Source organism: Paenibacillus sp. Y5S-9, from assembly GCF_036894235.1.
GTDB lineage: Bacteria > Bacillota > Bacilli > Paenibacillales > Paenibacillaceae > Paenibacillus.
The window spans coordinates 1,614,800-1,845,485 of the sequence record NZ_CP145887.1; the positions used below are offsets into that span (position 1 = coordinate 1,614,800).

Annotated in this window: 245 protein-coding genes, 4 tRNA genes, 1 pseudogene and 3 riboswitches (2 of these 253 cut by a window edge); of the genes and pseudogenes, 192 read left to right on the top strand and 58 right to left on the bottom strand. The window is 45.5% G+C overall.

Translation table 11 applies throughout. From position 1 onward, the window contains the following. A protein-coding gene (locus V6669_RS07045; RefSeq protein ID WP_338592174.1) for a winged helix-turn-helix domain-containing protein crosses the window boundary here: on the bottom strand, positions 1 to 603 show its 5' portion. The gene continues 96 nt to the left of window position 1, outside the view; the window shows 603 of its 699 coding nt (coding positions 1-603); its start codon is at positions 601 to 603; its stop codon lies beyond the left edge, outside the window. Between the two features lie 107 nt (positions 604 to 710). Here V6669_RS07045 and V6669_RS07050 point away from each other — a divergent pair, with 107 nt between their 5' ends. Both V6669_RS07050 and V6669_RS07055 read left to right on the top strand, forming a co-directional pair. Next, on the top strand, positions 711 to 1,370 hold the full coding sequence (locus V6669_RS07050; RefSeq protein ID WP_338592177.1) for a flavin reductase family protein: 660 nt from the start codon (positions 711 to 713) through the stop codon (positions 1,368 to 1,370). Between the two features lie 359 nt (positions 1,371 to 1,729). After that, positions 1,730 to 2,401 (top strand): MgtC/SapB family protein, encoded by a 672-nt coding sequence (locus V6669_RS07055; protein ID WP_017690026.1) that lies wholly within the window; start codon positions 1,730 to 1,732, stop codon positions 2,399 to 2,401. A 64-nt stretch (positions 2,402 to 2,465) separates the two neighbouring features. Here the strand turns inward: V6669_RS07055 and V6669_RS07060 are convergent, their stop codons facing one another. Continuing rightward, positions 2,466 to 3,362, bottom strand: a complete 897-nt coding sequence (locus V6669_RS07060) for a Cof-type HAD-IIB family hydrolase (protein WP_338592179.1) — start codon at positions 3,360 to 3,362, stop codon at positions 2,466 to 2,468. Positions 3,363 to 3,366: 4 nt separating this feature from the next. Beyond that, positions 3,367 to 4,143, bottom strand: a complete 777-nt coding sequence (locus V6669_RS07065; protein WP_338592181.1) for a DeoR/GlpR family DNA-binding transcription regulator — start codon at positions 4,141 to 4,143, stop codon at positions 3,367 to 3,369. Positions 4,144 to 4,451: 308 nt separating this feature from the next. Here V6669_RS07065 and V6669_RS07070 point away from each other — a divergent pair. The 4 genes from V6669_RS07070 (at position 4,452) to V6669_RS07085 (ending at position 5,400) form a co-directional block, all read left to right on the top strand. Beyond that, positions 4,452 to 4,523: transfer RNA gene (locus tag V6669_RS07070), tRNA-Glu, on the top strand. Between the two features lie 106 nt (positions 4,524 to 4,629). Then, positions 4,630 to 4,705: transfer RNA gene (locus tag V6669_RS07075), tRNA-Lys, on the top strand. A gap of 17 nt (positions 4,706 to 4,722) precedes the next feature. Continuing rightward, positions 4,723 to 4,805, top strand: a tRNA-Leu gene (locus V6669_RS07080). A gap of 169 nt (positions 4,806 to 4,974) precedes the next feature. Then, positions 4,975 to 5,400, top strand: coding sequence for a helix-turn-helix transcriptional regulator (locus tag V6669_RS07085; protein ID WP_036610863.1), 426 nt, complete (start codon positions 4,975 to 4,977; stop codon positions 5,398 to 5,400). Between the two features lie 111 nt (positions 5,401 to 5,511). Here V6669_RS07085 and V6669_RS07090 read toward each other — a convergent pair whose 3' ends face one another. The 6 genes from V6669_RS07090 to V6669_RS07115 are packed head-to-tail and all read right to left on the bottom strand — an operon-like array spanning position 5,512 to position 10,295. Then, the gene (locus V6669_RS07090) at positions 5,512 to 6,483 is read right to left on the bottom strand and encodes an urease accessory protein UreD (RefSeq protein WP_338592186.1); all 972 of its coding nucleotides are present in this window, start codon (positions 6,481 to 6,483) and stop codon (positions 5,512 to 5,514) included. Continuing rightward, entirely contained in the window at positions 6,389 to 7,108 is a 720-nt protein-coding gene (ureG, locus tag V6669_RS07095; protein ID WP_017690021.1) for an urease accessory protein UreG, read from the bottom strand. Before ureG ends, V6669_RS07090 begins: the two co-directional genes overlap by 95 nt. 33 nt (positions 7,109 to 7,141) lie before the next feature. After that, the gene (locus V6669_RS07100; protein WP_338592189.1) at positions 7,142 to 7,837 is read right to left on the bottom strand and encodes an urease accessory protein UreF; all 696 of its coding nucleotides are present in this window, start codon (positions 7,835 to 7,837) and stop codon (positions 7,142 to 7,144) included. A gap of 33 nt (positions 7,838 to 7,870) precedes the next feature. Beyond that, the gene (gene ureC, locus V6669_RS07105) at positions 7,871 to 9,589 is read right to left on the bottom strand and encodes an urease subunit alpha (protein WP_338592191.1); all 1,719 of its coding nucleotides are present in this window, start codon (positions 9,587 to 9,589) and stop codon (positions 7,871 to 7,873) included. Beyond that, on the bottom strand, positions 9,586 to 9,975 hold the full coding sequence (locus V6669_RS07110; RefSeq protein WP_076209471.1) for an urease subunit beta: 390 nt from the start codon (positions 9,973 to 9,975) through the stop codon (positions 9,586 to 9,588). Before V6669_RS07110 ends, ureC begins: the two co-directional genes overlap by 4 nt. Positions 9,976 to 9,992: 17 nt before the next feature. Beyond that, positions 9,993 to 10,295 (bottom strand): urease subunit gamma, encoded by a 303-nt coding sequence (locus V6669_RS07115; protein ID WP_076209470.1) that lies wholly within the window; start codon positions 10,293 to 10,295, stop codon positions 9,993 to 9,995. A gap of 261 nt (positions 10,296 to 10,556) precedes the next feature. Here V6669_RS07115 and urtA point away from each other — a divergent pair, with 261 nt between their 5' ends. The 5 genes from urtA (at position 10,557) to urtE (ending at position 15,451) form a co-directional block, all read left to right on the top strand. After that, positions 10,557 to 11,807, top strand: a complete 1,251-nt coding sequence (gene urtA / locus V6669_RS07120) for an urea ABC transporter substrate-binding protein (RefSeq protein WP_338592197.1) — start codon at positions 10,557 to 10,559, stop codon at positions 11,805 to 11,807. A 180-nt stretch (positions 11,808 to 11,987) separates the two neighbouring features. After that, a complete protein-coding gene (gene urtB / locus V6669_RS07125; protein ID WP_036610830.1) occupies positions 11,988 to 12,893 on the top strand; it encodes an urea ABC transporter permease subunit UrtB in 906 nt (301 codons plus the stop codon). A 21-nt stretch (positions 12,894 to 12,914) separates the two neighbouring features. Continuing rightward, positions 12,915 to 14,006, top strand: a complete 1,092-nt coding sequence (gene urtC, locus V6669_RS07130; protein ID WP_133386775.1) for an urea ABC transporter permease subunit UrtC — start codon at positions 12,915 to 12,917, stop codon at positions 14,004 to 14,006. Then, positions 13,969 to 14,778 carry an urea ABC transporter ATP-binding protein UrtD gene (gene urtD / locus V6669_RS07135; protein WP_338592202.1) on the top strand — a complete coding sequence of 270 codons (810 nt, stop codon included), beginning with the start codon at positions 13,969 to 13,971 and terminating at the stop codon, positions 14,776 to 14,778. The genes urtC and urtD overlap by 38 nt, the downstream gene beginning before the upstream one ends. Further along, positions 14,756 to 15,451: an urea ABC transporter ATP-binding subunit UrtE gene (gene urtE / locus V6669_RS07140; RefSeq protein ID WP_338592204.1), complete on the top strand. Its 696-nt coding sequence runs from the start codon at positions 14,756 to 14,758 to the stop codon at positions 15,449 to 15,451. The genes urtD and urtE overlap by 23 nt, the downstream gene beginning before the upstream one ends. Positions 15,452 to 15,480: 29 nt before the next feature. Here the strand turns inward: urtE and V6669_RS07145 are convergent, their stop codons facing one another. The 3 genes from V6669_RS07145 to V6669_RS07155 form a co-directional block, all read right to left on the bottom strand. Then, positions 15,481 to 16,116 carry a hypothetical protein gene (locus tag V6669_RS07145; protein ID WP_338592207.1) on the bottom strand — a complete coding sequence of 212 codons (636 nt, stop codon included), beginning with the start codon at positions 16,114 to 16,116 and terminating at the stop codon, positions 15,481 to 15,483. A 27-nt stretch (positions 16,117 to 16,143) separates the two neighbouring features. Then, positions 16,144 to 16,347 (bottom strand): hypothetical protein, encoded by a 204-nt coding sequence (locus tag V6669_RS07150; RefSeq protein WP_017690011.1) that lies wholly within the window; start codon positions 16,345 to 16,347, stop codon positions 16,144 to 16,146. Between the two features lie 266 nt (positions 16,348 to 16,613). Beyond that, complete coding sequence (locus tag V6669_RS07155; RefSeq protein WP_162158974.1) at positions 16,614 to 17,315, bottom strand: urease accessory UreF family protein; 702 nt, start codon at positions 17,313 to 17,315, stop codon at positions 16,614 to 16,616. A 425-nt stretch (positions 17,316 to 17,740) separates the two neighbouring features. Between V6669_RS07155 and V6669_RS07160 the strand changes: the two genes are divergently transcribed. Beyond that, positions 17,741 to 17,823: transfer RNA gene (locus V6669_RS07160), tRNA-Leu, on the top strand. A 146-nt stretch (positions 17,824 to 17,969) separates the two neighbouring features. Here V6669_RS07160 and V6669_RS07165 read toward each other — a convergent pair. Continuing rightward, positions 17,970 to 18,449: a glutathione peroxidase gene (locus V6669_RS07165; protein WP_338592214.1), complete on the bottom strand. Its 480-nt coding sequence runs from the start codon at positions 18,447 to 18,449 to the stop codon at positions 17,970 to 17,972. Between the two features lie 372 nt (positions 18,450 to 18,821). Further along, a riboswitch (cyclic di-AMP (ydaO/yuaA leader) is annotated at positions 18,822 to 18,997 on the top strand. Positions 18,998 to 19,112: 115 nt separating this feature from the next. Here V6669_RS07165 and V6669_RS07170 point away from each other — a divergent pair. Both V6669_RS07170 and V6669_RS07175 read left to right on the top strand, forming a co-directional pair. Then, positions 19,113 to 19,511 carry a hypothetical protein gene (locus V6669_RS07170; protein WP_235193755.1) on the top strand — a complete coding sequence of 133 codons (399 nt, stop codon included), beginning with the start codon at positions 19,113 to 19,115 and terminating at the stop codon, positions 19,509 to 19,511. Positions 19,512 to 19,691: 180 nt separating this feature from the next. Next, entirely contained in the window at positions 19,692 to 20,375 is a 684-nt protein-coding gene (locus tag V6669_RS07175; RefSeq protein WP_338592219.1) for an HAD family hydrolase, read from the top strand. 136 nt (positions 20,376 to 20,511) lie between these two features. On the opposite strand, the gene V6669_RS07180 is transcribed toward V6669_RS07175, so the two are convergent. Beyond that, positions 20,512 to 21,807 carry an Nramp family divalent metal transporter gene (locus V6669_RS07180; protein ID WP_338594869.1) on the bottom strand — a complete coding sequence of 432 codons (1,296 nt, stop codon included), beginning with the start codon at positions 21,805 to 21,807 and terminating at the stop codon, positions 20,512 to 20,514. Positions 21,808 to 22,205: 398 nt separating this feature from the next. Here V6669_RS07180 and V6669_RS07185 point away from each other — a divergent pair, with 398 nt between their 5' ends. The 16 genes from V6669_RS07185 to V6669_RS07260 all read left to right on the top strand — a co-directional run bounded on the left by V6669_RS07185 (position 22,206) and on the right by V6669_RS07260 (position 36,630). Then, a complete protein-coding gene (locus V6669_RS07185; protein ID WP_017690005.1) occupies positions 22,206 to 22,625 on the top strand; it encodes an organic hydroperoxide resistance protein in 420 nt (139 codons plus the stop codon). A 210-nt stretch (positions 22,626 to 22,835) separates the two neighbouring features. Beyond that, positions 22,836 to 23,081: a zinc ribbon domain-containing protein gene (locus V6669_RS07190; RefSeq protein WP_036610816.1), complete on the top strand. Its 246-nt coding sequence runs from the start codon at positions 22,836 to 22,838 to the stop codon at positions 23,079 to 23,081. Positions 23,082 to 23,180: 99 nt separating this feature from the next. After that, positions 23,181 to 23,459: a hypothetical protein gene (locus V6669_RS07195; protein WP_338592223.1), complete on the top strand. Its 279-nt coding sequence runs from the start codon at positions 23,181 to 23,183 to the stop codon at positions 23,457 to 23,459. A gap of 188 nt (positions 23,460 to 23,647) precedes the next feature. Further along, a complete protein-coding gene (locus tag V6669_RS07200) occupies positions 23,648 to 24,070 on the top strand; it encodes a thiol-disulfide oxidoreductase DCC family protein (RefSeq protein WP_074093994.1) in 423 nt (140 codons plus the stop codon). A 61-nt stretch (positions 24,071 to 24,131) separates the two neighbouring features. Then, a complete protein-coding gene (locus tag V6669_RS07205) occupies positions 24,132 to 24,995 on the top strand; it encodes a DUF6612 family protein (RefSeq protein WP_338592227.1) in 864 nt (287 codons plus the stop codon). Between the two features lie 144 nt (positions 24,996 to 25,139). Next, positions 25,140 to 25,523 (top strand): VOC family protein, encoded by a 384-nt coding sequence (locus V6669_RS07210; RefSeq protein ID WP_047842030.1) that lies wholly within the window; start codon positions 25,140 to 25,142, stop codon positions 25,521 to 25,523. Between the two features lie 162 nt (positions 25,524 to 25,685). Beyond that, positions 25,686 to 26,903, top strand: coding sequence for a ParA family protein (locus V6669_RS07215; protein WP_338592230.1), 1,218 nt, complete (start codon positions 25,686 to 25,688; stop codon positions 26,901 to 26,903). Next, positions 26,900 to 28,204: an ATPase, T2SS/T4P/T4SS family gene (locus V6669_RS07220; RefSeq protein WP_338594871.1), complete on the top strand. Its 1,305-nt coding sequence runs from the start codon at positions 26,900 to 26,902 to the stop codon at positions 28,202 to 28,204. Before V6669_RS07215 ends, V6669_RS07220 begins: the two co-directional genes overlap by 4 nt. Positions 28,205 to 28,244: 40 nt before the next feature. Next, positions 28,245 to 28,988: a type II secretion system F family protein gene (locus tag V6669_RS07225; protein WP_091016179.1), complete on the top strand. Its 744-nt coding sequence runs from the start codon at positions 28,245 to 28,247 to the stop codon at positions 28,986 to 28,988. A gap of 12 nt (positions 28,989 to 29,000) precedes the next feature. Next, positions 29,001 to 29,870, top strand: a complete 870-nt coding sequence (locus V6669_RS07230; RefSeq protein WP_338592232.1) for a type II secretion system F family protein — start codon at positions 29,001 to 29,003, stop codon at positions 29,868 to 29,870. Between the two features lie 11 nt (positions 29,871 to 29,881). After that, complete coding sequence (locus V6669_RS07235) at positions 29,882 to 30,070, top strand: Flp1 family type IVb pilin (protein ID WP_338592235.1); 189 nt, start codon at positions 29,882 to 29,884, stop codon at positions 30,068 to 30,070. Then, the gene (locus tag V6669_RS07240; protein WP_338592237.1) at positions 30,036 to 30,728 is read left to right on the top strand and encodes a TadE/TadG family type IV pilus assembly protein; all 693 of its coding nucleotides are present in this window, start codon (positions 30,036 to 30,038) and stop codon (positions 30,726 to 30,728) included. The genes V6669_RS07235 and V6669_RS07240 overlap by 35 nt, the downstream gene beginning before the upstream one ends. Continuing rightward, the gene (locus V6669_RS07245; protein ID WP_338592239.1) at positions 30,709 to 32,937 is read left to right on the top strand and encodes a hypothetical protein; all 2,229 of its coding nucleotides are present in this window, start codon (positions 30,709 to 30,711) and stop codon (positions 32,935 to 32,937) included. Before V6669_RS07240 ends, V6669_RS07245 begins: the two co-directional genes overlap by 20 nt. After that, entirely contained in the window at positions 32,934 to 33,998 is a 1,065-nt protein-coding gene (locus V6669_RS07250) for a pilus assembly protein (protein WP_338592242.1), read from the top strand. The genes V6669_RS07245 and V6669_RS07250 overlap by 4 nt, the downstream gene beginning before the upstream one ends. An 11-nt stretch (positions 33,999 to 34,009) precedes the next feature. After that, positions 34,010 to 34,525 (top strand): A24 family peptidase, encoded by a 516-nt coding sequence (locus V6669_RS07255; protein WP_338594873.1) that lies wholly within the window; start codon positions 34,010 to 34,012, stop codon positions 34,523 to 34,525. Between the two features lie 338 nt (positions 34,526 to 34,863). Further along, complete coding sequence (locus V6669_RS07260; protein ID WP_338592244.1) at positions 34,864 to 36,630, top strand: DUF6382 domain-containing protein; 1,767 nt, start codon at positions 34,864 to 34,866, stop codon at positions 36,628 to 36,630. 25 nt (positions 36,631 to 36,655) lie between these two features. Here V6669_RS07260 and V6669_RS07265 read toward each other — a convergent pair whose 3' ends face one another. Together V6669_RS07265 and V6669_RS07270 are read right to left on the bottom strand one after the other, a co-directional pair. Further along, a complete protein-coding gene (locus tag V6669_RS07265) occupies positions 36,656 to 37,567 on the bottom strand; it encodes a TIGR01777 family oxidoreductase (protein ID WP_338592247.1) in 912 nt (303 codons plus the stop codon). A gap of 158 nt (positions 37,568 to 37,725) precedes the next feature. Then, entirely contained in the window at positions 37,726 to 38,193 is a 468-nt protein-coding gene (locus tag V6669_RS07270; RefSeq protein WP_338592249.1) for a DUF2621 domain-containing protein, read from the bottom strand. Positions 38,194 to 38,363: 170 nt separating this feature from the next. On the opposite strand from V6669_RS07270, the gene V6669_RS07275 reads away from it, so the two are divergent. Further along, positions 38,364 to 39,470 (top strand): deoxyribonuclease IV, encoded by a 1,107-nt coding sequence (locus V6669_RS07275; RefSeq protein WP_091033584.1) that lies wholly within the window; start codon positions 38,364 to 38,366, stop codon positions 39,468 to 39,470. A 42-nt stretch (positions 39,471 to 39,512) separates the two neighbouring features. Beyond that, positions 39,513 to 40,406 carry a formyltetrahydrofolate deformylase gene (gene purU / locus V6669_RS07280; protein ID WP_338592254.1) on the top strand — a complete coding sequence of 298 codons (894 nt, stop codon included), beginning with the start codon at positions 39,513 to 39,515 and terminating at the stop codon, positions 40,404 to 40,406. A gap of 74 nt (positions 40,407 to 40,480) precedes the next feature. Here the strand turns inward: purU and V6669_RS07285 are convergent, their stop codons facing one another. Then, positions 40,481 to 40,960, bottom strand: a complete 480-nt coding sequence (locus tag V6669_RS07285) for a hypothetical protein (protein ID WP_338592256.1) — start codon at positions 40,958 to 40,960, stop codon at positions 40,481 to 40,483. A gap of 434 nt (positions 40,961 to 41,394) precedes the next feature. Here V6669_RS07285 and tkt point away from each other — a divergent pair, with 434 nt between their 5' ends. The 5 genes from tkt (at position 41,395) to V6669_RS07310 (ending at position 47,098) form a co-directional block, all read left to right on the top strand. After that, positions 41,395 to 43,437, top strand: coding sequence for a transketolase (tkt, locus tag V6669_RS07290; protein ID WP_264932011.1), 2,043 nt, complete (start codon positions 41,395 to 41,397; stop codon positions 43,435 to 43,437). 334 nt (positions 43,438 to 43,771) lie between these two features. Further along, a complete protein-coding gene (locus V6669_RS07295; RefSeq protein WP_017689983.1) occupies positions 43,772 to 44,089 on the top strand; it encodes a pyrimidine/purine nucleoside phosphorylase in 318 nt (105 codons plus the stop codon). Positions 44,090 to 44,325: 236 nt separating this feature from the next. Next, positions 44,326 to 45,681: a glucose-6-phosphate isomerase gene (locus V6669_RS07300; protein ID WP_017689982.1), complete on the top strand. Its 1,356-nt coding sequence runs from the start codon at positions 44,326 to 44,328 to the stop codon at positions 45,679 to 45,681. A 176-nt stretch (positions 45,682 to 45,857) separates the two neighbouring features. Continuing rightward, complete coding sequence (locus tag V6669_RS07305; protein ID WP_036669098.1) at positions 45,858 to 46,490, top strand: YigZ family protein; 633 nt, start codon at positions 45,858 to 45,860, stop codon at positions 46,488 to 46,490. A 5-nt stretch (positions 46,491 to 46,495) separates the two neighbouring features. Further along, positions 46,496 to 47,098 (top strand): TetR/AcrR family transcriptional regulator, encoded by a 603-nt coding sequence (locus tag V6669_RS07310; protein WP_076209447.1) that lies wholly within the window; start codon positions 46,496 to 46,498, stop codon positions 47,096 to 47,098. A 189-nt stretch (positions 47,099 to 47,287) separates the two neighbouring features. Here the strand turns inward: V6669_RS07310 and V6669_RS07315 are convergent, their stop codons facing one another. Further along, a complete protein-coding gene (locus tag V6669_RS07315) occupies positions 47,288 to 47,689 on the bottom strand; it encodes a secondary thiamine-phosphate synthase enzyme YjbQ (protein WP_076327247.1) in 402 nt (133 codons plus the stop codon). Positions 47,690 to 48,036: 347 nt separating this feature from the next. Here V6669_RS07315 and cysT point away from each other — a divergent pair, with 347 nt between their 5' ends. From cysT to clpP, 8 genes are all read left to right on the top strand, one after another. Then, positions 48,037 to 48,852: a sulfate ABC transporter permease subunit CysT gene (gene cysT / locus V6669_RS07320; protein ID WP_338592277.1), complete on the top strand. Its 816-nt coding sequence runs from the start codon at positions 48,037 to 48,039 to the stop codon at positions 48,850 to 48,852. Next, entirely contained in the window at positions 48,849 to 49,646 is a 798-nt protein-coding gene (locus V6669_RS07325; protein ID WP_047842044.1) for a sulfate ABC transporter permease subunit, read from the top strand. The genes cysT and V6669_RS07325 overlap by 4 nt, the downstream gene beginning before the upstream one ends. A 1-nt stretch (position 49,647) precedes the next feature. Next, entirely contained in the window at positions 49,648 to 50,712 is a 1,065-nt protein-coding gene (cysA, locus tag V6669_RS07330; RefSeq protein ID WP_036610770.1) for a sulfate ABC transporter ATP-binding protein, read from the top strand. A 25-nt stretch (positions 50,713 to 50,737) separates the two neighbouring features. Next, positions 50,738 to 51,802 carry a sulfate ABC transporter substrate-binding protein gene (locus V6669_RS07335; protein ID WP_338592286.1) on the top strand — a complete coding sequence of 355 codons (1,065 nt, stop codon included), beginning with the start codon at positions 50,738 to 50,740 and terminating at the stop codon, positions 51,800 to 51,802. Positions 51,803 to 51,959: 157 nt separating this feature from the next. Beyond that, on the top strand, positions 51,960 to 52,406 hold the full coding sequence (locus V6669_RS07340; RefSeq protein WP_091033569.1) for a hypothetical protein: 447 nt from the start codon (positions 51,960 to 51,962) through the stop codon (positions 52,404 to 52,406). A 284-nt stretch (positions 52,407 to 52,690) separates the two neighbouring features. Then, positions 52,691 to 53,497, top strand: coding sequence for an MBL fold metallo-hydrolase (locus V6669_RS07345; RefSeq protein WP_338592289.1), 807 nt, complete (start codon positions 52,691 to 52,693; stop codon positions 53,495 to 53,497). A gap of 118 nt (positions 53,498 to 53,615) precedes the next feature. After that, complete coding sequence (locus V6669_RS07350) at positions 53,616 to 54,488, top strand: RNA polymerase sigma factor (RefSeq protein ID WP_338592291.1); 873 nt, start codon at positions 53,616 to 53,618, stop codon at positions 54,486 to 54,488. 18 nt (positions 54,489 to 54,506) lie between these two features. Further along, positions 54,507 to 55,088 (top strand): ATP-dependent Clp endopeptidase proteolytic subunit ClpP, encoded by a 582-nt coding sequence (gene clpP, locus V6669_RS07355; RefSeq protein WP_017689971.1) that lies wholly within the window; start codon positions 54,507 to 54,509, stop codon positions 55,086 to 55,088. Positions 55,089 to 55,142: 54 nt separating this feature from the next. Here the strand turns inward: clpP and V6669_RS07360 are convergent, their stop codons facing one another. Beyond that, positions 55,143 to 56,564 carry a PLP-dependent aminotransferase family protein gene (locus V6669_RS07360; protein ID WP_338592294.1) on the bottom strand — a complete coding sequence of 474 codons (1,422 nt, stop codon included), beginning with the start codon at positions 56,562 to 56,564 and terminating at the stop codon, positions 55,143 to 55,145. A gap of 120 nt (positions 56,565 to 56,684) precedes the next feature. Here V6669_RS07360 and V6669_RS07365 point away from each other — a divergent pair, with 120 nt between their 5' ends. Together V6669_RS07365 and V6669_RS07370 are read left to right on the top strand one after the other, a co-directional pair. Next, complete coding sequence (locus tag V6669_RS07365) at positions 56,685 to 57,623, top strand: EamA family transporter (RefSeq protein ID WP_289391548.1); 939 nt, start codon at positions 56,685 to 56,687, stop codon at positions 57,621 to 57,623. 297 nt (positions 57,624 to 57,920) lie between these two features. After that, on the top strand, positions 57,921 to 58,244 hold the full coding sequence (locus V6669_RS07370; protein WP_074094012.1) for a hypothetical protein: 324 nt from the start codon (positions 57,921 to 57,923) through the stop codon (positions 58,242 to 58,244). A gap of 86 nt (positions 58,245 to 58,330) precedes the next feature. On the opposite strand, the gene V6669_RS07375 is transcribed toward V6669_RS07370, so the two are convergent. Further along, the gene (locus tag V6669_RS07375; protein WP_338592299.1) at positions 58,331 to 58,594 is read right to left on the bottom strand and encodes a hypothetical protein; all 264 of its coding nucleotides are present in this window, start codon (positions 58,592 to 58,594) and stop codon (positions 58,331 to 58,333) included. Between the two features lie 38 nt (positions 58,595 to 58,632). Further along, positions 58,633 to 59,202 (bottom strand): TetR/AcrR family transcriptional regulator, encoded by a 570-nt coding sequence (locus V6669_RS07380; protein ID WP_289391549.1) that lies wholly within the window; start codon positions 59,200 to 59,202, stop codon positions 58,633 to 58,635. A 156-nt stretch (positions 59,203 to 59,358) separates the two neighbouring features. On the opposite strand from V6669_RS07380, the gene V6669_RS07385 reads away from it, so the two are divergent. Further along, entirely contained in the window at positions 59,359 to 60,885 is a 1,527-nt protein-coding gene (locus V6669_RS07385; protein ID WP_338592303.1) for an FAD-dependent monooxygenase, read from the top strand. 330 nt (positions 60,886 to 61,215) lie between these two features. On the opposite strand, the gene V6669_RS07390 is transcribed toward V6669_RS07385, so the two are convergent. After that, positions 61,216 to 62,019: a Cof-type HAD-IIB family hydrolase gene (locus tag V6669_RS07390; RefSeq protein ID WP_062833159.1), complete on the bottom strand. Its 804-nt coding sequence runs from the start codon at positions 62,017 to 62,019 to the stop codon at positions 61,216 to 61,218. A gap of 276 nt (positions 62,020 to 62,295) precedes the next feature. Beyond that, positions 62,296 to 63,300: a lipoate--protein ligase gene (locus tag V6669_RS07395; protein WP_338592308.1), complete on the bottom strand. Its 1,005-nt coding sequence runs from the start codon at positions 63,298 to 63,300 to the stop codon at positions 62,296 to 62,298. A gap of 189 nt (positions 63,301 to 63,489) precedes the next feature. Here V6669_RS07395 and cobD point away from each other — a divergent pair, with 189 nt between their 5' ends. The 11 genes from cobD (at position 63,490) to V6669_RS07450 (ending at position 75,044) form a co-directional block, all read left to right on the top strand. Further along, complete coding sequence (gene cobD / locus V6669_RS07400) at positions 63,490 to 64,680, top strand: threonine-phosphate decarboxylase CobD (RefSeq protein WP_338592310.1); 1,191 nt, start codon at positions 63,490 to 63,492, stop codon at positions 64,678 to 64,680. Continuing rightward, a complete protein-coding gene (locus tag V6669_RS07405) occupies positions 64,677 to 65,507 on the top strand; it encodes an adenosylcobinamide amidohydrolase (RefSeq protein WP_338592312.1) in 831 nt (276 codons plus the stop codon). The genes cobD and V6669_RS07405 overlap by 4 nt, the downstream gene beginning before the upstream one ends. 44 nt (positions 65,508 to 65,551) lie before the next feature. After that, positions 65,552 to 66,532 carry an adenosylcobinamide-phosphate synthase CbiB gene (gene cbiB, locus V6669_RS07410; RefSeq protein ID WP_338594874.1) on the top strand — a complete coding sequence of 327 codons (981 nt, stop codon included), beginning with the start codon at positions 65,552 to 65,554 and terminating at the stop codon, positions 66,530 to 66,532. Then, positions 66,523 to 67,209, top strand: coding sequence for a histidine phosphatase family protein (locus V6669_RS07415; RefSeq protein WP_338592314.1), 687 nt, complete (start codon positions 66,523 to 66,525; stop codon positions 67,207 to 67,209). Before cbiB ends, V6669_RS07415 begins: the two co-directional genes overlap by 10 nt. Before the next feature lie 160 nt (positions 67,210 to 67,369). Next, positions 67,370 to 67,506, top strand: a riboswitch (cobalamin riboswitch). Positions 67,507 to 67,911: 405 nt separating this feature from the next. Next, positions 67,912 to 68,910 (top strand): ABC transporter substrate-binding protein, encoded by a 999-nt coding sequence (locus V6669_RS07420; RefSeq protein WP_074094019.1) that lies wholly within the window; start codon positions 67,912 to 67,914, stop codon positions 68,908 to 68,910. Next, positions 68,907 to 69,953, top strand: a complete 1,047-nt coding sequence (locus tag V6669_RS07425) for an iron chelate uptake ABC transporter family permease subunit (protein ID WP_338592317.1) — start codon at positions 68,907 to 68,909, stop codon at positions 69,951 to 69,953. Before V6669_RS07420 ends, V6669_RS07425 begins: the two co-directional genes overlap by 4 nt. Beyond that, positions 69,950 to 70,762, top strand: coding sequence for an ABC transporter ATP-binding protein (locus V6669_RS07430; protein ID WP_338592319.1), 813 nt, complete (start codon positions 69,950 to 69,952; stop codon positions 70,760 to 70,762). Before V6669_RS07425 ends, V6669_RS07430 begins: the two co-directional genes overlap by 4 nt. A gap of 45 nt (positions 70,763 to 70,807) precedes the next feature. Continuing rightward, positions 70,808 to 71,929 (top strand): nicotinate-nucleotide--dimethylbenzimidazole phosphoribosyltransferase, encoded by a 1,122-nt coding sequence (gene cobT / locus V6669_RS07435; protein WP_338592322.1) that lies wholly within the window; start codon positions 70,808 to 70,810, stop codon positions 71,927 to 71,929. Next, complete coding sequence (cobU, locus tag V6669_RS07440; RefSeq protein ID WP_338592325.1) at positions 71,926 to 72,486, top strand: bifunctional adenosylcobinamide kinase/adenosylcobinamide-phosphate guanylyltransferase; 561 nt, start codon at positions 71,926 to 71,928, stop codon at positions 72,484 to 72,486. Before cobT ends, cobU begins: the two co-directional genes overlap by 4 nt. Continuing rightward, positions 72,483 to 73,373 (top strand): adenosylcobinamide-GDP ribazoletransferase, encoded by an 891-nt coding sequence (gene cobS, locus V6669_RS07445; RefSeq protein ID WP_338592328.1) that lies wholly within the window; start codon positions 72,483 to 72,485, stop codon positions 73,371 to 73,373. Before cobU ends, cobS begins: the two co-directional genes overlap by 4 nt. Before the next feature lie 126 nt (positions 73,374 to 73,499). Beyond that, positions 73,500 to 75,044: a cobyric acid synthase gene (locus V6669_RS07450; protein WP_338594876.1), complete on the top strand. Its 1,545-nt coding sequence runs from the start codon at positions 73,500 to 73,502 to the stop codon at positions 75,042 to 75,044. 126 nt (positions 75,045 to 75,170) lie between these two features. On the opposite strand, the gene V6669_RS07455 is transcribed toward V6669_RS07450, so the two are convergent. After that, positions 75,171 to 76,871, bottom strand: a complete 1,701-nt coding sequence (locus V6669_RS07455) for a methyl-accepting chemotaxis protein (RefSeq protein ID WP_338592331.1) — start codon at positions 76,869 to 76,871, stop codon at positions 75,171 to 75,173. Between the two features lie 353 nt (positions 76,872 to 77,224). On the opposite strand from V6669_RS07455, the gene V6669_RS07460 reads away from it, so the two are divergent. The 3 genes from V6669_RS07460 (at position 77,225) to V6669_RS07470 (ending at position 80,244) form a co-directional block, all read left to right on the top strand. Then, the gene (locus tag V6669_RS07460; protein ID WP_091033512.1) at positions 77,225 to 78,622 is read left to right on the top strand and encodes an L-cystine transporter; all 1,398 of its coding nucleotides are present in this window, start codon (positions 77,225 to 77,227) and stop codon (positions 78,620 to 78,622) included. 374 nt (positions 78,623 to 78,996) lie between these two features. After that, positions 78,997 to 79,680 (top strand): queuosine precursor transporter, encoded by a 684-nt coding sequence (locus V6669_RS07465; protein ID WP_017689950.1) that lies wholly within the window; start codon positions 78,997 to 78,999, stop codon positions 79,678 to 79,680. A gap of 210 nt (positions 79,681 to 79,890) precedes the next feature. Next, positions 79,891 to 80,244: a hypothetical protein gene (locus V6669_RS07470; RefSeq protein WP_338592337.1), complete on the top strand. Its 354-nt coding sequence runs from the start codon at positions 79,891 to 79,893 to the stop codon at positions 80,242 to 80,244. A gap of 246 nt (positions 80,245 to 80,490) precedes the next feature. Here V6669_RS07470 and V6669_RS07475 read toward each other — a convergent pair whose 3' ends face one another. Next, positions 80,491 to 81,579, bottom strand: a complete 1,089-nt coding sequence (locus tag V6669_RS07475; protein WP_338592339.1) for a Xaa-Pro peptidase family protein — start codon at positions 81,577 to 81,579, stop codon at positions 80,491 to 80,493. Between the two features lie 262 nt (positions 81,580 to 81,841). Here V6669_RS07475 and V6669_RS07480 point away from each other — a divergent pair, with 262 nt between their 5' ends. After that, on the top strand, positions 81,842 to 83,053 hold the full coding sequence (locus tag V6669_RS07480) for a PQQ-dependent sugar dehydrogenase (RefSeq protein ID WP_338592341.1): 1,212 nt from the start codon (positions 81,842 to 81,844) through the stop codon (positions 83,051 to 83,053). Between the two features lie 571 nt (positions 83,054 to 83,624). Here the strand turns inward: V6669_RS07480 and V6669_RS07485 are convergent. Together V6669_RS07485 and V6669_RS07490 are read right to left on the bottom strand one after the other, a co-directional pair. Then, complete coding sequence (locus V6669_RS07485) at positions 83,625 to 84,356, bottom strand: MBL fold metallo-hydrolase (RefSeq protein WP_338592343.1); 732 nt, start codon at positions 84,354 to 84,356, stop codon at positions 83,625 to 83,627. A 56-nt stretch (positions 84,357 to 84,412) separates the two neighbouring features. After that, entirely contained in the window at positions 84,413 to 84,955 is a 543-nt protein-coding gene (locus tag V6669_RS07490) for a hypothetical protein (protein WP_338592345.1), read from the bottom strand. Between the two features lie 104 nt (positions 84,956 to 85,059). Here V6669_RS07490 and V6669_RS07495 point away from each other — a divergent pair, with 104 nt between their 5' ends. Next, entirely contained in the window at positions 85,060 to 85,923 is an 864-nt protein-coding gene (locus V6669_RS07495) for an SDR family oxidoreductase (RefSeq protein ID WP_338592347.1), read from the top strand. A gap of 47 nt (positions 85,924 to 85,970) precedes the next feature. Here the strand turns inward: V6669_RS07495 and thrS are convergent, their stop codons facing one another. From thrS to V6669_RS07510, 3 genes are all read right to left on the bottom strand, one after another. Further along, entirely contained in the window at positions 85,971 to 87,971 is a 2,001-nt protein-coding gene (thrS, locus tag V6669_RS07500) for a threonine--tRNA ligase (RefSeq protein ID WP_338592349.1), read from the bottom strand. A 472-nt stretch (positions 87,972 to 88,443) separates the two neighbouring features. Further along, positions 88,444 to 90,204, bottom strand: coding sequence for a HAMP domain-containing sensor histidine kinase (locus V6669_RS07505; protein ID WP_338592351.1), 1,761 nt, complete (start codon positions 90,202 to 90,204; stop codon positions 88,444 to 88,446). Then, positions 90,201 to 90,962, bottom strand: a complete 762-nt coding sequence (locus V6669_RS07510) for a response regulator transcription factor (RefSeq protein ID WP_338592353.1) — start codon at positions 90,960 to 90,962, stop codon at positions 90,201 to 90,203. Before V6669_RS07510 ends, V6669_RS07505 begins: the two co-directional genes overlap by 4 nt. 220 nt (positions 90,963 to 91,182) lie before the next feature. Between V6669_RS07510 and V6669_RS07515 the strand changes: the two genes are divergently transcribed. Both V6669_RS07515 and V6669_RS07520 read left to right on the top strand, forming a co-directional pair. Continuing rightward, complete coding sequence (locus tag V6669_RS07515; protein ID WP_338592355.1) at positions 91,183 to 92,283, top strand: peptidoglycan DD-metalloendopeptidase family protein; 1,101 nt, start codon at positions 91,183 to 91,185, stop codon at positions 92,281 to 92,283. Positions 92,284 to 92,379: 96 nt separating this feature from the next. Next, positions 92,380 to 92,883, top strand: a complete 504-nt coding sequence (locus tag V6669_RS07520; protein ID WP_192134353.1) for a GNAT family N-acetyltransferase — start codon at positions 92,380 to 92,382, stop codon at positions 92,881 to 92,883. Between the two features lie 115 nt (positions 92,884 to 92,998). Here the strand turns inward: V6669_RS07520 and V6669_RS07525 are convergent, their stop codons facing one another. Beyond that, the gene (locus V6669_RS07525) at positions 92,999 to 93,490 is read right to left on the bottom strand and encodes a DinB family protein (RefSeq protein WP_338592362.1); all 492 of its coding nucleotides are present in this window, start codon (positions 93,488 to 93,490) and stop codon (positions 92,999 to 93,001) included. A gap of 285 nt (positions 93,491 to 93,775) precedes the next feature. Here V6669_RS07525 and V6669_RS07530 point away from each other — a divergent pair, with 285 nt between their 5' ends. From V6669_RS07530 to V6669_RS07575, 10 genes are all read left to right on the top strand, one after another. Next, positions 93,776 to 94,195, top strand: coding sequence for a hypothetical protein (locus V6669_RS07530; protein WP_338592364.1), 420 nt, complete (start codon positions 93,776 to 93,778; stop codon positions 94,193 to 94,195). Next, positions 94,192 to 95,481, top strand: a complete 1,290-nt coding sequence (locus V6669_RS07535) for an ammonium transporter (protein ID WP_338592366.1) — start codon at positions 94,192 to 94,194, stop codon at positions 95,479 to 95,481. The genes V6669_RS07530 and V6669_RS07535 overlap by 4 nt, the downstream gene beginning before the upstream one ends. Before the next feature lie 341 nt (positions 95,482 to 95,822). Further along, positions 95,823 to 96,764, top strand: coding sequence for a YwqG family protein (locus tag V6669_RS07540; RefSeq protein WP_338592368.1), 942 nt, complete (start codon positions 95,823 to 95,825; stop codon positions 96,762 to 96,764). A 399-nt stretch (positions 96,765 to 97,163) separates the two neighbouring features. Next, the gene (locus tag V6669_RS07545; protein WP_017689934.1) at positions 97,164 to 97,622 is read left to right on the top strand and encodes a DinB family protein; all 459 of its coding nucleotides are present in this window, start codon (positions 97,164 to 97,166) and stop codon (positions 97,620 to 97,622) included. Positions 97,623 to 97,728: 106 nt separating this feature from the next. Next, positions 97,729 to 98,685, top strand: coding sequence for an aminoglycoside phosphotransferase family protein (locus V6669_RS07550; protein ID WP_338592371.1), 957 nt, complete (start codon positions 97,729 to 97,731; stop codon positions 98,683 to 98,685). Positions 98,686 to 98,711: 26 nt separating this feature from the next. After that, positions 98,712 to 99,416, top strand: coding sequence for a response regulator transcription factor (locus V6669_RS07555; RefSeq protein ID WP_026081203.1), 705 nt, complete (start codon positions 98,712 to 98,714; stop codon positions 99,414 to 99,416). Positions 99,417 to 99,471: 55 nt separating this feature from the next. Beyond that, positions 99,472 to 100,605 (top strand): HAMP domain-containing sensor histidine kinase, encoded by a 1,134-nt coding sequence (locus V6669_RS07560; RefSeq protein WP_338592375.1) that lies wholly within the window; start codon positions 99,472 to 99,474, stop codon positions 100,603 to 100,605. A 98-nt stretch (positions 100,606 to 100,703) separates the two neighbouring features. After that, complete coding sequence (locus V6669_RS07565; protein WP_338592377.1) at positions 100,704 to 101,444, top strand: hypothetical protein; 741 nt, start codon at positions 100,704 to 100,706, stop codon at positions 101,442 to 101,444. Beyond that, positions 101,438 to 103,306, top strand: a complete 1,869-nt coding sequence (locus V6669_RS07570; protein ID WP_338592379.1) for a PBP1A family penicillin-binding protein — start codon at positions 101,438 to 101,440, stop codon at positions 103,304 to 103,306. Before V6669_RS07565 ends, V6669_RS07570 begins: the two co-directional genes overlap by 7 nt. A 110-nt stretch (positions 103,307 to 103,416) precedes the next feature. Then, positions 103,417 to 103,962, top strand: coding sequence for a DUF2569 domain-containing protein (locus V6669_RS07575; protein ID WP_338592382.1), 546 nt, complete (start codon positions 103,417 to 103,419; stop codon positions 103,960 to 103,962). 130 nt (positions 103,963 to 104,092) lie between these two features. Here V6669_RS07575 and V6669_RS07580 read toward each other — a convergent pair whose 3' ends face one another. The 13 genes and pseudogenes from V6669_RS07580 to V6669_RS07640 all read right to left on the bottom strand — a co-directional run bounded on the left by V6669_RS07580 (position 104,093) and on the right by V6669_RS07640 (position 114,492). Beyond that, positions 104,093 to 104,551 (bottom strand): threonine/serine exporter family protein, encoded by a 459-nt coding sequence (locus tag V6669_RS07580; protein ID WP_074094046.1) that lies wholly within the window; start codon positions 104,549 to 104,551, stop codon positions 104,093 to 104,095. Between the two features lie 18 nt (positions 104,552 to 104,569). Further along, complete coding sequence (locus V6669_RS07585; protein WP_338594877.1) at positions 104,570 to 105,331, bottom strand: threonine/serine exporter family protein; 762 nt, start codon at positions 105,329 to 105,331, stop codon at positions 104,570 to 104,572. A gap of 235 nt (positions 105,332 to 105,566) precedes the next feature. Beyond that, positions 105,567 to 105,872 carry a hypothetical protein gene (locus V6669_RS07590; protein ID WP_338592387.1) on the bottom strand — a complete coding sequence of 102 codons (306 nt, stop codon included), beginning with the start codon at positions 105,870 to 105,872 and terminating at the stop codon, positions 105,567 to 105,569. 64 nt (positions 105,873 to 105,936) lie between these two features. Further along, entirely contained in the window at positions 105,937 to 106,980 is a 1,044-nt protein-coding gene (locus V6669_RS07595) for a S66 peptidase family protein (protein WP_338592390.1), read from the bottom strand. A gap of 94 nt (positions 106,981 to 107,074) precedes the next feature. Next, a complete protein-coding gene (locus V6669_RS07600) occupies positions 107,075 to 108,412 on the bottom strand; it encodes a DUF4179 domain-containing protein (protein WP_338592392.1) in 1,338 nt (445 codons plus the stop codon). Next, positions 108,409 to 108,924: a sigma-70 family RNA polymerase sigma factor gene (locus tag V6669_RS07605; protein WP_307538784.1), complete on the bottom strand. Its 516-nt coding sequence runs from the start codon at positions 108,922 to 108,924 to the stop codon at positions 108,409 to 108,411. Before V6669_RS07605 ends, V6669_RS07600 begins: the two co-directional genes overlap by 4 nt. A 400-nt stretch (positions 108,925 to 109,324) precedes the next feature. Next, positions 109,325 to 109,852, bottom strand: coding sequence for an ankyrin repeat domain-containing protein (locus V6669_RS07610; RefSeq protein ID WP_338592398.1), 528 nt, complete (start codon positions 109,850 to 109,852; stop codon positions 109,325 to 109,327). Positions 109,853 to 109,885: 33 nt separating this feature from the next. After that, the gene (locus V6669_RS07615; protein WP_338594878.1) at positions 109,886 to 110,290 is read right to left on the bottom strand and encodes an NUDIX domain-containing protein; all 405 of its coding nucleotides are present in this window, start codon (positions 110,288 to 110,290) and stop codon (positions 109,886 to 109,888) included. Positions 110,291 to 110,500: 210 nt separating this feature from the next. Then, positions 110,501 to 110,989: pseudogene (locus V6669_RS07620) on the bottom strand (GNAT family protein); the annotation flags it as partial. 149 nt (positions 110,990 to 111,138) lie between these two features. Further along, positions 111,139 to 111,549, bottom strand: coding sequence for a flagellar basal body rod protein FlgB (gene flgB / locus V6669_RS07625; RefSeq protein ID WP_036610664.1), 411 nt, complete (start codon positions 111,547 to 111,549; stop codon positions 111,139 to 111,141). A gap of 183 nt (positions 111,550 to 111,732) precedes the next feature. Next, complete coding sequence (gene speD, locus V6669_RS07630) at positions 111,733 to 112,548, bottom strand: adenosylmethionine decarboxylase (protein ID WP_036610662.1); 816 nt, start codon at positions 112,546 to 112,548, stop codon at positions 111,733 to 111,735. A 157-nt stretch (positions 112,549 to 112,705) separates the two neighbouring features. Continuing rightward, positions 112,706 to 113,284, bottom strand: coding sequence for a DUF1273 domain-containing protein (locus V6669_RS07635; RefSeq protein ID WP_036669296.1), 579 nt, complete (start codon positions 113,282 to 113,284; stop codon positions 112,706 to 112,708). A gap of 59 nt (positions 113,285 to 113,343) precedes the next feature. Then, a complete protein-coding gene (locus tag V6669_RS07640) occupies positions 113,344 to 114,492 on the bottom strand; it encodes an RluA family pseudouridine synthase (RefSeq protein ID WP_338592406.1) in 1,149 nt (382 codons plus the stop codon). Between the two features lie 189 nt (positions 114,493 to 114,681). Here V6669_RS07640 and V6669_RS07645 point away from each other — a divergent pair, with 189 nt between their 5' ends. Beyond that, on the top strand, positions 114,682 to 115,089 hold the full coding sequence (locus V6669_RS07645; protein WP_338592408.1) for a hypothetical protein: 408 nt from the start codon (positions 114,682 to 114,684) through the stop codon (positions 115,087 to 115,089). Positions 115,090 to 115,308: 219 nt separating this feature from the next. Here V6669_RS07645 and V6669_RS07650 read toward each other — a convergent pair whose 3' ends face one another. After that, entirely contained in the window at positions 115,309 to 116,019 is a 711-nt protein-coding gene (locus V6669_RS07650) for a GT-D fold domain-containing glycosyltransferase (RefSeq protein ID WP_338592410.1), read from the bottom strand. Between the two features lie 312 nt (positions 116,020 to 116,331). Here V6669_RS07650 and V6669_RS07655 point away from each other — a divergent pair, with 312 nt between their 5' ends. The 6 genes from V6669_RS07655 to V6669_RS07680 all read left to right on the top strand — a co-directional run bounded on the left by V6669_RS07655 (position 116,332) and on the right by V6669_RS07680 (position 122,517). Further along, positions 116,332 to 117,021: a glycosyltransferase gene (locus tag V6669_RS07655; RefSeq protein WP_338592412.1), complete on the top strand. Its 690-nt coding sequence runs from the start codon at positions 116,332 to 116,334 to the stop codon at positions 117,019 to 117,021. An 18-nt stretch (positions 117,022 to 117,039) separates the two neighbouring features. Further along, on the top strand, positions 117,040 to 118,029 hold the full coding sequence (locus tag V6669_RS07660) for an SDR family NAD(P)-dependent oxidoreductase (RefSeq protein WP_253506553.1): 990 nt from the start codon (positions 117,040 to 117,042) through the stop codon (positions 118,027 to 118,029). 75 nt (positions 118,030 to 118,104) lie between these two features. Beyond that, on the top strand, positions 118,105 to 119,625 hold the full coding sequence (locus tag V6669_RS07665; RefSeq protein WP_338592415.1) for a nucleotide sugar dehydrogenase: 1,521 nt from the start codon (positions 118,105 to 118,107) through the stop codon (positions 119,623 to 119,625). Continuing rightward, positions 119,612 to 120,358 carry a methyltransferase domain-containing protein gene (locus V6669_RS07670; RefSeq protein WP_338592417.1) on the top strand — a complete coding sequence of 249 codons (747 nt, stop codon included), beginning with the start codon at positions 119,612 to 119,614 and terminating at the stop codon, positions 120,356 to 120,358. The genes V6669_RS07665 and V6669_RS07670 overlap by 14 nt, the downstream gene beginning before the upstream one ends. 590 nt (positions 120,359 to 120,948) lie before the next feature. Beyond that, a complete protein-coding gene (locus tag V6669_RS07675) occupies positions 120,949 to 122,079 on the top strand; it encodes a glycosyltransferase family 2 protein (RefSeq protein WP_338592419.1) in 1,131 nt (376 codons plus the stop codon). Positions 122,080 to 122,226: 147 nt separating this feature from the next. After that, entirely contained in the window at positions 122,227 to 122,517 is a 291-nt protein-coding gene (locus V6669_RS07680) for a hypothetical protein (protein WP_338592421.1), read from the top strand. 357 nt (positions 122,518 to 122,874) lie between these two features. Here V6669_RS07680 and V6669_RS07685 read toward each other — a convergent pair whose 3' ends face one another. Next, complete coding sequence (locus V6669_RS07685; RefSeq protein ID WP_338592423.1) at positions 122,875 to 123,399, bottom strand: DUF5412 family protein; 525 nt, start codon at positions 123,397 to 123,399, stop codon at positions 122,875 to 122,877. A 17-nt stretch (positions 123,400 to 123,416) separates the two neighbouring features. Continuing rightward, positions 123,417 to 124,310: an AraC family transcriptional regulator gene (locus V6669_RS07690; protein WP_338592426.1), complete on the bottom strand. Its 894-nt coding sequence runs from the start codon at positions 124,308 to 124,310 to the stop codon at positions 123,417 to 123,419. A 114-nt stretch (positions 124,311 to 124,424) separates the two neighbouring features. Here V6669_RS07690 and V6669_RS07695 point away from each other — a divergent pair, with 114 nt between their 5' ends. The 6 genes from V6669_RS07695 to V6669_RS07720 all read left to right on the top strand — a co-directional run bounded on the left by V6669_RS07695 (position 124,425) and on the right by V6669_RS07720 (position 135,036). Further along, on the top strand, positions 124,425 to 126,245 hold the full coding sequence (locus tag V6669_RS07695; protein ID WP_338592428.1) for an ABC transporter ATP-binding protein: 1,821 nt from the start codon (positions 124,425 to 124,427) through the stop codon (positions 126,243 to 126,245). Continuing rightward, positions 126,238 to 128,301 carry an ATP-binding cassette domain-containing protein gene (locus tag V6669_RS07700; RefSeq protein WP_338592431.1) on the top strand — a complete coding sequence of 688 codons (2,064 nt, stop codon included), beginning with the start codon at positions 126,238 to 126,240 and terminating at the stop codon, positions 128,299 to 128,301. The genes V6669_RS07695 and V6669_RS07700 overlap by 8 nt, the downstream gene beginning before the upstream one ends. A 346-nt stretch (positions 128,302 to 128,647) precedes the next feature. Then, on the top strand, positions 128,648 to 130,528 hold the full coding sequence (recQ, locus tag V6669_RS07705; RefSeq protein ID WP_338592433.1) for a DNA helicase RecQ: 1,881 nt from the start codon (positions 128,648 to 128,650) through the stop codon (positions 130,526 to 130,528). 1,072 nt (positions 130,529 to 131,600) lie between these two features. Beyond that, complete coding sequence (locus V6669_RS07710; protein WP_338592435.1) at positions 131,601 to 133,643, top strand: B12-binding domain-containing radical SAM protein; 2,043 nt, start codon at positions 131,601 to 131,603, stop codon at positions 133,641 to 133,643. A gap of 153 nt (positions 133,644 to 133,796) precedes the next feature. Then, positions 133,797 to 134,441 (top strand): DUF3885 domain-containing protein, encoded by a 645-nt coding sequence (locus tag V6669_RS07715; RefSeq protein WP_338592438.1) that lies wholly within the window; start codon positions 133,797 to 133,799, stop codon positions 134,439 to 134,441. Positions 134,442 to 134,556: 115 nt separating this feature from the next. Continuing rightward, positions 134,557 to 135,036: a hypothetical protein gene (locus V6669_RS07720; protein ID WP_338592440.1), complete on the top strand. Its 480-nt coding sequence runs from the start codon at positions 134,557 to 134,559 to the stop codon at positions 135,034 to 135,036. A gap of 50 nt (positions 135,037 to 135,086) precedes the next feature. On the opposite strand, the gene V6669_RS07725 is transcribed toward V6669_RS07720, so the two are convergent. Beyond that, the gene (locus tag V6669_RS07725) at positions 135,087 to 135,692 is read right to left on the bottom strand and encodes a hypothetical protein (RefSeq protein WP_338592443.1); all 606 of its coding nucleotides are present in this window, start codon (positions 135,690 to 135,692) and stop codon (positions 135,087 to 135,089) included. Positions 135,693 to 135,814: 122 nt separating this feature from the next. Between V6669_RS07725 and V6669_RS07730 the strand changes: the two genes are divergently transcribed. The 4 genes from V6669_RS07730 to V6669_RS07745 all read left to right on the top strand — a co-directional run bounded on the left by V6669_RS07730 (position 135,815) and on the right by V6669_RS07745 (position 138,253). Beyond that, complete coding sequence (locus tag V6669_RS07730) at positions 135,815 to 136,378, top strand: histidine phosphatase family protein (protein WP_338592446.1); 564 nt, start codon at positions 135,815 to 135,817, stop codon at positions 136,376 to 136,378. Between the two features lie 84 nt (positions 136,379 to 136,462). Continuing rightward, positions 136,463 to 136,813 (top strand): hypothetical protein, encoded by a 351-nt coding sequence (locus V6669_RS07735; RefSeq protein ID WP_338592449.1) that lies wholly within the window; start codon positions 136,463 to 136,465, stop codon positions 136,811 to 136,813. Between the two features lie 34 nt (positions 136,814 to 136,847). Continuing rightward, positions 136,848 to 137,576 (top strand): hypothetical protein, encoded by a 729-nt coding sequence (locus tag V6669_RS07740; RefSeq protein ID WP_338592451.1) that lies wholly within the window; start codon positions 136,848 to 136,850, stop codon positions 137,574 to 137,576. Positions 137,577 to 137,668: 92 nt separating this feature from the next. Next, complete coding sequence (locus tag V6669_RS07745; RefSeq protein ID WP_338592453.1) at positions 137,669 to 138,253, top strand: AAA family ATPase; 585 nt, start codon at positions 137,669 to 137,671, stop codon at positions 138,251 to 138,253. 42 nt (positions 138,254 to 138,295) lie between these two features. Here the strand turns inward: V6669_RS07745 and V6669_RS07750 are convergent, their stop codons facing one another. Further along, complete coding sequence (locus tag V6669_RS07750; protein WP_338592455.1) at positions 138,296 to 138,670, bottom strand: hypothetical protein; 375 nt, start codon at positions 138,668 to 138,670, stop codon at positions 138,296 to 138,298. A 160-nt stretch (positions 138,671 to 138,830) separates the two neighbouring features. On the opposite strand from V6669_RS07750, the gene V6669_RS07755 reads away from it, so the two are divergent. From V6669_RS07755 to V6669_RS07770, 4 genes are all read left to right on the top strand, one after another. Beyond that, positions 138,831 to 139,124, top strand: a complete 294-nt coding sequence (locus V6669_RS07755; RefSeq protein WP_338592457.1) for a hypothetical protein — start codon at positions 138,831 to 138,833, stop codon at positions 139,122 to 139,124. Between the two features lie 137 nt (positions 139,125 to 139,261). After that, a complete protein-coding gene (locus V6669_RS07760; RefSeq protein ID WP_338592459.1) occupies positions 139,262 to 140,302 on the top strand; it encodes an iron-siderophore ABC transporter substrate-binding protein in 1,041 nt (346 codons plus the stop codon). A 1-nt stretch (position 140,303) separates the two neighbouring features. Then, complete coding sequence (locus V6669_RS07765; RefSeq protein ID WP_338592461.1) at positions 140,304 to 141,080, top strand: IucA/IucC family C-terminal-domain containing protein; 777 nt, start codon at positions 140,304 to 140,306, stop codon at positions 141,078 to 141,080. 45 nt (positions 141,081 to 141,125) lie between these two features. Next, a complete protein-coding gene (locus V6669_RS07770; RefSeq protein WP_338592464.1) occupies positions 141,126 to 142,847 on the top strand; it encodes a helix-turn-helix domain-containing protein in 1,722 nt (573 codons plus the stop codon). A 253-nt stretch (positions 142,848 to 143,100) separates the two neighbouring features. Here the strand turns inward: V6669_RS07770 and V6669_RS07775 are convergent, their stop codons facing one another. Beyond that, the gene (locus V6669_RS07775) at positions 143,101 to 143,421 is read right to left on the bottom strand and encodes a hypothetical protein (RefSeq protein WP_338592466.1); all 321 of its coding nucleotides are present in this window, start codon (positions 143,419 to 143,421) and stop codon (positions 143,101 to 143,103) included. Between the two features lie 103 nt (positions 143,422 to 143,524). On the opposite strand from V6669_RS07775, the gene V6669_RS07780 reads away from it, so the two are divergent. The 21 genes from V6669_RS07780 to V6669_RS07880 all read left to right on the top strand — a co-directional run bounded on the left by V6669_RS07780 (position 143,525) and on the right by V6669_RS07880 (position 162,787). Further along, positions 143,525 to 144,913 (top strand): lipase family protein, encoded by a 1,389-nt coding sequence (locus V6669_RS07780; protein ID WP_338592469.1) that lies wholly within the window; start codon positions 143,525 to 143,527, stop codon positions 144,911 to 144,913. A 1-nt stretch (position 144,914) separates the two neighbouring features. Then, the gene (locus tag V6669_RS07785; RefSeq protein ID WP_024633865.1) at positions 144,915 to 145,220 is read left to right on the top strand and encodes a WXG100 family type VII secretion target; all 306 of its coding nucleotides are present in this window, start codon (positions 144,915 to 144,917) and stop codon (positions 145,218 to 145,220) included. 698 nt (positions 145,221 to 145,918) lie between these two features. After that, positions 145,919 to 146,524, top strand: coding sequence for an oxidoreductase (locus tag V6669_RS07790; RefSeq protein WP_338592473.1), 606 nt, complete (start codon positions 145,919 to 145,921; stop codon positions 146,522 to 146,524). A gap of 221 nt (positions 146,525 to 146,745) precedes the next feature. Then, on the top strand, positions 146,746 to 147,162 hold the full coding sequence (locus tag V6669_RS07795) for a hypothetical protein (RefSeq protein ID WP_253506615.1): 417 nt from the start codon (positions 146,746 to 146,748) through the stop codon (positions 147,160 to 147,162). Positions 147,163 to 147,199: 37 nt separating this feature from the next. Beyond that, a complete protein-coding gene (locus V6669_RS07800) occupies positions 147,200 to 147,886 on the top strand; it encodes a hypothetical protein (RefSeq protein ID WP_338592480.1) in 687 nt (228 codons plus the stop codon). Positions 147,887 to 147,998: 112 nt separating this feature from the next. After that, positions 147,999 to 148,307, top strand: a complete 309-nt coding sequence (locus V6669_RS07805; RefSeq protein WP_338592482.1) for a hypothetical protein — start codon at positions 147,999 to 148,001, stop codon at positions 148,305 to 148,307. Between the two features lie 26 nt (positions 148,308 to 148,333). After that, positions 148,334 to 148,723 (top strand): hypothetical protein, encoded by a 390-nt coding sequence (locus V6669_RS07810; RefSeq protein WP_338592484.1) that lies wholly within the window; start codon positions 148,334 to 148,336, stop codon positions 148,721 to 148,723. A gap of 371 nt (positions 148,724 to 149,094) precedes the next feature. Next, positions 149,095 to 149,595 (top strand): hypothetical protein, encoded by a 501-nt coding sequence (locus V6669_RS07815; RefSeq protein ID WP_338592486.1) that lies wholly within the window; start codon positions 149,095 to 149,097, stop codon positions 149,593 to 149,595. A gap of 790 nt (positions 149,596 to 150,385) precedes the next feature. Next, the gene (locus V6669_RS07820) at positions 150,386 to 150,787 is read left to right on the top strand and encodes a DUF4279 domain-containing protein (RefSeq protein ID WP_338592488.1); all 402 of its coding nucleotides are present in this window, start codon (positions 150,386 to 150,388) and stop codon (positions 150,785 to 150,787) included. Positions 150,788 to 150,958: 171 nt separating this feature from the next. Next, positions 150,959 to 151,189 carry a hypothetical protein gene (locus V6669_RS07825; RefSeq protein WP_145146571.1) on the top strand — a complete coding sequence of 77 codons (231 nt, stop codon included), beginning with the start codon at positions 150,959 to 150,961 and terminating at the stop codon, positions 151,187 to 151,189. Positions 151,190 to 151,270: 81 nt separating this feature from the next. After that, a complete protein-coding gene (locus V6669_RS07830; protein WP_074094083.1) occupies positions 151,271 to 151,906 on the top strand; it encodes an AAA family ATPase in 636 nt (211 codons plus the stop codon). 104 nt (positions 151,907 to 152,010) lie between these two features. Further along, a complete protein-coding gene (locus tag V6669_RS07835) occupies positions 152,011 to 152,385 on the top strand; it encodes a hypothetical protein (protein ID WP_338592496.1) in 375 nt (124 codons plus the stop codon). Positions 152,386 to 152,498: 113 nt separating this feature from the next. Next, positions 152,499 to 154,304, top strand: coding sequence for a serine hydrolase domain-containing protein (locus V6669_RS07840; protein WP_338592499.1), 1,806 nt, complete (start codon positions 152,499 to 152,501; stop codon positions 154,302 to 154,304). 782 nt (positions 154,305 to 155,086) lie between these two features. Further along, positions 155,087 to 155,374 carry a hypothetical protein gene (locus V6669_RS07845; RefSeq protein ID WP_338592501.1) on the top strand — a complete coding sequence of 96 codons (288 nt, stop codon included), beginning with the start codon at positions 155,087 to 155,089 and terminating at the stop codon, positions 155,372 to 155,374. 313 nt (positions 155,375 to 155,687) lie between these two features. Next, positions 155,688 to 156,779: a hypothetical protein gene (locus V6669_RS07850; RefSeq protein ID WP_338592504.1), complete on the top strand. Its 1,092-nt coding sequence runs from the start codon at positions 155,688 to 155,690 to the stop codon at positions 156,777 to 156,779. A gap of 852 nt (positions 156,780 to 157,631) precedes the next feature. After that, positions 157,632 to 158,375: an abortive infection family protein gene (locus tag V6669_RS07855; protein ID WP_338592506.1), complete on the top strand. Its 744-nt coding sequence runs from the start codon at positions 157,632 to 157,634 to the stop codon at positions 158,373 to 158,375. Positions 158,376 to 158,567: 192 nt separating this feature from the next. Beyond that, positions 158,568 to 158,978 (top strand): hypothetical protein, encoded by a 411-nt coding sequence (locus V6669_RS07860; RefSeq protein ID WP_338592508.1) that lies wholly within the window; start codon positions 158,568 to 158,570, stop codon positions 158,976 to 158,978. A gap of 21 nt (positions 158,979 to 158,999) precedes the next feature. After that, entirely contained in the window at positions 159,000 to 159,263 is a 264-nt protein-coding gene (locus tag V6669_RS07865; RefSeq protein WP_338592511.1) for a hypothetical protein, read from the top strand. 134 nt (positions 159,264 to 159,397) lie between these two features. Continuing rightward, entirely contained in the window at positions 159,398 to 161,782 is a 2,385-nt protein-coding gene (locus V6669_RS07870; RefSeq protein WP_338592513.1) for an SEC-C domain-containing protein, read from the top strand. A 456-nt stretch (positions 161,783 to 162,238) separates the two neighbouring features. Beyond that, the gene (locus V6669_RS07875) at positions 162,239 to 162,424 is read left to right on the top strand and encodes an aspartyl-phosphate phosphatase Spo0E family protein (protein WP_338592515.1); all 186 of its coding nucleotides are present in this window, start codon (positions 162,239 to 162,241) and stop codon (positions 162,422 to 162,424) included. A 36-nt stretch (positions 162,425 to 162,460) separates the two neighbouring features. Continuing rightward, the gene (locus tag V6669_RS07880) at positions 162,461 to 162,787 is read left to right on the top strand and encodes a hypothetical protein (RefSeq protein ID WP_338592517.1); all 327 of its coding nucleotides are present in this window, start codon (positions 162,461 to 162,463) and stop codon (positions 162,785 to 162,787) included. Between the two features lie 103 nt (positions 162,788 to 162,890). Here the strand turns inward: V6669_RS07880 and V6669_RS07885 are convergent, their stop codons facing one another. The 3 genes from V6669_RS07885 to V6669_RS07895 form a co-directional block, all read right to left on the bottom strand. After that, positions 162,891 to 164,570: an ABC transporter substrate-binding protein gene (locus tag V6669_RS07885; RefSeq protein WP_338592521.1), complete on the bottom strand. Its 1,680-nt coding sequence runs from the start codon at positions 164,568 to 164,570 to the stop codon at positions 162,891 to 162,893. Between the two features lie 317 nt (positions 164,571 to 164,887). Continuing rightward, a complete protein-coding gene (locus tag V6669_RS07890) occupies positions 164,888 to 166,498 on the bottom strand; it encodes a response regulator (protein WP_338592523.1) in 1,611 nt (536 codons plus the stop codon). Positions 166,499 to 166,706: 208 nt separating this feature from the next. Beyond that, positions 166,707 to 168,521, bottom strand: a complete 1,815-nt coding sequence (locus tag V6669_RS07895) for a histidine kinase (protein ID WP_338592526.1) — start codon at positions 168,519 to 168,521, stop codon at positions 166,707 to 166,709. 275 nt (positions 168,522 to 168,796) lie between these two features. Between V6669_RS07895 and V6669_RS07900 the strand changes: the two genes are divergently transcribed. From V6669_RS07900 to V6669_RS07920, 5 genes are all read left to right on the top strand, one after another. Further along, on the top strand, positions 168,797 to 169,654 hold the full coding sequence (locus tag V6669_RS07900) for an ABC transporter permease subunit (protein WP_175623691.1): 858 nt from the start codon (positions 168,797 to 168,799) through the stop codon (positions 169,652 to 169,654). Between the two features lie 16 nt (positions 169,655 to 169,670). Next, the gene (locus V6669_RS07905) at positions 169,671 to 170,543 is read left to right on the top strand and encodes a carbohydrate ABC transporter permease (RefSeq protein ID WP_047842119.1); all 873 of its coding nucleotides are present in this window, start codon (positions 169,671 to 169,673) and stop codon (positions 170,541 to 170,543) included. 311 nt (positions 170,544 to 170,854) lie between these two features. After that, positions 170,855 to 171,322: a GNAT family N-acetyltransferase gene (locus tag V6669_RS07910; RefSeq protein WP_338592531.1), complete on the top strand. Its 468-nt coding sequence runs from the start codon at positions 170,855 to 170,857 to the stop codon at positions 171,320 to 171,322. 119 nt (positions 171,323 to 171,441) lie between these two features. Next, positions 171,442 to 173,058, top strand: a complete 1,617-nt coding sequence (locus V6669_RS07915; protein ID WP_338594882.1) for an FGGY-family carbohydrate kinase — start codon at positions 171,442 to 171,444, stop codon at positions 173,056 to 173,058. Between the two features lie 294 nt (positions 173,059 to 173,352). Next, positions 173,353 to 173,994, top strand: a complete 642-nt coding sequence (locus V6669_RS07920) for a FusB/FusC family EF-G-binding protein (RefSeq protein ID WP_338592533.1) — start codon at positions 173,353 to 173,355, stop codon at positions 173,992 to 173,994. Positions 173,995 to 174,121: 127 nt separating this feature from the next. Here the strand turns inward: V6669_RS07920 and V6669_RS07925 are convergent, their stop codons facing one another. After that, complete coding sequence (locus V6669_RS07925; protein WP_338594883.1) at positions 174,122 to 174,709, bottom strand: NAD(P)H oxidoreductase; 588 nt, start codon at positions 174,707 to 174,709, stop codon at positions 174,122 to 174,124. A 245-nt stretch (positions 174,710 to 174,954) separates the two neighbouring features. On the opposite strand from V6669_RS07925, the gene V6669_RS07930 reads away from it, so the two are divergent. The 12 genes from V6669_RS07930 to V6669_RS07985 all read left to right on the top strand — a co-directional run bounded on the left by V6669_RS07930 (position 174,955) and on the right by V6669_RS07985 (position 181,973). After that, positions 174,955 to 175,353, top strand: a complete 399-nt coding sequence (locus tag V6669_RS07930; RefSeq protein WP_047842123.1) for a helix-turn-helix domain-containing protein — start codon at positions 174,955 to 174,957, stop codon at positions 175,351 to 175,353. Beyond that, positions 175,350 to 175,547: a hypothetical protein gene (locus V6669_RS07935; protein ID WP_338592536.1), complete on the top strand. Its 198-nt coding sequence runs from the start codon at positions 175,350 to 175,352 to the stop codon at positions 175,545 to 175,547. Before V6669_RS07930 ends, V6669_RS07935 begins: the two co-directional genes overlap by 4 nt. Positions 175,548 to 175,607: 60 nt before the next feature. Further along, complete coding sequence (locus V6669_RS07940; RefSeq protein WP_338592539.1) at positions 175,608 to 175,997, top strand: hypothetical protein; 390 nt, start codon at positions 175,608 to 175,610, stop codon at positions 175,995 to 175,997. Positions 175,998 to 176,119: 122 nt separating this feature from the next. Beyond that, positions 176,120 to 176,854: a DUF4085 family protein gene (locus tag V6669_RS07945; protein WP_338592542.1), complete on the top strand. Its 735-nt coding sequence runs from the start codon at positions 176,120 to 176,122 to the stop codon at positions 176,852 to 176,854. Between the two features lie 142 nt (positions 176,855 to 176,996). Beyond that, the gene (locus V6669_RS07950; protein WP_338592544.1) at positions 176,997 to 177,290 is read left to right on the top strand and encodes a hypothetical protein; all 294 of its coding nucleotides are present in this window, start codon (positions 176,997 to 176,999) and stop codon (positions 177,288 to 177,290) included. A 22-nt stretch (positions 177,291 to 177,312) separates the two neighbouring features. Then, positions 177,313 to 177,528, top strand: coding sequence for a hypothetical protein (locus tag V6669_RS07955; RefSeq protein ID WP_017689822.1), 216 nt, complete (start codon positions 177,313 to 177,315; stop codon positions 177,526 to 177,528). A 43-nt stretch (positions 177,529 to 177,571) separates the two neighbouring features. Continuing rightward, a complete protein-coding gene (locus V6669_RS07960; protein ID WP_338592547.1) occupies positions 177,572 to 178,120 on the top strand; it encodes an HAD-IIIA family hydrolase in 549 nt (182 codons plus the stop codon). Between the two features lie 19 nt (positions 178,121 to 178,139). Further along, on the top strand, positions 178,140 to 179,003 hold the full coding sequence (locus V6669_RS07965) for a phosphotransferase (RefSeq protein WP_338592549.1): 864 nt from the start codon (positions 178,140 to 178,142) through the stop codon (positions 179,001 to 179,003). Between the two features lie 69 nt (positions 179,004 to 179,072). Then, the gene (locus V6669_RS07970) at positions 179,073 to 179,639 is read left to right on the top strand and encodes a MepB family protein (RefSeq protein ID WP_338592552.1); all 567 of its coding nucleotides are present in this window, start codon (positions 179,073 to 179,075) and stop codon (positions 179,637 to 179,639) included. Between the two features lie 117 nt (positions 179,640 to 179,756). Further along, complete coding sequence (locus tag V6669_RS07975) at positions 179,757 to 180,011, top strand: hypothetical protein (RefSeq protein WP_338592555.1); 255 nt, start codon at positions 179,757 to 179,759, stop codon at positions 180,009 to 180,011. A 91-nt stretch (positions 180,012 to 180,102) separates the two neighbouring features. Beyond that, positions 180,103 to 180,957, top strand: a complete 855-nt coding sequence (locus tag V6669_RS07980) for an MBL fold metallo-hydrolase (RefSeq protein WP_338592557.1) — start codon at positions 180,103 to 180,105, stop codon at positions 180,955 to 180,957. 158 nt (positions 180,958 to 181,115) lie between these two features. Continuing rightward, positions 181,116 to 181,973 (top strand): hypothetical protein, encoded by an 858-nt coding sequence (locus V6669_RS07985; RefSeq protein WP_127544787.1) that lies wholly within the window; start codon positions 181,116 to 181,118, stop codon positions 181,971 to 181,973. Between the two features lie 131 nt (positions 181,974 to 182,104). Here V6669_RS07985 and V6669_RS07990 read toward each other — a convergent pair whose 3' ends face one another. Then, on the bottom strand, positions 182,105 to 183,088 hold the full coding sequence (locus V6669_RS07990) for a cation diffusion facilitator family transporter (protein WP_338592564.1): 984 nt from the start codon (positions 183,086 to 183,088) through the stop codon (positions 182,105 to 182,107). Positions 183,089 to 183,379: 291 nt separating this feature from the next. Here V6669_RS07990 and V6669_RS07995 point away from each other — a divergent pair, with 291 nt between their 5' ends. From V6669_RS07995 to V6669_RS08035, 9 genes are all read left to right on the top strand, one after another. Further along, positions 183,380 to 184,057 (top strand): response regulator transcription factor, encoded by a 678-nt coding sequence (locus V6669_RS07995; RefSeq protein ID WP_289391667.1) that lies wholly within the window; start codon positions 183,380 to 183,382, stop codon positions 184,055 to 184,057. After that, a complete protein-coding gene (locus V6669_RS08000; protein WP_338592570.1) occupies positions 184,054 to 185,430 on the top strand; it encodes a HAMP domain-containing sensor histidine kinase in 1,377 nt (458 codons plus the stop codon). Before V6669_RS07995 ends, V6669_RS08000 begins: the two co-directional genes overlap by 4 nt. Before the next feature lie 67 nt (positions 185,431 to 185,497). Further along, positions 185,498 to 186,628, top strand: coding sequence for an ABC transporter permease (locus V6669_RS08005; RefSeq protein ID WP_338592572.1), 1,131 nt, complete (start codon positions 185,498 to 185,500; stop codon positions 186,626 to 186,628). Further along, positions 186,625 to 187,302 carry an ABC transporter ATP-binding protein gene (locus V6669_RS08010; protein ID WP_338592574.1) on the top strand — a complete coding sequence of 226 codons (678 nt, stop codon included), beginning with the start codon at positions 186,625 to 186,627 and terminating at the stop codon, positions 187,300 to 187,302. Before V6669_RS08005 ends, V6669_RS08010 begins: the two co-directional genes overlap by 4 nt. Positions 187,303 to 187,466: 164 nt before the next feature. Continuing rightward, positions 187,467 to 188,000, top strand: a complete 534-nt coding sequence (locus tag V6669_RS08015) for an NUDIX domain-containing protein (RefSeq protein ID WP_338592576.1) — start codon at positions 187,467 to 187,469, stop codon at positions 187,998 to 188,000. Positions 188,001 to 188,049: 49 nt separating this feature from the next. Beyond that, a complete protein-coding gene (locus tag V6669_RS08020; RefSeq protein ID WP_338592578.1) occupies positions 188,050 to 188,562 on the top strand; it encodes a DUF4275 family protein in 513 nt (170 codons plus the stop codon). Between the two features lie 60 nt (positions 188,563 to 188,622). Further along, positions 188,623 to 189,216 (top strand): DUF4304 domain-containing protein, encoded by a 594-nt coding sequence (locus tag V6669_RS08025; RefSeq protein ID WP_338592580.1) that lies wholly within the window; start codon positions 188,623 to 188,625, stop codon positions 189,214 to 189,216. 40 nt (positions 189,217 to 189,256) lie between these two features. Further along, entirely contained in the window at positions 189,257 to 190,264 is a 1,008-nt protein-coding gene (locus tag V6669_RS08030) for a phosphotransferase (protein ID WP_338592583.1), read from the top strand. A 19-nt stretch (positions 190,265 to 190,283) separates the two neighbouring features. Continuing rightward, positions 190,284 to 190,577, top strand: a complete 294-nt coding sequence (locus V6669_RS08035; RefSeq protein ID WP_338592586.1) for an RNA polymerase alpha subunit C-terminal domain-containing protein — start codon at positions 190,284 to 190,286, stop codon at positions 190,575 to 190,577. Positions 190,578 to 190,596: 19 nt separating this feature from the next. Here the strand turns inward: V6669_RS08035 and V6669_RS08040 are convergent, their stop codons facing one another. Next, entirely contained in the window at positions 190,597 to 191,541 is a 945-nt protein-coding gene (locus tag V6669_RS08040) for a hypothetical protein (RefSeq protein ID WP_338592590.1), read from the bottom strand. A 360-nt stretch (positions 191,542 to 191,901) separates the two neighbouring features. Between V6669_RS08040 and V6669_RS08045 the strand changes: the two genes are divergently transcribed. The 32 genes from V6669_RS08045 to V6669_RS08200 all read left to right on the top strand — a co-directional run bounded on the left by V6669_RS08045 (position 191,902) and on the right by V6669_RS08200 (position 214,515). Beyond that, the gene (locus V6669_RS08045; protein WP_338592592.1) at positions 191,902 to 192,408 is read left to right on the top strand and encodes a DUF2569 domain-containing protein; all 507 of its coding nucleotides are present in this window, start codon (positions 191,902 to 191,904) and stop codon (positions 192,406 to 192,408) included. 120 nt (positions 192,409 to 192,528) lie between these two features. Next, entirely contained in the window at positions 192,529 to 193,143 is a 615-nt protein-coding gene (locus V6669_RS08050) for a histidine phosphatase family protein (protein ID WP_338592595.1), read from the top strand. Between the two features lie 144 nt (positions 193,144 to 193,287). Further along, a complete protein-coding gene (locus V6669_RS08055; protein WP_338592598.1) occupies positions 193,288 to 193,944 on the top strand; it encodes a pyridoxal 5'-phosphate synthase in 657 nt (218 codons plus the stop codon). 80 nt (positions 193,945 to 194,024) lie between these two features. Next, complete coding sequence (locus tag V6669_RS08060) at positions 194,025 to 194,600, top strand: GNAT family protein (RefSeq protein ID WP_338592601.1); 576 nt, start codon at positions 194,025 to 194,027, stop codon at positions 194,598 to 194,600. Between the two features lie 261 nt (positions 194,601 to 194,861). Then, positions 194,862 to 195,818 (top strand): radical SAM protein, encoded by a 957-nt coding sequence (locus tag V6669_RS08065; RefSeq protein WP_338592603.1) that lies wholly within the window; start codon positions 194,862 to 194,864, stop codon positions 195,816 to 195,818. Positions 195,819 to 196,214: 396 nt separating this feature from the next. Next, positions 196,215 to 197,228, top strand: a complete 1,014-nt coding sequence (locus V6669_RS08070; protein WP_338592605.1) for a phosphodiester glycosidase family protein — start codon at positions 196,215 to 196,217, stop codon at positions 197,226 to 197,228. Further along, complete coding sequence (locus V6669_RS08075) at positions 197,225 to 198,238, top strand: bifunctional glycosyltransferase family 2/GtrA family protein (protein WP_338592607.1); 1,014 nt, start codon at positions 197,225 to 197,227, stop codon at positions 198,236 to 198,238. Before V6669_RS08070 ends, V6669_RS08075 begins: the two co-directional genes overlap by 4 nt. A 126-nt stretch (positions 198,239 to 198,364) precedes the next feature. Continuing rightward, positions 198,365 to 198,625: a DUF962 domain-containing protein gene (locus V6669_RS08080; RefSeq protein WP_338592610.1), complete on the top strand. Its 261-nt coding sequence runs from the start codon at positions 198,365 to 198,367 to the stop codon at positions 198,623 to 198,625. Between the two features lie 21 nt (positions 198,626 to 198,646). After that, positions 198,647 to 199,357: an AAA family ATPase gene (locus V6669_RS08085; protein WP_338592613.1), complete on the top strand. Its 711-nt coding sequence runs from the start codon at positions 198,647 to 198,649 to the stop codon at positions 199,355 to 199,357. A gap of 68 nt (positions 199,358 to 199,425) precedes the next feature. After that, positions 199,426 to 199,920 carry an isochorismatase family cysteine hydrolase gene (locus V6669_RS08090; RefSeq protein ID WP_338592616.1) on the top strand — a complete coding sequence of 165 codons (495 nt, stop codon included), beginning with the start codon at positions 199,426 to 199,428 and terminating at the stop codon, positions 199,918 to 199,920. Between the two features lie 482 nt (positions 199,921 to 200,402). Further along, positions 200,403 to 200,924, top strand: coding sequence for a GNAT family N-acetyltransferase (locus V6669_RS08095; protein ID WP_338592619.1), 522 nt, complete (start codon positions 200,403 to 200,405; stop codon positions 200,922 to 200,924). Positions 200,925 to 200,950: 26 nt separating this feature from the next. Then, entirely contained in the window at positions 200,951 to 201,418 is a 468-nt protein-coding gene (locus tag V6669_RS08100; protein ID WP_338592622.1) for a hypothetical protein, read from the top strand. 50 nt (positions 201,419 to 201,468) lie between these two features. Then, on the top strand, positions 201,469 to 201,879 hold the full coding sequence (locus V6669_RS08105) for a hypothetical protein (RefSeq protein WP_338592624.1): 411 nt from the start codon (positions 201,469 to 201,471) through the stop codon (positions 201,877 to 201,879). Positions 201,880 to 201,992: 113 nt separating this feature from the next. Beyond that, the gene (locus V6669_RS08110) at positions 201,993 to 202,391 is read left to right on the top strand and encodes a hypothetical protein (RefSeq protein ID WP_338592626.1); all 399 of its coding nucleotides are present in this window, start codon (positions 201,993 to 201,995) and stop codon (positions 202,389 to 202,391) included. Positions 202,392 to 202,492: 101 nt separating this feature from the next. Continuing rightward, positions 202,493 to 202,798: a hypothetical protein gene (locus V6669_RS08115; RefSeq protein WP_062833315.1), complete on the top strand. Its 306-nt coding sequence runs from the start codon at positions 202,493 to 202,495 to the stop codon at positions 202,796 to 202,798. Between the two features lie 36 nt (positions 202,799 to 202,834). Beyond that, entirely contained in the window at positions 202,835 to 203,503 is a 669-nt protein-coding gene (locus tag V6669_RS08120) for a hypothetical protein (RefSeq protein WP_338592633.1), read from the top strand. A gap of 148 nt (positions 203,504 to 203,651) precedes the next feature. After that, positions 203,652 to 204,134 (top strand): GNAT family N-acetyltransferase, encoded by a 483-nt coding sequence (locus V6669_RS08125; protein ID WP_338592635.1) that lies wholly within the window; start codon positions 203,652 to 203,654, stop codon positions 204,132 to 204,134. Positions 204,135 to 204,146: 12 nt separating this feature from the next. Then, positions 204,147 to 204,650, top strand: a complete 504-nt coding sequence (locus V6669_RS08130; protein ID WP_338592637.1) for a DUF4188 domain-containing protein — start codon at positions 204,147 to 204,149, stop codon at positions 204,648 to 204,650. A gap of 420 nt (positions 204,651 to 205,070) precedes the next feature. Next, entirely contained in the window at positions 205,071 to 205,523 is a 453-nt protein-coding gene (locus V6669_RS08135) for an NUDIX hydrolase (RefSeq protein ID WP_338592639.1), read from the top strand. Between the two features lie 20 nt (positions 205,524 to 205,543). Continuing rightward, entirely contained in the window at positions 205,544 to 205,873 is a 330-nt protein-coding gene (locus V6669_RS08140) for an HIT domain-containing protein (RefSeq protein ID WP_338592641.1), read from the top strand. A 148-nt stretch (positions 205,874 to 206,021) separates the two neighbouring features. Continuing rightward, positions 206,022 to 206,801 (top strand): hypothetical protein, encoded by a 780-nt coding sequence (locus tag V6669_RS08145; RefSeq protein ID WP_338592643.1) that lies wholly within the window; start codon positions 206,022 to 206,024, stop codon positions 206,799 to 206,801. A 133-nt stretch (positions 206,802 to 206,934) separates the two neighbouring features. Further along, complete coding sequence (locus tag V6669_RS08150) at positions 206,935 to 207,624, top strand: zinc dependent phospholipase C family protein (RefSeq protein ID WP_338592645.1); 690 nt, start codon at positions 206,935 to 206,937, stop codon at positions 207,622 to 207,624. An 89-nt stretch (positions 207,625 to 207,713) separates the two neighbouring features. Beyond that, positions 207,714 to 208,136 carry a hypothetical protein gene (locus V6669_RS08155; RefSeq protein ID WP_338592647.1) on the top strand — a complete coding sequence of 141 codons (423 nt, stop codon included), beginning with the start codon at positions 207,714 to 207,716 and terminating at the stop codon, positions 208,134 to 208,136. Between the two features lie 27 nt (positions 208,137 to 208,163). Continuing rightward, complete coding sequence (locus tag V6669_RS08160; RefSeq protein ID WP_338592649.1) at positions 208,164 to 208,724, top strand: GNAT family N-acetyltransferase; 561 nt, start codon at positions 208,164 to 208,166, stop codon at positions 208,722 to 208,724. Between the two features lie 132 nt (positions 208,725 to 208,856). Further along, entirely contained in the window at positions 208,857 to 209,354 is a 498-nt protein-coding gene (locus V6669_RS08165) for a PH domain-containing protein (protein ID WP_047842183.1), read from the top strand. Continuing rightward, positions 209,351 to 210,913 (top strand): PH domain-containing protein, encoded by a 1,563-nt coding sequence (locus V6669_RS08170; protein WP_338592653.1) that lies wholly within the window; start codon positions 209,351 to 209,353, stop codon positions 210,911 to 210,913. The genes V6669_RS08165 and V6669_RS08170 overlap by 4 nt, the downstream gene beginning before the upstream one ends. A gap of 82 nt (positions 210,914 to 210,995) precedes the next feature. Next, positions 210,996 to 211,772 (top strand): Cof-type HAD-IIB family hydrolase, encoded by a 777-nt coding sequence (locus V6669_RS08175; protein WP_338592656.1) that lies wholly within the window; start codon positions 210,996 to 210,998, stop codon positions 211,770 to 211,772. A 109-nt stretch (positions 211,773 to 211,881) separates the two neighbouring features. Then, complete coding sequence (locus V6669_RS08180) at positions 211,882 to 212,052, top strand: YHYH domain-containing protein (protein WP_094030640.1); 171 nt, start codon at positions 211,882 to 211,884, stop codon at positions 212,050 to 212,052. A 95-nt stretch (positions 212,053 to 212,147) separates the two neighbouring features. Further along, positions 212,148 to 212,609: a GNAT family N-acetyltransferase gene (locus V6669_RS08185; RefSeq protein WP_338592666.1), complete on the top strand. Its 462-nt coding sequence runs from the start codon at positions 212,148 to 212,150 to the stop codon at positions 212,607 to 212,609. Next, positions 212,596 to 213,258: an HAD family hydrolase gene (locus V6669_RS08190; RefSeq protein WP_338592668.1), complete on the top strand. Its 663-nt coding sequence runs from the start codon at positions 212,596 to 212,598 to the stop codon at positions 213,256 to 213,258. Before V6669_RS08185 ends, V6669_RS08190 begins: the two co-directional genes overlap by 14 nt. Positions 213,259 to 213,331: 73 nt before the next feature. Further along, positions 213,332 to 213,844, top strand: coding sequence for an NUDIX domain-containing protein (locus V6669_RS08195; RefSeq protein ID WP_338592671.1), 513 nt, complete (start codon positions 213,332 to 213,334; stop codon positions 213,842 to 213,844). Further along, positions 213,844 to 214,515 (top strand): DUF3298 domain-containing protein, encoded by a 672-nt coding sequence (locus V6669_RS08200; RefSeq protein WP_338592673.1) that lies wholly within the window; start codon positions 213,844 to 213,846, stop codon positions 214,513 to 214,515. The genes V6669_RS08195 and V6669_RS08200 overlap by 1 nt, the downstream gene beginning before the upstream one ends. A gap of 278 nt (positions 214,516 to 214,793) precedes the next feature. Here the strand turns inward: V6669_RS08200 and V6669_RS08205 are convergent, their stop codons facing one another. Beyond that, on the bottom strand, positions 214,794 to 215,954 hold the full coding sequence (locus V6669_RS08205) for a glycosyltransferase family 1 protein (RefSeq protein WP_338592675.1): 1,161 nt from the start codon (positions 215,952 to 215,954) through the stop codon (positions 214,794 to 214,796). Between the two features lie 210 nt (positions 215,955 to 216,164). On the opposite strand from V6669_RS08205, the gene V6669_RS08210 reads away from it, so the two are divergent. From V6669_RS08210 to V6669_RS08240, 7 genes are all read left to right on the top strand, one after another. Beyond that, positions 216,165 to 216,734, top strand: a complete 570-nt coding sequence (locus tag V6669_RS08210) for a hypothetical protein (protein ID WP_338592678.1) — start codon at positions 216,165 to 216,167, stop codon at positions 216,732 to 216,734. Positions 216,735 to 216,797: 63 nt separating this feature from the next. After that, positions 216,798 to 217,082: a hypothetical protein gene (locus V6669_RS08215; protein WP_315936843.1), complete on the top strand. Its 285-nt coding sequence runs from the start codon at positions 216,798 to 216,800 to the stop codon at positions 217,080 to 217,082. Between the two features lie 227 nt (positions 217,083 to 217,309). After that, on the top strand, positions 217,310 to 217,765 hold the full coding sequence (locus tag V6669_RS08220; protein WP_076209284.1) for a PTS sugar transporter subunit IIA: 456 nt from the start codon (positions 217,310 to 217,312) through the stop codon (positions 217,763 to 217,765). Beyond that, a complete protein-coding gene (locus V6669_RS08225; protein ID WP_017689749.1) occupies positions 217,765 to 218,082 on the top strand; it encodes a fructose PTS transporter subunit IIB in 318 nt (105 codons plus the stop codon). The genes V6669_RS08220 and V6669_RS08225 overlap by 1 nt, the downstream gene beginning before the upstream one ends. Before the next feature lie 29 nt (positions 218,083 to 218,111). Further along, positions 218,112 to 219,230: a PTS fructose transporter subunit IIC gene (locus V6669_RS08230; RefSeq protein ID WP_036610325.1), complete on the top strand. Its 1,119-nt coding sequence runs from the start codon at positions 218,112 to 218,114 to the stop codon at positions 219,228 to 219,230. A 249-nt stretch (positions 219,231 to 219,479) separates the two neighbouring features. Next, on the top strand, positions 219,480 to 222,158 hold the full coding sequence (mngB, locus tag V6669_RS08235; protein WP_338592688.1) for a mannosylglycerate hydrolase: 2,679 nt from the start codon (positions 219,480 to 219,482) through the stop codon (positions 222,156 to 222,158). Between the two features lie 52 nt (positions 222,159 to 222,210). Continuing rightward, positions 222,211 to 224,178, top strand: coding sequence for a BglG family transcription antiterminator (locus tag V6669_RS08240; protein WP_338592690.1), 1,968 nt, complete (start codon positions 222,211 to 222,213; stop codon positions 224,176 to 224,178). Positions 224,179 to 224,337: 159 nt separating this feature from the next. Here the strand turns inward: V6669_RS08240 and V6669_RS08245 are convergent, their stop codons facing one another. Beyond that, on the bottom strand, positions 224,338 to 225,111 hold the full coding sequence (locus tag V6669_RS08245) for a sporulation protein (RefSeq protein WP_338592693.1): 774 nt from the start codon (positions 225,109 to 225,111) through the stop codon (positions 224,338 to 224,340). Positions 225,112 to 225,296: 185 nt separating this feature from the next. On the opposite strand from V6669_RS08245, the gene V6669_RS08250 reads away from it, so the two are divergent. The 9 genes from V6669_RS08250 to V6669_RS08290 form a co-directional block, all read left to right on the top strand. Next, the gene (locus tag V6669_RS08250) at positions 225,297 to 225,737 is read left to right on the top strand and encodes a hypothetical protein (protein ID WP_338592695.1); all 441 of its coding nucleotides are present in this window, start codon (positions 225,297 to 225,299) and stop codon (positions 225,735 to 225,737) included. 21 nt (positions 225,738 to 225,758) lie between these two features. Then, positions 225,759 to 226,298: a hypothetical protein gene (locus V6669_RS08255; RefSeq protein ID WP_338592697.1), complete on the top strand. Its 540-nt coding sequence runs from the start codon at positions 225,759 to 225,761 to the stop codon at positions 226,296 to 226,298. An 8-nt stretch (positions 226,299 to 226,306) separates the two neighbouring features. Beyond that, positions 226,307 to 226,846, top strand: a complete 540-nt coding sequence (locus tag V6669_RS08260; protein ID WP_338594884.1) for a GNAT family N-acetyltransferase — start codon at positions 226,307 to 226,309, stop codon at positions 226,844 to 226,846. Positions 226,847 to 226,894: 48 nt separating this feature from the next. Continuing rightward, positions 226,895 to 227,419: a YfiT family bacillithiol transferase gene (locus V6669_RS08265; protein ID WP_338592699.1), complete on the top strand. Its 525-nt coding sequence runs from the start codon at positions 226,895 to 226,897 to the stop codon at positions 227,417 to 227,419. A gap of 34 nt (positions 227,420 to 227,453) precedes the next feature. Then, positions 227,454 to 227,969: a GNAT family N-acetyltransferase gene (locus V6669_RS08270; protein ID WP_338592702.1), complete on the top strand. Its 516-nt coding sequence runs from the start codon at positions 227,454 to 227,456 to the stop codon at positions 227,967 to 227,969. Positions 227,970 to 228,022: 53 nt separating this feature from the next. Next, a riboswitch (ZMP/ZTP riboswitch) is annotated at positions 228,023 to 228,104 on the top strand. A gap of 340 nt (positions 228,105 to 228,444) precedes the next feature. Further along, on the top strand, positions 228,445 to 228,918 hold the full coding sequence (locus V6669_RS08275) for a GNAT family N-acetyltransferase (RefSeq protein ID WP_338592705.1): 474 nt from the start codon (positions 228,445 to 228,447) through the stop codon (positions 228,916 to 228,918). Positions 228,919 to 229,093: 175 nt separating this feature from the next. Continuing rightward, positions 229,094 to 229,477 (top strand): VOC family protein, encoded by a 384-nt coding sequence (locus V6669_RS08280; RefSeq protein WP_315936834.1) that lies wholly within the window; start codon positions 229,094 to 229,096, stop codon positions 229,475 to 229,477. Between the two features lie 220 nt (positions 229,478 to 229,697). After that, positions 229,698 to 230,417 carry a class I SAM-dependent methyltransferase gene (locus tag V6669_RS08285; RefSeq protein WP_338592708.1) on the top strand — a complete coding sequence of 240 codons (720 nt, stop codon included), beginning with the start codon at positions 229,698 to 229,700 and terminating at the stop codon, positions 230,415 to 230,417. A gap of 49 nt (positions 230,418 to 230,466) precedes the next feature. Further along, positions 230,467 to 230,686, top strand: the beginning of a protein-coding gene (locus tag V6669_RS08290) for an SDR family NAD(P)-dependent oxidoreductase (RefSeq protein ID WP_338592710.1). It continues 545 nt past the right edge of the window; only the first 220 of its 765 coding nucleotides appear in the window; its start codon is at positions 230,467 to 230,469; its stop codon lies off the right edge, out of view.

The window sequence follows — 230,686 nt, forward strand, 5'->3', positions numbered from 1 at the left end:
TTCCGCTAACCGATGTCTGAGTTGTTCCCCAAGCATACCTGAGAGATGATGACGGCGTTCGCTCCAATCCAGACATTTGCGAGCGATGGCCCGGCGTGATCCCGGCTTCATCTGAAGTTCAATTCCGAACGTAGTGAACCACTGTATTCCTTTCTCTGTAACTTGATAATCCTTGCTGTGTGCCTCTTCGGGCTCTGAAAGATACCCCTTCTGTACTAACGCTTCACAGAGCGAGATTCCCAATTTCCCGGCCAGATGACCATAACAGGTCCGTGCATGGCTCAGTTGTTGAAGCTGATTGGATTGTTTGAGAGAACGGATCTGTACAGGCGGAGCAATACTGGCCATCGTTTCAATCAGATTAGCAATTTCTTTGTTTGCAAGACGGTAGTATCGATGGCGTCCTTGTTGTTCAACTTCAAGTAATCCTCCCTCTACAAGTTTAGCTAGATGGCTGCTTGCCGTCTGGGGAGTGACACTTGCCATATGAGCAAGCTCACCTGCGGGCAACGCACGGCCATCCAGTAAGGATGACAGAAAAATAGCGCGGCTTGGATCAGCGATTAACGACGCAATAACAGTAATATTCGGATATACATTCATACTTCGATCATATCTGAACTATTACTGTATTACAATCCAGTTGTATCGTCCCATATGGGTCAGATTGAGCTTATAAATCATTGAAATGGGAACAGGAGAGGTACAGGATGAAAAAGATAACGAAACAGGACTTTGCTACAGAGCAGTTATTCGAGAGTCCGGAAGTGATTCAACATGAAACGATTAATCCCAGTATTTTATATTATGGTACGCCTGTATTGCTGCTAAGTACATTAAATGAGGATGGATCAACTAACCTGTCACCATTATCTTCGTCTTGGGCGCTTGGGGACTGTCTGGTTCTTGGTCTAGGTATACAGGGCAAAGCCTATGAAAATCTGAGTCGACACCCGGAGTGTGTAATTAATTTGCCGGATGCGACTATGTGGAAACAGGTTGAGGCATTGGGTCGTTATACGGGAGTTAGCCCGGTTCCTGAGGAGAAAAGGCAGATGGGCTATGAATATTGTCATGATAAATTCACCGTAGCTGGACTGACATCTGAATCATCGGTTCAGGTGGCTCCAGATAAAATAGCTGAATGTCCGCTCCAGATTGAAGCGGCTGTACAACACATACGTATTCCCGAACATACACCGTTCATGGCGATTGTGGAAGTGAAAGCGGTGAAGGTGCACGCGCACACAAGGCTAATATCTGGACCGAACAAGATTAATCCAGAAGAATGGCATCCGCTGATATATAATTTCAGACATTATTACGGATTGGGAGAGAGACAAGGGGGCAATTTTCGGGCAGAGAATTGACCTGAGTAGAGGCTTTTTATTATAAAAGATGAATTAATCATTTACACGATAACGGAGAGGACAGAAAAAAACTGAAAAAGCGAAGCTAAAAGCTTTCTGAAAGAAAGCTACTTCGAAAGCACACACTCGCCTAAAAGCTTTCTGAAAGAAAGCTACATCGGAAGCATACGCTATCACCGGATTTCCCCTTTAGGAAAGGGAATAGAAAAAATCTGGGGATAACAGCGATTGGAAGGTTGTTCTGTCATCGTAGTGCCAGTGTAAATAATCTTTAGTTCAACTTATATGGTCAGTGAAAGATTGGGTAATAGTAAAGATAGACTCATGTAAGCATATACATAATGAAAGAGGTGATGTGCATGGAAGTGGAATATTTGATGCGTGTACTCATAGCTGGAATATGTGGTGTGCTAATCGGATATGAGCGCAAGAATCGAATGAAAGAGGCGGGTATCCGTACTCATTTTGTGGTCGCCGTTGGTGCTGCCCTGATGATGATTGTGTCCAAATACGGATTCCAGGATCAGGCTGGCTGGGACAATCTGTCCCTTGACCCTTCAAGGATCGCTGCACAAGTCGTTAGCGGTGTGGGGTTCATTGGAGCGGGCATGATCTTCACACAGCGTCACACGGTCAGGGGATTAACCACAGCAGCTGGCATATGGGCTACAGCGGGCATGGGACTTGCCGTGGGTTCAGGTCTGTATTGGACGGGTGCAGGCGTGACGCTGCTTATTGTCGTGGCACAGATGTTACTGCATAGACCTACACGCTGGCTGGTATCCGCCCGAACAGAGACTTTAACCATCCATCTGCAAAATGAGGGAGAGGCCCTGAAGACTGTTTTGGCACTGCTGGGGCAGGAGAAAATCTCGGTCATCGGATTTAAGACAGAACAGCAAACAAGCACAGACTCCGTGGAAGAGACTGTTCTTGAGTTCACGTTGCAACTGCCGGGTTCATACCGGGGCGAGCAACTGATTATTTTGTTACAGGACGTGCCTCACGTTCGATCTGCGGAATTAAAATGAAGAGAACCTGCATGGATCAATAGGCGACCATGCAGGTTCAGTGCTTAATTCAGTATGGGTTCAATTACTGACCTTCTCCGACAATCGTTTCCGGACGAGCCACCGGTTTACCCTCAAGCAGGCACTCGATGGCATGGGCAACACCGTGCTCCACATTGGTTAGCGTTATGGCTTTGGCTAATGCCTGGATTTCGGGTTCGCCATTACCCATGGCGATGCCGAGTCCTGCCATTTTTAACATGGAGACATCGTTGAAGTTATCGCCGATTGCTACTGTATCTTCCATGGAGATGTTCAGGTGAGCCGCCAGTTTGGTGAGGGCATTACCTTTGGATACGTCCGGGTGCTGCATTTCGAAGTTATGCTCAAAGGATACAACCATGGCGACATCGGATCGGGAAGCGAAGTATTCTCGTCCTGTCTTTACTTTATCCGGATTCATGGAGAAGGCCATAATATTATAGATGTAGGCTTCTGCCGGAATTTCGAGATGGCTGTTTACGCGGTGGTAGTCTTTTTTGTCATAGTGTTTCTTGATGGAGCGAATCATGCGTGCAATGTCCTCACCAGGGTTCGAACCAAGAACACGTTCCATCTCGGCGAGCAAGGTCTCATGACTGCTACGCGGGGCATAGATGCCTTGTTGCGTTGAAGCCTCATAATAGACATCATGATCTTCCAGCCACTGCATGACGGAAGCTGCTGTATCACGCTCAAGCGGAAGATGGAATAAACGTTCACCGTCTGCATCATGAATTGTCGCTCCGTTAGAGCCGATAATTGGGGTTTTGATTCCGCCTTCGCGGCTGATGGTCACAACATCGGAATAGACGCGTCCTGTAGCAATGGTAACCTTCATACCGGATTGCTGGGCCTTTTGGATGGCTGCGGCGTTCTCCGGGCTAATCTGGCTATCTATGTTCAACAAAGTTCCATCTAAATCTGTGGCAAATAATTTCATATATTTACAACTCCTTATCATCTGTTGGTTCAGGAATGAGAATCTCAACCTGTTGTTCGGCTAGAAAAACAAGCCATTCTTTGGTTGGCCATTGATCCGTAATCAATACATCCACCAATGACCAGTCGGCAAAACGATAACCATAACGTCTATCAAACTTGGATTGATCTGCAAGAACAACAACCTTCTTGGCAGCTTTCATCATTTGGTGTTTAATTTTCCCTTCCTCTTCGGAAGCGCTGAAGCCATCCATGGTGATACCGCCAATACCGATAAAGGCTTTATCTACATAATAGTGGGAGAGGGTCTCGATAACAGAGGTACCGTAGACATAACGTTGTTCCTTATCTACTTTGCCTCCGAGCAAACGAATCTGGACAGCAGTGTGATTGGAGAGAAGATCAGCGGAATGAATCGAATTAGTAATGACGGTACAGGATTTGCCGTTCAAGTTCTCGGCACAGGCCTGCACAGTCGTGGAAGAGTCCAGAATAATGATCTCGCCTTGCCTTACAATGGCCGCAGCGAGTTTGCCGATGGCCCTCTTTTCCTCAGATACATCGAGTAAACGGTCTTTGTAGGATCTGAATTCTTGCGGAGGAGGGGGGAGAATCGCGCCGCCACGTGTTCGGATAATGGCATCCTGTTCCTCAAGCTTGATCAGATCCCTGCGTGCAGTATCCCGTGATACATCAAACAAGGAGACAATATCATCGGCTGAGATGCGATTGTGTTTGCGTAGATGTTCAACAATGAGCTGCATTCGTTCTTCTTGAAACAAACATGTCACCTCCGAGTGTATGGATGACCGTACTTATACTGATACTTTAATTATAAGTATTCTTAATGTGATTTGCAATATTATAAGTGAACGTAAGTTTTTATAAGTGTTTTAATGAATGATTTACATTTTTCCTGCATAGTGATGACATTGGCATGAATAGGGGAGGTGGCGAATAACGGGGCTCTGAAGAACAGTATGCAATGGACAAAAAGGCTCGAAAAATAAATTTCAAAAAAAGTATTGCAAGTTCAAATTGTCCTGTGGTATAATCATTCTTGTCGCCAAGAAAGACAACTTGTTATTAAGGCCCGTTGGTCAAGGGGTTAAGACACCTCCCTTTCACGGAGGTAACAGGGGTTCGAATCCCCTACGGGTCATATCTTCACCACCTCATGAGATCTACATTTTCGATGAGTAATCCTCAAAGTCATTGCTCTTATAGACAAGAATGAAGCATGGCACATCCGGTGAAGTTTACAGCAAGAGCCATTAGCTCAGTTGGTAGAGCACCTGACTTTTAATCAGGGTGTCGAAGGTTCGAGCCCTTCATGGCTCACCATTTTTACAATTGAATATGCGGTCGTGGTGGAATGGCAGACACGCTATCTTGAGGGGGTAGTGGGTGTATACCCGTGGAGGTTCGAGTCCTCTCGACCGCATCACAGCAACAACATAAGATAGACTTCTATGATCATTCATGGGAGTCTATCTTTGTGTTATACGATATACATCATTCTGTGCCAGGCATATAAAGGCTGAGCATTCAGGAATAATGTGGTATAATTTAAGCAGATGAGTTGATTATTACGGTTGGAAGGCGGTTCTTGTATGCAGTCGATCTATGAGCGAATTGAACACCTGATTGCCGAACGAGGAATGACCAAGAAGGCTTTCTGCCAACAGCTGAAGATTAGCACAGGCAATCTGGGTGATTGGAAACGTGGCAAGTCTATTCCGAGTACGAATAAATTAATTGAGATTGCTTCGTTTTTTGATGTGAGCCTTGACTGGCTCATGATTGGACGTCCATCGAAGGAAGCGATGGTTCGGGAAAAACGGGAGGATTATTTTTTTGACGTTTTGCGGCAATTGAATTGCCAAGAAAGTGAATTATCGACTGTGGAACAGTCTTTTATCAGCGAATATATTGAGTTCACCCGTTACCGCAAATCGAAAGAAAGTAAGGATGCAGGTGACTATCGCTATAAACCTGAGAACAAATCAGAGAACGATTCTGAGGAAAACGAAGCGTAAGTGATATGAGCAGCATCCATAGACTGAATGTACAAAAACCTCTGGACTAATCCGAACACACTCGGAGACAGTTCAGAGGTTTTTTGTATTAACCATGCATGCTTCATGCCCTTATTTACGAAAGACAAGAGTTTCTTTACCCAGCAGATGGGGGCGGAGTGTGTTCCAGATCTGAAGACACTGCTCCTGAAGCTCCCAGGCTGCCATGCCAAGGAGTCGAACGCCGATGCCTCCAGTTGCCAGCAAACTTGCCCCTGCAAGCATTCGTCCATCTGGTGGCAGAGCGGATCTGACTTGCTCCAACTCCGCAGTACCAAGCCCCGGTGCGATCATCCACAACGCAGCGGTATGGGTATAGTGAAGGAGAGACGCGGAGTGTTTGGGATCATCGGTATCCGGTTCGAGTCCGAATCGATCCCAGACAGCCAGTTGTTCACCTTGCCATATCTCCGTCAAGCTACGGTAACGCTCGAATTGGAAAACTTCTCCCCGATGAATCCGTCCGGCAGACCAGATATCTGCATAGGCCAAGATTGCCCTTTCTTCCAGCTCAAAGGTTACAGCGAGCGAAGAAGAACTTCCTTTGAAGGGAATGACGCATTCAGGAAAGTATTCCAGCGTGGCCCCTTTTCCCAACCGAAAGTAATGATTAACGGATGAGGGAATGGAAGGTGTAGGATGAAGTCTGGTAGCAGATGTGCTGCTCAGCATGACATGGGTGCTTTCACCTAATTCCCACTCGGAATGATAATGATCCCCGTTAAGGACTCCGGGAGAGACGTCTGACGTGTACACACATAATTCGGTTCCGCCTCCGGGAGGTCGAAAGGATCGGCTAAACCGGAGCGGTGCGCTGTAATAACGATCAGTCATGACAGTCCGGTCGCCTTGAAAGGCAAAAGTGGCCCGAAGCTCGCTGCGGCGTGTGACGGGCGCACCTGCACTTTCATTCCCATTTATCTCTGTTCCCGTGGGGACAGAAGATAAATTAATGCGAGTGAGTGCCATGTTCATGGCTGTGTGAATGCAGATGTGCAGCGGAAGCATCGTCATCCATATATTGATGTTCAAGCCAGTGGACAATCTCGGATACACCTTCACCGCTCATTAGATTAGACATGACATAAGGGCGGCCTTCGCGTACCCGCTCGGTATCATTTTTCATAACTTCCAGGCTTGCTCCAACGTAAGGGGCAAGGTCGGTTTTGTTGATTAACAGCAGATCTGAACGTGTGATGCCGGGACCGCCTTTGCGAGGAAGTTTCTCCCCTTGGGCAACGTCGATAATGTAGATGAACACATCAGCGAGTTCCGGACTGAATGCAGCAGAGAGATTGTCGCCGCCACTCTCGATGAAGATCAGTTGCAGATCCGGGAAGCGTTCAATCAACTCGTCAACTGCTTCGAAATTCATGGAGGCATCCTCACGAATAGCCGTGTGCGGGCATCCGCCTGTCTCTACGCCGATAATGCGCTCTGGTGCCAGTGCATTCTGACGCAGCAAGATTTCGGCATCTTCCTTGGTATAAATGTCATTCGTGATGACAGCAAGGCTATAACGTGTACGCAGTGCCTTGGACAGCTTCTCCACAAGGGCTGTTTTACCTGAGCCTACCGGTCCACCAATTCCAATTCGCATTGGACGACTCCGATCAAATGCCTTACGTTCCCACTCTGGATGATGCGTATGATTAGCTCCTCCACACATAACAATTCCTCCTTGGTTAGATAAAAGTTGTAGTTAAGACATAAACAGCCGCGCGGGTAAGGTCTCATGCCGCATGGCGTAGATTTCCTGGGCGATTCCGAAGCTGTGCATATCTTCCGGGTCATTTTCCCGAATGAGCGCCCATTCCGCTTCGATATCATCAAGCAGTTTCTGAATCAACATCTGCGCTTCGGTTTGTCCGATGGGCAGCAGGCGAAGTGCGCTGTTCACATAAGCGTTCACCGAGGTATACAGATGCCCGGTAACGGCTTCATCCAATTCAATCTCCAACTGATAGTTGATATAACCGTGAATGGTCGTGATGTCGCAATACGCGCCATGTTCCCGGATGGCCTTATCAATCAGGGAAAAGTCCATCCATGGATAGAGTGAACGGGCCAGCTTGAGCAGTCGTTTTCCCATTTTGTGGCCGCTTTCCCTGAGTTCCCGAGGGGAGCGCTGGGCGTGGACACGTTTATCATACAGGGCAAGTAGAGCGGCATCTTGCTGTTTTATCGCCTGATAGACGCCTTTGATGGCAAGACCATCTAGTCGTACAAGACTGGAGTGAAGCTGGCTGCGAATAAACTGTTCAAGCTGCGCGGTATTCCGCACGGTGCCATCATGCGTGTAAGCTTCCAGACCGAAGGAATGGGAGAAACCACCGATGGGCAGGGCCGAATCCAGCAGCTGAACATAACGGAGTAGCTTCGTGCCACTGTTCATCATGAGTGCCCCCTTATCAGCTAATCCGTATTTCTATCAAAACATAAAGTACCGCTGTGCCATAGGCAACTCGTCTGCGGGTTCACAGGTGAGAAGCTCGCCGTCGGCGCGTACCTCATAGGTTTCGGGATCGACTTCAATGACAGGGGTGACGTCGTTATGAATCATGTCTTTTTTACTGACCGAGCGACAGCCCTTGACGGGTTCAACCCGCTTTTTCAGGCCCAATGACTCTTTGATCCCCGCATCTGCTGCGGCTTGGGAGACAAAGGTGATGGATCCGCTGGCAATGGCGCTCCCATAAGCTCCGAACATGGGTCTGCCAAATACCGGCTGAGGTGTCGGGATGGATGCATTGGGATCACCCATCTGGGCGAATGTAATCATGCCACCCTTGATGACAATCTCGGGTTTAACACCGAAGTAAGCCGGTTTCCATATGATTAGATCGGCCAGCTTTCCAACTTCCACCGAACCGACGAGATGACCGATTCCGTGTGCGATAGCTGGATTGATGGTGTATTTGGCGACATATCTCTTGATCCGATCGTTATCGGAGGGTGAATCCGGGTTGAGTTCAAGTTTACCGCGCTGTTTTTTCATTTTGTCGGCTGTCTGCCACGTACGGATAATGACTTCGCCCACTCGGCCCATGGCCTGTGAATCGGAACTGATGATGCTGAACACGCCAAGATCATGCAAAATGTCTTCGGCTGCGATGGTTTCGGGACGAATCCGCGAATCCGCAAAAGCGACATCTTCCGGGATGGAAGGGTCCAGGTGATGACACACCATCAACATATCGAGATGCTCTTCTACAGTGTTGCGTGTGTACGGTCGTGTTGGGTTGGTTGATGAGGGGATAACGTAGGACTCCCCAGCGGCACGGATGATATCCGGTGCGTGTCCGCCACCAGCGCCTTCCGTATGGTACGTGTGGATCGTCCGGCCGTTGATCGCAGCCAGGGTGTTTTCGAGAAATCCGGTTTCGTTCAGTGTATCGGTATGGATAGCCACTTGAACATCATGTTCCCCGGCGGCAGTAAGACAAGCGTCGATAGCGCTCGGGGTAGTGCCCCAATCTTCATGCAGCTTCAGGCCGATTACCCCAGCTTCAATCTGTTCAATTAAAGGTGCGGTACTGGAACTGTTGCCTTTGCCAAGGTAACCGATGTTCATGGGAAAAGCCTCTGCCGATTCTAACATCCGGTGGATGTGCCAGGCTCCTGGTGTGCAGGTGGTGGCTTTGGTTCCTGTTGCGGGTCCTGTTCCGCCGCCGATCATGGTCGTGACCCCGGAGGATAATGCAGTCTGAATCTGCTGTGGGCAGATGAAATGAATATGGGTATCAATGCCGCCAGCAGTTACAATCATGCCTTCACCGGCGATGATTTCGGTGGAAGCACCGATGACCAGTGCGGGATGAACGCCATCCATTGTATCCGGGTTACCGGATTTGCCGATGCCGCAGATGTGACCATCCCGAATGCCGATATCCGCTTTTACAATGCCCCAATGATCGATAATGATAGCGTTGGTGATAACAGTATCAGGAGTGCCGTCACTTCGCAGAGCAGTCGTAGACTGGCCCATCCCGTCGCGGATAACCTTGCCGCCCCCGAACTTGCTCTCATCTCCGTATACGGCATAATCATGTTCAATCTCTGCCCATAGTTCGGTATCTGCAAGTCTTACGGCATCGCCGGTTGTCGGTCCAAACATGGACGCGTACTGTTCACGGCTCATTCGTTTCATGAAGATTCACCCCCATCTTGTATGGGAGGAGAGAACGTCTTCAGGAATGCCTCCAGTTTCAGTGGATCAGGAGCTTGATCCGCAGAGCCTTCGGTTAATCCGTTGAACCCGTGAATCTGGCGTTTGCCGCCAAAGGTTGTGAGTTCAACAGGTTTCTCTTCACCAGGTTCGAAGCGGACTGCGGTGCCTGCCGGAATGTGCAGGCGATGTCCAAAAGCTGACGTGCGATCAAAGTCCAGTGCTGCATTAACTTCATAAAAGTGAACGTGAGAGCCGACCTGGACGGGGCGGTCGCCGCGGTTAAGGACAATGAGTCGTAGGGTTAAACGATCCGGATGACAGATGATGTCGTCATCTGGCTTCAAACGGTATTCACCAGGAATCATGGTTTCTCCTGCCTTTCTCAGCGTATAGGTTCGTGTACAGTAACCAGTTTCGTACCGTCAGGGAATGTGGCTTCTACCTGTACTTCAGGAATCATATCGGGAACACCATCCATACAGTCTTCACGTGTCAGGATGGTGCCTCCGTATCTCATTAATTCGGCAACACTCATTCCATCCCGTGCTCGTTCCATCAGTTCGGAGGTCAACAAGGCGATGGCTTCGGGAACATTCAACTTGAGTCCGCGTGCTCTTCGTTCACGGGCGAGGTTAGCGGCCACGGTAATCAGGAGTTTTTCCTTTTCCTGCTCAGTCCAGTGCAAGGCAATCCGACCTTTCGCTTATAATGTCTGATATGTTCATGGATCATGTTATATGTTAAATATACTCACACAGGGTGAATCCTTTGTCAATAAGCTTCAAGGCATATTAGCAGTATGCATGAAACGAGTAGGCATGAAATAAAATTATGTAAGCTATATTGACATGAAGAGTGTAACCCTCCATAATTTGGATCAACGAACATTTCGGATGCAAATGACCTTAATGTTCGTCAATAGACTAAAAAAAGGGAGTGTAGGCTATTGAAGAAGAGGTCGGTCAAGTTATGGAGTATTTTGCTCGGTGTGGTCATTGTGATGACAGGATGTGTGGAGGGCACTGCGCCGCCTGAAGCTTCGGGTTCAGGTGGTACAGTAGAGCCGGCTGCCTCCGGTGATACGATTAAAGTTGGCATTCTTCACTCTCTCAGCGGAACGATGGCGATCAGTGAGGTATCTGTTAAAGATGCCGAGATGCTTGCTATTGAAGAGATCAACGCCGCGGGCGGAGTTTTGGGTAAACAGATCGAGCCTGTAATTGAGGATGGTGCTTCGGATTGGCCTACTTTTGCGGAGAAAGCTGGGAAGTTACTGCAACAGGATAAGGTCGCTGCTGTATTTGGTGGATGGACCTCTGCAAGTCGCAAGGCTATGCTCCCAGTGTTCGAACAGAACAAAGGTCTGTTATTTTACCCGGTACAATATGAAGGATTGGAATCATCGCCAAATATTTTTTATACAGGAGCAACAACCAATCAGCAGATCGTTCCATCTGTAACCTGGTTACTGGAGAACAGGGGCAAGACGTTTTATCTGCTCGGTTCAGATTATGTATTTCCGAAAACGGCCAATCAGGTCATTAAGGCACAACTCGCAGCAGAGGGCGGCGAAGTGGTGGGTGAAGAATACACACCGCTGGGCCATACCGATTACAGTACCATCATAAGCAAAATCAAGGCTGCGAAGCCGGATATTGTATACAATACGCTGAACGGAGATAGCAATGTGGCTTTCTTCAAACAATTGAAGGATGCCGGAATCTCCTTGGATCAGATGACAACCCTCTCGGTAAGTGTGGCGGAAGAAGAAATCCGTGGTATTGGCGCAGACGTATTGAAGGGGCATCTGGCTTCGTGGAATTATTATCAGACAACCGATACACCTGAAAATGCTACATTTGTTGCCAAGTACAAAGAAAAATACGGTGCTGATCGAGTGACAGCTGATCCGATTGAAGCGGGATATGTGGCGGTTTATCTCTGGAAAGCGGCGGTGGAAAAAGCAGGATCAACCGACGTGGAGAAGGTGAAGGCAGCTGCCAAGGGTCTGGAGTTTGATGCCCCGGAAGGTAAGGTAACCGTGGATGGAGAGAATCAGCATATCTACAAAACCGTACGGATCGGTGAAGTGCAGGAAGATGGGCAGTTCAAGGAATTGTGGAATTCTGGTGCGCCTGTCAAGCCGGACCCTTATCTGAAAACGTATGAATGGGGAGCTTCCCTCAGCGCTAAATAACATAGAAACCTCGCAATAAAACAGGCAACTCGATTCAATGCAGCCGAAACATAAACGAGGGTGTGACAACACATCCTCTCACCGTATCGCGGTAAAGCGTTACTGTGATGTGAGAAGTGTTGCTGCCGCTAATTTAAGTTGTGAAATGTCGAGAGTCACGGTATGGAGGAGGGGATAGCGATGGATATGTTTATCCTGCAGATGTTCAACGGTCTGAGTATCAGTTCAATTCTGTTGTTGATTGCATTGGGGCTTGCAGTAACGTTTGGGCTGATGAATGTCATCAATATGGCTCACGGTGAACTGATCATGATCGGTGCATATGCAACGTATGTAACACAAAATCTGTTTATGTCCTATGCTCCAGCGGCGTGGTTTGGTGCCTACTTTGTTGTGGCTCTACCGATTGCGTTCATTGTAGCGGCTCTGATTGGCTGGTTGCTTGAAGTGGTGCTGATCAGGCATCTATATGGCAGGCCGCTGGACAGTCTGCTTGCGACATGGGGTGTAGGCATGATGCTGCAACAACTGGCCCGTACGATATTCGGAGCACCAAATGTAGGAGTATCCAGTCCGGCCTGGCTCAATGGGGGATTGGCGATCTCGGATGGTATTGTATTTCCGTATAAACGAATTTTCATTATCGCACTGGTTGCGGTTGTGCTGTTGTGTATGTATCTCTATATCTATCGAACGTCTTCCGGAAGACGAATGAGGGCTGTAATGCAGAATCGGAGCATGGCGGGGTGTCTTGGGATTTCGACCAGGCGGGTAGATGGCATGACCTTTGCGATTGGTTCGGGCATTGCCGGAATTGCTGGCTGTGCATTAACGCTCATTGGTCCGATTGGTCCTTCACTTGGTACGTATTATATTGTGGATGCGTTCATGGTCGTTGTCCTGGGTGGTGTGGGAAAATTGGTCGGAACCGTGTGTGGTGCATTGGGGATTGGTATGTTCAACACGCTATTCGAAACCTATACCTCGGCTTCCATTGGCAAGGTGCTCGTGTTTGTATGTATCGTTGCTTTTCTGCAATGGAAACCACGCGGTTTGGTCGCGATGCGTACACGAAGTCTCGATTAACGTGAAAAAGGGGGTTAGTTCATGTCCGCTTTACTCAAGACTGGTAGTCTCAAAATGAGGATTATCTGGGCGGTTGTACTCATCATGATGTGTCTTGCTCCACTGATCTCCACGGAGTTTCGTCTAAGTCTGTTAGCCAAGTTTTTGGCGCTGGCAATCCTGGCCATTGGTCTTGATCTGATCTGGGGTTATGGGGGTGTGTTGAGTCTTGGGCATGGTGTGTTCTTTGGGCTAGGTGGATACGCGATGGCGATGTATCTGAAGCTTCAGGCCAGTGGAGCAACGCTTCCTGACTTCATGGGATGGAGTGGTCTCAGTGGTCTGCCATGGTTCTGGGAACCATTTCGCTCTTTCCCGGTGGCGCTGTTATTGGGGATAGCCCTTCCGGCATTGCTTGCCTTTGCCCTGGGGTGGTTTACGTTCCGTAACCGGATCACCGGTGTTTATTTTACCATCCTGACTCAAGCCTTGGTTCTTATTACGGTAACACTCTTTGTTGGTAAACAGGAATGGACGGGTGGAACAAATGGCATTACCGGATATAATTCGATCTTTGGTTTCACACTTCATTCCGCAGGAACAACAATTGTTCTCTACTATATAACGCTTGCTGTTCTGGTGATCGCGTATGTGCTCTGTCGTCGAATGGTGAACAGCCGGTTCGGTCAGGTGCTGGAAGCTGCGCGCGATGGAGAGAATCGGGTGCGGTTCCTCGGATATGATCCGGCAGGATATAAAACGCTGGCTTTTGCTTTTTCCGGTGCGCTTGCAGGCATCGCGGGCATGTTGTTTGTTCTTCAGGTCGGTATTATCTCGCCATCGATGATGGGGATTGTGCCCTCCATTGAGATGGTCCTGTGGGTTGCGCTGGGTGGCCGCGGTACGCTTATTGGAGCGGTCATCGGAGCGGTGGTGCTGAATGCGGCCAAAACAGGCATAAGTGAGGCTTACCCTGAAGGGTGGCTGTTCGTTATTGGTGGGCTCTTTGTAACGGTAGTTTTGTTCATGCCAAACGGAATTGTAGGTGTGTATCGTCATATCGTTCGTTTGCTAAAGCGGAGAGGAGAGAGTGCGCATGTCCAAGTCACTCGGGAAAAACCTAAAGTCTACTAAGGAATCAGAGGTACTGATAGCTGAGGATATTACGGTAGCCTTTGGTGGGTTCGTTGCTGTCAAAGGCATGAATCTGAAGCTGCATGAACATGACCTGCATTTTCTGATTGGACCGAATGGTGCGGGGAAAACCACGATGCTGGATGTGATATGCGGCAAAACCAAACCGATGTCCGGCTCGGTAAAGATGGCGGATGGTACGGAATTAACAAGACTGAAGGAGCACCAGATTGTTCGCAAAGGGGTGGGACGCAAATTCCAGGCGCCATCGATCTTTGCGGGTCTGACGGTACAGGAGAATCTGACACTTGCGGCGGAGACTCGCCGTTCTCCTCTACAGGCCATCGGTATTCGTCGATATGGAAAAATGAGTGCTGCCATGGAGCATGTTACTCTCCAGATTGCTCTGCAAGACCGCATTAACGCCCGTGCAGGAGCATTATCCCACGGGGAGAAGCAGTGGCTGGAGATCGGTATGTTGCTCTTGCAGGAGCCTCGTGTGTTGTTGCTGGACGAACCAGCGGCGGGCATGACGGATGAAGAGACACACAAGACCGGACGACTTCTGCAAGAAATTGCGCGTGAGCGCTCTGTTGTGGTGGTGGAGCATGATATGGAGTTTGTGCGAGAGTTTGCAGCCAAGGTGACCGTGATGCATGAAGGCAAATTGTTGAAGGAAGGTACGATGGCGGAAGTGCAGGCGGATCCGAAAGTGGCAGAAGTGTATCTGGGCAAAAGGAGGGATGACCATGCTGTCGCTGCAACGAATTGAATCCGGCTACGGGGAAAGCAATGTGCTTCGTGGTGTGAACCTGGATGTACAGCCTGGACAGGTGGTGTGTCTGATGGGCCGCAACGGTGTAGGGAAAACAACGTTGATGAAAACATTAATGGGGCTGCTCAAAACACGCAAGGGCAGTATTCAGTGGCAAAACCAGGAGTTATCCACTTTGGACACAGCCAAGCGGGCAAGGGCAGGGATCGGTTATGTACCGCAGGGGCGGGAGATTTTCCCGCAGCTTACGGTGAAAGAAAACTTATTGCTTGGTCTGGAGACAAGTGCACCGGGAGTAAAAACGTTCCCGGAGGATGTACTGGCGATGTTTCCAGTACTTGCGACGATGTATGGACGGCAGGGCGGGGATCTGAGTGGTGGACAGCAGCAACAGTTGGCATTCGCCCGGGCATTGGCTTCGCGTCCGGGGTTGTTGCTCCTTGATGAGCCGACAGAAGGCATCCAGCCTTCTATCGTAGAGGACATTCGGCAGGTTATTTTGCAGCTCAAGGCAAAGGGGAACCTCTCGGTTCTGCTGGTAGAGCAGAGTATTGATTTTGTACGGAGTGCCGCAGACTACATCTATATCATGGACAAAGGGGCCATAACCCTGCATGGGACACCGCAAGAATTGGATATGTCGCAGTTTGAACATCATCTCTCCGTGTAGTTGTAGTTAGTGTGGCGAGTGGAGAGGTTTCAGGAACGCTTGTCCAGGATATTCGAGTATTTGGGATATAACCGCCGGATGCATTCCGGACAGATGTCATGGGTGAATTCGGCGTGGGTATGCTTCTCCAGATAACTCTCAACGGAGTTCCAGTGTTCCTCTTCGTCCTTGATTTGTTTGCAGACGGCGCAAATAGGCAGCAGTCCGCGCAATGTGCGCACTTCAGACAATGCCTTCTTCAATTGGTGTTCTGTCTTTCTCTGTTCGGTAATATCCATGTGTGCAATCAAAGCGAGATCGGTATCCTGAATTGAATTTGCATAAGATAGAGGGGTGAGTTCTACACGAAACCACCTCTTTTCGTTGTATACAGTATACACGCAGATGTCATATGTATGATTTCGATTAAAGGGTATTCCGCGTTCTTTCAAATTCTGTGCGACAAGTGCCATGTTAGCGTTCTTGCCTCGTTTTGCCCAGGCTTCTGTCAGATGCAGGTAATGTCTATGACTACTGTGTGTATCCGGGTTTGGTGAGCATTGACCGAGTCCCTGTTGCCAGGCACGGTTACAACTTTGGATAATCCAATTGTGATCAACGATGATGAGTTGGTGACGTATGGACTGGAACGATAGCCTCTCCAGATCGGATGTAACATGTCTCATGGATAGGACCCTCCTTTGGCAGAAATCTTATCTCAGTTCATCTGGAATATCCAAAATATCAGCGACCAGGTGCCTGAATCGGGTTGCTTTGCGTGTGCCGTGAATGAGATTGGATAAACGATAGGGTGGGATGCCGTGCTGTTCACAAAAGGTCTTCTGGTCCACTTGAAGTTCGGTTAGCCGTCGTTTGATGGCCCATCCGAACGGAGTAACTGGTTTTTTCTTGTTCAAAAGGGTTCACCCCTGATTAGAATGTAGTATTCAGCCGCCCTTTCTTCATGTAAAATATATAGAAATGCGAGCTGTATGTTTCATTATATACGTAAATTCGTCATCTAACAATTAAAAAAGACGGAAAAAAGTGTATTTTGTGATGATAAATGGCGTAAATACGTAAATAAAACAAATAAAATGACAAAAAACACGTCGGCAAGGAGGTTGCCGCGTGTTTTTTAGTTTGCTTGAATAAAGGGGAGCAGGTATGAGGAGGAAGAGGATTAGGCCCTGTAGGCATGAAGTCCAGCTCCAAGCATATGGAAACTGGGGAAAAATGATTTCATGGACATCGAGGTTGGCTGTGCCAGTCCATCCGCAGCCGAGGCGCTGACGGTCTTCCATTCATTCTCCAGATCTGTGGCCAGGCGGACCATCAGATCCTTGGTTGTATCGTTGTTCAGGGGAATGACTTTGGAGGCTTCGGTTATGCAGGCATTCATGGCTGAATGCAGGTAACCAAGGACCGCCTCCTCGACCGGGATGTCGAGGTGGTGGTTAATCCATGCGTGAACAGTGGAGAGGCAGCCAACCGAATCGTATTTGGCAAAGATCTGTTCGAGCTGGCTGAATTCAATCCAGGGGTGCAGAGCGCGTGCAAGTCTGATCAATCGTTTACCCATGGCGGCAGCTTGTTCTCTGAGATCTCCAGGGGTTCGCTGAACATGGACGAGCTTGTCGATTAGAGCTATCCGCCATGTATCCTTGTGATCTGCTGCGGTATAGATGCCTTTGATGGCCATACCTTCTAGACGAACGATGCTCGGATGCAACTGACAACGCATGAATGATTCGAGATCTTCAGCATTACGAATGGTACCCTCCCTGATATGGATATCCATGCCGAAGGAATGGGTGAACCCTCCAACCTGAATAGAGGAATCAAGCAGTTTGACATAATCGAGCAGCTTATTCCCACGGTTCACAATCATTCGCCTCCTGTGTTCGTTAAATGTCACTTAAAGTGACATTTATATTCCTTTTTGATTGCTTTATGTTCAAAAATCCGAATTATATGATAGTTATCATCCCATAAATGTCCGCTTTTTGTCAATAGTATCCGTGAAATTTAATGGATTAAATCTGGGATTCAATATTTGTGTTATTTTATATAACATATAAGGTTAAATATCTGCGAAGTGCAGGGAGGACTAGATATAAATGAATCAATAAGATCAGCTCAATCCGGAAAGGAGGGGATCAAATCTAATGTATGCAGTTCATGGGTAAAGATGACGAGAATATGCGTTTTTTGTGGAAAATGCCTAGCTGTAAAAGAAGTATTAAAAAATACTTTACTTTTAGTTCTGAACCCGGTATAATCAATTCTGTTGCCGATTATTTACGACATGCGGTCGTGGTGGAATGGCAGACACGCTATCTTGAGGGGGTAGTGGGCGTATGCCCGTGGAGGTTCGAGTCCTCTCGACCGCATCATATGAACGATTAAGAAGAAGCTTTCCATTAATGGAAAGCTTCTTTTTTTGTTTTTTTAACAGTCTGACATCAAAGTTGAGAAAAAAGGCCATCCATTACCGGGGCAATGGTGCTCTACCTTCCGGCTACGGGTGGCCAATGTATTATTTTTGCAGCAAGTTCTTGATATCTTCTTCAATCTTGTCCGGTGTTGTTTTGGGAGCATACCGTTTAATGACCTGTCCGTTCTGATCCACAAGGAATTTGGTGAAATTCCATTTGATTGCTTTGGAGCCGAGCAGGCCAGGAGCTTCTGTGCTAAGGTGCTGGAAGAGAGGGTGAGCGCTTGAGCCGTTCACATCAATTTTCTCAAACATAGGGAAGCTTACGCCATAATTCATCTGACAGAACTCGGCAATATCATCGGAAGAACCTTTTTCCTGTGCAAACTGGTTACTTGGAAAACCAAGGACTTCAAATGGCGCATCCTGGAACTTGTCTTGCAATTCTTGCAGACCTTTGAATTGAGGGGTAAGTCCGCATGAGCTTGCCGTATTCACAATCAGGAGCACTTTGTCACGGTAGTCGGACATTTCAACTTCTTGACCGCGAAGGGTATTCACTTTGTAATCGTAGATTGTCATCTAAATCGCCTCCATTTATTTACTCTTATATCTTCTATTATATTGGTTGCAATTAAATATTGCAAAACTAATGTGGTGTTAAAAGCATCAAAATAGGCAAGTTGTGCAGAATACGTGAATGAATTGCGAAGTGATTTTCGTCAGAGTGAGAATTAGATAGATTTAAAGAGATGGATAGAGTATGACCTTGTTGTAAGCGCTATTATATGTGAGTATTGCCGAAAATCTGTCGATTCGGTGATCTGTGCGGACTTTACACCATCATGGCACGGGTGTATGATTCATAACGTAATTTCAATTTAAACTAAATTGTACCTGAAAAACGAAACAAACGATAATATCGCTCGATCTTATCCTTAAGATATACGAACGATGTTTTAATCGCTGAGTTTCCATTCATTGATGAGTGGAAAACGGGGGAACCAACAGAATGCGCTGTCCAGGACAGTAGGCATTCATGGGGTGAATTTTCCGGTGACAGCCGGAAATAGGGCGACTCTCGCGCCCGAATCCGTCAGCTAACCTCGTAAGCGTTAAAGGGAGAGGCAACAAGCCGTACGCTGGTTCATGGTCTTTTCGCCATGGATTCTTTAAGAAGCGTTCGGGAGGCCTTGGTCCCCCACGCTTCTTTTTTGTTGTCTTTTCACGCCAAGGGAGGAACGAATGATGGATACTGAGATGATCTTAGTGACTGCTCCAAATGAAGCAGGACGTAAATTTATCAAATTACTAATGTACAAAAAAATGCCGTTTGCCGTTCTAACCAACAGTGCAGGGGAAGAGCGTAGACTCCGTAGAATCGGAGTCGAACATGTCATTCGCATGAATACGGCTGCAGCTCAAAAATGGTTTTTGCCGCAGGGCAGCGTAGGCAACGTGTTTATTTTTGAGAACAGCCTGAATCTGACCTGTCGTTATTTACAGATCTGCCGTTCATGGACATCGAAATCCCTGTGCGTCATTACGGAGCAGAGTCATCCTAAGGGCATCTATCGGGGCATGGGCGCAGACCGGATTGTATATTCGCTCAATGGGGAAGTTGGCTTTCTCCTCAATGGTTAATGCCATAGCTTGTGATTGCTCAGGTGTAAGGTGCCTGTTATAATTGAATGTATCGATAAACGGAAGTTTGAGGAGACTCATGCAAGATGGTGAGTCTTCTTTTTTATGGTTTTAAAGGTAGTTCAAGACTTTTTGAACACGAACTTTTAGATTGCCTGTGGCTTACAAGGAGGAATTGGCGTGCCGGATGTGGGTGGATTAAAGTGGTTGTTTTTTGATGTTGGAGATACACTGGTGGATGAATGGGAGCCGGTTGATGATATTATCGGACAGTTCGTCCGTGAAGCCTGTGCTTTGGGGTATCCGGTGACAATTGAGGCGGTACGCGAACTGTTCGCGAACTGTTACCAGAAATATGAGCAATGGCCTATGAGAGTGGCGATTCGCACCTTCGTTGAAGACGAGGGACACCAGAAACAGATTCAGGACAAGTTGAAGTTTCAAAAAGATCTTGAACGTCCTTTTCCTTCAGCGGATTCCGTTCTTCAGCAGTTGTCACGGCATTATCGCATTGGCATCATTGCCAATCAGAGTCCCGGAACGGAAGAAAGACTGGAGAGCTACGGCTTGCGGAAGTATGTTGACGTTCTCGCCTGTTCTGCTGAAGAAGGTGTGTCCAAGCCAGACCCTGAGTTATACGCTGTAGCCTTGAAACAGGCCGGCTGTGAACCGGAGGAAGCCGTCATGGTTGGGGATCGGATCGACAACGACATTATACCTGCTCGGAAGCTGGGCATGCTTACGATTCGAATTATGCAGGGTTACGGAAGATTCCAGCCAGACCGATCGGATGAGGAACGTGCGGATTGGACTGTTGACTCATTGGATGAACTCCTGCCGTTACTGGTGCCCAATCAGGATTAGATAATTGTTTATTAGAGTTTAGCGTTTTACTATAAAAGGAAACACGTTGCTGTACTGCAACAATAAAGGCTGATCAACTTGGTATTGAATACCGGAGTTGATCAGCCTTTTTAGTATTTGGTCGATAAAAACGAGATTAGAATAACCGAATCGTCTGAATGATCAGATATACATTCAGCACAACGATAATCGCGGCAATGACCCATGAGATGATTTTGAGCCACAATTTGTTGGCGAATGCACCCATGCTTTTTTTATCACTCGTGAACATCACCAGGGGAATTACAGCAAAGGGCAATTGAAGCGACAGCACGACCTGGCTCAAAATGAGCAGTTCTTCTGTGCCATGTTCTCCTGCAATGGCTGTGACAATTACCGCCGGGATGATGGCGATCAGACGTGTGACCAGTCTGCGCAGCCAAGCCGGAATTCGAATGTTCAGGAAACCTTCCATAACAATCTGCCCGGCAAGTGTACCTGTTAGGGTAGAGTTCTGACCTGATGCTAACAGCGCCACACCGAACAGGACACTTGCAACCGTGGTACCCAATAGAGGTGTCAGCAGATGGTAGGCATCTGCGATCTCGGCAACCTGCGTCATACCAGCACTGTGGAATACAGCAGCAGATACAATCAGGATGGCCGCATTGATGAACAGGGCAAGTGTCAGTGCGATTGTCGAGTCCATGGTCGAGTACCGAATAGCTTCTTTTTTACCCTGTGGTGTCTGTTCAATCTGACGGGTCTGCACAATGGAAGAATGCAGGTACAGATTATGCGGCATCACGGTTGCCCCTATAATACCAATGGCGATATAGAGCATAGCCGGGTTTTGTAGAATCTCAACATTTGGTACAAAACCATGGAGAACACCGCCCATATCCGGTTTTGCCAGGAAAAGGTCAATCCCGAAGCAGAGGGCAATGGTCGCCATCAGCACAATGACAAGTGTTTCCAAAGCGCGGAATCCTTTGTTTTGCAGTACAAGAATCAGGAGTACATCAACTGCGGTGATGATCACGCCGTATAACATGGGGATGTTAAATAACAGCTTTAACGCGATGGCAGAACCTATGACCTCAGCCAGATCGGTAGCTGCAATGGCGAGTTCACACAGAATCCATAACATCATGACAACAGGCATGCTGAATCGTTCACGACAGGCTTGGGCCAGATCCCGTCCAGTAACGATGCCGAGCTTTCCAGCTAATGATTGAAGTACAACGGCCATCAGGTTCGATAACAGGATAACGGATAACAAGGTATACCCGAACTGTGAGCCACCTGCGATATCTGTTGCCCAGTTCCCGGGGTCCATGTAACCTACGGCAACGAGGTATCCTGGGCCTACAAAGGCGAGGAATTTCTTCCACCATGCAGCATTCTGCGGGACTTTCATGGAACTATGTGCTTCTCCAAGCGAAGGGGCCATGCCCGCAGTAGACAATGATTCTCTTGAAGGAGCGTTGAACGGATTTTTTTTACTCATACGATAATCACCTGACTTTGAATTATTGATTTGGTAATATTGATGCGGGACAAACCACGCATGATATATCTAAATTTTTATGTTTATTGTTACATTGTACTCCTTCAATAATTTTTGTCTAGTGCAACTTTTATGTATTAACACAAAATTTAGGTTCTAATTTGAAGATGCCCCTTCGTATATTACCCAACCTTAGGAAAAATACAGCCATGGCGTTGAAATGCATGAAAATAATAAAGTTGTGAAAGCTTATAAAGAACTAAAATGCGTTTCAAAATGAGCCAGAAGTTTAAATTGAAAGGAAGGCAGTAAAAACTAAATGGATAAGGGAGAGATTCTTAATGGAAGCTTTATATACAGCAGTAGCGACAGTTAAAGGTGGACGTACAGGTTCAGTAACTTCTTCGGATGGCGTGCTCAAACATGATTTGAAAATGCCGAAAGAGCTTGGAGGTTCCGGTGGTGAAGGTACCAACCCTGAGCAGCTCTTCGCAGCTGGATATGGAGCATGTTATGAGAGTGCCCTTGCCAATGTTGCTCGTAAAGCAGGTGTGAAATTGGAGAATGTGGTCGTTACAAGTAACGTATCCATTGGTAAAGACCCTGCGGATGACGGTTTTCAATTATCTGTTCGCCTGGACGTGAGTATGCCTGGTGTGGATCACAGTCAAGCAGAAGATCTGGCCCGCAAGGCACATGATTTCTGTCCGTATTCCAAAGCGACACGTGGCAACATTGATGTTGTATTAAACGTAGTCTAAGATTTGACTCCCTGCAAGTAAAGGGAACTTATAGAGTAGGGTATCCCAGATACCTGATGTTCGACTACAAAGCCCTGCTGGCAATCGGCAGGGTTTTGTGTTGATTATAATATAAGGACATGATGCAGGAGATTAGATGCCAGATCGCGTACTATTTTACATAATTGCACTCTCACTTCATGCTACACATTCCATAAAGGGGGAACAAAGATGAGTATTGAAGAGATGATCGAGCGGCGATTTGTGTGTACAAAATGCAGAGGCACGGATTGTAACATTAAGGAAGTTTCCATGTCAGGAGCAGGCCTGAGCAAGATGTTTGATATACAGCATAACCATTACCTGTTCGTGGCTTGTGCTTCCTGCGGGTATGTTGAAGTATTTGATCCGGATGTCTTGAAAGGGAAAAAACAGGGGCAGGTAGGGACGATTCTGGATATTCTGTTTGGCGGGTAGACATGCGCGAGTTGACATTGAACTGAATTTTCTTTAATATAACTTAGTACTGAGTAGTGTCATTGCATGAACCAAATTTGAATTAAACAGGTGATATCCATGTCTTATAGACCGCGTATTGCAGATTTAGAATTAGCTTATGGTAACAAGGAAGACGGATTGTACGAATTTAAAATGAATTTGGTAGACGGTACAAAATGCCGTGTATTCTACTCCCGTTCCCCGGAATGGAAGATGACCAATATCAGTCGTTTGCAGAAAACGCCTTGTCCAGTATGTCGCAAAGATTTCATTTGCAAATGTATGGACCAGTGGGCAAGTGACCTGCATCAACAAATGATCGATGACAAATGGATGGAAAAGGCAGTTACGGAGTAATTGTCGGACAGATACGAGCGTAGGCACAGTGCCTGCGCTCTTTTTCTTTCTATTTCCCATTAATGCGAGTTCAAAAAGAGTGGTTTTCAGTCTTTTTGAACTACTTCTATAAATAAATTTAGAATTAGTGAACAAGATGGCTCAAAGTGGGTAAGTTACTCTAACCGCAACAATAGGAGGCAGCCAATATGACAGCAAATCAAACGGATGTGCATCAGGGACATCCCATCGTACTGGTGGATGGCGTCTGTCACTTCTGCCAGGGCTTAACCAAATGGATTATTAAGCGTGACCCGGAAGGGAAATATCATTTTGCATCGCTTCAATCGGATGTAGCCAAGGAACTGCTGAAGAAAGGCAATTTGTCGACAGACAGTATGGATACCTTTGTTCTGATTGAAAATGGAAAATACTATACACGTTCAACCGCCGCACTGCGACTGGCCAAAGGTCTAAAGTTTCCTTATCCGTTGTTATATGTGTTCATTATTGTACCGAAATTTATTCGTAATGCAGTTTATAACTGGGTTGCTCGCAACCGTTATCGCTGGTTTGGCAAGGATGAAGCGTGCATGTTGCCTACACCGGAGATCAAAGATCGATTTTTATGATTAATAACGGAAATTATTGGGTAATGAATACAGATCATATCTATTTTGGGAGGACAACAACTTGAAGAAGTGGACTACATTATTTATCTGGGCATTATTAGCAGTGAGCTTGGCAGCATGCAGTAACGATACAGATAATACGGCAACGCCGCCAGCGACTAACAACGAAACATCTAACGAGGGTAATACACCTGCAGAGCAGGAAACAAAGATCCCTACCCTGGACGAATTGATTACCAAAACCAATGCAGCAACCAAAGAAATGAAAAGCTTCACAACTGAAGCAAACATTGATCAGAATCTGAAACTGGATGCTGGTGAACAGTCCCAGGATCAACAGGTTAAAACATCGCTTAAGATGGATATTATCAAAGATCCAATGATGATCTATCAAGAGATGAAAATGGAAATGTCGGGACAGGAAGCTCAGAACGTGAAGCAGTATATCACATCGGATAAAATCTACTCTCAAGTTGGGGATCAATGGGTTGCGATTCCTGAAGCTCAAACCAAGGAACTGATTGAGCAGATGAAAGCAAGTATGAATCCCGAAGGTGAATTGGAGCAATTCAAAAAGATCGAAGAAGATACTGAAGTGACCGAAGAAGGCGACAATTATGTGATTAACGCTGACGTATCCGGTGATAACGTGAAGGAACTGGCCAAAGCCGTGATGGAGCAGAACGGATCGGATGCCCAGATGCAAGCCATGCTTGATCAGATGAATATCACCAGCATGAAGATGAAATACATGATCAACAAAGAAACCTACCTGCCTGCAAGTACGGACGTAACCATGGTCATGGAAATGGAACAGAACGGACAGAAAATGACGATGGACATGAAGATGAACAGTACGTTCTCCAACCAGGATCAAGTGGAAGAGATCAAGATTCCACAAGAAGCATTGGATAGCGCTAAATAAAACAGGCACCTCTGAACTAGATCTGTGTGAGCCGAGAGGTTTACCGGATTAATATCAGGGGTGTTTTTCTGTTTAGCGGAGATTATGGTCAGGGTTGAAGGTGTTATAGTATAGTCATATTGAAGTAGAGAGGGGATATAAAAGATGATCGAATATGCACACATCCACCATGTTAGTCTGGCTGTACGTGATCTGGAAATCGCGAAGAAATTCTATTCGGGGTTACTGGGGATGCAAGAGATTGAACGTCCGGCTTTCCGCTCCACAGGTACATGGTATGCCATCGGTAGCCAGCAACTTCATCTGTTACAGCACCCTGAGGGTCACACGTTACGTGAGGCTGGAATTGATACAACAGACGGCCACTTTGCGATCTGGGTGACCAGTTATTCAGGGACTATAGCCTGGTTGGAGCAGCAGGGAATTGAGTACGAAGCGAGACCTGATAGTGTGGCTGGATTCGCACAGATTTTTGTACTTGATCCGGACCGAAACATTATTGAGTTCGATTCACCGTACAACTCTTAAGGAGAAATGGGTTAGAATAAATCCCTTGCTCCCCCAGAAATTGTATGCTATATTATCCATACATTCATAGCACGTGACGGAAGCACCGTCCATATACTGCATATTCATGCGGTTATTGGACGGTGTTTTTTTTGTGCTTTTTGACAGGGAGGGAAGGAAAATTTGATTGTACTGAAGGTAGTTCTGGTTTCGAAGGATAGAGATTACATTAGCGCCTGGCTTGATTATGTACAGGGAAATTCGCCTGGTCTCCATGTGCGTTTCACGGCATTCTCCCAAGGGGATTCGTTCAAGGATCACATGAATGAGCAAGAAGGTCGAGAATTACCGGATCTGGTTATTGCGGAACCGGAGTTTCTGAATGACTGGCTGAATAACGGGGGAGAAGGATCAGGTGTACCTTGGCTAATGCTTAGTGAAGGGATGGAAGAGGTGGATGAGGCCAAGCGGCTGATGAAATACCAACCCTTGCCTGCTTTGCTGGATGCTGTGATGCATGCTTGCCGACAGCCACGCCGTAAGAAGGTTCACCATCCGGGGCAAGAGACTCTCTCCATCGGTGTAGTATCCGCTTCGGGTGGAAGTGGCAAAACGGCAGTAGCCCTGCATATGGCGAAGCAATTGGGACTTGCAGGATATGCTGTTCTCTATCTGAATCTGGAGACGCTGGACAGTACGCTCCCGTTTCTGGAAAAGGGACTAACTAGAAGTGGGCAGCGTAACCCGGATGCGGAGACGGGATTGTCACGTCTGTTATACGATCTGAAGGTGGGCAGAAAGGAATCCGGCAAGCAGTTACAGGTGCAATCTAAGGCTGTGGATAGATATGTAGTCCGGCATGAAGCGCTGAAATCCGATGTGTTCTGGCCATTATCGAATCGTAAAGAACTGTTGCAAATGACTCGTGAGGATACGTCGAATCTTATTTGTTATTTAACGGATTGCGGACAATATGACGTGTTGATTCTGGATGGGGATTCCGATTGGGATGGGCGCAGTGAAGGGGTACTGGATGCAGCAGATGCATTTGTCTGGTTGGTTGAGGATGATATATCTGCCATGCATCGATGGGGGCAATGGTTACAGCATGCTGAGCGTACGAAACCAGATCTATACGAAAGTATATCGGAGCGTTCACGCTTTGTGGTTAACAAATATCGGGACAATGTCGTCAATGCACTCCCACGTCCTGATCTGCATCTGGATGCAGTGTTGCCCTATATCCCTTCTTGGAAGCAACTCAGTCAGGAGGAAGTCATGCTTAGTTCTCCGATCTTCCAACGTGAAGTGAAGAGATTATGTGCCATGCTGGTACAAGATGGCGAAGAAGAATTAAAGCAGACGGGACGAATTCAGAAGCAGGATCGGTGGGCACTATGACGGATTCATCCAATAGAATACTGGATCGTGAAGAACAGTTTCAGATGATGCGCAGGGAAGTCAGGGCTGGCCTCGATTTAACCTCTTCCGCAGGAGATGATGAACTGTGGCAGGGGATAGAACGCAAAGTTCTTACTGACCCGAAGCTGGATGATCTGACCTCAGGAGAGCGTCATACGCTGGTACAGCGATTGTTTGACTCCTTTCGTGGATTGGATATTTTGCAGCCACTTGTGGATCATCCCGATATTACGGAAATTATGATCAATAGTCACAAGGAGATTTTTGTGGAGCAAGAAGGTGAAGTCAGCCAGATCACCCTTGAATTTGAGTCCAGGGAACGGCTCGAGGATATCATCCAGATGATTGTGTCCGGGGTAAACCGGATTGTGAATGAGTCTTCTCCAATCGTAGATGCCCGTTTAAAGGATGGTTCGCGGGTCAATATCGTGTTGCCTCCTATTGCCTTGAAAGGCCCCACGATGACGATTCGTAAATTCCCCAGTGAACCGATGAAGATGTCCGATCTGATTGACAAGGGAGCCCTGCATGAAGAAGCGGCAGAATTATTGCAGCAGTTGGTACGGAGCAAATACAACATTTTCATTGGAGGTGGGACCGGATCGGGAAAAACGACCTTTCTGAACGCATTATCACAGTTTATCCCTGCCGATGAGCGGATTATAACGATTGAGGATTCGGCTGAGTTGCAGATTGTTACGGTACCAAATCTGGTATCACTGGAGACGCGGAATGCCAATACCGAAGGCAAGGGGCAGATATCTATTCGGGATCTAATCAAATCTTCCTTACGGATGCGTCCAAACCGGATTGTGATTGGGGAAGTCAGGGGCGCAGAAGCGCTGGATATGTTACAGGCCATGAACACTGGCCATGATGGAAGCTTGTCAACTGGGCATGCGAATACCATCTCGGACATGATTAGCAGACTCGAAACGATGGTGCTTAGTGGTGCGGATCTTCCCATTGCCGTTGTGAGGCAGCAGATTAGTTCAGCAATCGATATTTTTGTACATCTGTCCCGGCTACGAGATCGCTCAAGGCGGGTGACAGAGATTAGTGAAGTGATTGGGATGCAGAACGGTGAGGTTTTGCTGAATCCACTGTTTCGTTTCCAGGAACAAGAAGAGCGTGAAGGCAAAATTATTGGCGGGTTAGTACAGGTTGGAAAGTTGAATCAGGTGGATAAAATTCAGATGGCTGGGCTTGGGGAATGGCTGGATGGATACATAGAACAATATAGTGTTGAAACAAATTTATCAGATAACAACGTGAATTAAAGTCATTGGAAGGTGATTACTGTTGGGTGAAGCCAGACAGATGTTGACGGATTACACCGTATATACGCTTTCCCGGAGACAACGAATGGTCTGTATGTTGATTAGTGGTCTGCTGTTTTTTGGCATCGGAATTCTGTTCTACCATCACTGGTTGGCTGGAGCGATCCTGGCTGCGGGTTGCATATGGGTACCAAAACATTGGACTAAAGTGCTGTTGGAACGAAAAAGAATGACACTCAGTTTACATTTTAAGCAAGCGCTATATGCATTATCTTCGGCACTAGCCGCTGGAAAATCGGTGGAAAATGGATTCAAGGAATCCGTGGAGGATCTGCGGATGTTGAACCCGGAAGCGGATACCGATCTGATTCGTGAGTTCACGATATTGCGGACACGGATGGAGTATGGACAACCAATTGAAGAGGCACTACAGGATTTTTCGGATCGGGCGCAGATTGAAGATATTACGAATTTTGCAGATGTGTTCATCACGTGCAAACGAACTGGCGGGGATCTGGTTGAGGTTGTGCGTCGTACCTCTGCGGTGATTGGGGAGAAGCTGGACATTCAGCAGGATATTATGGTCGCGGTTTCGCAGAAAAAGTTCGAATCAAAGGTGATGTTTGCCGCTCCATTTATTTTTCTGATATTCCTCAATCTGACCGCTAAAGACTTTATGGAGCCGTTATATAGCGGGATGGGCTACCTCATCTCAAGTGGTGCCTTGGCAGTACTCGCCTGCTGTTATCTGTGGATTAATCGCATTATGGATATCAAAGTATAAGGAGCTGAAACGATGCTGCTTCCCGTTATAGTCGCAGGGATGCTCGGAGCGGGATGGCTGGTGCTGGATCGAACCCGGGGACAGACCTACCGGCATCTGCGCAAGCTGGATATGGAAGGATTACGACTGAAAAAATTACATGGCCCCTTCCTGTTTATATTGGACAAGTTTGACATTGGACGCAGATTGCCAGTGCTCATGTTTCGAATGCAACATGCCATTCAGAAAATGTATGGCATACAGCACAGTGGAGAAAAAACGATGCTTTATTGCGCCGAAATGTTGACCTACACGTGGCTCATGCTGCTGGTGGGATGCCTGTTATCACTCGTTGGAGATATGGGCATCGGAGGTATGGTAGGTGGGCTCGCGCTTGGTGCAGCGTTACCTTTTGCGCTCTACAAAGACCTCAATACAAAGGTGCAGCGAAGAGACCAGGATATTCTTATGGAACTGCCTGAGCTGCTGAACCGAATTGTACTGCTGGTTGGCGCAGGGGAGACCGTGCAACGTGCCATCGTTCACTGTGTGACAAGCCAGGGGGAACGGGATCATCCGTTGTACAACGAACTCAGAAAGACGGTGGGAGATTGGAATAATGGGTACTCGTTTCAACAATCATTTGAACAGTTCAGTCGTCGCTGCGGTGTACAGGAAGTGACGATTTTTACGACAACAGTGCTGCTGAATTTCCGGCGTGGGGGAGGTGACTTTGTATTGGCGCTGCGGGATCTGTCACATGTGTTGTGGGAGAAACGCAAGGCTGTCAGTCGGGCGAAGGGAGAACAGGCTTCTTCCAAACTGGTGTTTCCGATGGTACTGATCTTTTTTACGATTGTGGTCATGATCGGGGCACCTGCTTTTATGATGATGAATATGTAGGAGGAATTGGGATGATGGGATTATTGAAAAACAAGGTAAACGCATTTTGGAAAGAAGAGGACGGGCTCGGCACGTTGGAGCTGATTCTGATTATCGGGGTTATTATCATTATTGCTTTGATTTTTAAAGACCAAATTAAGACGTTAGTAGAGAGACTTTTGAAGAATGTTAGCGATAAAAGTAATGAATTTTTCGAATAACAAGTTCAAAAAAGAAGAAGGGAGCTTCACGGTTGAAGCCTCCCTGATCTTTCCTGTTGTGCTGTTTATTCTTGTGTTGTTGCTCTTCTTTACCATGTACATGTATCAAAAGACATTTTTGAATCAACATGCCTATGCAGCTTCCGAACGTGCAGCCTATAGCTGGGACAACAGCCACAAGCAGGCGATGACGAGTGAAGTTGTCGCTGGAGAACATGACAATCTGTACTGGAGACTGACGGATGATCGTATGCTTGGAGCACTATTTGGCTGGGCGGGAGCGGATAATCAGGTTAGCGTTTCTATACCTGCTGGTGAAGGCGGCAATCTTTCGGAACAGAAATTAGCACAAGCGGTGCAGCATATGCCCTCAGCTATGAAAGGAACGATTGAGTATCAGAATTCTCTGATTCAGCGGAAAATAACAACCAAGCTGGAACAAGTAATTTCTTTGCCTCTTCCTTCTTTTTTGTTCGATTCAGGTAACCGTGTCCTCACTCAAGGATCGTCCGCAGTTGTTGAACCGGTTGAATTCATTCGAACGGTAGATCTGGTCCGTTATTACGCAGCCAAGTTTAAAGGCAAAGGCGGTGCGGCGACCAGTACAGCGGCAGAAGCCGGACAGGTTGTGCAGCATTTTGGCAAAAGCAAAAAGTGAGAAAAGGAGGAGGGCGGAGCTGTTTAGAAAAAAAGACGGTGAGTCGGGAGCCGTAACCCTTTTTTTAATATTAATATTGGCCGGTGTTTATATGTTTGTCGCTATATTTATTGATTACGCTCGTATAGCGGCATTCAAGGTGCAGACCGAACGCATGACTCATGCTGCGATGAGATCCGTCATGTCAGCCTATGACACATCACTCCGGGAGTATGGTTTATTCGGGTATGGCGACAGCAGTGGGGATGCAATTATGGCTAAAGTGCTGAATGATAGTGTGAAGCCTTCAGCTGTAAAAGATGGATTTCCCATTCTGGATATCCAGTGGGATAAAACTTCACTGAGCATGGAGCGTGAACTGGGCAGATACGATATATTTAATCGCCAGATTCAGGAGGACATGAAGTATCGGGCTCCGGTTGATTTTACCCTTGAAGTGATCAATCGGTTCAAACCGATGTCAGACGAGATGAAGGAAGCTGCGCACACGGTAGACTTGCTGAAAAAATTACAGAAGTTATATGACAAACGTGAAGAATTGCTGGATGAAGCCATTGCTAATCAGACGGAATCCGCGGAGAAGCTGAAGAATCTTCCAAAGTTGATCATGGACCCGCCTTCACAAGTTATCTATGAAGAAATGTTGGAAGAAACACCAGAGACAGCTGCCGAGGCAGCAGCACGTTATGCAGATTATCTTAACAAGAAACAGGCGGATGAGGGATTTCCGTTCAGAGAGCAACGATACATATTGGAACTGGCTCGTTATCGGGCCGGTGTTGGTAATGTGGTGACAGGCATCAGCATGATCATGCAGCCCGCGTTACAGGCCCATCAAACAAAGCTGGAGGAAGCACAGTCCAAAATCGAAGAAGCACGCAAGATCAATGAGGAAATGAAACGTGTGATCGCGGAGGGGGAGAACCGTTCGGAGAATGCGAGCTATGACAATGTGGGCAACTCGAATCTTCCTGGGACGAGTCCTGCATCTACTGGATCAGGCACTGAAGCTAAAAGTACACGTTCTCTTGCTTCGGAGCTTGTGAGGGCAGATAGCCTATTTGATCAATTGAAGGCACGGGTTGTTTCCCAGAATACGGACTTCTCTAACGTCAGAAGAGACAACATGGAATTGAATACACAGCTTCGCAGTGTCACAGGCATGAGCGGTGTTCCGATTAAACCGGCGGTCAGACAGGCAAGTCAGGTTACGGAGGGATATATGGACACCTATGTACGTAGCGGTCCTGCCAATCTCATCCTGCAAAGTAAGCAGCAGCTGGAGAGTGGTCGTGGGTCGGATGCCCAGCGCAAAGCGAATGACAAAGAATCCAAAGGGAAATTGAAGGATGTCAAACGAATCTTGTCGCAGATTCAGAATGGAAGTTCGGGTTCCATGGACGCTTTCAAACAGCTGGAGGAATATTACAACGCTAATATTGCTTTTAACGAGGCTAGTCGTGAGGAGGCCAAAAAGGCAGAGATTGCTGGAGATCCTTATGACTCTGGTGGCGATGCCATGAAGGGAATGGACAGTTTGTTTGGCGGGATGTCCGGTCTGCTGGATAATCTTGGCGACGAATTGTTTCAGAATGAATATGCTTTAGCCTATTTCAACTCCATGGATTTTGGTCAGTTATTTACCTGGACTGAAGGTGGTGGAGATGCTGGTGATGTCTTCAAACTGGAGAATCAGGAACTGGAGTATATCGTTTACGGGTTTCATAATCCTTCGGGTAACATCGCTGCGGCATATGCGGAGATATTTGGGATGCGGCTGGCTATTCGGACGGCAGAAGGGTTAATTGAGCACAGCAAGCTTGGGAACCCACTTCTGGTATTATCGGCGGCAATCTTATACGGGATTACAAACGCCATTGCCGATATGGTGAAACTAGCAAAAGAGGGCAGTGTGGAATTGTCCAAGTATATCAAGGTCAAATTGACGTATAGGGACCATCTTCGATTGTTCCTCTTGATGCACAGCAACAATGAACGCAAAATGTCCAGAATGCTGGCGCTAATTCGATTGAATACTGGGGTGAATCCAGATGAGAAACAGACGTATGCTTCGGGTAACATGCGTAGTAGCATCAAGCTGTGGTTTTTACCAGGGGTGGTTAGAAGCATAGGTGCAGTTATGGGTAGTGCAGACCAGGTTGAAGATGGGCGAATTTTCATTGAGCGGAAGGCGGATTATTCCTATTGAATGATCAGGATCGTTTTGGTGGAGGGATTATGGATAAGCAGCAACATTATGAAAAAGAAAGCATACAAAAGCAGATTCGTTTAACACGAATAATCAGATTGCAACGATTGAAGTCTCTGAATAAGCAGATATGTTCTCCGAAAAAGGAACAGGGCAGCATGGTTCTGGAAGCCTCACTGGTGTTACCTGTCTTTCTGTTCTTTATCATGTTTCTCATTTTCATTGTGCAAATGACTCTAATCTCCACAGCGCTACAGAGCACGGCAGGGGAAGCAGTAAAGCAATTATCAACGAAAATATATCCCGTTTCCCTGGCATTCACACCTTCTGATTCTGCCGGCGGAGAAGGTTCTGGAGGGGGTTGGAAGATACCAGAATTATCTCTGACGGAATGGGCAGAAGGTTATGCTTCTTCTCTACCTGAGCCATTAAGTGATTGGGTACGTTCAGCAGCGGCTAGTGGTGAACAGCCACTGCAGGAGGTCAAGACATCCGTCTTGGAAACTGTACTTGATCCCACGGTAAAACCGCTGCTTCAACCATTTATCGAGCCAACGCTGCTGAATATGGAACGTGTTCATGTGAATGGCATTTCGATACCTGATCTCAAAAACAAAACAAATCCATATTTCCGACTTGAACTGAGTTATGAATTGCCGGTAAAAGTTCCCTTTCTCAGTAAACCGCTACGGATTCAGGCTGCTGCGGCAGAACGGGTATGGATTGGAGATACCGGAGAAGGATCAGAGGGCAGCGCAGGAGATGGGGATACTGCGGGTTCAGCAACGGTACTGTCGAAGCCTGACCCGGCTTACATAGGCAACAATGCAACGATCAAGGTGAAGGTAGAACCAGGAGCGACAGCCAACTTAACGATATTTTACAAGTCAGGTGAAAGTTCTGCGAAGCACATTGGCTGGGCCACCGCAGATCAGAATGGAATTATTGAATGGAACTGGTTTGTTGGTACTCGGACAACCGAAGGAACATGGAGTTTTGTTGTTGAGACAGGGGACGGTGCCAAGACGGAGACTTCGTTTACCGTGGCATCCAGAAAATAAGGAAGGGGATGATGGAGGTGGAGTGGTTTTACATAGCCTGTGGCATTTACATTATTGCAGCTTTTATTACAGATATTCGTTCCATGAAAATTCCAAATCGATTGACTTTACCTGTGACTGTTGCAGGCGTACTGGACCATATCATATGGGGAGGTTGGGATGGTTTCTTGTTCTCAGCCGCTGGATTTGCAGCAGGTTTTGGCATTTTGTTTCTGATGTATGCGATTGGGGCGGTAGGAGCAGGAGATGTGAAATTGTTTGGTGGGATTGGCGCATGGACGGGGCTTGCTTTTGGCATTCATGTCATTATTTACTCCGTTTTGTATGCGGGAGCCATTGGTTTAGTGATACTTCTATTCCGCAAGGACTCAGCGAAACGAATTCGGGGCATGGCAGGCAGTCTTGCAGGTTTTTTCATGCTCGGTTCGCTCAAGCTGGTAAATAAAGAGAAGACATTGAAGTTTCCGTTTATGCTGGCGGTGTTACCTGGATTTATTACGGTCCTTGTCTCAGGACTTTTCCCTTGATATCAGGAGTCTGGAAAACGTTAGGATAACAGTGATCGAAGATAGCACTGCGATTGGAGTGGAAGAGTGTGGTGTATTGTAACTCAACTTATATCAACTAAACTTTTTACACGAGAACGGAGAGGACGGAAAAAAACCTGAAGAAGCGGAGCTAAAAGCTTTCTGAAAGAAAGCTGCATCGGAAGCATATGCTTCGCCTTTATCCCCGGATTTTCCCCTTTACAAAGGGAATCAAGAAATCTGGGGATAACAGCGATCGGAAGGTTGTTCCGTCATCGAAGTACCCAGTGTAACTTTCTTTAGTTGATCCTATATAGCAACGGAAAGAGAGGATTGGCATGTATGGATTAACGAGAGATTTTATTCGTAACGGCGGAGCGTTCATGGTTTTGGAGAAAGAGAACGGGTTGCGAATAGAAGAATTGAGCCGGGTACAGATGGGGATGTTGTCCTCCAATCAGATTCCGCGACTTCTTCCTGTTCATATTCGGGAAGTCGACCGAAATGTAACTTTGCAGTACGACATATCAGGGTACAAGATGTTATCCCAGATGTTAAAGTCAAGCAAAATCAAATTGCGTGTTCTGTATGGTTTGTTGTTCCAACTAGCCGATGCCTTCACGGAATGCCGGCAATATATGCTGGAGCCCCGTAAATTATTGATCCAGGAAGAGTACTTGTTCATCAACGGTTCATTGGAACAGGGTGAGCTTGGAATGGTATATGTACCAGTCATGGATACGGTTGAAGTTGATCCAACATCTCAGCAATTCCGTGAGCTGGTGATCAGGCTGATGGCACATGTACAGGAACTGCAGGGAGAAGGCATTCAGCGTGTTCTGCAGTTATGTGACAACGAACGCTGGGATATCAGACAGTTGCGAGAGCTTCTGCTGGAATTATATGCTGACGAGCAAGAGAATGGAGGAAGCGCAGCATTTCTCTCGTCCAGAACTTCGGAAACCTTCGATGATTCAAGAGGTAATCTTCATTTGTCGATTTCTGAGCGGGATAGCAGATTAGCCAATTCTCGATCATATCAACCCGGTGCTCCTGTTCAAAATGCTGCTGTGGAGCCGCAACTAAATTTCCGTCAGCCGCAGAAAACGAGTGAATCCGAGGTGGGAGACATTCCGTTGAGATCTCGAACCTTTCCAGGCAGGCGCTCATCTGAGCAATCTTCATTAGAGAGATCAAATAGCATGGATCAGGGACTGAGTAATCGGTATGATTCTCTAGAGCGTGTTGAAATGGAAGTAGAGGAGAAGCCCGGTTCTTCCAAAGTAACCTATATCATATTGGGCTGCATGGTTGCCATGGCATTGGTATGGAGATTTATTTACATGGAGCAACCGGGACAGACGCAGATGATCCTGTGCATGGTACTAAGCCTTGGCTTGCTTGGTGTAGCAGGATGGACGTGGAAGCGCAGGGGAAGTCCTCATAATGACTCAGAGAATAAGAGGTCTTTTTCATTTAATTTAGGTAAGAACAAAGGCGAGCAAACGGAAGAGGATGAGGAATTATTTCAGGAGAGTTGGCGCTGGAATACAGCTGAAAGGCTAGCAGAACGCATAAATCAAACAGTTGCATTCGCCTCAGAAGGTGGTAGCGAGCATTCTCGTTATCAAAGTCTGCATATGACACCTGAACACTCCGAACCACCGATCGTTCAGCGTCATGTGGAAACGGTAGCTTCAACTTCGGAGCTAATTCGACAGGATGCAGTTGCGGAGGCAACCGTGAATTTGCAGAATCTGAGTGGAGGTAATGTTATAGGGGCAGGCCCGGTGATGGCGTCTTATTATCTTGAACGAAGATCTGGCACCGGTGACCAACATGAACGGATGGATGTGCAAGGAGCATCTTTTGTCATCGGAAGATCAGCAGACATGGTTCAGTGGGTGGACACAGCGACCGGCGTGTCCCGTGCTCATGTGGAATTGAGCCGGAACAAATCGGGCTATGTGATTAAGGATCTGGGTTCCGTCAATGGCACCGTTCTTCAGGGCAATATTCTTGCTCCGTATAAGGAGTATCCATTGGCGGATGGAGACACATTTACACTTGCGGAATCAGTTTACACCTATCGGTCGGTTGGATAAGACATAGTTCAATCTCGTGGTACAATCAGTCGGATAAGCCACGGTGCTTCAGATCTTCCAGTGCCTGGGTTAAGGTTGGGAAGGTGAACTGGAATCCGTGGTCGAGAGCTTTTTGCGGAATGACTCTCTGCCCTTGAAGCACGACAACGGATAGTTCTCCGACCAAGGTTTTAATTAGGAAGCTGGGTACGGGGAACCAGTGAGGGCGATGATACACCTTGCCCACCGTGCGACCGAATTCATCATTGGTGACAGGGTTCGGTGAGGAAGCATTGACCGGACCTGATACTTGTTTATTTTGAATACTAAAATCAATGAGTCTTACGATATCCATAATGTGAATCCAGCTAGTCCATTGCTTGCCACTGCCGATCTTGCCACCAACACCCAGCATGTAAGGAAGTTTCATCAATGGAAAAGCCCCTCTTTTATGTCCAAGAACCAGACTTACCCGGATTTTAACGAGTCTTACATTTTTGATTGCATCTGCAGCAACTTCCCATTGTTCCGAGACCCGGGAAGGGAAATTCATTGATTTTTGCGGACTATTCTCGTCAAAGGTTTCGTTAGGGGAGGTTCCATAGATGGCCATGGCCGAAGCCTGAACGACCACTTCCGGCTTTTGTTCCAGGGATTCCACCAATCGGGCTACCCGCGCTACGGTCGTGACTCTGGATTCAACAATCTCCAGCTTTGCCTTGGTTGTCCAACGTTGATTCAGCGTTTCTCCGGCAAGGTTAACGAGAGCGTCCATACCTTCTAGCAAGTGAGGTTGTTCTTCGACTTGTTCCCACGATATATATGAAAGATTTTTACTTGGATTATGCAAGTCAGGCAGTTTTCGTGTAATAACTTTCACATGGTGCCCGGCTTGCAGCCAGTAATCTACAAGTGCTCCTCCCACAAATCCGGTACCTCCACAAATGGCAATTTTCATATCCAACATCCTCTCTGATTTTCACTGCGCTGATATATACCGTTGAATCGACAAACAGCCCCGTACGGTAAGCAATGCCTGTTGGGAACAACTTACCTGACGGAGCATATCTGTATCTAATTAACCAAATCTATATGCCACTTAACTCATCTTTTATTTTATTTAATCAAATGTTGATAAGGGGAATAATCGATTTTGTTTTTCTCCAAAAATTTTACTAAAAACTTATTATCCCGCTTCGGTGTGGCAATAATGTATCCTTTAATGCAATGATCTCTCGATACTTCCGTTGCGTTGTCTTCAACTGCAATTTTACCAATCTCTGCAGCAATGGAATGTTTGGCGATGTCACGAAATGGCCCAGGTACAGGCTCCACGAGTTGATCCAAAAAAGCTTTGGCTTCATCTGTCCATAAGTGACGGCTGGCTTCAACCCAATGATTCTGCCAATCCAGTTTGGACTTTCCGTCAGCTTTTGGTAGCACTTTTAAAAACTTGCGCATCATGAAAAATCCACCGATACACATGCTGCCAAGCAATACAAAAGTCCAGAATGCGATTGTATTCATAAACCAATTGCTGGGGGAACTGCTGGTCAGTATCATCGCGTAGGAGTCGAAAATCATTGCGGAGTCACCTCGGTTCATTGATTTTCACGGAAAGACGGATTCCGCCTACCCATGTTCCACATATTAGCTGTTAAAAATAGCCTCTATCCCGAATTATAGCGCATTTCTAGATTTATTTCGATAATCGCGTTAGAATAAGGGATAATTCAGATTAAGGGGGATCAATAATGCTGAAAATCGGCTCCCACGTGTCCTTTTCGGACAAGGGATTATTGAGTGCAACGAAGGAAGCGTCCTCGTACGGTTCCAGTTCGTTTATGATATATACGGGTGCACCACAGAATACACGTCGCAAGCCAATTGAATCCATGTATATTGAAGAAGGAAAACTTGCCATGCAAGAGGGTGGAATGGAAGATATCGTTGTCCATGCACCGTACATTATTAATCTTGGCTCATACAAAGACAACACGTATAGACTCGCTGTAGATTTCCTTCAGGAAGAGATCCGTCGTACACATGCCATTGGTGTGAAGAACATCGTATTACATCCCGGCGCATTTACAGACAAAGATGCCCACTATGGGATCGGACGGATCGCAGAAGGGTTGAATGAAGTGCTGGAGGGTGTGAAAGAGACAGATGTGAACATTGCTCTGGAAACCATGGCTGGCAAAGGTACGGAAATGGGTCGCAGTTTCGAAGAGATCGCTCAGATTATTGAGAAAGTAACGTATAACGAGCGCCTCACTGTGTGTATGGATACATGTCACATTCATGATGCCGGATATGATATCGTTAATGATTTTGACGGTGTACTGGAACAATTCGATCGCACGGTAGGACTTGACCGCATTGCCGTAATGCATATTAATGATAGTAAGAATGCTGTGGGTGCGCACAAGGACCGTCATACACCAATTGGCTCCGGCTGGATCGGGTTTGAGGCGATTAACCGCATCGTCAACCATGAGAAGCTTCAAGGACGTCCATTTATTCTGGAGACACCTTGGATTGGTAAAGAGGCCAAGACACAGCGTCCAATGTATGAGGTGGAGATTGCCCTGCTTCGTGGGGATGTTGCCGGTCGATTCGGCCAGGATTTCCTGACAGAAGTAGAACAGTTGCAACACTTTTTCAAAGGTAAAGAGATTGAGTCTCGTTCGTATATTCTGGATGTGTGGACGTTGCTCAAAAATGATGCCAAAGCCAAAAAGGCAGATCCGCGCGAACCGCTGGAGCGCCTCTATGACATGGTGACTGAAGCTGCTTTATTCCCGCATTTGAATGAAGAACAACTGAATCATCGCTTGATTGCATGGCTTGCGGGTTAACCCTGCAGGTCATGGCTTAATTGAAGGAGGAAGAATAACCCGATGGAGATCCACGCTAAACAAGTACGCCCTGATTCTAAAAACCGCGCCGATCGTGCGCGCATGCTTATTTCCTGTCCAGATGGTCCAGGAATTGTAGCTGCCGTCTCTCACTTCTTGCACCAGCATGGTGCAAACATTGTTCAGTCGGACCAGTACACCATGGACCCTGCTGGCGGCATGTTCTTTATGCGAATTGAGTTTGATCTTCCGCAATTGTTGGTCAATTTACCGAAACTGGAAGCTGATTTTGTAGAAGTAGCAAGCCGTTTTCAGATGGAATGGACGTTATCTGCGGTTAGCCGCAAGAAGAAACTGGCTATCTTTGTATCCAAAGAAGATCATTGTCTGGTTGAATTGTTGTGGCAATGGCAGGCAGGCGACCTGGATGCCGATATTGCGCTTGTGGTCAGCAACCATCTGGACATGAAGGACTATGTAGAATCATTTGGCATTCCATATCATCATATTCCGGTTACAGCAGATACGAAGAAAGAAGCAGAACAGCGTCAACTGGACGTCATTGGCAATGATGTGGATGTGATTATTCTGGCTCGTTACATGCAGATCATCTCTCCCATGTTCATTGAGCACTACCGTAATCGAATCATTAATATCCACCATTCGTTCCTGCCAGCCTTTGTGGGTGGTAAACCGTATGCGCAGGCGTACAACCGTGGTGTCAAAATTATCGGTGCGACAGCGCACTATGTTACGGAAGAACTGGATGGCGGCCCGATTATTGAACAGGATGTGCAGCGTGTAAGCCACGGGGACGATGTAACCGAGCTGAAGCGTATTGGACGTACCATTGAGCGTGTTGTGCTTGCACGTGCCGTGAAATGGCATGTCGAAGACCGTGTTCTCGTTCACGAAAATAAAACGGTCGTATTTTAAGCTTATGCTTTAATACTGCGCAAGGTTGATTCGGAACCACGTAATAGACTAACAACAAAGCGACCCCAATTCGTTTACGAAGCGGGAGTCGCTTTTTTTGCATTCATAATATACTTTCCGCACATGCCAAGCATAATACCAAACAGCAGATGTCCTACAATCCAGTAGAGGATGGCTGCCACATCGTACAGATCTGGGACACGTGGTGACAATTGAGAGAGTGGAATGTAGAGCAGGGATGAAGCGGCACCGAGCAAGATTCCTTTGAACATAGGGCGGCCTGAATGCCTTACCCACCACAGATAGTAGATACCGATGACAACGGACACGATGAGATGCAAAGCAAATTCAATGAATTCGGGTAAGGTTGGCGGAAGACCAGGTACAAAATCAATATTCAGCAGCAGGGTATATACTTGTTCACCTGTGTTGGCCTGAATCACTTTAAGGAAAAATCCCAGGATAACTCCCGAGAGAACCCCCGTTAAAATACCGGATATCCAGGGTAATGAGTGTTTTACCGATGTTGATGGGTGAGCCGCAGGATCTGGCATGATCGCAACCTCCTATGATTGACGTATGTACATCTGAAAAGTAAACCATAGCCCAATTTTCGAATCCATATTCAGGAACATTATATGTGAATTGAGGATGAATATCTAAAAAATGCATGGTTTTCAGGTTAAAGGTTATACTTCATGCGATGGATTTGTGAGGCTCCTTAAGTCTGCTTTTGGAATTTAGTACCTTTTAAAGTACGATTTTTGCTTGATTGGCCAAGGATTATTCATCACAAACAATCGATTTTTCATGAACTTCTCAAAGAAGGTTATGGAAAAGCTTCACGCCAAGTGATACAATACAAAAGTGAATAAGTCAAAATGAAACACTCAAGCGGATTCACTTATTGTGAAATTCGGTTTGCTTGTATGATGAGAGGGATTCGCTTGCGCACCCGACTTATCTAAAGACATGAGGAGGACAAACCATGACTGACAAGAACGAAGCGATTCAAAAGGACGAGAACAGCACGATCGACAACCTGTCGATTACTACCGTACGTACTTTGGCGATTGATGCAATTGAGAAGGCAAATTCCGGACATCCGGGTATGCCTATGGGCTCCGCTCCAATGGGGTACCAACTTTTTGCAAAAACGATGACTCATAACCCGGACCACCCAACTTGGGTTAACCGGGACCGTTTTGTCCTGTCTGCAGGACATGGCTCCATGTTGCTGTACAGCTTGCTGCACCTGAGCGGATATGATCTTCCAATGGAAGAACTGAAACAGTTCCGTCAATGGGGAAGCAAAACACCGGGTCACCCGGAATTCGGACATACTGCAGGTGTTGATGCAACTACCGGCCCACTGGGTCAAGGTATTGCAATGGCTGTAGGTATGGCGATGGCTGAAGCTCAACTGGGCGCAACATACAACAAAGACAAATTCAACGTAGTTGATCACTATACTTACGCAATCTGTGGTGATGGTGACTTGATGGAAGGCGTATCGCATGAATCAGCTTCCCTGGCTGGACGTTTGCACTTGGGCAAATTGATCATGTTGTTCGACTCCAATGACATCACGTTGGATGGTAAATTGGATCTGTCTTCTTCCGAAAGCATCGCGAAGCGTTTTGAAGCTTATGGCTGGCAAGTGCTGCGCGTTGAAGATGGTAACGATCTGCCTGCAATCGAAAAAGCAATTCAGGAAGGTCAAGCAGATACACTGCGTCCTACACTGATCGAAGTTAAAACGGTTATCGGTTATGGTAGCCCGAACAAACAAGGTAAAGGCGGCCACGGCGGTACTCACGGATCTCCACTGGGTGCAGACGAAGCCAAATTGACTAAAGAGTATTACAAATGGGTTTACGAAGAAAACTTCCACGTACCAGCTGAAGTTCGCGATCACTTTGCACAAGTGAAAGATCGTGGTATCTCTGCTAACAAAGCGTGGGACGAGAAATTTGCCGAGTACAAAAAAGCTTTCCCTGAGCTGGCAGCTCAATTCGAAACAGCGATTAACGGCGACCTTCCAGAAGGTTGGGACCGTGATCTTCCTAAATATGCAGCAACAGACAAAGCTCTTTCCACTCGTGTAGCATCCGGTAACGCTCTGAACGGTCTGGCGCACAACGTGCCACAACTGACAGGTGGATCTGCTGACTTGGAAAGCTCCACAATGACTCACTTGAACAACCTGGAGAACTTCACACCTGAAGATTACTCCGGCCGTAACATCTACTTCGGTATCCGTGAATTCGGTATGGCTGGAGCAATGAACGGTATGGCACTGCACAGCGGTGTGAAAGTATTCGGAGGTACGTTCTTCGTATTTACCGATTACCTGCGTCCGGCTGTTCGTCTGGCTGCCCTGATGGGATTGCCTGTAACGTATGTTCTGACTCACGACAGTATCGCTGTTGGTGAAGACGGTCCTACGCACGAACCGATCGAGCAATTGGCATCCCTGCGTATCATTCCTAACCTGACGGTTATTCGTCCGGCTGACGGTAATGAAACTTCGGCTGCTTGGGCTTACGCGCTTGAGAACAAGAGCAACCCGGTTGCACTCGTACTCACTCGTCAAAACCTGCCGATCCTCGAAGGTACCGTTGAAGGTTCACGTGAGAACGTGAAACGTGGTGCTTATGTTGTCTCTGATGCAAAAGATGGCAAAGCGGTAGCACAAATCATCGCTACAGGTTCTGAAGTGCAATTGGCTGTTAAAGCTCAAGCAGCACTTGCAGAACAAGGCATCCAAGTTCGCGTAATCAGCATGCCAAGCTGGGATCTGTTCGAGAAACAAGACAAAGCTTACAGAGAGTCCGTTCTTCTTCCGGATGTTAAAGCTCGTCTTGCGATTGAAATGGCTTATCCAATGGGCTGGGAGAAATATGTTGGAGATCAAGGTGACATTCTCGGAATCAGCACATTTGGTGCTTCCGCGCCTGGCGACCGTGTTATCCAAGAGTATGGCTTTACAGTGGACAACGTGGTTAGCCGCGTAAAAGCATTGCTGTAATAGAGGTTGTTCAAAAAGTCTGCTTTTGATTACGAAGGATGCCTCACGGCATCATCAGCATCGAATATGGGATTCAGCCGAAATGTCCGTTGCTCACGTAGTTTTCTCCTACGCTCCGCTACTCCATTTCTAGCTTCATCCCATCTTCTCGGTACTGAAAACCTGACTTTTTGAACACGCACTTTAGCTTCATAAACGCTGCTATGGTTGGGAGGGCATCATGCTGTCCTGATCCATGGCAGCAAGTTATTTCCGCAGAACATGGGCGGTGAATCTTTACCGCCCTGATCTGTTTTGCCTTTTGTTTTCATTAACTTCAGGGGAGCGGGTACGCATGTCACAATTCGATCAAGTCAGTGTAGTGAAAGAGGCCAACATTTATTATGATGGTCAAGTAACCAGCAGAACGGTTATTTTGGGGGATGGCAGCAAAGTGACTCTGGGCATCATGCTTCCAGGCAGTTATGAGTTCGGTACGGATTCTCGTGAAATTATGGAGATTCTGTCCGGAGATCTGAAAGTATTGCTTCCCGGAGAAGAAGAGTGGCAAGAGATTCAAGGTCAAGCTACGTTCCACGTGCCTGCCGAATCCAAATTTAAACTGGAGATACGCAGCGTTACTGACTACGTCTGCTCGTACCCGGCGGAATAACATAAGAAGGGTAAGCAGAACCGCAACCTGCGGATTCGGTTTACCCTTTTTACTTCTTGAATTCTAACGACAAAGTTCGAGCTGCAAGCTTGTCAGCCCCGTGGATTTGAAGTATCCTTAAGGCAAGTTGTTTAGAATGGAATACGGACATAATATAAGAGGTTGTTCAAAAAGTCCGCTTTTGATTACAAAGTTTGAACACGCAATATAATCGAAATCAGGAGGTTTTTGAGATCATGGCAAAAAAAGTGACATTTGACTATAGCACGGCATTGCAATTTGTAAATCAGCACGAAGTGGATTATTTCGCAGAACCGATTCGTCTGGCTCACGAGCAGCTTCACAACGGAACAGGAACAGGCTCCGATTATCTGGGCTGGATTGACCTGCCAACAGCTTATGACAAAGAAGAATTTGCCCGCATTCAAAAAGCGGCTGCCAAAATCCAAAGCGACTCCGAAGTACTGATCGTTATCGGTATCGGTGGATCATACCTGGGTGCACGTGCAGCGATTGAAATGCTGACTCACTCTTTCTATAACAATCTGCCAAAAGACAAACGCAAAACGCCTGAAATCTATTTTGCAGGAAACAATATCAGCTCCACATATGTAACTCATTTGCTGGACCTGGTTGAAGGCAAAGATTTCTCCGTCAACGTTATCTCCAAATCCGGTACAACAACTGAGCCGGCTATTGCATTCCGTATCTTCCGTGCAGCACTGGAAGAGAAATATGGTAAAGAAGAAGCTCGCAAACGCATCTATGCTACAACAGACAAAGCGCGCGGTGCACTGAAAGAACTGGCAAATGCAGAAGGATACGAATCTTTCATTATCCCTGATGATGTTGGTGGACGTTACTCCGTTCTGACAGCTGTAGGTTTGCTGCCAATCGCAGCAGCGGGTATCAGCATCGAAGAAATGATGCAAGGTGCGGCTGATGCATCCAAAGAATACAGCAACCCGAACGTAGCTGAGAATGAAGCATATCAATATGCTGCAGTTCGTAACGCATTGTATCGTAAAGGTAAAGGCACGGAGATTCTTGTAAACTATGAGCCTTCCCTGCACTTCGTGTCCGAGTGGTGGAAACAGTTATTCGGAGAGAGTGAAGGTAAAGACTACAAAGGAATCTATCCAGCATCTGTTGATTTCTCTACAGACTTGCACTCCATGGGTCAATTCATCCAGGAAGGTAGCCGGAATATCTTCGAAACTGTTATCCAGGTTACTGAAGTTGCTGAGCATATCTCAATCAAATCCGATCCGGACGATCTGGATGGTTTGAACTTCCTTGAAGGCAAAACTATGGACTTTGTTAACAAAAAAGCGTTCCAAGGAACACTGCTTGCACATACGGATGGTCAAGTACCAAATCTGATTGTGAACATTCCAGATATGACTCCATATTCTTTCGGATATCTGGTATACTTCTTTGAAAAAGCATGCGGTATCAGTGGCTACCTGCTGGGCGTCAATCCATTTGACCAACCAGGCGTGGAAGCTTACAAGAAAAATATGTTCGCATTGCTGGGCAAACCAGGCTTTGAAGAAGAGAAAGCAGCGCTCGAAGCGAGACTTTCTGAATAATTCCTCGGTCTGCTCATATAGTTGAATAAGGTAATGTAAATCTAACCGGGAATCACTGTTCGTGTAAGATGCAGGGTTCCCGGATGTAGATAACCAGGGCAGTTCGTCCGCGTTCGCGCGGTGAACTGCTTTCTTGTAAAATGGACTCAGGAAAAGATCAGAAAGTTGGATTTAGGATGATTGAACGTTATCGCACGGTTCGAGGACCGGGCAATCTGGAAATTGTAATCAAGAAGTCGCGATTTATCGGTCATATTATGCCGGTCACGACAGAGGAAGAAGCTGTTGCTTTTATCGATGAGATCAAGAAAAAACATTGGAATGCGACTCACAACTGCTCTGCGTACATGATTGGGGAGCGGGATGAGATCCAGAAGCAATCCGATGACGGGGAACCCAGCGGAACAGCAGGGAAACCCATTCTTGAAGTGATCAAAAATCAGAAATTAAAAAATGTGGCAATTGTAGTTACGCGATACTTTGGGGGAATTATGCTTGGAGCCGGTGGGTTAATTCGTGCTTATACGGATGGTGCTGTAGCAGCCATTGAAGCCGGAGAAGCCATTACCAACGTGCTGCATCGTGAAGTGTTTGTTGAACTGGATTATACGTGGCTGGGTAAAGTGGAAAATGAGTTAAGAAGCCGGGAAGTCCGTACAGGTGAAACTGGATTCACCGATAAGGTTACGTTGACTTGTCTTCCGCCGGATAGTGAAACCGAGGCATTTATAGCCTGGATCACGGATTTGACGCAAGGGCAATCCCGGATCACGGAGGGACAGCGGCTTTATTTTATTGAAGGGGAATAAAATATATGGCTAGAAGAGCAGTCGAACAGGAGTTGTCGAGGGAGCGGATACTGGAGGCGGCGAGGCACCTTTTTATTACCAAAGGATACCGCGCCATTTCGATGCGAAGCATCGGCCAGCATCTGGGCTATAGTCATGGGTCGCTGTATTATCACTTTAAGGAAAAGGCAGAGCTGTTCTATGCCATCGTGGTTGAAGATTTTAATCATCTGGGGCATTTGCTGCTGCAGGCTATGGTCAGGCCGGTTCGTGATGATGTGAGCAAGGTAGAGCACATTATGATGGAGTTTATTCGCTTTGGTCTGGAGAATCCATACCAATACGAAATCATGTTTATGATCAGGGACGAAGAACTGTTGTCTTATTGTCGTACCGAACAGGGACGTTGCTTCGAATTGTTTGCATCGATTATAAGGCAGTATATGAATGAAGAGAACTGTACGGAAGAGGATATTCAAAGGGTACCGCGTACGCTATTTTTGGCTATGCACGGATTCATTTCTTATTACATTCAGGACCGTTTAACGTTTGTGGAGATTGAATCGTCTGCGCTGTCTCATGTCAAAGTGCTGTGCCGCAATCTGGGTCAGCAGCCTGGCGACCAATAATGGCGCTGTTGTTGCACCCCTACACTTCAGGGCGGTGATTTGTCATAACTTTAATTCTTTATAACGTTGTCTCGCGAAAGTTAGTATGCGCAGCAGACCAAGTCAGGCGGCTCCGACCCGAAATGAGGGTGGACCGCCTGTTTGTGTTTGCAAAAATGAATGAGTTGGTGGTAGGCCTGTTGGACCCAACTAACCTTCCATAATTTTGAGGAAATATTCCCGCTCACGTGGTCCATCGAATTCACAAAAGTAAATGCCTTGCCAGCGGCCAAGCAGCAGCCTGCCTTCGTGAATAATCACTGTCTGTGATGGCCCTGTTGTAATCGATTTGAGGTGAGAGGCTGTATTACCTTCGGCATGTCGATACTCGGGATGCTCCCAAGGGTACACTTCATCAAGGCGCAACAAGACATCGTGTTTCACATCCGGGTCTGCATTTTCATTGATGGCTATACCGGCCGTCGTATGTGGACAGTAGATGAGCACCGTCCCATTCTGCACCCCGCTACTCTGGACAACCTGCTTCACGTCCCATGTGATATCCTTCATTTCATCTCGTGTGGAAGTAGATATATTCTTCGTATATAACATGTTAGATCACTCCTTATCATCTCTGTTCTTACCCTCGATTGTACCTTAACCACTACATACCAAACAAACCACATATGCAAGGTGAAAAAAGCAAATCGCATCATATCGGAGAGGACAGAAATAACCTGAAGTGATTTTATTAATTGATCTCGGATGTGCCCCAATTTTATTCAATAAAAGCATTGACGATTAGCACTGCAAACTGGTAAAGTATCAGAAAAGCAAAACCAAGTAGACTAATGGGAATAATATTAAAGCAATATCATCCAACTTAGGAAAAATGTCGTATTGAAGCCAGGAAGACTGCCGACCGGAGTTAAAGCCGGAGGCTGGGAGGGAACGCAGCAATGAATACCGTTCTTCGTCATAAGGGATGGACTTGGGGATTTCGCAGTACCGTGTTGTTATATTTTATCGTACTTATTGTACTTCCAATCATCGGTGTGTACGTCAATTCCTTCTCTGAAGGATGGAGCAACTTTGTTCAGAGCATTATGGACCCCATCGCGTGGAAAGCCGTACTGCTGACCATTCGGCTGGCCGTCATTGCCACGCTGATTAATGTGGTTTTGGGCACGATGATCGCCTGGGTTTTGACAAGGTATCGCTTTGTGGGCCGATCGTTTCTAAATAGTCTGGTTGATCTCCCGTTTGCACTGCCAACAGCGGTGGGTGGCTTGATGATTATGCTGCTTTTGGGTCCGGTCAGTGCCATCGGGAAACTGGCAGAATCCATGGGATTTGAGATTGTGTTTCATCAGCCCGCCATTATTATAGCGATGACCTTTGTCACGTTTCCGTTTGTTATCCGTGCAGTGCAGCCTTTGCTGGAAGAAATTGATCCTTCCGAGGAAGAGGCCTCTTACACAATGGGGGCATCCAAGGCTCGCACGTTCATGCAGGTTATTCTGCCGTCCATGGCACCTGGCATGATCAGTGGGGGGATGCTTGCTTTCTCCAGAGGACTGGCTGAATTCGGGGCTGTTGTGCTGGTGGCTGGTAACATTCCAGGAAGAACACTGACCGCTTCCGTATTTATCTACGGGGAGATTGAAAGTGATAATCCAACGGGAGCTGCTGCTGTATCCGTGTTGCTCCTGACGCTCTCCTTCCTGATCCTCTGGCTGATCAATCTGGTGCAGATGCGGGGGAGAAGACGATGAGACGACTGTTAATCGGACTGACGTTTGCGGTATTTATTGTACTGCTGATTATCCCGCTTGGACGAATTTTTATTGGCGCATTTGAAGACGGGGCAGGTGGATTCCTGAAAGGGTTAATGCGCCCTGAGGCGTTACATGCCTTGATGATGACCGGACTGGTTGTCCTGGTGGTCACCCTGTTAAATACATTGTTTGGCATCATGATGGCTCTGTATCTGGTTCGTGCTGGATGGATGAGTGAACGGATAAAAGGGCTGCTGAACAGCATTGTAGACCTGCCTTATGCCGTATCTCCTGTCATTGGCGGTTTGATGATTGTGTTGATGTTGGGACCTAACAGCATTATGGGTGCTTTTTTTGAAGGGATTGGATTCAATGTGGTCTATGCCTTCCCGGGTATGGTGATCGCAACGTTATTTGTTACCTTTCCACTGATGGTCAGAGAGGTTATGCCTGTCCTGCAGGAACTCGGTTCTCAGCAAGAGGAGGCCGCATCTACACTTGGCGCCTACGGCTGGAGAACGTTCTGGAGTGTGACATGGCCTTCGATCCGCTGGGCGGTAGTGTATGGTCTAGTCTTGACGGTTGCGCGCTCGCTTGGGGAATTCGGTGCAGTGCTGGTTGTATCCGGTAATATTATGAACAAAACGCAGACTGCAACAACCCTGGTGTATCAGGATGTTGAGAATTTTAATGTAGCTGCCGCAAATGGTGTGGCATTGGTGCTGGTCACCTTCTCCGTCGGGCTGCTGCTAATGATGGAATGGGCCAAGAAGCGAAAGGAAGTGCATTGATATGCATGTAGAAGTCCGTGATCTGAACAAACATTTCGGTGATTTTCATGCGGTAAAAGATGTCTCATTCGATATTGCCAAAGGCCATCTGATCGGTCTGCTTGGACCCAGCGGAGGCGGGAAAACGTCCATTCTGCGGATGCTGGCGGGTCTGGAGAATCCGGGTTCCGGAGAGATTCGCTTTCACGGAAAAGTCGTGAACCATCTGCCTCCACAGGAGCGGGGCATCGGATTTGTATTCCAGAACTATGCCTTGTTCAAACATATGACGGTATTTGAGAATATCGCCTTTGGACTCAAGGTTAAGAAGACGCCAAAAGCCCAGATCCGTGATAGGGTTATGGAACTGGTTGAATTGACTGGGTTAAAAGGTTTCGAACAGCGCTATCCGCATCAGCTGTCTGGTGGGCAGCGTCAGCGTGTGGCTTTTGCCAGAGCGCTCGCCCCGGAGCCGCAGTTGTTATTGCTGGATGAACCGTTCGCGGCTATTGATGCGAAGATCCGTCAGGAACTGCGTTCATGGTTACGGGAGCTAATCGAGCGAGTGGGAATCACTTCGATCTTTGTAACGCATGACCAGGATGAAGCAATTGAAGTCGCGGACGAAATTATGATTATCAGCCAGGGTCGTCTGGAACAGAAGGGCACACCTTGGGATATCTACAAAAACCCGCAGACACCGTTTGTCGCTACATTTATCGGGGAGTCTACAGTTGTGGAGGATGCTTCCCAGCTGAAAGGATTCGAACATGCCGTTGAGGGTGAACATACCAAAGCGCTTATTCGACCGGAGTATATTGAGATCGGCTTGAAAAATGAGTTCACCATGTTGTCTGCAACGGAAAAAGGTACAGTCAAACATCTTCATTTCCGCGGCAGTGAATGGATGGTAGAGGTGGACGTACAGGGTCACAAGTTAATCACCTATCGTTCCCTGGAGAAAACAACATTGGAGATTGGTCAACAGATTCGCGTCCTTGTACACCGTGCATACCTGTTCAACGACTCCAACAGTTGGGTGGTTGAGAACCGACTTAAGGAAGATCCGATGCCGGTGATGATCTAGATCAAGTGGAAGAAGGGGGCTGCCCATGCAGACGAGGAAGAAGAAATTCATACTTTTATATGTTGCCCTCATGCTTCTGCTCGTCTGCATGACCGCTGGATGCAGCAAGCAGGAGGAGTCAAGCGAACAGAAAGAGCCATCTGGTACCGATTCATCCAATACGCTGGTGATTGGTGCCTATAGTGTGGCAAAAGACGCTGTAGGCGAGTTGCTGCCCAAGTTCCAGGAGGAGTGGAAGGCAAAGACCGGACAGACGATTAACTTCCAGGAATCCTATGAAGCTTCGGGTACACAGGCCAGAGCCATCGTTGGTGGATTCGAGGCTGATGTGGCCTTGCTCGCGATGGAGAGTGATATCGAGAAGCTGGTCAAAGCCGATCTGGTTAGCTCCGATTGGAAACAGACCCCTAATGAGGGCATGATCACCCGTTCGATAGTTGTTCTGGGTACAAGAGCAGGCAACCCGCTCGGAATTCATGATTTTCAGGATTTGACCAAGCCGGGAGTGAAGGTACTCTACCCTAATCCAAAGACATCCGGGGGCGCACAATGGGACATTAATGCCATTTACGGTGCTGGATTAAAACTGTCGGAGGAACAAGAGGGGAAGAAAGATCCTGCCGCAGCCAAGGCTTTTCTCGAACAGGTACATCGCAACGTTGAATCATTGGACAAGAGTGGGCGTTCTTCGATGGCGGCATTCGAGTATGGTGTCGGTGATGTAATCGTCACGTATGAAAATGAATTGCTTGCCCGGATCGCTAAAGGTGTAGATTATGACATCGTCATTCCGAAAAATACGATCCTGATTGAGAACCCGGCAGTTGTGGTGAATAAATATGCCGATAAACATGGGAATCGTGAATTGGCGGAAGCTTTTGTCGCATATCTGCGTACACCAGAAGCACAGCGTATTTTTGCCAAGCATGGTTTTCGTTCAGTAGATCCGGATGTATTTGCACAGACCGAGTCCACATTCCCAACGCCTGAAGGATTATTTGATATCAACTATCTGGGTGGATGGGATGAGGTACGCAGTACGTTGTACTCCAAACGCGGCGTGTGGTATCAGGTGCTTGCGGGAATATGAGTATAGCTGATGTAATCGAATAGGTAACCGAGCATATGGATACTAAACCTTCATTTCAATGGAAGTAGAGATGGAGGTTTTTTACTGCCAAAAGGTTATAATAGAGGTATACTGAATCATGATTGTTACATAGTACTAGCAGGAAGGTGTGAGTTGGATGAATGCAGAGATCAAATTATCCCAAAGTACAGCAATTCGACTGGAGCAGGCCCGCGGTAAGGGGATGCCTGAGGAAGAAATATTAAAAGCCATTCAAGCCAAAGACGTTTCCGCTTTTGACGCCGTGTCTGAAGAGGAATACCGATATAACGAATTTTTCTCGTATGCGGACGAGCATGGTGAAAATCTGGAGGCAGCAGTGAAAGACGGCTACCGGATTACATTTAACACGCGTGGTGGACTCGGAATCTGGTTGGAGAAGGCCTTTAAGGTGCAGCCAGAGAAAGACTTCACGGTGGGTGAAGGTATAGTAACCGGATTACAGTTGAAACCGGAGCAGGCAGAGGTGCTGGCGAAGCGGCTTGCATCGAACTGGGTCATTACAGAATCGAAGGATGTACCTGCGGGTCAGGAACTGACTTTGAAGCTGCGGGCACTGGTTTAATTCTAGCGTTGGGTTAATGTGACTCGAATCAGTCGGTTATGGCCTGTGAAAAAGGTAAGGCCTGCTCTGCATATGGGTGACCCGCTTATAAGGTTGCATCACATGCTGATGAAGTGTACGCTCCCGAATGGAGCGAAGCATGGAATTAAAGTCTGACGGTGAATAGTCAGACCAGGGACTGTCCCGAATTGCAGTGGATAACTGCAGCGGGGTGGTCTTTTTTTTTGCAAAAACAGGGGTGGACGATTACAATTTACATATCATGAATTCAGGGGGAATGCGGATTGAATCAGCTAACATTTCTGGGCACTGGCGATGCGATGGGCGTTCCACGTGTGTATTGTGATTGCGAAGTATGTGCAGAGGCGAGGCTTACGGGAGAGAATAAACGGAAACGTTCTTCTGTTCTAATTGACGGTGGTGGGGAGGGTACGAGTGAACAGTTCATGATTGACTGCGGACCAGACTGGAGATCACAGATGGAGGATCAGGGATTACGTATGGTGCATACGCTGCTCATTACGCATGCCCATTTTGACCATATTGGAGGACTGCCGGAATGGGCAGATGCGTGCCGCTGGTTGGGTGTAAAAGGGCGTTTGTATGCACCGCGTGAAGTAATTGCCACCATTCAGGGACAGTTTCCTTGGTTGGGTCGTCATATGGACTTTCTGGAAACGGATGATGATATTGAACTTGGCGGCTGGAAGGTGCATTCCTGGAAAGTATGCCATGGACATAACGGATATTCGTACGCATATCGGCTGGATCGAGGTGGGTATAGCTGGGCGTACTGTTCAGATGCTATTGACCTGAAGCCATCCGAAAAAGAGCCGTTGCACGGACTGGATCTGCTGGTGATTGGAACAAGCTTTGTGCATGAACTTGCGGAATTCTCAACACGTTCCGTGTACGATATGCGCGAGGCGCAGGAGCTACTGCGGGAACTGAAGCCAGGTCATACTTATTTTACACATATGTCTCATGACGTTGATGTACGGCAGAATTATAATCTGGATCAAGGCATTACGATTGCCCTTACCGGGATGAAGGTGCCGCTTGGAACATTAAAACTGGAAACGAATGCGTAACCCAACTTAACTAGCGTAACAAAAATAAATTCAGAAGAGCGTATCCTTTACAAGGGGTTCTTCGTTTACATAGTGTAAGTCAAAATCAATCAGGAACCAGCAAAGGGGGGCCCCCAAGATGGCCTTTGTGAAGTCCGTGGATTGCAGAATCAACAGACCACATGATGATGGTAAACAAGATAAATTCGATATTGAATTCAATGGCAACGACAGAAAAAATCAATTGAACCAAAGCATTCATGCCGTATTACCCGATCTGATGGGTTCGTTGTATGCGTATTGTTTATCTCTGACGAAATCAGTTCCAGACACGGAGGATCTGGTTCAGGAGACCTGTCTCAAAGTGTTGTCGTCGAGTGTAGTTGGAACTTATGGGATGAATAAAGATATAAACTGGGAAGCTTATCTGATCCGTATTGCACGCAACAGCTGGATTGATATTTTACGTCAGCGGGAGAGATTAGCCTGTAAAATGGATAGCTTGAAGCCGCTCCTGCACGAGATGGAGGAGGAAAGGCGATTCGAGGAGATGGAGTCTGCCGTACAACTTCTTGTAAATACGCTACCACCGTGGCAGCGAGTGATATATGTATTACGTGAATTAATGGGTTATAAGGCGGCAGAGACTGCGGAAATGTTGGATACAACAGAAGGTGCTGTGAAAGCGGCGTTAAGTCGTGCCCGCTCTGCCATAGCCGAGGTGAGGCATAGGTTGGAACAATCAGACGGTGAATTGCAGTATGAGGAGGGCACAGTGGTGGACAATCGGGAGGAACTGCGCAGTTATCTGCTGGCATTTCGTAATGGAGATACAGCTCAACTCATTGATCTGTGCCTGAATCGGACCGATGATCCGATGGCTGTGGCGGGCACGATTTTGCAGCAGACTTTGCCGTCTCCATCCATGCAGCCAATGATGTACGGGTACTCCACTTCTGGCATGAACTCGATGTCGTATGGAGGAGGATACACGGTCAACATGGTTGCCTAAACCGAGGAGGCGACACATATGAATGTAGTGCCGTATGTAGTGGAACAAACCGCTCGAGGAGAGCGGAGTTATGATATTTATTCACGTTTGCTCAAAGACCGGATCATTATGGTGTCCGGAGAGATTGAGGATCAGATGGCAAATGCCATTGTGGCCCAGTTGTTGTTTTTAACTGCAGAGGACCCGGAGAAGGACATCCAGATGTACATCAACAGTCCTGGTGGGTCGGTGACTGCGGGATTCTCGATCTATGACACGATGCAATTCGTGAAGCCAGATATCTCCACGATCTGTACAGGTATGGCGGCAAGTTTTGGTACGATATTGTTGGTAGGTGGAACAAAAGGCAAGCGTATGGCTCTGCCTAACAGTGAGATCATGATCCATCAGCCACATGGCGGTACGCGGGGGCAGGCGTCGGATATGCTGATTCATGCTAACCGCATCATTCAGCATCGTCAGCGTCTTAACAAGCTGTTAGCCGACCATACAGGACAGTCAATTGAGCGGATTGAGAAGGACTCGGATCGAGATTATTTCCTGACCGCTGCTGAAGCAGTCGAATATGGATTGGTGGATAAGGTCATATCCAGCTCATAACAGTAGCCCGGAAGGTCATGTGACCTTTCAGGCTTTTTTGATTTATAACAAACTTTACATTTCTTTGGCCAGCGTAATAAGTCTGCTCATGCCTTCCCGAATCTGCTGCTCATGTGCATAAGAGAACGAAAGGCGCAGCTTGCGACTGGCTGAATCATCCGAAGAATCAAATACGGTTCCGGGTACAAAGGCAACGGATTGTTCCATGCATCGGTGAAGCAGTCTTCCGGTATCTACACCCTCAGGAAGCTCCACCCAAAAGTTGAGTCCGCCCTCCGGCCGGGTCCACGTCCAGTCCGTTTCCAGCAGAGATTGTTCCATCACTTCCATCCGTAGCTGGATGGCGGTCCGCAGCTTGGACAGATGCTGATGCATACGTTCTGACTGAAAATAACGGAGAAAAAGCTTCTGGTTCAGAAGGGGCGATCCGTTATCTGTCAGTGATTTTACAGCCTGTAGTCCTGGCATGAATCGCTGGCGGCATATGATGGCTGCAATCCGTAGCCCGGGTGCAACATACTTGCTGTAACTGCGAATGTACAGAGTGTGTCCGGTGGTGTCGTAGGTGAAAATGGGTGCAGGAGGTTTCTCCTTAAAATAGATATCATAGGTACTGTCGTCTTCGAGCAGAAAACAACCATACTGTTCTGCAAGTTCGGGTAACTGCTTGCGCTGTTCTACTGGAACATTCATACCGGTTGGGTTCTGAAAGGTCGGTGTCATATAAAAGAGACGTGGCTTCTCACTCTTCATCAGATGTTCGATCTGCTCCAGATCATAACCCTCGGGATGAATGTCGGTAAAGACGAGCCGGGCACCTTGTTTGCGGAAAATCTCCATTGCCGGTCCATACGTAGGCCGTTCCATCAAGACCCGATCCCCGGGCTTGACCAGCGTCCGCGAGATGACGTCGATCGCTTGCTGGGCACCCGATGTAATTAACACCTCGTCTGCGGAGAGGTAGAAGCGTTCCTTGGTTGTCAGATGGCTTGCCAGCGCATTACGCAATTCCAGATCTCCCTGAATCGTGGAGTACGTTCCGAGCAGACGTGGATATTGATCCAGCAGATCACGCATCAGTTCTCCCCAATACCGATTGGGAAGCAGGGCGGGATCAATCAGTGATTTGGAAAACTGGAATTCGGCTTCAAGCGACTGTACACGTGCGAGGGAGTCCCAATGCAGCCATGCAGACACGGCGGGATCATCCGCCTGATCCGTTACTGAGAATGGAGTTGCTGGACTGACATAATAGCCGGACTTATCCTTCACATAAACATTCCCACGTTCTTTTAACTCCTGATAGGCTTTGAAAACAGTCAGCCGATGTACGCCGAGTAGCTCGGACAGGCTTCGTACAGATGGCAGTTTTTCATGTTCGGCCCACTCTCCCGCTTCTATACGTACAACGAGATAATGGATTACTTGCTCATATAGTTTCAGGCTATTATCTGTCATCATCATGGTTCTGCCCACCCGGCTCACACTCCTTTTGAACTCTATTGTAACAGCTAATGGGAGAGAACTGTTCTGTTTTGTTCATTCTGTTCTATAGACCATGAGATATGATGGAGAACAGATAAAGGAGTGGTTATCATGGTGGGGATTGCATTTACGGTCATGTGTCTTATTTTCGGTACAACATTTCTGGCTATTAAAATTGGAGTGGAGGCAGGCATGCCGCCTTTTCTATCAGCCGGATTGCGATTTGTAATCGCGGGAGCGCTGATGTTTGCATGGATGTGGATGAAGGGCAAAGTGAGCTGGTCGCTCCTGTTCCGCAAGGAGATGTTGTTGACGGGAGCGGGTCTGACCTTCGGCACCTTTGCCACATTATATTGGGCTGAACAGCATGTGAGCTCGGGTGTGGGTGCCATTCTGTCAGCGACAGGGCCGCTGATGATTATGTTGATGCAGACGGCGTTGTTACGACAAAAAACATCTGGCCGTATGATTACAGGCTGTTTGATCGGGTTCACCGGTGTGGTTCTGGTTGTGCTGCCAGGTGTATCGCTTGGTGCAGGTTCTCTATTCATGTGGGGTTGTATCGCGGTACTGGTGGGAGAAGTCTGTTATTCAGCAGGTGCATTGTACTCCAAAAAGGTCATTCATCAGTTCAAGGAGGCTAGTCCTGTAGCGATTAATGCGGTGCAGATGATGTATGGGGGATTGCTCTTAACTCTGCTCTCGGCCGGAACGGAATCATGGAATATGTCTGCTCTGGACTGGGTGCCTGCCGTCTCGTCGGTGATCTATCTGACTGTCATAGGCTCCATGGTGGGGCATAGTCTGTTCTATTGGATTATGTCGCGCACCAATCCGTTATTCCCGGCAACCTGGTTATACATTTCTCCGCCCATTGCTGTAGGTCTTGGTGCTGTTGTCTATGGTGAGCATGTCAGCTGGGTTACATGGATCGGAGTGGTGCTGGTCGTTTCAGGACTGCTGGCGATGAATGAGAAGGTGAGCGGCTGGTTGAAGAAAGGAAAGCGTTCCTATTCAGTATCTCAAACCTCCAAACCTGTGGTGAAATAGGTGATGCGTAATTCTGCACAGGAATGAGAGCGATAATTCAATGAGTAGTACAGGAAACTAAACCATCCGTTTACGTCATCTTGGATGACGTAAACGGATGGTTATTTGTTCATAAGAATTAAATATAGGTTATAAGAAGAAGCCGGATATGATATAGTGTGGAGTGCGTTTAACAAAGCAGAGAGGAGAAAGTTCTACCAAGCGAGAGTTTAATCGAGCATGTAAGTGAAAAGAAATTCTTAGAGTTCAATGAGTTTATGCAAAACAACTAGACTGGCATTAGGGAGTTGCGTTATTATGGAAGATGAATTTCATGTGATTTCGATTGTTTTAGGTTTTGTTGCATTTTTAATTTATCTACTTTTTGCATTTAGTCATCGTTATCTAGCTTTTTATGGCTATTTTATCATCTGGGGTGGACTTTTATTTCTAAGTATTAAACTGGATATGGATTTTTACTGGGTGAATCAGGCGGTTCCTAGTATAGTGGGTAGTTTAATTGGGATGCTCTGGGGATTCTTTAGCAGTGCTGGAGAGGATGCAAGTCACTACCGGGCTGTGAAGAGGGAACAACGTGAGCGTGCCGTTAGAGCACTAGAGAAAATGGCTAACAAAAAATGAGTTTTGAGAAAGATGATAATACATAGTTACACTTAAAATAACAGCCCTACACAAGCGAGTTATCGTTGTACAGGGCTGTTGTTTTTTTATGTTTTGATCAGAACATAGTTTGTGCTGAATGCTTCGCTTGAACCGTAATCCGCCTTAATCACAAACTTCTCAATAACCGGATCTCCAGGTGAGCATGTCAGCTGGGTTACATGGATCGGAGTGGTGCTGGTCGTTTCAGGACTGCTGGCGATGAATGAGAAGGTGAGCGGCTGGTTGAAGAAAGGAAAGCGTGCGAGGGTGACAGTGCAGGCTTCCGAAACTGTTTTAAAATAGGTAAAGTTTGAAGGTATGCAGCTCAATCTCAAAATCAGCCCTTGATTTTAGGTTGAGCTGTTTGTTATTCCAACATGATGTTCTCGTTAACCAGTTGGTAGTAATATTCATCCATCTGTTCTGCCGTAACATTTTCATCGAAATGTTGTATCCACCACGTCACAAGTAAACGAATAACCCCCGAGTGGAACTCGGCTACCAGTTCAATGGGAAGTGAAAAATGTTTACCTCTTCTCTTCAATTCCAGAAAATCTCGTCTGAATATCTCTCCGATATAATGTATGAAAAAGTTGTTAAACCCCTCATCCTTCTGCTGGTTCTGCACGATAGTCTCCAGTACATTTCCGAACAGAATTTTAGATACGCTTTGCAAAGGCTGCTGTATCCGATCTTCTACATTCATGTGTAAATAATCCCGAAGGACCCAAGTTAGGGTGGAGGACAGTAGAGCAAATTTATCCTTAAAATGTTTGTAAAATGTTGTTCGGTGAACCATAGCTTTGTCACATATTTCATTAATTGTGATGTTGCTGAATAGCTGGCCTTTCTCACATAACAGATCGAGAAGCGCCATCGTTAACAATTTATGAGTTCGGGTAACTCTCAAATCCACCTTTTTATCAATCATTTTCATCTACATCATTTCCTTATTGTAGTTTAGCTATATAGTATCCTGATATTGATTCTTACTTGATGCGAGATTCCAAGTGTATATTGGTATTATAAGTAATTTTTTGATAGGGCTACAAGTGTAGATAAAATATGATGGATTAGAGAGGATGAAGTGGCGATGTCCGATATGAAAAAAGCTGTGGTAATTGGGGCAGGTATTGCAGGATTAATAACTGCAAGGATGTTATCTGATTATTATGACGAGGTGTGTATCATTGAGCGAGATGAATTGCCTTCTGAGCCGGCGAATCGGCAGGGTGTGCCTCAATCCTTTCATCCACATCGTGTGTTACCGCGCGGTGGACTCATTCTGGAACATTACTTTCCCGGATACAATGACGAATTGGTCGCGCTTGGCGCCATTCCTTCACATGAAGAGAAATTTGTGATTGCCAATCGCTACGGTACATTAGTTAATAAGGCAAATGCTAATTCCTCATTCAAAATTGCATCAAGCAGTAGAGCTCTGCTGGAATGGGTACTGCGTCAGCGCGTCCAGAGCATAGATCATATAAGCTTCTTAACGAGTACGGAAGTTACCGGGTTAATGGCATCAGAAGATCAGCGTTCGATTACAGGCGTGTATACCAAGGAAAGAGGCCGGAATAACCGGGAAGCAATGCTTGCAGCAGATATGGTTATTGATGCCGCGGGGCGTTCTTCCAAATTGATCAGATGGCTTGAACAGATAGGGTTGGCCGTGCCTGAGCCGGAAGTGCTGAAGGTGTCGCTTGGTTACAGCACCCGCTATTATAAGATACCATCCTCTATTCAAAATGACTGGGGAACGGTGATAACAGAGTCCGATCCTGTGAAAGGAATTCGTGCAGGCATGTTGTGGCGCATTGAGAATGAGATCGCTGGACTATTACTGTTCAACGCAGGAGGAGATGAATATCCTTCAACCCATCCGGATGAGTTCCAAGAGCAAATCAAGCATCTGTTTGCTTCGGATGAAATCGTAGCGTTGGCAGACCAGCTGGAGCCGTTTCAAGGACCGCGGGGATACCGTATTTCCGAGTCTGTCCGTCAACATTTTGAACTCATGGAGAATTGGCCCTCCGGATTACTGGTCCTTGGCGATGCATTTTGCAGCTTCGATCCGATCCATGGCCAAGGCATGACGGTCGCAGCAATTGAAGCCGAGACCATAGGAAAATGTTTGGATGAGCAGCGAATACATCCTGAGCCGCAGTTTGAGCGCCAAATCCTGCTTCGTATGCAGCAGGCAATTGAACCGGCCTGGTGGCTTAGTTCTGTGGCCGATCTGCGATGGAAAGGGGTCGAGCATGTTGGGCCTTCCCGAATGAAAGGGGTTGCGTTTGCTCAGAAGTATATAAACTTGTTTACTAAGCAGGCGATGAAAAAGGCGAGTCAGGAAAACAATAATCATCTCTTTTTTACTCAGTTCCTGATGAATGCTCTAATCCTTCCTCCAAGTGAATACTTTAAAGGTGAAATCCTGAACATGATCCTGAACGACAATGGTTCCGAAGAAGAAATGGAGTTAAGAGCGGAGCTTGGTGTCCAAGATCCGGAGCTATTCCAGCAAAGAATAGATGAGATCATTCCGCCATTTCAACTGGAATTTGATGGGCAAATTAAGAAACTGTTGGAGTCTTTCCAGCATGCCATGAGCAAGTAAGAGACAATGAATCGTGGTGCGTGAAAGTAGGCAAAACATGAAACGAATAATTTTAAATTTCATAGCTAGCATTTTAATCTCATTTATTGTATTTTTTATTGTTTTGTTTTTTGCTGATGTCCCAGATACAAATCGTGTCATCTTATCTATGGCGATTACGATTTCACTACAATTATCCTTAATCACGGCATTATTACTTTCAAAACATAAAAAATAACAGAGAAATATACCTACTATAATCGTTCACACAGAAAAATGAAAATGTCTTTAAAATCAAACAAACAGCCCTGTACAGCGAAATTCGCCGACCGGGCTGTTTGTTGACTTTATTTACTCTGCGTTCAGCACAAACTTCTCGATAACCTCTTTTACGCCGTCTTCGTTATTACTTGCCGTAATGTAGTCCGCCAGCTCTTTCAGCGCAGGAATAGCATTTCCCATCGCTACACCAAGACCAGCAACTTCGAGCATCTCATGATCGTTCCAGGAGTCGCCGATGGCAATACACTCGCTGAGCTGGTGACCGAAATGGTCAGCGAGGAAGGTCAGGGCATGGCCTTTAGTTCCTTCATTATGCATGATCTCCAGGAAGTAAGGTTTGGACTTGGTGATATGCACTTGTGGTCCGAGCAATTCACGCAGGTCAACGGCAACCTTATCCAAGTAGTCTGGCTCATCGATAATAAGCAGCTTCGGAGTTTTTTGTTCGATGACTTTGATGAAATCAGATTCGATGTAATATTGGGTGCCGTTTAATTTGGCATAATCCCGCAGCTTGTCGTTTTCCTCACGGGCATACAACTTGTCATCAATGTATGTTTGAAGGTGGAGATTGTTCTCCAGGCAGTAATCATACAATTTGCGAGAAGCTTCCTGTGGAACGTAACGCTCATAGAGGACTTTTTCGTCCAGCAGGTTTTTCACCAATGCGCCTTGATACGTAATGATTGGCACGTTAAGTCCGGTTTGACGAGCAAGCGCTTGTGCGGAAGCATAAGCACGTCCAGTCGCCAGCGTTACAGTTACACCATGGGCAACCGCTTGTTCCAGTGCAGTCTGTGTAGCAGGGGTTACTTCCTTGTTGTCGTTGATCAGTGTGTCATCAATGTCGATTGCAATCAATTTGTAGGTCATCTGTGTTTCTCTCCTTTTTTATCTGTATCTATATTAACGAACGAAAAATAAGTTTTACACGAGGCCACTCCGAATACAGATTCATCTTTCGATCGCTGTTATCCCCGGATTTTTGATTCCATTCCCCAAGGGGAAATCCGTTGATAGCTTATGCTTCCGATGTAGCTTTCTTTCAGAAAGCTTTAAGCGAACGCTTCGCTTCTCCCGATAAATTCTGTCTTCTCCGTTAACGTGTAATCTTAGACTTCGTTCTAAAACTATACTTACATCTAAATTTTATTCTTCCAGGAAAACAAGGCCAATAAAGTCTTCCAGCTCAAGGTTGCCGAAGTAATGTTTTACATCCAGGCCCTCAAGTGCAGTACGCACCTCGGATTCCTCATACCGCTTGCCGCGCAGCATATTTTCGATATCCGCCACATCACCTACACCGAAGAAGTCGCCAAAGATTTTGATATCTTCGATACGTCCATCCTTGATGTTCATGCGCAGATCGATGATGCCGACAGGGAATTTGCGAGTGTGCTTCACATTGCTTTCCGGAGACAAGCCATAGTTCCAGTCCCAGTTGTTATAACGCTCAGCGGAGATTTCTTTGATTTTGTCCCAGTCTTTGTCAGTGAGCGTGTACTGTGGAACGTCCTTAGGCTCCATCCCGAAAATGTGACGTAACAGCTCATCGCGGAACTGCTCAATCGTCAGGTTGGTGTCAATCAGGTCCCGTATGTTGGCGACCCGGCTGCGTACGGACTTGGTGCTCTTGGATTTGAATTTCTCGGGATTGACGTTCAGGGAAGCCTGAACATGCTCCAGATTCAGATCAAACATCAATGTGCCATGACTGAACATACGCCCACGTGTGGAAAACTGGGCGTTGCCCGAAATTTTCTTTTCGCCCACTTGCAGATCATTACGCCCGGTCAACTCGGCATTTACACCAAGCTCGTGCAAAGCTTCAACCACAGGTTGGGTGAACTTGCGGAAGTTGTGGAAGGATTGACCGTCATCAGCTGTAATAAAACTGAAATTCAGGTTGCCCAGATCGTGATATACCGCTCCGCCTCCCGAAAGACGACGAACCACCTGCACACCGTTATCCTGAACGTACTCGATATTAATTTCTTCAATCGTATTTTGATGTTTTCCGATGATGATTGACGGACGGTTGATGTAGAACAGCAGATAGCTGTCATCCTCCATCGGCAGATGTTTCAGAATGTACTCCTCAATGGCAAGGTTTACAGAAGGATCTGTAATGCCCTGGTTGTCAACAAACAGCATGGTCATTCCTCCATTAATGTATGTGAGGGATTGCTAGTCCCTTATGTAGTGAACCTTGTATATCAAAAGGAACCGAAATTCCTCTTCTATTGTAAACGAATTATGGTTGGGACACAAAGAAAACAGGATTGACCCACACCTCCCGTGCCATCCATAATAAAAAGGACATACAGAAAGGATGACGGAAGAATGACCGGTTATATCGAAGTGTTCGGACATGGCGGGGACGTGGAGACGGCTGCGTCACGATTTGGGAGGGAAGCTGCTGATTTTCTGGATTTCAGTGCCAACATTAATCCGCTCGGTCCGCCCAGAGGGGTGCTGGAGGCTATACAGCAAGGATGGCAGTCGGTGATTCGGTATCCCGATCCGGGGCATCGGGGATTCAAAGCACTGCTGAGCGAGCGCCTTGGTGTGATGCAGGAGCAGATTTCCGTGGGCAACGGTGCAGCCGAAAGCATGGCGCTCATTCTGCTGGGGCTTGCCCCGCGCAAGGTGGGTACGGTGGAACCGGGATTCTCGGAGTACCGGGCGTTGGCACGACAATTCGGTGCCGAAGTTGTGCATACGGAGGGCAGAGAAGAACTGGCGTGGCGAGCGGAACCCGGGGACATCGAGCAGCTCATGGAAAAGGTAGACCTGCTCTTCCTCGGCCAACCCAACAATCCAAACGGTTTACAATATCCGCTTGAGGTAATGCAAAGGCTTGCCCGCAAAGCGGAAGAAACGGGAACCGTACTCATCATTGACGAGGCCTTTATGGATTTTATTCCGGTAGCCCGGCGCCAATCCCTGGCAGCACATCTGAATGACTATCCAAATGTGATCATCATTCGCTCGATGACGAAGTTTTATGCCATTCCGGGCTTGCGTCTCGGATATGCTTTGGGCCGTGCCGAATACATTCAGGCGATGACGAAGAAACAGGTGACCTGGAGTGTCAACGGTCTGGCGCTCATGGCAGGTGAAGCCTGTCTGCGCAGTGGAGAACGGTACGAACAGGAGACCATGTCACAGATCACGCGGGAACGGGGGCGTCTCATCGAAGGGCTGAAGGCGTACGGATGCGTGGTGACACCGGGAGAGGCGAACTTTATTTTGGCACGTGTGCCGACCCCTTGGACAGCGGCATCAATGCAGGAGGCGTTGGGCCGAAGGGGCATTCTGATTCGCAGCTGTGCCATGTATCCGGGGCTTGACGCAGGGCATGTGCGTTTTGCGGTCAAGGATGCAGACGCCAATGCTATATTACTGGAAGTGCTGGGCAGCGTGCTGGAAACCCAGGGATGTCCGAATGTTGATAAGACCTCCATTCATGAATCAAGTCAGCAGGAGCAGACAAAAGATTCTGAACAGGAACAGGGAGGGAAGCGGCAATGACACTCCCGTTTTATAACTACTTTACGAATAGAGAAACAGACGAGAATGAATATGCTTCCTCTTCCTGGCCGGGACTGAACATATCTGCACATGAACGACATATCAAAGCTCAGAGCCCAAGGGCTGCCCAAGCGCTGTCGAGTGCGGTATATGGCGGTGGGATGTTTGAACTGGATCGCATTTTTAACATCTATGTGGACAGGCATTACCGCTGTGATGATCCGCCGCGTGACATCGAACAAGCACTGAACGAATGGCATGAGCCGCGGGATCAATGCGCCGGATTATTGACGGCCGTAAGGCTGGAGCATACCTCCATTCAGGAATATACAAGTGATGAATTTGGTCTTCTGTGCTGTACCACTGCGGGTGTATCGAATGCAGCCCGTGTGGGGTCGGAGAGAACGGTATTTGATACGGCAGGAAATATGAAGATGTCTTCCGGTAGGGAGCGCTCTGCTCCTTCAGCACGGAATCTAACGATGCCCCCCTATGTCCCGGGTACAATTAACATCATGCTCTGGTTGAATGGACGCATGACCACCGGGGCGATGGTGAATGCGGTACAGACGGCAGTGGAAGCCAAAGCGGCCGCGCTGGCAGATGCGGGTGTTCTGGATTCGGAGAACGGGTTGCCCGCCACCGGCACCACAACCGATGCCATCGTGTTTGCGGTACGTCAGCGAGTGGAGGAACCTCATCCGATGATCACTTATGCCGGGACAGCAACTACGGCAGGGGCGGCAATCGGCAGATTGGTATACGACACGGTGACGGAGAGCCTTCAGGCCGGACTGTTATGGAAAGAGAGGATCAGGCACAAATGACTTTTGAGCTGGAGCATCTATGGACCTGGCCATTCTGGACAGGCATGGCGGGAGCCTGGATTATTATACTGGCGTACCTGTTGGACCGATGTATCGGAGATCCGCGCTGGATTCCCCACCCGGTGATTGGCATGGGAAAAGGCATCTCGGCGTTGGAGCGTGTCATTCGCTCGCGTGTGAGCACAGATTCGGGGCTGAAGAGAGCCGGGCTGTTGTTCCCGATTGTGATTGCAGGGGGTTCTTTTGCCATCACCTGGGGACTCGTATATGTGCTTGGGCTGATTCATCCTGTCATTGCAGCGGCAGCTGAAGTGGTGCTCATTGCAACGACCATTGCTTCAAAAGGGCTGAAGGATGCAGGTATGGAAGTGTATCGTCATCTGAAGCAGCAGGATTGGCCGGCGGCCAGACGTTCACTGGGCATGATTGTTGGACGTGATACGGCGCATCTGGATGAACCGGAGGTTGTGCGGGGAACGGTAGAGACAGTTGCCGAAAATATCGTGGATGCCATTGTATCGCCGTTATTTTATGCACTCATTGGAGGCGCTCCACTAGCCATGGCTTATCGCGCCGTCAACACGCTGGATTCCATGGTCGGATATAAAAATGACAAGTATCTGCATCTTGGCTGGGCCTCGGCCCGTCTGGATGATGTGGCGAACTGGATACCTGCCCGGCTGACCGCAATTCTGTTAATCGTGGGTGCCTGGGTCATGAAGCTGGACGCCAAAGGAGCAGCACGCATGGTCACACGGGATGCAAGACTGCATCCAAGTCCGAATAGCGGTTTTCCCGAATCTGCGGTGGCTGGAGCACTGGGCATCCGGCTTGGCGGACATAACGTGTATCACGGAGTTGCTTCATTTCGGGCCTACATGGGCGAGGCCACAAGGCCGATGGAAGCCGAGGATATTGTGCAAACGTCACGCCTGATGTTCTGGTCGGCAGGGGCTTTTGTTGTACTGTGCATGTTCATAACGCTGGGAGTGTGGCTGGCAGGAGGGACGCTGTTATGGCCGTAAATAAAGGGAATGCAGGCAATGAAGTACATACAGATCAACCCGGCTCACTGAAACGAAACATTCTGTGGGTCCGTCATGGGACAACACTGTGGAATGTGGAAAAAAGATACTTGGGGCATACCGACATCGGTCTGCTGCCAAATGCCAAAGAAGAACTGGCTCCGCTTCATGAACAATTGAGCCGTGTTTCGTGGAATGAGGTATATTGCAGTGATCTGCTTCGCTGCCGGCAGACGCTGGAACAGATTCTTCCTGATGCCAGCGGACAGGTGAAGTTTGACTCACGCCTGCGGGAGAATGATTTTGGACAGTGGGAAGGGCTGACGTATGAGCAGCTCAAGGATAATTCTGTGTACCGAAACTGGATAGATGCCCCGCAGGAGGTCACTCCGCCTGAGGGGGAATCGTGGCAGGAGTTTACCGGACGGTTGGACTCCTTTCTCCAAGAGATGTTATTGGAGGGCCGTCCTTCGACGCACGTTAATGAGGGTCAAGTGCCAACCATAGTTGTGGTTACGCATGGTGGTGTCATCCGATATGCCTTGTCCCGTCTGATTGCCGGGCTTGGGTTCTGGGATACACATGTCGTACCGGGACAGGCGATTCAGGTTCAGCTTGAACAACAGGGGAATGAGTGGTTTGGCAGCAGAATGACTTTTCCGCCAATCGGGTTGTAAGGATGTACAATATACCCTATAATCACAACAGAAGTGTGACTTCAGCATGGTACAGATACGCTTCAGGTTGTGAAGCCTGAACGAGTATGCAACATGCAGAAATTACACGACAATGGTTTACCATATCAGCGACCAAGGGTCCCGCGTGTGAAGGCTGTTTTCATGGCAGATTAGTACGAGTCACGAAACACACAAGGGTGAAATGGGGAAGCCGGTGCAAATCCGGCACGGTCCCGCCACTGTAAAACAGGATGATTCCTGTAAGTCAGGTTACCTGCCCTGGACGTACAAACCGGTGTTCCTTCGAGGAAAGGACAGCGTTTCGGGCTATTCTATGCGCATGGACAACCCTTGGTTGGACATGTACAGATCGCCATATGCGAGACGTCATCCCTGATCCTTGTCCAAGGATTGGGGATTTTTTATTGTTCATGTAAGATGAACCGAACTTTTACACGTTAACGAAGAGTGCAGAACCGATCTGAAGAAACGGAGTGTTCGCCTTTATCCCCGGATTTTCCCTTTCGAAAAGGGAATCAAAAAAATCTGGGGATAACAGCGATCGGAAGATGGTACTGCAATCGGAGTGGACTTGTGTAAAATTGATGGGTTTAACTTGTACAGGAACACCAAGACATGGGGAATAAGAGTTCGAGCACGATGCAAGAAAATAGTACAATTAGAGAAGGGGAGAACAACAGAATGAATTTCAAGAATTGGAAAAGCGTAGCGTCCCTGCTAAGTGCAGCGGCACTCGCACTGGCTTTGGCCGGATGTGGAAATGCAACAACAAACGAGGGCACAGGTACTTCACAGCAACCGGCACAGGAGCAATCCCAAGGCCAGGCGCAGACGGACCTCAAAACACAATATCCACTTACCGTTACGGATGCAACGGGTGAATCGTTCACCTTTGAAAAGGCACCGGCCAAAATCGTATCCGTGTCTCCAGCTGAGACGGAATCCCTGTTTGCTCTTGGGTTGGACGATCAAATCGTTGGTGTATCCGACTATGACGATTATCCGGAAGCGGCAACAACCAAAGCTAAAATGGGCGGTATTACCAAGCCCAATGAAGAGTCCATCATTGCCGCTGAAGCCGACATCGTCTTCACAGGTATCTCCATGAGTGAGGATGCGGTGAAGAAACTTCGTGAACTGGGCATTACCATTTTCAAAACGGATCCTAAATCCATTGACGATGTGATGAATAATATCGAAACCTTCGGTAAAATTACCGATCATCAGGAAAAAGCACAAGAAATCATCACTCAGATGAAACAGGACGTTACGGATGTAACGGAAGCAGTGAAGGCAGTTAAACCGGAAGATAAGAAAAAAGTATACGTTGAATTCTCCCCAGGCTGGACTGTGGGTAAAGGCGAATTTATGGATGAACTCATCACTGTAGCCGGTGGCAGCAATATTGCTTCGGACAAAGAGGGTTGGTATGAAATCAATGAAGAGAACGTGATTGCCTCCAATCCGGATGTGATCCTGTATGCCAACGATGTAATTGATGAAAACTCCAAAACACTGGATCAGATCATCAAGGCGCGCAGTGGCTGGGATCAAATTACGGCTGTGAAAAATGACGCGGTTATTGGCCTGGATGCCAACCTGCTGAGCCGTCCGGGTCCACGGGTAACTCAAGGGTTGAAAGAAGTAGCCAAAGCGATCTACCCTGACTTATTCCAATGAGTAAAAAGCTGATCCTGTTCGGAACGACGGGCATGGTGCTGCTGGTGCTCACCGTGCTCATCTGCACGGGCATTGGTTCAGTAGCGTTGCCGATCCGGGATATTGCAGGTATCCTGATTCATAAAATTCCCTGGGTGGGCGATTGGATTACACCGGATTGGAATAAGGCAGCCGAACAGATTATCTGGAAAGTCAGATTCCCACGTGTACTGCTTGCCGTGCTCGTGGGCGCATCGTTGGCGATTGCCGGTACGGGATTCCAGGGGGTTCTTCGGAACCCACTGGCAGACCCGTTCACCCTGGGCGTGTCATCCGGTGCTTCGGTGGGTGCAGCCTTTCTGATTTTCTTCGGATTGCAGTATGCACTGATCGGAATCTGGACGTTGCCACTGGTGGCGTTTTTGACGGGTGTAATCACGTTATGGTTTGTTATGGCACTGGCTCGTGAAGGGCGTAAAATACCTACACACAGCCTCATTCTGGCTGGTGTGGTCATGCAAAGTTTCCTGGGCGCAGTTGTTTCCTTCCTGTCGACCATGTCGAAACAGACGATTAATGAAATTATATACTGGACGATGGGAAGTCTGGCTCTGCGTGGGTGGTCGTATACGGCCATCCTTTTCCCGTATTTTCTGTTAGGGCTGGTTTTTCTCTGGAGCCGCGCACGATCGTTGAATGTGCTTGCACTGGGAGAACGTCAAGCGGCACATATCGGGATCGGAGTGGACAGGCTTAAGCTTTCCGTGCTGGCAGTTGGCACACTGCTGACTGCTGGGGCTGTCTCGGTATCGGGTGTCATTGGATTTGTTGGATTGGTGATCCCGCATATGTTGCGGCTGGTGGTGGGACCGGATTACCGACTGCTGGTACCTTTGTCTGCCATTGGTGGAGCGATCTTCATGGTGTGGGCAGATACCATCGCAAGGTCGTTGCTGGCGCCAACTGAAATTCCGCTCGGTGTTGTCACCGCCTTTGTTGGTGCGCCGTTCTTTGCTTACCTGCTGCACCGGAACAAAAAGTTGCAGAAGGGGATGATGCCATGAATTCCAGTACCAGTTCCAACTCGACTTCACTTATCTCCATTAAGGGAGCAGGGAAGTCATATGGCAATCATCAGGCATTGCGTAATGTAGACTGGCATGTTGGCGAAGGTGACTGGTGGGGAGTTGTCGGACCAAACGGCAGCGGCAAGTCCACCCTGATCCAGCTTATTGCCGGAACGGAACAGTTAAGCGAAGGTCAGATCTGTATCGATGGTCGAGATATTGGCTTTTACAGCCGTAAGGACCTGTCGCGCATGATCGCTGTATTGCAGCAGGATGGCTTGCCAGCCATCTCCTATCCTGTACGAGACGTGGTGGAGATGGGGCGATATCCATACCAGAACTGGCTGGGGCGGGAAACGGGTGATGGGGCGCTTGTGGTGGACAGGGTGCTCGAAGACCTGGGATTGACAGAGCTGGCAGACAGACCGCTGGATGCACTCAGCGGCGGGCAACGGCAGCGGGTCGCACTAGCCAAAGTTATGGCTCAGGAGCCGAGGTTACTGCTGCTGGACGAGCCGACCACGTTTCTGGATATTAAATATCAATTGCAATTCATGGAATTGTTATCGGCATGGCGACAGAGAAATAACATTACAATTGTGGCTGTGCTGCATGATCTGAATCTGGCCGCGTTATTTTGCGATCACATTCTGGCGCTCCGTGAGGGCATGGCGGTTGGAAAGGGCACACCTCATACGTTGATCAATGATGAGAATATCCAGGATATATTTCGCGTCAAACCCGCGATTGTCTCCCATCCCGACCATGCCATACCTCAACTGCTGCTGCGGCGGGACATCGATTAAATGAAGCGGGGCAACCCATATTTTGATGAAGGAAGTGCTGGTTGTATGAATAATGAACAGGTGTTGGAGCATTTAATAAGTAAGATTACTGCTCCTGATCAGGAAGTCGCGGCAGAAACCTCTGGACATGTGGATTCGTTGACAAAGCCGCCGGGGAGTCTGGGCAAACTGGAAGAGCTGGTGATCCGCCTGGCAGGTATGACGGGCAATGCACGTCCGCGTTTTGATCACCGGGCGGTCATTGTCATGGCCGCAGATCACGGCGTAGTGGAAGAAGGCATCAGTGCTTTTCCTGCTGAAGTAACCCCGCAGATGGTCCTGAATTTCCTCGCTGGGGGCGCAGCCGTGAATGTGCTTGCACGTCACGCCGGAGCTGATGTGATCTGTGTGGATATCGGGGTGAATGCCGATCTTGAACATCCGGACCTGCTCTCCCGCAAAATTCGCAAAGGCACGGCCAACATGGCCCGAGGGGCAGCGATGACCCGGGGTGAGGCAGTTCGGGCTATCCTTGCAGGAGCCGAAGTTGTATCGGCAGAGGTGGCGAAGGGAACACAGCTGTTTGTCACCGGGGAGATGGGAATTGGCAACACAACTGCAAGTGCTGCGGTAATGAGCGCGTTAACCGGAGTTGCACCAGCTGCCGCTGTGGGGAGAGGTACAGGGATTGATGATGCAGGCTTGCAGCGCAAGGCTGCTGTAGTCAGCCAGGCGCTTAGTGTAAACGCACCGAACCCGGATGATGCACTGGATGTTCTGTGCAAGGTGGGTGGACTGGAGATTGCTGGACTCACGGGGGTTATCCTCGCAGCAGCTGCTCATCGGTGTCCGGTCGTTGTAGACGGGTTCATCTCTACCGCGGCAGCGCTGGTTGCAAGACAACTTGCACCTCTGAGTACGGCTTATATGATCGCTTCTCATACTTCACATGAAAATGGGCATGGAGCGCTGCTGCGTGAACTGGACCTGAAATCGATGCTGGATCTGGACATGCGTCTGGGTGAAGGCACAGGCGGCGTGCTCAGTCTTCATCTGATTGACGCAGCATGTCTCATTCTGAACGAGATGGCAACCTTTGCAAGCGCGGGTGTCTCGGACGGGGCAAGCCATGCTTCGGACTCTGCTGCGTCGGTTGATTCATCCCTGCAAGGAGAGAGTTCCCGATGAGCGTACTGGTGACAGGCGGCGCACGCAGTGGCAAAAGCTCCTTTGCCGAGCGTCTCTGCATGCAGCGTTCCTCGGAGGCCTGGTATGTGGCGACAGCTCAGGCCTACGATGATGAAATGCGTGAGCGTATCGCCATGCATCAGCATCAGCGTGAGGCATCGGGATATCTGTGGCATACAACGGAAGAGCCGATACATCTGCCTGCTTTGATAAACCGCATGGGTGAAGGGCATACAGGGACTTCTGCACCCACCGTTCTGGTGGATTGCCTGACGCTGTGGCTGACAAATGTTTTGTTAGCGCATGAGCATGACGAGAAGCAGGTGTTACAGGGACATTTGGACGCGCTGGTTGAAGCGATTCGAACCTATCCCGGTTTACTTGTTCTGGTTACGAATGAAGTAGGGGACGGGATCGTACCGGAATATGCCCTTGGCAGGAGATATCGGGATTTGGCCGGTGTACTGAATCAGCGCATTGCGGCGATATGCGGTGAAGTGTTTCTGGTGACCGTAGGCATTGCGATTGAACTAAAAAGCAAGGAGTACCGCTTATGAAGGATGGCACGCCTGCTCCTCAGCGCAAACATGCGGCGGCAGCCGCTTTTCAATTTTTGTCCCGTTTCCCTGTCAAAATGCAAATCGATTTTGTCCCGTCGCTGCTGCGGGAAAGTGTTGTCTTTTACCCGCTGGTCGGTGCAGCAATTGGTCTGTGTGTCTGGCTCATGGGAGCCTTAAGCGGTGCAGTGCTTCCCGCCTTCCCGGCAGCCGTCCTGACCTTGACGTTATGGGTATGGCTCACCGGAGGGCTCCACCTTGACGGATGGATGGATACGGCGGATGGTTTGCTCAGTTATCGTACCCGTGAGCGGATGCTGGAGATTATGAAAGACAGTCGTGTCGGGGCAATGGGCGTGATCGCCTGCGTGTTGCTTCTGATGATGAAGGCTGCGCTGATCGCTGATTTTATTGCCCGGGGCCACTGGATGTACGGTGCGCTGCTGATCCTGCCCATGATCTGGAGCCGTTGGTTCATGGTGTATGCAATGTCGGCCTGGCCGAATGCACGCGGAGATGATGGACTTGCGGTATTGTTCAAAGGTCTCGGTGAGCGGAAGGAAGTCCAGCGTTCACGCAGCTCAGCCGTGGGGCTGACCCTGATCGCAGGGGCAGTTACGTTTGCCGCGGTGTGGCTTTTCAAGCCGGATATGGGGATTGCAGATGCGATGGTGAGTGGGCTGGGAACACTGCCATGGTGGCTATACCCGGTGACGGCGGTTATTGTACTGCCTGTGGCGTGTTATTATATCGGCCGATTCGTGGCTGCCCGGATCAGTGAACGGCTCGGTGGTTTAACCGGGGATACGTATGGTGCCATGAATGAGCTGCTGGAGGCGGCTTTGTTGACCGTGCTGAGCGTGCTTCAAGGACTGTTCTGGCTGTAACTTTTGAAGTATGAAGCAGTATGGAAAGTGTTACGCATGAGGTTGGTAGCAAGGTGATCTGGATATAACACGGAGACAGGGGGAGAGAGCGTGGAAGATAGGCCATCACAACCAGCGGCGGTACTGATGCTGCAAGGAACGGCTTCCGATGTAGGCAAAAGTGTCATCACAACGGCGCTGTGCCGTATATTTAAGCAGGACGGCTTCAAGCCAGCCCCGTTCAAGTCACAGAATATGGCACTGAATTCCTACGTAACAGAAGATGGTAAGGAGATTGGTCGGGCTCAGGGGGCACAAGCTGAAGCCTGCGGTATTGAGGCGACAACCGACATGAACCCGATCCTGATCAAACCGGTGCGGGACATGCATTCGCAGATCGTGGTACATGGTGTACCTTTTGCCCAGATGAGTGCATCAGATTATCGCCAGAAGTTTCTGCCTGAAGCAAAGCAGACGGTGATGGATGCGTTGAATCGGCTACGGGATACCTATGATATTGTGCTGATGGAAGGAGCGGGCAGTCCGGCCGAAATCAATCTGAAGGACCGGGATATCGTCAACATGAATCTGGCAGGCTGGGCCGATGCGCCGGTGATTCTGATCTCCGATATTGATCGGGGCGGAGTGTTTGCTTCCATTGTAGGTACGCTGGAGCTGCTGGAACCCCATGAGGTGGCGCGAGTCAAAGGGTTCATTATCAACAAGTTTCGCGGCGATCTGTCCCTGTTGCAGCCGGGACTCGACTGGCTCGAAGAACGGACAGGCATTCCAGTATTAGGTGTGTTGCCTTACATAAGAGATATTCAGATTGAAGCAGAGGATTCAGTGGTGCTGGACTCCATGCGTCATGGGAAATCCGGCAAAACCGAGCTGGATCTGGCGGTGATCCGATATCCGCGAATCTCCAACTTTACAGACTTTGACGCACTTTCCCGTGAACCGGATGTGAATGTGCGTTACGTGACCTCGCCAGAGGAATTGGGCAGTCCGGATGCCATTCTTCTACCGGGTACGAAGGATACCATAGGGGATCTGGCGTTCCTGCGTGAGTCTGGACTGGAGCAAGCGATTGCCAGTCAGACCGAACGTGATAACGTTCAGCTCGTAGGGATATGTGGTGGATACCAGATGCTTGGAAGACATCTGAAGGACCCGTTTGCAGTGGAGGCGAATCAGATCCAGGAAGCGAAGGGACTTGGCTGGCTTCCGCTATCGACAACATTTCTTCAGGAAAAACAGACAGTCAGGGCTTCCGGACGGGTGCAACCTCAGAATCCGATTCGTCTGTTTGGTGAACCAGATGTGGAAACATCTCCATTACCTATTCATGGATATGAGATCCATATGGGTGTTACAGAGTGCCACGAGCCTGAACGTGTAACCGCACTATTTGAAATATCCCATCCAGGTGGCCAACCTTTCCAAGAAGGCTGGGGCTCAGTAGATGGCAGCGTGTGGGGAACCTACCTGCATGGTTTGTTTGAAAGTGATCAATTCCGACGTTCGTGGCTGAATGCCTTGCGTGCAGGAAAAGGACTGCCGCTGCTTCAGGAGACATATAGTGCGCATGAACGTAAGGAGATGGAGTTCGATCGTGTAGCCGAATCGTTGCGTTTGGCATTGGATATGAAGCGCGTGTACGAGATTATGGGTGTTCAGGCACCCAAGTGAAACAACAATACCCCCATGCCCGACAACCCGTTCTCTAGAAACGGAATGTTAGCGGCATGGGGGTATTGTATATCCTATGATTAAATGAGGTTTAAATCAGGTGATGATAGGTTAATGGTTAACCTGTTAGTTTATTTTGAAATTCTTCATAGCGGATTGCAGCTCTACAGCTTGTTCATGCAGATGACGAACCGTATTCGAATGTGAATCCATCTCGCTGAGCTGAAGATCTGCTGTTGAAGCAATCTGTAGCATACTTTCACGGGATTTGGTCGTAATCTGTGCCGTTTCTTCAACGGACGCACTCACTTCTTCAGCACCAGCGGATACTTGTTGTGTAGAAGCAGAGACGGTCTGAATGGTCAGATTCACGTTCTGGATCAATTCATTCAGCTGCTGGAAGGCTGAGCCTGCTTGTTGAACAACAGTTGTACCTGAACCAATCTCCTGGGTTACACGGTTCATGGCGTCAACCGAGCGTTCAGCGTCTTCACGAATGGTACCCAGATAATCCGAAATTTCTTCGGTGGCTGTCTTGGATTGCTCGGCAAGTTTGCGAACTTCTCCAGCAACAACAGCGAATCCGCGGCCATGTTCTCCGGCACGTGCTGCTTCAATGGAGGCGTTGAGTGACAGCATGTTAATCTGTTTGGTGATTTCAAAAATGGAAGCAACAATGGTGCCGATAGCTACCGAACGTTCATTCATAGTTTCGACATAACGCAACGATTCGCTTGCTGTCTGGCCTACACGCTCCATCTGCTCAATGGCATTCTGAGCCAGTCGGTTACCGTTAACTGCCTCGTTGGCTGCTTCACCAATCTGGTCAGATACTTCAGCGGAAGAAGAAGCAATATGCATGATACCTTGCGTAATTTCTTCCATAGCTCTCGCGTTCTCGGATGCGCTTGACGCAATGCTGATACTACCTTTTTCTGCATCTTCTGCGGAGCGGCTGGAGTTTCGAACCATACCAGACATCGATTCAACTCGCTGAAGCAGGTCATTGGAACCTGACACAACTTCATTGGATGTAGACAAGGCACGGCTAATCATTTCTTTCAGGTTATGCGTCATCGTCTGGAAGCTTGCGGCAAGCTGGGCAATTTCATCTTTGCCTTTGATCTCTAGCTCAGCGGTCAGATCGCCTTGGGAAATTTGTTTACTATGTTGGACAAGCTTGATGATCGGTTTGGTCACTCTTTTGATCATACTAGTGGAGATAAGCCACCCGAGCACAAACACTAATGCTGTAATCCCAAGACATAACCAGAAAATCTGGGTAATCTTGTCTTGAATGAACTGGGCATCCATGCTCACAGCCATAATCATGTTACTTCCTGCAATGGGGATAAAGGCTGCTTTATGTACACCAAAGGAATCGGAGTAGACCTCACTGATTACCATTTCTTTGTTCTCAATAGCTGCATTCATTGCGGGTTCTACATTGATCTCATCCTGCGCTTTCATGCCTGAGGAAGAGTTGGCAACAACCACTTTGGCTGAGCCATCTTGAATAGCAACAACGTAAGCCGCATCCAAATTATGTTCTTTTGCTTTATCTGCCAGATACGATTCCACGGTCATGGCAGCACCTTCAGAACCGGCTCCGCCACTCTGTACCTGTAGGATTTTGGATGCTGAAGTATTCTTGTATATATCCTGAATGGACGTGTTTAGGACTTTGTCAAACTGCGGCAGCACGTAGCTTTGAATAATATTCATCGAAACGGCGTAAAAACTAATACTGAACAACAGGGAAGCAACCAGCAGAACGAGGAACAAAGTGCCTCTGATTTTACCGGCAACGGTGCGATTACGAAACATATGATCATCCTTTCACGTCATGTTCATTAACATTATCGCTTTTCCGTAATCATAAGACCTATCTACCAATGAAGAAAGACCTAAGTTATACGTTGAGAAAACTTGGGAATAAGCGGATATACCTATATTACAAAATTAACCGGAGGTTGAATAGAACAATTTTCACGATTTGGTGTATTTTTTTCAGAAATAGATGAATCTGTTACATGCATATTACATAATATCAATTAATACCTACCAGAATAGTTTGTTATATGTTATATTGTAAAATGTCTTTGTCGGAAGTACAAAAGATAAAAGAGAAAATCGGATATTTTCCGGTTACACACATACCTGAGGAGGATTTAAAAGAAATGGATACTTTTCTAGTCATATTGAATGTAGTGGTTATGCTTGCCTTACTTGGCATCCTCTACTGGATGCAGAAAAAGCATATCTCCTTTACAAAACGCGTATTTGCGGGTCTGGGACTGGGGGTTGTGTACGGGGTTATTCTTCAATTGGTGTACACATCAGGTTCTGATGTTGTTACGAAATCAGTCGATTGGTTCAATCTGGTCGGTTCAGGATATGTACGTTTGTTACAAATGGTCGTGATCCCATTGATCATGGTGTCGATCATTTCGGCCATTATGAATCTGAAGGGCAAACAAAATCTCGGCAAGATGAGTGTTTCCATTATTGCCATTCTGTTGATCACCACAGCGATTGCCGCAGGTGTCAGCATTGTAACGAGTCTGGGCTTCAACCTGACTTCCATTGAGATTCAAGGAGGAGACCGGGAGAATGCGCAGATTCAGAAGGTGGAGGAACGGCTTGTTGATGTGAAGGATCAGACCATCCCGCAGCAAGTGCTGGAATTCATTCCTTCGAATCCATTTGCAGATATGACAGGAGAACGTCGTACATCCACACTGGCGGTGGTTATCTTCTCCGCGTTTATCGGTGTAGCCGTACTTGGACTGGATCGCAAAAAACCACAGCAGGCGGAGACGTTCCGCGGTATGGTTAATGCGGTATATGCGGTGGTTATGCGAATTGTTACACTGGTGCTGAGGCTTACGCCTTACGGGATTTTAGCACTGATTACAAAGGTAACGGCGACAACCAATGCGGAAGAGATATTAAAGCTCATCAAATTCGTGATTGCGTCTTATATCGCGCTGGCGATCATGTTTATTATTCATCTGATCATTATCTCTCTGTCCGGCTTCAACCCGGTTACGTATTTGAAGAAGGTGCTGCCAACACTGGTATTTGCCTTTACGTCCCGTTCAAGTGCAGCGGCGATCCCGCTGAATGTGGAGACACAGACGAAGAAACTCGGCGTATCGGACGGCATTGCGAACCTGTCTGCAAGCTTTGGGGCTACGATTGGGCAAAACGGCTGCGCCGGGATCTATCCGGCCATGCTGGCGGTGATGATTGCTCCGACGGTCGGCATCGACCCGCTGAGCTGGGACTTCATTGTGACTTTGATCCTCGTAGTCATGATCAGTTCGTTTGGTGTGGCTGGCGTTGGCGGCGGGGCAACCTTCGCTTCCCTGATCGTATTGTCCACCATGAATCTGCCTGTGGCTCTGGTTGGACTGCTCATTTCCGTGGAGCCGCTGATCGACATGGGTCGTACAGCGCTTAACGTGAACGGGTCGATGACATCAGGACTCGTGACGAGCAGAATTTTGAAGGAAAACGATCGGGACACGTTTAACGATCAAAGCCGTGAGCTGGATTCTGCGGCTCAGGCTTAATACAGAATGGATTAGATAAAAGCTCACATTAAGATAGCTAGAGCCGTCTACAAATCAAGTGAGAAAAGCCGTCCTTCGGAGGAATCCGGAGGGCGGTTTTTTTGCGGAAATCAAACTATACTGTGCACGGTGGTGAAGCAGTCTTCTTTTTCGATACACGGGGCAAGGGGAATCGGGGTAGGAAAAACTAGTATGGTCGAGAGAGACAGAGGAGGAATATAGAAGGGATCGTAGTCAGTCAGGCACACTTGGAGTTATTTAGTTCTGTTCATGGGACGAGAAATGTGATAGAGTATTCATGTTTTGGCCCTGAGCCAAACCGCGGTTCGTAACCATCCCGCGTAATCAAAACTAGGAAGGCAGTGTATGTATTTATGTTTAACTTAGGGTGGGGAGCAGTTTTTGTTCTCGTAACTTATGGATTTTTCTTGCTGTGTTACCGCTTGTTCGGTAAAAAAGGTCTCTATGCCTGGATTGGTGTGGCTACGGTTATAGCCAACATTCAGGTGACCAAAACGATAGATATCATGGGAATCGTGCTGACGCTTGGTAACACGATGTATGTCAGCATGTACCTGACCAGTGACCTTCTTAATGAGAAGTATGGACCAGGTGAGGCACGCAAAGCCGTATGGTTCGGGTTTTTCACGTTGATCATGACGACGGTTCTGATGCAGATGGTGTTGTTCTTTGACCCGGCACCGACGGACTTTGCACAGGAATCCATGGCGAAGTTGTTTGGTCTGCTGCCACGTCTGGCACTCGGAAGTCTGACGGCTTACTTTATCAGTCAGTTCCTGGATGTACGATTGTACTCCTGGCTGCGCAAGGTGGCCCCAGGGCGCAATCAGTTGTGGATACGCACCAACGGTAGTTCGATCATCAGTTCATTCGTGGATACACTGGTGTTCTGCACGATCGCATTTGCGTTCATCTATCCTTGGGATGTTTGGCTGGAGATCTTCCTGACGACGTATATTATCAAATTTGTATTAACTGCGGTTGGAACACCGTTTCTGTATGCCGCACGCAGCTTTAAGTTTAAGGATGAAGCTTAGACAATATTCAAAGAGTATCACTTAAAATCACCCTCTGCGCAGTCAATTGTAATTCCGACTCAGCAAGGGTTTTTTCATAGAAAAGTCCCGAAACAAGAAAAATCCTTTTTACATTTTTATGAAAAAGTTATAATATAAACGACCTGTCGTTTATGAGCGTGTATCATTTATTATTAGCCAATAATGACTTCATACAAAGGGGAATCGCACATGTATTCTACACTGCGTTATACACTGGAAAGCAATGGCACAACCTACGAGAATGATAGTATTAATGCCTCGTTATTGGTGGAGTTGATCACCAATCTGGAATTGCAGGAATACGTAGTACTTAAACCTTCGGAGCTGGTGGAGGGAAGTATGTATATGCAGGCTGCTGCGCTTGAGGAACCAGGGCAAATGGTGGCGGAGATTCGTTTGCAGGAAGGCGAGGACGGTTTCCGGCATTACAGCTGCAGCACAACAGATACAACTGGGATTATTCAATGGTTTCTGGATTACTGGGGGAAGCAACAGTTGCCACAGCTAGAGTCTTGGCAGGATATCACGCATGAGTTTGACTGATGGTAAATGAGTGAGCAGGAATAAGATTACGTAGAATGCAGACGGAGTAATTTAGGATATGCTTTGTATTAATTACAATCCCGCAACCCATGATATTCATGGATTTGCGGGATTTTTGCGTTCGCGTGTGTACTTTATATTATTGAAGATACAGTTCAGCACAGTTTCGTGCAGTTTAGTTTATGATGCATAATATCGGCTGAGCATTGATGTATATGGGCTGTTTTTGACATAGATCCCATTGGATTAGTCGGTAAGGATTTGCAGCTCTTTTGGATATGTTGTCAGAACTTCGACACCCGTCTCGGTCACAATTACATCATCCTCGATACGAACGCCGCCTGCTGCGGTATAGATGCCCGGTTCAATCGTGAATACGGTACCTTCATTCAGGATGTCCATATTCTCTCCATGGAGGGAAGGATACTCATGTACGTCGATACCCAATCCGTGGCCTACTCTATGCATAAAACGTTCGCCGTATCCCGCTACTTCCGTTACCTGGCGTGCTGCACGATCTACTTCGGCGCAGGTAATGCCTGGTTTCACGATTTGGATAGCAGCTTCGTTCGCTGCGAGCACAGTGTTATAGATGGTTTTGAGTTCAGGTGAGATGTCACCAAAGGCGAATGTACGTGTGATATCCGAGGCATATCCTCCAGCATACACACCCATGTCAAACATCAACAGGTCACCATGTTGCAGTTTCCGTTCACCCGGTGTGCCGTGTGGCAGACCTGTTTTGGGTCCCGTGAGCACCATGGTATCAAAGGAAGGGCCGTCGGCACCCAGCTTTTTCATCTGATACTCCATCTCGGCGACAAGTTCAATCTCGGTTACGCCTGTGCGAACATGAGAGAGGCCTTGACGAAGAGTTTCTTCAATTAGATGAATAGCGTGGCGAATGCGGGCTACCTCATCAGGTGTTTTTTTTACACGCAATGTGCGAAGCAGGGGGCCAACATCTTCAAAGCTGGCAGCACCCAGCGCGGCGGTCAGTTGCTCATAACGTGCGACTGTCACGTATTCTTTCTCGAGACCTACTCGGCCCAAGAGCCCCTGATAACGATCGAACAAGGCGTACGGATTATCCGTATCCGTGTGAGTGGCAATGTTGGATACCGAGGAAGCGGCAGCGGCAGCTTCTGCGTCCAGTGCGGGTACAATCAACAGGGGCTCTTCGCCGCGTGCAAGAACCAGACCAAGGAAGCGTTCATGCGGATTGCTCGCAAATCCAGTTAAATAGTAGATATGTTTCGGATCTGTGATCAGCATGGCGTCCAATCCTTGCCCGGACAGATCGGCTTCAAGACGAGATAAAGGGTTTTGATTCATAAGTGTAGTTGTCCACCTTTCCATTCATACTATCCTTCTATTATAAAAGATTATGATGGAATTCCAAACTGCGGTGATTTCATGTCCTCGGAATCCCTTGAATTCTCGGTTTAAGCGGCTGGTATGAAGGGTAATACAGGGCGAAACCGCTTTACACATGAATAATAGCGCCACAACTATAGAGTACAATATATTAACAATACGTTGAAGCTTGGCTTAATTATTTTATACAAAAGAACGATATGCGAAGGGAGATGTAGTCATGAATAATCGAGTAAACGTTCCGCTGTATGCTTCATTATTAAGTGTGGCACTGTTAACCGCGTCATGTTCTTCAGGCGAAACCTTTACGGGAGGGACAGAGCAGACGTCTCAGGGACAGGGAACAGGTCAGGGACAGACAGCCAATGGAGGCAATACCGGTGCAAGTGGAAATGAGAGTGGGGCGCAGGGAGAGACGGTTATTCCGTATCAGGCTTCTGTTCTGGTTGAAGGATTGAATGCACCATGGGAGATTGTGAGTGTGCCAGATGGTCGGATGTTTGTAACGGAACGCCCTGGTGCGATTCGGGTCATTGAGGATGGAAAACTGGCCTCTGAACCACTGATTGAATTCTCAGCTCCGTTTAATGAAGAAGGGGAAGGAGGTCTGTTGGGTCTTGCAGCTGATCCGGACTTTGAGGAGAACGGTTACTTGTATGCATACCACTCCTATCTCGAAGGCGACAACATTGCCAATCGGGTGTTACGCCTCAAGGTGAATGATGGCAAAGCGGTCATAGACAAAGAACTACTTGGTAACATTCCAGGCGGAACAAATCATAACGGTGGGCGGATCAAGATTGGCCCGGACAAGTTGCTCTATATCACAACAGGTGAGCGGTATGAACCGGAACTGTCACAGAACCAAGATAGCCTTGGGGGTAAAATATTGCGGATAGGTCTCGACGGATCGATCCCGGCAGACAACCCATGGCCGAATTCACCTGTATACAGTATGGGACACCGTAACGCACAGGGACTGGCCTGGAACCCGGACAACGGTTATCTCTACTCCACTGAGCATGGTCAGCGTAATCATGATGAGATCAACCGGATTGTAGCTGGTGAGAATTATGGCTGGCCTGAGGTGGAGGGAGATGACGATGACAATGGCGCATATCAGGCTCCGCTTGCACATAGTGGGAATGATACATGGGCACCGTCTGGTGTAGCTTTTGTTGAAGAAGGACCTTGGGCTGGATCACTGATTGCTGCGAATCTGCGTGGAGAGCAGTTGCTGAAGGTTACTCTTTCGGAAGATGGTACACAGGTCGAGCAGGTGGAACCGATCTTCGAAGATGAATGGGGTCGAATTCGCAATGTGAGTGCTGGTGAGGACGGAAAGTTATACGTGCTTACGAACAATCGGGATGGACGAGGATCGCCACGTGATGGGGATGACAAGCTGATTGTACTTACTCCGGAGAGCTAAGTCGGGGTCAAGGGAGATAAAATCAGTGTTGCAGGACAGCGTCGAACCGGATTGGTATCCCCGTAAGGTTGAGGATGGAGTATGTTCAAAACGAACGGTTGCCGCTCAACTTGAGCCAAAGCCCTGAAGTGCCCTGAATCTGAATCGCTCTAAATAAAATTTTTCTAACGAACCTGACGCACCTTAAATAGAGGTTTGGTGGCGTTCATAGTATATAACGAACCTCAGTCACGTTATATCGCCAAAATTCACTCGAAACCTGCGGAAAACCAATGAAATGAGTAACTAAGGTATCTGGAGTTCGTTAGAAAATACTGATACTCAAAATTCTGCGTATAGGGTGTCAGAGATTCGTTACAAAACAACTCCAGTGCAGTAGTATATGCACATGGTTAGTTAATTAAAGGAGCTGTTCCCGTCAAATTCATGACTTATGGGACAGCTCCTTGATTGTAATGTATGTGTCGCCCTAATCTTGAATGAGCTACTCCGCACAATGCCGCACGAAGAGAAACAGCGTTAATAGGATGCTTGTGTCATTCCAAAAATACTCACAGCTCCGCGTTCTTTACTACTCTGCGCTCTCCGCAAGTGTGGCAATGCGCTGAGCGGGATCATTCGTGTACTCTCCACCGTGATAACAGAGGACTTTATCGAGCTTAAGGTCGGTCAGTTTCTTCAGGCTTCGTAGCGCTTCAGGCATGTCCGGTGTCGCGGGTGGCGCTGGGCCAACCAGTTCATCATCGACCACACGAAGTTCATCGGCAGCGAGCAGGAACTGCTGCTCACCGAAATACAGGCAGATATGACCTGGGGTATGTCCCGGTGTATGAATAACCTGTGTACCACCTTGAAGGGGTAACAAGTCTCCGTCCGCCAGTGTTCTGCTGATGTTCACTTCAGGCAGCTGCAAGAGCAGTTGATCTGCCAGTGCCAATACGGGCGCGGGCAGCAACGCACGACGTTCAGGCGTGAACTTTATCAAAGATTTCTCACCTGTTAGATATGGAATCTCGTCGGCATGTGCCCAGATTTCCAGATCGGGAATAGCATCCAGAAGAGCGCCCAGATTACCGATATGATCGATGTCCTGATGGGTAATAATCACACGTTTGACGTCCGAGAGTTGAACGCCTTCTTGTTCCAAAGCGGATTGAAGTTCAGCAAATTGTCCAATCATGCCTGTATCCACCAGGGTTACCCCATCTTCGTCACGAAGCATGACGGGGAATATGGGGCTGTTCCCAGAAGGTGTGGGAATCTGAAGATTTAGCACAGTAATCGAAGTTGTTGGATGGCTCATGGTTGTCCGGACCGTAGTCCGGTACACCTCCTTTTCTTTTTTAGCGATGATTGTTGTTATTCAGGGCGATTATATTTTAAGTGTTTTCTATATTTTTTTACCGTATGGAGTAATGTTTCAAACGTTTCTTCTTCATTACTGCCATCCTTAACGATGGAGACAAATGAGAAGTTATCATGAACAAGTTTGTTCCTCGTCTGAAACACCTGGCTAAGGGCTTCTGCGAAGTGTTCTTTTTCGGATTCAAGAGCAATGAATTCTTTACTCAGTTCGGCTTGAATAATCTCCATGTTGGAGCGCGCACGATAGGCAGGAGTTTTCATCAGCTGGGTCGAATTAAACTTTTTCTGATATACGTCTCTGTACAGTTGATGTAACATTTGTTCAATAATGGCGCATAGTTCGATGACCAGTGAAGCATATCTTCGGTTTTTGCGTTTTCGGGTGAGCTCACGTGTTTCTTCCTGGTCCAAGATACCGTATTTTTCATACAGCGTAGAATCAACGTTCTGCAAGATTTCCTGATATTCCTGTTCGAGTAGTGCGATTTCAAGTTTGGCTTGTTTTTTAACTTTTTTAAAATCTTCTTTGGTCAGCATACTTGTCCTCCCATGGAAACCGAGATGTGATCCTATCATTATCTCATATTGTCCGTCGTTGCGCCTCTAATTTCGGAACCTCAGGTTCAGAAGGGAAGTACCTCATGTCCAATCAGACAGCAATTGTAACAGGAGCTAACTCAGGTATGGGGTTGGCAACCACCATTGAACTTGCAAGACAAGGATATCACGTAATCATGGCATGCCGCAGTGAGAAGCGCGGACAGGAGGCTCTTCAGGAAGCTATGCGTCAGTCCGGTTCTTCTGCGATTGAATTGATGCTGTGTGACCTGGGTTCACTCGAAAGTATACGCCAGTTTGCCCGCACATTCCGCGAGCATCATGATCGCCTTGACGTTCTGGTTAATAATGCGGGGGTAGTGATGGTTAAGCGGAAGGAAACCTCAGACGGGTTCGAACAGAGTATCGGCATTAACCATCTGGGGCATTTCCTGCTGACCTTACTTTTGATAGAACCTCTGAAAGCTGCAACGCAGGGACGGGTTGTGAACGTTTCGTCAGGTGCTTACAAGGCCGGCAAAATCCACTTCGAAGATCCACATTTGCACAAAAGTTATAATCCGATCAAAAGCTACGCCCAATCCAAATTGGCTAACGTGTTGTTCACTCGTGCGCTGGCCCGCAAACTGTCAGGCACATCTGTCACGGTGAACTGTCTACACCCTGGTGCGGTGGGAACGAGCATTGGCGTAGATCGCAATACTGGATTTGGCACACGCATTATGGCGTTTGTGGGCAAGCTTCCATTCTTTCTGTCCCCTGAAGAAGGGGTGCGAACGGCTGTTTATCTGGCCACAAGCCCTGAAGTCGTCGGCATCACCGGGCGTTACTTCTATCAACAGAAAGAGCAGCAGCTGAAGAAACATGCCGTAGATGAAGCTTCAGCTGAGCGTTTCTGGACATGGAGCGAAGAACAGGTGGGGCTAAGAGATGACGAGAAGTTGTAATTCAGCACAAGCTGATGAGTGACCCATGAATAGAGTCGTTACATCTTTTATACTTTTGCCTTCACAGCTTGTTGGATCATTTCAATAACAGCTTCAATACGTTGGATGCCTTGATCTCCCTGACCGTATGCACGGACAGAGGCAGATGAGGCATTTTTCTCATTTTCACCAAGCACGAGCGAATAAGGCACTTTTTCCATCTGGGCTTCACGGATTTTGTACCCGAGCTTCTCGCTACGCAGATCTGTTTCTACCCGAATGCCCGCAGCCCGGAGTTGGCTCTGTACTTGGAGCGCATAGTCTGCGTAATGATCCGATACAGGCAGCAGCTTCACTTGCACAGGCGCGAGCCAGAGTGGGAACGCTCCTGCATAGTGCTCAGTAAGAATGCCGATGAAACGATCAATGGAACCGTAGATGGCACGATGGATCACGACAGGACGGTGTTTCAGGCTATCCTCGCCAATGTAAGTGAGGTCGAACTTCTCCGGCATTTGAAAATCAAGCTGGATTGTTCCGCACTGCCAGCTACGCTTCAGTGCATCGAGGATATGAAAGTCAATTTTTGGTCCATAAAAGGCACCGTCTCCTTCGTTAACACGATACTCCACGCCGCGGCGATCCAGTACATTTTGCAATGCACGTTCCGCCTGATCCCACAGTTCTTCCGATCCCATGGAGTCTTCTGGACGAGTGGACAACTCAATCTTATATTCGAATCCAAAGATATCGTACATACGTCCGATCAGTGAGATCGCCTGATTGATCTCGTCCTCGATCTGCTCTGGCATGACGTAGAGATGAGCATCATCCTGGCAGAATGTCCGCACACGCATCATGCCGTTCAGGGCACCTGAGAATTCATGACGGTGAACCTGACCAAATTCCATCATGCGAATCGGTAATTCGCGATAGGAATGAAGTGTGTTTTTGAAGATCAGCATGTGCCCAGGGCAGTTCATCGGTTTCAGTGCAAAAGTGGCATCGTCCACTTCCGAGAAATACATGTTGTCCTTGTAATGCTCCCAATGGCCGGATTGCTCCCACAGTCGGTTGTTCATCATGAGAGGAGTCCGAACTTCCTGATACCCTTCCTGTAATTGCAGCTCACGGGAGAACTGCTCCAGTTCAGTGCGAACAGTCATGCCTTTAGGCAGATAGAAGGGCATGCCGGGCGCTTCTTCGGAGAACATGAACAGTTCAAGCTCTTTGCCAAGTTTACGGTGATCCCGTTTTTTCGCTTCTTCGAGCATGTGCAGATGTTCATCCAGCTGGGCTTTGTTCGGAAAAGCAGTGCCGTAGATGCGTTGCAGCATCTTATTATCCGAGTTACCCCGCCAGTACGCACCGGCGACATTCAGCAGCTTGAACGCTTTGATCCGACCAGTGGATGGAAGATGGGGACCGCGACACAGATCGAACAACTCTCCTTGATCATAGATTGAAAGTTCGGCGTTCTTCGGCAAATCCTGAATGAGTTCAAGCTTGTAGGGGTCCTGGATCTCTCCGAAGATACGGAGGGCTTCCTCCCGGTTAACGACCCGGCGACTGATCTTATGATTCTCCTGAATGATTTTGCTCATTTCCCGCTCAATGGCAGCCAGATCACTGATGGACAAGGCATGCTCCAGATCAACATCGTAATAGAATCCATCTTCAATGACTGGGCCGATACCCAGTTTCACTTGTTCTGCACCGTAGATGCGTTTGAGCGCCTGTGCCAGCACATGTGCTGCGCTGTGACGATAACGATACAGACCTTCCGCGCTGTCCAAAGTAACAATAACGAGTTCGCAATCTTGCTTGAGCACCCAATCGAGATCGACATTCTGACCATCTACAATACCGCCGATAGCCTGTTTCCCAAGACTTGTGCTGATGGATGAGGCGACCGCCCCTACAGTGATGCCTGCTTCGTAAGAACGTATCGCGCCACCTTGCAGACGGACCTCAATGGAATGACTGGATGGTTGAAGATCATTTGCTTGGTTGTTTATTTCGTTACCTGATTTGTTGCTTGCTGAGTTACTGTTTTCTTGTTTGCTCATGTGAACCACTCTCCATTTCTTGAAATGAAAGCGCAAAAAACACCCGTCCCGGAAAAGGGACGAGTGCGCTTGGCTCGTGGTTCCACCCTAATTTTGGTTATGGTGCACCCTGATCTCGGCCAGCCGCCGGAACAGAAAACATCATAACCCTCATTGGAATCCGTTATCGGGGATCAGGCGGTGAACTCTACTGACAGCATGTCGAACATCCAAAGGGGTCCAAAATGCTGAGGTTCGAGGTCACGGCTGCAGAGGGGTAATTCCGGTCCGTTCGCTGAAGAAGGTTTCACCAATCCCCTCTCTCTCTGGGCAGCACGCAAACGAAATCTTGTCTCTGGTCATCGCCAAATATGTTAGATCAAACTCATTTGAATTATTCTGAAATGTGTTGCATTCAATATCAATATATTGGAACAGGTGTTATTGAGTGTCGATTATATAGACTGAAAATGGAAAGGTCAAGCGGAACATTTTATTTGGTTTCGGACGGCTCATCCCATATTAAGCGAATGATCGTTCCTTCACCAGGGGTGGACTGTACCTCAATACGACCATTCATGGCTTCGATCAACCCTTTGATTACCGCCATGCCCAGCCCTGATCCAACGTCCGATGTACCTGTATCTGTGCCGCGATAGTATCGTTCAAATAACTTCCATACCGTCTCGGGGTCCATGCCTCGTCCATTATCGGCAAACTGAATGCTGAATTCATCTGCCTGCGTACCAGAATGCACACTGACAACCAGGATGGACTCGGGCGGATTATGAAGAAGGGCATTGGCGGTCAGATTATCCACAATTCGTTCAAACGACGGAATATGGACAAGTCCATACACAGGCACTTCGGACGGTTGGAATATGATGCGACCTTCTCCATATGCCGGATTCCGTTCAGCGCGCTGGATCAGATCACGGAGTAACGTATTTACGTCAGTCTTTTCCACCACAGGTTGATATCCTCCACTGCGTAATCGATAGGTCATGGCAAGGTCGTTGACAAGCCTGTCCATATACATGGACTTATCGAGCATTATGCCTGCGAATTCTCTGACTTCCTCCGCGGTCCAGCTATACTTATCCGCCTCAAGCATATGAGCATATCCCTGAATGGAGGAGAGGGGTGTCTTCAGGTCATGTGTTATGCCAGCAATCCACTCCTCCCGCAGAGAATCGGTCTGTTTCCGAAGTTCTTCATCTTGCTTCAAAGTGTGAGACAGGGCCTGCATGGAGCGAAGCACTTCAGCATACACGTTGTATTTTCGCTTCCACTTTCCGTTACGACGCTGACTGCGAGGCACTCCAAAGGCTCCGGTAGGTTCCTCGTAATGTCCTCGTTCCAGACGCTGTAACCATTGGAGCATATGCAGCATAGGTGAGCCGAAGCGGTTGGCATACCAGAAGGCAAGCAAAATGAGCAGAATGATGATGGACACGATCAATACAACCAATGCCGGTTCCAGAATAAAACTGTAGGGGTTTTGATTTCCGGTCGCCAATGGATCGCCAGGGATGCTAATCAGCCAGGTGGTTTCATTCTTCTCATCGTACCACGTGGCAACAGACATGCCTGATCGACTCGGATAGCGAATTTGCAGAACCAGTTCCTGAATGGTGTATTCGCTTGGTACGCCCATGGGCGGTTTGTTATAGGAGGAGAGTTCGCTTCCTGACGCGTCCAATACTTGAAGATAAGCATTGGCGGCACGGAGGGCCTCCTGTTGGTCGGGCTGAAGATCAAGCTTCCCGTTGGTGAAAGCAAGGTCTGAACGAATGTTATTCATTAAGGACTTGGCCGGGTTACTCTCGCCATATAACAAGGTGAATTCCTTCCCGTTTTTCTCCCGAATCAGCATGACAATCTGATAAGGGAACGGCTTCTGGATTTCCCAGTATGCAATCAATTCCCCCGGTTTATAGTGAGTAGGAACATCGGCAGGTGTGTGATATTCATCAATAGCGTAACCTTGTTCATCCAGAACCTGGAGCCAGCCTTGATTTTTATCCACTTGTTTCAGCAATTCGGGGTCATATCGGATCGTATTATCTGGCAGAATCTCTGCTGTATTAATCAATTGGTCCAGACCATTAACAGCAAAATCATCCACCAGATTCACTTCATTTACCTTTTGCACGACCCAGTAGGTGGCTACAGACCCAAGCAGGATGATAAGAACGACTGCACCGGCAAGCATCCCGATAAACCGGGTCATTAACCTGCGACGAATACTCATGGGCGTGACACATGTTCCGGCTGAATCAGTTTGTATCCCAAACCTCGGACGTTAATGAGAAACACTGGATTGGAAGGATCGGCTTCAATGCGCTCCCGAATGCGGTGAATATGAACCATCACGGTATTGTCATCACTAATGGCTTCAGAGCCCCAGACCCGTTCATATAGATCTGACTTGGTGAAGATGCGATTGGGATGTTTGCAGAAAAAGAGTAGTAGTTGAAACACAAGTGCCGGACAGGATACGGACTCACCTTCAACACGAAGCTCACCAGCCCATTCCAGCACTTGAAACCGTCCAAAGTCGTACACGCCTTCCGATGTGCTGGGAGATGACGGATTTACGTTAGATGGGATGTGATCCGAGATCGCTGCGGTTTTGGAAGGTAAATAACGCTTCAGTAATGATTTAATCCGAGCAACGACTTCCAGCGGATTAAAGGGTTTGGCGACATAATCGTCGCCACCAACAGCGAATCCGGTTAATTTGTCATAATCGGTTGTTTTGGCCGTCAGAAACAGGATGGGCGCATCGGTGACTTGCCTTAGAAAAGGACAGATTTCCAGTCCGCTTTTGCCAGGAAGCATGATGTCGAGCACGATGCAGTGGTATGTCTTGTTGTTGCATGCCTCAATGGCAGCTTCGCCTGTTGTAACGGTATCAATATCGAGAAACTGCTCTTTGAGCAGAACGGTTTTGAGCATATGCAGAATCGCCTGTTCATCATCCACAAGCAGTAATGAGACGTTATCCATAGTTTAAAAATGACCTCCTGATCCTTCCGTTGTGTTTATTGCTAATCATACCATTCAAGAGGGCTGTATAGCGTACGAGCTATCTTAACGGAATCTTAATTATGCAGCGTTATAGGGTAAGACGAGTTTAGCTACTGGTAAGTTGGGGTTAGACGAAGGATAAGACTCATTCTGTACACTTAACTGGAAAGTATAACGATTAGTAGAAGGGATGTTGAGAATGAACAGAGAAGGTCATCTGAAATCCGAGCAAAATACACATTTGAAATCACAGAATAAAAGGGGTTGGAAGGTGCTTGCGATTACCCTTGGAGCTTGCGTGATACTGTCTGCTTGCGGTAACAGCAACTCCATTACTTCTGACCAGGCGGAGCAGCAGTCAGCCGAAGAGGCGTCCAATAATGAAGCGAGCGAGAACTCGAATCAGGAGCAGAACTCAAGTTCAGAGGTGAGCACGATGGTTACACCAGACAATTTCATAGATACCTTGATGAACGGTTCAAAGGATGCAATCTATAATCAGTTCTCTCCGGAATTAAAGGGGACGTTAACGCTTGAGCAGTTCAAAACGACCGCTGATCCTTTTCTGGAGGGTGTTGAATCATGGGAGCAAGTGGTAGACGCCAAAATGAATCAAATATCTGAGGTGGCCTGGAAGGATCAGACTGGGACCAAAGGGATTCGAGCCTATTTTTCCGAAGAAAATCAAATTGAAGGTCTCTCGATCCAACCACTGCAAGCTCATGAGGACACGGATGCCAAATTCACCAAAACGGAATTTCAATTGCCGATGAAGGGGGAATGGTTTGTATTCTGGGGAGGCAATGATGTGTTGTCCAACTATCATTATGCGCATGAAACCCAGCGCTACGCCCTGGATATTGTTCGTACACAGAATAATTCAAGTTATCAAGGTGAGGCAACGGCAAACGAAAACTACTATGCTTTTGGTGAACCACTCTATGCTGCTGCGGACGGAACAGTCGTCGAAATCAAAAACGATATTCCGGACAATGTACCGGGTGTCATGAATCCGGAAGAGCCGGCGGGTAACTATGTGGTGATCGATCATGGAAATGGTGAATACAGCATCACAGGACATATCAAGGAAGGCAGTGTTTCGGTCAAAAAAGGAGATAAGCTCAAGCAAGGAGACCCTATCGGTGAGCTCGGTAATTCGGGTAACTCCAGTGAAGCTCATCTGCATTTCCAGGTATCGGACGGTCCGGATCTGTTCACATCTCGCTCAATTAACATTCGTTGGGCAGACCAGAGTCAGCAGTTCACTCGTGGGAACACAATACAGGGACTTCCAGAGTAATTCTCTGTCAGAATGTTAGAGGTGACGAAAACTTCTCTTCTCCGTTATAATATCCTCTATGATAATAGAACGATCTGAGATGATGGAGGAATAGCGATGAAACTGGAAGATGTGCAGATTGAATATGCGCGCCTGGAGGACTTGCCGAGGATTGTGGAAATATATAATTCCACTATTGAGGGCCGTATGGCAACAGCGGATTTGGAGCCGGTGACGGTGGAGCAGCGTATTCCGTGGTTTGAGGACCATTCACCGGATCATCGTCCGCTTTGGGTGATGAAGCAGGCAGGGCATGTGGTAGCTTGGGCAAGTCTCAGCTCGTTCTATGGACGCCCTGCGTATAATGGAACGGTGGAAGTCAGTGTATACGTGGATCAGCAATGCCGCGGAATTGGGGCTGGCGGACGTTTGCTCGAAACGGTATTTGCAGCATGTCCTGCACTTGGAATTACAACCATTCTCGGATTTGTCTTCGGGCATAACGAACCGAGTCTGGGGTTATTGCGCAAGCATGGTTTTGAACAGTGGGGATATTATCCCGAAGTGGCCGTGTTGGATGGTGTGAATAGAGATCTGGCGATTTTGGGCAAAAAAATATAAGTGTCGTTCTTATTCGTAACATAAGAACACTGAAAACCTCCAACCTAAATTAATAGGATTGGAGGTTTTTTTGTCGTTAGACTATATTCTTCGCTATGTGAAAAGGAGGTTGTGTTTATACGCCAAGCTGCTGTTTAATCTCTTGGATCTGTCCCAGATGACGTTCCTCATGATAACTTGTAAAGTCAATCCATTGAGTAAGATCCATCTCACCAAATACGGGATGAGGAAAGGACTTGCTGCGCAGCAGGTCAGGATCATGATCCAATGCAAAGTTGTTTAACGCTTGGTGAGATTCGTCCAGATCACTGCGTACGTCTGCAAGTGCTTCAGGCGCTGCTGGAGGCTGAAGATGGGGTGGTGCCTCGACGGAGCGGCTGCGGTCCAACGATAATTCATATGGTTTTTTGTCCACAGACACCGTCTGTTCCTTCTCTAGGGCAAGGCGGGCTTGTTTTCCAATTACATTTTCCATCAGATTCAGATGTCGTAGTACTTGCATAATACTCCATTGTTGGGGTGAAGGTTTTTGGTTCAATTGTTCTTCTTCGAGTCCCGAGATTGCTTCCCAGATTTGGTTGCGTATATTGTCATTACGGGTAAACATTGTGCAATCCTCTCCTTATATATAGGTTCTATGATGCGGGTAGTCTGTGTATGTTCATTACCCCAAAAGTGGATGCTTATTCTATAAGCATTGAGAATGGAAAGAGTGAATGCGAACCTGGGCAAGATTAGCCTTGTTAGATGTAATCTGTGCCAAATAAAAAAAGCCGTTCTCCATGAACGGTTCATTTAAATCCATCACAAGTCCAAAAAAAGATTGACGGGTAGACCCCGGCAAACTATAATCGGTACAAGTAACTTGATATGTAAGGAGTCCTGACATGATATGTTAGTAATCGACGAGGTGTATCACCATACAGCATTGCAAATATCATCGTCCGATTTATTGTACCTTATCGAACGGCTGAAGGTCAAAAAAGAAAATGAGATCGAAACGCTCAAACAGAAGATCGAACAGTTCGAACAAAAGCGTCGAGCGGAAGAGATCGCTTATCAATCGTTGTCGCCCGTACGCAAATGGTTTGCGGGACGCCCCGCATCCCATCATCAGGCGGTAGAGTATATGGTGCAGGTGAAGGAACGTTTTCGCAAGATGGAACAGATTCGCAGACGCATACGTGAATTGGATCAGATCGCAGAGCGAATTAAGCATCCGGACAGCATTGAGCGGGACAAGATTGAGCTTGCGCCCGAAACAATCCGTGAGCTCAGACAGCTTAGTGAAACGGAGGATGTACAAGCATGACTTTGGAGACGTTAAGCACCGGGATTGATACGGTCTGGGTCGTACTGAGTGCAGCGATGATTTTATTGATGGAGGGTGGATTCGCCCTGCTCGAGGCTGGCTTTGTGCGTTATAAAAATAGTGTGAACATTATTATGAAGGTTTTTGCTGACATTACGATTGGAACGTTGCTGTTCTATGCTATCGGTTTTGGACTGATGTATGGTTCGGACGTTGGCGGTTTTGCGGGAGTAACGGGATTTTTCCTGAATGGGGATTTGTCTCACCTGGACGTACCGGTATCTCTGGAGACATTCTGGTTGTTCCAGGCTGCTTTTACCATTGCCGTTATTTCCATCGTTTCAGGAGCGGTAGCCGAGCGCATCAACTTCCGTGCCTACCTGTTATATATCATATTGATGACGGCGATCATCTATCCAATTGGTGGACACTGGGCATGGGGCGGCGGCTGGCTTAGTCAGCTGGGGATGCAGGACTTTGCCGGTTCGGCCGTCATCCATGCGCTTGGCGGATTCTCGGCACTGGCTGCTGCGATTATCATTGGTCCGCGTAAAGGGAAGTACACGCCACTTGGCGTAAGTGCCATCGCACTCCCGAGCAATCTGCCACTGGCATCTGTAGGTGCATTTCTGTTATGGTTCGGCTGGTTTGGTTTCAATGCAGGTAGTACACTCAGCGCGACGGATGTAAGAATTGGTCACATTGCGATTGTTACGATGTTATCTGCGGCTTCGGGTGGTGCAGTCACGTTGCTGTATACGTTATTCCGCTTCAATCGTTCAGATGCACCATCGGTCATTAACGGTTCGCTTGCGGGACTGGTCGGCATTACGGCAGGGTGTGCTTTTGTTGGTGATGCAGCAGCGATATTCATTGGGGCCGTATCCGGCTTATTGATGATGGCTGCCACCAACTGGCTGGACCGTCGGCAGATTGATGATCCAGTTGGTGCTTTCCCGGTGCATGCCGCATCAGGAATGTGGGGCACGATTGCCGTAGGTCTGTTTGCCACGGATGGTGGATTATTCATGGGCGGCGGCTGGAGGTTGCTGGGTGTTCAGGCACTTGGCCTTACAGCCTTGGTCATCTGGGGATTCGCCATGACCTGGATCGGGTTAAAGTTGATTGGCAAAATTGTGCCTGTACGTTCGACAGAAGAAGAGGAAGATCTGGGTCTGGATATCAGCTATCATGGTGTGATGGCAGCCCATCAGGCCCATGAATTCCTGGATGGTGAGGAGCATATGCGTGCTTACCAGGAAAAGTCTTCTGATCCAAATCGTTAAATGCAATATAGGATAAAGAAGTAGACTGACAAGGAGTGTCAGTCTCTTTTTTCTATATAAATTGAACTACACATTTACACGAGAACGTAGAGGACAGAAAGAACCTGAAGAAACGAAGAGTTCGCCTTTATCCCCGGATTTTTACCTTTGCAAAGGTGAATCTAAAAAATTCTGGGGGTAACAGCGATCGGAAGGTTGTTCTGTCATCGGAGTGGTAAGTGTAAAATAATCTTAAGTTCAATTTATATAGAAGCAGGGAAAGACGTCCGGGCGGAAGAATATACAGGTGTGAACCTGAATATGTCTCAGCATAGGTGTATTGTCAAAAGGGGAGGATCTATATGATTAAGCCAGAACAATGTGAACGTCTGACCAGAAAAGCCCGTAAAACACTTGAGGAATATGGTTTGGGAGTTGCTGCCGATCTGCTGTTGTCCTCAAGCCGCTGGGGAATTCGCCTCGATGTATCCACACTGGACGAATATCGCAGGACAGGAAACTCACGTGTGGGTGGGCATCCGGATTTGCCGAGTCGCATGGAATGGCCCGTAACACAAGAAGGGGTTCCAATGACTTTCCTGGCCCAACTGAACCTGGTGGATTTGTCGCCGTATACGCCGAATGATGGGCGCGGGACTTTGCCTGAACGTGGAATGTTATACTTTTTCATTGGCACGGATGAATCTGCTTGTCCCATTGAACATCGTGTGATTTTTGAACCGAGTTCTCATAACCTAATAAGGCGAGAGCCTGAAGGTGATACCGCGCTGGATGGAGCCCCGTTTGTTGCACATTCGGTGACCGTACTGCCTAATCTGGAGTTTCCTACATATGCATATATTGACGCCAACGCGCTGAATGAGCTCTCGCTGCCTCAGCTTGAGAGCGATGAGGCCGAAGCGGAAGTGAGTCTGTATGACCGATACCTTGAGTTCGAGTCGAGCTGGAATCATCCGAGTACGCTGAATTGGGGTGGAATGTTTGGATATCCTGACGGGCAGCATCCGGATGCCGAGCATCGGGCCTTGTTACAGATCGCATTGGGAGAAGAGTACGATTATAATGAGCAGGAGTGTGAGAAGAAGCTGACCAAGCATTACGGCGGTGATGAGGATCGGACATGGCAGGAACTATCCGATACGCTGCTGCTGTTGAAGATAGATACACATGATGCTATTGGTTTCCAATGGTGGGATTGCGGGGAGCTGCAATTTTTCATTCGCAAGTCTGACTTGGAGGCTGGACGATTCGAGCAAACGTATTGTTCGTTATACTCAAGTTGAGCAAAGATTTGAACTCATATAGGCAACAAAATGTCCTGAATCCCGTCTATAAGAAGGAGGAAGGACTTTTTTGTTCGTAGATTGTTATATCAATTGAACTAAAGAATATTTACACTGCACACTCCGATGACAGAACAACCTTCCGATCGCTGTTATCCCCAGATTTTTTTGATTCCTTTTATAAGGGGAAATCCGGGGATAGCGTATGCTTCCGATGTAGCTTTCTTGCAGAAAGCTTGTAGGCGAACGCGTTGCTTCTTCAGGTCCTTTCTGTCTTCTACGTTTTGTGTAAATGTTTTGTTCAATTTATATAGATTTGGGGTATATATTAGGGAGGGATATCTTGGTTGATAAGCGATCATATGTTCTGTATAATGGGATAAAAAGGAAGTGTATCTGTTGATTCAATCTGCGTTCAAACATATTGACGTGGCCGTAACATCGTTGATTGATATATGTGATCAGTTGTCGGAAGAAGATTTGGCTTTGACTCCAATTGAAGGTAAACGTCCTGTTGGAGAACTACTAGCTCATCTGTCTGTGATCTGCCGAGCGGATGTTTATATTTCCGAAGGCGCATCGGAGGAAGAGATGGCTCAATTCTATGCAGAGAACCAGGTGCATTCGCTCCGTGAGATCAAGCAGGCTTTGATTGATAACCAGATGTATCTATACCAACGGTACAGGCAGTTTAACACGGAAGAGTTATTACATGTGACGGATTCGTACTGGGGAGCTTCCTATAGTCGGCTGGAGTGGTTGCTTGAGATAATGGGGCATGTATATCATCACAGGGGACAATTGTATACGATGCTGACCCTGACGGGTAAAGAACCCGAATCAGTACTTTTTAAATAGAAACAGATAGAATACATATAAGCATGTTATAGGAAACATCATGGGTTAAAGTGGGAATAGACCGACGATACTACACGTTATACGTGAAATAACGGAGGATTCTGGTATGGAACGACATAATACATGGAATGCATCGATGGACAATACGTTGATTGACAGGTTAAAACAGATTCCTGAACTTGATCAGGCTACACGGATTGAACCCGTTATGAAGGGGTATTCAGCGGATGCTAAATTCAAAATGTTTGTCCCTGGCCAAGGCCATGTGTTGGTGAGGGTATATGATGTTGCTGAGGAATCGATGAAGCAAAGGGAATATCAATGTTTGAAGAGCATGGGACAATTAGGTGTACTGTGTCCAGCAACGTTAGGCACAGGTAGATTGGATGAGAAGAACGGTTATATGATTCTTAGCTACATTGAAGGCGAAGATGCTTCCGAGAGACTGCCTCAACTGAATGAACAGCAGCAGTGGGCGGTTGGCTTTGAAGCAGGAGCGCAGCTACAACTGATTCACAAGTTGCCGATGGAGGAACAGACCGAATCATGGTACATACGCAAGAGCACGAAGCATCAACGTTACGTAGAGCGCTATAAACAGTGCCCGATCGTGATGAAAGAGGATCAGGCCATTCTAACGTTTATTGCAGACCATCTCGGTTGGATGAAAAATCGTCCAGATGGATTTCAACATGATGACTTCCACCCGAGCAATCTCGTCGTTAAGCAGGATAAGCTCGCAGGAGTGATTGATTTTAATCGTTATGATCAAGGGGATCCCATTCATGAATTTTTGAAGCTGGGTTTGTTTGCTTCGGAGATCAGTATTCCATATTCCATAGGTCAGATTCAGGGCTATTTCGATGGCAATGAACCGGATGAGTTATTCTGGAGATTGTATTCACTGTATACGGCTATGGCGCTGTTGTCTTCTGTGGTGTGGATTCAGCAGGTGAGGCCGGAAGAGACACATGAGATGATGACCAAGATCGAGCGTGTCCGTGAAGATCACGATGATTTTCGCAGTTTCATCCCTCGGTGGTATACTTTGAACAGATCATGAATTATGGAAGGGAAAGGAATAATGCCGTGGCACAGCCAGCAACCATTCTGCTTGTGGATGATGAGCAGGAGATTATTAAATTGATGGAAATTTATTTTGGCAACGAGGGTTATCGGATTCTCACTGCCAATGATGGGCTTGAAGCACTGGAACAATTGAAAAAAGAATCAATTGATCTTATTATTCTGGATGTTATGATGCCAAATATGGACGGAATCGAAGCTTGTATGAAAATTCGGGAAGAGCAGAAAATGCCGATTATTATGCTGTCCGCCAAAAGTATGGATATGGATAAAATTACAGGGCTAAGCATCGGTGCTGATGATTATGTGACCAAGCCATTTAACCCGCTTGAACTTGTGGCACGGGCCAAATCTCAGCTGCGCAGGTATCATACCTTCAATGAAGGTCGGGAGAACAAAGAGCACGAGTGGGTTATTGATGATCTGGTCATAAATACCGATACACATGAAGTTTGGGTGGATGAGCAGCCGGTTCGTCTGACTCCACGTGAATTTGCTGTTCTTGAATTACTGGCTCGCCACCAAGGTTCGGTACTCAGTATGGAGCAGATCTATCGTCAGGTCTGGAAGGAAGAATTCATGGAGTCGAATAATACTGTCATGGTACATATTCGCAAGATTCGTGAGAAGATTGAACTCGACAGCAAACATCCAAAGTTCATTCAGACCGTATGGGGTGTAGGTTACAAGATGATCAAACCGCAATAAACATGTACATCCACAGGATGTCATGTGACATGAACACATTCAGGGAGTTCCTATTATGAATTCAAAGTTGATTAATACAGTCCGATGGAAATTTATCTATGCATTTTTGCTGAGTGGCATATTAACTGCAGTTATTTTATACGGGGGCAGTCAGGTGGGGCAGACCATCCTGGAAGCTCAGACGTATCCGGATTATTCCATTCCGGCCCAAGGGATCAGGTGGTTGGTGAATAATATCGGTTCGGTGCCTTTGATGATTGTGGTAGGCGTGCTCAGTTTTGTGCTGTTTTTTTTCCTGTTCTCTCGCAAGGTGATGCGGGTTCTGGATGAAATTACGGCAGGGATTCAGGAAGTTGCCAAAGGAGAGCTGTCCCATCGCATCGAAGTGAAGACCTCGGATGAATTCGGAGTGGTTGCTGCAAGCATTAATCAGATGGCTGAACAATTGCAGTTATCGCTTCAGGAAGAGCGTAATGCAGTTGCTGCCAAAAACGACCTGATTACGGGGATATCACATGATCTGAGAACACCGCTCACTTCTATTCTGGGATTTCTGGAGTACATTGAGAAGGATCGCTACCAGGATGAGATTGAGATGCGCTATTACGTTAGCATCGCCTATGAGAAATCCCTGACTCTTCGCAAGCTGATTGATGACTTATTCGAATATACGCGTGTGAGTGGCGGGAGTCTTCCGTTATCTTTGCAAGCGTTGAACCTGAATTCGTTTCTAATGCAGCTGGCTGAAGAGTTTGCTCCCATGCTGGAGGATGCTGGCATGACCTACAAGATCATTGGCGGGCAAGAGCCACTATGGATACAAGCTGCTCCTGGGGAGCTTGTACGAGCATATGAGAATCTGTTCAGCAATGCCATTCGGTATGGTTCGCAAGGTAAACTAATGGAGATTGGGCTGGCCCTTGAAGGTGAAGAGGCTGTAGTCCGCATCAGTAATTATGGTGAACCGATTCCGGCACAAGATCTGCCACATCTGTTTGATCGATTCTATCGTGTGGATAAATCGCGTTCCCGTGAAACGGGAGGTACGGGTCTCGGCCTGGCGATTGCCAAATCGATGATTGAATTACATCGAGGAAGTATCGTTGCCTACAGTGAAAATGGCAGAACGGATTTTGTTACCCGATTCCCTGTAACTGCTGCTCCGCCAAGTAATTACGAAGAGCAGTAATAATTAAGAATTTGGTAAGAAGTTAACTACTTCCTTATTAAGAAATATTCGGTATGCTACCTCTATTACTTATTGTTGTATAGAGGAGGATACCGAATATGAAGACCCGATTCAGTACTGTAAGATTAAGATACATATACATTGGAGGAGCAAGCGCGTTACTGAGCGCAGCGCTCCTTTTTGTCGTTTATCATGTGCTGCGATTTGCGCATAACCATGTCCTTCCTGATACAGCATGGATAACGCGTATGATGAACTGGGGAATCAACCATATCGGAACAAAGCCGTTTTTCATCTTCATTGGTGGAGCCGTATTTGCGATCTTTTTCTGGATTCGATCCCAGAAGATTGCGGAAGATCTCAGTCAACTTGCGCGCGGAACAGCCGAACTTGCATTGGGCCACCATCCTGGAAGAATTGATGTTCTCAGTGGTGGTGAACTACGACAAATTGCTGCCAATCTGAATACGATTGCTATTCTCCTTCATGAGGATGGGCTGAGCATATCAGAACCGAAACAGGAGAGAAGAGAGATAGAGGGAGCGTCTATTAAGCATGAGCAACCCGGACTTCAGCAACATATTGCAGAAGACAAGGAGAATGCTGAAACTAGTTCTACACAGGTGGACTTACCGATAAAACTTACTCTCTACGGTATTCAATCTTCTCTGGATGAGATCATCCAAGGGCGGTGCCAGGACGAGGTGGAAGTTCAGCATTGGGTCAAGTTCGCGTATGAACAGACATTGCTGCTTCAACATGCTCTGGAGATTACACAGCGAGATAGACAGGAACACGAAGTTTCAATGGAACGGGTACACAAGGAGCCTGAATGTTGAAGCGCGGGAGCAAGCGATGGATTTATACCGTATTTGATACAGCAGTGGTTGTCGTTTTGATGTTGGCCTTTTTCTATCTCTATCTGATTACTTATGGCGAAGGAATGATTGGAAATCATCCAGAGGCCATGCAGGTGGCCTCTTCAACCTTTATTACGAATGCAGAGGGGACCGAAATTTCGAGGTTGCATACGCAGACCAAAGGGGTTTCCGAATATGCTGACCTGAGCGCCATGCCAGATTTATTAAAGATGGCTTTTTTGGCTACAGAAGATCGACGTTTCTACAACCATGATGGACTGGATTTCATCGGTCTCGGCAGGGCCATAGTGCAAGATATTATACATATGAATCTGAGTCAGGGAGGAAGCTCCATCACGCAGCAACTGGCAAGAAATCTGTACTTGAATGGGGATAAAACGTTGAGTCGAAAGGTGAATGAGATGTCGATTGCAATGGCTCTTGAGAAGAAATACAGCAAGGATGAACTTCTGGAAATGTATCTGAATCAGATCTACATGGGACGCCAGCAGTATGGTGTAAAAGCGGCAGCCTGGCGGTATTTCGGAATTAAGGATATGCATCAGTTGGAACTATGGCACATTGCTACATTGGCGGGAATGCCCAAAGGTCCATCCATATACAATCCAGTAGATCATCCTGAACTTTCCAAACAAAGACGTGCCGTTATCCTTGGACTCATGCATGAACAGGGACTAATTACACGAAAGCAGATGCTCGAAGCCCGTAGCGTCGATTACACGCCGCCTGAAACCCTGTTGAATGCAGCAACTTCACCGGGCCTGAGCGAGCCGAGATATGTGTCTGCCGTGGATGCTGTGATTCAGGAGGCTTCTCGGCTCACAGGTAAAAGTGAAGCAGAGATTCACTCGGCAGGTTGGGTTATTCAAACCGGGCTAGACCAGCAGGCACAACTGGCGATGGAAGAAACATTTGCAGACACTACCCGATTCTCCGATGATCGCCAAGACGAGCTAGTCCAGGCAAGTATGGTTATTATCGATCAGCACAACGGTGAAGTAAAAGCGATGATGGGTGGGCGTAATCCCTTAAAAGGGGGTGTCAACCGAGCGATTATGGATGCGCGGCAGCCAGGTTCTTCGTTTAAACCAATTATTGCATATGGCCCTGCTTTGGAGTCGGGGAAGTTCAAGCCAGAGAGCATACTACCGGATAAACGCATGCAATATGGCAGCTATCAACCTTCCAATCTCGGTGGGCGTTACAGTGGTTCAATTGCCATGTCCCAAGCCCTGCAAAAGTCCATCAATGCCCCAGCCGTATGGTTGCTTCATGAGACAGGACTGAACTATGCACATCAATTTGCGGCAAGACTTGGTATTGAACTGGGGAAAGAGGATATGAATCTCTCGGTTGCTCTGGGCGGTGTGTATCAGGGGGTGTCTCCAATGAAGATGGCTCAGGCCTACACGGTGTTTGCGAATAATGGCAAGTTGAATACAGCCCATCTGATACGCGAGATTACAGATTCCCGTGGACGAACAATATATGCTCATAAGTCGGAAAATAAGCAGGTAATCTCCTCGAGCACGGCGAATGCCATGACCAGAATGCTGCAAAATGTAGTCAGTCAGGGGACAGGAAGTCGTGCACAGTTAGGTCAACACAAGGTAGCAGGTAAAACGGGAACAACACAGGCTGCATTACCTAGTGTGGGAAGAGAGGCCAATCGGGATCTGTGGTTTGTGGGCTATACGAGTAACTGGACTGCGGCGGTTTGGATGGGATTTGATCGTACAGATACAGAACATTATATGAGGTCAGGAAGTGGTGTTGCAGCGGAGTTGTTTGCAACGGTAATGAGACGTGCTACCCAATAGAATGCAAGAGAGAGAACGTAGTCCAGACGGTTCTTTCCTTCTCTTGGATAACACAGTATGTAGCCTCTAATGTATAATATGTATCTTATCTATCGTAAACGGAGGCTGAAATGAACTATAAATATAGGAAATCGGAACGGGATACAAGCTCGCTGCAGCCTAAAAGTGGTATCAGACCGGAACGGCCTGACATCTCCGGATTAGGCGGATGGCTTATTTTAATTCAGATTGGCCTGTGGGTCTCACTGGCGCTTCTGATCGCGGATATGTCGCAGGTAAATGTCATTATGGATCCGGTAAGATGGGAGGGTGTCCGCGGTGTCGACTCGGAACTTTATACTGAGGGAATACGCCCGCTCCTTTGGTTCGGAGTCATAAGCAGCGTCATTTTACTAATGATTGTTATCGTGAATCTCGTATTGTTGTATAAGAAAAAGAAACAGTTTCCACGCATGATGATTGTGCTGTGCATTGTGAATGTATTCATTGGAATCATGACATGGATTATGATCGCACGAATTGAGATTCCGAGAGAACAGCATGTGCTCGATCCAACATCAGCATTTAATTTGACGATACGATCCATTCTGACGTGCTGTATCTTCATTCCATATTTCCTAAGGTCGGTACGTGTGAAGAATACGTTTGTGAAGTAAATAGACTTCTTTGATTGTTTCACTGCACTATAGTGCTCTATAGGATAGTGATACGTAAGGCCCGTTGGTATACAAGATCTCATCCTGTATGCTAACGGGCCTTAAGTGTGCTGATATGTGAAAAGAATAATCATTTCGATGATGATTTTGTCCGCAGTGAGGCGGGAATTCGGCGTATCATCTGGTTTAATACCTCGGATAACACTAGGCCTACGGCAATGGCGCCGGATAACATGAGTGCTTTGGCGGCCATCTCCATAGCGGCACTGTAGTCATTTTGCACAAAACTTCGCATCGCATTATACGCCAGTCCACCAGGAACCAGAGGAATGATGCCTGCAACGCTGAAGATGATGACGGGGGCGCGAAACATGCGAGAGAATATCTGGCTGATGACACCTACGGCTATGGTCGCTGCAAGTGTAGCAGGAACCGCATCCGCTGCATATTCAAGCACGATATAGATAATCCAGCCGATCATGCCGACAAATCCACCGTGGAGCAGCATGCGCCGTGGTGCGTTGAAGATGATCCCAAACGCGGCTGAAGCGACAAAACTGGTTAAGGCTTGTTCAATAAAATGGAGCATATCCTGCATTCCTCCGTCTTACATAAAAAGTGAAAATACAACTGCAATGCCGGTACCTATGGCAAAGGCAGTCAGAAATGCCTCGGCTCCCTTGGATAATCCGGATACGAGATGCCCGGCCATCAGGTCGCGTACAGCATTGGTAATCAACAGCCCCGGAACCAGCGGCATCACCGAACCAATGATGATTTTGTCCCGTTCATGACCCACTCCCATATAGATCAGGAGAAAAGCGAGTATGCCAATAACAAAGGATGCCGTAAGCTCGGCAAAGAATTTGACCCGTACCAACCGGTGAAAGGCAATAACGGCTGCATAACCTATGCCCCCACAGATCAGCGCCGGAAGAAAGTCCCTCCAGCCCCCGCCAAACATAATGGTAAAACAACCACTGGATAACGCTGCGGCCGTAAGCTGCACAGCCGTTGAATAGGAGGAGGGCTTACCTTCGATCTGTACCAACAGATCATGGGCTTCCTGAGCGGATAGCTCACCTTGTCCAATGCGGCGGGAGACCGCATTCACCTCGGACACCTTGTCCAGATCCGTTGTACGCTCAGAGATGCGAATCAGCTTGGCGGGTTCGGTTGCATCAACAGAGAAGAAGATGCCTGTCGGGACAACGTAACTGTGCGAATGGGGTAAACCCAGCGCCGCCGCCATACGTTTCATCGTATCTTCCACACGGTAGGTCTCACCACCGCTTTGCAGCATGATTTTGCCTGCGAGCAGACAGATGGCAATCACGCGGGATTGTTCAGTAGGGTTGCTGCCAATCATACCCGTCTCGACTTGTGATACGGGTGATGAATCATGACGTATGTATTCCAACCGGATCAAGCTCCGTTTCATATGAGATATGGGGTGGTGCGACACCATTGTATCATATTTCACACGCTCGCAAGGAATCATACCGCACCATAGCCGAGACCATAAAAAAGCTTCGTTCCCAAGACTTGAAGATCTCAGGAGCGAAGCTTCTTGGAACAGGTTCGGATATAGAAGTACAATGCCACTACATCAACAGCGTGATAACCAACAGTTCATACAGCACAAGCGGCAAAATTGTTGGTCCAAACAAGGCACGCGGTTCAGGATATCCATGAATCGGGGTAACCTGGAGATACAAAATTCCCCGGTCCGCACTGATGATGACACCTTCCCACACTTGCCCATCGATATTCTGGACTTGTACCTTCTTGCCTATATGCTGCCGGGCTGTATGATGAAGCATATTCCGCACACTTTGCACGGATTGAAGCATCGGTTGATTGGCTTGATACACGACACGCGTGGATGGCGTGGATGTGGATTCAGACATGATGCACAACCCTTCCTCAAAATAAGTTCTTACTTCAAGGTATGCATCTGCCTATAAAAGGTGATTACACAAACGCCATCTCAAGGCTCCCGCGTCCATTTTCATAAGCGACTTTGCCTAATGCTCCATTCACAAAGGTGAGCTGGGGCGGAACATGGCCGAGATCCACATCGTACAGTACAGGGACATCCAGATCCCCAAGTGCAGAGGATAGGGCATCGGTAAAATTGAAATCGGCTGTATCAGAATACCCTGCAGGCCGGCCGAACATGAAGCCTTTCACGCCTGCAAGCCAGCCAGCCTGTTTCATCTGCCATAGATGACGATAGATATCCCCAGCGCTCATCTCACAGCTCTCCAGATACCAGATCGTTCCTTCATCTGCACAGTACTGATCCAGATACGATTGGACGGGTGCATACGGGGTGCCGATCAGACAGGTGATTGTATCCATACAGCCGCCGATCAGCCGACCGGAGAATGCCACAGCGGTATCTGCATCTTCCGAGTGGCCGAGCTGTTTCCAGCGCGAAGGTGTATCGAGGTTAAATCCAGGCAGTTCCATTTTCCATTCAGACTGATAATGTGTGGAAGACGATTGAGTGATCTGTCCGCCGTATTTGGTCTGTAAAACATCAATCCAGCGCGCAGTCACCGGATCGAGGGCGTTTGATCTTAAATCCACATAATTGGTGCCATGCGCTGATGCAGTTCCGGTGAGCAGGGTGTATGCGAATAAAAAGGTGCTGATGTCCGAATAACCCATGATCCATTTGGGGGGCAAGGTTTTTAAAGCTTCCCAATCCAGCAGGGGCAGGATATCCATAAGAAACTCTCCACCCCATGGAGGGATAATGGCCTGAATATTGGGATTGCGAAAAAATTCATTCATCTCTTCGGCGCGTTCCTCTTTGGAGGCACTCACACATTTGGTGTTATGACGTAGAGAGGGGCTTTCCATCACGCCAAAACCCAGGCGCTCCATATTGCGTTTGCTCTCCTCAAGATAATGGTGCAGGGATTCACCTACACCGCTGGAGGGGGCTGCCACACCGATGGTATTTCCCGGAGCGAGTGGCTGCGGGTAACGGATCGAACGTTGATTCATTGTGGAAACACCCTTTCTTGTGAATATTGCTCATCTTCATGAATATTTCCATTATATAGATTAATCCGATTATTGAAAGCACGTTGTGTTCAGATTAAGGATTCACAGGAATCTCCAATGAGAATGGTGACTTGATTTTCATCGGATAGGTGGATATGTTCATCTTCAATTCACCTTTTAACTTGGCTCCATTTTCGATAGTAGAAGAAACAATCGTATGACTATCATCCGTCCCTTCCCCACTACTCCAACTGGTTCCAGGAATCTCATATGACTTCCCTTCACTGTCTTTAACATTTTCGAAAGAGAGAACGAACCCACCTTGCATACTGCCAGCAACAGAGAAGTCAATAATTAAATCGTTGCCTTCAACCTTGCTGCCAACCATCTTCAATCCAGGAGGACCACCTGTAATCTGACGTGACTTCAGATCAAGTGAAAGATTCAGATCCTTTTTGTCCAATCCCGAGAAGCCAGATCCCTGTAAGGTCAGCTTTTTCGGTATGGAGAAGTACATGCTTTCGAAATAAATGGAACGTTCATCCCCACCTGTTGAGGTATCTGTTCTCCACGCGCGACCTTGCTCGTCGACCAGTTGAAGATCACTGAGGCCAAATACCTTCTTGGTATTTTTAGGATCAAAATTCACATCAAGCACAAGACGGGTTGGATACAGGGTAGCCTGTTTCACATCAATACGCTGCCCATCCACCGTTAATGTCTGATTCACGGGAATGACTTTTTTCATGCCTTTGGTAAGATTTTTGTCTACCGGGAATGTCAATTTCCACTCTTCAGCACTTGCTGTATCTCTGGACTTAAACACAACACTCAGCTCTTCAGGAGGAAGGGCTCCATCTGTGAAGATCACATCAATCATATCCTCATATACATTTTTGTCTGAAGCCGGTTTAGGTGAAGCATAACTAAATGCAACAGGAAGATCTTTTCCGTTCTCATCCAGCAAATCAATGTCATAATTGAATTTCTCGGAATCTTTCATGCCCTTCATCGTGTAAAAGATAACCATACGTGACTCGTCCGTGATAATGCCTTCAACGGTCACGGAAGCACCATCATGCTCGTCGGTGACACCGACCTGCTGTAAGAGGGACTTATCGATGGCCATCATTAATCCTTTGTCCTGACGAATCATACTCACAATGCCTTCCATGCCGGGCAATTGCTCCACCAAGGACGCAAAGGCGGGAGAGACACGGATACATCCGGTAAACAGCAGGATGAGGGCCGCTGCCGAGATGGAGCTCATATACCAGCGCAGCCTGGACTTGCGTTTGCGGGCCGCCTGGCGAATTCCCGCTTGCACAGCTTGGTAGGCGGCAGTATCCGGTACAGGCATGGTTTCGTATTCTGTTTTGCGAGCATTCAGCCGTTCCTCCAATGCGTCAAATGATCTTTGTTCATCCGTCATGAGGATGCATCTCCTTTCGTTTCAAGTTGATCACGGAGCTGTCCGAGTGCCCGATGTAATCGGGATTTTACGGTTCCGGTCGGGATTTCGAGAATATCGGCAACTTCAGTTAAGGAGAAACCTTCGAAATAACTCAGAATAATAATCTGTTTGCAATCCCGGTCAAGAGTGGATACGGCAGCAGCAAGATCGGGGTCCGCAGGACGATCCCAACTGCTGGATTCATGAATCTCGGTGACGGGACTGAACCGACTTTTGCGTTTGCGTTCGTCCGCACAGTAGTTGAGCAGAATGCGGATGAGCCAAGTGCCAAAGTAGGAGGGCTCTTTTAATTTTTTGAGTTTATGGAAGGCCCTAAACGTTGATTCCTGAATCGCTTCGAGCGCATCACCTTCGTTATGCAGGTAGGCATAGGCGATACGGTACAGTTGGCTCTGATGTAATTCCATTAAGGCTGCAAAAGCCTCGGCATCCCCTTTTTGTGCGGCTATGGTGAGCTGAGTAGGGGTCACATGGCTCCTCCTTTCATGGATATGTTGAGTATTAGACCGTGTAAGGCATCAAACGGTTCTTATTTTCTAAAAAATATAATGTATCGGGATTTCTATAGAAGTTGAACGAAGTATTTACATGAGAACGTAGAGGACAGAAATAACGTGAAGAAGCGGAGTGTTCGCCTTTATCGCCAGATTTTTACCTTTGTAAAAGTGAATTAAAAAATCTGGGGATAACAGCGATCGGAAGGTTGTTCTGTCATCGGAGTGGCAAGTGTAAATATTCTTTAGCTCAACTTATATAGCTTCTCACCGATAGAGGTATGTAATCGGACAACAAATAACCGTCAGACCTTCTCTTTGTACTCCAAAAAGAGTCCTGACGGTTATTCGCGGTATTGCTTACGCTATCCAATCATTATTGCTGATGCGCTGTAATGGCTGCTCGTAGATATGAAGCTGTAGACGTGTTACCACGTTCAAGTGAAATATCCAGTGCGGTCTGGCCCGCTGAGTTCAGCACGTTTGGATCAGCTCCATGCTGAAGTAACATCTCGATAAGTTCGATCTGATCCGTATGAAATGCTGCGGAGTGCAACGCATATTGTCCATCGCTGTCCAGAATACCCGTGGATGCCCCATGTTCGAGCAAAAGTTGGATAACTTCTGGTGAACGTTCTCCCGCAAGCGCGGCATATAGTGCAGTATTGGACGGGATAAAGGAAATCTTGGAATGAGAAAGGTTGTTAACATCTGCTCCATGCTCCAGAAGAAGACGAACTGCTCCTGCTTGTCCATAATGAGAGGCATATCCCAGCGGAGTTAACCCGTCCTGATTTTCAGTATTGGTGAGTTCCGGGTGAGAAGTGAGCAGTAATTGCAGGTTGGCCAAATCTCCAGACTGAGCAGCCTGAAATAGTTGATTCATCTGTTCTGCATGTTTCATAAGGAATACCTCCATCTGATGGAATATTAGAATTTACAGGGATTCATTGTATAACTTCTTCACAGCTTCCAGCCCAGGTACCGCAAAGCAGGCGAGTGGAGAGGGCAGATCATGGAGTGGGAACCAGCCGATCTCACCAATGGCTCCGCCTTCTTCCAGATTACGAGCATGGCCGCCAATCACCTTGGTGGAATAGAGCACGGATATCCAATGTTCCTTCTGTTGTGGCTGGATCGTCTCCGCCGTACAGAGCAGACTGTCAATGGTGATATCCAGATTCACTTCCTCCTTGATTTCACGGATGACGGCAGTCTCCAGTGATTCATAGGGATCGACTTTCCCGCCAGGAATACTCCAGGTGTGCTGTTCGGGCTGGCGATTTCGCCAAGCGAGAAGCACTTCGCCCCGTTCATTCAGGATGACCGCACCTACGCCGATGCGAGGTGAAATTTCAGATTCACCTTTTGGAACAGAACTTAATTCCGACAGGGACAGCGCAGCTTGTTCGTTCCCATTACGTTGTGAGAAACCACCCGCGTCCATATCCCCAGATTGAGGAGTGTGAGTAGACTGGAATGACAATGGAAGCCCAGACTGTGCCGACCATTCTTCGGCAAGGATACTCATCGAGATCAGGTCATAATGCATGCCATCCCGCAAAACTGCTGAACGCTGGCGACCCTCTTCCCGGAATCCGACTTTTAGGTACGCACGTCTCGCGGCTTCATTGTATTCAATGACTTCCAGCGCAATCCGGTTCAGGTTCAATTCGTGGAAGCCATATCGAAGAATCAGAGCTAAGGCATCGCTGCCGTATCCTTTACCCCGATCATTTTCTTCGCCGATACCAATGGCCAGACGAGCGGAGCGATTGTTCCATTCAATCCGGTAGAGGGCTGTGAATCCAATGAATCGGTTACCCTCCAGTGTACGTAATGCAAATTCAAATCCGTTGTCTCGGCGGACAGAGGAGGACCCTGTCTCATCCGGCGTTAACGGGATCGCGATATCGGTATCCATGTTGCGCAAATATTCATAATCGTCTGTGAATCGGGAGAGACGCATGCAATCTTCCGGGCATGGGGCCGCTAATCTGACTTTGGATCCTTGAAAACCATTTAAATGACGTGGAGCCATGTTGCACCTCTTTTGTTCGATATGAAATCAATCGTTTCTCCCCATTATACTACGAACAGGAGCGGATACCGAAAATTGGCACAAAACGAGCTACACTCAGGGGAAAAAATCATAAAAAAAAGCAGCCATCGCGGGCTGCTGTACATTCATTATTTCAGATCATTCAATAAATTTTTCATTTTTTTGTAGTGTCCACTGACCCGATCAACCATGTAGTTATACATGAGCTGATTCTCCGAAAGATTAGCCATTTCCTTGTCAATGTCAACGTTATTGTTGTTATTGTTCATGGCTGTTTCGTTGTTCTCGACAATTCGGTACTGTACGATGGAAGAATTGGGATCACTGATAGGGAAGTGTTTGTCATGAGTCCGCTTCATGGCGAGCTGATCTGTTTTTCCATTTTCAACGATACGTCTCAGCTCTTCCTGAAACTCTACCGTTTTCTTTTTGTAGTTGGGCGTGTCTGCATTGGCAATGTTATTGGTAATGGCATTGTGTTGTGCAGTAAGCGCTTGTAACAGTGATTCGTTACGTCTTGTTGTATTCGTTTCGATCACGGGCTCAGTCTCCTTCACTGTAGATTGTACAGTTACTTCTATAATAAGAAATAAAGTTGCGCACTGTCAACATAACAAAGAAAAAGACAAGCACATGCCGGAGGTCCCCCGAAAAGAAGAACCCTGCCTTCATGAAATCTTGTCTTAGATTTTGCCCTAATGGATCAGCGTTGAACAACCTCTTTAAGAGGGACGATTAATATTTTTGCCGTAATAGATCTCGTCCATCTCCAGCTTCAGCCACTCCGTAATCTCCTGTTGTTCCTTCTTGCTCAGCTTATCCTTGGTATATCCAAACAGATAATTGTCGAGATCGAATTCCCTCAGTTTACACTTGGTATGAAAAATGTTCTCCTGATAGACGTTCACGTCAATCATGTCAAAGCTGCTCTTGATCTCATCCGGAATATAATTCTGAATCGAGCCGATCTCATGGTCAATGAACAGCTTGCGTCCGCTCGTATCCCGCGTAAAACCACGCACCCTGTAATCCATCGTCATAATGTCCGTATCAAAGGAGTGGATCAGATAATTCAGTGCCTTAAGCGGTGAGATCTCACCGCAGGTGGAGACATCAATGTCCGCACGGAAGGTACTGATACCTTCACTAGGATGAAACTCAGGGTAGGTGTGCACAGTGATATGGCTTTTATCCAGCTGCATAACAACGTTATCGGGCAGAGGGCCGGGAGATTCATCTAGTGATTCTTCGGGGATCTCCACAATCGGACCTTCCGAGACAAGCATCGTAACACTCGCACCTTGAGGCACGTAATCCTGCTGAGCGACATTCAGCACGTGGGCTCCGATGATGTCGGAGACGTTGTTCAGAATTTTGCTCAGCCGGGCGGCGTTATACTGTTCATCAATATATTCAATGTAAGCTTCGCGTTCGTCTTTGGTTTTGGTATAACAGATATCGTACATATTAAAGCTCAATGACTTGGTCAGGTTGTTAAATCCATGCAGTTGAATGCGCTGCTCTGGCGTAATTGTCATGGTTGCAGTTCCCCTTATCCCATACGACATATCATCGCAGTTATAATACTACTTATACCCAACCTGCCTCGAAAAAAAACATATGTACGTCATTCGAAATACGATTCCCCTCTGGTGAAAGCTATGTATGAATAAACTCCAGATGATCTACATTTTTTCAGAATGAAGAATCGTCAAAGTCTATAACATCGTTCATGCGCTCATCCTCAGCTACAGATTGAATATCCTCTGAAGTGACACTGATGATTGTATAGTCCTCGTTCTGCTGTTTCTTCACGGCTTTTTCCTTCACAAAACGGGGACTGCCTTCTCCGGCATCTTCGTCATAAACGAGCAGAAGACCGTCGCTTTTACGCAGCAACAGGTCATCCCGTGCAGTGAACTGCCACGGCCCGATATAAGGTTGATTGCTAATCGCACCGTAATAGTCCACACCCGAGAGGATGGAACGGTAATACTCCTGCTTGTCTTCTTTCCATTGCTCCTCCGGGTTCTGAAAGGCAGTGATGATCGACAGCTTCAGATGTGGATACGTCTTCTTCAGATCAATGACCACTTCGCAGGCCCATAGGTCCACACCGTATTGTCCCGGCGTCAGCACCCATTCCAGACCATCCTCGACAAGAGGTGTGAGACGGGAGGAGATGGCTTTTTTGATAAAAGGAATACCTTCATGTTTCTGTCCAAAAATCTGCAATTCATGTGCGCGGTAACCGGTAATTAACAGGTTTTTCAGTGTCCGTTCCTCCTTTCAGGCATGATCAATCGATCAGTCGATTCTATATAACGATGCAGTTATTTCGCAGGTGGAGTTTCTGCACGGAACGGATACAGGAATGGCTTCGGAATATCTGTTTCGAATGACATTAACTCATCCGTTGTGGGGTGGATAAACGAGAGTACACGTGCATGAAGTCCGAGACGGCCAAGATCTCTTGTGCGTGCGCCGTATTTTCTGTCACCGGCAATCGGATGTCCGAGATCTTCCATATGCACACGAATCTGATTTTTACGCCCTGTCTCCAGACGCACTTCCAGCAAGGAGAACTCACGGTTCGACTTCAGACGTTTGTAATGTGTAATGGCATGTTGTCCATTATTCGGACGAGAGCTGGAGTACATTTTCAGCGTTTTGGTTTCCTTCAACCAGGAGGAGATGGTGCCTTCTTCTTTAGCTACTGAACCTTCAACAAGAGCAACGTAGACGCGGTCCTGCACATTTTCCTTCCAGTTGTTTTGCAGCTTCTGCTGTACCTCTTCACTTTTGGCAAACATCATGACACCCGACGTATCCCGATCCAGACGATGGACAACAAAGATCCGGTTGAGCGGATTAGTACGGCGCACATGCTCTGTCAGTTGGCGATAAGCCGTCAGGTCATCTGTCTTGTCAGCGGCAATGGACAATAGTCCGGCTTCCTTGCGGATCACAATGATATCATCGTCTTCATGCAAAATGTTAATGCCTGTCAAGGATGGAGCAGCGACTGCACCTTCTTTTCTAATATATACAATCTGACCTGGCGTCAGCGCTTCATTAAACTTGGTTACGACCTTCTGATCCACGGATACCTGTCCACGACCCAGAATGGATTTTACTGCATTCCGTCCCGATTTCAGATGTTGCAGCAAGAAATTTAGCAATTCATCCGGTTCCGTTACTTTGTACTGGCGTGGTGGTTCCTGCTTGCGATAATAGGAATTACCCGGCCGTTTGGATGCACTGGCATTTTTGGATTTGTTACCTCCAGCTTTCTTCGGTGCGGCCGAGGATTTGGCAGCCAGTGGTTTCTTATTTTCCTCCGTATTGCGTGATGCGGAAGCTCCTGATGATTTTGCAGATGAGAAGTTGGACTTGCCGGAACGTGCTGTAGATGAACCTGCGTATGTTTTTCCCTTGGCCGAGGCCGATGTTTTTCCTGTTGGACGTTTGCGTTTATTCATGAATAATATTCTCCTTCTGAACAGCCTGTACCGCTTGTGTGCATACGATCCGTTCATTTCGTTATGCAGTTCAATATACCACTAACAGTCGACAAATAAAAATAGGTTCATGGAATCTGCTATACATCCAATCCGAAGAGTTGTGAGATTCATAGGATATGTTATCCCATAGCATTGGAGGTGTTACTCATGGGCGTGTTTCTCGATATGAGAACTTCGATGAACTCGGCAACCGTAGGACAGCCCGGTTTATCTCTAAGTCCATCCCCGGAAGCATTCGGCGCAATTGGTCTTCAGACCCAGGGTGTGGCGAATCCTATTATTACGTTGAACGGGACAGTAGGTGTTACGGGAGAACTGGGAGATACCTTTGTTGTGGAGCTGGTACGGGGATTCCTATATGATCCTTTCTATGTGATCTACCGTGCTGAAGGTACGATTGGACAGAATGGCGGCGCCGAATTTCATTCGTTCACTGCTCAGGATCTGTCTGCACCACCAGCATTGGAAAGTGTGTATACTTCGTTCATCTCGGGCGTGTCCACAGCAGTAAGAACCGGGCCGGAGATGTTATACGGTATTGCAGCTACCAGCTAGTTATGAAGGACGTAGATGTGAATAAGCAGAGTGCTTCATCATCGCTTCTGTTGACGGCAGAGTTCGCTTCATACCCCAGAAACGCAAGACAATGCAGCGATAGGTTTCGACTAGCGCTCAGCAAGAAACCCCCGGCTTAAGAAGTCGGGGGTTTTTGCCGTACAAGCATCTGCACGTTTCAATACAACTCACGAATCTACAGTTTGGAGCTGTCCAGGATCAGTTGGCACGGCCTTTCAGAATGATGTTGTTGGCTTTGCCAAAGTCAATGGCAACTTTGCCTGCGAGTGCAGCTGTTCGCTCCGCAAGGATAACCGCATTGACGCCACAGGAGAAGAGAGCAACATCGAAGGTATGTTGATTATTCTGAATCCAGTGGAGCGTTTCATCCATCTGATCATAACTGTCGAAGGGCAGGGCAGTCACAATGTTCAGATTATACGGCTCACGTTCGAGCATGACACGCAGAGCCTCAATCTCACGAGTAACGAGTAACACACGCTTGCCTGCAAGCATCTGCCAGAAACGCAGGTTCTGCGCCAGTTCCCGATTGACACAGGCATGACAAGTCATCGGAGGAGAGATGCCAAAGTGTGCAAATACCATATCGGTCAGGGGTCTTTTGAGATAATCCGGAGCCTTAATGGTACTGTCACCGCGAGGTAGAATGCCTACGATATCGGCACGTTGCAAGGAAGCGGCGACTTCATCCCGGAGTTTCGGGTTGGGCAGACGAAGTCCCTTTTGCCCTAAGTTGGCTTTCTTGGCCCAACGCTCCTGAAGGACCTGTTCCGTGGGCCATACGGTTTCTTGAGACATGACGATATTCTCGCCATCACCGACTCTTACAAGAGACAGCGGTCGGTGTTCCAGAAGTGCCACTTCGAGCTGATCAAGCACACCTTCCATTTCAAGATAGATCGAATTCATTCGATGGGTTGCCTCCTTTGAAAATTGAACTGTTCTATTCTATGTTGCGACTACAGTAACGATATGTACGTTCGACCCGAAGGGCGCCATCTTTGGTTGTATATCAATCTATTTATAGGAAAGTTAGTACATCTGTCGGTACCGCTTCTATCAACGTTTCATACGTTATAGAGTGCTGGATTCACAAGCGAGATGTGACTTGTAAACGATCAGATAGATACAAGATGGTCTTGGTAGGAAGAGGGCATCAAAACTATGAAAACAGTCTGTATCCGACAAACGGAACTTGCAGCGTACATGAGGAGGAGTGTTATGTCCAGGAAAGTTGTGATTGAGATTAACTTTAACAATTACGGGATGGACCCGCAGCGATTGACGCGGGAGTGGCTGGAGCGTCGGATGGGCATTTTCCGCACGTTCACATTGCATTGCCTGAAGGCGCAGACGAATCAGGATTTCCTCACAGTGGTGAAGTTGTCCAAGGAATCGGGGGAAATAATGCAGGAGATTCTGGCGGATCAGGATCCACTTCCTTCCAATATTCGTTTTGGAACCAATATCGAGAGTGTGCGTGCCATTTTGGCGTTTGCCAAAGGTACGGAGCAGCTATATATTGCCCGTCTGGATTCGGATGATCTGTATCATAAAACCTTTGTTCAACAGCTCTACGATATTCAACCACAGCCGCAGACGATGGCATTGATTAACCAGAACGGATATCTGTGGGACAGTGTGAATAACGAGATGGCCCCGGCGTTTCACCGTTCTCCGCAATTCTATGTCTACTTATATCAGACAGCCGAATACGCAGCAGGATACCGCGTCAAGCTTCCGGGCAGAGGTACACATGGCAATGTCATTGAACTGCCGCACGAGCTGCTTGCTCCGCGCAATTATGTCAACATCGTACATTCGAGCAATACTTCAACCAAAAAGGTACCGCCCAAAGACCGGTTAAGCCGGGATGAGATGGCACAGGTACTACGCGAATTCATGATCTGATCAGGGAGGGATTCATCCATGATTCAAGGACAAACAATTCTGATCACTGGAGGAACGGGCTCCTGGGGTCAAAAGCTGACTGAGGTGCTGCTGGAGCAAAACCCGGCTGAGATTCGCCTTCTGTCACGTAATGAATACGCCCAGATTGCGATGCAGCGAGAGTTCAACCATGATCCGCGTCTACGATTCATCATTGGGGATATCCGCGATTATCGGGCAGTGGAAGATGCATGCAGAGGTGTGGATGTGCTCTTCCATCTGGCTGCGCTGAAGCATGTTCCGGTCTGCGAGGACCAGCCGGATGAAGCGTTCAAGACCAATGTGATTGGGACGCAGAATATTATTCGGGCTGCAATACGTATGCAGGTTGCCAAAGTCATCGATGTGTCCACCGATAAGGCGGTAGATCCGATTAACGTGTATGGCATGACAAAGGCCTTGGGTGAAAAAATGATGATCCGTGCCAACTGGCTAAGTGAAGGTACCCGATTTGTCTGTATTCGTGGGGGCAATGTGCTTGGAACCAGCGGCAGTGTCGTGCCCCTGTTCCGTCGTCAGATCGATGAAGGCAAAAGCCCGACCATTACGGATATAGGCATGACCCGTTTTTTCCTGACGCGTACCGAAGCTATACATTTACTGCTTAAGGCGGCTGAGGCGGCCGTGGGTGGAGAGACTTTTGTGATGAAAATGAAAGCTTGCAAGATGACGGAACTTGCATCCGTCATGTTGGAACAGGCAGGTCGTCCATCCTTCGATTATAAGGTGACGGGAATACGTCCAGGCGAGAAATTACATGAAGTTCTGATCTCGCCCTATGAAGCGCCGCGTACGTACCAATACGATGCGCAGTATTATGTGATCCTGCCGGAGCACAAGGACAAGAGCCTGACGGATCAGTACAGCAGTCTGCCTCGTGTGAACTTCTCCGAGTATCGCTCGGACAGTGCCATGATGAACAAACCAGCGATTGCCCGGTTTTTGCGTGCAGGGGGCTATATCGATTAGGGTGTGTCTCAAAACTCGTTCGGAGTTCTCAGACACGCCCACCGAAGGGAGGCGGAGCGTTTGGAGGTGGAAGGAATGGAAGAAAATTATCAGCACAACCAGCACGAAGGAAATGAAGCGTTACAGCAACGTAGCCTAATACAACATATTAATGACCGCTCCCTAAAAGCTGTTGTCATCGGTCTAGGCTATGTTGGTTTACCCATGGCCGTAGAGATGGCACAGGCTGGTTATCAAGTCCACGGGATTGACATCGATACTTCGAAGGTAGCTAAGCTGGGTGCCGGGCATTCGTATGTCATCGGCATAGAAGATAATGTTGTGCAATCGCTTATGCAGGCTGGGTTATTCAAGGCAAGTGCTGATTATGCAGCTGTGGCGCAGGCAAATGTCATTGTAATCTGTGTGCCTACCCCACTGACTGCCGAGCATCAACCGGATATCTCGTATATCTCGGCGGCGGTGGATGGCATGACTCCGTATTTGCAGGAAGGCAGCCTGGTTATTCTGGAAAGTACGACCTATCCGGGCACAACGGAGGAACGCGTGAAACAACCGATTGAAGCGGTAAACGGCTGGCGAGCTGGAGAACAGTTCTACGTCTGTTATTCTCCCGAGCGGGTAGATCCGGGCAGTGTGCATTATGGTGTGAAAAATACCCCAAAGATTATTGGCGGTTCCACACCTGCTTGTCTGAATTATGGTAAACAGTTCTACGGCTCGTTCCTCAACGAAGTTGTTCCGGTCAGTTCAACAACGGTAGCGGAGACGGCAAAGCTGTTCGAAAATACATTTCGCAGTGTAAATATTGCACTGGTGAATGAGCTGACTCCAGCCTGTGAACAGATGGGGGTAAACATCTGGGAAGTACTGAATGCGGCGGCAACCAAGCCATTTGGTTATATGCCATTCTATCCCGGTCCCGGCATCGGTGGGCACTGTATCCCAATCGATCCGATCTATCTGTCCTGGGCTGCAAATCGTCAGGGATCGGAGCTGCAATTCATTCAGCTGGCAGATGCAACCAATCGGCAAATGCCAGAGAGAGTGGTGAAGCGTGCTACGGAGCTGCTGGAGCAGAAGGGTGCATCTGTGCGGGGAGCACGTGTTGTACTCGCAGGTATGGCTTACAAAAAAGACATTGACGACCTGCGCGAGTCACCAGCGCTGGATGTCTTCCGGTTGCTGAGCGCAGCGGGCGCAGATGTGGTTTTCACCGATCCAATGGTGCCTGTCTTCCGTAAGGATGATGGTACAGTGTTGCACGCTAGTCCGGCGGTGCCGGAATTGTGGACAGGAGCTGATCTGGTGATCATCACCACGGATCATTCGGGATTCGATTATCAGGAGATGGCAGATCATGCAAAGCTAATTTTTGATACACGCAATGCAACGGCCGGATGCCACGGGGGAAATATTGTGGTACTGGGTCAGCCTGTACGGCATGAGGCCAAGAGAGTTTACGAGCAACAGGAACCAGTAGAAGGGTCCGGGCAAAAAGAGGAAGTCAAGGTGGCAGTCGAGGGCGCCGTAACTCGTCGTGAAGCTGCGATCGATCCAGACGAGGATCAGGGAGATGCCCATGGCAAATCATGATCGTGTAAGCGAACGCTATTACGGCGAGATTAATTCGGAAGATTCTCATGAAGCGACGAGAACGCGTATCCACTGGATGTGTCGTGAGGCAACAGGCAAACGCATCCTGGATGTCGGGTGCAGTCAGGGCATTACGTCCATTCTGCTGGCACGTGAAGGATTTCGTGTCACTGGCATTGATCTGGAAGAAGAAAGTGTCCGATATGCGCAAGCTGAGCTTGCCAAAGAGTCTAGGCCAGTTAGGAACAATGTGGATTTTCGAATGTTGGATATTACGCAATGGAAAGTAAGGACGATCTTTGATACGGTGCTGCTTGGAGAAGTGCTGGAGCATTTTGCTCATCCGGAGACGTTGTTGATCCAGATTCATCGGCTGTTGCAGGAAGATGGGACGCTGGTTGTAACCGTGCCGTATGGGTATCACCCGTTCTATGACCATAAGCAGACCTTCTATGCGGGAAGTCTGGCGATAACCCTGATGCCGTATTTTGAAGTCTTGAAACTCGAAGTTCATCATAAATATCTATGTTGCGTGGCCCGCAAACGTCGGAGTACACAACTGCATATGTCACCGACTTTGGATCAACTGTTGGAGTGGATGGAGCTGGATCATGTCCATTTTGCCGAGGTGGAACATCAGCACCTCCGTGTAATGAAGCAGCGCAAGAAGGCACTGGACAGTGCAGTGGAGCAGGTGAAACGGCTTCGCAGTCAGGGGAGTAGTGAAGGGTAGCAGTGTTGTTTAGTATGACGACAGAACTATTCTATGTTCTAACGAATCTCACACGCCTTATTTTGATGATTTTGGAGAGATGAGAAATGTAACGAATCTCAGCGACGCTATTTCATCTGAAAGCTGCGATAAACGACGAATGGATGCCAATAATGCGAGAATAACGGGTCTCAGATTCGTTACATTTTTCAAGTGGCTAAAATGCGCCAAATAGCGTCACCTCAGTTCGTTAGCCACGGTGAAAATGATATGAATTCCGTGACCAATACCACATACCAAACAAATTGGAATAAACATTTACACGAAACGGAGAAGAGAAAAAGAATCTCAAGAAGCGGAGCTAAAAGCGTTCTGAATGAAAGCTGTATCGGAAGCATATGTTTCGCCTTTATCCCCGGATTTACCCTTTATAAAAGGAATCAAAAAATTGGGGATAACAACGATCGGAAAGTTTCTGTCATCGGAGTGTCCAATGTAAATATCTTTTAGTTCAACTTACGATAGTACTTTGTTCGAAGTATTTAACCAACGAAAGAACAAATCCGTTATGAAATTTCGCAATACGCGTACGACAGGAAGGGGCTCAAAACGTGATCACCATCAGTCTGTGCATGATTGTGAAGAACGAGGAACACACGCTGGCGCGCTGTCTGGACTCGGTTGCCGGCATCACGGACGAGATCGTCATTGTGGATACTGGTTCATCGGATCGTACGATGGACATCGCTGCGCAGTATACCAACCAGGTCTATACGTATGAATGGAAGGATGACTTTGCCGCAGCGCGGAATGAGTCATTCGCCAAAGCCACGCAGGAGTATATCCTGTGGCTGGATGCGGATGATGTGTTGCTGCCCGCGGAACGGGCGAAGCTTGCGGTGTTGAAGCAGCAGTTGCCGTCGGAGGGGGAGACGGCAGCTGTGATCTTGAACTATACGCTGGCCGAGGGGGCTGAGGGAAGTCCACTTGTGACGGACCGACGCCTTCGTCTGGTCAAGCGGGATGCCGAGTGCCGCTGGCATGGCTGGCTGCACGAGCAGCTCAGCTTTCCGCGGGGCGAGGTCATTACGGCAGACATTGCCGTTACGCACCGCCGCGAAGCGGGACATCATTCGGCGCGAAACGTGCGCATTCTGCGCAAATGGATCGCCGAAGAGGGCGTAGCCCAAGGTCGCCTGCTATTTTATTATGCAGGCGAATGTTATGACCGCCAGCGTTATGCGGCGGCGGCACGCGGGTACGCGAAGCTGCTGGAGCAGCCAAGCGGTTACCGCGAGGATCGCCTGATTGCCTGCGCGCGGCTGGCGGAATGTTATGAACGACTGGGTGAGCCGGGCCGTAAGCTCGGCGCATTGCTGCAGTCGTTCCAGTATGATCTGCCACATGCCGACTTCTGCTGTGCCATTGCGGCCTGTTTCCATGAGCGGCAGGAACCCGTCTCGGCGATCTACTGGTATATGCAGGCGGTAGACGTGAGCAGCCGTGATCCGGGACTGCGCCCGGTACCTGTGGCCTGCCGTACTTGGCTGCCACATGCTCGTTTATCCCTTTGTTATGCTCATCTGGGCAACTGGGAGCACGCATTGATGCATAACACCAAAGCCCGTGAGTACTTACCTAACGATCCCGGATTGCTTGCCAATCGGCAGAAGCTCGAAGTGGTGGTACGCAAAGAGATGAAAGAGCGGGAAGAACGTGGTGAAGTGTCACCTCGTAAGTAGGTAGATGAAGTGGGACAGATGAGGACAAACGAGTTTGAAGCGGGAGTAGAGATAGAGAAGATAGATTGAAGCAGAAGTGAAACAACAACAAAAACTAATCCGTTCTGGTAGGATGCGATAGGGCGGATCAGTGAAAATAAGGGTTGAGTGGAAATAGAGTGTAAGGCACAATTGCGAGCAGAAGCAGAAGCAGAAGCAGAAGCAGAAGCAGAAGCAGAAGCAGAAGCAGAAGCAGAAGCAGAAGCAGAAGCAGAAGCAGAAGCAGAAGCAGAAGCAGAAGCAGAAGCAGAAGCAGAAGCAGAAGCAGAAGCAGAAGCAGAAGCAGAAGCAGAAGCAGAAGCAGAAGCAGAAGCAGAAGCAGAAGCAGAAGCAGAAGCAGAAGCAGAAGCAGAAGCAGAAGCAGAAGCAGAAGCAGAAGCAGAAGCAGAAGAGGATTAAGAGGATTAAGAGGTAGAATAGATATGATTAATTATAATGCTGCCATGTGTTTTAAGTACGATAGATACGAAGTTATGAGTGAACAAGCATATCAGACCACAAATAAAGTATAAGTAAATAAACGATAACTTGTAGAACAAGAGCAGCCCCGCTTAACCGAAAGAGTCGGTGAGTGGGGCTTTTAATGCTTCTCGTGCCGCGTGTATCTCCTACCATGGTGTAATAAAAGTAGGCATGTGGCGAAAATTTCACAAGGCTTACAGAGCGTTGGAACTTCTGACATGCGGTGCAGTGAGGATTACGCATCAAGATGAGATCTCGAGTGTTAAAGGCCATCATATTGGCGGCTAAGTTGCTTTACTTTTCGGGTGCCGGGCATCGCACAGACTGGTCTTTCATTCGTATGCTTTTGCACGCCCAGCCCCATCCATCATATATTTCGTCATCGATGTTGAGAGTAATGGTCTCATCCGTGTATTCATTCCAGTTTTCAATCCGGAGTGTGTTTTCACTTTCCCATTCGAGATGGTTATTTCCGTGGTGATTGGCACGATAGATCGTTTTTACCGTGGCGTCCTCAGGGGCATTTGTCTTCTTTACATCGACCCAGATCGTAACCCCACCTGCGGCACCACCATAGGGCACGCCGTAAATCTCGGCAGTATACTCGCCATTCCTTGAAGGCATGGAATAACTCAATTCCCCCAGCTCGGAACGGTCGAACGTAGAGAAATAAGGACGGAGCCAGAAATACAGGAATACAGCGGCAAACAGTACAAGAATCAACAATGTTAATGTAGTGAGAATAGGGTGTCTACTTATCCAAGGTTTGCGAGAATTTGTATTGGATGAACTTGAATTAGCTTGAGTATTTGAGTCCATAAGCATCTAACCTCCACCTACAGTGAAATTTGCTTTGCAGGAATATATATGTCCATCTCTCCGTAGTGGTCCTGAGCCAGACTGCCATCAATTCTTTCAAAATAGTATGGATCACTCTTCTCGTACCCCGAATGGCTCTGCCAATATTCATCGATAAATGTCCAGACACTGTCCAGATGATCAATGTTAATTAGACTTGGATGGAAATCACAGACGAATTTGAATACGGCATACTGGTTGGCCGGGACCTCAATTCCGTCCAGTTCTTCAGGGATATGATCCAGAGTGGTCACTTCTACAGACGGCTGATATGTACTGTAATCCTCATTAATTTCATTGGTAAATCCAATATACACGTTAGGCTGCAACACATTAGGAATCGAATGAAAGTGTTTTTCAAAAAAATCGTTGCCTGCTGAATTGGCTTCATAGTGCTCTTCATTATCTGTATACCGAATGTGGGATCGTTGCCCAATGAGTTTCATAGCCGGTTTTCGTACATACGTTGGTGTGAAAATATAACCGTGCGGAAGCATCGTGATCATGGATGAAGTCATGCGGGCTGTGAATTCAAGGTCTCCAGCTCCCTGTTTGCGATACTGCAGGGGTGTAATGCCGAAGGCTTGTTTGAAAGCACGTATGTAGGATTGTTCATGTTCGAACCCGTAATGTCCGCTGATATCGATGACTTTCCAATTCAGGTTCACCAATTGTTCCAGGCTGCGTGCCAGTTTGCGTGAGCGAATGTATTCTCCAGGCAATTGTCCGCTTACATGTTTGAACATGCGATGCAGGTGGAACTTCGATATATGAGTCACAGATGCCAGATGATCCAGCGTTAACTTGTCTTGGATATGGTCTTCTATGTAATCGAACAGCTTATCCAATGTGCCTAGCAAATCGTGTTGCATATCAATCTCCCTACTTCTAATTGTACTTACAGCAATAAATGTTCATTTTTTCCTTATCACCGATGATATCATAACCAAGTACATAATTTAATGACAAGATTGGAGAAACCATCCATGTTTGCTGACAAAAGAACTTATACAACGTTAGGCATGTTAACTCGATTATGGACATTAACGGGCAAGTACCGTATGTTCATCATTCTGTTACTTTTCGCCGCATGTATGGTCTCCCTGATTGAGGTCGGTTATTTGGAATCGATCCGAAGACTGGTCAAAGGCGCGACTGAAGCACAGTTTTCATTACTTTACTCAGGTTTGATCATAGGCGTTAGCATTGTCGTATTACGATTGATTGTAACCGCATTCATGACGAGGGTCGAGACGTTATTCCAGCAAAAAACATTAATGTCTGTGCAGTCTCTACTGCTCTCCTCCCTTGGTAATACAGAGACACGTGATCTGGCACATTATCATACGGGTGACCTAACCTCCAGGATCTGGACTTCAGCCAAGGAAGCACAGAAGGGGATCAACCAACATGGCATTGAACTCGCCAAAAATATCATTCAGCTGATTCTTGCCTTTGCTTACTTCAGCTGGGTGAACTTGCCGCTGTCGTTAGCTATCATTGCATTCACATTGATCTATCCTCTTGTAACGGTAGGACTTGGTAAACGTCTACAAAGACGGCATGATCAGTTGAATGCCAGCGCAGCGTCAAGAGATGAGATACTAACTGAGATCATCCAAGCCCCAGTTGAGATCCGAAGTTACGGACTCGCGGGTTATGTACACCATCATTTTAAAGATCGAATGGATCAAGTGTTCAGACATACGATGTCTGTATCTGTGTTACAACGACTTTCGGAAGCAGCCGGACGGGTCTCGACGTATGGTGGCATGATTCTGATTCTCTATCTAGGCGGCATGCAGGTCCTGAATGGACATATGGATGTAGGCGGACTGGCAGCTTTCCTGGTAGCAAGCAGTCAGTTAACTCGTCCGATTGAGTCGTTATCTGGGCTGTGGAATAATTTTATTGGTTCGGCTTCTCATGCGTCCAGAATCTTTGAAGTGTTGGATTTGGAGAAAAAGAACACGGTTGCTAATACCAGTACAAATACATATGTACAGTCCGATACGCATTTAGGGCAGCTTGAAAAGCAATCTAAACCAGCTAGCATCAACGTGCAGCATGTGTCTTACAGGTATGCGGAGCAAGAAGAAGTCTTAACAGATATTTCTTTTGAGGCCAAGAAAGGAAAACTTACTGTTATTACTGGGCCAAGTGGGTGCGGGAAAACCACGTTATTGAAATTAATAGCCGGATTAGATACACCGGTTACTGGTTCGATTAAGGTCATAGATCAGAAGAATTCACTGAAGGATATGCATGAAGTTCAGCCAGCGCATGTTAATCAGGTGTATGTTCCGCAACAAGCCTTTATTTTCACAGGTTCAGTGGAAGAGAATATTGTTTTTGGACAAGAGGGGGTATCTGCCGATCAAGTAGAGGTTGCGGCCCACATGACGCATGCACATGATGCGATTATGCGTCAATCGCTCGGCTATGGAACAGAGCTTCAGCCACAAGGCGGGACGATGTCGGGTGGTGAGCTTCAGCGTATTAGTCTAGCCAGAGCAATGCTGAGGAACCCGGATATTCTATTGTTGGATGAACCGACGTCATCTCAAGACCCGTGGCATGAGCAACGATTGAATGATCTCTTTGCCCGAATCACTGCTGAGAAAGGCACAACGGTTATTGCCGTTACTCATCGATTATCGCTGATCGAACGGGCAGATCAGGTCATCTATATTCAGAAGGGACGCGTCGAAGATACGGGGACTCATCGTGAATTGCTGGATCGGCCAAACGGATATCGAAGTTATATTGCGAAGCAGGATACGGAAGTGGAGGAACAGCATGAGTAACAAGATCGAAGATACAGCATATACCGATGACGTTGAAATGAAGAGCAGTCATGAGAAAAGTGGAGCATATGAGATAAATGAAAATAATGAAAATGAAAAGTCTGAAATAGAAGCTCCTCATCAGATGAACAAAAGTGATGTTCCAGATGACCCAAAGCAAGCTGTATCATTGGCAACGGTATGGCCCGTTATTTTTCGCTGGATGAAGCCTTATGGATTAGCTGTAGCGATCTTGCTCATTTTTATCGCAGCAGATGCGGTCTTTGATTGGGGACTTGCCTTTGTACAGGGATTTTTCGTGGATGCTATTCATGATGGGGGACAGGAACAGCTTAATGCCACCGCAATGATTTTCATCGCCATTCTGGCAGGATTTATTGTATTGCTCGCGATGCATCGTTACGTGCTGGTATGGCTCAAGGAATCGATGCAACGGGATATGTCCATGGATCTGTTGAAACTGTTAAACCGGATGCCTTATTCCTGGGTGCGCAGACAGAAGTCCGGAGATGTGATGCTTCGCCTCAAAGAAGACACCAAGCATGGTGCAGAAGTTGTGGAGGCTATTGCAGAGGGTGTTACGGTTGTATTCATCATTGCTTTATCGCTGGGTTACTTGTACAGAGCAGATGCATGGGTTGCGGTTATTGCCTTGGTAAGTGCAGGGGCAATCTGGTTCACGGCGAGGTTGTATGATCAGCGAATTGTACATCTGTCCGATGAGGTCGAATCCAGGGAAGGCGAGTCCCAAGAACAGATCCAACAGTATGTTGAAGGGATACCGGTGATTCGGATGTATAATGCTTCACCGTGGTTTCTCGCTCGTTTTCGAACACAACAGCAATCACTGAATCGTGTTCAGGCCAAGTTACAGATGACCCTGAGTATGTCGGATAACGTGGCGATGGCGGTGTTTGGTCTGGCTCAATTGGCAGCGTTGTTCCTTATTGCTTTGTCAGCGGCTAGGGGGACTTTGTCTCCGGGCATGGTTGTTGCAAGTAGTCTGCTGTTTGAACTGGTGGTGTGGCCAGTACTCGGCTTGTCCAGCCAGTGGAGTCAGATGCAAGCCAGCGTGGGTGCATTTGGACGTATCTCTGCATGGTTGAAATTGGCGGAGAACAAGAAGACAGACGCATCTAATACGAAGCACGAGGAGCTTGCACAGGGAATGTGTAACCAAGATCAAGGGAATACACAAAAAGGGGCACATAAAGAGTACGAAGTTGCTATGCTACGTCTTCAACAGGTAACAGTAACCGATGAAGACAGTGGTTGGAAGATTTTGGATCACATTACGCTTAATCTAGTTCCTGGTGAACTGGTTGCGGTAGTTGGCGCCAGTGGTGCAGGCAAATCTACCTTATGCCATGCGTGTGCAGGGCTGATCGAGCCAACAAACGGAAGCGTTTTGCTGGGTGATAAACATGTTGCAGAGTATGTAGAGATGGATGACCAGTCCAGACTGACGTATATGCCGCAGACACCAACTTTTTTCACAGGAAGTATTGAAGACAATATCCGTCTGGATTCAGAAGTTACATTGGACAAGGTAAAGCTTGCGGCAGGGCAGGCAGGTTTGCATGAATACATTGAGGCACAGGAAGGACAATACGCAGCAATGTTGCAAGAGAAGGGGGCCAATTTATCTGGAGGCCAACAGCAGCGACTGTCGCTTGCTAGACTCTTTATGAGGTCATCTGATCTGTATATTCTGGACGAACCAACGTCTTCCCTGGATATTCAGACAGAACAGAACGTCATGAATCACTTGCTGAATTTTATGAAAGGCAGAATAGGGTTACTAGTCACACATCGCATGGAGGTTGCTCGTCAGTGCTCTCGTATCCTTGTGATGGAACATGGCCGAATTGCCGAGGATGGAACGCATGAACAGTTGATGGACAGGAAAGGATTGTATTATCGCATGAATGCAAAAGGCGAACAAAAGAAGGCTATAGAAATTGCGAAAAACATGCTCTCATTAGGGATCGAAGTTTCTGTTATTGCAAAGGCCAGTGGCTTGCCGGAGTCTGAGGTAGAGTCGTTAATAGATTAAAGTAAAGTTGTAAGGTGTAGTAGGTTCACCAGATGAATAGGCACGGGGACACAAGCTTGATATGAGAGTGGTTCGTGAACAAAAGTTTACAGCAATCGTTTTGTCCAACTAGGGCAGGACGGTTGTTTTTATTTTGATGAAGAAGGTTCAAACGTTTTACAGTAAAACGCGGTTGCTCATTCGGGGCTGGGCCGTTAAACTAAAGGGAGCGGCGTTTGCTTGACGGACAAGTCATGAGAACGCCATTTTGTTGTCAAGGATGCGGTATATGAGCCGCTTTCGGATGTCAGAATCGGATCGGACCAAGCTGGTGGAGAAACACCGGTGATAAGTAAGGAGTCTTTACATGAGTGTGCAAACACCTACATTAGAAGAAGCGCAGGGTCTCCTGCAAAAATATTATGGCTACCCCGACTTCCGTGAGGGACAGAAAAAGATTGTAGCCAGCCTGCTCGAACGTGAAGATACGTTGGGTATTATGCCAACCGGGGGCGGTAAGTCGATCTGTTATCAGATCCCCGCCTTGTTATATTCGGGACTGACACTTGTTGTCTCCCCGTTGATCTCATTGATGAAGGACCAGGTCGATGCGTTGACGACCGCCGGAATTGCTGCCGCGTATATTAATAGTACACTTAGCGGCAAAGAAGTGAATGATCGCATCCGCGCGGCGCAGCGCGGTGAGCTGAAGTTGCTCTATGTCGCGCCTGAGCGACTGGAGCTGGATTGGTTCCGCGAGGAGATGGGCTATTTGCCGATCTCTTGCGTTGCCGTGGATGAGGCCCACTGTGTGTCACAGTGGGGACATGATTTTCGGACAAGCTACCTGGCGGTAGCGCCGTTTGTGGACAGTTTGCCGGAGCGGCCGGTGGTTGCGGCCTTTACGGCGACAGCGACGCCCGAGGTCATGGGCGATATTCTGCGGCTGCTGCGTTTGCAGGACCCGCAGACGTATGTGACCGGACTGGGGCGGGATAATCTGGCGTTTAGCGTGCTGCGCGGCGAGAGCAAGAAGGACTTTGTCTTGAATTACGCGAGCGAGCATGCCAGCGAGCCGGGCATTATATACGCCGCGACCCGTAAGGACGTGGACGATCTGCATCAGCGTTTGCTGCAGGCGGGATTGCCCGCAGGACGTTATCATGCCGGCATGACGGACGATGAACGGGCCCAGAGCCAGGAAGCTTTTTTGTACGATGATATCCGAGTGATGGTGGCGACCAATGCGTTCGGGATGGGGATTGATAAATCGAACGTGCGTTACGTCATTCATAACAGCATGCCGAAGAACATGGAGGCATATGTACAGGAAGCCGGACGTGCGGGCCGGGACGGAGAGCCAAGCCAGTGTATTCTGTTATTCGGGGCACAGGATATTATCACCCAGAAGTTCCTGATTGAGCAGAATCCGATGGAGGGCGACCGCAAACAGAACGATTACCGGAAGCTGCAACAGATGGTGGATTACTGTTACACAACGCGTTGTCTGCGCAGTGCGCAGCTGGATTATTTCGGTGAGGTGCATGACGATACGCCTTGCGGTATTTGCAGTTCCTGTACGGACGACCGGGAGCTGGTAGACATGACGATTGATGCGCAGAAAATATTCAGCTGCATTCACCGCATGCGTGAACGGTATGGTGTATCGCTGGTCGCTTCGGTGCTCAAAGGCTCCCGTGCCAAAAAGGTGCTTGATTACGGCTTCAACTCTCTGCCAACCTACGGCGTGATGGGCAATCGGACAGAGCGCGAGATATCGGAGATCATCAACGTGATGGTATCCGAAGGATATCTGATGTTGTCCGAGGGACAGTATCCGGTTGTACGTCTGCAACCACTTGCGGTGGAAGTGCTCAAAGGCCAGCGTGAAGTGATGCAACGTGTCGTCCGCAAGACAGCGGCAACGGCTTCGGGTACGAATTACGGCGGACGTCGTGGACGCGATGCAATGCCATCTGCGGTTAATGAGACGGTATTTGAACAGTTACGACTGATCCGTCGTGATCTGGCGGCGAAAGAGCATGTACCATCGTACATTATCTTCAATGACGCGACCCTGCGCGAGATGAGTGTGGTATGTCCACAGACAGAACGTGACATGCTGGATATCAAAGGGGTCGGTGAGGTCAAGTACCGCAAGTACGGACTGCCGTTCCTGGAGTTTTTCCAGAAGCAATCGGGTGAAGAAGTGGATACGGATGACGATGCGTTTTACGAGTATGAGTGAGTGTGAAATGAGTATAAATTGTTAAATTTCACTTTCCAATCTTTGAAGTTCATGTGCTTAAAGCTCAATGTATGAAAAGATGATAGATATGTATCTAGAGGGTATCTTGAAATCTGCCGAAAGCCGAAGCACAATTGAGTGTCAGGGGCGGAACATGGAGCGGAAGTGCTAACGAACCTGTGACGTCTTATTCAGGGATTTGAAGCGCCCACAGCAATCTAAGGAATCTGAAACTCGCTATATTAGGATAAACAGCCGTTTACAGCAGGTTTGTCAGGTGATTTTGGTCAATAACGTGTCTGATGTTCCTTACAAAATAAAAGGAGGACCGGATGGCCAAATAAGTCGTCTTCGGTTCCTTAGAAAATCGTCTGGACAATTCGCCAGGATTAGCAAGCCTGTGTTCTCATTCACAGCATCTTCCTGCTCCGTGCAATCCTTTTGTTCCACAATCCGTTGGACAGTTCCATCTTCTCCGGTGCAAGGAATGATCGATCTTTTGGCCGAGTTTAAAGCTACAGTTGCTGGGATAGGGGTTGGACCTTGGGAATCCTTTCAACGTATCTCTTGCCTGAGTTTGAAGACACGCTCAAGAAGAATTCGATGGCTTCTCCATGATATGGGTGAAGTGTCCAGTAGAGGTTCGAGATTAAAGGCTCAAGGCAGTAAAATGTGGATATCGAATTGTGGATGGAATGCGAATGAGGTCTTTTACAGGTTGAAGTTGAGCTTGAAGTTGATTATAGTGTCTCTGTATTGTGGACAAAAGAAGGTGAATTGTCTTTCAAAGGGTGGACATTGGCGTTAGAAATGGCTGACCTTATCGTATACAGGATGTAGTATTATTATGTGTGGTTCAAACTGTATGTTGTAGTTTTAGTGTGGCGGGGTGTATATGTCTTTTTGAAAAGAGTGTCCTCTCTTTGAAAGACAAAAGTTGGATATGTCCATGAGAGATGGAATGGCTAGTTCAAAAGAGGTTTAGATGAACAGCATCCGGGGCAGGATGTCTGTGCAGCTTTCCTTTTACCAAAAAAATATGGTCTGGCTGTCCAGGCAAAGGTTGTGAACCATGAAGGTTATTCTTTCTACATTAAATGCAAAGTACATCCATACCTCCTTGGCCTTGCGGTGTCTGAAGGCGTACAGTGAGAAGGATTTTGATATTGACCTGGCGGAGTATACGATCAAGGACCCAGTGATGAATATTGTATCTGATCTGTACCAGCGCGGTGCGGACGTGATTGGTTTCTCTTGTTACATCTGGAACATCGAAGAGACGATTAAGGTCATTGATAATCTGAAAAAGGTTATGCCGAACGTGAAAATTCTGCTGGGCGGGCCGGAAGTGTCCTACGACACGGAATATTGGATGAACCGGATTCCCAATGTTGATTTCATCGTGATGGGTGAAGGGGAAGAGACGCTGCATCAGCTTTTGACGGAGCTGGAAGGAAGTAAGAAGTTCCACTTTGTCTATGGACTGGCGTATCGCAAAGGGGAAGAAGTCATTCTCATGCCAGGACGGCCAAAGGCGGATCTGAATGATCTGCCGTCACCGCACCGATTTGAAGAGGATATTCCGGAGCTTGGGAAAAGGGTTGTTTATTTTGAGACCAGCCGTGGCTGTCCGTTCAGTTGTCAGTTCTGTCTGTCCAGTATTGAGGTCGGCGTGCGGTATTACGATATTGAGCGGACAAAGTCGGACATTCTGTACCTGATTGAGAAGGGTGCAAAGCTGATTAAGTTTGTGGACCGGACGTTTAACATTAAACGGGATTATGCGCTCGAAATGTTCAAATTCCTGATCGAGAATCATCAGGGGACGGTGTTTCAGTTTGAAATTACGGCGGATATTATGCGTCCTGAAGTACTGGACTATCTGGCAGAGAATGCACCGCCGGGCACATTCCGGTTCGAGATCGGGGTTCAGTCCACGAATGATCCGACAAATGAACTGGTGAAACGCCGTCAGAACTTTACCAAGCTGAGCCGTACGGTCAACAAGGTCAAAGCTAGTGGCAAAATCGATCAGCATCTGGATCTCATCGCCGGACTGCCGGAGGAAGATTACAATACGTTCCGCAAGACGTTTAACGATGTGTTTGCACTGGGGCCGGAAGAACTTCAACTCGGATTCCTTAAAATGCTGCGTGGTACGGGTCTGCGTCTGGATGCGGAGAAGTATAACTACACGTACATGGATCATGCACCGTATGAGATTCTGGGCAGTGATGTGCTGCCGTTCAGTGACATCGTACGCCTGAAGCGGCTGGAGGATGTACTGGAGAAATACTGGAACGCACACCGGATGGACCATACGCTGAAGTATCTGATGGAGCAGGAGTTCAATTCGCCGTTTGATTTCTTCCAGGCGTTTGGGGATTACTGGGAAGGTCAGGGTTGGCAGAAGATTGGTCACCAACTGGAGGATCTGTTCACTCGTCTGCACAGCTTCCTGGAGTCGCGGAATACGCCGCATATGGATATCGTGTTAGGTTTAATGAAGCTTGACTATTTCCTCGGTCACAAATATAAACCACGCAAAATCTGGTGGGAAGATCCGCTGCAGAAAGACCAGTGGGCGGGTTATATGAAAACGTTGGCTGAACGTCCAGAAGACGTTCGACTGCCACGTGTTGCCGGCGCCGCAGGCACGGCATGGCTGGAAAGCAGCGGCACAGGTCCGAGTGTCGCTGCGGGAAGTTCTGCTGCTGCCGAGGAAGACTCTGCCGCGGATGCGGCGGGTGTGATCGGCAGCGAAGCCGGGGGTGCAGCGTCGCTTGCTTCGGGCGACGCAACAGGGTCCGCCGCGGATGGAGCGGCGGACATGGTGGACGGCAACGCTTCGCGTGCGTTGCCGATGACCTCGGCCATGACCGCACAGACGGTCATGGGTGCCCGTGCTTTCGCCGACCTTGGTCTCGGCGAAAAGGAACTGCAGAAGCACACCGTATTGGATGTGCTTCCGTTCCGGCTTGAGCGTGTGCTAGCTGGCGCCAGCCCGCTTGCCGCGAAAGGTCGGACGCTGCTGGTCGTTGTGTACCAGCAGCATGAAGGGCAGCAGGCGCAGTATTACACGCTGCCGCTGGGAGAAGAAGCCGCTGCCATGTAGATGCCGCGGCCTGAGATAAGCTGCATGGGCTAATTATTGCCATACAGCAAGAGGAAGCGCCACGACTATGAGGTCGGGGCGCTTTTTTTTACAACATTCAAGCTCTCATATTAAGGTACTGTAAAAAAAACTAGAAGACACGGAGGCAACAGAATGGATCTGAAGACGTATCTGGCAGAGCATTTTCCAAACCTGACCTTAGAGCCACCTCTTTTTTATAATTGGGATGTTGCAATACGATTCGAACTTGGCAATCCGCTGATGTTTGGAATGAATACGGAGCATTACATGGAAAAAGTTTATCATCGATCACTTGAACTATTTAAGGCTCTTCATGATCAAGAAGATGAAGTCCTATTAATAACTCAAGCTTATTTTGCAGATAAGCCTAAACACAAAGTGAAAAAATTGAACCTGTACAGAAAATATATCAAGAAGAAAGGGCCAATTAGAGCCTTGAGCCTTGAGATATTTCCAGGTTTGGATTGTGAAAGAGGTGACATCTCAGACCCAAGGAACAACATGTATAGGTACTGGACTAAATGTAGAGTTGAGGACTTGAAATATAATCAGTTAATCAAAGCTATATGTAATCATGATGTTGGAATTAAGCCAAAGATATATCATAGGGTGTATTTCATTAATATAAGTAAGAAAACGATATTTCATATCTATGATGATAGAGGTTGCGATGTTATTTCAGCATCAAGGGGAAAGCTAGTGGATACCTATAGAGAATATAACGATTGGATTTTAGATTATGATAGAGACAGAATTAACAAGGTATTTTTAGGATAGTGGGTTGGATGATCCAATACAATTTTCTGATGTTGATCGCGCAGGGATAATGTATTATTTGAAACACAGGTTTGGAAAGAACTTCAAGAGTGTTCAGATGTAAGGAGTAAGGGCTATGAATAAAAAAGAAAAGAAGTTTATCATTGCTATGATTGTACTTGCTGTAGTTGTATTAGGAGCTATATGGTACCTAAAAGTAGGATATTTATTAAAGAAACCAGAGATGCCCGAGGCAAATATTGCAATTCAGACCCAAATGGTCGATGGTGGTGCGATTAGTTTACGAAATGCTGATTACACGGGAAATCAAATCAAGGTTGGATATGAAGTGAAAGGGTTTGGTTTAACGGAATATAATATTGCTTGTGAGCTTTATCATGACGGACATTTGATTTCAACTTCTGGCTCAACAGGTGGCGGTTTGATAGAACTAGACGAGAAGCATTATTACTTCATTGGTTATGAGAATATAACTGAAATGAATCTGCCTGAATCTATACATTTAAACGTGGAGATTAAAGTGATACCCAATGATTTTAGACAAAAATCGATAACTTCATCATTTGACGTAAGCCTTGATAAAAAAGTGCAATAGATTGAAGGGGCAGCTATGCCCGCAAAGTTCACGGTTGTTTGATGAAAACCTTAATTCAAATGGTACTTCTCCATAACGGAGTCACGGAAAGTTTCGTATTCTGATAACGCTTGTGCAGTGGAGGATTGAGGTAAACTATATTGAGTTATCCCTTCAAGGCTGAATTTGCCTAGGTTATAGTTGATTAATCCATAATCACCAAAGGTGTTTTTCATCAAGAAAAGCACACTTTTATCACCCTTCTGTAGTTCTACATAGTCATCAACTGTATATTTGACATCTCCTTCGAGGCTGACGGGTTCAATGATCTTCAATTCGTTCTGATTTGAAGGGAAATCTTCGGGTTTCTTCAATATCTTTTCAATCTTAATATTTGTATTGGTGTGAAAGGATTGCATGGTCCCATCATCAAATGCAGTAATAACATGCTCTCGATCTCTAAAATCTGCTGCGGCATAACCAATAACGATCAGATCAGCGAACGCATCCAGCTTATCTATTTCATGAAATATTAAAGAGTTGGCCGAAAGGTTGACGACTTTATGAATGGGCTCCCCTTGTTTCGATTGACCATTCATATATGCTAATGTACCAATGGAGACAGCTAGGAATATCAATACAGAGGATAGTACAATTTTATTTTTGAAAAAAGACATGATCTCATCCTCTCATTGAATTTGAGTTCCTTGCAAGAAATTTGCTGCATTTCTACTATACACATATCTGAAAATTATTGTAAATTTAATTGTATAAGTCAGAAGAATTGAAGGAGAATCTTATGAAAACCATTGTGTATATGGTTAGGCATGCGGAGTCACCGTACACGGAAGGAACGGAAAGGACCAGAGGACTTACCTTGGAGGGCAAGGTGAACGCAGCTAAAATAACAGAAATGTTAAAAGACGAAGGAATACATACTATTATCTCAAGTCCATATGCCCGATCTGTCCTAACCTTGGAGGGGTTGGCAACAGTGTTGGACATCAATATTCAGATCATGGAGGATCTGCGAGAAAGACATTTTTCAGATGATATGATTACAGATGAAGAGTTCGAGCCTGCTTCGAAGAGAATGTTTGATGACCCTGATTATGCATTGCCAGGAGGCGAGTCGAACATGGTTTGCCAGAATAGAGCAGTGGACGTGTTAAAACATATTTTAGAAGAATATAAGGGTGAAAAAGTAGCTATTGGCACCCATGGACATGTTATGACATTGATGATGAATTACTTTGATTCGAGTTACGGATTGGATTTTATGAACCAAACCAAGAAACCGGACATCTATCAATTAGAATTCAACGAGATGGAGTTGGAGAATGTGACAAGGCTCTGGAAATGATATATAAGAACACTTGTACGCATTCGTGGATACAGCTAGAATATAGATATCTTTGATTATGGAAATATGGAAGGGAAGATTCCAATGACATTACATAACTTAGTTCATGAGAAACCAACCCAATTATGGAACGAAAGAATGATTGAAGGCGGAGATGAGCTTTTTACAGAAGAGAGATTACTCATGTCTGATAAAGCTTTGGATCACTTTATAAACCAATTAATTGCATTACAAGAAAAGAAAGATTCCGAGCAGATAATAAAGGCTGTAGAAGAAGTGGTGGTTGCTTTTAATGAAATGAATGAGGCCAATGATTATTTCATTGAAACGATGGAACGTGAAGAATTGGCTGATTTTATCGACAAGGCTGCTAGGCAAGCTGGATTACAGATTGAAGGGCATGAAGATATTACGGAAGAATGGAGAGAATGGTAGTTTAATTAGACTGAGAAAGTTGAGGAGATATATCATGGACCCACAAGCATATGGTCGCTATTTATTAGAGATGGGCGGAGAAGAAATCAAGCCAGCGGACGATGAGCAGGTTGAGGCAGACCATCTGTACGGATTTTTTCAGTGGTTTATGCCATCGGGGACAGGGGTTGAACATGTGTTTGAGCCGATTCCAGACGGTCAGCGTTATCTGGACAGAATACGTCCGATCTATGAGATACTGAATCCGGAGGACTTCACAGGTGAATACGTGCCAGGTTATTTCAACGGTGGAAATGAGGAGGCTTCTGAGGCGACGTTGCGTGATCTGGGGGAGAAGTTAATCGGAGGATTGAAGAGTCTATTCTCCATGGTGACAGAGGATGACGAAGTAGCGGACGCCGCTAAGGAAGCATTACAAGATTTGGCATGTCTGACGGAGGTCGTTGTGCTGGCAGCAGGGGAGATTAACAAGTTAGAGCAAAGAGCGATTCAAGGCATGGATGAAGAAGATAACGAGTCCGTTTACGAAGCACTTGGAGAGCTTCTCAGCTCACGCAAAGATTACAACGAAGCTGTCGAAATATTGAGCGAAGCTTATTATTCCATCGCTTGCGATTATTGGGTAGCCTATTACTTACAGTGGCCCCGCTACCGAGGTTTGCAAGAAGCGAAGGACTGTCTGTTTCCTTACTTTGAGTTATATCGTTATGGCTATAACCTTCATTGGACTCAAAATAAGCTATTCATCGGCAGTCGCTCATGAGTATAGAAGATCATGTACAACACATGTAACAAGCGATCATTGAGAACTACAAGTCGTAGTTAATGCCAATTTTATAGAGAAGGGTGATAGATATGGAACGAGGACTCATCATATTTTTGAACGGAACGTCAAGTTCGGGGAAGACGAGCATTGCGATGGAAATGAAAAATCAGGGAGACATTCCGTTTCATCATCTATCTGTAGATCAATTTCTGCATAATTATGATCAGTTTATCGACAATACATATCCAGATATGAAACCAACAAGAGAAGTGGAACACCATGTGATGACCGATATCCTGTTCGACCCCATCAATTCGTTGTACTGTGCAACCATTAAACTGTTTTCGGAAATGGGTTTGAATGTCATCGTGGATACGGTCATCAGCAATGACAAGTGGTTTAACGATTTTTATGAGTTACTATCGGATTATCCGATATTGTTTGTAGGTGTGCATTGCTCAAAAGAAGAACTCACCAGAAGAGAGCAGAGCAGGGGAGATCGTGAGATTGGACTTGCCCATTCCCAGTTCGACTACATCTACTCCTATGATGAATATGACCTGGAAGTGAATACGGAAGAGCTTAGCTCAGCTGCATGTGCGGATAAGATATTAAGTTATATGAAGTCCCATCAGGAATACTCGGCATTTAAGAAGTTAAGCAGAAGAGGCTGAAACTGATTGTGTCAGATCATATGATATCCATTCCAATGAAAGTTAGGGATTCGGCCAAATCTTTTTCTTAGAGTTGCTGCCAGGACCTAATAAGTAGATTTCATCAACACTCCCATAAGTATTAGAAAATGAAATTGTGAAGTCTTTACTACCACCGATAGGAAGTTTACTGCCTTTAATCTGAATGAAAAGTGAATTGTTATGATGTGAGAGGTAGTAGCCGTGATATCTGCTAATATTGTCTGCAAATCCACCTGTTATAGTAATAAGCTCAGGAGAAACTTCAGTTCTCGTAACCATTGTCTCGTCAGGATCGACAACCTTGTTCAACATATAAAATCCAATGATAATAGGAACAACGACAATAATAACTGCGCTAATAATAATGCTAAACTTCATGTTTGGTCGCATACTCATGATTCACCTCATAATTAGATGATATGAATCGATGTCTCAATACTCATTGGGCATCGATTTATTGTATTTAATCAGAACAGAATTCAACGTTTAGAAATAATAGGCTCATTTAAATAATATAATAATTCATTTTTTTTGTAGAGATAGGTGGAGGTCACCGATGGAAATTAACGCTAAGAATCCGGAAGAACATATCCAACATATGTTGCAGGCGATCATCGAAAAAACTCAATCCATCATTAACGATCAAGGAAAGCAGTCCTTCGGCTCACTGGAATATTTCCTGGGACATATTTTAGAGTATAGGGATGAACAGCAATACCTGACAGATGATTGGCATATCCGAACACCGCGCTGGCTAGGGGAGTATGGAAATACGCCGGAGGAAGAAGAGCTTCTTTCAGACATCTACCGACTGCAAGGGTATATCGCTGAGAAATTAAAGGGCGGATAAAAGGCTTGCCATGTCGCATTAGTCCGGCTCAAATGTCGCAAAAGTACATGGTAACACGATACGGAGATCGTATATACTCTCTTTATGTTTCGATAATGAAAATCATTATCACCAGTATACATAAGGGGGATTTACAAATGAAACAAGGAACAAAGGGGCAAACGGCTGGTAACAAAGCCTACACTGCTCACAAATCACGATTACTCATGGGCTTGATGATGGCCCTTATTCTAGTCCTGACAGCTTGCGGTGCTGCAACAGGTACAGATAGCGGTAAGCAATCTGCAGCAACGCCAGCGGAGACACCTGCGAATGCAGAAACACAGACCGACGGAGCTTTTCCCGTAACGATCAAGGGTATGAAGGGTGACATCACTCTAAACGAAAAACCACAGAAAATTGCGGTGCTAGATGTTAAATTTCTGGATCAGATGTTAGCGGTTGGGGAGAAGCCGGCTGGTAGCGTTATTGCTGGAGGCAACACCGATTTTCCAGAATACTTAGGCGATCAACCGAGTGACGTACAGGTTCTGGGTACACGGGACGAGCCTAATCTGGAAGCGATTGTAGCGTTGGACCCAGATCTGATTATCATGACGGACTTCCAGGAGAAGCAGTATGAGAGTGTAAGCAAAATTGCACCTACCCTGGTACTCGACTTCTACGAAGATTGGCGTGATACGTTAGCTACAGTGGCTAAGATTACAGACAAGCAGGACGAGGCAGAGAAAGTGCGCACAACGTATGAAGACAAAATTGCCGGGCTAAAGACAAAATTGTCAGAGAAGCTGGGCGATGAAACGGTGGCGATCATTCGTCCACGAAAAGAAGGAATTCGTGTTCACGGTATTGAGCACCGCATTGGCGGTATTATGTACAATGACTTGGGGCTGAAAATGCCTGCTCTGGTACAGGAGATTAATGAAGATGGTTCCGTAGAAATCTCGATGGAAAAAGTGCCTGAGATTGGGGCAGATCGTTATTTTGTGCTGTCGGATGAGCTGTTTGCTGCAGAAGCGGAGGCGATGGTGAACAATCCGGTATGGCAGTCTCTTGATGCTGTGAAAAATAACCGCACGTATGACGTAAACTCCACACTGTGGATTGCATACTACGGACCGCTTGCGATTAATCTGATTGTAGATCAGGCAGCGGAAGCCCTGCTCGGATCGAACTAATATGAACCCATATCTCTCGACAGACTTATGGAAAGAGACGGTAGAGGATCATTCGATTTTGCTTGGTGAGCCGCCTGAACATAGTGTCCGTACCATTGCTTTGAGTGAGTTGCATGACGAAGAGGCGTGTCGAGAGTATATCCGCTGGTTTCAGAATTATATCGATGCGCCTGACATGAAAGTCGCAGCCTCCATGTTAGCCAAGCGGCTTGGCTTTCTATGGACGACTCCGCTCGTGACCGCGATGACGTTTCATCATCAGCATGTAACCTTTCAGCTGGAGAACAGCTTTCTCTATCATCCGGCGCTCTCAGATCATGAGGGCGGCACACGATTTCCTTTTTTAGCGGTGAATGGGCTTCAGGCTGAAGGACTAACGGGAGACAGGGGAGCATGGCGCGAAAAGGTGCTCGAGGAGATGTTTGCGGTACAGCTTACACCTCTGTTAAAGACACTTGCTGCAATTGCGCCTCTTTCGATGAGTATTCTCTGGGAGAATATCATGGTACGTATCGGCCGACTATTCGCTCCTGATGAAGCCGAGACTGAGCAGGAAAGTAAGATCATTCAAGAGGACTTTTCATATCTGACTCAGGTGGCATCCGGGGAAGTGTTTGGTGAGAGGAAGAATCCGTTAACCCGCTTCACCGATTGTAAGGACAATGTGCATGTTGCCAAAAGCGAGCGGATTACCTGCTGTTTCTATTACCAGATGTCAGGTGAATATTGTCTCAAATGTCCGAAAATTGACAATGAGAAAGAATCTCAACTAAAATGACAACAGCAAGAATTTTACCTTTGCGATTGTCAGGAGATGAGAGAAATGCCGCTGCAAGAACAGACAAGTCTATGGAGTGATACAACGATCAAGATGCTTGACGGGTATAGCGGTACTTTGCAGACAGGCAGCGTTTTAGACGAAACGGATTTAACTTCAAATGTGCTGCTGCTGGCATATGGAGGGGAAGGGGAGCTTGCAATGGATGGCGAGGGTTGCCACATTGGAGCTTCTTTTGCCTGTCATGTGGTGAAGGGATCATCCTTTACGCTGACGGCCAGATCAGACGAACTTTATTATATCGTAATCATGTACGAGGCTTCTTCCATGGAAGGAGCCTCCCATGCCATGCCCTCGTATCGCAAACATCCGCTGCAAAATTCGTTTATTCAGAACCCTGTGACTCAGGCAGAATGGATCCAGAATGCGGAAAAAATCGTTGTCAAATGGCGTCGTGGCGAAGGACTGGAACGGTTTCATGCCCATGCTTTGCTCCAGGGGATGATCTATGAACTGATCATGGAGTATGAACGTGGTCAAGGCGGAGCAGAGTCCGACATGGTGGATGTGGTCGTGTCATATATATCATCGCATTATCGCCAGAATCTGGAGCTTAAAGAGCTGGCAGCCCTTGCCGGATGCAGCGTAAGGCAGTTACAGCGACGATTCAAACAAGAGAAGCAGCTTGGACCGATGGAGTACGTCATCCAGCTACGGATGGAAAATGCATCGCGGATGCTACATCATACGGATGCGTCCATTGGGGAAATTGCTGACAAGATGGGCTACCGCGACATGTATTATTTCAGTAGGGCGTTTAAAAAATATTATGGCGTCCCTCCGCTGCGTTATCGGCTTGATGCCGCTACAGAATCAGATACAAACTATGCTCAATCCTTGCTGCGGAATCGCAGGGCTTCTTCGTACGAGTCGGACCAAGGTCCAGTGATATGCCATATGCGAGGTGAATATCCTGTCACCCGTTCTCCGCAACGTATCGCCGTACTTGATGTGCAATATGCGGATCATTTGCTTGCGCTTGGATTGTCTCCAGCGGGAAGTGTGGGATTGGGAAGTGGAACGTTCCATTTCCCGCAATATATCAGGACGGGACTTCAGAGTACCCAGATACTCGGAACGTATGAGTACCCTGATCTGCTTGCTGTCGAACGACTGTCCCCGGATCTGATTATTTGCACCGAGGTACATGATCAGTACTATGAACGGTTAAGCCGCGTCGCTCCAGTTCTTATGTTTAAGCGCAATGAGAGCTGGCAGACCATTCTTGGCCTGTTCGGTGAATTAACTGGTAAACGAGCAGAGGCAAAACGTATACTTGCGGATTATCACCGACGAACCACATTGCTTTCTGAAGAACTTGCTCCAGTACTGGCAGGTAAGAGCGTGGCACTGATTCGTCCACTAGATTCTCTCGTTCGCGTACATTCTGCCTCGCATCGTACAGGCGCTGTGCTGTACCGTGATCTGGGTCTGCCTGTCCCGTTATTTGTAGCAGATACCACCGACACGGCCTATCATATCTCTGTTGATAGACTACCGGCTGTACAAGCGAGCCACTACTTTTTGCTTAGCAATGAGATCATGCAGGAGGGTATATCCTCAACAGAGCAACGTGTCTGGGGGATGCTTGATACAGATGAGCGACAGCAAATACACTCCGTAGATGCCGCGACATGGATCGGTTGTTATGGACCAACAGGCATCAATGGCATTGTGGATCAGATTGAACAGGCGTTGTTGGGATGAGAGGGAGTTCTGATGTGACTCCCTCTATTTCTTTATATTCAGAATTCATCAATTAGTGGATAACTTCTTTAAACAGAGGTTTATCTTAATTCCAGAACACAAACATTCTATTATGTAGATCGCATTTTTTTTCTTCATTTTAATGTTGCGGAGAACGTTGACAGAAGTAATTGACGAAAGATACAATCCATATATTCCCTATAGTTTCAAATTGTTTATATAGATTGATTGTTTTAAAAATAACTTCAACTCTCTATTTGGAATTTGATTTTTTGGATATACCTTCAGGAAGCGATAGTGTCTCAATACTTAAAGGATCGTAGTTAACGAAAACAAATACCTTCTTTTTCTTATCGCCTTCAATGTAGCCATGGAGGCCTAACGAATTGGATAGATCGGGAGGAGAGAATTTATACTCCGTAAAACGAACGGTTACACCGTATTTTTCGAGAACATAATTTGCAGCGAACTTCTCGGCGGAGGATACAATCTCCTTTTCCTCTTCGGAGGCACATGCTCCAAGCAAGAGAGATGAGATGATTAATAGTACGAATAGGAAGAAGGGTTTTCTCAAGAGGGACACCTCTACTTTCATAGACTGGTATTAATATACTATAAAGATTGAATTATCACTAGTTTACATAATCATATCGGAATGTTCAATTCAGGAGGTATTTATGCAAAACGATTACATAAGCGACGAGTTGTATCAGAAAATATCTAACCTTGCCTACCAGGACAACGTTTCTGCCGGAGCACCCCTTAAAGATGAGGGAGATTATGCACAATGGAAGGTCATTGAACCTGAAGGTGCTGAGCTCCACAATAAAGTGTCGGGTTTCGATTCCGTCATCCTCCACAACAATCAGACGAATCAGATTGTCATAGGATACCGCGGAACAGAGCCAGGTGGGAGCTGGCTTGGGAGAGCAGCCGATTACGAAACAGACGTGTTTGATGTTTTAGGTGGACGCACCAGAGAACTGGAGGATGCCGTAACTGACCCTAATCATCATAACATTTTCAAGAAAAGTTTTATTCAATCCATTAAGGACGATATCGATTGGGAGAACAACCAATTTCATCAGGCGGAAGTACTTTATGAACAAGTCAAAGCAAAATATCCTGACGCAAGTATCTCTCTTACGGGACATTCGCTTGGAGGTGGTTTAGCGCAATATGTGGCAGCGCGACAGGATTTGTCGGCCATGACATACAGTGCTCCGAGTGTAACCAATCTGCTGGACGATGCAAGCTTGGCGAAAGTGAACGAAGGTTACTATGATAAAAAAGTGGTAAACATCGTTCAGCCAAACGATTCAGTAGGTGCAGGAGGACTTTTTGAATATGACAGACATGTTGGCAGCACGTACTACAAAGGCCAGGATTTTGACTCGGCCAATGCGATGTACCAAAACTGGAGGCTGCAATTCCAGCTCATGGTGCCGATTAGTCCGATGGGGCCTAGCGGCCCGTTAGTAACATACAATTTCCCAATTGATATCGACCTGGACAAGTTTCAGGTCGGTAATATTGTTCGATTGATGGACTCGTTTTCCAAGGAAGAAGGCAAAGGATATCACTCGATGAACCAGTATCAGTTTGATGAACAGGGAAACTTGCTCGGTCCACTTATCGATCGTGCCACGGGGAAACAAATTGACATCTCACCACGCTGGAATGCTTATCAGGAATCACGGATGGCTTTGTCAAACCTCGTTGGCGGGTTGGTGGCTCCCTTGATTGCGGCTGTATCCAATGGAAAGTCAGGTCAAGGTGGTGGGACAATCCGACTAACGCCGGAGGAATTGGCACAGGCAGCCAAGGAAATGCGCCTTAGTCTGAGCGGGTTTTCCAATGATGCACAAGCTTCCATCCGAATGTTCGAGGCTTATACTTCCACAAGTGAAAGCCATTCCTTCACGTCAATCGCTTACGAAGCTACGGCGACACTGGAACGAATTAACCGTTGGTATCAGGAATCCATCAGCGAGATTGCCGAGTACATTGAACGCAAGCATGAAGATTTCGTTCAAGCAGACCAGTTCTTAACGGGAGGTAATTGACATGGGAAGAATATCGGTATCTTTATCCGATCTGAGAAGAGCCGTTCAGCAATGTGAGCAGTTGCAGGAGCGCTTAGTGCAGCAGGAGCAGAAGATGCGTTCAATACATAGTAGACTGGAGCAAGATTGGGCAGGAAATGCTGCCACAACGCTAGGATTCAAAATGCAATCTTTCCTGAACGGGACATCCAGCCGAATGGATGAATTGGAGGCGCATAAAGAAGCATTGCGACGATATATTCACAGGATGGAGGAAGCTGACCGTGAGGACTTCAGAGACCGGAGGGAGCACAGCATGCTGAGCTGAGATATTCGAACAGTGGTATGCAGATTCTGCTGCAACAAAGATCGGCACAGGGTTGTAAGGTAGAAAGCCTGAATGTCAATCCACGAAGTTATGACATAAAGATGATATGGCGGAGCAATCAAAATGCTATTGTGGGCGTTTGCTCCTTCGCATAGCCTCGGTAGTTATTGAAGCTATTGATGTGCTGCTATGCATCCATTTTGGATGACTGGATACGCATGTTGCCGTTGGGGGGATTTTGTGCTATTTTGGTGAGCACGAATTGGGGGCCGACCGTGTCGCTGGACATGTCATGGATTTGCTGCAGCGCTGTGGGAGCTTGGCGCTAGTCCGCTTGCAGCGAAAGTTGGTACGCGCTACCTTTCAAAAGTTGATATGTTCCAAAAGCATCGGAAGGCCGTCGGATTCCTCATGGGATGAAGAAGGGCCTTTTTGTTTTATCATTACTATAATAAAGGTCTCACTGCATATTCGCACTCTGTACAACCCTGCTTATATTCAGCGTATTCAAAGCCCATTGAATCGATTGGATAAGGGGTTGAGAAAACTAATAAATCTCCCTTATTCGCCAATTTCCTTTCGCAACTGTAACAATATGGGTTATCATATACTTAGTTCAGGTACTAGTAGATGGAATTTGTTGTATGTGAAAATACAAAAAAATTAATCATTGTATGAAAAGATTACGAGGTGATTTAATGAGAAAAAATATTGCAATAATCATACTAATGGTTGGATTGATAATAAGCATGTACTTCAACTATCAATTCAAAGCGTACAAAGACAATCAAGAAGTTGATTACACCATAAAAATGAATCATGGAACTGAAATTGGTATAAAAGAATCCATCTACAATTTAGATAATGTGATAAAAAGCTTAGAGGACGGCTCTTCCAAGGAAACAGTCATACATGCCTTAGGAAATGTGGCGGTATCTTTGAAAGTTGGTGAAGAATCATTCGTCTTTCTGAATTCCGACTTCAAGGAAGATCAATTATCATCAACTAATTTAATCTACAATGTGTTTAGAGATATGTATACGTATATAAGTGTAGAAATCACAGACGACATTTTATCGAATAAGATATCGCTAGAAAAAGAATCGAGAAATCAACTGATTAAGGATATAGGAGTGCTTAAACAAGATTTGGAGTATATCGATAGTCAATTTAACGAGGATATTCTGAAAGAACAAAGTCCTAAGTGGATTGAAAATAAGTGGAAAGAGTTAATAGGAGAGATTGTAAATCGAAATACGGATTATAAGTTATATGAAAGAATGAAAACGAAATACAATCTATAAGTGTTTTGTGGAAGGTAATGAGATCTAAATAACAACATATCTACGCTACGTTGCCTCCACTTCTTTGTCTGCCGAGGGTATTCGAAGAAGTGAAGGCAGCAGGTAACCCTGCACTACCTTATTGAATTGCGACAAGTCGCTGCACTCTTTAAGGTAGTGAGGGTTAGTAGATATAAGAACACTTTATGAAATTCTCGATAAAACTTTTTTGGGGAGAACTGATGAAACCATTACAAATTATCAAAATGCCTCCATACTTTAAGATTCTAAATTGTAATATCACCGAGGTTCTAGATGGATTACTAATAGAAGATAATTCTATTTTATTTTTAGACATTTACCATGAAGAAGATCTCGATACCTACTTATCTAAAAATAAAGTATTAAAGTTAGATAATGTGATACAAATAATCGATAACTCAAATAAGATGAGTTTTATACCATATATCAAATCCAAGAAAGATTTATTAGAGCAATATAGGTATCAAGACTGGGACTTTTCTTGTATTGTCTTTGATAAAAATTTAAAGTGTCTTTTCTACATAAGAGGGATAGAGGACGCAGGAGAGAATGGAATTAGAATAAAAGAAATGGAGCCAAATTTATATAATAAATATTTTTTTAATTATCAAGAATAGAAAGTAACTCTTAAGTAGATGAGTAAGGAGGGACATTATGAAGCTTTTTCGTGGAAAAGAAGCCTTAATTCAAGGTACTGATCATATAAAACCTTCAATATATACGCCTCTAGGAACAATTGAACTTTCTCTTGCTGTCTCCAGCGAATGTTATCTTCCTACTCACTGTGCTCAGCTCAAACATGGCGGCACACTATACCAGTATTACTACGACTCGTTTGATTGCGAGTTATTGCTCTGTAATCTGAACCATAATCTTTCTTCACCTCAGGAAGTAGACGAATGCTGGGGGGCCGTATTTAGAATCAAACCCAATGCATATCATCAGATAAGCACGTGTAGCTTTTCTGCTTCGTGGAAAGAGGGATACAGCTGGGAAGATCACGGAGCTGACACGGGAGAAAATCTTGAAGCTGTAGAATATGAGAATGAACAATACCGTCTACACATAGGAACTCAAGAAAAACCACTGATAATGCGAAAAAGAAACCAAGGTGATATGATTCCTAAATTTCTTGCTTTAAACTCTGATTTTGAGAAGTATAGTTCTGTCTTACATTCTGATCAAGGCGTTGAAGTACCTATGATACAGATGGATTCCCGCGAGATATGCCAAGTACATTTTTTGATAGCGTGGAAGAGAAAAATAGAAGGGGATATTTCTACTTGGTTAGCTGTAGACCAGCCCACCAAAGAAATCTTAAAGGAAGAAGATATTTGGTAAACGATAAACGAAAATAGTATATAAAGAACAAGAGACACATCCTTGATCAAGTAGTGGGAGAAGTATATATAGGATATTTTTGGTACGTCTAAGGTAGAAGGAGAGAATGGATATGAACAACATAAACTCTCATAATTGTAACCTAAATATAAGATATGACCTGCCTGTTGAGGTATGGGATAAAGTTTCTAAAGTATATGAGCGTATGCCAGGGTGGATTGGTTATAAAAGTGGAATTCCATATTGGTTTGGAACTGAAGAGGATGATGTTTTCATTGAAGCATCCATTGAGCCTAGTGGGTTATCATTTTATGCACAGATGAATAGCGATGTATGGATATCTTGGATAGAAACATTTAAGTTGGAAGCGACAAAAGTGTTGGGTTTTGATGTTGGTGAACCTGAAGATGGATATGTGTGATGAAAGAAGGAGGATAAAAAGAAAAAGTGATAAATTCTATTAGCATTGATGAACGGAATGGGACCACATTTAATGAAGAGATAGTTATGAACCCTACATGGGCAGACAGTTTACGTTTTTTGAGAAAACTCGATGGAGATAAATTTACATTAGTTTTTTTTGAGGTATCTGACACAGGTTCAGCATTAGTTGGAGGCGGACCGGAATATTTTGTAGTGTCTATTACAATTGATGAACATATATATACGCTTATGAACGATAATCGGGGAAATAGTGAAATTTCTCTAGTTATCGGTGGTCAGTTAGGAAATTATTGCGATAACATTTGTATAGAATTAATACCCATGCTGGAAGTGCTAAAGTATTTTTGTGAAACTGGTAAACTACACGAATCACATCAATGGAAGCAAGAATAATATTGACTTTTAAAGTAACTTGAAGAAAAAAAATTAGCTTCATCTAACATTAAAATCAACATATTCGGTTGAAAATGCATTTCTAAGGAGCAGATTCACTGGGGAGAGTAGCGGATGCAGAATAATTGCCAGAAAAGTTGGAGACAGCATACTGTATTTTTATGTAGATCATAATGTAATTGAAAATTTTTCGAGTGAACAAATTGTAACGCTTTGTTTATATGAAATGATTTGGCTTGATTTTACTGAAGAACAAATCAAGAGCAAGACCGATAACTTGGAGAACGACAAATCATCTTAGCAAGTACTACTCAACACAGGAACATTATATGAATCCCAGAAAACTATACATCCATGAAATGAGTGATTTTATGAATATACAAGATTTAAGGGATTGGTCGGATAAGCATAATGCAAGAAATCGGGCAATAGAGGCTTTTTGGCATAACTTAGAAACCTATAGAGTTGAAGATCCTGAGGAGTTTAAAGAGTTATTTTGGGATTACGACCAAAAGTCTTTGAAAATTTGGATAGAGGATATATCACTCCATATCAAGAGTCTGGAATACCTGGACCCAAGTAATAAAGAGCTTGAATATATTGAAGTTAAGGTCAGAATTGAATATCGAGCAAATCATATAGGCTATTACAGATTAATTTTCGGTATAGACGGCCAGGTTGAAGATGATTATTTTATTTCGGATTGGACTGGATTAAGACTGTATCAAACAAGGAACTTGTTAGAAGATATGAGGGAAGAGATCGAAAACGACCTGATCAATGGGGAAATAAAAGAAAAAGAAGCTATGAAATTAACGAAAATCATAGAAGAGAAGAAAGAAAAAATTCGAAACAGCTATGCTGAGTCGTGAGCATAGGAAACGTTATTAATATCATAACGGGAGAGCTTAGCTCAGCCTAAGGCGCAGAAAAATATTAGATCTTTTTAACTTTAGCACCTTGAGCTCGGCAATAGAAAGATATTTTTCAATTATTTAGATTACTTTGGATATTTCCTTGAGGAAGGTACACTGATTCCCTGTGGGATGAAGAAGGGCCTCCCTTGTTTGTTTTGTCATCACAAAAGAAAGGTTCCTCTGATTCACTTCATATTCGCATCCCATACAACCCACCATATAATGAGCGTAATAAAAAACCATTGGACCTTTGATGGGGAATTGACTCCTATACTAGAGAATGAAATTACAATAAGGAGAGATTTGAAATTACATTGGGAGAGCAGTTCCTCTGTATTGCTCGATCCAGAAGCAATGAATTGCGGAAGATGCGCAAAATGTAATTCATGGGTAACTGATAGAGACAAACCAAATCATATTGATGAACTAAATAACGGAGCAGTTGTTAAAGGACAATTACTTTGTGATGAGTGTTTGCCAGAGGAGCATAGGTGGGCTTTTTAGATAATGGATAATGTGAGTAATTTGCAGAAATCTACCCATCACATAACAAAAGTTTCGCGCTATGGGCATGCGCCCTTAACCGTAAGAAGAGATACATTAGAAGCATGATCACCAACACAGGTTTCATTCCTAAGATAAGAACTATCTAAGGATGAAGCCAGTCATGAATTTATGAACGTAAGGTGAACTCCATACATCCATTTTTAAAGAGGTGAAACTCCTGAAAGACAAAACCGAAGTGATGGCTTATTTTAGTTTGTTTGGAGATGAATTCGATCCGAATCATGTAACTTCAATACTTAAAATTGAACCTACGAATACGGCTTATAAAGGAGATATAATTAACGAAAAGCATCGAATAAAAGAAACATCATGGACATTAGGTACGGATTATGAAGAATCATTAGATGTGAATCACCAATTAATAAAAGTAGTCGATACATTAAGAAACAAAGTAAAAGAGATCAATTCGATTCGGATTGAACATCAATTAAGCACGAAATTTTTCATTGTAATAACAATAGAAGAGGGGGAAACGCCTGCTCTTTATTTCGATTCTGATTTTATTGAATTTGTTAATATGATTCATGCTGAAATTGATGTTGATTTGTATGCAAATCCATATAATGAAGAATTAGAATAAGAAATAAAGTTTGTAAGACACGCTTCCAAGGAATGGATATCAGATAACATTATGTAGGAATAAACGAACCTTAAGGCTCATCAATATCGGATAACAAAGTGTTTATGATGTGGGACAGGCATCCTATTTGCTGAAAATAGTGGTGTTTTTCTTTAAGGAGGATCTTACATAATGAGAAAACGGCATTCTATTGATAAAGCGGAGTGGTCAGAAACAAGAGAGACCCAGTATCACAAAGACTGCAAGGATATTGTATTTGAATTTGGCGATAGACTCATTGAAGTGGATGGCACGGTTTATTTGAATCGAAAAGAAGTCGAGATTAAGGTATTAAAACCGCTTAAACGAAAAACATTCTGGTATGAAACATGGCTAAAGATCAAAGAAATCTACAGTACATAGTCTAATGAAATTCAACATGATCGCCTAAGAGCCAGTGAAGGTTGATTAATCATTTGGTGAGTAATATTTGGAGGTAATTGAATGACGATAATTTGTCTCGAAGGTGCCAGTTCTGTAGGTAAAAGTACCACTTGTCAGCAGTTCGCTACACAATATGATGCATTTATTGTTCCAGAAACAGGGCTTCTTTTTGAATCTCCTCAACTTGACGGTAGGGAACTTATGATGTGGTTGCTGGAGAGACAAATCAAAAGATGGCATATAGCAGCTGAGAAGAATCAACAACATGAGTATGTGATTTTGGATGGTGATGTATTTAAGATTTGGTACAGCTGGATATATGGTTATGAGCACCTATCTCTAGATGAAACAGCGAACTTTTTTAGAGAGAAGTTATTGAAGAATGAAATATCATTACCGGATGCTTATGTACTATTCTGGGCTGAAGAAGATGAGCTGCGCAAGCGAAAGGAGATGGATCAGACAAGATCCAGAAGAAATTTTGATAAACATCTGCGCATGATTGAACCTCAAATGAGATACTTCCATTACCTTAATGAACTGGTACCAGGATATGTAGGAATTCATAAAGCAGAGACTGTAGCAGATAATATACATCATATCGTAAAGCATAGCGAGACATTACCGGACATAAAAAAAAGAGAGATCGAAATCTTTGATAGAGTAATTGATTTTTACAAGATTGCTACTCCTTAAACTTAGTGTGGCTTTTGATATCAGATCTCACAGCTATTCTAGCTGTGTCTTGGATAACTGACCAAATACTGCGATCAAAGAAAAAGAAATATACGAGGTGCGTTATGGGCGTAAGAAAAAAATATAAACGTAAAATCGTTCGCTCCAATCGATTATTTTATTGGTATGTTGAACCGGATATTGACGATGAAGGGATAATCAAATTACATATCGTTTCTGAGGATAAGAAGTTAATCGTCACTTATGAAGTTGGACAACACATTATTAAGAACAAGATCCCATTTATAGTCATCATCGGAGAAGAATTCGAAGGCTGGACAACAGAATATATAGGATACAGAAGAGTACTGACACCGCAATGGAGCGATGAGATCATCAAGCCAAGATTGATAGGTGAAATTATTGATTGGTGTCTCTTGAAAGATAAAGAAATAAACATCGTTAATTGGAAAGGCGAAATTCTCCGACATCCCTCCTAAATGGAGTGTAATTGCATTTGAGAAATAACTTAGATTCGTGTGGACTCTTTTGAAAACGCATACGTGAAAACAAGAGAATGTAATTAACATTTAAAATAAAAGGAGAGAAGCAAATGCAGATGAATTGTAGACATCACACGGTAAACAAAGTAATCGCTTGTGTTCTGTCATTCATATTTATCATTATGGCAATAGCGGTACCTGCCCACGCCGAAGAGAAACAGGTTGAGACTACACCATCCAGAATTCCTTTATCCAAGTTAGAGGAAACGATTGATGCTTATGTTGCCTCGTATGAGAAGTATACCGCTGCCGTTGCGGTTGTGGCTATCAAAGACGGTGAAACCATTGTGAATAAGGCATATGGTTACGCAGATATTGAGAATCAGCGAAAGGCGGGTACCTCTACTGTTTTTGAATGGGCTTCCATCTCTAAACTGCTGGTCTATACAAGTGTGATGCAGCTTGTCGAACAAGGAAAGCTTGATTTGGAGACGGATATCCAAGAATATCTGCCAGAGGGATTTTTCAAAAAGCTGAAATTTGATGATCCGATTACGCTAATGAATCTGATGCATCACAATGCGGGTTGGGAAGATCAAACAGCGGCCGAGGTGTTTTATTACTCCGAGGATGAAACGTTAGAATTAGGAGAAACGCTGCGTAAAAATGAGCCAAAACAGATCTATAAACCGAATAGCGTTGTCGGTTATTCAAACTATGGAGTTGGACTAGCCGGTTACATCGTGGAAGTGGTAAGTGGCCAACCTTATTATGAATATGTTAATCAACATATTTTTGAACCTCTTCATATGAACGACACTACGGTTCATCCAACAGGGCAAGATCATCCAGAAGTAGTACAAAGAAGGAATGAGATTGAAGGGTATACGAAAGATTTGAAACTGATCCCTGAGAACAGAGTATACGTAACATTTTATCCTACAGGGGCAGCGATCGGGACAGCAGAAGATTTAGGCAAATTCCTTGCAGCGTTGATGCCTGTAGATGATAGCAATGTATTATTTAAGAACAGGGATACGTTAAACGAAATGTTGTCAACAAGTCTATATTATGAAGGTACTTCTACTCCGCGATTTGCGCATGGGTTTGTTGAGATGGAATACTGGGTGCCTACACTGATGCACGAGGGGAATCTGAAAGGATTCTCCAGTAAACTTGTCTTTGATCCCGAATCTAAATTTGGGATGGTGGTCATGACAAATCAATCCTTTGAGGAAATTTATTATTATGGACTAACTAAAGAGATTTTCGGTGATAACGTCAATTCTAATAGAGTTACTTCGGAGGGGGGAGGATATTTTCAACCCGCACGACGGGCAGCCGCTAGATTTACTAATTTATTTACGGCCCTTGATATAACGAAATATACAAAAGCTGATTTAGCAAAGTCTTATAATGTTGTCGAGCATAATGGTATTGTTGAGAAAATTTCAGTCACTCCTTACATTGATTATTTGCCAGTATCGAATCTAAAGGTGAACTTAATTAAGATATCTCTTATTCCTGTTGCGCTAGCCGCCATTTTCAGTTTAATTGCTTTGATCGGCTATTCAATCCGGATGCTTATTAACAAACTATATAAACGAGTAAATCCTCCAACTGATTTTAATAAATATCATCTTGCAATTAACTTTGCAGGTGTGGCACTCCTTCTTAATCTTTTCATCATACAAACGAAGTTGAGGTTTCCAAATTATCCTGCTTATTCTTCGTTACGGATCAATTTAATGTTTAACCTGATTTATGTGGTTATAGCTGTGGCGTATCTTGGCTTGCTTATCTACAAACTGCGGAAGAGCAGTTACAGCAAAAAGCAAAAGGTGATGTACATCATGTCTGGCATCTCGGGTGTTATCTTGGCTGCTTTTATTGTGGGGTGGAATTTGTATGTTTAGAGTGGCAAACGCTGAATGTAGATATATCAAACATTACAAAGGCTAACCGATGATTCCATACATAAGTGATATTAAGTTTGGTCAATTAAAAGGAGTAAAGGCAGCAGTTCCTTATTGGGGACTGCTGTCTTTGTGTTAGTATGCCCTTTGGCAACTTGTGCCTCGGCATATTGAAGGGGGATCAAGATTATCCTATTTTTTGTCTCTCAAAATAGATATTTTAATGAAACTGTAAATAACCACTAGAATATTCAATAATAATAGACCTATATATCCATCCGTTAACTTTGTTCGTTCAATCCACTTGTTCACTAACTCTCCCGAGAGAGCCTGTTTTCCTAAATATTTGTTTATATCATTTTGATGTATCTCATCCATATATATAAGTGGAAACTCCATACTGTTGGAAGAAGCAGCTAGCGGCGGATAGAAATCTACCCATTTCTGACCTGCCCATCGATCATACTTATAATGAAAGTCTGCGCTGGATTCAAGATTGTCCCATCTGAGAAAACCCAATATGAGTAGAATACAAAGTGTAATGACGCTAAATATTAACTTCTTGTTATTCAAATAAACCCCATCCTTATGTTTTTACTATTAACAATACCGGCATTAAAATAACTTCATCATCCGTTATATTCTATCAGCATTTTCCGTTATCTGTAAGTAGGTTGTTCCATTCCGAATGAAATGCCAGTGGAGCAAAGAGCACTTGCAGAAGGCGTAAAAGTTACGAGGATGCTGCATATTCATACGGGATTCGTTGAAGTTGTGCGTCTATGTTGAAGTGGTTAGATATTGAAAGTCAAATCCTCATCGTGAGACAGGGGAAAGGTCAAAAGGATTGGAGGAAGCTTCTTTCAAATCTTGCCTGGGAAATCATGCAGAAATACATAGCAGAATATAGACCCAATCGTTGGCTGTTTCCGGGGAAATCTTCTGATAGACAGGGGTGTGCAGAAGGTTTTGAAGTAGTAAGACGACGTGCAGAATTGTGGAAAAGGCAAGTACTCATGCCCTTCGCCACTCAATTGCTGGAAAAAGGGACAGATATACTATACATTTAGGAGCTACTTGGTCATACGAGTGCACGAACAACTCAGCGATATACGCATATTAGTGCGAAAAATATTCAACATATTCAAAGTCCATTGGATGTATGGACATGGGAGATTGAGTATCCTGATATATCTCCCTTTTTCACCAAATTTTTCTTCGCAAATATCACCGCATAGGTTATCATATACGTAGTTCAGATATCTGGTAGGATGTATGGTATTTAAGAAGTACATAGAATGAGATGTTAGACGGAATATCCGAAAATATATTTGTGAAAATTATCAAACAATTATAATATTCTCGTATAAAGGAAGTGTCAAAATGTCAGATAAGAATATTGATGATGCTATTTCTTGGTACATAAAAATGAGACCGGTTTACAAAAACTTAGCAAATAAAGTGGAATCAATAATACGGGAGGTATTAACTAATTCTGGAGCTTCGTATTACACAATTACTAGCAGAGCTAAGGAAATTGAAAGTTTTACAATAAAAGCTAATAAAGAAAAGTATAAAAATCCACAGCAAGAAATAAAAGATCTTGCAGGAATTCGAGTAATTACTTATGTGAAATCTGAAGTGAATAATTGTTGTGAGTTAATTAAACCATTGTTTGAACTTGATCATTTTCATAGTGTCGATAAAACAAAAGAACTTGGGAATGATAAGGTTGGCTATCGTTCCATTCACTACGTCGCAAAGTTAACAGAGGATCGGTTAAGCTTACCCGAATATCAGATTTTTAAAGATATGGGGTTTGAAATTCAAGTTAGAACAATTTTAGAGCATGCATGGGCTGACATCTCTCACGATAGAAATTATAAATTTAATGGTGTTCTACCCCCTGACAATGATATTGAACGTAGGTTTTCACTTGCAGCGGCAACTCTAGAATTAGTGGATCGAGAATTTGATAATTTAGCAAGAGAAATAGTTGTATATGGTCATGAAGTAGTAGACAAAGTAAATAAGGATGAGTTAAATATTGAAATTAATACAACTTCACTATCTAATTATCTAGACTTAAAGTTTAAACCGTTTATTGATAGAGAGATAGTCGAACCAACCTTTAACAATAAAAGTAAAGAGATAATAGATGAACTAAATGCATATGGAGTCAGTAATTTAAGTGATCTGGAGTTAATTATTAAAGAAAATACTGAAAAATTTATATATGAAAGAACTAACTTTTTAGGCTTATTAAGAGATATTATGATGCTAAATAATATTACTTTATATTTTGAGAAGGCATGGTCAAATAATTGGACTGGTATTGAAAAAAATATGGTGAAGTACTATGTCAGTCGGGGAATAAACATGAGTGAAATAATAGATAAATATGATCTTTCGGAAGATGAAGATGACGATGAAGAAGATTATGATTTCTTTCTTGATGAAGAAGAAGTTGGATGAAAATAAAACATAAGGCTCTTACAAATTGAGCCTCTTTTTTGTTTGTGTTGTCAAAGATGTCGGATACAGCTCTAATAAAGTGTTTAAGCATCAGGCATTCGCCCTTGGTCCCAGACGTGGATTTGAAGAAGTATGATCTGAGTATACATCCTTTCCCCTAACATAAGAGCTATCTAAGGGGAAAGGATGTCGTGAACACAAGAGAGTTAGAGGAAATACCTGAAGGAAGTGAAAACCAATGAAATTCAAATCATAAACATATATCAATCAAATAATAAGATACTACATAGTAATGGTACACTTGGATACTGGGTTGATATTCGAGACTCTCTTATTGAAGGAATTTTTGTTGTTTTATTCCGTATAGAGACCGAAAAATAGAGTTATTGAAGAATTATTCAGTAGAAACATCTCAAGAAGAATTAATCAATATTATAAATTCAAATGATATGGAAGACTTATTTTAATATAATGATGAGTTAAATTCATATAAAGCAATTGGTAATGTTAGTTTTATTAGTGATAATGGAGAGCTAATAATAATTTCAGTTCAAGGATGGATTTCAATATTACTAACGAGGACTATGACAATAGAAATATAAGTATAAATGATTAGGTAAAGATCGAAAATCATGGGATTAACACTATGGGATGAGGGTATTTTCTAGGAAGTCAGGTACTCCGTCTAACATAACATTTACGCTGTGGCTGCTTTCGGAGCCTTGGTCGGTTGGAAGGAATTCAAGGAGGCGTTTCAGCAGACAACCCCTTCGGGGTTCATGAATACAGGAACGCTAGCTGAAATTCGGTAAAACTAAAACAAATTAAAATATCTACTTGGAGTGATCACTGATGGAAAGGCTAAGTGGTAAGGAAGTAAACAGTGTCTTGGGGTACATCGGTGGCGAAGGAGGTTACCTTGGTAACTTTACATATGCTTCTCATGCTCAATTTTATCCTATGTATTGTGCTGTAGACATTGACCCCAATGAATACGAAGGTACAACAAGACAAAGATTTACAAGGATTTTATCCGAAGCAGAACCGTGTATTCAGTCGAAGATATTACAGGGAGTAGTAGATAAATGTACTTTGGAGTTTTTTGAAGACCGGTTCAATGAAGGATTCTTGACTCGATATGAATTCGAGCAAAAAAAACGAATTAACGATAATATACTGACTTGGATTTCTGAATTAAAAGGGCAAGGATTACTGGAAGCAAAAGATCTCGTCTACAACTATGAATTCGTACAAGAAACTCTTGATCAGTGTCAAACATTGATTTCTCAACATAATTGTAGGAGCGCTGTTGATAGAGCACATACTGCTCTACATGGTTACTTAAAAGAAACTTGCAAAAATGCAGGACTGACACTTAAAGAAAACAATCCTAGTATACTTACTGATTATTCACAAAGTCATTTACCAATCAATCAAATCATTAATGCGATTGGTAAACTACTTGAGAATTTAAATGAGATAAGAAATAACAAAACTTATACACATCCTAATGAAGAAATAATCGGTGAAGAAGAGGCAAAACTTGTTATAAATTTATTTAGAAGTATTTTGAACTATATTGATTCCAAGATATAGGGAGAGGAAGAACGTATGGAAGCTGAACAAAGAAGTACCGAACATCAGTTAACATAATATTCATACTACGGCTCCGTTGGAGCCTTGGTCTGCCGGATGAGTTCAGAGAGGGATTTCAGCAGACACCTCGGGGGTTCATGAATTTACAGGAACGTTAGGTTCAATTATTGTGAAAATGAAATGAGGGGCACTATGAAGTGGGTCATATGTTTAGCTGGAGATGAAAGGGAGCTTTATGGACTTTCAAAGTCACTCAATACCGAAAAGCTAACAAATTTCAAAGAGGAAGGTAAATATCGATTAAAATCATCAGATATATCCTCTACTGATGATTATAAAGATGTTTCAAAAAAAGTAGAAAATCTAGTGAAGCTAATCGATGGCGTGACAAAGTTAGTATTGGGAACACATAGGAGAATTACTGTATCGGATATTTATCTTCTAAATGATTATGGCGGATGCACATTCTTTATGAGTGCGGAGCTTTCAAATTCTTCAAGTATGAAGGCAATTCCGCAAATAATAAAAGCTGATGGAGCAATTGAAATTTCTAATCCTGCTGATTCTGTACCTGATTTGTTAGAGCTGTGTGAAAAACACTAGGTAATTGATAAAGTAATAAAATTGATATCTCACGATGATGAAAGTTGGGTAGGATTATATAAAATTTTTGAAGTAATAGCTAAAGAGGCTGATGTAAAATCTTTTTCTTCAATTTCTTCAGAGTCCCTAAAGAGATTTGGTAGGACTGCTAACAGCTATAAAGCAATTGGAATGGAAGCAAGACATGCTTTAGATTATGAACCTCCTAAAGAACCGATGTATATAACAGAAGCAAAATCTTTAATTTATTTACTAGTAAACGAATGGATTAGACAGAAAAATTGATGCAATAATTCCACCTAACATAACATTCACGCTCGGACATTCGTCCTTGGTCAGACACCCAGCATACGCTGGGTTGTGAATACAGAGACGTTAGGTGAGAATAGAAATCTAAGCCATATTAAGAGGTGATAGTTTTGATAAATATAGAATTAGACTATTTTGCTATAAAATGTGCTAATGGGCACCTGAATGAATGTACAAATGATGTATGCAAGGAATGTGGTATATCACTTGAGGATCAACGACAATCTGATGATCCGTATGTAGAATCTCGCAAATTGTTATTGAACAATGTATTATCATACATTGAAAACAGCGAATTGGAATATAAAGATCTAAAAAAAGCTATTAGAAAGGGTATAAGAACCAAGAATTGCTATGAGAATGAAATGGAGAAAGTTTCAGAGTATATTAGTATACTAAGTAACGAATTAAGGTTTGACATTTTCTACTCAATAAATATGACACAGGAGGGTATTAAGTTAGCTGAAACTAATCAAATTATCAACGACATGAACACATTTTTTATTAAATTATATGTTCTATTAGGTGAGGTCACTGTATTTGAGCCTACTAAAGTTCTTAGAAATATTCACAAAAGGCTTCTTCTTACGGTTATTGCTTATAAGGAATCCGTCGTTGAACTAATCATGTCAACTATTGCATTGAACATTGAACATGCTATGAAATTGAAAGACATTTCACAAGTAAAGTTGGACAATTCAGCGCAAGAATTAAAAATACTTTCAAATATATTTGGTGCTCGCAATATTGGAAATGTAACTGATTTGTTTCAGAATGGTGAATTAAATCACTCTGCTATATTAGGAATGGTATGGCAAACCTCAAATGAAGGAACGATTGAAGAGAAAATTAGTGATGTGTGCGAGCAAACAAGTTACTATTTTCGATCAATTTTATCTAGAGATAAGGAACACTATTCAAATGATGATCTATTAAAACTATCTATCTACAAGTATGTTGGTACGATAGCCTTTGATGATGAGAGTTTCTTTAGAAAGGTAAGTATTGCATACAAAACTTATGAGAAAGCTTTTGAAAAGAATAGTAGTTTAGTTTGTGAGTTTCTTAGCCGATATACTGCAAAATACAAGTATATGTTTAAAAAGTTAAGTGACCTTTCAATAGCAATTGGATTTGTTTTTGGTCATAATCCTCCTAGTCATGTTCTTATGACGAATGGACTAAAATGGTATAAAGATCTATGTGAGGGGATATATCGTGATTCCATGATTTTCTTGTTATTGGCAAGTTGCATAGATAGGGAAAAGATTTTTGATATCGATGAATTAATTGAATGGACCGGATTTGCTGATATTTGTGGTCAGTTTGCATCACTAACAAATTATAAGCTTAACTACTTTGTTGAAGGTGTAGATAGTATTATACGTCATTCTGAAGCGCATGTAGATTATGATATTGATATAGACAATCAAAGAGTAATACTAAGGAATAGACAAAAGAAAACTAAAACTATCTCCACAAAAGAGTATAGTTTTGATGATTTCTTCGACCAAATCAATCTACTATCTGAGACAGTGTATTCTTCAATTGCAGCATTCACGGTTTTTCTAATTAACAATAAGTATCAAATTGATAATGTAGATTCCTATTTAGCAGAAGATAAAGTGACAAATAAATCACTTGAAGCATACGCTGTATTGGGCTTATTTGGTATTTTAATAGATCAAGAGAGTGAAAATGACAGCGCAATGGAGTTATCTGGTATGTATATTGGAGAAGTTGAACAGTTCTCGTTCGAGTCGATTCTAGCGATTTTTGCACCATTAGTTAAGGCAAAACCTCATTTATCCAATGTTAAGCTTGAGTTGTGTGATCAAGAAGGAGAAAAATTTGGGCATATTAAAGTTAGAACCGACTATATTCTAAACTCTATGAATGAAAGCGGAATTAAAAAAGACTGTTGGATATTACTGTATATGTACACTACCGAATTTCAAAGCATATATGAGCCTTGTCAAGTAGAGAAAAAGAGCGATGACAAATTTTTATCAGGTATTCTTCAGTTCATATTTCCTCTTTTTGAGGAAATTGATAACGGAAAAAAAAGAATTATTCAAACCGGAAAAGTTTATACTGCTGAATTTGTAAAGGTAGCTGATCAAATAAAATATGTTGAAATGATCGCAGAGGAATATTTGAAGTATTCGAGTGTACCGAGGTTAATTCGTCATGTAATCCAAATTTTTAGAAATATTCATATTGCTATAAATGTAATTATAGAGCACGATTCTAACCACAGTATTAACCTAGATATAGAATTTAAGAAAATATCGAAAGAAATGATGAGTGTAGCACACACTTTCGAATACTTATCAGGAGAAATTAATGAAATGGAACTTTTCTTTAATTATTCAGAAGAAGGTAAGCAATTGTACAAGAACGTTACGCTTAATTCACCTTGCCCTTGTGGAAGCGGAAAAAAATACAAAAAGTGTTGTAAGAATCATAAACTAACGAGTCAAAACATCATATAACAAGGAAGTATCCTATAAAATAGTTTCTTGAGCAAGGACATGTCTCTCTTTTTTCGCTGAGGCTGAAGATCTTAAGCATTTCTTAATATTTCATAAGCAAAAATTTCACACCAACGATGGAGAATATCAAATAGATATTATGGCTAAAGTCATGGCCTTATCTGTAAGTTTTAAAGCTATTATCGAATGCGAGCGTTATACAAGACCTGTAGAACGTGAAAAATCGTGGTTTTAGCGGATAAGGTACGAAGTTTTGACACCGTAGGTTTATATCGGTGTTTTTTTATTTTAATTCGATCCCCGCATTAAAGCGTTCATATTTTATCTTACAATTTGGATTAGACGGAGATATTAGTATACAGCATCGGGGCACAGATATTTGGCATTAAAAATGACTGCTCACGTCTAGTCTTATCAAGACGTGGTGCAGTTTAGACCCATCAGAGAGGTGGATGTATGAGCCGATTGCTTGACTTATTGGAAGAGGAACGGCGCAAGCTTAATCAGCTTGGTGAGGCATCCTTGAAGCAAGCGATTCCGTTGTGGGAGAACCCCGAAGTGCAAGAACAGAGCCGAAGGGTGGACGAACTGGTGGCCCGAGTGGGTGAAATGAAGGCGAGACATAACCGAATTGTACGATGATGAGTGAGGTACATAAGGTGTAGGGGAGGAGAAGATATGGAACTTCCACAGTGGTTGCAACAAGCGATTCAGGCAAGGCTAGATGAAGTATCTGCCCGAATCGAGCATGACCCTGAATTGAATCGTGTACGTGAGGAAAAGGACGAAGCGTTCGAAGGATTGTTTGCTGGCAAGGATATCGAGCAAACACCTGAATATGCTGAGTGGGAGAGCCAATACATTGTCAGTAAAGGAATAGAGAATGAGCGGTTATACATGCAAGGGCTAAGAGATGGCATTCAGCTCACAGTTTCCTTATTGGGCCAGTCGATGTTTGAGGAGACAAATGCAAAGGCTGATCAAACCATTAACGCGAACCCATAAGTAAGGGGGAGCGACCCCGATTTTAACTTAAAAAACCAGCCGAAGCGGTAAATTACACGCTTCGGCTGGTTTTTCAATTCTCTACTTTTCCAAAATCCAAATCTTACTTCCCACTTACCGACTTAAACCAATCATTCACTTCTTGCGTGATCTGATCTCCGCCATTGGATTTCCAGTTGGCGACGAATTGGTCAAAGGCATCAATTGGCAAATTGCCGTAGATGATTTTGTTGAAGGTTTCCATCTCGGACTGGCGGAGCAGGTTCCATTTGGACACCATGGTTGGTGTGGCTGCGCCAGTAAAGTAGTTTTGTTTACGGATGTCGATCTGGGACATAACGACTTTACCTGCATACCAGTTTTCCGGTTTACGGAATTCAGCCATTTGTTTCTCGTAAGGTGTTTCAGGCTTCTCGCCGTCAGCCAGCTTCACGAGGGTTTTCATGTACAGATCCGGGATACGTGCTGGGCCGGTCAGGAACGGGAATTCGTTGGAGAAGTCTTTAATCTTCTCTTTGTCACTGGTCGGTTGTCCGTCAATGATATCCCAGTCGTAACCTTTGGCGAAGCCGTATTCATACTCACTGCCCGCTTTCGGGTTCGCAAGGTTATCCAGCAGGTAGTTGTAGTAAAGGAAGATGGCTTCTGGATGCTTCGCATCCTTGTTGATCATGATACTTGCGTTGACACCAGAGTTCTGCCACTTCGTACCGACCTTGCCGTCTGGGCCAGCAGGAACAGGGTAAGCTTTATACTTTGAGCCAGGTACGTTCTTCAGCAGGTCAGGTGCAGGCCAGTCCGGTACCCAGTTGGCGCCAGGCAGAATGCCCGCTTTGCCAGCTGTCCAGCTTTCAGCGGATTTACCTTCGTCCCACAGAGCGGAGTCAGCGTGGATATAACCTTTATCCATCCATTCAGCCAGCTTGGCAAGGGCTTGTTTGGCACCCGGGTTAACGGAGCCGTACTCGAGGTTGCCGTTTGCGTCTTTGTTCCATTGCTCCTCGATTGTGCCGTATGCACCGAACAACCAGTCGAGCTGACCCATCCAGGTGTTGGTGTTATTTTTCAGCGAGATCGCCAGAGGGAATACTTTGTCTGGAGACAGACCGTCCGGGTTCTCGTTCTTGAATTTGTCCATGATGTTCTCAAGGTCTGCAATGGTTTTCGGAGCTTCCAGGTTCAGCTTCTCCATCCAGTCCTCGCGGAGCCAGAGCAGTGTATCATCGTTATCGGTGTACTCCATGATCGGCATGTTGTATTTCTTGCCGTCCTTGGTGAACGGATACCACAGTTCAGGATGTGCTGCTGCGTGATCTTTCAGGGTCTGACTCGCGTACTTGTCGAACAACTCATCGATCGCGATGAATTGACCGGAGTCGATCAGTTGGTTAGTCAGTACCGCATTGGTGGGTACGGATACAAAATCAGGCAGCTTTTCGCCAGAGGCGATAGCCAGTTGCAGCTTTTGTCTGTATTGATCGTCATTGGCCGGATACCAAGTATCTTTATGTTTCATACCCAGCGTTTCGAGCATCCAGCGATCGTGCACGTTATTTTCTTTGGTATCTCCTTGCACGTATTTCTTCGGCATTAATACCGAACTGAACTCGATGGGTGGGTCATATTTTCCTTTGGCAAAAGCAGCTTCTGCTTCAGCTGAGCCGACAGTTCCCGGCGTTGTATTACTACCATTGTCACTGGCTGTCTCGCCACTGCCGCACGCAGTGATCGTGATGAGCGCGATAACCATGAGCAGTGACCACCATGTTTTGAATTTGATCATTGTTCAATCCCCCTACGGTGTATGATCTTTACAAATGCGTGTTCAAAAAGGCCGGTTTTCAGTACCGAGAAGATGGGATGAAGCTAGAAATGGAGTAGCGGAGCGTAGATAGAGCTACGTGAGCAACGGACATTTCGGCTGAATTCCATATTCGATGCTGATGATGCCGCTAGGCATCCTTCGTAATCAAAAGCGGACTTTTTGAACAACCTCTACAATGTAACTGTACCAATTTGGGCGGGAGGGCATCTATATGAGTTTGTTAGTTTCGATAGGACTCTATTAGTGAATGTTCCAAAAGAACGTTTTTCAGTATGTTATTTGTGCTGGTCTCGGTACTCTTGCGGCGTAACGCCGAACTGGCGCTTGAACACTTTGATAAAATAAGCCGGGTCCATATAACCAATCTCCATGCTGATTTCATACACTTTTTTGGTGGTCGTCACCAGCTTGTGACAGGCCCGATCCATGCGCAGGCGCGAGATATAATCACTGATGCCTTCGCCCGTTTCGATCTTATAGATCTTGGACAGATGGGTCGGGTGCAGATTAACATGGTCAGCGAGCACACGCAAAGACACATCCAGATGCAGGTTTTTATCTGTAAAATCCTGAATCTTCTTCACATACTCGGAACGAATGTCCTTGATCTCGTTGGACGTGCCTTCCTTGAGTTTGCCGAGCACACTGAGTGACCATTTCCGCAGTTTGCTGATGGTAGCGAAAACTTCTCCACTTTGCAAATCCTCGACATCATTGCCCATTAAGGTGGTCAGAGTCAGCTTGTTCCGATGGGCGATGTTAGTGAACGAAGCTGTAATGAGAAAACCAGCTTCCATGCAATGCTCCCAGGATTCCGACCATTTCTCATCCAGCTCTGCGCAGACCGCGAGGATTTTCTCTTCGGCAGCATCCCACTGTCCGCTCTCTAGCAAACTAATAAAGGTGGGCGGGGTATACAGCACATCGAGTGGACCTTGTGCCGCAGGTGTCTCGACATCGCTGACACGCATGACGAATTCGCGTTCGTCGCCGACGATCTGCCGGAAATAGGAAGAAGCCTGACGGAAGCGATCGTAAAGCTGATCCGGAAAGGTGAACCACTCGGTGATAACGATGGAGAGGGAGCCTTTCAGAAATTGTTTTACTTTGGATTGAAGCTGAATGGACAGCTTCTCCAGAATGGTTTCTTTACCAATATCGCCTTTCCGTTCTTTCAACTGAAGTAAAAACACCAGATATCCGTGCTCCTCCTTCACGCCCCACACTTCCATAAACTCACCCATAATCTCTTCCGCCATATTGATGATGGCATATTCGATCAGGGTCTGATCATTGCTGTCATAGTGTCCGAATTCTTCTTCCAGCCGTACCAGCATTAATGCAGCATCCCCGGTATGAAAGGGCAGAGCGTAGTTGGCTAGCTTCCGATCCCATTCCGCAGCGGCGATTCGTTGTCCCTGCAAAGCCCCTAGGAGCAGTCGTCCCCGCAAATGGGGAAGATTCTCCCGCAGAGTAAACTGCGTTCGTGTCAGTGAACTGACAAGTTCCCATTCGTTGTTCAATTGATCGATGGCCTTCTGAACAGCGCCCATTAATTCATCGTCTGTCGGCGGCTTCAGCAGATAGTCTACGGCTTCGAATTGGATGGCTTTTTTGGCGTAATCAAATTCGGAATACCCGGATAATAGGATACATTTTATCTTTTTGTCCCGGATGCGGATGCGTTCGATCAGTTCAATGCCTGTCATTTCAGGCATCTGAATGTCCGAGATCACGATATCGATGGGGTGAGTGTCGATCATTTGTAGTGCTTCGTGTGCCGAGTATGCTTTATGCACATGTTCAATCCCCAGCGTGTGCCAGGGCTTGGTCATGGACAGGTTATCGACCCAGTGTGCTTCATCGTCTACGATCATCATGTGCATTATAATGTCTCCCTTGGTGGTTGAACTAAGGCATATTTACACTTGCCACTCCGATGACAGAACAACCTTCCGATCGCTGTTCAAGCCCCATTTTCTGACTTAAATGATTATAAGGTTAAAATGGTGCTTGAAAGGCGAACGCTTTGCTTCTTCAGGTTTTTTCTGTCCTCTACGTTCACGTGTAAATGGTTCGTTCAAAATCAAATAGTCAACGTATATTATCGGTATTTCCTTTATCGGAATCTGTGTCCTCTTTTGGTATCTCCCAGATGATTTCGGTTCGGAATCCGCCAAGTGGGGATGGGCCGAATAGGAGGTAGGAGTGACTGCCGAACAGGTGCGTGATTCGTTGGTGCGTATTCCAAAGGCCGCAGCCCATTTCTTCTTGTAAAGGTTCCTGCATTTTCAAGTTCAGCGCTTCGTACTGTTCCGGGCTTAAGCCTGGACCATCGTCGTCGATGTATATTCTGCCAAAACCATTCAAGCGCTCCCCGGTAATTCGAATTTCCCCGGAAGAATAGGACTTCGCCACACCATGTATGACGGAATTCTCAACCATCGGTTGAAGCATTAATCGTGGCACCGACTGGGAGAGCATATCCTCAGGGATATCGATGTGATACTCAATTCGACCATTGCGCAGCTTCTGGATATCCAGATAGTTGATCAGCAGTTTGATCTCTTCTTGTAGCGACGACGTCTCCCGTTCCATACGGGTGGTGTAGCGATAATACGCACTTAGGTTATGCGCCATGGAGACCACGGCTTGCTCGTCCTTCATCTGGGCCATGTTGATGATATAACCTAGACAATTATATAGGAAATGCGGATTGATCTGCGCTTGTAATTGCTTCAGCGTAGCTTCCCTGGCTCTAATTTTCTCATGGAACACATTCTCGATCAGATCCTGAATCTGATGGGACATATCGTTGAATCGGCGGAACAGAAATGAGAACTCATTCTGGTTTTTGCTATGCAGTCGCACAGAATAATCCCCTTGCTCGACGCGGCGTAAGCCTTTGATCAGCTTTTTGATCGGATATTGCACATTCCGGTACAGCAGGATTGACGCAGAGATACCCACCACCAGCAGCAATATCATACAGGTGTAGAACAGATTCTGACTCAGCGAGATGGGTTTCAAAATCTGATACAGCGGGATCACGTCCACCAGATGCCAATCCAGATAAGTGGACTTTACCGAGCTCACCAGATATTTTTTCCCGTTCAGCTTCACGACATCTTGGGTGGTATCTTCTGGAGAGTGTGTATCCAGATACTGAATGAGTTCTGCGGATAATTGCTTGTCCGCGCTGCGATTGAGAATGGGTGAATTTCCTTTGTGATACAAGAAAGGATCGCCTTGTCCACCCGCTTTATACGTATCCAGCATATTTTGAATATTTTCGTAGCTGAAGCTAGCTTCAATCACCAGATTACTTCCCGTGAGCATCCCCGGCTGTGCCAAGGAATCGGTATAAAACCAATAGAAGGAATTTAGTTCGTCCTGTGATGCGGCTCCCTGGTCCCCATAGGTCCATCGTCCACTCATATTTTTTTTCAAATACGCCTCATCATATCCTGTCGTTTGGTTGTAGTTGGCTATGACATCCTTATTCTGCTGTGAATACACCGCATATCGAGTAGGCCATATATCCGTAACGCCGGTTTGCAGCGTCATCTTCTCTTGTATCACATAACGGGTCTGCATCCGGTCATATCGATCATCCCACATGTTAAGGCCGTTGAATGCTCTGACATTGGGATCTCGGGAGAGAATCAGGCTGAAATCCATCATCTGATTGATGCGTGAGTCGATCTGACTGGACAGAAATGTGAGCTGTTTGGTGTTGGAGATCTGCAGTTCTTTGCTGACGACATCATAGGTGACGTTATTCGAGTAGGTGTACATGATCAGAATGGGGATGAACAAGACCACAATTAACAAGTTTATTTTGGCAAAAAGACTGAATCGGGATCTGGTTTTACCTTGAAAAGGCATTAAGCGCTTCCATATATGCATGAAAAGTCTCCTTCTAATTCGTGTGTAAACAACCTCTTCCGATGATACCCTAACAAAACACTATCAAGCCTAACAATGTTATATAGTCAGACCTCAGAACGGCTTGATACTATTTATATCAGAGAACCCGATCACACACAAAAACTTTTTTTGGGAACAGGAGAAGCGCTATGGAGGCTAAATTGGAGGGTAAGCGGATCCCGCAGGCAAACGCTGGGAACAAGCTGGATAAAAAGAGAAAAAAACGCTACAAACAGCCATGGATTCTGCACTTCATGGTGTTGCCGGCGGCCATTATGGTCTTTATATTTTCATACATTCCGATGTCCGGGATTTTGATGGCATTTCAGGATTATAAACCTGCACTGGGATTTTTCAATTCCGAATGGGTAGGACTGAAGCACTTCAGGTATATGTGGGAAAATGATTATTTCCTGCAAATTACGTGGAACACGCTATTTTTTGCCTGTACGAAGATCGTCATGAATCTGATTATTCCGTTTATCTTTGCCTTATTGCTCAATGAGGTACGGAAGATGGCGCTGAAAAGAACAATTCAAACGCTCGTGTATCTTCCACACTTTCTGTCTTGGGTTACGTTATCAGGCATTCTGATCGACATTCTGGCCCAGACGGGTATTGTCAATCAGTTCCTGGTATCCGTATTTGGTATCAAGCCGATCTTCTTCCTGGGGGATGGGAGTTGGTTCCGATTCACGATTATTGCGAGTGATGTCTGGAAAGAGTTTGGATTCAACACAATTATCTTCCTCGCGGCACTGTCCGGCATTAACCCTGCACTCTATGAAGCAGCTGAAGTAGATGGGGCAGGACGCTGGAAGCAAACGATGTATATTACCATCCCGGCACTGATTCCCATTGGGATTGTAATCGCAACACTGGCACTGGGTAATGTGCTTAACGCCAACTTTGACCAGATCTTTAACTTGTATAGTCCGTTGATCTACCAACAAGGAGATATTATCGACACGTTTGTGTATAGAGAAGGTCTGCTTAGTGGGCAGTTCAGTTTCGCTACCGCTGTGAATCTGTTCAAATCGGTCATCAGCCTGATCCTGATTGTGATCTCGTACCGACTGGCTTACCGATTCGCCGGATATCGAATTTTCTAGAAAGGATGACAAACGAATGTATCATAAAACGATGCCTTACCGCATATTCAGCATATTCAACAATGTGTTCCTGACCATCCTTTCACTGCTCTGCTTGCTGCCTTTGTATCACTTGCTCATGGTATCACTTAGCGCATCTGCGCCTGCAAATGCTGGTCTCGTAACGTTCTGGCCGATTGGATTTACACTGGAGGCGTATGCGAAGACATTTGCCAATACAAACTTCCTCTCCTCCTTATGGGTATCTGTGGAGCGGACGGTACTCGGTACTGGACTTGCGTTAATCGTTAATACGCTTGCAGCCTATGCGCTTTCCAAAGAGACGCGGGTGTTCCGCGCACGTAACATCTATCTGTGGTATTTTGTCATCACGATGCTGTTCAGCGGTGGCCTCATTCCGGGATATATCCTGATTCTGAAGCTGGGACTGATGAACACATTGCTGGCCTTGATCCTGCCGGGATTGGTTGCGGTGTTCAACATTATTCTGTTGCTCAATTTCTTCCGTACCGTTCCGAAGGACCTGGAAGAAGCTGCATTTATCGATGGTGCAGGTCACTTGCAGACGTTTATCAAAATCTATCTGCCTGTCTCCGTACCCGTTATCGCAACGGTTTCTCTCTTCATGATGGTTGGTCATTGGAACGCATATTTTGACGGGATCATCTACATCCGTGATGCGGAGAAGCTGCCACTCGCGACATTCATGCAGACGATCATCGTGCAGGCCGACATGTCGAAGCTTGATCCAGAAGCGGTGAAGAACCTGTCCCAACGGACGATTCGGGCTTCGCAGATCTTTATCAGCGCACTGCCAATCCTGCTTGTGTACCCGTTCCTGCAACGTTATTTTGTAACGGGGATTGTGGTTGGAGCTGTTAAGGAGTAGTTGAATGTAGGGAATGAATAGGATTGTAAAATGGAGTCACTGAACTGGGGAAGGCCAGGGAGGTGGCTTCTTTTTGGTGCATGGAAAAAGAACGTTGCACATATGTAGTGCATTACCTTTATTTGAATAAAATGGTACTATGAGTTGATAAAAGAGTGATCCTCAATATTTGTCTCTTAAAGTGTGTACATCCCACAGAACGAATCGAATACCAGTTTCAATGGGGCGATTTTTACTCCTGCTTTATTTAACTAGTGCAGTGAGATAGAGAAGAAAATAGTAATGATAATAAGTGCAGGAGGGAATTCAAAATGGAATTTAGAAGAATAACTTGGGATAATTTTATCGAATGTATTGAACTTAAAGTCACTCCAGAGCAACAAAGATTCATATCCTCGAACCAACATGCACTTGCTGAAGCGTACGTTGCCTCAGATGAGGGGCAGATTATTATTACTTTTGCAGTCTATAAGGAAGACAATATGGTAGGTTTTATTTCGATGTACTATGATGACGGGGATGGCAATTTTGATTATAGCAGTTATGGCATCTTCAAAATGATGATTGATCAGCGTTACCAAGGTAAGGGATATGGTAAAGAAATGGTAGTAAAAGCAATCGAGTATGCGAGGACTTTTCCGCGAGGAAAAGCCAAAGTTGTAGAACTCACCTACAAACCTGAAAATGTAGTTGCGAAGAAAATTTATGACTCTCTTGGCTTTATTCAAACCGGTGAAATATTGGCATGTGGCGAAGTACAGGCGGTATTAACCTTGTAATTGTCCGTTACAGCTCCAATCCTGCTCTTGCTTCATGAAATTTACACCTCGATTTGGGCTATTCAAATCAAATATTCCCGAATCGAGCTATTTCAAATTCAGAGAGGATGAATACGATGATGGATCAAAACTTGAAACAAGCAATAGTCAGGGGAGAAACTTCGCTGGGCATTGAATTTGGATCCACACGAATCAAAGCTGTACTTATTGATCACCATTTTAATACCGTCTGTTCCAGCAGTTATGAGTGGGAAAATCAATTGATTGGCGGTTACTGGACTTACCCTATGGATGAAATGATTCATGGGTTGCAACAAACCTATCATCAATTAAAGCAAGAGATTGAAAAAAATTATGGTGTAACGATACAAAAAATTGGCTCAATCGGATGTTCTGCTATGATGCAGGGTTACATTGCACTTGATCAAACAGGGAAGTTATTGGTTCCGTTTCGTACATGGCGCAATGCCACAACGGGTAAGGCTGCATCAGAGCTAACCGAGAAATTCCAGTTTAAAATTCCAGAGCGCTGGAGCATCGCACATTTGTATCAAGCGATTTTGAACGGAGAAGAGCACGTAGCTAACATCAATTATATTACGACACTATCAGGTTACATACATCGGCTGTTAACTGGCAGTAAAGCTATAGGTATAGGGGATGCCTCAGGCATGTTCCCAATTGATGAATCCACCCTGGGATATCATGAAGAAATGTTGAAAAAGTTTGACGATTTAATTACCGACAAAGGCTACCCGTGGAATCTTAAAGATATTTTACCTAAAGTGTATACTGCCGGTGAACATGCCGGATATCTTAGTGAAGCTGGTGCTCGATTGTTAGATCCATCAGGTAACTTGGAATCCAATATACCACTGTGCCCTCCGGAAGGGGATGCTGGAACAGGGATGGTCGCTACAAATAGTGTCCAAAAACGTACGGGTAACATCTCCGTAGGTACATCGATTTTTGCCATGATTGTATTAGATAAAAACCTATCTAGGGTATACCCTGAGATTGATATCGTCACTACACCTGATGGCAATCCTGTGGCTATGGTTCTTGCGAATAACTGCTCCAGCGATATTAATGCCTGGGTCGACTTGTTCCGTGAGTTTTATGAGGCGATGGGACAGAAGCCCGATATGAACCAATTATTCAGTGTGTTGTTCAATGAAGCACTGAAAGCTGACGCTGATGGCGGTGGCTTACTGAGCTATGGCTACTATTCGGGCGAGAACATTACAGGAATTGCAAAAGGTCGTCCGTTGTTCGTACGTTCTCCAGAGAGCCGCTTCAATCTGGCAAACTTTATGAGAGTCCATCTGTTTGCTGCGTTTGCTGCACTAAGGCTCGGGCTGGATATTCTCACACAGAAGGAGCACGTAACGATTGAGCACATTTGGGCGCATGGCGGATTGTTCAAAACCCCACGAGTCGCTCAAAAAATGTGCGCATCCGCACTGAATATTCCCGTGTCGGTCATGTCTACCGCGAGTGAAGGCGGCGCATGGGGAATGGCTATTTTGGCTTCCTACATGGTTAATAAGCAGCAGCACGAGGGTTTGGCGGAGTACCTTACTACCAAGGTGTTTGTTGATGCAGAAGGACAAGAGGTTTCTCCAAATAGCGCGGATGTGAATGGATTTGCCTTGTTCATGGAGCGTTACACGGAAGGACTGGCCATTGAGCAGTCAGCAGTAGATCATTTCCTGGAGAATGGGAAGAAAGCCTGAGATGTAATAATTTCTTGAGCAGAGGAAATTGGAACCAAGCCCGTTGCCTACACTATGCTGCCCTGCTATAATTCCTGTATATCTATCGTATTGGGGGTTATGACGTGGCAATATGGATAATGCCGGATTGCTCGTTCGCTAGAAAGCCTTACGCAAAGCCTGAATAGGGGCGGACTTTGTGTAGGGCGCGACAAAAATGAGATTGTTGCCCTGAAATCAATATCAACATAATGATTCATCCCGCAGGCTTTGCACCTTATTTGTTCTTCCAATAAAAATAAGGGGCTGAACGCCATGCAAACACCATTTATTCAAAATCATCAATTTAATTATATTCAAAAACAAGCTGATTTCCTGCTCAAAACGCTACGCTCGGTTGTGGATCCCAAAGTATTGGAAACCGTCCGTTATACGGTCGGCACAAATGCGGTAGGCATCTTCAATGAACTGACGCCGGAACAAAAGCAATTGCTGGAGCAGTTATCCACGTATGAGACGACACATGAATTGCAGACGTATCTGAACCAGCTCGAAGCATATCTGATTCCGTTTCCACAAGTATCCGCGAAGCAGATTCAGAAGCTGTACCCGAAGGCGAAGAAGCTCAAATTGCCTGATCTCGAATCCATCGATTACGCACGTACAACCTACCTGAGATGGACCGACATTGCAACCAATCGTCTGTTCATCGTGTACCCGCATGAGGGCAAATTGCTCGGGATTGAGGGACGGCTTACAGCCACGAACAAGAAAGGGTACTGCATGTTCTGTCATCGCCATCAGGAGCTTGGATTCTTCAACGTGAAGACGAAGAGCCATACGCCGGATAACATATCTTCCGTTGCCCAGTATGTATGCATGGATAACACAGCTTGCAACCATAGCATTACCGACATCACTATGCTGGAGAAGTTTCTTCTCTCGACAGTAAAATAATGCAAGACACGCAAAAAGGTCGCTCTTCGGAGCGACCTTTTTGCGTGTTCAAGCGTTGTGATTCGATATTGAACGTACCACAAAACTTCAGAATACATATTCGGGTCATACCTTTTTTCTCATACGATCATGAAGTCGGAATATCGTTGGCATAGTTCAGTCCCAAGTGATGTGCATGGTTCAGCAGTGCCTCATAATGCTCAGGCTTGGATTCCAACGTTTCATATAAAAACTCAACCCTCGATTGGGACACGCCGCAGTAATCGGCAATCCCCACATTGAGCAGGTTGGCGATCGATTGACCATAGTTGCGCTTATGCATCTGATCTTCCGTCACTCCCGAAAGAGAGATCCACAATATCTGCTGATGAGGAAGTTTATTCGCTCCATAGGCAAATCCGTTGTTCATGACACGATCCACATAACCTTTCAGCATGGCTGGCAGATGCCACCACCAGAGAGGAAACACAAAAGCCACAGCATCGTGTTTCTTCAACCGCTCCATCTCCGTCTCAACCTCAGGCGAGAATACCTGATTTTCTTGGGTATAGTCTGGTTCGTCTATCTCACGAAGAATCGGGTCGAATCCAATCTCATGCAAATCCAATATCTCATAACCGTGACCAGCTTCGGTAAGCCCCTGTGCAAAACGTTGAGCTACCTGAAAGGTCAAGGAGTCTTTTCTGGGGTGGGATACTACAACGAGTACGTTCATCTTATCTTTCACTACCTTTCTGGATTGCAGTATTGTAGCCATAAATCAGTGGCTGATGCTATTATAAACAGGTATGAAAACATCTGGAAGTACGCACTTTGATGTTCTATAGGAAGAATGAAGTGCTATAGGAACATTAAAGTACCCTAAATGGATGCCTCGAAATAGGCTCAAATAATAGAAAGAAGAGCACCAAAAAGATTAAGATTCACCTTGATATAGCCTGATTATGGAGGGGTTCAAAAATGACGGAACATGAAGACACAAACGCTACAAAGAAATATAAAGTTGGCGTGGAAGCGGCCTTGGAAGTGATGGGCGGAAAGTGGAAGCCTTTGATTATTTATCATTTGATGACAGGACGGAAACGCACGTCGGAGCTTCGAAGATTGATACCTGACATTACGCAGAAGATGCTGACAACACAGCTCAGAGGTCTGGAAAAGGATGAGATTGTGCAGCGCAAGGTATATTCGGAGGTACCTCCCAAAGTGGAATATGAGTTAACGGACTACGGCTGGGGACTCAAGCCTGCCCTGGACCATTTATGTTATTGGGGAGAAGAGCATCTGGATAAAATCCACGGAGATAAGTTTAAAGTTTTGGAGGACTTCGATTCTGAAGAGAAGGGGGCCAGAAATTGATTGTAGGATACGTGGATGAAAGCCAGGTTGTCCGGTTAAATCATGAACATACCGAGTACCAATGGATGACGTTTGACGAAGCAAAAGAAAATGCAGCATTGCCTGGGATTGATGATATTTTGGATTTTGTTGAAAAACATTTTGCCAGAAAAGCCCCTTCCAAGTGGCTTCGGATTAATGGTGAGAATAACTAGGAGGTGGAACTCATCACGTACAAGACGATTTATCCAAGAGCATGGTTGAGCCTATTATGTATGTTGATCATTGAAGCTATACTTTTCAGGGATGGTATTTACGATAGAAATGGTATTCTGAAGTACTCCCTGATCGTTATATTGACCTTTATTCTCGGTTATATCGTTTTTTTGCTCTGGCGTTTATTTTTCACTAAACCCAGTATTACGCTGGAAAGCGATCATGTGATTTCTATGAAACATCAGAGATATGATGCATCTCAGATTGAGTGTATTTATATGAATTACAGACGGATTGGCATCAAACTCTATGGTAAACGGTTAGTGCCGATGGATCTATGTTTTTATTTTCAACGAGGTCAGGAGTCCGCAGGCGTAGAAGCTGTGCATGAATGGGCGGCGCGAAACAACAAAGAGATTATACATAAATTGTTTCAAACCGTGGGGTAGACCAGTACGTCTATTGAGTATAAGGGATCGTTGAGGAGGTGCAGCTTAATTCTTGTCACTAATTAAAAAGTTCTATGCTTTAATAGCAAAGTAGATTCTATAAATCAACAGGAGAGATGCCCATGAGATATCTAACGAAAGAATGGTATGAGCTTTGTCAGCAGACACATCTTCATTTTGGTTTAAGAGTACATAACGGAGCTTACGAGTCAGATGAGGATCTATTTTTAAGGCTGTATAAAAGAAAGGAAAAAGCACATGTGAAGCAGGAGCGAGAGCTATATAACTTGGACCCACGTTTCATGCTGGAGCATGATGGTCAAGTACTTACTCGCGTAGACAAAGCTTTCGGTGAGGAAGAAGTGACTGAAGAGGATCAGATCGTATTTCACATGCCTCCGGAAGAACGAGAGCATATCGAGAAACTCATTGCAGAATATGATGTACGCCCTCCTTTTGATGAGAAGAAATGTAAGGAAGAGTACAAAGAATCGATGGAGTGGAATTTTCAATACAAGGCGGAGAATTTGCCACAGGAAATCGTTGAACAAATTGCGGATATCCGTGTCTTTACGTTGGGTTATTGCACGAGAGAAGTTATGCTCCAGCTGAATAAACAGAGTGCAGAGAATAGAAGAGAAATGGAACGCATATCGAAAGAATTTAGAGAAGTGATGATCGCACAGGATATTTCCGATGAAATACATAGCCGGGTTCAATATCATGATTGTACAGTGACGGAACTGCTGACGGGTGATGAGGTAGTCATTCGTTTTGACACCCGTGGGGGCTTCACCAATATAAATAAACTTACACTGGTTGCACCCGAAATCATCAGCAAGAGGGTGAGATTGTAGGCAGTTACTGGCTGTATCAAGAGCTGTATCGGATCGATAACGGATATGAGCTTCATGTTTTATTTGATGGAGAGAATATGCCTGAGCTGATTGTTCGCTGTGCTGATATTCTCGGTGAGGTAGAATGAGAGAGGCCAAGAGGATGAATATGGATGGAATAGAGATGGAATGGACCACCAGTACGTTTGGTTATTTATCAACTCCCGTATTTGTCGTGGGCATTGCATGTTACTTCTTTCCTGATTTTCTATACAAAATATTTGTTCTGATAAGATATCGAGAAATAAAACCGAATCACGAGTTTGAAGATAACCCTCCTAACAGTGATATCCCTAAACATATCGAAATAATATTAAAAGTACTAGGCACCATTATGGTTATCCTGGGGATTATATGGTTTTGGTTTTCAGAAGAGTTTTATGACTTTTTATTTTGACAGCAAGGAGTTGGACACCATTTTGGAATTTATCTGGGCTTTAGTGATCTCAATTATAAGTTTAATTGTCGTTCTTATCTTTGCTGCAATTGTACGGTATGCGATAGATTCATCCAAAACATCGAAAAAGCTGGATGTATTGATCAAAGAAGTACACTATCTAAAAACTGAAATTAAAAAATTGCAACACCATAAACAGCAAGATGGTAGCAAGCATATTATCGATGAGAAAGTATAGATGAACGACAAGACTTAAAATTTTTCTGAGAAGGGAACAGACCATGATGAAACCACAGGGAAACGTACAAGCTGTTTTTATAGACAGAGATGGAACAATCGGTGGTACAGGTCATTTTATTCATCCGAGAGATTTCAGATTATACCCCAATGCTCAAGAAGCAATTACGCTTTTGAAACGAGAAGGAATTATGGTACTGGCTTTTACGAATCAATATCGAATCTCACGTGGAGAAGCAAGTGTTGAGGATTTTGAAGAGCAATTTCGCGAGTACGGATTCGATCACTCCTATATATGTCCGCATGAGCAAGAATGCAGTTGCAGAAAGCCTAAACCCGGAATGTTATTACAGGCATCAGAGGAACTCGGTCTGGATTTATCCAAATGCATCGTTATTGGAGATGTAGGAGATACAGACATGCTTGCTGCCCATGCCGTAGGAGCGACCAAGATTATGGTGCGAACAGGCTGGGGGGAATCTTCATTAACCAAATTCAGAGACAAATGGATGGAGACCGAACCTGATTATATCGCAGAAGATATTTGGGATGCCGTACAATGGATCATTCATGGAAGGGAATTCAGATCCTAGTTATTATGAGGAGAACCATATGTTAATTAATCCAACGATTAATGAGATCAATGACTTATTCAAGATGCATCATATCGACGAAGAAATATCTAAAATTCAAAGTTTGTCAGGTACCACAGCTGGACGTGTTTATCGGTTGAGTACAAGTCTGAATAAGCACTATATTTTGAAATCAGATGAACCCGAACAGATTCACATCGCCCAGCAGTTTTTGGATACGTATAAGAATTCTTCGTTACTGCCTGAAGTTTTGTTGACGGATCCGGATAACACTTATTTCATTTATACGTATATGGAAGGTACGACCCATTTCAACCGGGGCCAGAAAAGAGACTGGTTAACTCGTCTGGTGAAAGAGTTATTCAATACATATGTGCGTTCTTCAGATACTAAATCATGGGGCAGAATAGAGTTCCCACAGAGGACCTGGAAAGAATTCAATCAGATTAGTATTCAAGAAGCAAAGATGAATATCGGAAGTGTTCTAACAACAGATGATTATAATCTGGTTCAATTCAAAGTGGATCACCTGTTTCATGAGGAAGAAGAAAAGTTTCTTTTACATGGCGATACGGGGGTTCATAATTTTGTATATGATCAAAATGAACTTATCGGCGTTATTGACCCATCTCCAATGGTTGGACCTATCCTCTATGATTTCTTGTATGCTTTTAGCTCTTCGCCGGATGATATCAACACCGAAACATTATTTGCTACATTTGAACTTCTGGAACAAGTGGAAATGGAAAAATCCAGATTAATAGAGGAAGCTCTGGTCCATCTATATTGCCGAATTGGGCTGAGCAATAAGCATCATCCTGATGATCTGCCTGAATACTTGAAGGCTTGGCATGAATGGAAACGACTATGTCATGAATTTTGAACTAGCAAAGCTTTTAAAGCTATTGCAAATGCCGTAGTTCAGACTATACAAGACAGGAGAGATATCACGTTGGATAACAAAAGTAGTTTGAATCGTCCGGATGCTTGGACGACCTCCGATATGCTTCATGGCGACTTACTTGCCAGTAAAGAACTTATCTATGACAAGTGTGGCTTTGTATGCTCACAACCACATGAAGAAGCACAAAATGCTGAATATGGTGCATATGTGTTCACTTTAAATTCTCTATCCATTCGATTTCGCGTCGCCAAAACCACGCCAACCAAGATTGGACAATTTGTTACCCTGTGGCAGCGTAGTGAGGATGGATCGACACAGCCATATGATGTATCAGATCCAGCAGATGTGTATGTCATTAGTACGCGCGCAGGTAGCCACTTTGGGCAATTTGTATTTCCGAGGCATGTATTGTTACAGCGAGATATCATATCGGACCAAGGCAAAGGTGGCAAGCGCGCCATACGTGTATATCCGCCTTGGGACAAGCCAACAAGTAAACAGGCTCTAAAAACGCAACAATGGCAGCTGGAGTACTTTTTGGAAGTACCTTTTACTGAACCATTGAACTGTGATCAAGCCCGGGCACTTATGATAAACCATTATAATCACCTATGATTTAGGAGTGAGGTCATAATCGTATTAACGTCAGCAATAGCATTTACCTTCCTGATCCTAATCGTGATTCTCTTTCAAGTTGCTTTAGCGGTAGGTGTTCCGTGGGGCGAGTATGCTATGGGTGGAAAGTTTCCCGGGAAATACCCCATCTCCATGCGTTTTGCCTGCATAGTTCAGATTGCTATTTTGGCATTCATGGGTATCATTGTTCTGAGTAAAGCAGGGTTATTTTGGCCTCAGTGGTCTGTTTTTGCAGAGACAGCAATCTGGTTTATCGTTGCGTATTTAGTACTTGGGACGATTTTGAATCTGATTACGAGAAGTGTATGGGAACGAAGATTGAAAGAGGTGATTCCATTGGTAAATCCATAAACGGAGAAAAATCCATGTATTAGCTTGAATAAGCATGCGGTTTTTCTCTGCCTATGATATGAAAATAATCATATAGAGGAGAAGAATTGACATGTTAAAACAATTAAGCGATTCCATTTATTATATGTCCAACGATAATGATAGAGAAAGACCGGTACTAGGCTTGGTGTGTGGGGAAAAACATAGTCTGGTTATCGATGGTGGAAATTCGGTTCAACATGCCAGAGATTTTATCGAGGAAATTCGATGCTTAGATGTGCCGCCCATTCAGTATGTGGTTATTACGCATGCGCATTGGGATCATTTTTTGGGAATGAATGAATTCGGTGCGACGATTATCGTTAATCGTTTAACTAATAAGCGCTTGAATGAATGGAGAGATTATTCATTTGATGATGCTACACTATGTAAGTATGTAGAGGCCAAAAAGATTAGTGCACACTGTATGGCGGTTATACAGAATGAGATACCTGAAAGGGAGTCTTTTGTGTTGGGTAGATCGGGTATCGTCTTTGAACAATACCTCGAGATCGATCTAGGAAACAAGGTCTGCATGCTGGATCAGATTCGAAGTACGCATACGGACGATTCAACCATTGTATATATTCCGGATGAAAAGACGATTTTCCTTGGAGACAGTCCGTATTCTACAACGACTCGTTCGTTATTTCATTATAAGCAGGATTTGTTATTACCGATGATACAGGATATCGAGCGATATGATGCGGAGCACTTCTTGTTAGGGCACGAGTCCATATGTGATTCTGAAGAGATGAAAATATTCTTCGAACAGCTAATCGCTTGCAGTAAATCAGTGAAAACTGCATCCTTGGAGGAGGCCATAAGTTTGTTTGAAAGAGAACAGCGGCATGTTCCGGTGGGGGATGAGCTCTTTTTTCTAAAAGCAATGGTTAATGATCGAATCTTGCAGGTCCAAAAAGATTAGATAGTCCTTATATTGTTATCCCAGTAATGGTTTAGGCAGGCAGCTGGCTATATAGTCAGCTGTTTTTTTATAGCGGCTCATCTTTGAAGAGCTAACGGACTTAATGAGGTAAACTATAGTGAATATGTATTGCTTTTATAGGAAGGAGAGATCGCTTAATGACAAATTCCTACGAGATACCCCATTTGCTGAAAGAAATCATCACATGGGAGGAAGAGATTAAACAGGAAGTTCCTTATTTGGAGACACCAACAGGTTATTTTCTACAATTTGATCCACATGATAATGGCGGGTATATGAGTTCTCCAGTTGACGCAATCATGTTTGCACGTACCGGAATGGGTGGTATTCATTTCTCCTTCTTGACTGATTTTGGAAATGTTACTGATTTGAGTGTAGTGCCTATTGTTCGGGTTGATCCCATGGCTTTTGGAAGTTATGCGAGGATTGTAGCTAGAAATATTAGAGATTTTTTTGCCTTTGGATTCTCGGGACATGAGGGACTTCTGTTGAATGAATTTGAATCGAAACAACAATATTTGGACTACGTGAAGGAGCAAGAGGACAACACGAGCGAAAGTGAGTATTTTGACAAGAAAAAGTGGGACCGAGAACAAGAGAAGGTGAGAGATTTGGCTGTGCAACGTTTTGGATTTCAGCTTATCCATGACGGATACTCCTATAGTAAGGAAGTTCGGCAAACAAGGCGAAATGAAGTTATTTTAGATACCTTAGATGGTCTTGGTGTTGGAGTGGGAGATGCATTGGTGGATTACTCCAAGAGAGTAGTTCCTCATCCGTGGCATGAGAAGGAAATTTCGTATGATCAAGATGAACAGCTTATATCCTATATCTCCAGTGCAGAGCAGGTTGGACTGTTTAGTTTATTACGAGATGTTCAGGCACAAGGATTCGATAATAGTGATGTGTTTCGAGCGATCCACAACCGATTTGTTTCGCTTGGATTGTCTGTGGAGGAACAAATGCTGGCACGTTATTTACACAAGTTATATTGAATGTAAAATATAATTTTGGTGGCAGGTAGCCGGTTTGCAGAGAAGTACTTACTAAATAAATAACAGGGCAGAGTTCCATCTTACGGAGCTTTGCCCTGTTATCGTTTGCACTATCAGTAACGTGGAATTAATTAATGGTGATGATGCGCATGGGCATCTGGTGCGTCGCCTTTGACGGTACATAATACCGAGGTATCGTGCAGATGTTTTTCGGACTCCACTTGCAGCGTCACATGTTTGATTTCTTTATGCTCCAGCATATGTTCAATCTTCTGAACCAGGATCTCGGATGCATAAACATCCATCGTTCCATCCACCACAATATGTGCGGTCAGTGCGTTCAGGTTACTGGTGATGGACCAGACATGCACATCGTGAACGCCTTTGACGCCTTCGACTTGTTTGATAGTCTGCACCAGGTCATTCACATCCACATTGGCGGGAGTTCCCTCCATCAAGATATGCAGGGATGATTTGGTGACATAGAACCCACTACGCAATACCAGTGCTGCGACAATCACACTCGCCAGTGGATCGGCCCAACCCCAGCCGAAGAACATCATGAGCAGTGCCGCAGCAATGGCCCCGATCGATCCCAGCATGTCGCTTATGACATGGAGATAAGCACCGCGCATATTCAGGTTGTTCTCCGTATCGCTACCACGCATCATGATCCAGGCAACAAGAATGTTTACGAGCAGTCCAATGACGCTGATGATTAACATACCTACGGTTGCGACTTCTGGCGGGTGGATAAAACGACCAATGGCTTCGTAGAAAATGTAAAGCGCAATGGCGATTAACGTGATTCCGTTTAACGTAGCGGCCAAAATCTCGAATCTTCTGTAGCCGTACGTTTTGCCAGTATTCACTGCTTTTTCACCAAACGTGAACGCCAGCAAAGCGATCCCGAGCGCAATGGAATCGGACAACATATGACCTGCATCCGAGATGAGGGCAAGACTGTTGGTAATAAATCCGCCAAAGGCTTCAACAATCATATATACGGTAATAATAATGAAGGAAAACAACAGGACTTTCTTGTTATTGGTAGTATGAGCGTGGTTGTGTCCATGATCGTGCCCATGGTTCTGATCGTGATGATGTCCGGACATATAAATCCTCTCCTTTGGAGCCTTGCTCCGTTATGTAATATGATCTTGTGTGACTACAAATTGATTCTTGGAAATGTTTGATTGTCTACAAATGAATATATGAGCGTTCGTTCATATGTTATGGTTTTATTATAGTTGCGCCTCATAATAGTGTCAATCAGATTCATGGAAATGTAAACATGGCCACGGTGTTTCCGGGAATGTATGCTGGCGAATGAGATTGATTTTATGCTACCATCTGTGCAGGATCAAAGTGAGATGTACTCGTTACATAGAAGGGCGGACAACCTTATGAAACATCTGCTGCTGGCAGACGATGATGCCAATATTCGAGCACTCCTGCGGCATGTCATGACCAAGGAAGGGTATCGGGTTCATGAAGCGCAGGACGGATTGGAAGCGGTCAAACTAATGCAAGAAACGCCGATCGATCTGGCGATCCTTGATGTCATGATGCCAGGCATGGACGGACTGGAGTTATGTGATTACATTCGGCAACATTACGACATTCCAATCATGTTGCTGACGGCTCGAGATCAGCTATCTGACAAGAGAGATGGTTATTTGAAAGGAACAGATGAATATGTGACCAAGCCATTTGAACCGGAAGAATTAGTATACCGGGTAAAGGCGTTATTTCGTCGGTACCATCGCACATCCAGCGATATCATCCGTATGAACCGGATCGTCATTGACCGTAACAATGTGGAGGTTACCGATGGACAATCCATTCTCTTTTTGCCAATGAAGGAGTTTGAATTACTCTCACAGCTTGCCCAGTTTCCGGGTCGTTTGTTCTCGCGTGATGAGCTCATTCGGCTCGTATGGGGAGCAGATTACGAAGGAGATGATCGTACCGTTGATGTACATATTAAGCGACTCCGTGATCGTTTTGCTGATTATACGGACGATTTCGTCATCCAGACTGTGCGGGGCATTGGTTACAAGATGGAGGTGAAAGCACCTTGAGGACCTTGTACGTCCGAGTATTCCTCATTACGATTGCGGTGATTATGGTCAGCGGCATGCTCGGTTTTCTTTTGTCCAACATCTACTATCATGCAAAGCTCAAGGATTTTAATGATGAGAAGCTGGTGGGCATCGCGACGCAAATGAAACAGTTTGTGGAGCAGCAACCGGACACAATGGAGCAGTATCTGAACAATGCCGCCGATCTCGGATACGAAATCTATGTGACAGATGGAAAGGAAAATGATCGATTTTACGGCCGCGAATTCCGTGAAAAAGATCTGGACAAGCAAGCTGTAGAATTGGTGCTGAATGGTGAGGTATACCATGGCGTCGCCCAGTTTCCAAGCAAACCGTTCATCACTGGGTTCTTTGATAATCAATTAAGTAACACCGTGGGTGTTCAACTACAGTTGGGCAATGCAAATTACGCTCTCTTTATGCGTCCGGATGTAATTCTGCAATTCGGTGAGCTGCGAATCTTTTTTGCGCTGATTGGAGCATTTACGATAGGTATTAGTATCCTGATCTTTCTGATCAGTACACGCTATCTGGTTCATCCGATTGAACGTCTGTCCGAGGCGACCAAGCGCATTGCGCAAGGAAAATATAATCTGAAATTGCCTACCGCAAGGCGGGATGAGATTGGACAGCTGGCCCAGCATTTCATGACCATGAGTCGTGAATTGGAGAGGGTCGATCAGGCGCGGCAGCAGTTTGTATCGAACGTATCCCATGAGATTCAATCACCGCTGACCTCAATTCAGGGGTTTGCCCAATTAGTTGCGGATCGCGATCTGCCCGAACAGGAAAGAGAGCACTATGCATCGATCATTGAGGAGGAGAGTCGTCATCTCTCTTTGCTCAGCAAACAACTGCTTCTCCTGTCCTCCCTTGAACAAGGCAACGAAGATCTGTCCAAAGTAAAGTTCTCTTTGCGAGATCAATTCCGGCAAGCGGTTCAGGTGCTGCAATGGCAACTTGAAGAAAAAGAACTGCTGCTTCGGATATCGGTGCCCGAATCCATTCAGCTGGTCGGCAATGAAGTGCTGCTTATGCAGGTGTGGATGAATCTGCTGGGAAATGCAGTGAATCATCTGCCACAGGGAAGAAGCATCGAGATTCAAGCCGAGCATACGGATAACCAGTGTGTGATTCAGATTCGGGATACAGGGGACGGCATTGCTGCCGAGCATCTGCCTTTCCTGTTCGATCGATTCTATCGGGTGGATCGTGCGCGGGAACGTTCTTCTGGACGAACCGGGCTTGGACTTGCCATTGTGCAGAAAATTATCCGAATTCATGACGGTACAATCGAGGTTTCCAGTTCGCCGGAGGGTACGGTCTTCACCGTGACACTTCCGCAGATGTAATCTGTTATTCATTTGCCGTTCATTTTCGCCTCCTATACTTGGGATATCAAGAGGGAGGTCACAGAACATGTACTTGGCTATTCGAGAAATGAGGTATGCCAAAGGGCGGTATGCCTTAATTGCTACAATTATGGTGCTGGTTTCATTTCTGGTACTGTTTGTTACAGGTCTTGCACAGGGGCTGGCTTATGATAACGCAGCTTCGGTCAAAAATATGGCAGCAACCCACTTTGTACTGGAACAGGATTCGAATCATCGGTTTACCCGGTCACAAGTGGATCAGGATCAGCTTAATCAAGCTCGCTCCGTGGTAGGGGAAGAGAACGCTGAGCCGCTGGGTGTGAAAATGACAACCGTCAGTCCAATCGGCGACACGAAGAAGATCGATGTCACGCTGTTCATGGTCAACCCGGAAGGTTGGCTTGCTCCAACCGTTACCGAAGGATCTCCGATTACAGATCAGACAAAAGGGCAGGTTGTGGTAGATCATAAATTGTCTGAATCTGGCGTAACAATTGGCACAGTCCTCGTAGATCAAGCTTCGGGAATGGAGTGGACCGTTGGTGGATTTGTACAAAATGAGTCCTTCAGTCACTCCCCTGTGGTGTTCCTGAATGAACAGGAGTGGCTCGCACTTCAAGGAAGTTCACGAACTTCGCAAGGTTCAGCAGACACCAATGCCAATGCTCCGATATACAATGCTATTGCGATTAAGGATGGGGGCGATCAGATAGACCGCCTGAGTGCTGCAATGCCTAACACGGAAATCATCACAAAGTCGGATGCCGTATCGGCCATTCCTGGATATAAGGAAGAACAGGGATCATTGCTCATGATGATTGCATTTCTATATGTCATCTCGGCGTTTGTGCTTGCGGTATTCTTCTACGTCATCACGATTCAGAAAACGAGTCAGTTCGGGATATTAAAAGCGATCGGAACGCGGAATGGTTATCTGGCGGGTAGCGTTTCGTTACAAGTCTTGGTCTTGTCGGTTGGTAGTCTGGTCATTAGTGTACTGTTGGTTCGACTGTTCGAGTCCATTTTGCCAGCATCAATGCCATTTCAATTAGGCTTGTCCACTCTCGCACTGACCTGTGTATTATTCATACTCATGTCTGTGGCGGGTTCGTTATTCTCGGTGTGGAAGGTTAGCAAAATTGATGCACTTGATGCGATTGGGAGGACAGCAGCATGAGAAACCGATTGGTATTACAGGGAATTACACAGACCTTTGAAGATGGCGGCAGTAAGCGGACGATTCTGGACAAGTTGGACCTAGAGGTTGCCGAAGGGGAACTTGTGGCCGTAATGGGGCCTTCCGGCTCGGGCAAAAGTACATTCCTGTCTATTGCAGGCGCACTTCTCGAACCGACGGAAGGACAGGTTCTGTTGGACGGAGCAAGTGTCATGGGTAAAAGCAAACAGGATATATCCGATATGCGGCTACAGCAGCTTGGTTTTATATTTCAAAGTGCCAACCTCATTCCGTATCTGAAAGTAGAAGAACAACTCATGGTCGTAGCAAAGCTCGCCGGAACGGATAAAAACAAGGCGGAGAAACGAGTGGATGAGCTGTTGGATACGGTAGGGTTGACCCATCGGCGGAAGGCGTATGCGGAGAAGCTGTCTGGCGGAGAACGTCAGCGGGTCGCTATTGCACGAGCCTTGATGAACGATCCGGCTGTTCTACTCGCGGATGAACCAACAGCCAGTCTGGATGCGGAACGTGGGCTGGATATTGTCGGCATGATTGCACGGCTCGTGAAAGAGCAGGGCAAGAGTGCAGTGATGGTTACGCATGATGAGCGAGTTTTGCCGCTTTGTAGCCGGGTTCTTTTTTTGGAAAAGGGAAAGCTAGTACAGCATTAGAAGGAGCATGGTCTGTAAGTCTGGGGACAATATTGATCCAAGGCTTAAGGGCAGAGAGTATAAGAAGAGGGTCACGTATTCCCGGTGGGAAGGTGGCCTTCTTTCTTTGTTTGCGACTATAATTGGAAGAATAGTGGATTTTACATAGAGAGGAACTGATGTGGATGAGCGGCTTAAATGCAGAACAATTCCCGGCACTGAGTACGTCGATTCATTGGGGGATTATTGAGGCAGAGTTCAGATTAAACGACATCGTGGATGAAAAGTTGGTGAGTAATATTAGCATCATTCCATTTGTCGGGGATCAATGTGTTGTTTTCCAACTGGATAATGGAGACTGGGAGCTGCCCGGAGGCACGCTTGAAGCAGGTGAGCAGTATATGGATGGACTGAAACGCGAACTGATGGAGGAACTTGGGGCAGAAATGCGTTCCTATCAGATTTTTGGACAATTCCACTGTACATCCAGTGCGTTGGAACCGTATCGACCACATATCCCGCATCCCCAATTTGTACGAATTATCGGATATGGAGATGTTGAACTTGTTGGTGATCCGCTGAATCCGGAAGATGGCGAGCAGGTGGTTGCAGTTGAAGTGGTAGAGATTAATGAAGCGATCCGAAGATTCCAGGAACAGAACAGACATGACATTGCGGAGATGTACAAACTGGCTTATGTACTGCGAAATGAAGCTTAACAGTCAGGCAAGGACCAGGTATTCTAATTCCAGATAGCCTACGGAGGTAATGATGATTCGAGATAAAATTAACGAGTTGCTGGATGCTTTACCCGAATTCGAACTGAACCGAGCATACTGGGGGATTGAGCGTATCCATCAGGAATATATGTTCAAGAAGAATTTGCAGGACAAAGGGGTAGTCGTGTCCGAACTGTACGAGGAATCCGAAGGGATTGTACAGCAATGGGACAGCGTATTTGCCCATAATATCGATGATGTGGTCAAAGAATCTATCCATTATAGCCAGTACAAGTGGCATTTGTTCAGTTATGAACAACAGAAATGTCTGACACATGATGAAGCACGAGATGCTTTCAATGCCGAGCCGAAAGATGTAGTATATGTGATGTATGAAAGTGGTGGTGGGGTACTTTTATACGAAAATGCGAATCGGATCATTGCAGCAGATTTTGATTCGGAGCAGGATATTTATATCTTCAATCGAGCGTTTACATGGACGTACGTGTATACGCATGAATCCATGTGTGGCCCTTATTTTTATAAAATAGAACAAGCATGATTTTGAACAAAAAAGGGATGGCATCGTATTCAATAAACTCTGACTTGGGAGTGATATCTTATGCAGGAACTGTTTAAGAAGATCATCAATACAGACCTCAAACCCTTATTTGCCAAACACGGCTATTCCAAGAAAAATCTGAATTTCTACAAATCGGATGGAAACCTCATATACAATTTCAACATTCAAAAAGCAAAGATTAACACCAGTAGTCAAGTCCGGTTTTATGTTAATTGTGGTGTTCATTCCACCGAACTTGCGGAGTTGCAGGGCGTTGGATTGAATGGAGACATATTGGAGAACATATCTCATTTTACCTGCCGAATCGGAGAAATAGTCCCTTCCGCTCCGGCCCACTATACCTTAACGCCTGATATCGATCCAGACGCTTTATCGAAAGAACTGGTGTCGCATTTGGAAGAGGGCATTTCATTCCTACACTCGCTAACAGGGGCCAGAGATATAGTCCATTATTATATGGCGAAGATAGCGCTACATTTAAGTGAAGAAACTTTCCGCTTTCTGCTACAAGCCGGTGATACGGAAGAAGCCAAGCATTATTTACAGCAACTGCACGCCAAATACGGAGCCGAAAAGCGCTGGGCCATATTTGCAAAGAAATATGCAGCCGTTTTTGCCGAGTATGGATTGTAAACTTTGCTCCAGACAAATAGCCAAAATGAGGGGATTCCATATGAACGATACTCAATATAATTTAAATTTTGAGAAACTGTGTAATGAATTACAGCTTGGTGAATTGATCAGTACGCCCAAACCGATTTCAGGTGGACTTCTTCATCGAATGTACGCCATTGAAACGACACAAGCTAATTATGCAGTTAAGGCATTGAATCCCCAGATTATGATAAGGCCTGCTGCTGTGCAAAATTATATGGATTCAGAAAAAATCGCAAGCGTGGCAGCCGAACATATCCATGCTCAACCTGCAAAAAGGTTAAATGGTGCTTCAGTGCATAACATTGATAATCAATTCTATCTAATATTTGATTGGATTGAAGGTCAACGTTTGGAACAAGATGAAGTTACTATTAATAACAGTTCTCTGATGGGAACGATCCTTGCAGATATTCATAGAACGGATTTTAGACAACTAGAATTGGATAGTTTACAGGCGACTAATTCTAAAAAAATAGATTGGATGTTTTATCTGAACAAAGGAAAAAATGAGAATTCGGAATGGATTGAGATTTTGGATTCCAATATCGATAAGCTGTATGAGTGGAGCATGAAGGCTAAGAATTCATCTTCAATGCTAGCATTCAATAAAGTGATTAGTCACAGAGATCTGGAGCCTAAGAATGTGATGTGGAGACAGGGCATACCTATTATTATAGATTGGGAATCGGCAGGTTATATTAATCCGATGCATGATCTGGTAGAAACAGCTGTGTATTGGTCAGTAGATAGCGCTGGTAGTATAAACAAGGAGAGGTTCTTGGCTTTTGTAGCTGGATATGAGAAGAGAGTGGGTAGTCTAACAGCCAATTGGGAAGTGGTTCTGGATAATGGTTTTGCTGGAAAGTTGGACTGGCTCGAGTATAGTCTTAAACGGTCACTGTGGATTGAATGTACGGACATAGAGGAACAGTTAGTAGGAACATCACAAGTCATTTGGACTTTAGAGGCTTTAAAACAATACGAAAATATGATTTCAGATATTAAGATCTGGTTGAATACTTAATTCAGGAGGAGACACCCACATGACAAACGATAAAGGAACACTCAGAACATGCGAACAAGGACATTCGTATTATAAAAAAAGTGACTGCCCAACCTGTCCAACGTGCGAAGCTGAACGTAAGCCGACAGAGGGATTTCTAGCCTTACTGTCAGCTCCCGCCAGACGTGCCTTGGAGAATGAAGGGATTACAACACTACAGCAACTTGCAGAGTACACGGAGAAAGAAATCCTGAAGCTGCATGGAATCGGGCCATCTGCCATGCCTAAACTGCGGAACGCATTGGAAGAAGAGGGATTGTCTTTTAAGAAATAACCCTCTTCAATCCTGTCATTTAATCCAAACCAGAAGCGGATGTAATCTCCTCCATCGTTACCCGATACAAAAAGTTACCTTCACTAAGTAGCAGACGATGATGGCGAAAATCCTGCCGTGCCTGCTTGAAGGGCTGACCATCTTCATTTAGCAAATCAATCTTCTGCCCCTTGCTCAATCTACCGGGTTTCTCCATTTTTTTTAGCACAAACGTCCCATGTTTACCGTACCCGGCATCAAACAAGAAATGATAACCATCCGTACTGAAGCCGGAGGAACCGGAGATGTTTGGAATCATAAATGTAACATCGGGTTTACTGATTCCCCCTGAGATACAACCGAGTTCAAAATCGGTATAGAAGTAGAACCAGACCTGCTTCTCATTCACCACATTGAGTGCGTAACAATCTGCAATATCAGCTGCGCGGTTTTCGTACACTTTATTACCGTGCTCATTCCAGGCCAAGAGACCGTTTGATCCGATTGGATCGCTCCATCCGTAGTTACCAAATACCCCTTCATCGAAGTAACTGGTCCAGATCGTTCCCTTCTCTGTGACCTGCACACTTTGGATACCGTCTCCCAGCAGAAACTCGCGAATTGTATTTCCGTCTAAATCACACACTTTGGCATTCAAATCATACTTTTCATTTCCGTAATTCGCACACCGTGCTCCGACGAGCAGCAGATGATCATGTAATGGTTGTACGTAATGATAATTAAACGTCTGCCCCCAGATGACAACTTCCTCGATAGTTTGATCTGTCACAATAAGCACTTTGTACGTATAGCTTTGGTTCAATTTACTTTGGACGAACATACCTCGCTCTCTTTCCGGGATCTGATTCATCAACAACACATAGACAAGGCCATCACCGCCCCACTGGGTGGAAATGATATCGAAGCCCTCGACATAATTTGAAATATCGGCAAAAGGCAAAAGTTTTACTTTAGGATTGGGCATATCCATATCCTCCTTCGTAGGTCGAATGCAGAGTCAACATCTGCACCTGTATAAGAGGATTATGACGTACACGTACTAAACTGAACATGGCGGAAGTATAGCGAAGGTCTTCTATGGCTTTTGCAACGTAGGAGTACGATCTTTTGAAATGGCTGTTTCGTACTTGACACTCGTAGTACAATAAGGAAGTTGTGTAAAATTCTATATAAAAGAAGGATGGAGAGGTACTTATAAGGAGAGTGTGAGAATACATACAACACACGTAAAGTAGGGGAAAAGAATTACCCGTAGATTCAATTTGCAATATTAGAAGGAAGACTCATCTCAGAAAAACAAAACTGATTAAGGAAGTGTTACTAGGTGGAACCACATATTCAAGAGCAAAAGACAGACTACCGTCCACTAGGCGTATCGGGCTTAGGTGGTTGGCTGATTCTTACCCAGATTGGATTATTTCTTACGGTGATTTTCCTTGCGATCCAATTGGTTCTGTATTGTCTGCCCATGCTTACAACAGAGACTTGGGAGATGCTAACTTCGGAGCAATCTGAATATTATCACCCGCTATGGGGACCGGTCGTTATTTTTGAAACAGTATATAACACGCTCTTTTTAGTGTTTGGCATTTATACGATCATTGCTTTTTATAGTAAAAAATCGATCTTTCCTCGTCTTATGATCATGTTTTATAGTGTCAGTCTAGCCGTTAGTATCATTGATTATTTATTGTTGCTTCAGATTCCGATGGCCAGAGAACTTGAGGATGGAAGCTCGTTAAGAGATATTGGCAAGTCGGTACTTACTTGTGCCATATGGATTCCTTATTTTATCAAATCCGAGCGAGTTCATAACACATTTGTAAGATAAATGGTAAGCAGGAAATGCCCGATCTTGGATAGAAGCTATCTGAGGTCGGGTTTATTTGATACATACGAAAGTCGTTATAGATGTAAGTTAACCTGTTCAATGTGAAACGGAGGAGAGATCTTGAAAATTTATCTGGTAAGGCATGGGATGGACGAGGAAGGGTATCGAGGCGGATGGAGTGAGCGTGGACTTACGGAACAGGGGATCGATCAATCCAGGAGACTGGGAGAGCATTTGCATCATCATGCTGAGGAGTACAACATACATACGATTATTAGCAGTGATCTTCCTCGTGCAGTGCAGACAACACGGGAAATTGAGAAGAAATTACATATGCAGGCTAGCTTAATGAAAGATTGGCGGGAGATGAATAACGGAGATATGGCAGGCATGCTCCATAAGGATGCTGAAGAACATTACCCGGGAGTTTATTTCAACACCCTTGAGATGGATTTACCTTTTCCAAGAGGAGAAAGTCCAAGGGATTTTTATAACCGGATAAGCATATCTTTCGAGAGTCTTCTTAGAGATATAGAGGAACAAACAGTCAAGTCCAATGTTCTGTTAATTACTCACGGCGGAGTGATTAATATTCTGTATTATCTGCTTGAAAATAGAGAGTGGAGCAATAAGTCCAGTTTTTATCCCATGGACAACACCAGTGTACATACCGTTGAAAAGGGAAGGCATGGTTGGAAACTTAGCAACGCAAATGTGTTGAGTCATCTAGATTAGTTGTTTGATATGTCTAACGAAATGGGTGAACCACGGATGCTCTTGGGTATTTATTTTGAAGAAGACAATGATCTGCTTACATGGGAAGCGGAGAGTAAAGGATAAAAATAAACGGATAGTTAAATAGAAGACGGAGGCGATGACATGACTGATCAACCCATTGAACTGTTACAACATTTGAAGTCTTTATCTGGACCATTTCCAACGTGGGATATGGGGCAGTTGCCGGAGCGGCCAGGGAAGCTATTCTTGGATTGGTTAAGATTGGCGGTTGAGAACGAAGTGAAAGAACCTCATGCCATGACGATCTCGACTGTGGATCACGACGGTTACCCTGATGCGCGGGTGTTGATTTTGAAAAACGTAATTGACGAAACGTTTTATTTTGCCTCCAGTTCGGAGAGCCGAAAAGGGCAGCAGTTGAAGGAGAACCCTCATGTGGCTCTCACCTTCTACTGGCCTTCCCTTGGAAGACAGATTCGGATAAGGGGAATTGCCGAAGATTGTGGAGATGAAGCGGGCGCTAATGATTTCCGCAAACGTTCAGCTGGAGCGAGAGCAGTTGCCATGACAGGACATCAGAGTGAGGTTTTGGATAGCGAGGAAGTACTGGATCGTTCCATCGAAGCTCAGAAAGTAAAGATAAGTCATGATCCCGGTGTCGTTACACCTAATTGGCGTTTATATGCCGTGAATGCACAAGAGGTGGAATTTTGGCAGGGAGATTCGGAGCGCAAGCATGTACGAGTCCGATATTCGATGCAAGATAGGCAGTGGAAAATACTCAGATTATGGCCTTGATTGTACAACAGATGAGTTAGGCAATATGGACCGAATTGCTGAGTGCTTCTTTGTCCTACTAATCTCAGGAGGGTAAGTCTATGAAAAGAATTGAAAGTTTCTTCGAACCATTTCCCGTGTTGGAAACCGAACGGACGTTACTCCGACCTCTTACCTCTGATGATCTGGATGACATGTATAGTTATTGCGTTGTACCTGCTGTATCGGAGTTCACCACTTGGGACGCGCATCAGAGCAAAGAAGACACCAAAGCTTTTTTGGATTTTGTCATGAGTCGCTATGAGACGGATCTAATAGGCCCATGGGGGATTGAAGATAAACACACCAAGAGGCTGATCGGTAGTTGTAACTATCTAGGGTGTGACAACGATAACAGGAGAGTTGAGCTGGGATATGTATTATCTGATCAATTTTGGAATCAAGGCTACATGACCGAGGTAGTGAAACGAATCATCCAATTTGGATTTGACGAAGTGGGGCTCGAGCGAATCCAGGCCAGATGTTTGGTAAAGAACACAGGTTCCGCCAAGGTCATGGAGAAGGCAGGCATGCAATTCGAAGGTGTGCTGAGGAAATACATGAAGGTGAAAAATGAGCTTCAGGATCTGAAGATGTATGCTATCGTAAAAGAAGACTTCTATACTCGTGTTGAATAAGAACGTGTTATTGAAAAGTCGTGTGTCATTTATCATGCTGGCGAGCCATGGATTTTCCTATAATCCTTAATTTATCAATTGTCTAATTCAATAATCATATGCCAAACTCTGGCCCATTCCCGATCATTGAGGAGATGGGTTTTGTTTTTTTTTTTCAGCAAGCAACGTACATAATGTCATATCGTGAACTGGGTGCCTTCCGCTATAATCTTCAAGTTATCCAAACGTGGATTGAATGAAGGAACCAGGAGGTACAACGAATTGACGACCAAAAACAGATATAAATCACTTGAACTGGAGGCACCCGGCGTATATGAGCTGGAAGGACTTGAGGTGGGAGTGACATCGAACTGCAATTATAAATGTGACTATTGCTGCGCCTACAATCGGGATGATGGAGCGTGCATCAATAGTCAGGAAGTCATCCGTATTATTAGTGAGCTTCCTCGTCTCAAGCGAGTGCGATTGTCAGGGGGAGAAGTTACTCTGAAATACCAGGATTGCTTGGAGATCGTGACGTACTGTGCAGCACATGGCATCGATACACAATTGAATAGTAATGCTAGTCTGCTCACCGAAGAACGGATTCTTGCGTTGCGTGATGCAGGCTTGTCCAACATTCATATTTCTTTCAATTATACGGATGCGGAGGCCTATGCTGCGTACTACCGTGTGCATCCTCGTATGTATGAGAGACTGGAGCAGAATATCCGTTTGTGTATGGAAGCTGGTCTGGAGACGGTATTGGAAACGTTACTGTTTGAAGGTAACCAAGCGAACATGCAGGCCATTAGCGATAAGGTCTATGACCTGGGTGTGCGCATCCATGAGATCCAGAATAGCATTAAGATGCCACATACCGATTGGAGCCAGATTGTATCCAAAGAGTCCCTTGTTCGATCTGTGACGGAATTAATTAAACATAAAAAGCCAGATACAACGCTCTATTTTACCTGTATGGATCGGTTTGCTGAACAGTTGAATTTTCGTGAACAACCTGGTGTGTATTTCTCGAATTGTGTGGATGGCACGAAACAGCTGCACTTGCACGGCAACGGGGATATTCTCATCTGTGAGTTATGCCATCCTGTCGTGATTGGCAACATTTATAACGGAACGTCGTTGAAGGATATCTATGCTCAGCAGCCACCGGCGTTAACGGAATTTTTGGAAAAGCGCCCTTGTCCCGCATACGATGCTCTTTTTGCAGATGCATAACAGAATAGGAAGACCAGTTGAAGATATGTGATATGAATGTTGAACGAAATATGTACACGATAACAGTGACATTTAGGGTTCTATAGATTAAAAAATCAAGGTGATCTGATTTCCTTAATAGGAAAACGGATCACCTTTTTTGATTGAGCTATTCGTTTACATAAAAACGGAGAGGACAGAAAAAACCTGAAAAAGCGAAGCGTTCGCCTGAAAGCTTTCTGAAAGAAAGCTGCATCGGAAGCATACGCTATCCCCGGATTTTCCCCTTTAGAAAAGGGAATCAAAAAAATCTGGGGGTAACAGCGATTGGAAGGTTGTTCTGTCCATGGTTTCAGATTCATTTAAGCTACCCGGCCTAATATGACCTTAAGACTTAGATGAAGAGGTGAGCTTTACATGATGAAGATCTATGAGAAACCAACCCGGAAAGACCCAAATAAAAGACCAATCTCCCCAAGAAAGCGCAGATGGCTCATCATCACACTGGTCATCGTGCTTGCGGTAGGTGGAATCCTGTACAGCTTGGCTGACCGTTACCTGATCCGGCATGTGCAGGTGGTTGTAGCGGATGGGAACACGGCAACTGCAGCATCTGGCAACGCCAATGATTACAGCAATACTTCGACCACTACGACGGAAGTCAATGCAACGTCAGATGATTGGAATTATTCGAGTGATGATATGAAAGTCAATATTGAAAAGGTACAGACTGGTTCTGGCTCGGATCAGATTACGTATTATGTTGCTGACGTTCAGCTAACAGATGCAAGCAGCCTGCGAACCGCGCTGGCGGACAACAGCTTTGGAACAAACATTACCGAGAATACGTCAGAGATTGCCGCTGCCAACAATGCGATCTTTGCCATTAACGGTGATTATTACGGATTCCGTGATGATGGTGTCATTATCCGCAATGGAACATTGTATCGGGACAGCCCCACGCGGGATGCACTTGCTCTGTTCAATGACGGAACGATGAAAACCTACAACGAGAACGAGATTTCTTCCTCGGAACTGCTGGCCGAAGGGGCAACCAATACGTTATCCTTTGGACCGATTCTGATTCAAGATAGCGAGATTGTCAGTGATTTTAGCAGTGTGAAAATCGATAACAACTTTGGCAACCGCTCCATCCAGGATGCGAATCCAAGAACTGCGATCGGCATGATTGCTCCGAATCATTATGTCTTCGTGGTGGTGGACGGACGGCAGGACGACAGCCGTGGCATGACCTTGGCAGAACTGGCTGATGTCATGAAAGGCCTTGGAGCAACCGAAGCCTACAATCTGGACGGCGGCGGTTCATCCACGATGTATTTTATGGGCAGAGTCGTTAATAACCCGCTGGGACGCAACCAGGAACGTGGCGTAAGTGACATTTTATATCTGACGGAGGGACAAGGATCATGACGATATTAATTCCATCATATGAACCCGATGTGCGTTTACTAAATCTTGTTCTGCAGTTACAGACATTTAAGCTTGGACCTATTGTGATTGTGGATGATGGTAGTGGACCCGGTTACCGTGGCATTTTTGAAACAGCAGAAGCCTATGGCTGTACGGTCCTGACACATCCCGTCAATCTGGGTAAGGGCAGGGCGTTGAAGACAGGCTTCCAGTACATTAAGGAATACGGACCTCAGGGTGGTGTCGTGTGCGCAGATAGTGACGGACAGCATCTGCCACATGATATTAAGCGTATCTTCGAAGTATTGCTTGCACAAACGACACCAGGAATTGTACTCGGCAGCCGTCGCTTCAGTGGTAAAATTCCAGCACGTAGCCGTTTTGGCAACACCGTCACACGGGCGGTCTTTTCCCTCACAACAGGTACCAAAGTATATGACACGCAGACGGGTCTACGCGGTTTTCCTTACTCCATGCTGGACTGGCTGAACCAGATTCCCGGGGATCGGTTTGAATACGAGATGAACATGCTGTTAACGGCACACAAGGAAGGGTATGAGATTACGGAGGAGTTTATTGATACGGTGTATCTGGATCACAATGAGTCTTCCCATTTCCGCCCGCTGGTTGATTCATTCCGGATCTATATGCCAATCCTGATGTTCAGCACATCTTCGGTGCTGTCCGCTCTGATTGATTTTGGACTATTATTTGTTATTCAGTATTTCACACACAATCTGTTTCTGTCGGTTGTCGCAGCAAGACTATGCAGCTCCATCTTCAACTATGCGATTAATCGGAAGTATGTATTTTCCGCTGGACGAACCTCGAAGGTTCGGCAGTCTTTGCCCAAATATTTCTCACTTGTCTTGCTGGTGCTGTTATTAAACTATGGTTTATTGTACTTTTATAATGAAAAACTGATTATTCCACTGCTCGCAGCCAAATTATTGACCGAGGTATCGATCTTTGTATTCAGCTATTGGGCGCAGCGCAGATTTGTCTATTAACCTGAAGAAAGAGTAAGCCTATGGCTTGCTCTTTTTTGGTTGAAACGGTTTCATATGTACCCCGAAATAGGTTACGATGGATTGGGAAATAAGGAGCCTTATTATAGGTGAAATGGATGTGGGTTGATGTTGAATCGTCTGCGCAAGGACTTGCGTTATTACCTTCAGGAACATCAGGATCGGAACAACCTCATTTTGCATTATTTTGCGTTTTTGTCGGCGTTTGTGGCATGGATTTTTTGGTTTATTGATATCAAAGTCACGTTGCTACTCGTTGTCATCCATTACGCTTTATCCTGGATTGGGCACTTCTATTATGAAGGCAATAAACCCGCAGCTTTTCGTTATCCTCATAATTGTAAATATTCTTTAGTTAAACTTATATAAAATAAATGTGGGAGGATGATTATGTATCTTCGAAGTGTGGAACTCATGTCGGCCAAGATTGAGAATCGGGACCAATATCCTTTTGACATCCCCGCGATACGGTCCTTGGAACGATTGGAGCTCACGAATAATATTACTTTTTTTGTAGGTGAAAATGGCTCAGGGAAATCTACGCTGCTGGAAGGCATCGCTCATCAATGTGGATTCAATACCGCAGGGGGCGGCAGGAATAATACCTATGAGACACATGCTTCGGAATCTTCGCTCGGGAATTATCTCAGGCTGGCATGGTTGCCCAAAATAACGAATGGTTTCTTTATGCGCTCTGAATCGTTCTATCAATTTGCATCACATGTGGATGAGATGCCGGAGTCGCTTCAATATTATGGCGGGCGTTCATTACATGAACAATCGCATGGAGAATCTTTTCTCAACCTATTCGTCAACCGCTTTAGTTCCAAAGGTATCTATCTGCTAGACGAGCCCGAAGCCGCTTTATCTCCAGCAAGACAGCTCTCCTTGTTGCGTATTCTCCACGATCTGTCAGGCACTTCGCAATTCATCATTGCGACGCACTCACCCATTTTGCTGGGATATCCGGGGGCAGAGATTTTAAGTTTTGACGATAGCCATATTCAAGAGGTAGCCTATGAGGATACCGATCATTATCAGATTACCCGCAGTTTTCTGGAGAACCGCGACCGGATGCTGAATGAATTATTTAAGGATTAAGTTCTCAGTTTAAACAAAGGAAGTTACTAAGCCATGAGACGTAAAATTTATTATTGAGGAGAGATAGGATGAAAGTAGGTTTGCTAATTGTTGATATGCAAGAGAGTATTGTGCGGAAAAAGATGGACCAGACTTCGATAGACCATGCCTGTGAGTACATTAACCATGTGGCTAACGTGCTGCGATTGAATGAACATGTGGTCGTTCACGTTCAGGATGTGGAGGGAATGGAGGAGGCCAAACCGGAAGAATATCGTATTATTCCCGAGGTAGATGTGAATGAGAAGGATATCACCGTTACCAAAGAAGCTTCCAATGCCTTCTGGCAGACTGATCTGGAGCAGGTGTTGAAGAGTCATGGAATTGAATTAGTGATCATCGCCGGGTTTGCTGCGGAGGAATGTGTTCTATTTACGTACAACGGAGCAATGGAGCGAGGATTCCGTCCGGTGATGTTGCAAAACGGAATTCTTAGCACACATCACGAAGCGGTGACTTCAACGTACAGAGATCGCAATGTGATCTCATATCCTGTGGTTGATTATCTATATAAGTTCAACTAAAGAGGTTTACACTGAGCACTCCAATGACAGAACAACCTTCCGATCGCTGTTATCCCCAGATTTTTTTGATTCCCTTTTTAAAGGGGAAATCCGGTGATAGCGTATGCTTCCGATGCAGCTTTCTTTCAGAAAGCTTTCAGGCGAACTTCCCGCTTCTTCAGGTTATTTCTGTCCTCTCCGTTTTTGTGTAAAAAGTTTAGTTGAACCTATACAATTCAATAATTATTAGCTAAGTGCTAATGGATACTTGGTGAAAAATAAAGATAAGACCAATAATCGGACTCTGTAGGGAGTCTTTTTTTTGCACAAATGCCCACTTCCACTACGACAGTTAAGGTTACTCTATGGTTTAAACCAAACTTTGCCTATATCTGCTGTAGTTGAAACGATATATTGAGAACAGGGCACAGCAAGCTCGCTGTGGAGATCGGTAAAGTCATGTATGGATCACTAACCAACTCATTAACTAAGGGAGATGTGCAATGAAGATGAATGTACAAATTACGAGTATTTTGGCAGAGCAAAAGGAATTGTTTCTCAACCTGTACAACTTGTACTTATATGATCTGTCTGAATTTTCTGGCGAGGATCTACTTGAACAGGGGAAATATGACCCAACGAACACCTATCTATATCTGGAACGTGATGAATTACATCCGTTTTTGATTCAGTATGAAGGGAAGGTTATTGGATTCGTACTGGTGTGCTCACCTCCATATGTGCCGGAAGACGTGGATTATACCGTGCAAGAGCTGTTCTTGGTGAAAAAATATCGGGGACAGGGGCTAGCAGCGCAAGCGATTGAATTGGTTTTTGCTCAATTTGAGGGCACATTCCAAGTAGAACAGCTTGCTAACAATGCGGCAGCAGTTTCATTCTGGAAAAAGTATTATGAGCAACATCAGATTAAATATATTGAGTCTGAATATAACATTGAGATTGACAACATCGCTGGCACCCACCGGATTTTGTCCCAGACTTTTTTGCGTGGAATGAAGGTATAGATGTATGAAGGGAGCAAGTAGGTAAAATGTCTAAAGAGCAATATTTTAAGGACCTCGAAGAAATTATTCATGATGTGATCTATATAGGTACTTCAGATTCAGAACTTCAGAAAGAAATACAAAGTAATATGTGGTGTATTTCAATTTCAGAAGAAACGTCTAATGAGGTGAGCTTGAGTGATTTTCGTGGTTTTATTATGGACGTCATAGCCAACCGCCAGAATCAGGTCAATCATTCGAATATGCAGAGAGGAATGATATTTTATCTATGGTTTGATTCTATGGCGAGTCAATTAAGATTTAATCTAATCTCGGATAGCAATAAGAAGCTACCTTTCAGATCCAAAACTCAGAATGTGAGTGAGCCTGATGAAATTATAGATCTTTTTTTGAAGTCGAATGTTTATGGTGAGATAACCCAAGATACTAATGAAAATGATGTAGATAATGAATACGTATTAAAGGTATATACACAATATTTAGATAAACAGTAAGACGTATATCATAGGAATATTTTGAATATTTAAATTAGAAGGTGATTAGCTTGTTTATTATCGTAGCAACCAAGGGGGACTTGAAGTGGATTTCAGGTGTGTTTCAGGGAGAAGATGTAGCTAGACTGTATATGGATCTCATACCTGATGAACTTAAGGAATACCAGGAATTCGTTCAGGTAGAGAACATCACATATCCTTTTTATATTATAGAGCGTCAGGAATCTCCCTTTAGGTTTCTCGGCAAAGCTGAAGTGATTTCACTTTTTGATAATACAGATGTGTCAGATGACGAAGATGAGGTGCACTTCAATATTTACACGATTGATTCCGACTATAGACCGAAGAAACCAGGTACAGACTATATGGGCATATTGAGACATGATCATGTGACCAATGAATTTATAGCGATGTATCGTGAAGAAGGAACAGAGTTTCTGAGTAAAAGAAGGATTTTCTAAATGTAATGAATTTTTTCTCAAGGTCCTATGTGCTTCTCCTGAGTTGGGAGATAGATAGGATCTTTTTCAATTTCCATTTTCCAATACATGGGTTATGATGGGACTCTCAGGACTTGATACATAAAAGTGGGTTAACGCCAGAGAATAATGCGACCCTGGAAGACGAATTTATTGCATACATCTATGATTCCCTTCAATGGTTGGATACATGGAATCCGTACACCTGTACGAGATGTAGTGGACTGAACAACTATGGAATAACCGTTATTGAAGAGCAGAATGCATTGTTGAAGTTTCAACAACTGATTCGAGTCTGGATTGATCTATTTAGTCATGCGACTGATCCGATTGTTCTTACAGGGAATTACAGTATTGATGGTGAAGATCAGAAGGGCTACTATGAGAAACTCGTGTACAACAAAGTCGAATTAATCAACGAATTACATAAGCTTGCGAACATGGCAAAGTATGCTGAGGTAAATGGAAAATGCATTGTGCATTTTGGAATATGAAATTTAATTCTTTTATTTGGGGATAAACAAAAAAAGAATTGCTATACTTGTTGTTTTCAAAAGTCTATATGAGATTGATATTATCACTAAGAGGTGTAGGAATGGAACAAAACAAAATTAAAGCATACCAAACATTAATATACCAAGCGTTTTTAGATATACGTGTGATTGCATCCAAGTTAGCATATCCCTCAGTTGTAGATGTCGAGGATACTAAAAGAAGTAGTCTACTCATATTTCATATGACAAACGCTTTTCACAATCTTGCATTGTCTCTGGCCGAAGACACAATTTCAAATTGTGAAGATGACTTTTGGAGTAGAATACAGTTTATCAATAAAGAATTTCCTGAGTCGATACATTATAAAGACCTATTTAATCAGTTGATTCAAAATTCAGACTGTTAATGTAAATCCATTTTAATAAAGAAGGGAGTTTTTTTATTGCCTTGGCCAATGGTTCATTTTGCAATTGCATCCGAATTGATATCCGAGCCATCCCCTGAATTGTTATTGGGAAGTCTCGCTCCTGATTCTATCCATGTAAGAACTAACACCCGTACTGAAAAAGCAAAAACTCACCTCATGCCAGAGGCAGGAAGATTCGCAACAGACGGAGAACTTGAAGCCTTTTTTGAGTCCAACAAGAAGTTGGCTTATAGTGATCCCAAATTCATGCAATATCTGTGCGGTTACATCGCCCACATCTATACGGACCGCGTGTGGACATTCGATATTTACCCTGCGTATGAAGCCAACCCCAATGGAAGAAGCGTGTATACGAAGGATGTCACGAAGCTGGAGTTTATGATTTTACGGAATTGGAACAAGGCCAACGATTGGTTAAGTGAGCTGAAAGTAGGGAGAGCATTTAATTTAGGCGGATTGCTGGAATCTGAGGTGTATCAGTATAGAGGAGAGAAACTGGCGTTTTTAGCTAACCCAGACAACGAACCTTTGGGTGACTTAAATATTTTATCCATGGAAGCTATGGAAGAATTTATACGTACAACAGGATTGGCGCTAAAACAATTGTTTACGAAATGGAATGTGTATACAGATTTACGTGAAGGGAGATCCTATCATGCAAAAAACAATAATAGAACTTTCTGAACTAATGAAGAAGTATCCCAAGAGTGCAGCATTTTGATTATCTATCGTTGTGTTAAATTTGGTATATACCTTTGGTAGGGATATCGGGGTGTGGCTTTACCAACTGACTCAGTAGAAAATGATTGTAATGAAAGGAGAGGGTCTGGAAATGGAAAACTCAATTCGGTTGGCTCTTTATCACGAGCAATATGACCAAGATTTGGATGATTTTGCTCTAAGAGGAGATCAGCTTCAGTTTACTGCAATGCCTGCGGATGTGATTGATGAAGCTATACAAAATCCGGACAAAGACCCGATGGTTATCCTTCATGAAGAGAAAGCTGTTGGATTCTTTATACTACATAAAAATTCTGAATACGTTGAAGATAAAGATGCATCTCATACCATACTGATACGCGCTCTATCCATTTCGATGGAACACCAAGGAAACGGGTATGCGAAGGCAGCAATGAAGGCATTGCCTGAATTCGTTCTCCATCGCTATCGGGATATTGATGAGATTATTTTGGCTGTAAATGAAAGAAATATTGCGGCACAGCAGTTATATCTGAAATTGGGTTTTCTCGACAGGGGTGTTCGAAAGATGGGCATCCATGGTCAGCAACTAATCTTGCATAATAGAATCACATAAAGGAGGAGAGACGTGCCGAATATATATAAGGGAAGGTACTCAGCACAGATTGAGGGAGAATTTGTTGTTTTTATCATTGGAATGAGGATCAATCGTCTATGGGCTATACATAAATGGCTACCTGTCTTTAAGTCCATGGGCCCGATGATTAAAGAACTCTATATGAATCCGGAGACCGGATTTCTGAGTACAGAGTATTTTATAAGCTGGCGTGGGGTGACGCTACTCCAATACTGGCGCTCTTACGATGAATTGGAGAAATACGCACGGGGCGGATTACACTTGGAAGCTTGGAAAAGATTCAACCGATCCATTGGTACTGACGGAACAGTAGGGATCTATCATGAGACATACAAGGCTCAGTCGGGTTCCTTTGAGAGCATATACGCCAACATGCCCAAATTCGGATTAGCTAAAGCGTCTGAACATGTGCCTTCGACAGGGAAGATGGAGACATCCAGACGCAGAATGGGCGGAGAGAATGACCCGGCAGTGAAAGCACCAGAGAATCCTTAAAGTGGTGAATAGAGAGGAGCATGTTATGAAGGCTAAACTTCGACCAGAAGATGTACATTCAAAGCAGCTTAGCTGGTTGTGTATTAAACCGATGCTTGTTTCTGTACGGGGCAGAGATATGGCAGCCAAAACAGAGATATACCGAAAGTTACACGAAGGGCAACAAGCTTTATTTCTGTTCTATTCCTATCATAATCATACGAAGAGTCTGGCAGAATTTTATTGGTTTTCGGCATATAATATCATTGAGATCAAGAGTTGGAATGGAATTAAAAAAGGGATGCACTTTTTTCATCGGTTCCGAAACATTGTGGGAGTATGCGCAGCAGCTTATTCAGAAATCCGTGGATCAGGGAATCTTGACCAAATCATAAGGATACGTTTTAACGTATGCACATTGAAGATGGAGGAGAAGCATGGATGGGATATATCATGGAGCTAAGAAAATTGGTAGGCCCGCGTCCTTTAATTATGGCGGGCTCATGTGTACTCGTGTTCAATGAGGAAGGTCACCTGCTGCTGCAAAAACGTACAGATAGCTTGGATTGGGGGACACTTGGGGGATCCATGGAACCCGGGGAGTCTTTGGAGGAAACAGCTGCGCGGGAATTGTATGAAGAGGCCGGACTGAGAGCGGGATCATTCAAACTCATTAGCATTTTTTCAGGTGAGGACATGTACTATCAGTATCCACACGGTGATGAAGTATACAACGTCATGGCTGTTTATGAAGCTGCAGGTATCCAGGGCAGCCCAACCATTATGGATGATGAAGGGCTGGAACTCCGATATTTCGATCTGAATCAGCCGATCCCTGAGATCAATCCGTTTACGGAATATGTGTTGAAGAAGGCAGGATATATTAGAACTTAATAGTAAGAAGGAGGAGTATTATGACACAGGACTTCTATTGTGATGAGGTGCTGAGTGGTAAAACGCAAGTCAAAGTTGTCATGGAAACAAATAACGTTATGGCTTATCATCACACTCGACCATACTACGAACACCATATCGTGGTTATTCCGAAGATTCATATTCAATCCTTCATTTCAGAAGAGGAAGAGAATAATGATGAGCTGCTCTTAGAAATGATGCAGGTCATTAAAAAAGTAGCTGCTGACTTGTTAGCTCAGACAGGCTCATCGAAGATTGTAACTAACTTGGGCAGTTATCAAGACTCGAAGCATCAGCATTGGCATATAGTCAGTGGTGAACGAACTTAGGAAACTGTATACCGGATTATAAATCTTCCACCTTTCTAACATTCACCATCTACACACTCGAACAGAATTATCATTTTTCTCTCAGTGTTTTATCTTTCCTAATCTAGTATGATTAACGCATCAATCCAGTAAAGAGAGGGTTAATGACATGGATGCTTTTTTAGAGCAAATTAACGAGTTAAACGAGCTTCAGAAAGACTTGGTCAGCCTACATCCTTTGTTTGCAGAACATTATCCAGTGGTTGTAGCCTATGAAGCTTTATTATATATCTATGATTATTCGTCCAAAACGCAGCAATATGAGTGGGTGAAGACAGTTCCGGACGATTTATATATTCCAGATGAATGCCTTGCTGCGATGCCGGTGCATCATATGAACGGACGAATGTGTGCGATTGTAACGGATACAGCGTTCAAAGATCTGGAGCAGAAAGTTTATCTGTTCCACGAATATGTTCATTGTTATGTATATGAGAAATATGATGAACGGATCGTCAACCGTCTCAAGATTAAGCATAAAATGGACGAACTGAAGCGCGTGACATGGGAACTGGATTATGAATTTCCGTACGAAGATGAAATCGTTGTGGAGCGGATTAACTCATTGTTGTCTGCTTTGAAGAGTAAAGACCTGACACAAGTACACACAGCTAGAAAAGCGTTGTTCACTTCATTAAATGAAGAACAAGCCGAGTACTGGAGCTGGTTGGAATGGAACGAGGGTTACGCGCGTTATATTGAGAATCTGATTCGGGCAAAATTTGGGCAGGAAAGCAATCATTTTGGAGATACTGCTCCGTTTAATCGTCTAGTATTCTATGAATGTGGGTCGGAATACATTAGTCTGCTTGTGAAGGAGCACCCGGAGTACCATACGGATCTGGAGCAGCTGTTTGACCGAATGCAATTGGAGAGAACACAGGGTTAATTACGCAATTACGATGAAAAAGGACTAGCATAACGGAGTCTCACTATTTAAGCGATCTGTACGTTGCAGCAGTAGGTTATATCATTTTTTCTAAGTATAGTAGAATACTTCCCGATAGAAGGAGATTAACTCTATGCCGTTACCTATGGTTCATCTCAATATCGCTAATCGAATTGCAGACTCGCTGCAAATGCAGACTGATCGAGGTTCATTCTATCTGGGGAATATCGCCCCGGATTCCATACATATGCGTGAAGGTACAACCAGAGAGGATAAGGAATACACCCATTTTAACCCGAAAGATGATGGAGATTACGTTGGTGAACTGAAGGAACTCTATTCATTCTATATGCAACAACTTACCGATGAAGGATGGAAGTGGTTTGTGCGAGGATACTTTATGCATGTGCTGACAGACTATTACTGGTTCCGGAGTGTGCATCCTGAATTCGTCGAGCGGGTCAACAAGGAAGATCAACATACAGGCATTAGTAGGTCCAAGGAAGAACTTTCACGTTTATATTATCAGGAGACGGACCAGATCGATTTCAATCTCTATCAAGGTTCAAGTTGGAGCGAAGAGGTATGGCGGGTGCTCAACAGCTCACCGGGTTATGACATGACGGATCGTTTAACCGCTGATGAGATTGTTCGCTGGCGGGATCACACGTTTTCTTTTCTTAATGGGGAAGAACCGGGAATTACTCCTGAGTTCATTACGGGTGAGAGAGTTCAGTTATTTGTGGAAGAGACCGTAGAGCGACTGATCGCTTTGTTGTCTTCATGGGATCCGGAGTTAGTAACTGGATATGACTACAGATAGTTTAGTGCAGTTGAGTCATTAGAAACTGTATCTATTACTTCTCTGTTCATTACTTGTCTATTTAACACGAAGTCAGGGGGGCACGCAGTATGGTGAAATATGTAGGAGTGTTGCTCGTATTTGTCATTGTCACGTTCATTGCAGGGTGCAGCAAACCGAATGAATCGAACGTGAAAGAGGGGCTTCCTATGCTGATCACCTTAACCTGTAATCCAAACCTCACCATGGAACCATGCCAAGATGTTGAGTTTGATCGATCTGACGAGATTCGGATCATGATGGAGGCCATACATAAGGCTGTGCGTTTGCCGGGCATTCTTGATTATGGTACAGAGTACGTCATGAGCATAACAAATGCGGACAGCTCGATAACACGGTATGATTTTTCATTAGGAATGGATCCCAAGATGCAAGGCCTGTTGGTAAACCAGGAAGACTCGCATACTGGATATAGCATTCCTCTTGAGGATTCGAATCAACTAAGAAGACTGATTCAGCGACGTACAGATTAAGAAGGTATATGGAACGGAGAAGAACCTGTGGATGACAAAATTACCATTGAACCTTTGACATGGTCAGATGTAGATGGAGTGTATCAGGTGTTCGAAACAACCATTCCCGCAGCATTTGATCAGGAGGGAATAGGCTCGCTTCTGGATGATATTCAGGATGAAATAACACACAAAAAAGCGATGATTCACAAGGCATTGCAAGCAAAAAACAACATCAAAGCAAGTGTATTTTTCCTTGTCGCCAAAATGGGAGATGTTATTGTAGGCACAATCTCGTATGGACCGTGTGGTGAGGAGATTCGAGAATGTACAGAGGGCCGGCTGAACGATATCGGAGAACTGGGTAGCCTTTACGTGTTGCCCGATGCTCAAGGTCAGGGGATTGGTTCGGCGCTCATTCTTGCACTGGTTACTGAACTGCAACGGCTGGGAATTCAGCAATTCTGCCTGGATAGCGGTTACCAGATCGCACAGAAGAAGTGGCAACGCAAATTCGGTGAACCCTATGTCGTGGCAAAGAACTACTGGGGCGAAGGAACTGACCATATGGTTTGGCTGTGTGAAGTACAGGATTTTATAGTAAAATGAAACGTACAAAAGAGATGACGACCTGTATTGTATAGGGGTCATCTCTTTATCTTTTTGCATCGATCGTGAACGATTGTTCGTACAGTGTACCATGTGTGTTTTTATGTACCCGAGGAAAAAAGGAGTGAACATATGTCAATCCAGTGGAATACACCCGAGCAACGGCTGTCCCCTCATGCGGTAAACTTGTGGAGAATTAGCGCCATCATATGGAATGTGATAGGCTTTCTAATTCTTGCCGTACTGTTAATACTCGACTCCATCTATGGATGGAAGACGTGGATTGGTTGGATTTTGTGGGGCGTCACGGCCATATCTGTACTATATGCGGTGTGGGATATTTTCATCCAGCCGTCATGGTTATACAAGCATTGGTACTATGATGTGAATGAGGAGTTCCTGCAATTGAAGCGTGGGGCGCTAACCAAGGTACACCAGATCATCCCCATGGCGAAAGTGCAATCGGTTACAACAAATCAGGGACCTTTGATGCGAAAATATGGACTCTATTCCGTATCGGTTGGCACGATGGGTTCATCACATGAAATCCCCGCCTTGCCAGAGGAAGTTGCGCTTGCACTTCGTCATCAGATTGCGTCCTATGCGCGGATTAATGAGGTGGATGAATGATCGATATGAAGCGACATCATCCATTAACCATGCTGTGGAGTCTGTGGAAACTGGTGAAGAATTCGTTCGCCATCATCCTGTTTTTGTTTGTCTTCCGTCAGGGCTCAGAGTCCCAATGGCTCTTCTATGGAAGAATCGCCTTTTATGCAGGGATTTCCATCGGCATCGTGTCGATCATCTGGAAGTGGTTCACTTCTCGTTATACAGCAGACGATAAGGCCTTTCACATCTACAGTGGTGTGTTCAACCGTACTCGAAGAACGATACCGTATACCAAGGTCCAGAACGTGAACCGACATACGACGCTGTTTCATCGGTTGTTCCGCGTGACGTCGATTCGATTCGAGACCGGAATCAAGGGAGAAGATGCTACCTTCCAGTTACACGTTGTTTCATTTTCCGAAGCGGAGCAGTTGGAGAAGATTGTAGCGGGTTATCTGGCAGAAGATGCAGAAACAGTAGGAGCAACAGAGGAACGTGATACGTTGGATGCAGTTCAGGATATGGAAGAGGGAGAGACGCAATCCGCCCCTGTTATAACTGATGAAGCCATGTCTCTACCTGCAAAAGAAAAACAGGAACGGATTGTTCATTATCATTCTACCCGCAAGGACATATTCAAAGCATCCTTTACCTCGCTTAGTTTTCTCGTACTGATTCCGGTCCTGGCTACGCTCTATTCCTGGGTGAAGGATTTCTTCCCCGATGAAGAAGTAACGGAAAGTATATTATTAACCTGGCTTGATTCCTGGTGGATTGCCAGTTTGATGATTTTGGTTTTGTTGATCATATCTATTGCTCTGGGCATAGTCAGAACCTTCGTAAAGTATGGCAATTTCCAGATCACCTCGGATGCCAAGCGGATCTATATCTCGAAGGGCATGATGGAGCAAACGTCATTTTCAATCCTGAAAGAGCGCGTTCAGGCCGTGAAAATCACTCAGTCACCGATGAAAAGGCTGCTTGGACTGGCGGAAGTAGAACTGACCACTGCAGGTAGTCTGGGAGAATCCGAGCAGGAGGTGAACTCGCTCTATCCCTTCTTGCCTGTGAAGCAAGCCTATACCCTGATTGAGGAGATCCTGCCATCCTATCGGGTTACGCAAGAGATGGAAAAACTTCCACGAATATCACTATGGCTGCGCCTGCTCAAACCAAGCTGGGGATGGATCATGATCACGGGTTTATTGTGGTATTTCAAACCAGTGGTGTTTGGGCAGAAACATGCCTGGTTGATGATTTCCGCGATTCTGCTTGTGTGGATTGCAACATGCAGAGTGATGGACTTTTTCCATACCCGATACATTCTGCATCAGAATTTCATCCAACTTCGAACCGGTGCACTTACTTCAACACTCTTCATCTCCAAACGTGAGAAAGTCATCGAAGTGCAGATCACTCGTAATGTGTTACAACGTTGGTTCGGTGTGGCTTCCATTCATACCGTAAACCGCGCCAAACCAGTACTGCATCATTGGGCACATGACATTTCCCTGGATACGGCGAAATCATTTCAATTATGGTACATGGGACGTACCCAAGATGTTCAGACCCGTTAATTGTAAGAGCAAGTGCAGGAAGACCAAACAAGGTTATTCTGTACTTGCTCTTTTTAATTGAAGACAGAGGAGGAAGAATAATTTGATTAAAGCTGTGTTCTTTGATGTGGACGGTACATTGCTGAGCGAAATAGATCGGAGTTTATCACCGCGTACAGCTGAGTCGATCCGGGAGTTGATTCGTAAAGGCGTTCAAGTCGTACTCGTCACAGGCAGGCCCTATAATTTATGCGAAGAATTCAGAAATCTCGGAATCGATACGATCATTTGGGCTAATGGGGCATTGATCAAAGCAGGTGATGAAGTGATACATAAGTCTGTACTTTCAGCACAGATGGTTAGAGCATTCAGTGAGTTTGCCGAGTTGCATGGGCACAGTATTTCATATTTTACAGAGTCATTTGAGACGAACGGGTTGTGTACAGCAGATGGTCGTGTTACTGAAGCCTTAAGTGATACGCTTGGACTCATGGATTTCCCGCAGAAAATCAGCACGTTGGAACAGGACGTATATTGCATTTGTTTATATGCGGATGAGGCGGAAACGGAGAAGTTCCAATCCAGATTTCCTTCTTTACGATTCGTGAGATTCCATCCGTATGTAGTAAATGTGCTGGAAGCGAGCGAAGTCAGCAAATCCATAGTCGCAGAGAGAGTTCTCGACTACCTGAAGATATCCAGAGAGGATACAATGGCCTTTGGTGATGGGGAGAATGATGTGGATCTGCTAGAGTATGCGGGAATCGGAATTGCGATGGGAAATGGCGGAGAACGAATTAAAAAAAGCGCCGATTATGTCACCCTGCGGGCAAGTGAAGATGGAGTCACCCATGCATTGAAGCAATTTAAGATTTTATGAGGATGGATCGGCTAAAAAGATGAATTATATCCAAATTGTGGATTTTCGTGTAGAATGAGATAGCACGTATTAAGCCCTAAAGCATAGGGTGTTGATCGAAGGGTGACTTATGAAAAAGGTTGTTATCGTAATCCTGTCTCTTGTTGTACTTGTTGGTGTATCCTCTTCCGCTTATGCTCATCCAGGCAGACTGGACAAGAACGGTGGACATAACTGTTCAGCCAAATCCAAGCAAAAGGGTCTGTGCACGGGTTATCACTATCACAAAAAGAAAAAATGAGAATGAGCTTTTACAAGATAAACCCAGCCAACGTTCAATGTATGGTTGGGTTTGCATGTGTACCATTGATTTAACATGTTGGAGGCGGTTACACCATGCGGATTCAGGAGATATCGGTATGGAATCATGACGAATTAGTGCCGATGCTGGCTGAAAGCTCCAGTGAGGGGTTCAGACATATCGAGCGATTAATCCATGAATATGAGAGAGGAATCAATACATTTGAGCAAGAAGGTGAAGCGCTTTTTGAATGCAGAATGCACGATAAGGTTGTTGGGATCTGCGGTCTGAACAGAGATCCTTATTCTAAAATGACGGATACCGGAAGAATTCGCAGGCTTTATGTGATGAGAGAATTTCGAAGACATGGGGTTGGGCGCAGGCTGATGGATGCGGTTATTCAAAAAGCGGAAAATCATTACGCTCGACTGGTTCTGTACACGGATCAACCGGTTGCTGGATCTTTTTATCACAACTTGGGATTTAGAGAAGTGACGAGTATGGAAAAGATAACGCATGTACTGGAATTGGGGGAGAAGGAAGATGGATCATATTAAAGCGGTTATTTTTGATTTGGATAATACGATTCTGAACAGAACGATGACCTTTGACGGCTTCACGCAGCGTTTAATCAAGACCTATTTTGGTCACCTTGAGTCAACTGAAGATATAAGTAAACGAATTATTGAACTCGACCAGGATGGTTATAAGGACAAACCCTTTCTGTTCAACGAGTTGCTGCATGAACTGCCTTGGGCAGAGCATCCGCCACATGCAGAACTGATGGAGTTCTATGGCAGAGAGTATGTGCGAAGTTCAGTTCTGATGGAACAGGCGCGAGAAGTGGTTCAGCATCTGCGGGGGAAATATCGAACCGGGTTAATTACCAATGGACAGACCGATATTCAGTATGGGAAAATCGATCAACTCGGTATCCGGGAGGATTACGACCATATTATTGTTTCAGAAGAGGCTGGAGTCAAAAAGCCCGATCCACGCATATTTCAGCTTGCGCTCGATCATTTCGGTCTAAGCCCAGAGCAATGCATCTACATTGGCGATCATCCCGTGAACGATATTGAAGGAGCAGCAAGCGTAGGCATGAGCACCATCTGGATGAAGGTCAACCAGCCGTGGCAGGATCGCATTACGTCGGGTCCTTTACATACGATTGAGCATCTAAGTGAGTTGAAGGAATTGCTGTAGAAGGCAGTTATATAGACAAGTAGATTACTATAAACAAAGTTTGGAAAGTGAGGAACATATGGAGATTAGACAGATGGCTACAGCGTTTTTGAGCAATGGCTCAGACATGCTGATGATGAAGAAGGCGGGCAGCAGATTGTTTGATTTTGAATTCTGGGGTGGCATTGGCGGACATCTGGAACCAGGGGAACTGAACGTACCCATGAGCGCCAGCTATCGGGAGATTGAAGAAGAGACCGGGTTCAAGCAAGAGGATGTCGAACATTTTCGGCTTCGATATATTCTGTTGGAAGTTAATAGTGGTGAGATTTGGCAGCAGTTTGTATATTTCGGAGAGACTACGCATCGACAATTTGTGTCCTCAGATGAAGGCGAGTTATTCTGGATACCGCTGGATGAGGTATTGGACTTACATTCGTCTATTCTGATCAAAGCAACGCTCAGGCACTATTTACAACACCCAGGCGCAGAAGACATCTGGATTGGCAACGTTCAGAGCGGAACAGACCTAAAGGGCACTCCACAGGTAATATGGAACAGAATGCAGGAAACGATATCATTTGAGCCAAAGGGGGTTAATCGATAATGTTGAAATATAGAACTGGAAGAAAAAAATGGAGATGGATAAATTACCTGTTGATCACTGTACTGATTGCTATCATTCTTCCGAGTAGTCATGTAGAGGCAGGCAGCACGATTACAGTGAAAACGAAGGTCCAATATTACAAAGGACAGCCATACATACATCTAACAGGTGGAAAGAAATCTGTGACGGATAAGCTGAACAAGACATTTAAACTCCACGCAGTGAAAGCAGCTCGCCTGGACAAAGAAGAAAAAAAATCAAACAAAAATTATTTCTACATTACCATGGCCAGTGTAAAATACAATGCAAAAGAAAAATTATCTGTGGTATATGAAGATCATGTGTACACTGGCGGAGCACATGGAATGGATGCGACAAAATCATATAACTATGATTTAAGAACAGGTAAAGAACTAAAGCTAAGCGAGTATGTCAAAGACGATATTCAGATGGAGAAGGTAGAGAAATCAATCTCCAACAGTCTATTAGCCATGTATAATGCAGGAGTTTCTATTTTTGAAGAAAATATTTATGATTTTCAGATTGATCAAACATCTGAATTCTTTTTATACGATAAAGGGATCGTCATCCGATTCTATCCTTATGAGGTTGCACCCTACGCTAAAGGGTTTGTAGATATTAAAGTCCCGTTCAGTAAATTTAACCAATAGAGTTTTTGCAATAAAAGGCATGATCCAGTTCAATGAGGTTATGTCTTTTTCTATTTATACAATCATTTGAAATAAATCCAACAATATCTGACATTTTCCCTGCATCAGAATGGTACTCTGATTTCCGGGATCACACCTTAACGCTCAGCGTATCCTTTATTCAGGCTGACCGTAGCAGAGTGTAAATGCTATGGCAGCCTGAACGAGCGAACCGGTTTAATTTTGCATAGGACAGTGGCGGTTGTTATGGGTTGTTGGCATAACCTCAAGACATCTGACTACGCTGTAATAATTCGATCTTTCGTTCGTCTATTCCGATGTTCTATAGCCTCCTCATAATCCCCGATTAGTGTGTCAAAAATATGCTCCCACGACCGCTGCTCAGCCAGCTTTCTGCCTTCCAATCCCATCATCCGCAATTGGTTCCCGTGATTTCCCCAGAGACATATCTCCCGAATCAGTGCATCAGCCTGACCTGGCTCGAATAACACACCATTGCGGTGAGGGGATATCAGATCCTTTACACCTCCAGCATTGGCCGCCACCACAGGGAGTCCTGAAGCCATCGCTTCCAGTACCACATTGCCAAATGTCTCCGTAGAGGAAGGAAACACAAACAGATCTGCCGAAGCATACATAACAGCAAGTTCTTCCCCATGAATATATCCTGTATAGGTGACATTGGGTGGGGTTTGCAGACGCATTTTGGGAAGAGATGGGCCGTCACCAACGATAATCCAGTGTACACGGGACTGCATCTCCTGGGGCAACTGCTGCATGGTAGTTGTGAGTGTAGCGATATCTTTTTCCGGGGCAATGCGTCCAACGTAGAGTAGAATAAGGGGAGCGGTGATGTGGTATCGTTCACGGATATCCGAGCTGCGTTTATCAGGGGAGTACAGATTACAATCAATCCCGCGAGACCAAAGTTTCAGACGCTGAATGCCTTGGGCTTGCAAGGTGTTTAACGTTTCCTGCGATGGAGTTAGGGTTGCATCACAGGCACGGTGGAACCATTGGATATATTTCCAGTAGAGAGGAATCATACTTTTCAACCGGTAGTATTCGAGATAACGATCGAAGTGGGTATGGTAGGAGACAACATGCGGAAGATGGTGTTTGAGCGCATACCTCAGACCAAGCAGCCCCATATTAAAAGGCGTGGCGATATGCAGCAGATCGGGCTGAAAGGTGTGTAGCTGCTTGTGTGTGTCTGCTCTTTTGGGTAGAGCAATGCGGCATTCGGGATACAGAAAAAAAGGGATGTTGGCAACCGATCGGACTTGAGTCTCATGGCTTCCTTCAATGACGGAGTTCGGCGTAAACAGCAGATGTTCAATTCTTCTGCGGTTCAGATGGTTACTCAAGCGGTGGAGCGTGCCAGCAACACCATTGGTTTCCGGAAGATAGGTGTCTGTGAACAAGGCCAGTCGCATCATTACCCCTCCCAAGACTCGTGATGTCAAGATCATAACAGCGGAACATTTTCCAGAGGTCAAGTGCACGTTAACTTGACGATATTCCCTGTAAATTTGTTAAAGGATATACTATACCAACTTCCATAAGTTCAACTTATATAGCGTATTCTGATATGATGTAATAACGTGTCGGCGTATAGATAGACAGAGAGATACAGGAGGCAGAGAAAGATGAACAAGTTACAAGAAGAATTGCAGGAGTTGTTACCACTCGATCAGCTTGAGGAGATGTCAGGTGAAGAAGTGGTGGGTAGTGTTGCCATGGACCTTTATCGGGCTGAATTTGCGACAATTCGAGAAAGTGGGCAGGAACTTCCGCAAGTATTGCGAGATATCATTCTGATCATCGATCTGGATACCGAGCTGTCCATGAACGGGATGACCGGTTTCCTTGAGAATGCCAGCGGACAGTATCTGGGTGAGACGATAACAGCTATGGAGCGGATCGGCAATGATGCAGATGCCGTGATCTTGAAGAAGATAGAGCAGATGTTGTCCGAAAGCGGCGTAACGCACGGGCAATTACGAGATAATGTGAATGGCCTGTCCGAAGACGACATCACGACAAGCCTGCAAACACACGGGGAACAGATTCATGAGGTATTGCAGCAGATTGAACTGGAAGCCGCGAATTTGAGCATGCAATCGGATAATGAAGAAAGCTTCGACATGCTGTATCAGTATGTGGACGAAAATAAAGATCGTTTGAAACAGGAGATGCAGCACATCTTGTCCAATTAAATGGAAAGAGACTTCGTATAAAGGCATCCTTCCTAACTATAATTGAGGAGGTAAATGACAAGTATGAACAAACGATTAGCGACGGAATCCGTTCTGGTTACCCTGTTATTCATCATCGGTTTTGCAGCTTGGAATGTCATTCAAGGCATGATCATGACCATGAATTACGTACCTGATCTGATGAACACCGCTTCTTCTGGTACCCCATTGCAATCCAAGGTTGCTTTTGGAACTATGGTTCGGTGGGATATAACATCCATGATCATGGCTGTTGCCGGATTCGTTTTGCTCGCCGCAGCATATTATGGTCTTCGATCAGGAATGCAGCGCTGGACACAGCGTTCCTGAAGTATTGTCCAAGTAGGATACATGTTCCTTACGCTGCCTTTGCAGCACATGAATTAAAACTCAATGACAACGGCCCTGAGTCTATTAGACTCAGGGTTTTTGCTATGGCTAATGTTTTTCCGCTTCGAAGGGGAAATTTTCTAGATCCAAGGTCAAGGCAGAATCCGTTACAATGATCTTGTAAGCGCTTATCGTTTTGGATAGAGAGAGGAGGAGAGACAGAGATCATGATTACAACCAATCAGATTTATCTCGATCAGACATTGCATAGCAAAGAGGACGTATTTGATTTTATATCTGCGGAGGCAGAGCGTTACAGCATCACTACAAACCGTGCACAACTTGCGGCTGATCTGTGGGAGCGCGAACGTGTCTACTCCACCGGACTTCAGGATCACTTTGCGATTCCCCATACCCAGAGTGAAGTTGTAACACGTCCGGCAGTGATGGTCATTCGATTACGGGAGCCCATTGATTGGGAATCTCATGACGGCAAGCCGGTAAAATATATTTTTGCCATCCTTGTGCCTAAAGGTCATGTAGACGTATCCCATCTGCAAATCATCTCTTCACTTGCCACCTTATTGCTGGAAGATTCATTCAAAGAGGCCATCGCAGAAGCGGTGCAGCCGGAAGATGTATATACGTTGCTTCATCAATATACGGAAGGACTGGTGTCATAATGAAAATCGTAGGTGTAACGTCATGTATCGCAGGTCTCGCCCATACTCCGATGGCCGCCAAAGCATTGGAGAAAGCAGCTCAGCAACTGGGATATGAGATCAAAGTGGAACAGCAGGGAGCTATGGGACAAGTCAATAAGCTGACGGAAGAAGATATTGCTGCAGCGAATTTTGTCCTGATTGCAGCGGATCAAACGGTGAAGGACATGGATCGGTTTGGCGATAAAAAAGTCGTACGTGTCAAAATCGGTCATGCCGTAAGTCAGGCAGAAGCGGTATTAACCAAAGCTGTTGAGGCTGTGAACGCACAAGCTTAACCCCACCTTCCACATGAGGAGAGAGTACGATGAGAAAATGGTTTGGTGAAGCAAAAACACATCTAATGACAGGTATCTCCTATCTGCTGCCGGTCATTATCGCGGGTTCCCTGGTCGTTGCCATCTGTAAAATTATCGCACTATCAATGGGCATTACTGATCTTGATCCGTACAAAGATGGAAGCGGATTCTTGCATATTTTATATCTCGTGCAAAATGTAGGATGGAGCGGCATCGGACTATTGACGATTGTCCTGTCCGGTTACATTGCGTACTCCATTGCCGACAAACCTGCGCTGGCCGCAGGTCTGATCGGCGGGGTGCTGGCACAGCAGACCAACGCCGGTTTCTTGGGCGCGTTGATCTCCGGTTTTTTTGCCGGATACATCACCTTGTGGGTTAAAAACAAAGTTAAAATTACAGGTCCGGCCGCTGGCTCGGTACCGTTAATCATTTTACCGCTGATTACCGTTGGTTTAACCGGATTTCTGATGGCGGTCATTCTGGGTGGTCCACTGGGCGCACTGAATGAGTATCTCATTGCTTGGGTTCAAAACATGAGCCAGAGCGGAACCAATACCGTTGTGCTTGCGATTATTCTGGGAGCGATGATCGGATTTGATCTCGGCGGACCCGTCAACAAAGCGGCATGGATGGCAGGCAACGCCCTGTTCCTGTCCGGTGTATATCTGCCGAATATTTTCATTAATATTGCCATCTGCATCCCGCCGCTTGGTTATGGCTTGGCGACATTGCTGATGAAGAAACGTTTTTCCAAAACCTATCAGGAAGCGGGCAAAGGTGCAGTGATTATGGGCGTGATCGGTATCACGGAAGGTGCTATTCCGTTCACACTGCGTAACCCTGCCAAGATGATTCTGGTCAACATGTTTGCCTGTGCAACGGGCGCTGCCCTGACTGCATTGCTGGGAGCACATATCATCATGCCACCAATTGGCGGCTTATATGGAGCTGTGTCAGTAGGTACCCCAATCGCCTACCTTGCCGGAGGCATCGTCGGCGCACTGATCGTGGCGGGAGGCACCATGCTGGTGAACTTCCGTGATGAAGAAGAGAAACAACCTGCCAAGACTCAGGAAGCTTCAGTGAAGAAAAACGGGGAAGAAATCGAACTCGTTTTTGACTAAAAGTACATGTTCAAAAAGATCGTTTTTCAGTATCGAGAAGATGGGATGAAGGTAGAAATGGAGTAGCGGAGCGTAGGGAAAACTACGTGAGCAACTACAATGTTTCCGAAGGAAACAACCTTCGTAAGCATCCACTTATTTCGGCTGAATTCCATATTCGATGCTGATGATGCCAACAGGCATCCCTCGTAATCAAAAGCGGACTTTTTTGAACAACCTTTAAAAAGGCATCTGGAGGGATATAGAGATATGAGTGAGAGAAATCGTACCAAAGTACATGTGATTCCACATACACACTGGGACCGGGAATGGTATTTTACGACCTCCCGTTCCAAAGTGTATCTTGTCAAACACGTCAAGGAAGTATTGAACGCACTGGAGAATATCGAAGGATTTCATTATTACCTGCTGGATGCACAGGGCTCACTGCTGGATGATTACATCCGCTGGTGTCCAGAAGATGAGGAACGTATCCGCCAACTGGTTTCAGCCAAACGACTGATGACGGGACCCTGGTATACACAGACGGATCAATTGGTGATTTCCAGTGAATCCATGGTCCGAAACCTGTATTATGGTATGAAAACGGCACAAAAGTACGGACATGCGATGAAGGTTGGTTACGTCCCGGATGCGTTTGGACAATCGGCACAGATGCCGCAGATTTATCGGGAGTTCGGCATCGAACGTTTCCTGTTCTGGAGAGGCGTATCAGATAATACGAATCCACATACCGAGTTTACGTGGGAAGGATCGGACGGTAGTCGTGTATTTGCTGTGCAGATGCCGTTCGGGTATTACTACGGCGGTAACATTCCAGAGAATGAGGAAGATCTGATCCCTTATCTGGAGAAACAGATTGGTGCGCTTGAACGGAAAGCCTCGACCAAGCATATCTATTTCCCTAATGGGTTTGATCAGGCACCTGTCCGGTTGAACCTGCCTGAGTTGATTGAACGGTTCAATGCGCTGGATACAAAACGCGAATATGTGATGAATGAACCGGAACGTTTTCTGGCGGAGATCGAAGCAGATAGTCAATATTTGCCTGTACTTCGGGGTGAATTAATGGAAGCCAAGCACATGCGTATTCACAAGTCCATTTTTTCCACCCGTGCCGATCTTAAACAACAGAATAACCGGATTGAGAATCTGATCGCTAACACGCTAGAACCTGTGCTTGCCATTAGCCATTCTCTCGGGCATGATTACCCGCATCGCATTGTGGAGGACATCTGGAAGCTATTGTTTGAGAATGCGGCACATGACAGCATCGGCGGTTGTAACAGCGATACAACGAATCAGGACGTTGCGTTCCGTTACAAACAGGCCTACGATATCGCACTGAATTTGCTCGACCTCCATATGCGGATGATTGCTTCAACGATTCAGCAGGAGGAGACATTTGCGTTCACCCTGTTCAACACGCTACCGTATGTGCGAGGCGGGGTTACCGAGATTGAAGCTTATATTCCGGAAGAATCTTTTGTCATTCGGGATACGAAGGGACGCGAGCTTGCCTACACCATTGTGGAAAAAGCAGATCAGACCGATTATGTGCTTGGACAACACATTGACCTGAATCCAAGTCGCAAAGTGCATCTGCCGGAACGCGTATATCGCGCGAAGCTGCTGGTGGCATTGCAAGAAGTCCCGGCAATGGGTTACACCCAGATTGTGTTTGATTTCAGTCAGGGAACTGCACCTGTCATGGAGCGGCGTAACGGGGAAACGATTGAAAATGAACATTTCACCATTGCACTGCAAGCAAACGGTACCTTGCAAATTACAGACAAGCGATCTGGGCAGGTGTATGCGGATCAAATGGTCTTTGAAGATAACGGGGATGACGGAGATTCCTACAACTATTCTCCACCTGAGCGGGATCTGATTGTTTCTTCGGCAGGCAGTCAGATGAGTGCGACTACTACCCAAACGTCCGTATCTCAGACACTATCCCTGCGTTTCACGCTGGATGTTCCCTACGATCTGGAAGAGCGCGCCGCAGGCATCACGTCGGGAGCATTGCCAATGCAGGTGCAGATATCTCTTCGCAAAGGAGAGAAGCTGATCCGCTTCCAGGTTCAGGTGCAGAATGAGGTGTTCAGCCACCGTCTGCGTGTTCTTTTTGATACAGGAATTGCTTCCGCCCTATCCATTGCAGATCAGCCTTTCGGTGTGATTGCTCGTCCAACCTCATTGCCAGAAGTGGAGGTATGGGAGCGCGAACAATGGCAGGAGAAACCAATCACCATTGAAGCGATGCAGAGTTATGCCGGGTTGAACAACGGTTCGCATGGTATGGCTGTGATGACGGAAGGTGTACGTGAGTACGAGATTATTGGTGAGCAAATGGATACCATTGCCCTGACCTTGTTCCGCACATTCGGTTTCATGGGTAAGGAAAACCTGTTGTATCGTCCTGGCCGGGCCTCCGGTGAGAAAATTGTAGCAACACCTGACGCGCAATTGCTCGGCGAGCTCTCCTTTACCTTTGGCCTGCATATCCAGACTTCTGGATTCGACGAAGCAAATGTAGCCCGTGCTGCACGTGAATATCTGACACCGATCAGCAGTTATCAGCTATGCGACTTTCTGAATGGACGACTGATCTTTGCTTTCCGCGATGAGGAACGTGTTCTTGATACAGACTACAGCCTGATGTCGTTCAGCGACGATTCCAACGTGGTGTTAAGCAGCTTCAAGAAAGCAGAGCAGAGTGACGGATACATTGTACGTGTCTTCAATCCGTATCTGTCACAGTCTGCTAACGTGAACATGCACTTCAATCAGGCTGTACATGCAGAGCGTGTATCCCTTGCGGAACAACCATTGGAGCATCAGCAGAAGTTAACCGATGGAGAAGAGGTCGTTCGTTTGCCGGAGCTTGCACATTGCAAATTGATGACTGTACTTGTATCGATATAAAGTAAGCTTTAGTTATACACAATCCTGATCAGAAGGGAGGTCGGATATCGGTATGATTTTTCCAACAAAACGGTTGAAAAAGCTGTTCCAACTCATTCATGGTGAAGGACAGGAACAGGCTTGGACGAGCCAAGCACTTGCAGACAGACTAGAGGTTACGGTGCGTACCATTCGGGATGATCTGAAAAAGCTGGATCATATCCTTGCGGGGCATGGTGGGAACCTGGAATCCAAGCGTGGGCGAGGTTATTCCATTTGTGTGCATGATGCGAAGCGATATAATGAGCTGTTGGAGGAACGGAAGGATGATCGGCAAAAAGGTGCGCCAGTACCTGGATCCCCTGATGAGCGTATCCGTTATGAATTGTTCAAGCTGCTTGGTGAACCGGGTCATATCAAGATGGAAGACCTCGCTGATCAGCTGTATATAAGCCGTGCAACGATGAACAATGATCTGAAAATCATTCGTCAGATTTTGGAGAACTACCAGCTTCAGCTTCAGATCAAGCCAGGACATGGGGTAAAGGTTGTCGGAGACGAGCAAAGGTTCCGTTATTGCCTTGCCGAATACGCTGATGCGCGAGATGAAGAACTGGGGCCGGAAGGCATGACTGCTGCACAGGAACGTTTGTTGTACCCAATCGAACCCGCACACATCCGCGAAATCGTCATTCGCCATGTAGGCAAACAGGATGTTCGTATTGCAGATGTGGCGCTGAAAGATCTGATTACGCATCTTGCTGTTATGGTGTTGCGCATTAAACAGGGGCATGAACTGGAGCGATTCGAGAAAGTGGAGGCGAATCTGCAGGATCAGCAACTTGCGCAGCAGATTATTCAGGATCTGGAGTTGTTATATTCCATTCACTGTCCAGTCGGAGAGCGAGATTATCTGTTGCTGCATATTGTTAGCAAAAAAATGACCGCTACCGATTGGAATGGACTACAAAGTGACCCATTATATGTTGCTGTACAGCAGATGCTGGGTCATATCTATGATCGGTACACCTATGATCTGCGTGATGATGAACGCTTGCCAAATGATCTGTATGCCCATCTGAAACCCATGATTACTCGCCTGGAACATGGCATGAACATGCGGAATCCACTGCTGGGACATATACGTAAATATTATCCGCTGGCCTATGAGATTACGATCAGTGCAGTGAAACAGCTACAGACATACGTACCTCATGAAATCAATGACAGCGAGATTGGTTACCTGGCTCTCCACATTGGGGCAGCATTGGAGCGTAAATACCAGATTCCTCATCGCAAACGGAAATCCGTATTGCTGGTCTGTGGGTCAGGATACGGCACAGCCCGTATTCTTGAATCCAGATTGCGTTCGTTATTTGCCGAGCTAGAGGTCTCACGTGTAGTTTCGCTACGGGAGTACGAGGAGATGGGGAGTGTGCCCGAAGACTTGGTCATTTCCACGATTCGGTTACGGGAGTCCAAAGGCAAACCTTCGGCTGTCATTGCTGCGATTCCATCGGAACGTGATATGGCAACGATTACTCATCTGGTGCGAACTAGTGATGAGCAGGAGGAAATGACGCTGCTGCGTTACTTTGATCCAGCGTTGTTCATGTTTCGGTCGGATCAGCCTGACAAAATGACACTTATGGCTGAGATGAGCGGGGCGCTGTTGGAGAAGGGAATTGTAACCGAGCAATTCTGGCCCGCTGTGCAGGAACGGGAAAAGATGGCTTCAACCGCGCTTGGAAGAGGCATGGCGATTCCGCATCCCATGGAGCTGAGTTCAACCCGTACGACCGTATCCGTATGTCTGCTCGAGAAGCCGATTCCGTGGGATGAGGAGAATGAAGTACATGCTGTATTTATGTTATCTATCTGCAAAGAGGATTACGAACAGGCAATGGGGATCTATGATCTGTTTGTAGAATTGATCCGGCAGGAGGAACAGCTGGAAAGCCTGCGATCCTGCGGCAGCTTCGATGCGTTTGCCCAACTTGTATGCGAAACGTTGAGTCTGAAAAGTACCGATGTGTATTAATATATATGGATAATTCTACTGACACTCCGATGACAGAATAACCTTCCGATCGCTATTATCCCCAGATTTTTTGATTGCTCATATTAAAAAGGGAAAAACCGTCCTTCATCAGATTTGTCTGATAGAGGACGGTTTTTATTCGTTTACACAAACTATAGATTAGATATGTTTGGAAATGACTTCTTCCAGTCCTTGAGCGACAGAATGCGCACCCCGCGCCAGATGTCTTTCATACAGATGCAGGCGCACAAAACTTTCATCCGTGCCCATCGCTTCCGAGAATATTCCACTGAGCCCACGAGCGCGGCGATCGATCTGTAATAGCAGCTCAAGCGAATCGCCCATCGGATAGAACAGCACTTCCAACTCATCCAGATGCCCACGGAACTTGTTTGTTGGTACAAATTCAAATTCCTGTACAAATGGCAGATTGCCGCCCAGCTTTGGTGCGTAGTCATTGGTTACTTCACGCAGTTTGAAACCAAGGATATCAATTGCATCGAGCACGGTATTCATGTCTTTGCTAGGAACAACATGCAGTCTGTCCCGATCTGAGGGGTCCACGGCGCTTGAGATATCGAGGCCTGTTTCTACCCATACTTCTGCACGATGCAGTGTAATCGGCAGATTTTCTGGGAGGTCAAATGAGAAGTCTTTCTCCAATTTGGCACCAGGCTGTAAGGTAAATCCTTCGGTGAGCAAATATTTGGCTATAACAGCTGTTTCTTTTACTTTGCGATCATCGCGCTCCCGTATGTAATGGGTTTTGATTGAAAGATAGATTCGATCTACATTCTGTTCCACATCCCCACCTTCAATGTACACAACTCCCGAGATGATTCCTCCAGGTGTGACCTCTGGTGTATGCAATTCCGTATTTACTTTGGCTGCTCCAACACCTACACTGGCTAACATTTTCTTAAAAAATGACATGCGCTCAACCTCCAGATCAGATGGTTTTATTATAGGGGATACATACGACTTCGACCTTAATACGGAAGCCGGAAGAGAAGCGTTTCAAATTTTAGCAAAGATATATCGCATACCCAAACAGGAGATTCGCCTAGCCGATGTCGAATGTTAGAATAAAGGGATTTTTTGTCAGGAGATGAAGGCGATTGAACACAGAATTTTCAGAACAGAAATATGGTGAGACTGGTGTCAAAACCAGCTTCGAGCAGATGGCGAACGGGGAACAGAAATATAAAATGATCGCAGAAGATGGCAGTTATTATTGCAGAACCGTTGCTTCATCCCAGGGAGCTTGGCAAAACAGTCATGTACATATCAATCTAACGGAGTTTTATGTGGTGCAAACCGGATGGATTGCGTATGCCAGTTATGGAGACGATCAGATGTTTTCGATTCGAGTGATGCGTGCAGGAGAGCACATCATTGTCCAACCTGGAATCCACCATAATATATACATGTCTGCACATAGCGCGATCCATACCATCAAACATGGATTGAATACCTCCAGTGATTGGACGGCTTCACCCGAGTTGGATAGGTTAACGCAATCTTTAACAGAGAAGGAGCTGCTCCGGAAGTATGATTAACCAGACGGGAGGATCAGACCAATGCGTAAAAGTACAATATTTTGGCTTACGGGAATAGCGATAATTCTCTTGGTGACTCTGCTCATATACAGCTATGTAATTCCAAGTGTGAGTGCACAGGATGTTGTGATGGCAGGCACAATCAGGCAGATTGATACGGATGCAGTTGAGATAGAGTTAGAGATAACGCGAAAAAGAGAAGACAAGGATCAACATATGGTGTATCCCGTTGTCCCGGGATGGGAAGGGGTCACATTCACTGAGGAACAAGATGATGCGTGGTACATGCCTTCGTCTGTTGGCAGCTCCTATTTGGATCAAGTCATTCTGGAAAAGTATCTGAAGGCGCAGGGGAAAACCATGAAATCAGCTGATACTCTGATGGGATTTGCGATACCTGATGAGATAGGGAGTTACAAGTTGCGGTTAACGCTTAGATCTTTGGGTGGAACGACTCAGCCGCTTGAGAATCCCATGGTGTATTATGTTCACAACGAGCATTTGTTAGGGAAGGATCTGAGTTGGGTTACGGGTGAGAATCTGGAGATCAATAAGGAGTAATCAGAATGATGAATGTATATGAATCGAATGAAATCACCGTACGTTTCTTGGAAACAGAAGATGAACGACATCTGGTGAAGTGGCTGTCAGACCCGGAAGTTCTTCAGTACTATGAAGGGCGTGATCGGCCGCATGATTTGGAGCAAGTGAAAGAACATTTTTACAATCAGAAAGATGATGCTACTCGTTGTATCGTTGAGTATGGAGGACATCCGATTGGATACATTCAGTTCTATGAGCTTGAGGAAGAAGAGCGAACGGAGTATGGTTATGGAGACACGGATGAGATCATCTATGGAACAGATCAGTTTATTGGTGAGGTAGACTACTGGAATAAAGGCATGGGTACACAGTTGATGCAATCCATGCTGGCTTATCTGATTAATGAAAAACAAGCCCGTAAAGTGGTGATGGACCCTCAATCCTGGAACTTGCGAGCGATATCCTGTTACGAGAAATGTGGTTTCCAAAAGATTAAACTGTTGGAGAAACATGAGCAGCATGAAGGACAGATGAGAGACTGTTGGCTTATGGAATATGCTCCTTAGATAATGTTAAAAGTTATTTTGAATCATAGAAACAAGGAGGAATAATGGATGAATGAAAGATTTCCGATAGGACCTTTTGTACACACGGGTGAAGTTACTTTGGCACAGCGGGAGAAGTGGATTCAGGACATTGCTGAGTTGCCTGAACGCGCACGTGAAGCGGTAAAGGGACTAAGTGAAGAGCAATTAAGTCTGCCGTATCGAGAAGGTGGATGGATGCTCAAACAGGTCATTCACCACATGGAAGACAGCCATATGAACAGTATGATTCGTTTCAAGTTGGCACTGACAGAGGATACACCAACGATTCGGCCTTATTATGAAGAGCGCTGGGCTGAATTGAGTGATTCAAGAGACCTGGATGTTGAATTCTCGCTTCAGATTCTGGATGCGCTCCATCGTCGTTGGGTGTTTCTGTTAAACGCGTTGACAGATGCAGATTATGCCAAACAATTTTATCATCCCTCATCGGAAGAAACGACAAGACTGGATTATAATCTGGGCATGTATGCTTGGCATGGCAAACACCATGTTGCTCACATCACATCGCTTCGGGATAGACTGGGAATATAGCAAGAAGAAATATCTTTTTAAGGAGGATTCATCATTGAGTGTACATATCAGACTATTAAATGAGAGCGATCCTGTAATTATATCAAAGGCGTTTCAGGAGCAGGGTTGGGGGAGATTCGCTGAGCAGTATCTTCGTTACTTGGCTGAACAACAGAATGGGGAGCGCGTAACCTTGGTAGCCGAGTTAAATGGAGAATTTGCCGGATACGTGAATGTATTGTGGTATTCCAGCTACCCGTCTTTCAGGGAACAAGGCATTCCCGAAATTAACGATTTTAATGTGCTGATGAAGTTCCAGCGCCAAGGTATTGGTTCACGGTTGATGGACCGAGCAGAGGAAGTTATTCTGGAACGAACGGATGTAGCAGGCATTGGTGTAGGCGTATTTTCTGATTATGGCAAAGCGCAAGTTCTATATGCCCATCGCGGGTACATACCAGACGGTCACGGTGTACACAAGCATGATCATTACATTCAGCCGGGTGAAGAAACAATTATGGACGACGATGTTGTACTTTATCTTACGAAGAAGTTAAAAGCCACGCATTAATTTCATAATATATACAATGATGAAAAGATGTCATGTATACTAGTTGTTAAATATCTGTTATGTGTGACTGGCGTAAACGTGGAGTGAACCACGAGGAAGCACATATATTATATGCCGTACGCCTGGGCAAAGTGTTTGATCTTTTGATCAAACACTTTATTTATTATTCAGGGAATGAAAGGACAGGTGGCGGCAGCAGGTTTCCTGAATGGAAAAAGGCTACTACCAACTCATCTGCTTATGATTTATTGACTCCTTATTGTGCAGAAGTAATTTCAGCGCGTGTAGTGCGTGATAGTAATACAGTAACTGGCGCGGGGGTTACGGCTTCCATTGACCTGGGTCTATACTTGGTCGAAATGTTAACGTCTACGGAGATCGTCCTTCAAGTTCAGCAAAAACTAGAGTATCCATATTATGAAGCTGGTAACTTAAAAGATGTCTACATGTACACTAAGAGGTAGGGGATAAAAAGATGACTATTCGCCTTTTTCAAGCGATTGATCAGCCAGCCGTGCTGAAAATGATGACGGATCATGAATTTCAATTTCCTTCGTTTATACGCGATCAGTATCCTGCGCGCTGGGATTCGTTTTTAAAAATGACGGATGAACGTATCAGTGCTTATTATGTCATGGTTGACGAAGCAGATGTTGTCATAGGTCATGCTGGTTATATCTTTCAGCCTACTGTTAACCGGTATGAAATCGTTGGCGTTGTTACAAGCAAATCACACCTTCGACAGGGAGTAGCACGTACACTGATTACAAAAATATGTTTAAAAATAGCTGAATTTGGATGTAGTGATGTCATGCTTTACACACTTGATCATAAAGAAAATGAAGCAGCGCTTGTATTTTATGAACGAATGAATTTTCAAAAGGAAAGTATCGATATGAATTATTATACCTCGGGGTTTCATAGACTTTCACTTGTTAAAACCTTATAAGGGGACTTCAAAAAACTAATTGTAGTGGAAGCATAAAAGTGTACTTCAGTTTAAGTTGCATGTACTTGCAAAGAAAGATGATAAAAAAGCTGTCCCGCATGTTATACTCTATTGGAATTTGAGGAATGATAAGCAGGATGTTAAGAGATTAGATGATCAGAGGAGTGATTGATCCATGTTTAGCAAAGTCGGACAGGTTATGTTGTATGTCAACAATCAGGATGAATCACTGGCATTTTGGACGGAAGTTGCAGGATTCCACATTGTGGATGAAGTAAACCTTGACGAGGGTATGAGATGGATTGAGATTGCGCCTACCCCAAATTCGCAGACAAGCATTATTCTTCATGACAAGGAGTTTGTGGAGCGGATGTCGGCGGGTGTAAATCTGGGCACACCTTCGTTAATGTTCTTCACCGAAAACCTGGATCAGTTATATGCCGACTTGTCTGGTAAACATGTAACGGTTGGAGAGATTGTTGAGATGCCCACCGGGCGTGTCTTCAACTTTGCTGATAATGAAGGGAATTACTTTGCAGTCTTGGAACGGGCGAAGTAAGTTACAACACAAAACCCCAACGATTGTAAGCGATCGACATTCATGTCGGTCGTTTTTTTGTTGGGAAAAAGCTTCTGTTTTTTAAGTAGAAAACACAAGAAAAATAGAGAACTACTGGGTAAAAATGTTATAATAGAGTGTGGCTGATTTATTGAAAATGATGAGGAATGAATAGTCAGAAATGAAGGTTTGGATGGAGCATTGAAGGAGGAATGTGGTTGTGGAAAAGACGATTAAAAGTGTACAGGATCTGTATGATATGCTCGATGCGGACTTCAGATCTGCCAAGCAATTTTGGGAGCCATTCTATGAGGATCGGAACAGACCAATCCCCTTTTTCCCAAACAAACCGGATGAGAATCTGGTAACGCATGTGAATGCAGGTCTGCTGACAGGTGGCAAGGCATTGGAACTGGGTTGTGGCCCGGGCAGAAATGCGTTGTATTTAACCCACCAAGGCTATCAGGTAGATGCTTATGATCTTTCGGAGACAGCGATTGCCTGGGCTAAGGAGAGGGCGGCAGAGGAGCAACTGGACGTGCATTTTGAATGTCGCTCCGTGTTCGAACTGACCCCAGAGCAAGAATATGATCTTGTCTACGACTCGGGTTGTCTGCATCATCTGTTACCACATCAGCGTATCCCCTACATAGAGATGATCCACAATGCACTCCGGCCTGGAGGATACTTTGGAATGACTTGTTTTGCTCCTGGTTTTGGAGATATTGGTGGACCTGAGATCGTTATGAATGATTGGCAGGTGTATCAAGAGAAGTCGATGCGAGGTGGTCTTGCGTTCACGGAGGAGAAGCTTCGCTACATGCTGGAAGATGGCTTTGAATGTTTGGAGTTCCGTGCAATGAAGGCGATGGAGCAGCATGAACCATGTTTTGGTGTACCTTTTCTGTGGGCCACGTTGTGGAGAAAGAAAAACTCGTAAGAATAGTGGAATTAACATGCATTGAAAATAGAGGAGGAGTGTTATCGAAATGGGAACAGAAACAGGAAGAAGACACTTTATCATTACAGGCACATCCAAAGGGATCGGTTTACAACTTGCAGAGTTATTATTGGCTAAGGGGGATTACGTTTACGGTATTTCACGAGGGAGTTCGGATCTGTTGGAATCAGGCGAGGAATGGAGGGGGCGTTACCGCCATGTTCAGTACGATTTATCCGATCTGACGGGGCTTGATGATTTGGTTACAC

Excerpts from the sequence above, each read along its gene's own strand:
- V6669_RS07575 (WP_338592382.1), top strand. The coding sequence starts at position 103,417 with ATGAACTATAAATATAGGAAATCGGAACGGGATACAAGCTCGCTGCAG.
- V6669_RS07665 (WP_338592415.1), top strand. The coding sequence starts at position 118,105 with ATGGAAGAAAATTATCAGCACAACCAGCACGAAGGAAATGAAGCGTTA.
- ureC (WP_338592191.1), bottom strand. The coding sequence starts at position 9,589 with ATGAAACGAATGAGCCGTGAACAGTACGCGTCCATGTTTGGACCGACA.
- V6669_RS07055 (WP_017690026.1), top strand. The coding sequence starts at position 1,730 with ATGGAAGTGGAATATTTGATGCGTGTACTCATAGCTGGAATATGTGGT.
- V6669_RS08200 (WP_338592673.1), top strand. The coding sequence starts at position 213,844 with ATGTTGAAATATAGAACTGGAAGAAAAAAATGGAGATGGATAAATTAC.
- V6669_RS07430 (WP_338592319.1), top strand. The coding sequence starts at position 69,950 with ATGAATTCCAGTACCAGTTCCAACTCGACTTCACTTATCTCCATTAAG.
- V6669_RS07750 (WP_338592455.1), bottom strand. The coding sequence starts at position 138,670 with ATGAGTATGCGACCAAACATGAAGTTTAGCATTATTATTAGCGCAGTT.
- V6669_RS07825 (WP_145146571.1), top strand. The coding sequence starts at position 150,959 with ATGAGAAAACGGCATTCTATTGATAAAGCGGAGTGGTCAGAAACAAGA.
- V6669_RS07420 (WP_074094019.1), top strand. The coding sequence starts at position 67,912 with ATGAATTTCAAGAATTGGAAAAGCGTAGCGTCCCTGCTAAGTGCAGCG.
- V6669_RS07725 (WP_338592443.1), bottom strand. The coding sequence starts at position 135,692 with ATGTCTTTTTTCAAAAATAAAATTGTACTATCCTCTGTATTGATATTC.
- V6669_RS08005 (WP_338592572.1), top strand. The coding sequence starts at position 185,498 with ATGTACTTGGCTATTCGAGAAATGAGGTATGCCAAAGGGCGGTATGCC.
- V6669_RS08230 (WP_036610325.1), top strand. The coding sequence starts at position 218,112 with ATGAGAAAATGGTTTGGTGAAGCAAAAACACATCTAATGACAGGTATC.
- cobT (WP_338592322.1), top strand. The coding sequence starts at position 70,808 with ATGAATAATGAACAGGTGTTGGAGCATTTAATAAGTAAGATTACTGCT.
- V6669_RS07505 (WP_338592351.1), bottom strand. The coding sequence starts at position 90,204 with ATGAGTATTCGTCGCAGGTTAATGACCCGGTTTATCGGGATGCTTGCC.
- V6669_RS08155 (WP_338592647.1), top strand. The coding sequence starts at position 207,714 with ATGGTGAAATATGTAGGAGTGTTGCTCGTATTTGTCATTGTCACGTTC.
- tkt (WP_264932011.1), top strand. The coding sequence starts at position 41,395 with ATGACTGACAAGAACGAAGCGATTCAAAAGGACGAGAACAGCACGATC.
- V6669_RS07830 (WP_074094083.1), top strand. The coding sequence starts at position 151,271 with ATGACGATAATTTGTCTCGAAGGTGCCAGTTCTGTAGGTAAAAGTACC.
- V6669_RS07860 (WP_338592508.1), top strand. The coding sequence starts at position 158,568 with ATGAAGTGGGTCATATGTTTAGCTGGAGATGAAAGGGAGCTTTATGGA.
- V6669_RS08190 (WP_338592668.1), top strand. The coding sequence starts at position 212,596 with ATGGATCATATTAAAGCGGTTATTTTTGATTTGGATAATACGATTCTG.
- V6669_RS07770 (WP_338592464.1), top strand. The coding sequence starts at position 141,126 with ATGCCGCTGCAAGAACAGACAAGTCTATGGAGTGATACAACGATCAAG.
- V6669_RS07310 (WP_076209447.1), top strand. The coding sequence starts at position 46,496 with ATGGCTAGAAGAGCAGTCGAACAGGAGTTGTCGAGGGAGCGGATACTG.
- V6669_RS07695 (WP_338592428.1), top strand. The coding sequence starts at position 124,425 with ATGTTTGCTGACAAAAGAACTTATACAACGTTAGGCATGTTAACTCGA.
- V6669_RS07450 (WP_338594876.1), top strand. The coding sequence starts at position 73,500 with ATGCTGCAAGGAACGGCTTCCGATGTAGGCAAAAGTGTCATCACAACG.
- V6669_RS07930 (WP_047842123.1), top strand. The coding sequence starts at position 174,955 with ATGACGGAACATGAAGACACAAACGCTACAAAGAAATATAAAGTTGGC.
- V6669_RS07490 (WP_338592345.1), bottom strand. The coding sequence starts at position 84,955 with ATGCTGACCAAAGAAGATTTTAAAAAAGTTAAAAAACAAGCCAAACTT.
- V6669_RS07855 (WP_338592506.1), top strand. The coding sequence starts at position 157,632 with ATGGAAAGGCTAAGTGGTAAGGAAGTAAACAGTGTCTTGGGGTACATC.
- V6669_RS07920 (WP_338592533.1), top strand. The coding sequence starts at position 173,353 with ATGCAAACACCATTTATTCAAAATCATCAATTTAATTATATTCAAAAA.
- V6669_RS07295 (WP_017689983.1), top strand. The coding sequence starts at position 43,772 with ATGTCACAATTCGATCAAGTCAGTGTAGTGAAAGAGGCCAACATTTAT.
- V6669_RS07745 (WP_338592453.1), top strand. The coding sequence starts at position 137,669 with ATGGAACGAGGACTCATCATATTTTTGAACGGAACGTCAAGTTCGGGG.
- V6669_RS07325 (WP_047842044.1), top strand. The coding sequence starts at position 48,849 with ATGAGACGACTGTTAATCGGACTGACGTTTGCGGTATTTATTGTACTG.
- V6669_RS08275 (WP_338592705.1), top strand. The coding sequence starts at position 228,445 with ATGACTATTCGCCTTTTTCAAGCGATTGATCAGCCAGCCGTGCTGAAA.
- V6669_RS07520 (WP_192134353.1), top strand. The coding sequence starts at position 92,380 with ATGAAACTGGAAGATGTGCAGATTGAATATGCGCGCCTGGAGGACTTG.
- V6669_RS07390 (WP_062833159.1), bottom strand. The coding sequence starts at position 62,019 with ATGACCTACAAATTGATTGCAATCGACATTGATGACACACTGATCAAC.
- V6669_RS07395 (WP_338592308.1), bottom strand. The coding sequence starts at position 63,300 with ATGCTGTTTGTTGACAACCAGGGCATTACAGATCCTTCTGTAAACCTT.
- V6669_RS07900 (WP_175623691.1), top strand. The coding sequence starts at position 168,797 with ATGGTGTTGCCGGCGGCCATTATGGTCTTTATATTTTCATACATTCCG.
- V6669_RS07340 (WP_091033569.1), top strand. The coding sequence starts at position 51,960 with ATGAATGCAGAGATCAAATTATCCCAAAGTACAGCAATTCGACTGGAG.
- V6669_RS08125 (WP_338592635.1), top strand. The coding sequence starts at position 203,652 with ATGGAAAACTCAATTCGGTTGGCTCTTTATCACGAGCAATATGACCAA.
- V6669_RS07230 (WP_338592232.1), top strand. The coding sequence starts at position 29,001 with ATGCTGCTTCCCGTTATAGTCGCAGGGATGCTCGGAGCGGGATGGCTG.
- V6669_RS07580 (WP_074094046.1), bottom strand. The coding sequence starts at position 104,551 with ATGCTCCATTTTATTGAACAAGCCTTAACCAGTTTTGTCGCTTCAGCC.
- V6669_RS08210 (WP_338592678.1), top strand. The coding sequence starts at position 216,165 with ATGAACAAGTTACAAGAAGAATTGCAGGAGTTGTTACCACTCGATCAG.
- V6669_RS07945 (WP_338592542.1), top strand. The coding sequence starts at position 176,120 with ATGAGATATCTAACGAAAGAATGGTATGAGCTTTGTCAGCAGACACAT.
- V6669_RS07185 (WP_017690005.1), top strand. The coding sequence starts at position 22,206 with ATGGAAGCTTTATATACAGCAGTAGCGACAGTTAAAGGTGGACGTACA.
- V6669_RS07910 (WP_338592531.1), top strand. The coding sequence starts at position 170,855 with ATGGAATTTAGAAGAATAACTTGGGATAATTTTATCGAATGTATTGAA.
- V6669_RS07640 (WP_338592406.1), bottom strand. The coding sequence starts at position 114,492 with ATGAATAAACGCAAACGTCCAACAGGAAAAACATCGGCCTCGGCCAAG.
- V6669_RS07785 (WP_024633865.1), top strand. The coding sequence starts at position 144,915 with ATGGGAAGAATATCGGTATCTTTATCCGATCTGAGAAGAGCCGTTCAG.
- V6669_RS07880 (WP_338592517.1), top strand. The coding sequence starts at position 162,461 with ATGGAACTTCCACAGTGGTTGCAACAAGCGATTCAGGCAAGGCTAGAT.
- V6669_RS07845 (WP_338592501.1), top strand. The coding sequence starts at position 155,087 with ATGTTGAAGTGGTTAGATATTGAAAGTCAAATCCTCATCGTGAGACAG.
- V6669_RS07515 (WP_338592355.1), top strand. The coding sequence starts at position 91,183 with ATGAACAGAGAAGGTCATCTGAAATCCGAGCAAAATACACATTTGAAA.
- V6669_RS07235 (WP_338592235.1), top strand. The coding sequence starts at position 29,882 with ATGATGGGATTATTGAAAAACAAGGTAAACGCATTTTGGAAAGAAGAG.
- V6669_RS07260 (WP_338592244.1), top strand. The coding sequence starts at position 34,864 with ATGTATGGATTAACGAGAGATTTTATTCGTAACGGCGGAGCGTTCATG.
- V6669_RS07275 (WP_091033584.1), top strand. The coding sequence starts at position 38,364 with ATGCTGAAAATCGGCTCCCACGTGTCCTTTTCGGACAAGGGATTATTG.
- V6669_RS07985 (WP_127544787.1), top strand. The coding sequence starts at position 181,116 with ATGACAAATTCCTACGAGATACCCCATTTGCTGAAAGAAATCATCACA.
- V6669_RS07085 (WP_036610863.1), top strand. The coding sequence starts at position 4,975 with ATGCAGTCGATCTATGAGCGAATTGAACACCTGATTGCCGAACGAGGA.
- V6669_RS07760 (WP_338592459.1), top strand. The coding sequence starts at position 139,262 with ATGAAACAAGGAACAAAGGGGCAAACGGCTGGTAACAAAGCCTACACT.
- V6669_RS07190 (WP_036610816.1), top strand. The coding sequence starts at position 22,836 with ATGAGTATTGAAGAGATGATCGAGCGGCGATTTGTGTGTACAAAATGC.
- V6669_RS07370 (WP_074094012.1), top strand. The coding sequence starts at position 57,921 with ATGGAAGATGAATTTCATGTGATTTCGATTGTTTTAGGTTTTGTTGCA.
- V6669_RS08075 (WP_338592607.1), top strand. The coding sequence starts at position 197,225 with ATGACGATATTAATTCCATCATATGAACCCGATGTGCGTTTACTAAAT.
- V6669_RS07720 (WP_338592440.1), top strand. The coding sequence starts at position 134,557 with ATGAATAAAAAAGAAAAGAAGTTTATCATTGCTATGATTGTACTTGCT.
- V6669_RS07475 (WP_338592339.1), bottom strand. The coding sequence starts at position 81,579 with ATGAATCAAAACCCTTTATCTCGTCTTGAAGCCGATCTGTCCGGGCAA.
- V6669_RS07285 (WP_338592256.1), bottom strand. The coding sequence starts at position 40,960 with ATGCCAGATCCTGCGGCTCACCCATCAACATCGGTAAAACACTCATTA.
- V6669_RS08040 (WP_338592590.1), bottom strand. The coding sequence starts at position 191,541 with ATGCCCAATCCTAAAGTAAAACTTTTGCCTTTTGCCGATATTTCAAAT.
- V6669_RS07960 (WP_338592547.1), top strand. The coding sequence starts at position 177,572 with ATGATGAAACCACAGGGAAACGTACAAGCTGTTTTTATAGACAGAGAT.
- cysT (WP_338592277.1), top strand. The coding sequence starts at position 48,037 with ATGAATACCGTTCTTCGTCATAAGGGATGGACTTGGGGATTTCGCAGT.
- V6669_RS07525 (WP_338592362.1), bottom strand. The coding sequence starts at position 93,490 with ATGTTTACCCGTAATGACAATATACGCAACCAAATCTGGGAAGCAATC.
- V6669_RS07755 (WP_338592457.1), top strand. The coding sequence starts at position 138,831 with ATGGAAATTAACGCTAAGAATCCGGAAGAACATATCCAACATATGTTG.
- V6669_RS07835 (WP_338592496.1), top strand. The coding sequence starts at position 152,011 with ATGGGCGTAAGAAAAAAATATAAACGTAAAATCGTTCGCTCCAATCGA.
- V6669_RS07110 (WP_076209471.1), bottom strand. The coding sequence starts at position 9,975 with ATGATTCCTGGTGAATACCGTTTGAAGCCAGATGACGACATCATCTGT.
- V6669_RS07540 (WP_338592368.1), top strand. The coding sequence starts at position 95,823 with ATGATTAAGCCAGAACAATGTGAACGTCTGACCAGAAAAGCCCGTAAA.
- V6669_RS08165 (WP_047842183.1), top strand. The coding sequence starts at position 208,857 with ATGTCAATCCAGTGGAATACACCCGAGCAACGGCTGTCCCCTCATGCG.
- V6669_RS08255 (WP_338592697.1), top strand. The coding sequence starts at position 225,759 with ATGCGTAAAAGTACAATATTTTGGCTTACGGGAATAGCGATAATTCTC.
- V6669_RS08090 (WP_338592616.1), top strand. The coding sequence starts at position 199,426 with ATGAAAGTAGGTTTGCTAATTGTTGATATGCAAGAGAGTATTGTGCGG.
- V6669_RS07495 (WP_338592347.1), top strand. The coding sequence starts at position 85,060 with ATGTCCAATCAGACAGCAATTGTAACAGGAGCTAACTCAGGTATGGGG.
- V6669_RS07645 (WP_338592408.1), top strand. The coding sequence starts at position 114,682 with ATGGGCGTGTTTCTCGATATGAGAACTTCGATGAACTCGGCAACCGTA.
- V6669_RS07200 (WP_074093994.1), top strand. The coding sequence starts at position 23,648 with ATGACAGCAAATCAAACGGATGTGCATCAGGGACATCCCATCGTACTG.
- V6669_RS08280 (WP_315936834.1), top strand. The coding sequence starts at position 229,094 with ATGTTTAGCAAAGTCGGACAGGTTATGTTGTATGTCAACAATCAGGAT.
- V6669_RS07800 (WP_338592480.1), top strand. The coding sequence starts at position 147,200 with ATGAAGCTTTTTCGTGGAAAAGAAGCCTTAATTCAAGGTACTGATCAT.
- V6669_RS08240 (WP_338592690.1), top strand. The coding sequence starts at position 222,211 with ATGATTTTTCCAACAAAACGGTTGAAAAAGCTGTTCCAACTCATTCAT.
- V6669_RS07685 (WP_338592423.1), bottom strand. The coding sequence starts at position 123,399 with ATGGACTCAAATACTCAAGCTAATTCAAGTTCATCCAATACAAATTCT.
- V6669_RS07905 (WP_047842119.1), top strand. The coding sequence starts at position 169,671 with ATGTATCATAAAACGATGCCTTACCGCATATTCAGCATATTCAACAAT.
- V6669_RS07805 (WP_338592482.1), top strand. The coding sequence starts at position 147,999 with ATGAACAACATAAACTCTCATAATTGTAACCTAAATATAAGATATGAC.
- V6669_RS07735 (WP_338592449.1), top strand. The coding sequence starts at position 136,463 with ATGACATTACATAACTTAGTTCATGAGAAACCAACCCAATTATGGAAC.
- V6669_RS07780 (WP_338592469.1), top strand. The coding sequence starts at position 143,525 with ATGCAAAACGATTACATAAGCGACGAGTTGTATCAGAAAATATCTAAC.
- V6669_RS07510 (WP_338592353.1), bottom strand. The coding sequence starts at position 90,962 with ATGGATAACGTCTCATTACTGCTTGTGGATGATGAACAGGCGATTCTG.
- V6669_RS07650 (WP_338592410.1), bottom strand. The coding sequence starts at position 116,019 with ATGAATTCGATCTATCTTGAAATGGAAGGTGTGCTTGATCAGCTCGAA.
- V6669_RS07700 (WP_338592431.1), top strand. The coding sequence starts at position 126,238 with ATGAGTAACAAGATCGAAGATACAGCATATACCGATGACGTTGAAATG.
- V6669_RS07655 (WP_338592412.1), top strand. The coding sequence starts at position 116,332 with ATGTCCAGGAAAGTTGTGATTGAGATTAACTTTAACAATTACGGGATG.
- V6669_RS07240 (WP_338592237.1), top strand. The coding sequence starts at position 30,036 with ATGTTAGCGATAAAAGTAATGAATTTTTCGAATAACAAGTTCAAAAAA.
- V6669_RS08185 (WP_338592666.1), top strand. The coding sequence starts at position 212,148 with ATGCGGATTCAGGAGATATCGGTATGGAATCATGACGAATTAGTGCCG.
- V6669_RS07795 (WP_253506615.1), top strand. The coding sequence starts at position 146,746 with ATGAAACCATTACAAATTATCAAAATGCCTCCATACTTTAAGATTCTA.
- V6669_RS07950 (WP_338592544.1), top strand. The coding sequence starts at position 176,997 with ATGAATATGGATGGAATAGAGATGGAATGGACCACCAGTACGTTTGGT.
- V6669_RS07585 (WP_338594877.1), bottom strand. The coding sequence starts at position 105,331 with ATGATTGGCAGCAACCCTACTGAACAATCCCGCGTGATTGCCATCTGT.
- V6669_RS07415 (WP_338592314.1), top strand. The coding sequence starts at position 66,523 with ATGGCCGTAAATAAAGGGAATGCAGGCAATGAAGTACATACAGATCAA.
- V6669_RS07465 (WP_017689950.1), top strand. The coding sequence starts at position 78,997 with ATGTTTAACTTAGGGTGGGGAGCAGTTTTTGTTCTCGTAACTTATGGA.
- V6669_RS07980 (WP_338592557.1), top strand. The coding sequence starts at position 180,103 with ATGTTAAAACAATTAAGCGATTCCATTTATTATATGTCCAACGATAAT.
- V6669_RS08135 (WP_338592639.1), top strand. The coding sequence starts at position 205,071 with ATGGGATATATCATGGAGCTAAGAAAATTGGTAGGCCCGCGTCCTTTA.
- V6669_RS07485 (WP_338592343.1), bottom strand. The coding sequence starts at position 84,356 with ATGAGCCATCCAACAACTTCGATTACTGTGCTAAATCTTCAGATTCCC.
- V6669_RS07480 (WP_338592341.1), top strand. The coding sequence starts at position 81,842 with ATGAATAATCGAGTAAACGTTCCGCTGTATGCTTCATTATTAAGTGTG.
- V6669_RS07315 (WP_076327247.1), bottom strand. The coding sequence starts at position 47,689 with ATGTTATATACGAAGAATATATCTACTTCCACACGAGATGAAATGAAG.
- V6669_RS07710 (WP_338592435.1), top strand. The coding sequence starts at position 131,601 with ATGAAGGTTATTCTTTCTACATTAAATGCAAAGTACATCCATACCTCC.
- urtD (WP_338592202.1), top strand. The coding sequence starts at position 13,969 with ATGTCCAAGTCACTCGGGAAAAACCTAAAGTCTACTAAGGAATCAGAG.
- V6669_RS07560 (WP_338592375.1), top strand. The coding sequence starts at position 99,472 with ATGAATTCAAAGTTGATTAATACAGTCCGATGGAAATTTATCTATGCA.
- V6669_RS07565 (WP_338592377.1), top strand. The coding sequence starts at position 100,704 with ATGAAGACCCGATTCAGTACTGTAAGATTAAGATACATATACATTGGA.
- V6669_RS07255 (WP_338594873.1), top strand. The coding sequence starts at position 34,010 with ATGGAGGTGGAGTGGTTTTACATAGCCTGTGGCATTTACATTATTGCA.
- thrS (WP_338592349.1), bottom strand. The coding sequence starts at position 87,971 with ATGAGCAAACAAGAAAACAGTAACTCAGCAAGCAACAAATCAGGTAAC.
- V6669_RS07820 (WP_338592488.1), top strand. The coding sequence starts at position 150,386 with ATGGCTTATTTTAGTTTGTTTGGAGATGAATTCGATCCGAATCATGTA.
- V6669_RS08035 (WP_338592586.1), top strand. The coding sequence starts at position 190,284 with ATGACAAACGATAAAGGAACACTCAGAACATGCGAACAAGGACATTCG.
- V6669_RS07170 (WP_235193755.1), top strand. The coding sequence starts at position 19,113 with ATGATGGATACTGAGATGATCTTAGTGACTGCTCCAAATGAAGCAGGA.
- V6669_RS07610 (WP_338592398.1), bottom strand. The coding sequence starts at position 109,852 with ATGAAACATGCAGAACAGATGAATCAACTATTTCAGGCTGCTCAGTCT.
- V6669_RS07365 (WP_289391548.1), top strand. The coding sequence starts at position 56,685 with ATGGTGGGGATTGCATTTACGGTCATGTGTCTTATTTTCGGTACAACA.
- V6669_RS08260 (WP_338594884.1), top strand. The coding sequence starts at position 226,307 with ATGAATGTATATGAATCGAATGAAATCACCGTACGTTTCTTGGAAACA.
- recQ (WP_338592433.1), top strand. The coding sequence starts at position 128,648 with ATGAGTGTGCAAACACCTACATTAGAAGAAGCGCAGGGTCTCCTGCAA.
- V6669_RS08115 (WP_062833315.1), top strand. The coding sequence starts at position 202,493 with ATGGAACAAAACAAAATTAAAGCATACCAAACATTAATATACCAAGCG.
- V6669_RS08205 (WP_338592675.1), bottom strand. The coding sequence starts at position 215,954 with ATGATGCGACTGGCCTTGTTCACAGACACCTATCTTCCGGAAACCAAT.
- V6669_RS07815 (WP_338592486.1), top strand. The coding sequence starts at position 149,095 with ATGAATATACAAGATTTAAGGGATTGGTCGGATAAGCATAATGCAAGA.
- V6669_RS08055 (WP_338592598.1), top strand. The coding sequence starts at position 193,288 with ATGACTGATCAACCCATTGAACTGTTACAACATTTGAAGTCTTTATCT.
- V6669_RS08010 (WP_338592574.1), top strand. The coding sequence starts at position 186,625 with ATGAGAAACCGATTGGTATTACAGGGAATTACACAGACCTTTGAAGAT.
- V6669_RS07690 (WP_338592426.1), bottom strand. The coding sequence starts at position 124,310 with ATGCAACACGATTTGCTAGGCACATTGGATAAGCTGTTCGATTACATA.
- V6669_RS07550 (WP_338592371.1), top strand. The coding sequence starts at position 97,729 with ATGGAACGACATAATACATGGAATGCATCGATGGACAATACGTTGATT.
- V6669_RS07915 (WP_338594882.1), top strand. The coding sequence starts at position 171,442 with ATGGATCAAAACTTGAAACAAGCAATAGTCAGGGGAGAAACTTCGCTG.
- urtC (WP_133386775.1), top strand. The coding sequence starts at position 12,915 with ATGTCCGCTTTACTCAAGACTGGTAGTCTCAAAATGAGGATTATCTGG.
- V6669_RS07270 (WP_338592249.1), bottom strand. The coding sequence starts at position 38,193 with ATGATTTTCGACTCCTACGCGATGATACTGACCAGCAGTTCCCCCAGC.
- V6669_RS07350 (WP_338592291.1), top strand. The coding sequence starts at position 53,616 with ATGGCCTTTGTGAAGTCCGTGGATTGCAGAATCAACAGACCACATGAT.
- V6669_RS08060 (WP_338592601.1), top strand. The coding sequence starts at position 194,025 with ATGAAAAGAATTGAAAGTTTCTTCGAACCATTTCCCGTGTTGGAAACC.
- V6669_RS07875 (WP_338592515.1), top strand. The coding sequence starts at position 162,239 with ATGAGCCGATTGCTTGACTTATTGGAAGAGGAACGGCGCAAGCTTAAT.
- V6669_RS07225 (WP_091016179.1), top strand. The coding sequence starts at position 28,245 with ATGTTGACGGATTACACCGTATATACGCTTTCCCGGAGACAACGAATG.
- V6669_RS07535 (WP_338592366.1), top strand. The coding sequence starts at position 94,192 with ATGACTTTGGAGACGTTAAGCACCGGGATTGATACGGTCTGGGTCGTA.
- V6669_RS07975 (WP_338592555.1), top strand. The coding sequence starts at position 179,757 with ATGGGTGGAAAGTTTCCCGGGAAATACCCCATCTCCATGCGTTTTGCC.
- V6669_RS07385 (WP_338592303.1), top strand. The coding sequence starts at position 59,359 with ATGTCCGATATGAAAAAAGCTGTGGTAATTGGGGCAGGTATTGCAGGA.
- V6669_RS08145 (WP_338592643.1), top strand. The coding sequence starts at position 206,022 with ATGGATGCTTTTTTAGAGCAAATTAACGAGTTAAACGAGCTTCAGAAA.
- speD (WP_036610662.1), bottom strand. The coding sequence starts at position 112,548 with ATGACAATTACGCCAGAGCAGCGCATTCAACTGCATGGATTTAACAAC.
- V6669_RS08170 (WP_338592653.1), top strand. The coding sequence starts at position 209,351 with ATGATCGATATGAAGCGACATCATCCATTAACCATGCTGTGGAGTCTG.
- V6669_RS07050 (WP_338592177.1), top strand. The coding sequence starts at position 711 with ATGAAAAAGATAACGAAACAGGACTTTGCTACAGAGCAGTTATTCGAG.
- V6669_RS07660 (WP_253506553.1), top strand. The coding sequence starts at position 117,040 with ATGATTCAAGGACAAACAATTCTGATCACTGGAGGAACGGGCTCCTGG.
- V6669_RS07965 (WP_338592549.1), top strand. The coding sequence starts at position 178,140 with ATGTTAATTAATCCAACGATTAATGAGATCAATGACTTATTCAAGATG.
- V6669_RS07790 (WP_338592473.1), top strand. The coding sequence starts at position 145,919 with ATGAGAAAAAATATTGCAATAATCATACTAATGGTTGGATTGATAATA.
- V6669_RS07210 (WP_047842030.1), top strand. The coding sequence starts at position 25,140 with ATGATCGAATATGCACACATCCACCATGTTAGTCTGGCTGTACGTGAT.
- V6669_RS08150 (WP_338592645.1), top strand. The coding sequence starts at position 206,935 with ATGCCGTTACCTATGGTTCATCTCAATATCGCTAATCGAATTGCAGAC.
- V6669_RS07590 (WP_338592387.1), bottom strand. The coding sequence starts at position 105,872 with ATGTCTGAATCCACATCCACGCCATCCACGCGTGTCGTGTATCAAGCC.
- cysA (WP_036610770.1), top strand. The coding sequence starts at position 49,648 with ATGCATGTAGAAGTCCGTGATCTGAACAAACATTTCGGTGATTTTCAT.
- V6669_RS07850 (WP_338592504.1), top strand. The coding sequence starts at position 155,688 with ATGTCAGATAAGAATATTGATGATGCTATTTCTTGGTACATAAAAATG.
- V6669_RS08180 (WP_094030640.1), top strand. The coding sequence starts at position 211,882 with ATGAAAAAGGTTGTTATCGTAATCCTGTCTCTTGTTGTACTTGTTGGT.
- V6669_RS07990 (WP_338592564.1), bottom strand. The coding sequence starts at position 183,088 with ATGTCCGGACATCATCACGATCAGAACCATGGGCACGATCATGGACAC.
- V6669_RS08085 (WP_338592613.1), top strand. The coding sequence starts at position 198,647 with ATGTATCTTCGAAGTGTGGAACTCATGTCGGCCAAGATTGAGAATCGG.
- V6669_RS08095 (WP_338592619.1), top strand. The coding sequence starts at position 200,403 with ATGAAGATGAATGTACAAATTACGAGTATTTTGGCAGAGCAAAAGGAA.
- purU (WP_338592254.1), top strand. The coding sequence starts at position 39,513 with ATGGAGATCCACGCTAAACAAGTACGCCCTGATTCTAAAAACCGCGCC.
- V6669_RS08070 (WP_338592605.1), top strand. The coding sequence starts at position 196,215 with ATGATGAAGATCTATGAGAAACCAACCCGGAAAGACCCAAATAAAAGA.
- V6669_RS07715 (WP_338592438.1), top strand. The coding sequence starts at position 133,797 with ATGGATCTGAAGACGTATCTGGCAGAGCATTTTCCAAACCTGACCTTA.
- V6669_RS07895 (WP_338592526.1), bottom strand. The coding sequence starts at position 168,521 with ATGCATATATGGAAGCGCTTAATGCCTTTTCAAGGTAAAACCAGATCC.
- V6669_RS08015 (WP_338592576.1), top strand. The coding sequence starts at position 187,467 with ATGAGCGGCTTAAATGCAGAACAATTCCCGGCACTGAGTACGTCGATT.
- V6669_RS07380 (WP_289391549.1), bottom strand. The coding sequence starts at position 59,202 with ATGAAAATGATTGATAAAAAGGTGGATTTGAGAGTTACCCGAACTCAT.
- cobS (WP_338592328.1), top strand. The coding sequence starts at position 72,483 with ATGAAGGATGGCACGCCTGCTCCTCAGCGCAAACATGCGGCGGCAGCC.
- V6669_RS07595 (WP_338592390.1), bottom strand. The coding sequence starts at position 106,980 with ATGAATCAACGTTCGATCCGTTACCCGCAGCCACTCGCTCCGGGAAAT.
- V6669_RS07460 (WP_091033512.1), top strand. The coding sequence starts at position 77,225 with ATGGATACTTTTCTAGTCATATTGAATGTAGTGGTTATGCTTGCCTTA.
- V6669_RS07570 (WP_338592379.1), top strand. The coding sequence starts at position 101,438 with ATGTTGAAGCGCGGGAGCAAGCGATGGATTTATACCGTATTTGATACA.
- V6669_RS07335 (WP_338592286.1), top strand. The coding sequence starts at position 50,738 with ATGCAGACGAGGAAGAAGAAATTCATACTTTTATATGTTGCCCTCATG.
- V6669_RS07305 (WP_036669098.1), top strand. The coding sequence starts at position 45,858 with ATGATTGAACGTTATCGCACGGTTCGAGGACCGGGCAATCTGGAAATT.
- ureG (WP_017690021.1), bottom strand. The coding sequence starts at position 7,108 with ATGTGTGGAGGAGCTAATCATACGCATCATCCAGAGTGGGAACGTAAG.
- V6669_RS08020 (WP_338592578.1), top strand. The coding sequence starts at position 188,050 with ATGATGATTCGAGATAAAATTAACGAGTTGCTGGATGCTTTACCCGAA.
- mngB (WP_338592688.1), top strand. The coding sequence starts at position 219,480 with ATGAGTGAGAGAAATCGTACCAAAGTACATGTGATTCCACATACACAC.
- V6669_RS07100 (WP_338592189.1), bottom strand. The coding sequence starts at position 7,837 with ATGATGAACAGTGGCACGAAGCTACTCCGTTATGTTCAGCTGCTGGAT.
- V6669_RS08225 (WP_017689749.1), top strand. The coding sequence starts at position 217,765 with ATGAAAATCGTAGGTGTAACGTCATGTATCGCAGGTCTCGCCCATACT.
- V6669_RS08025 (WP_338592580.1), top strand. The coding sequence starts at position 188,623 with ATGCAGGAACTGTTTAAGAAGATCATCAATACAGACCTCAAACCCTTA.
- V6669_RS07840 (WP_338592499.1), top strand. The coding sequence starts at position 152,499 with ATGCAGATGAATTGTAGACATCACACGGTAAACAAAGTAATCGCTTGT.
- V6669_RS07600 (WP_338592392.1), bottom strand. The coding sequence starts at position 108,412 with ATGACGGATGAACAAAGATCATTTGACGCATTGGAGGAACGGCTGAAT.
- V6669_RS08100 (WP_338592622.1), top strand. The coding sequence starts at position 200,951 with ATGTCTAAAGAGCAATATTTTAAGGACCTCGAAGAAATTATTCATGAT.
- V6669_RS08220 (WP_076209284.1), top strand. The coding sequence starts at position 217,310 with ATGATTACAACCAATCAGATTTATCTCGATCAGACATTGCATAGCAAA.
- V6669_RS08195 (WP_338592671.1), top strand. The coding sequence starts at position 213,332 with ATGGCTACAGCGTTTTTGAGCAATGGCTCAGACATGCTGATGATGAAG.
- cobD (WP_338592310.1), top strand. The coding sequence starts at position 63,490 with ATGACCGGTTATATCGAAGTGTTCGGACATGGCGGGGACGTGGAGACG.
- V6669_RS07925 (WP_338594883.1), bottom strand. The coding sequence starts at position 174,709 with ATGAACGTACTCGTTGTAGTATCCCACCCCAGAAAAGACTCCTTGACC.
- V6669_RS07730 (WP_338592446.1), top strand. The coding sequence starts at position 135,815 with ATGAAAACCATTGTGTATATGGTTAGGCATGCGGAGTCACCGTACACG.
- V6669_RS07300 (WP_017689982.1), top strand. The coding sequence starts at position 44,326 with ATGGCAAAAAAAGTGACATTTGACTATAGCACGGCATTGCAATTTGTA.
- V6669_RS08245 (WP_338592693.1), bottom strand. The coding sequence starts at position 225,111 with ATGTCATTTTTTAAGAAAATGTTAGCCAGTGTAGGTGTTGGAGCAGCC.
- cobU (WP_338592325.1), top strand. The coding sequence starts at position 71,926 with ATGAGCGTACTGGTGACAGGCGGCGCACGCAGTGGCAAAAGCTCCTTT.
- V6669_RS07165 (WP_338592214.1), bottom strand. The coding sequence starts at position 18,449 with ATGACAATCTACGATTACAAAGTGAATACCCTTCGCGGTCAAGAAGTT.
- V6669_RS07670 (WP_338592417.1), top strand. The coding sequence starts at position 119,612 with ATGGCAAATCATGATCGTGTAAGCGAACGCTATTACGGCGAGATTAAT.
- V6669_RS07530 (WP_338592364.1), top strand. The coding sequence starts at position 93,776 with ATGTTAGTAATCGACGAGGTGTATCACCATACAGCATTGCAAATATCA.
- V6669_RS07145 (WP_338592207.1), bottom strand. The coding sequence starts at position 16,116 with ATGAGACATGTTACATCCGATCTGGAGAGGCTATCGTTCCAGTCCATA.
- V6669_RS07885 (WP_338592521.1), bottom strand. The coding sequence starts at position 164,570 with ATGATCAAATTCAAAACATGGTGGTCACTGCTCATGGTTATCGCGCTC.
- V6669_RS07060 (WP_338592179.1), bottom strand. The coding sequence starts at position 3,362 with ATGAAATTATTTGCCACAGATTTAGATGGAACTTTGTTGAACATAGAT.
- V6669_RS07405 (WP_338592312.1), top strand. The coding sequence starts at position 64,677 with ATGACACTCCCGTTTTATAACTACTTTACGAATAGAGAAACAGACGAG.
- V6669_RS07180 (WP_338594869.1), bottom strand. The coding sequence starts at position 21,807 with ATGGCCCCTTCGCTTGGAGAAGCACATAGTTCCATGAAAGTCCCGCAG.
- V6669_RS08265 (WP_338592699.1), top strand. The coding sequence starts at position 226,895 with ATGAATGAAAGATTTCCGATAGGACCTTTTGTACACACGGGTGAAGTT.
- V6669_RS07455 (WP_338592331.1), bottom strand. The coding sequence starts at position 76,871 with ATGTTTCGTAATCGCACCGTTGCCGGTAAAATCAGAGGCACTTTGTTC.
- urtB (WP_036610830.1), top strand. The coding sequence starts at position 11,988 with ATGGATATGTTTATCCTGCAGATGTTCAACGGTCTGAGTATCAGTTCA.
- V6669_RS07765 (WP_338592461.1), top strand. The coding sequence starts at position 140,304 with ATGAACCCATATCTCTCGACAGACTTATGGAAAGAGACGGTAGAGGAT.
- V6669_RS07995 (WP_289391667.1), top strand. The coding sequence starts at position 183,380 with ATGAAACATCTGCTGCTGGCAGACGATGATGCCAATATTCGAGCACTC.
- V6669_RS07220 (WP_338594871.1), top strand. The coding sequence starts at position 26,900 with ATGACGGATTCATCCAATAGAATACTGGATCGTGAAGAACAGTTTCAG.
- V6669_RS08140 (WP_338592641.1), top strand. The coding sequence starts at position 205,544 with ATGACACAGGACTTCTATTGTGATGAGGTGCTGAGTGGTAAAACGCAA.
- V6669_RS08080 (WP_338592610.1), top strand. The coding sequence starts at position 198,365 with ATGTTGAATCGTCTGCGCAAGGACTTGCGTTATTACCTTCAGGAACAT.
- urtE (WP_338592204.1), top strand. The coding sequence starts at position 14,756 with ATGCTGTCGCTGCAACGAATTGAATCCGGCTACGGGGAAAGCAATGTG.
- V6669_RS07470 (WP_338592337.1), top strand. The coding sequence starts at position 79,891 with ATGTATTCTACACTGCGTTATACACTGGAAAGCAATGGCACAACCTAC.
- clpP (WP_017689971.1), top strand. The coding sequence starts at position 54,507 with ATGAATGTAGTGCCGTATGTAGTGGAACAAACCGCTCGAGGAGAGCGG.
- V6669_RS07740 (WP_338592451.1), top strand. The coding sequence starts at position 136,848 with ATGGACCCACAAGCATATGGTCGCTATTTATTAGAGATGGGCGGAGAA.
- cbiB (WP_338594874.1), top strand. The coding sequence starts at position 65,552 with ATGGCGGGAGCCTGGATTATTATACTGGCGTACCTGTTGGACCGATGT.
- V6669_RS07195 (WP_338592223.1), top strand. The coding sequence starts at position 23,181 with ATGTCTTATAGACCGCGTATTGCAGATTTAGAATTAGCTTATGGTAAC.
- V6669_RS07265 (WP_338592247.1), bottom strand. The coding sequence starts at position 37,567 with ATGAAAATTGCCATTTGTGGAGGTACCGGATTTGTGGGAGGAGCACTT.
- V6669_RS07940 (WP_338592539.1), top strand. The coding sequence starts at position 175,608 with ATGTTGATCATTGAAGCTATACTTTTCAGGGATGGTATTTACGATAGA.
- V6669_RS08030 (WP_338592583.1), top strand. The coding sequence starts at position 189,257 with ATGAACGATACTCAATATAATTTAAATTTTGAGAAACTGTGTAATGAA.
- V6669_RS07425 (WP_338592317.1), top strand. The coding sequence starts at position 68,907 with ATGAGTAAAAAGCTGATCCTGTTCGGAACGACGGGCATGGTGCTGCTG.
- V6669_RS08215 (WP_315936843.1), top strand. The coding sequence starts at position 216,798 with ATGAACAAACGATTAGCGACGGAATCCGTTCTGGTTACCCTGTTATTC.
- V6669_RS07890 (WP_338592523.1), bottom strand. The coding sequence starts at position 166,498 with ATGCACATGATGATCGTAGACGATGAAGCACACTGGGTCGATAACCTG.